The organism is Pseudomonas sp. IT-P2, from assembly GCF_949767575.1.
Lineage (GTDB): Bacteria > Pseudomonadota > Gammaproteobacteria > Pseudomonadales > Pseudomonadaceae > Aquipseudomonas > Aquipseudomonas pharyngis.
This window is the reverse complement of the sequence record NZ_CATKQA010000004.1, coordinates 1-186,406: the sequence shown is the minus strand read 5'-3', so window position 1 is coordinate 186,406 and position 186,406 is coordinate 1. Positions and strand designations below refer to the sequence as shown.

152 protein-coding genes and 2 pseudogenes are annotated in these 186,406 nt (G+C 61.7%); 60 read left to right on the top strand and 94 right to left on the bottom strand.

All coding sequences use genetic code 11. The features are described from left to right. Positions 1 to 86: 86 nt before the first annotated feature. On the bottom strand, positions 87 to 2,501 hold the full coding sequence (locus ACM6JM_RS03640) for a hypothetical protein (RefSeq protein WP_414881353.1): 2,415 nt from the start codon (positions 2,499 to 2,501) through the stop codon (positions 87 to 89). A 402-nt stretch (positions 2,502 to 2,903) separates the two neighbouring features. Between ACM6JM_RS03640 and ACM6JM_RS03635 the strand changes: the two genes are divergently transcribed. From ACM6JM_RS03635 to ACM6JM_RS03615, 5 genes are all read left to right on the top strand, one after another. Next, the gene (locus tag ACM6JM_RS03635) at positions 2,904 to 5,207 is read left to right on the top strand and encodes a YgiQ family radical SAM protein (RefSeq protein WP_039766786.1); all 2,304 of its coding nucleotides are present in this window, start codon (positions 2,904 to 2,906) and stop codon (positions 5,205 to 5,207) included. A gap of 265 nt (positions 5,208 to 5,472) precedes the next feature. After that, positions 5,473 to 8,748: a DUF2126 domain-containing protein gene (locus ACM6JM_RS03630; protein ID WP_414881352.1), complete on the top strand. Its 3,276-nt coding sequence runs from the start codon at positions 5,473 to 5,475 to the stop codon at positions 8,746 to 8,748. 88 nt (positions 8,749 to 8,836) lie between these two features. Beyond that, positions 8,837 to 11,323, top strand: coding sequence for a circularly permuted type 2 ATP-grasp protein (locus ACM6JM_RS03625; RefSeq protein WP_414881351.1), 2,487 nt, complete (start codon positions 8,837 to 8,839; stop codon positions 11,321 to 11,323). Beyond that, entirely contained in the window at positions 11,323 to 12,213 is an 891-nt protein-coding gene (locus tag ACM6JM_RS03620) for a transglutaminase family protein (RefSeq protein ID WP_074689641.1), read from the top strand. The genes ACM6JM_RS03625 and ACM6JM_RS03620 overlap by 1 nt, the downstream gene beginning before the upstream one ends. A 66-nt stretch (positions 12,214 to 12,279) precedes the next feature. Continuing rightward, positions 12,280 to 12,657 (top strand): NUDIX hydrolase, encoded by a 378-nt coding sequence (locus ACM6JM_RS03615; RefSeq protein WP_085667729.1) that lies wholly within the window; start codon positions 12,280 to 12,282, stop codon positions 12,655 to 12,657. A 72-nt stretch (positions 12,658 to 12,729) separates the two neighbouring features. Here the strand turns inward: ACM6JM_RS03615 and ACM6JM_RS03610 are convergent, their stop codons facing one another. Continuing rightward, the gene (locus ACM6JM_RS03610) at positions 12,730 to 12,912 is read right to left on the bottom strand and encodes a hypothetical protein (RefSeq protein WP_064593122.1); all 183 of its coding nucleotides are present in this window, start codon (positions 12,910 to 12,912) and stop codon (positions 12,730 to 12,732) included. Positions 12,913 to 12,980: 68 nt separating this feature from the next. Beyond that, positions 12,981 to 13,568, bottom strand: a complete 588-nt coding sequence (locus tag ACM6JM_RS03605) for a TIGR00730 family Rossman fold protein (protein ID WP_414881350.1) — start codon at positions 13,566 to 13,568, stop codon at positions 12,981 to 12,983. Positions 13,569 to 13,908: 340 nt separating this feature from the next. Between ACM6JM_RS03605 and azu the strand changes: the two genes are divergently transcribed. Further along, positions 13,909 to 14,355, top strand: coding sequence for an azurin (azu, locus tag ACM6JM_RS03600; protein WP_007950684.1), 447 nt, complete (start codon positions 13,909 to 13,911; stop codon positions 14,353 to 14,355). Positions 14,356 to 14,410: 55 nt separating this feature from the next. On the opposite strand, the gene nadE is transcribed toward azu, so the two are convergent. The 5 genes from nadE to ACM6JM_RS03575 form a co-directional block, all read right to left on the bottom strand. After that, positions 14,411 to 15,238 carry an ammonia-dependent NAD(+) synthetase gene (nadE, locus tag ACM6JM_RS03595; RefSeq protein WP_085611050.1) on the bottom strand — a complete coding sequence of 276 codons (828 nt, stop codon included), beginning with the start codon at positions 15,236 to 15,238 and terminating at the stop codon, positions 14,411 to 14,413. A gap of 4 nt (positions 15,239 to 15,242) precedes the next feature. Then, positions 15,243 to 16,466, bottom strand: a complete 1,224-nt coding sequence (gene pncB / locus ACM6JM_RS03590; RefSeq protein WP_085648080.1) for a nicotinate phosphoribosyltransferase — start codon at positions 16,464 to 16,466, stop codon at positions 15,243 to 15,245. 79 nt (positions 16,467 to 16,545) lie between these two features. Next, entirely contained in the window at positions 16,546 to 16,776 is a 231-nt protein-coding gene (locus ACM6JM_RS03585) for a hypothetical protein (RefSeq protein ID WP_414881349.1), read from the bottom strand. Then, a complete protein-coding gene (locus ACM6JM_RS03580) occupies positions 16,769 to 17,038 on the bottom strand; it encodes a hypothetical protein (protein ID WP_074689645.1) in 270 nt (89 codons plus the stop codon). The genes ACM6JM_RS03585 and ACM6JM_RS03580 overlap by 8 nt, the downstream gene beginning before the upstream one ends. A 146-nt stretch (positions 17,039 to 17,184) precedes the next feature. Beyond that, a complete protein-coding gene (locus tag ACM6JM_RS03575) occupies positions 17,185 to 18,636 on the bottom strand; it encodes an alanine/glycine:cation symporter family protein (RefSeq protein WP_414881348.1) in 1,452 nt (483 codons plus the stop codon). Between the two features lie 176 nt (positions 18,637 to 18,812). On the opposite strand from ACM6JM_RS03575, the gene ACM6JM_RS03570 reads away from it, so the two are divergent. Then, entirely contained in the window at positions 18,813 to 19,622 is an 810-nt protein-coding gene (locus ACM6JM_RS03570; RefSeq protein ID WP_163973923.1) for a helix-turn-helix domain-containing protein, read from the top strand. Positions 19,623 to 19,664: 42 nt separating this feature from the next. On the opposite strand, the gene ACM6JM_RS03565 is transcribed toward ACM6JM_RS03570, so the two are convergent. Beyond that, entirely contained in the window at positions 19,665 to 20,570 is a 906-nt protein-coding gene (locus ACM6JM_RS03565) for a LysR family transcriptional regulator (protein WP_074689648.1), read from the bottom strand. A 161-nt stretch (positions 20,571 to 20,731) separates the two neighbouring features. Between ACM6JM_RS03565 and ACM6JM_RS03560 the strand changes: the two genes are divergently transcribed. The 9 genes from ACM6JM_RS03560 (at position 20,732) to ACM6JM_RS03520 (ending at position 31,740) form a co-directional block, all read left to right on the top strand. Then, positions 20,732 to 22,222 carry an aldehyde dehydrogenase family protein gene (locus tag ACM6JM_RS03560; RefSeq protein WP_221615480.1) on the top strand — a complete coding sequence of 497 codons (1,491 nt, stop codon included), beginning with the start codon at positions 20,732 to 20,734 and terminating at the stop codon, positions 22,220 to 22,222. Positions 22,223 to 22,387: 165 nt separating this feature from the next. Beyond that, positions 22,388 to 23,671, top strand: a complete 1,284-nt coding sequence (locus tag ACM6JM_RS03555; protein WP_414881347.1) for an NAD(P)/FAD-dependent oxidoreductase — start codon at positions 22,388 to 22,390, stop codon at positions 23,669 to 23,671. A 364-nt stretch (positions 23,672 to 24,035) separates the two neighbouring features. After that, positions 24,036 to 25,169 (top strand): ABC transporter substrate-binding protein, encoded by a 1,134-nt coding sequence (locus tag ACM6JM_RS03550; RefSeq protein ID WP_039766703.1) that lies wholly within the window; start codon positions 24,036 to 24,038, stop codon positions 25,167 to 25,169. A 229-nt stretch (positions 25,170 to 25,398) separates the two neighbouring features. Then, a complete protein-coding gene (locus ACM6JM_RS03545; RefSeq protein WP_039766704.1) occupies positions 25,399 to 26,313 on the top strand; it encodes an ABC transporter permease subunit in 915 nt (304 codons plus the stop codon). Positions 26,314 to 26,316: 3 nt separating this feature from the next. Continuing rightward, positions 26,317 to 27,618: a high-affinity branched-chain amino acid ABC transporter permease LivM gene (gene livM / locus ACM6JM_RS03540; RefSeq protein ID WP_039766706.1), complete on the top strand. Its 1,302-nt coding sequence runs from the start codon at positions 26,317 to 26,319 to the stop codon at positions 27,616 to 27,618. Beyond that, positions 27,615 to 28,487, top strand: a complete 873-nt coding sequence (locus ACM6JM_RS03535) for an ATP-binding cassette domain-containing protein (RefSeq protein WP_064593137.1) — start codon at positions 27,615 to 27,617, stop codon at positions 28,485 to 28,487. The genes livM and ACM6JM_RS03535 overlap by 4 nt, the downstream gene beginning before the upstream one ends. After that, positions 28,484 to 29,200, top strand: a complete 717-nt coding sequence (locus tag ACM6JM_RS03530) for an ABC transporter ATP-binding protein (RefSeq protein WP_074689649.1) — start codon at positions 28,484 to 28,486, stop codon at positions 29,198 to 29,200. The genes ACM6JM_RS03535 and ACM6JM_RS03530 overlap by 4 nt, the downstream gene beginning before the upstream one ends. Positions 29,201 to 29,939: 739 nt before the next feature. After that, positions 29,940 to 30,704 carry an SDR family oxidoreductase gene (locus ACM6JM_RS03525; RefSeq protein WP_011332209.1) on the top strand — a complete coding sequence of 255 codons (765 nt, stop codon included), beginning with the start codon at positions 29,940 to 29,942 and terminating at the stop codon, positions 30,702 to 30,704. Positions 30,705 to 30,834: 130 nt separating this feature from the next. Continuing rightward, the gene (locus tag ACM6JM_RS03520; protein ID WP_039766710.1) at positions 30,835 to 31,740 is read left to right on the top strand and encodes a cation diffusion facilitator family transporter; all 906 of its coding nucleotides are present in this window, start codon (positions 30,835 to 30,837) and stop codon (positions 31,738 to 31,740) included. Between the two features lie 39 nt (positions 31,741 to 31,779). Here ACM6JM_RS03520 and ACM6JM_RS03515 read toward each other — a convergent pair whose 3' ends face one another. The 7 genes from ACM6JM_RS03515 to ACM6JM_RS03485 all read right to left on the bottom strand — a co-directional run bounded on the left by ACM6JM_RS03515 (position 31,780) and on the right by ACM6JM_RS03485 (position 36,930). Further along, positions 31,780 to 32,907, bottom strand: a complete 1,128-nt coding sequence (locus ACM6JM_RS03515; protein ID WP_414881346.1) for an AGE family epimerase/isomerase — start codon at positions 32,905 to 32,907, stop codon at positions 31,780 to 31,782. 100 nt (positions 32,908 to 33,007) lie between these two features. Next, complete coding sequence (locus ACM6JM_RS03510; protein ID WP_074689651.1) at positions 33,008 to 33,580, bottom strand: HupE/UreJ family protein; 573 nt, start codon at positions 33,578 to 33,580, stop codon at positions 33,008 to 33,010. Between the two features lie 27 nt (positions 33,581 to 33,607). After that, a complete protein-coding gene (gene ureG, locus ACM6JM_RS03505; RefSeq protein WP_007950645.1) occupies positions 33,608 to 34,222 on the bottom strand; it encodes an urease accessory protein UreG in 615 nt (204 codons plus the stop codon). Positions 34,223 to 34,244: 22 nt separating this feature from the next. Next, on the bottom strand, positions 34,245 to 34,919 hold the full coding sequence (locus tag ACM6JM_RS03500) for an urease accessory protein UreF (RefSeq protein ID WP_039766717.1): 675 nt from the start codon (positions 34,917 to 34,919) through the stop codon (positions 34,245 to 34,247). Next, on the bottom strand, positions 34,916 to 35,416 hold the full coding sequence (ureE, locus tag ACM6JM_RS03495) for an urease accessory protein UreE (RefSeq protein ID WP_414881345.1): 501 nt from the start codon (positions 35,414 to 35,416) through the stop codon (positions 34,916 to 34,918). The genes ACM6JM_RS03500 and ureE overlap by 4 nt, the downstream gene beginning before the upstream one ends. A gap of 203 nt (positions 35,417 to 35,619) precedes the next feature. Next, on the bottom strand, positions 35,620 to 36,252 hold the full coding sequence (locus ACM6JM_RS03490) for a TetR family transcriptional regulator (protein WP_039766718.1): 633 nt from the start codon (positions 36,250 to 36,252) through the stop codon (positions 35,620 to 35,622). 171 nt (positions 36,253 to 36,423) lie between these two features. Then, the gene (locus ACM6JM_RS03485; RefSeq protein ID WP_039766719.1) at positions 36,424 to 36,930 is read right to left on the bottom strand and encodes a hypothetical protein; all 507 of its coding nucleotides are present in this window, start codon (positions 36,928 to 36,930) and stop codon (positions 36,424 to 36,426) included. A gap of 381 nt (positions 36,931 to 37,311) precedes the next feature. Between ACM6JM_RS03485 and ACM6JM_RS03480 the strand changes: the two genes are divergently transcribed. Continuing rightward, positions 37,312 to 39,387, top strand: a complete 2,076-nt coding sequence (locus ACM6JM_RS03480; protein ID WP_074689654.1) for an AsmA family protein — start codon at positions 37,312 to 37,314, stop codon at positions 39,385 to 39,387. Positions 39,388 to 39,458: 71 nt separating this feature from the next. On the opposite strand, the gene ACM6JM_RS03475 is transcribed toward ACM6JM_RS03480, so the two are convergent. Further along, complete coding sequence (locus ACM6JM_RS03475; RefSeq protein WP_414881344.1) at positions 39,459 to 39,989, bottom strand: ferritin-like domain-containing protein; 531 nt, start codon at positions 39,987 to 39,989, stop codon at positions 39,459 to 39,461. Positions 39,990 to 40,087: 98 nt separating this feature from the next. Then, positions 40,088 to 40,990 (bottom strand): LysR substrate-binding domain-containing protein, encoded by a 903-nt coding sequence (locus ACM6JM_RS03470; protein ID WP_074689655.1) that lies wholly within the window; start codon positions 40,988 to 40,990, stop codon positions 40,088 to 40,090. Between the two features lie 119 nt (positions 40,991 to 41,109). On the opposite strand from ACM6JM_RS03470, the gene ACM6JM_RS03465 reads away from it, so the two are divergent. The 3 genes from ACM6JM_RS03465 (at position 41,110) to ACM6JM_RS03455 (ending at position 43,036) form a co-directional block, all read left to right on the top strand. Continuing rightward, positions 41,110 to 41,748, top strand: coding sequence for an FMN-dependent NADH-azoreductase (locus ACM6JM_RS03465; RefSeq protein WP_414881343.1), 639 nt, complete (start codon positions 41,110 to 41,112; stop codon positions 41,746 to 41,748). Beyond that, positions 41,749 to 42,054 carry a DMT family transporter gene (locus tag ACM6JM_RS03460; protein WP_007950617.1) on the top strand — a complete coding sequence of 102 codons (306 nt, stop codon included), beginning with the start codon at positions 41,749 to 41,751 and terminating at the stop codon, positions 42,052 to 42,054. It abuts the gene before it with no gap. Positions 42,055 to 42,145: 91 nt separating this feature from the next. Continuing rightward, positions 42,146 to 43,036, top strand: a complete 891-nt coding sequence (locus tag ACM6JM_RS03455; RefSeq protein WP_221534722.1) for an esterase/lipase family protein — start codon at positions 42,146 to 42,148, stop codon at positions 43,034 to 43,036. On the opposite strand, the gene ACM6JM_RS03450 is transcribed toward ACM6JM_RS03455, so the two are convergent. After that, positions 43,033 to 43,926, bottom strand: a complete 894-nt coding sequence (locus ACM6JM_RS03450; RefSeq protein WP_064593155.1) for a DMT family transporter — start codon at positions 43,924 to 43,926, stop codon at positions 43,033 to 43,035. The genes ACM6JM_RS03455 and ACM6JM_RS03450 overlap by 4 nt on opposite strands. Positions 43,927 to 44,024: 98 nt before the next feature. On the opposite strand from ACM6JM_RS03450, the gene ACM6JM_RS03445 reads away from it, so the two are divergent. The 3 genes from ACM6JM_RS03445 to ACM6JM_RS03435 all read left to right on the top strand — a co-directional run bounded on the left by ACM6JM_RS03445 (position 44,025) and on the right by ACM6JM_RS03435 (position 46,543). Further along, positions 44,025 to 44,819, top strand: a complete 795-nt coding sequence (locus ACM6JM_RS03445; RefSeq protein WP_074689660.1) for an AraC family transcriptional regulator — start codon at positions 44,025 to 44,027, stop codon at positions 44,817 to 44,819. Between the two features lie 63 nt (positions 44,820 to 44,882). Next, positions 44,883 to 45,188: a PsiF family protein gene (locus ACM6JM_RS03440; RefSeq protein WP_064379136.1), complete on the top strand. Its 306-nt coding sequence runs from the start codon at positions 44,883 to 44,885 to the stop codon at positions 45,186 to 45,188. A 341-nt stretch (positions 45,189 to 45,529) separates the two neighbouring features. Further along, the gene (locus ACM6JM_RS03435) at positions 45,530 to 46,543 is read left to right on the top strand and encodes an AI-2E family transporter (protein ID WP_011332225.1); all 1,014 of its coding nucleotides are present in this window, start codon (positions 45,530 to 45,532) and stop codon (positions 46,541 to 46,543) included. A 108-nt stretch (positions 46,544 to 46,651) separates the two neighbouring features. Here the strand turns inward: ACM6JM_RS03435 and ACM6JM_RS03430 are convergent, their stop codons facing one another. Then, positions 46,652 to 47,920, bottom strand: a complete 1,269-nt coding sequence (locus ACM6JM_RS03430; RefSeq protein ID WP_414881342.1) for an Hsp70 family protein — start codon at positions 47,918 to 47,920, stop codon at positions 46,652 to 46,654. 293 nt (positions 47,921 to 48,213) lie between these two features. Between ACM6JM_RS03430 and ACM6JM_RS03425 the strand changes: the two genes are divergently transcribed. Next, positions 48,214 to 49,152 (top strand): DnaJ C-terminal domain-containing protein, encoded by a 939-nt coding sequence (locus ACM6JM_RS03425; protein WP_039766790.1) that lies wholly within the window; start codon positions 48,214 to 48,216, stop codon positions 49,150 to 49,152. Between the two features lie 23 nt (positions 49,153 to 49,175). Further along, positions 49,176 to 49,481 carry a chaperone modulator CbpM gene (locus ACM6JM_RS03420; protein WP_085667737.1) on the top strand — a complete coding sequence of 102 codons (306 nt, stop codon included), beginning with the start codon at positions 49,176 to 49,178 and terminating at the stop codon, positions 49,479 to 49,481. 4 nt (positions 49,482 to 49,485) lie between these two features. On the opposite strand, the gene ACM6JM_RS03415 is transcribed toward ACM6JM_RS03420, so the two are convergent. Next, complete coding sequence (locus ACM6JM_RS03415; protein ID WP_414881341.1) at positions 49,486 to 50,613, bottom strand: ATP-binding protein; 1,128 nt, start codon at positions 50,611 to 50,613, stop codon at positions 49,486 to 49,488. A gap of 178 nt (positions 50,614 to 50,791) precedes the next feature. Here ACM6JM_RS03415 and ACM6JM_RS03410 point away from each other — a divergent pair, with 178 nt between their 5' ends. Continuing rightward, positions 50,792 to 57,841 carry an NEL-type E3 ubiquitin ligase domain-containing protein gene (locus ACM6JM_RS03410; RefSeq protein ID WP_414881340.1) on the top strand — a complete coding sequence of 2,350 codons (7,050 nt, stop codon included), beginning with the start codon at positions 50,792 to 50,794 and terminating at the stop codon, positions 57,839 to 57,841. 49 nt (positions 57,842 to 57,890) lie between these two features. Here the strand turns inward: ACM6JM_RS03410 and ureC are convergent, their stop codons facing one another. The 11 genes from ureC to urtA all read right to left on the bottom strand — a co-directional run bounded on the left by ureC (position 57,891) and on the right by urtA (position 68,057). Next, entirely contained in the window at positions 57,891 to 59,591 is a 1,701-nt protein-coding gene (gene ureC / locus ACM6JM_RS03405) for an urease subunit alpha (RefSeq protein ID WP_103386770.1), read from the bottom strand. A 122-nt stretch (positions 59,592 to 59,713) separates the two neighbouring features. Beyond that, positions 59,714 to 60,019 (bottom strand): urease subunit beta, encoded by a 306-nt coding sequence (locus ACM6JM_RS03400; protein WP_085611034.1) that lies wholly within the window; start codon positions 60,017 to 60,019, stop codon positions 59,714 to 59,716. Next, the gene (locus ACM6JM_RS03395) at positions 60,019 to 60,552 is read right to left on the bottom strand and encodes a GNAT family N-acetyltransferase (protein WP_039766745.1); all 534 of its coding nucleotides are present in this window, start codon (positions 60,550 to 60,552) and stop codon (positions 60,019 to 60,021) included. Before ACM6JM_RS03395 ends, ACM6JM_RS03400 begins: the two co-directional genes overlap by 1 nt. 5 nt (positions 60,553 to 60,557) lie before the next feature. Continuing rightward, positions 60,558 to 61,091, bottom strand: a complete 534-nt coding sequence (locus tag ACM6JM_RS03390) for a GNAT family N-acetyltransferase (RefSeq protein WP_039766747.1) — start codon at positions 61,089 to 61,091, stop codon at positions 60,558 to 60,560. Positions 61,092 to 61,100: 9 nt separating this feature from the next. Continuing rightward, complete coding sequence (gene ureA / locus ACM6JM_RS03385; protein WP_039766748.1) at positions 61,101 to 61,403, bottom strand: urease subunit gamma; 303 nt, start codon at positions 61,401 to 61,403, stop codon at positions 61,101 to 61,103. A 33-nt stretch (positions 61,404 to 61,436) separates the two neighbouring features. Continuing rightward, complete coding sequence (locus ACM6JM_RS03380) at positions 61,437 to 62,276, bottom strand: urease accessory protein UreD (RefSeq protein WP_414881339.1); 840 nt, start codon at positions 62,274 to 62,276, stop codon at positions 61,437 to 61,439. A 43-nt stretch (positions 62,277 to 62,319) separates the two neighbouring features. Then, a complete protein-coding gene (gene urtE / locus ACM6JM_RS03375) occupies positions 62,320 to 63,018 on the bottom strand; it encodes an urea ABC transporter ATP-binding subunit UrtE (RefSeq protein ID WP_039766753.1) in 699 nt (232 codons plus the stop codon). A gap of 166 nt (positions 63,019 to 63,184) precedes the next feature. Further along, the gene (gene urtD, locus ACM6JM_RS03370) at positions 63,185 to 64,054 is read right to left on the bottom strand and encodes an urea ABC transporter ATP-binding protein UrtD (protein ID WP_039766756.1); all 870 of its coding nucleotides are present in this window, start codon (positions 64,052 to 64,054) and stop codon (positions 63,185 to 63,187) included. Beyond that, positions 64,051 to 65,130: an urea ABC transporter permease subunit UrtC gene (urtC, locus tag ACM6JM_RS03365; RefSeq protein WP_074689667.1), complete on the bottom strand. Its 1,080-nt coding sequence runs from the start codon at positions 65,128 to 65,130 to the stop codon at positions 64,051 to 64,053. Before urtC ends, urtD begins: the two co-directional genes overlap by 4 nt. Then, positions 65,130 to 66,632: an urea ABC transporter permease subunit UrtB gene (gene urtB / locus ACM6JM_RS03360; RefSeq protein ID WP_163973933.1), complete on the bottom strand. Its 1,503-nt coding sequence runs from the start codon at positions 66,630 to 66,632 to the stop codon at positions 65,130 to 65,132. Before urtB ends, urtC begins: the two co-directional genes overlap by 1 nt. A 159-nt stretch (positions 66,633 to 66,791) precedes the next feature. Next, a complete protein-coding gene (gene urtA / locus ACM6JM_RS03355) occupies positions 66,792 to 68,057 on the bottom strand; it encodes an urea ABC transporter substrate-binding protein (RefSeq protein ID WP_011332239.1) in 1,266 nt (421 codons plus the stop codon). 317 nt (positions 68,058 to 68,374) lie between these two features. On the opposite strand from urtA, the gene ACM6JM_RS03350 reads away from it, so the two are divergent. After that, on the top strand, positions 68,375 to 73,186 hold the full coding sequence (locus tag ACM6JM_RS03350) for a DUF4329 domain-containing protein (protein ID WP_414881338.1): 4,812 nt from the start codon (positions 68,375 to 68,377) through the stop codon (positions 73,184 to 73,186). A 49-nt stretch (positions 73,187 to 73,235) separates the two neighbouring features. On the opposite strand, the gene ACM6JM_RS03345 is transcribed toward ACM6JM_RS03350, so the two are convergent. From ACM6JM_RS03345 to cbiE, 12 genes are all read right to left on the bottom strand, one after another. Then, positions 73,236 to 74,246: a FecCD family ABC transporter permease gene (locus ACM6JM_RS03345; protein ID WP_414881337.1), complete on the bottom strand. Its 1,011-nt coding sequence runs from the start codon at positions 74,244 to 74,246 to the stop codon at positions 73,236 to 73,238. Beyond that, on the bottom strand, positions 74,243 to 75,190 hold the full coding sequence (locus ACM6JM_RS03340; protein WP_414881336.1) for an ABC transporter substrate-binding protein: 948 nt from the start codon (positions 75,188 to 75,190) through the stop codon (positions 74,243 to 74,245). The genes ACM6JM_RS03345 and ACM6JM_RS03340 overlap by 4 nt, the downstream gene beginning before the upstream one ends. Next, on the bottom strand, positions 75,187 to 75,975 hold the full coding sequence (locus tag ACM6JM_RS03335; protein ID WP_039766768.1) for an ABC transporter ATP-binding protein: 789 nt from the start codon (positions 75,973 to 75,975) through the stop codon (positions 75,187 to 75,189). Before ACM6JM_RS03335 ends, ACM6JM_RS03340 begins: the two co-directional genes overlap by 4 nt. Before the next feature lie 12 nt (positions 75,976 to 75,987). Continuing rightward, positions 75,988 to 78,114, bottom strand: coding sequence for a TonB-dependent receptor (locus tag ACM6JM_RS03330; RefSeq protein WP_414881335.1), 2,127 nt, complete (start codon positions 78,112 to 78,114; stop codon positions 75,988 to 75,990). 162 nt (positions 78,115 to 78,276) lie between these two features. Continuing rightward, positions 78,277 to 79,656: a PepSY-associated TM helix domain-containing protein gene (locus ACM6JM_RS03325; protein ID WP_414881334.1), complete on the bottom strand. Its 1,380-nt coding sequence runs from the start codon at positions 79,654 to 79,656 to the stop codon at positions 78,277 to 78,279. A 79-nt stretch (positions 79,657 to 79,735) separates the two neighbouring features. Beyond that, the gene (locus ACM6JM_RS03320) at positions 79,736 to 81,856 is read right to left on the bottom strand and encodes a TonB-dependent copper receptor (protein ID WP_414881333.1); all 2,121 of its coding nucleotides are present in this window, start codon (positions 81,854 to 81,856) and stop codon (positions 79,736 to 79,738) included. A gap of 84 nt (positions 81,857 to 81,940) precedes the next feature. Continuing rightward, entirely contained in the window at positions 81,941 to 82,387 is a 447-nt protein-coding gene (locus ACM6JM_RS03315) for a DUF2946 domain-containing protein (RefSeq protein WP_414881332.1), read from the bottom strand. A 21-nt stretch (positions 82,388 to 82,408) separates the two neighbouring features. Then, positions 82,409 to 82,888: a copper chaperone PCu(A)C gene (locus ACM6JM_RS03310; protein ID WP_163973937.1), complete on the bottom strand. Its 480-nt coding sequence runs from the start codon at positions 82,886 to 82,888 to the stop codon at positions 82,409 to 82,411. Positions 82,889 to 82,936: 48 nt separating this feature from the next. Then, positions 82,937 to 83,338, bottom strand: coding sequence for a DUF2946 domain-containing protein (locus ACM6JM_RS03305; RefSeq protein WP_039772017.1), 402 nt, complete (start codon positions 83,336 to 83,338; stop codon positions 82,937 to 82,939). A gap of 186 nt (positions 83,339 to 83,524) precedes the next feature. After that, positions 83,525 to 84,244 (bottom strand): cobalt-precorrin-6A reductase, encoded by a 720-nt coding sequence (locus ACM6JM_RS03300; protein WP_414881331.1) that lies wholly within the window; start codon positions 84,242 to 84,244, stop codon positions 83,525 to 83,527. Next, entirely contained in the window at positions 84,241 to 85,338 is a 1,098-nt protein-coding gene (locus ACM6JM_RS03295; RefSeq protein ID WP_414881330.1) for a cobalt-precorrin-5B (C(1))-methyltransferase, read from the bottom strand. Before ACM6JM_RS03295 ends, ACM6JM_RS03300 begins: the two co-directional genes overlap by 4 nt. Beyond that, positions 85,331 to 86,542, bottom strand: coding sequence for a precorrin-6y C5,15-methyltransferase (decarboxylating) subunit CbiE (cbiE, locus tag ACM6JM_RS03290; protein ID WP_210709670.1), 1,212 nt, complete (start codon positions 86,540 to 86,542; stop codon positions 85,331 to 85,333). The genes ACM6JM_RS03295 and cbiE overlap by 8 nt, the downstream gene beginning before the upstream one ends. Before the next feature lie 143 nt (positions 86,543 to 86,685). Between cbiE and cobG the strand changes: the two genes are divergently transcribed. From cobG to ACM6JM_RS03265, 5 genes are all read left to right on the top strand, one after another. After that, complete coding sequence (gene cobG / locus ACM6JM_RS03285) at positions 86,686 to 87,984, top strand: precorrin-3B synthase (protein WP_414881329.1); 1,299 nt, start codon at positions 86,686 to 86,688, stop codon at positions 87,982 to 87,984. After that, positions 87,977 to 88,603, top strand: a complete 627-nt coding sequence (locus tag ACM6JM_RS03280) for a precorrin-8X methylmutase (RefSeq protein ID WP_011332253.1) — start codon at positions 87,977 to 87,979, stop codon at positions 88,601 to 88,603. The genes cobG and ACM6JM_RS03280 overlap by 8 nt, the downstream gene beginning before the upstream one ends. Further along, the gene (locus ACM6JM_RS03275; protein WP_414881328.1) at positions 88,600 to 89,334 is read left to right on the top strand and encodes a precorrin-2 C(20)-methyltransferase; all 735 of its coding nucleotides are present in this window, start codon (positions 88,600 to 88,602) and stop codon (positions 89,332 to 89,334) included. Before ACM6JM_RS03280 ends, ACM6JM_RS03275 begins: the two co-directional genes overlap by 4 nt. After that, a complete protein-coding gene (gene cobJ, locus ACM6JM_RS03270) occupies positions 89,334 to 91,037 on the top strand; it encodes a precorrin-3B C(17)-methyltransferase (protein WP_414881327.1) in 1,704 nt (567 codons plus the stop codon). The genes ACM6JM_RS03275 and cobJ overlap by 1 nt, the downstream gene beginning before the upstream one ends. 332 nt (positions 91,038 to 91,369) lie before the next feature. Continuing rightward, on the top strand, positions 91,370 to 98,515 hold the full coding sequence (locus tag ACM6JM_RS03265; RefSeq protein ID WP_414881326.1) for a TcdA/TcdB pore-forming domain-containing protein: 7,146 nt from the start codon (positions 91,370 to 91,372) through the stop codon (positions 98,513 to 98,515). Positions 98,516 to 98,581: 66 nt separating this feature from the next. Here the strand turns inward: ACM6JM_RS03265 and ACM6JM_RS03260 are convergent, their stop codons facing one another. The 14 genes and pseudogenes from ACM6JM_RS03260 to gcbA form a co-directional block, all read right to left on the bottom strand. After that, positions 98,582 to 99,178 (bottom strand): MarC family protein, encoded by a 597-nt coding sequence (locus tag ACM6JM_RS03260; RefSeq protein WP_007951032.1) that lies wholly within the window; start codon positions 99,176 to 99,178, stop codon positions 98,582 to 98,584. Positions 99,179 to 99,240: 62 nt separating this feature from the next. After that, complete coding sequence (locus tag ACM6JM_RS03255) at positions 99,241 to 102,018, bottom strand: hybrid sensor histidine kinase/response regulator (RefSeq protein WP_039772033.1); 2,778 nt, start codon at positions 102,016 to 102,018, stop codon at positions 99,241 to 99,243. A gap of 102 nt (positions 102,019 to 102,120) precedes the next feature. Beyond that, a complete protein-coding gene (purD, locus tag ACM6JM_RS03250) occupies positions 102,121 to 103,413 on the bottom strand; it encodes a phosphoribosylamine--glycine ligase (protein ID WP_007951030.1) in 1,293 nt (430 codons plus the stop codon). 172 nt (positions 103,414 to 103,585) lie between these two features. Beyond that, positions 103,586 to 105,193, bottom strand: coding sequence for a bifunctional phosphoribosylaminoimidazolecarboxamide formyltransferase/IMP cyclohydrolase (gene purH, locus ACM6JM_RS03245; protein ID WP_039772035.1), 1,608 nt, complete (start codon positions 105,191 to 105,193; stop codon positions 103,586 to 103,588). A gap of 82 nt (positions 105,194 to 105,275) precedes the next feature. Continuing rightward, complete coding sequence (gene fis / locus ACM6JM_RS03240; RefSeq protein WP_002555375.1) at positions 105,276 to 105,596, bottom strand: DNA-binding transcriptional regulator Fis; 321 nt, start codon at positions 105,594 to 105,596, stop codon at positions 105,276 to 105,278. Further along, positions 105,593 to 106,603 carry a tRNA dihydrouridine synthase DusB gene (gene dusB / locus ACM6JM_RS03235; protein ID WP_007951027.1) on the bottom strand — a complete coding sequence of 337 codons (1,011 nt, stop codon included), beginning with the start codon at positions 106,601 to 106,603 and terminating at the stop codon, positions 105,593 to 105,595. The genes fis and dusB overlap by 4 nt, the downstream gene beginning before the upstream one ends. A gap of 185 nt (positions 106,604 to 106,788) precedes the next feature. Beyond that, the gene (locus ACM6JM_RS03230; protein ID WP_414881325.1) at positions 106,789 to 108,057 is read right to left on the bottom strand and encodes a DUF3426 domain-containing protein; all 1,269 of its coding nucleotides are present in this window, start codon (positions 108,055 to 108,057) and stop codon (positions 106,789 to 106,791) included. Positions 108,058 to 108,087: 30 nt separating this feature from the next. Further along, positions 108,088 to 108,966, bottom strand: coding sequence for a 50S ribosomal protein L11 methyltransferase (gene prmA / locus ACM6JM_RS03225; RefSeq protein ID WP_007951025.1), 879 nt, complete (start codon positions 108,964 to 108,966; stop codon positions 108,088 to 108,090). A gap of 166 nt (positions 108,967 to 109,132) precedes the next feature. Then, positions 109,133 to 110,491 carry an acetyl-CoA carboxylase biotin carboxylase subunit gene (gene accC / locus ACM6JM_RS03220; RefSeq protein WP_011332264.1) on the bottom strand — a complete coding sequence of 453 codons (1,359 nt, stop codon included), beginning with the start codon at positions 110,489 to 110,491 and terminating at the stop codon, positions 109,133 to 109,135. A gap of 17 nt (positions 110,492 to 110,508) precedes the next feature. Next, positions 110,509 to 110,976, bottom strand: coding sequence for an acetyl-CoA carboxylase biotin carboxyl carrier protein (accB, locus tag ACM6JM_RS03215; RefSeq protein ID WP_007951023.1), 468 nt, complete (start codon positions 110,974 to 110,976; stop codon positions 110,509 to 110,511). Positions 110,977 to 111,000: 24 nt separating this feature from the next. Continuing rightward, a complete protein-coding gene (aroQ, locus tag ACM6JM_RS03210) occupies positions 111,001 to 111,456 on the bottom strand; it encodes a type II 3-dehydroquinate dehydratase (protein ID WP_011332265.1) in 456 nt (151 codons plus the stop codon). Positions 111,457 to 111,588: 132 nt separating this feature from the next. Then, entirely contained in the window at positions 111,589 to 113,346 is a 1,758-nt protein-coding gene (locus tag ACM6JM_RS03205) for a protein-disulfide reductase DsbD (RefSeq protein WP_414881324.1), read from the bottom strand. A gap of 58 nt (positions 113,347 to 113,404) precedes the next feature. Further along, positions 113,405 to 113,911, bottom strand: a pseudogene (locus ACM6JM_RS03200) (methyl-accepting chemotaxis protein); the annotation flags it as partial. Positions 113,912 to 115,401: 1,490 nt separating this feature from the next. Beyond that, on the bottom strand, positions 115,402 to 117,072 hold the full coding sequence (gene gcbA, locus ACM6JM_RS03195; RefSeq protein WP_064593235.1) for a diguanylate cyclase GcbA: 1,671 nt from the start codon (positions 117,070 to 117,072) through the stop codon (positions 115,402 to 115,404). 428 nt (positions 117,073 to 117,500) lie between these two features. Between gcbA and ACM6JM_RS03190 the strand changes: the two genes are divergently transcribed. The 6 genes from ACM6JM_RS03190 (at position 117,501) to ACM6JM_RS03165 (ending at position 124,193) form a co-directional block, all read left to right on the top strand. Continuing rightward, positions 117,501 to 118,568, top strand: a complete 1,068-nt coding sequence (locus ACM6JM_RS03190) for a DUF2333 family protein (protein ID WP_039772049.1) — start codon at positions 117,501 to 117,503, stop codon at positions 118,566 to 118,568. Positions 118,569 to 118,571: 3 nt separating this feature from the next. Then, positions 118,572 to 119,129, top strand: a complete 558-nt coding sequence (locus tag ACM6JM_RS03185; protein ID WP_039772051.1) for an NUDIX hydrolase — start codon at positions 118,572 to 118,574, stop codon at positions 119,127 to 119,129. 187 nt (positions 119,130 to 119,316) lie between these two features. Then, positions 119,317 to 119,688: a translation initiation factor Sui1 gene (locus tag ACM6JM_RS03180; protein ID WP_007951016.1), complete on the top strand. Its 372-nt coding sequence runs from the start codon at positions 119,317 to 119,319 to the stop codon at positions 119,686 to 119,688. 218 nt (positions 119,689 to 119,906) lie between these two features. Then, entirely contained in the window at positions 119,907 to 121,820 is a 1,914-nt protein-coding gene (gene speA, locus ACM6JM_RS03175) for an arginine decarboxylase (protein ID WP_039772053.1), read from the top strand. Positions 121,821 to 122,052: 232 nt separating this feature from the next. After that, positions 122,053 to 123,402, top strand: coding sequence for a type VI secretion system Vgr family protein (locus ACM6JM_RS03170; RefSeq protein WP_414881323.1), 1,350 nt, complete (start codon positions 122,053 to 122,055; stop codon positions 123,400 to 123,402). Then, positions 123,399 to 124,193, top strand: a complete 795-nt coding sequence (locus tag ACM6JM_RS03165; protein ID WP_039772951.1) for a DUF4123 domain-containing protein — start codon at positions 123,399 to 123,401, stop codon at positions 124,191 to 124,193. Before ACM6JM_RS03170 ends, ACM6JM_RS03165 begins: the two co-directional genes overlap by 4 nt. A 9-nt stretch (positions 124,194 to 124,202) precedes the next feature. Here ACM6JM_RS03165 and ACM6JM_RS03160 read toward each other — a convergent pair whose 3' ends face one another. Together ACM6JM_RS03160 and ACM6JM_RS03155 are read right to left on the bottom strand one after the other, a co-directional pair. Further along, a complete protein-coding gene (locus ACM6JM_RS03160; RefSeq protein WP_103387223.1) occupies positions 124,203 to 125,552 on the bottom strand; it encodes an MATE family efflux transporter in 1,350 nt (449 codons plus the stop codon). A 37-nt stretch (positions 125,553 to 125,589) separates the two neighbouring features. Then, entirely contained in the window at positions 125,590 to 125,883 is a 294-nt protein-coding gene (locus ACM6JM_RS03155; protein ID WP_007951010.1) for a hypothetical protein, read from the bottom strand. A 143-nt stretch (positions 125,884 to 126,026) separates the two neighbouring features. On the opposite strand from ACM6JM_RS03155, the gene ACM6JM_RS03150 reads away from it, so the two are divergent. The 5 genes from ACM6JM_RS03150 to ACM6JM_RS03130 all read left to right on the top strand — a co-directional run bounded on the left by ACM6JM_RS03150 (position 126,027) and on the right by ACM6JM_RS03130 (position 130,464). After that, entirely contained in the window at positions 126,027 to 126,329 is a 303-nt protein-coding gene (locus ACM6JM_RS03150; RefSeq protein WP_007951009.1) for a MazG-like family protein, read from the top strand. Further along, positions 126,329 to 127,078 carry a methyltransferase gene (locus ACM6JM_RS03145; RefSeq protein ID WP_039772509.1) on the top strand — a complete coding sequence of 250 codons (750 nt, stop codon included), beginning with the start codon at positions 126,329 to 126,331 and terminating at the stop codon, positions 127,076 to 127,078. Before ACM6JM_RS03150 ends, ACM6JM_RS03145 begins: the two co-directional genes overlap by 1 nt. Before the next feature lie 12 nt (positions 127,079 to 127,090). After that, positions 127,091 to 127,705, top strand: coding sequence for a DUF4136 domain-containing protein (locus ACM6JM_RS03140; RefSeq protein WP_039772508.1), 615 nt, complete (start codon positions 127,091 to 127,093; stop codon positions 127,703 to 127,705). 53 nt (positions 127,706 to 127,758) lie between these two features. Beyond that, entirely contained in the window at positions 127,759 to 128,316 is a 558-nt protein-coding gene (locus tag ACM6JM_RS03135) for a DUF4136 domain-containing protein (RefSeq protein WP_414881322.1), read from the top strand. Positions 128,317 to 128,466: 150 nt separating this feature from the next. Beyond that, complete coding sequence (locus tag ACM6JM_RS03130; RefSeq protein WP_414881321.1) at positions 128,467 to 130,464, top strand: pilus assembly protein TadG-related protein; 1,998 nt, start codon at positions 128,467 to 128,469, stop codon at positions 130,462 to 130,464. Here ACM6JM_RS03130 and ACM6JM_RS03125 read toward each other — a convergent pair. Beyond that, positions 130,461 to 133,208 (bottom strand): ATP-binding protein, encoded by a 2,748-nt coding sequence (locus ACM6JM_RS03125; RefSeq protein ID WP_414881320.1) that lies wholly within the window; start codon positions 133,206 to 133,208, stop codon positions 130,461 to 130,463. The genes ACM6JM_RS03130 and ACM6JM_RS03125 overlap by 4 nt on opposite strands. Beyond that, positions 133,205 to 133,651, bottom strand: a complete 447-nt coding sequence (locus ACM6JM_RS03120) for a TadE/TadG family type IV pilus assembly protein (RefSeq protein WP_039772502.1) — start codon at positions 133,649 to 133,651, stop codon at positions 133,205 to 133,207. The genes ACM6JM_RS03125 and ACM6JM_RS03120 overlap by 4 nt, the downstream gene beginning before the upstream one ends. A gap of 75 nt (positions 133,652 to 133,726) precedes the next feature. On the opposite strand from ACM6JM_RS03120, the gene ACM6JM_RS03115 reads away from it, so the two are divergent. Together ACM6JM_RS03115 and ACM6JM_RS03110 are read left to right on the top strand one after the other, a co-directional pair. Continuing rightward, positions 133,727 to 134,197 (top strand): prepilin peptidase, encoded by a 471-nt coding sequence (locus ACM6JM_RS03115; RefSeq protein WP_103387220.1) that lies wholly within the window; start codon positions 133,727 to 133,729, stop codon positions 134,195 to 134,197. Positions 134,198 to 134,323: 126 nt separating this feature from the next. After that, complete coding sequence (locus tag ACM6JM_RS03110; RefSeq protein WP_039772513.1) at positions 134,324 to 135,100, top strand: response regulator transcription factor; 777 nt, start codon at positions 134,324 to 134,326, stop codon at positions 135,098 to 135,100. Positions 135,101 to 135,158: 58 nt separating this feature from the next. Here ACM6JM_RS03110 and ACM6JM_RS03105 read toward each other — a convergent pair whose 3' ends face one another. Genes ACM6JM_RS03105 through cpaB form a run of 8 tightly spaced genes read right to left on the bottom strand, consistent with a single transcriptional unit; the run spans position 135,159 to position 142,629 of the window. Continuing rightward, the gene (locus ACM6JM_RS03105) at positions 135,159 to 135,431 is read right to left on the bottom strand and encodes a DUF3613 domain-containing protein (RefSeq protein ID WP_039772498.1); all 273 of its coding nucleotides are present in this window, start codon (positions 135,429 to 135,431) and stop codon (positions 135,159 to 135,161) included. A gap of 16 nt (positions 135,432 to 135,447) precedes the next feature. Next, the gene (locus ACM6JM_RS03100; protein WP_103387225.1) at positions 135,448 to 136,167 is read right to left on the bottom strand and encodes a tetratricopeptide repeat protein; all 720 of its coding nucleotides are present in this window, start codon (positions 136,165 to 136,167) and stop codon (positions 135,448 to 135,450) included. Positions 136,168 to 136,202: 35 nt separating this feature from the next. After that, on the bottom strand, positions 136,203 to 137,087 hold the full coding sequence (locus ACM6JM_RS03095) for a type II secretion system F family protein (RefSeq protein ID WP_039772493.1): 885 nt from the start codon (positions 137,085 to 137,087) through the stop codon (positions 136,203 to 136,205). A gap of 1 nt (position 137,088) precedes the next feature. After that, complete coding sequence (locus ACM6JM_RS03090) at positions 137,089 to 137,973, bottom strand: type II secretion system F family protein (RefSeq protein WP_414881319.1); 885 nt, start codon at positions 137,971 to 137,973, stop codon at positions 137,089 to 137,091. 18 nt (positions 137,974 to 137,991) lie between these two features. After that, positions 137,992 to 139,260, bottom strand: coding sequence for a CpaF family protein (locus ACM6JM_RS03085; protein WP_039772489.1), 1,269 nt, complete (start codon positions 139,258 to 139,260; stop codon positions 137,992 to 137,994). Further along, positions 139,257 to 140,447 carry a pilus assembly protein gene (locus ACM6JM_RS03080; RefSeq protein WP_039772487.1) on the bottom strand — a complete coding sequence of 397 codons (1,191 nt, stop codon included), beginning with the start codon at positions 140,445 to 140,447 and terminating at the stop codon, positions 139,257 to 139,259. Before ACM6JM_RS03080 ends, ACM6JM_RS03085 begins: the two co-directional genes overlap by 4 nt. After that, entirely contained in the window at positions 140,444 to 141,667 is a 1,224-nt protein-coding gene (locus ACM6JM_RS03075) for a type II and III secretion system protein family protein (RefSeq protein WP_414881318.1), read from the bottom strand. The genes ACM6JM_RS03080 and ACM6JM_RS03075 overlap by 4 nt, the downstream gene beginning before the upstream one ends. Before the next feature lie 20 nt (positions 141,668 to 141,687). Further along, the gene (gene cpaB / locus ACM6JM_RS03070; protein ID WP_414881317.1) at positions 141,688 to 142,629 is read right to left on the bottom strand and encodes a Flp pilus assembly protein CpaB; all 942 of its coding nucleotides are present in this window, start codon (positions 142,627 to 142,629) and stop codon (positions 141,688 to 141,690) included. Between the two features lie 331 nt (positions 142,630 to 142,960). Here cpaB and ACM6JM_RS03065 point away from each other — a divergent pair, with 331 nt between their 5' ends. The 3 genes from ACM6JM_RS03065 to ACM6JM_RS03055 all read left to right on the top strand — a co-directional run bounded on the left by ACM6JM_RS03065 (position 142,961) and on the right by ACM6JM_RS03055 (position 146,260). Further along, complete coding sequence (locus ACM6JM_RS03065; protein ID WP_092163870.1) at positions 142,961 to 143,176, top strand: Flp family type IVb pilin; 216 nt, start codon at positions 142,961 to 142,963, stop codon at positions 143,174 to 143,176. A 77-nt stretch (positions 143,177 to 143,253) separates the two neighbouring features. Beyond that, a complete protein-coding gene (locus ACM6JM_RS03060; RefSeq protein WP_039772480.1) occupies positions 143,254 to 143,661 on the top strand; it encodes a response regulator in 408 nt (135 codons plus the stop codon). A 199-nt stretch (positions 143,662 to 143,860) separates the two neighbouring features. After that, positions 143,861 to 146,260, top strand: a complete 2,400-nt coding sequence (locus tag ACM6JM_RS03055) for an autotransporter outer membrane beta-barrel domain-containing protein (RefSeq protein WP_039772478.1) — start codon at positions 143,861 to 143,863, stop codon at positions 146,258 to 146,260. A 17-nt stretch (positions 146,261 to 146,277) separates the two neighbouring features. Here ACM6JM_RS03055 and ACM6JM_RS03050 read toward each other — a convergent pair whose 3' ends face one another. The 4 genes from ACM6JM_RS03050 to ACM6JM_RS03035 all read right to left on the bottom strand — a co-directional run bounded on the left by ACM6JM_RS03050 (position 146,278) and on the right by ACM6JM_RS03035 (position 152,147). Next, positions 146,278 to 147,948 (bottom strand): ShlB/FhaC/HecB family hemolysin secretion/activation protein, encoded by a 1,671-nt coding sequence (locus tag ACM6JM_RS03050; protein WP_414881316.1) that lies wholly within the window; start codon positions 147,946 to 147,948, stop codon positions 146,278 to 146,280. Positions 147,949 to 148,083: 135 nt separating this feature from the next. Beyond that, positions 148,084 to 149,631, bottom strand: coding sequence for a collagen-like triple helix repeat-containing protein (locus tag ACM6JM_RS03045; protein ID WP_178082886.1), 1,548 nt, complete (start codon positions 149,629 to 149,631; stop codon positions 148,084 to 148,086). A 306-nt stretch (positions 149,632 to 149,937) separates the two neighbouring features. After that, entirely contained in the window at positions 149,938 to 150,792 is an 855-nt protein-coding gene (locus ACM6JM_RS03040; protein ID WP_414881315.1) for a MaoC family dehydratase, read from the bottom strand. Between the two features lie 2 nt (positions 150,793 to 150,794). Further along, the gene (locus ACM6JM_RS03035) at positions 150,795 to 152,147 is read right to left on the bottom strand and encodes a 3-oxoacyl-ACP reductase (protein WP_414881314.1); all 1,353 of its coding nucleotides are present in this window, start codon (positions 152,145 to 152,147) and stop codon (positions 150,795 to 150,797) included. A gap of 177 nt (positions 152,148 to 152,324) precedes the next feature. On the opposite strand from ACM6JM_RS03035, the gene ACM6JM_RS03030 reads away from it, so the two are divergent. After that, on the top strand, positions 152,325 to 153,602 hold the full coding sequence (locus ACM6JM_RS03030) for an acetyl-CoA C-acetyltransferase (RefSeq protein WP_163973956.1): 1,278 nt from the start codon (positions 152,325 to 152,327) through the stop codon (positions 153,600 to 153,602). Between the two features lie 245 nt (positions 153,603 to 153,847). Here ACM6JM_RS03030 and ACM6JM_RS03025 read toward each other — a convergent pair whose 3' ends face one another. Further along, on the bottom strand, positions 153,848 to 154,576 hold the full coding sequence (locus ACM6JM_RS03025) for a methyl-accepting chemotaxis protein (RefSeq protein WP_371320909.1): 729 nt from the start codon (positions 154,574 to 154,576) through the stop codon (positions 153,848 to 153,850). A 129-nt stretch (positions 154,577 to 154,705) separates the two neighbouring features. Next, a pseudogene (locus ACM6JM_RS03020) lies at positions 154,706 to 155,638 on the bottom strand (cache domain-containing protein); the annotation flags it as partial. 596 nt (positions 155,639 to 156,234) lie between these two features. Here ACM6JM_RS03020 and ACM6JM_RS03015 point away from each other — a divergent pair. Beyond that, on the top strand, positions 156,235 to 157,131 hold the full coding sequence (locus ACM6JM_RS03015) for a PA4780 family RIO1-like protein kinase (RefSeq protein ID WP_039773245.1): 897 nt from the start codon (positions 156,235 to 156,237) through the stop codon (positions 157,129 to 157,131). A gap of 56 nt (positions 157,132 to 157,187) precedes the next feature. Continuing rightward, the gene (locus ACM6JM_RS03010; RefSeq protein WP_039773243.1) at positions 157,188 to 158,405 is read left to right on the top strand and encodes an MFS transporter; all 1,218 of its coding nucleotides are present in this window, start codon (positions 157,188 to 157,190) and stop codon (positions 158,403 to 158,405) included. On the opposite strand, the gene cueR is transcribed toward ACM6JM_RS03010, so the two are convergent. From cueR to ACM6JM_RS02995, 3 genes are all read right to left on the bottom strand, one after another. After that, complete coding sequence (gene cueR, locus ACM6JM_RS03005) at positions 158,359 to 158,772, bottom strand: Cu(I)-responsive transcriptional regulator (protein WP_007958485.1); 414 nt, start codon at positions 158,770 to 158,772, stop codon at positions 158,359 to 158,361. The genes ACM6JM_RS03010 and cueR overlap by 47 nt on opposite strands. Next, a complete protein-coding gene (locus ACM6JM_RS03000; RefSeq protein ID WP_414881313.1) occupies positions 158,769 to 161,162 on the bottom strand; it encodes a heavy metal translocating P-type ATPase in 2,394 nt (797 codons plus the stop codon). The genes cueR and ACM6JM_RS03000 overlap by 4 nt, the downstream gene beginning before the upstream one ends. Positions 161,163 to 161,375: 213 nt before the next feature. Beyond that, entirely contained in the window at positions 161,376 to 161,759 is a 384-nt protein-coding gene (locus ACM6JM_RS02995; RefSeq protein ID WP_039773239.1) for a hypothetical protein, read from the bottom strand. A gap of 148 nt (positions 161,760 to 161,907) precedes the next feature. On the opposite strand from ACM6JM_RS02995, the gene ACM6JM_RS02990 reads away from it, so the two are divergent. Continuing rightward, complete coding sequence (locus ACM6JM_RS02990) at positions 161,908 to 162,105, top strand: cation transporter (protein WP_074689706.1); 198 nt, start codon at positions 161,908 to 161,910, stop codon at positions 162,103 to 162,105. A gap of 103 nt (positions 162,106 to 162,208) precedes the next feature. Continuing rightward, complete coding sequence (locus tag ACM6JM_RS02985) at positions 162,209 to 163,411, top strand: multidrug effflux MFS transporter (protein ID WP_039773235.1); 1,203 nt, start codon at positions 162,209 to 162,211, stop codon at positions 163,409 to 163,411. Positions 163,412 to 163,421: 10 nt separating this feature from the next. On the opposite strand, the gene ACM6JM_RS02980 is transcribed toward ACM6JM_RS02985, so the two are convergent. The 3 genes from ACM6JM_RS02980 to ACM6JM_RS02970 all read right to left on the bottom strand — a co-directional run bounded on the left by ACM6JM_RS02980 (position 163,422) and on the right by ACM6JM_RS02970 (position 165,100). Then, positions 163,422 to 163,595 carry a hypothetical protein gene (locus ACM6JM_RS02980; protein ID WP_166742328.1) on the bottom strand — a complete coding sequence of 58 codons (174 nt, stop codon included), beginning with the start codon at positions 163,593 to 163,595 and terminating at the stop codon, positions 163,422 to 163,424. Positions 163,596 to 163,761: 166 nt separating this feature from the next. Next, entirely contained in the window at positions 163,762 to 164,775 is a 1,014-nt protein-coding gene (locus tag ACM6JM_RS02975; RefSeq protein ID WP_414881312.1) for a zinc-binding alcohol dehydrogenase family protein, read from the bottom strand. 31 nt (positions 164,776 to 164,806) lie between these two features. Next, positions 164,807 to 165,100, bottom strand: a complete 294-nt coding sequence (locus ACM6JM_RS02970) for a putative quinol monooxygenase (RefSeq protein WP_011332308.1) — start codon at positions 165,098 to 165,100, stop codon at positions 164,807 to 164,809. A gap of 117 nt (positions 165,101 to 165,217) precedes the next feature. On the opposite strand from ACM6JM_RS02970, the gene ACM6JM_RS02965 reads away from it, so the two are divergent. From ACM6JM_RS02965 to ACM6JM_RS02955, 3 genes are all read left to right on the top strand, one after another. Then, on the top strand, positions 165,218 to 166,147 hold the full coding sequence (locus ACM6JM_RS02965; protein ID WP_039773231.1) for a LysR family transcriptional regulator: 930 nt from the start codon (positions 165,218 to 165,220) through the stop codon (positions 166,145 to 166,147). Positions 166,148 to 166,452: 305 nt separating this feature from the next. Further along, the gene (locus ACM6JM_RS02960) at positions 166,453 to 167,187 is read left to right on the top strand and encodes an ArsR/SmtB family transcription factor (protein ID WP_039773229.1); all 735 of its coding nucleotides are present in this window, start codon (positions 166,453 to 166,455) and stop codon (positions 167,185 to 167,187) included. A gap of 126 nt (positions 167,188 to 167,313) precedes the next feature. Continuing rightward, a complete protein-coding gene (locus ACM6JM_RS02955) occupies positions 167,314 to 168,696 on the top strand; it encodes an MFS transporter (protein WP_039773228.1) in 1,383 nt (460 codons plus the stop codon). 120 nt (positions 168,697 to 168,816) lie between these two features. On the opposite strand, the gene ACM6JM_RS02950 is transcribed toward ACM6JM_RS02955, so the two are convergent. The 3 genes from ACM6JM_RS02950 to ACM6JM_RS02940 form a co-directional block, all read right to left on the bottom strand. Beyond that, complete coding sequence (locus ACM6JM_RS02950; RefSeq protein ID WP_007958502.1) at positions 168,817 to 169,770, bottom strand: adenosine deaminase; 954 nt, start codon at positions 169,768 to 169,770, stop codon at positions 168,817 to 168,819. Positions 169,771 to 169,851: 81 nt separating this feature from the next. After that, positions 169,852 to 170,817, bottom strand: a complete 966-nt coding sequence (locus ACM6JM_RS02945) for a 2-oxoglutarate and iron-dependent oxygenase domain-containing protein (protein WP_414881311.1) — start codon at positions 170,815 to 170,817, stop codon at positions 169,852 to 169,854. 171 nt (positions 170,818 to 170,988) lie between these two features. Next, positions 170,989 to 172,062 (bottom strand): BMP family ABC transporter substrate-binding protein, encoded by a 1,074-nt coding sequence (locus ACM6JM_RS02940; RefSeq protein ID WP_039773225.1) that lies wholly within the window; start codon positions 172,060 to 172,062, stop codon positions 170,989 to 170,991. 287 nt (positions 172,063 to 172,349) lie between these two features. Between ACM6JM_RS02940 and ACM6JM_RS02935 the strand changes: the two genes are divergently transcribed. Next, entirely contained in the window at positions 172,350 to 173,441 is a 1,092-nt protein-coding gene (locus ACM6JM_RS02935) for a calcium:proton antiporter (protein WP_039773223.1), read from the top strand. Positions 173,442 to 173,583: 142 nt separating this feature from the next. On the opposite strand, the gene ACM6JM_RS02930 is transcribed toward ACM6JM_RS02935, so the two are convergent. From ACM6JM_RS02930 to ACM6JM_RS02920, 3 genes are all read right to left on the bottom strand, one after another. Continuing rightward, on the bottom strand, positions 173,584 to 174,942 hold the full coding sequence (locus ACM6JM_RS02930) for an 8-oxoguanine deaminase (RefSeq protein WP_085667775.1): 1,359 nt from the start codon (positions 174,940 to 174,942) through the stop codon (positions 173,584 to 173,586). A 183-nt stretch (positions 174,943 to 175,125) separates the two neighbouring features. Beyond that, entirely contained in the window at positions 175,126 to 175,821 is a 696-nt protein-coding gene (locus ACM6JM_RS02925) for an SDR family oxidoreductase (RefSeq protein ID WP_103387410.1), read from the bottom strand. Positions 175,822 to 175,848: 27 nt separating this feature from the next. Next, a complete protein-coding gene (locus tag ACM6JM_RS02920; protein WP_074689712.1) occupies positions 175,849 to 176,199 on the bottom strand; it encodes a MerR family transcriptional regulator in 351 nt (116 codons plus the stop codon). A gap of 83 nt (positions 176,200 to 176,282) precedes the next feature. Between ACM6JM_RS02920 and ACM6JM_RS02915 the strand changes: the two genes are divergently transcribed. Further along, positions 176,283 to 176,699, top strand: coding sequence for a hypothetical protein (locus tag ACM6JM_RS02915; RefSeq protein ID WP_085613583.1), 417 nt, complete (start codon positions 176,283 to 176,285; stop codon positions 176,697 to 176,699). Here ACM6JM_RS02915 and ACM6JM_RS02910 read toward each other — a convergent pair. The 6 genes from ACM6JM_RS02910 to ACM6JM_RS02885 all read right to left on the bottom strand — a co-directional run bounded on the left by ACM6JM_RS02910 (position 176,696) and on the right by ACM6JM_RS02885 (position 183,085). Next, positions 176,696 to 177,622: an ABC transporter permease gene (locus tag ACM6JM_RS02910; RefSeq protein ID WP_085613578.1), complete on the bottom strand. Its 927-nt coding sequence runs from the start codon at positions 177,620 to 177,622 to the stop codon at positions 176,696 to 176,698. The two genes, ACM6JM_RS02915 and ACM6JM_RS02910, sit on opposite strands and share 4 nt — an antisense overlap. Next, positions 177,622 to 178,728, bottom strand: a complete 1,107-nt coding sequence (locus ACM6JM_RS02905; protein WP_210709645.1) for an ABC transporter permease — start codon at positions 178,726 to 178,728, stop codon at positions 177,622 to 177,624. Before ACM6JM_RS02905 ends, ACM6JM_RS02910 begins: the two co-directional genes overlap by 1 nt. A gap of 12 nt (positions 178,729 to 178,740) precedes the next feature. Further along, complete coding sequence (locus ACM6JM_RS02900) at positions 178,741 to 180,291, bottom strand: ABC transporter ATP-binding protein (protein ID WP_414881310.1); 1,551 nt, start codon at positions 180,289 to 180,291, stop codon at positions 178,741 to 178,743. A gap of 537 nt (positions 180,292 to 180,828) precedes the next feature. Beyond that, positions 180,829 to 181,410, bottom strand: a complete 582-nt coding sequence (locus ACM6JM_RS02895; RefSeq protein ID WP_163973967.1) for an IMPACT family protein — start codon at positions 181,408 to 181,410, stop codon at positions 180,829 to 180,831. A gap of 8 nt (positions 181,411 to 181,418) precedes the next feature. Further along, positions 181,419 to 182,069 carry a TetR/AcrR family transcriptional regulator gene (locus tag ACM6JM_RS02890; RefSeq protein WP_011332324.1) on the bottom strand — a complete coding sequence of 217 codons (651 nt, stop codon included), beginning with the start codon at positions 182,067 to 182,069 and terminating at the stop codon, positions 181,419 to 181,421. A gap of 95 nt (positions 182,070 to 182,164) precedes the next feature. Further along, positions 182,165 to 183,085 carry a LysR family transcriptional regulator gene (locus tag ACM6JM_RS02885; RefSeq protein ID WP_007958517.1) on the bottom strand — a complete coding sequence of 307 codons (921 nt, stop codon included), beginning with the start codon at positions 183,083 to 183,085 and terminating at the stop codon, positions 182,165 to 182,167. A gap of 139 nt (positions 183,086 to 183,224) precedes the next feature. Here ACM6JM_RS02885 and ACM6JM_RS02880 point away from each other — a divergent pair, with 139 nt between their 5' ends. Together ACM6JM_RS02880 and ACM6JM_RS02875 are read left to right on the top strand one after the other, a co-directional pair. Continuing rightward, entirely contained in the window at positions 183,225 to 184,574 is a 1,350-nt protein-coding gene (locus tag ACM6JM_RS02880; protein WP_011332325.1) for an aspartate aminotransferase family protein, read from the top strand. Between the two features lie 77 nt (positions 184,575 to 184,651). Then, positions 184,652 to 186,145 carry a CoA-acylating methylmalonate-semialdehyde dehydrogenase gene (locus ACM6JM_RS02875; protein WP_414881309.1) on the top strand — a complete coding sequence of 498 codons (1,494 nt, stop codon included), beginning with the start codon at positions 184,652 to 184,654 and terminating at the stop codon, positions 186,143 to 186,145. Positions 186,146 to 186,406: the final 261 nt, after the last annotated feature.

Here is a 186,406-nt window from a genome sequence, read left to right as displayed (position 1 = left end):
CTGGAGGGCGGTTTTACTGGCATGGTTATTCATCCTTGAATCATGGTTGCATCAGCTCCCTTGGTCGGAGTGATGCGCATTGGCGGCTATTGCCGAACCGGTGTACCGGCGGCCGGTTCGCTTGCGCAGTCGAAGAGCTTTTGCGCAACTTTCGGGCTGATGTATTCCCGCCAGATGGGCTGGTGGGCAAGGCCCGCCTGCTCCTGGCGTTGCTGAAATGCGCTGCCCACTCCGGCCTGGGCGAGTGTTTTCATGTGTGCCCCCCTGACCGTGTAATCCAGCGCCGGGCGATTCTGTCGGTCGTAATGGAAGTGGGCTTCCCACAGCGGGGTATTGGCGGAGCGGTCATTGATCGAATAGACGTCGAGAAATGATTTGTCCTTGCCCTTGCCCAGCTGCTTGCGGGCAACGATCTTGATGACATTGAGCTGCGAATGTTCGAGCAGGTAGTTCAGTCGCAACACGTCCAGTACTGCCTTGTCCTTGTACATGCGGACCATGATGTCGCGTCCCGCTGTACTGAGCGAATCACCGGCTGCTTTCAGGCGAGCGATGACGCTGGCGGCCTGCGCATCGCTGGCAATACCCTCGATGCTCTCCAGACGGCTGGCCAATCCGTGAAGCTCGTCGGCGCCCTCGTCCAGCGATTCCCGGATACTGGTCGGATTGGCTTTGCGGCTTTCCATCGCCAGTCCCTCGTCCAGTAATCCATCGACCCTGGCCAGCAGCTGAGTTGCCTGGCCGAGCAGTTGGGGAGGGGAAGCCGCTGGTGACGCAGAGCGCATGGGGCGCCATTCGCCCTGTCTTTTCTCGTAGCGTTGAGGCGGATCTTGCGGTTTGAACGGGTCTGGAACGTCAATGGTGACGCTACCGTCCGGATCGACTTGCCTGACCCCTACCAGAACCCGATAAGTCCCATGCTGGCGGGTCCGGAAGATCTTTCGCGGGGCGCTCGGGGTGGCGGTCGGAACGGACTGCTGCGGCACGAAGTCCAGGTCGATGTCCTGATCGAGTGCGGGCCACTCGGTGTTGCTGTTGACCCTGGCGTAGATATCGTTCAGCTGGCCGTCGATCCTCGACTCGAATGTTCCGAGTACGGACATCGCTTCGTGCAGGTAGGGTGTCTTCGTGGCGGGCAAAGCCGGCAACAGCTCTTCGAAACGGCCTTTTTCCAGTCTGATTTCATCGAGTGCCAATTGCAGGACAACTGGCCGGGACTGTCCGGAAACGTTGTGCAGCTCTTCTACAAACAGGTTGACGGCCATGTAGCTGCGCATTCCGAACGGCGGCGGGATGGTCGGATCATCGGCGAGCAGGCGCAGGCAGAGGTTGTATCGGGCGCAGTTGATCTGATCAACGCCGGGTATTCCCCGGTTGAGCTCTTCGATTTCGGATGTGGCGCTGCGGGACACCTTGCGTACCTGATCCATCACGGCCTGGCGGTCATCGAGGATCCGCAGTTTTTTGTTCATGTGAGCGAGGTTGCCTTTCAGCGAATCAACCGTCATCAGTGCAACCGAGGGATAAACCCGGCGATCCATGATGGCGAGCAGTTTGTTTAAATAGTCGACCCTGGCCAGCTGTTGCTCATGCAGCTCGGTTTTGTAGACGCCGCCGGCTTTCATCATGACCAGCCAGTCCTTGTTGTCGGTGAGTGACTGGACGAACTCGGTCTGAAGGCGGATATGTTTGAGGGTGTGGACTTCAAGTCCGATCAGCTCCGCTCTTTCGAGGTCGCTGCCTTCCGGCAAATGTTTGGCGACGTCCCAGAGTTCATTGAAGCGCGCGTCCGAGGCTTGCAGCGCAGCAAAGGCTTCCCTGATGGGCTCGTACCGCTGCAGCAAATGCGCAATGTTGGCTCGGGCAGTGGCGGTCCGGGGCATTCCACCCAGAAGGCCGGAGCGGCTCGAAACCCAGCCGTGATCGGCGTCTCGAACAATGCCCAGGGTTTCACCGGCACGGCTTGGGCGATAAACGTTCTCGGTGTCGTGGGCGACCGGATCCTTCGAATTGACGATGCGCCAGACCTTCCTGGCGGGAGAGGAAGCGTCGATGTCGCGCATGACCTGATAGGCATGGCCTTCAATGACCGCGTATCGCTTGCCTTCAAAGCCGTGCAGTCCGTCGCTGTCTGGCGATGCACCGGCGAAATCCAGGGGGGTGCGAAAGCCTTCCAGACGTTTTTGTGGCAACGGGTAACCGATCAGGTCGGCGTCGTCGGGCGAAAACCAGCGCAGGCTGAATGGATCCTGCAGCAGGATCGGCCCGGAAGGTTTCAATTCTCCGGGCAGTTTGGCGCGGAACAACCCGTTGTCAGGGTCCTGGCCCACATGCAGGACGTGGCCATCCTCGGTATTGACGAAAAGTCGACCTTTCAGCTGGATGAGACCCTGATCGTCGGGATCCGGCAGCGAGCCGCCAGGACGGATGCGATAGTCCGCCAATGAAAGCGGCGCTGGAATCACCGGTATTGCCGAATTCGGGATTTCGCTGACAGTCAACGGTGGTGCCGGTGTTATTGCATCCAGATCACCGACAGTCGGCAACCTGGCTGGTCTCTGGTCGGGAACGGGAGGTTGGTTGATCGGGGGCAATCGCGAGGCAGTGTCACTCCTGAAGAGAGGGTCTTTGACCGGGCGCGAGGGCGGAGCATGTACTTCAGCGGTAGTAATCCCCCTTGGAGGCGGTTTTACGGGCATGTCTTTTCATCCTTGAATGCTTGATTCAGTCGTCGGCGTCATTGCCTTGTTTTGCTGTGAACCTGAAAGGTGCGAATCATCGGGAGCGGGCCGGGGGCGGGAAACGGCAATTGGAGAAACCGACCACGGTCGTCGGAATTGGTCAAAATTTGTGCTATATTCCGCGCCCGCGAAATTCAATGAAAGCCAACACCGGTTATCGACATGCAAGCAGCCAAGCCGTTATTTGACTATCCAAAATATTGGGCCGAATGTTTCGGGCCAGCGCCATTCCTGCCGATGAGCAGGGAGGAGATGGATCAGCTTGGCTGGGATTCCTGCGACATCATCATTGTTACGGGGGATGCCTACGTCGATCACCCGTCGTTCGGCATGGCGATCATCGGCCGGCTGCTGGAGTCCCAAGGCTTCCGCGTCGGGATCATCGCGCAGCCCAACTGGCAGTCCAAAGACGACTTCATGAAGCTCGGCGAGCCGAACCTGTTCTTTGGCGTCGCGGCCGGCAACATGGATTCGATGATCAACCGCTACACCGCCGACAAGAAAATCCGTTCCGACGACGCCTACACCCCGGGCGGCATGGCCGGCAAGCGTCCCGACCGCGCGAGCCTGGTCTACAGCCAGCGCTGCAAGGAAGCCTACAAGCACGTGCCGATCGTGCTCGGCGGCATCGAAGCCTCCCTGCGCCGCATCGCCCACTACGACTACTGGCAGGATCGCGTGCGCAACTCGATCCTGATCGACGCCAGCGCCGACATCCTGCTGTACGGCAACGCCGAGCGAGCGATTGTCGAAGTCGCCCAGCGTCTGTCCTACGGGCACAAGATCGAAGACATCACCGATGTGCGCGGCACCGCGTTCATCCGTCGCGACACGCCGGCGGGCTGGTACGAAGTCGACTCCACGCGCATCGACCGTCCGGGCAAGATCGACAAGATCATCAACCCGTACGTCAACACTCAGGACACTCAGGCTTGCGCGATCGAGCAGGAGAAGGGGCCGGTTGAAGACCCGCAGGAAGCCAAGGTCGTGCAGATCCTGGCCAGCCCGAAAATGACCCGCGACAAGACCGTGATCCGCCTGCCGTCGATGGAAAAGGTGCGTAACGATCCGGTCCTGTACGCCCACGCCAACCGCGTGCTGCACCTGGAAACCAACCCGGGCAACGCCCGTGCGCTGGTGCAGAAGCATGGCGAGATCGACGTCTGGTTCAACCCGCCGCCGATTCCGATGACCACTGAAGAAATGGACTACGTGTTCGGCATGCCTTACGCACGTGTTCCGCATCCTGCGTACGGCAAGGAAAAAATCCCGGCCTACGACATGATCCGTTTCTCGGTGAACATCATGCGTGGCTGCTTCGGCGGCTGCACCTTCTGCTCGATCACCGAGCACGAAGGCCGGATCATCCAGAACCGTTCCGAAGAGTCGATCATTCGCGAAATCGAAGAGATCCGCGACAAGGTGCCGGGCTTCACCGGCGTCATTTCCGACCTCGGCGGCCCGACCGCGAACATGTACCGCATCGCCTGCAAGAGCCCGGAAATCGAATCCGCGTGCCGCAAGCCGTCCTGCGTGTTCCCGGGCATCTGCCCGAACCTAAACACCGACCACTCGTCGCTGATTCAGCTGTACCGCAGCGCCCGTGCGTTGCCGGGTGTGAAGAAGATCCTGATCGCCTCCGGCCTGCGTTACGACCTCGCGGTCGAGTCGCCGGAGTACGTCAAGGAGCTGGTGACCCACCACGTCGGCGGTTACCTGAAGATCGCCCCGGAACACACCGAGGAAGGTCCGCTCAACCAGATGATGAAACCGGGGATCGGCACCTACGATCGCTTCAAGCGCATGTTCGAGAAGTACACCAAGGAGGCGGGGAAAGAGCAGTACCTGATCCCGTACTTCATCGCCGCGCACCCGGGCACCACCGACGAAGACATGATGAACCTGGCCCTGTGGCTCAAGGGCAACGGCTTCCGCGCCGATCAGGTGCAGGCGTTCTATCCGTCGCCGATGGCCACCGCCACCGCGATGTATCACTCGGGCAAGAACCCGCTGCGCAAGGTCACCTACAAGAGCGACGGCGTGACCATCGTCAAGAGCGAAGAGCAGCGCCGTCTGCACAAGGCATTCCTGCGTTATCACGACCCGAAAGGCTGGCCGATGCTGCGTGAAGCGCTGACCCGCATGGGTCGCGCCGACCTGATCGGTCCAGGCAAAAACCAGTTGATCCCGCTGCACCAGCCGGCCACCGACAGCTACCAGAGTGCCCGTCGCAAGAACTCGACGCCGGCCGGCAGCCACAAGGTCGCGAAAGAGAAGACCACCAAGATCCTCACCCAGCACACCGGCCTGCCACCGCGCGCCAGCGACGGCGGCAATCCGTGGGACAAGCGTGAACAGGCCAAGGCCGCGGCATTCGCCCGCAACCAGCAGGCCGCCAAGGAGCGCAAGGAAGCCGCGAAAGGCAAAGGGCCGAAACCGGCACGCAAGCCGGTCGTACCGCGCTGAAACGCACTTGAGCCAAAACAGAACGCCAACCTTCGGGTTGGCGTTTTGCTGATCGTTCCCACGCAGGAGCGTGGGAACGATCACGGGAGAGGGTCAGGGGAAGGGGCTCTTCGCAACATTTGCGTGCAACTGTGCCAAACCATTTCACCGCATCGCCCGATTTTGGTGCTGTACTGCCCTAAGCATTCCGGGAAAGCGCCCAAGCCTCTGCATGGCATAAGTCTTGCGCGCTTTCGAATACGCTTGGGCTCGCAGGAGGCACGCCGTGTCGATTCATGTCGCATTGCATCACGTCACGCATTACCGCTACGACCGCGCTGTCGAACTCGGCCCGCAGATCGTGCGTCTGCGCCCGGCTGCCCACAGCCGCACGCGGATTCTGTCTTATTCACTGAAAGTCTCGCCCGAGCAGCACTTCATCAACTGGCAGCAGGACCCTCAGGGCAACTACCTCGCACGGCTGGTGTTCCCCGAGAAAACCGCCGAACTGCGGATCGAGGTCGATCTGCTGGCCGAGATGGCGGTGTTCAACCCGTTCGACTTTTTCCTCGAGCCCTACGCCGAGAAAATCCCCTTCGCCTACGCCGCCGATGAGCGAAAAGAACTGGCGCCGTACCTCGAAACCCTGCCGCTGACGCCGAAATTCAAGGCCTATCTGGACGCCATCGACCGCACGCCGCTGCCGGCCGTGGATTTCCTGGTGGCGCTCAACCAGCGTCTGAGCGAAGACATCAATTACCTGATTCGCATGGAGCCGGGTGTGCAGACCCCGGAACACACCCTCGAACACGCCTCCGGCTCCTGTCGGGATTCGGCGTGGCTGCTGGTGCAACTGCTGCGCAACCTCGGGCTGGCGGCGCGTTTTGTCTCCGGTTACCTGATTCAACTGACCGCCGACGTGAAAAGCCTCGACGGCCCGTCCGGCACCGAAGTGGACTTTACTGACCTGCACGCGTGGTGCGAGGTGTATCTGCCCGGCGCCGGCTGGATCGGTCTCGATGCGACGTCGGGGTTGTTCGCCGGTGAAGGGCATATCCCGCTGGCCTGCAGTCCCGATCCGTCCTCGGCGGCGCCGATCAGTGGGCTGGTGGAGCCTTGCGAATGCGAGTTCAGCCACGAAATGTCCGTGGAGCGGATCTGGGAAGCGCCGCGGGTCACCAAGCCCTACACCGATGAGCAATGGCTGGCGATCCAGGCGCTGGGCCGGCAGATCGATGCCGACCTGCTGGAAGGCGATGTGCGCCTGACCATGGGCGGCGAACCCACCTTCGTGTCCATCGACGACCCCGACGGCGCCGAGTGGAACACCGCCGCGCTGGGTCCGGACAAGCGCCGGCTCTCCGCCGAACTGTTCCGGCGCATGCGCAAACATTACGCGCCCAAGGGGCTGGTGCATTTCGGTCAGGGCAAGTGGTATCCCGGCGAGCAACTGCCGCGCTGGTCACTGAATTGTTACTGGCGCCGCGACGGTGTGCCGATCTGGCACAACAGCGCGCTGATTGCCGACGAGCAGCAGGATTACGGCGCCGATGGCGCACTGGCCGGGCGCTTTCTGGCGAGTGTCGCCGAGCGCCTGAAACTGCCGACACGCTTCGTGTTCCCGGCCTACGAAGACAACTTCTATTACCTCTGGCGCGAGGGCGCCTTGCCGAGTAACGTCAGCGCCGAAGACTCGCGTCTGGAGGAGCCGCTGGAACGTGCGCGGCTGCGCAAGGTGTTCAGTCAGGGGCTGGACAAGGTTATCGGCCAGGTGTTGCCGCTGGCGCGCACCGCCAAGGGCGATCAATGGCAGAGCGGGCGTTGGTATCTGCGCGGTGAGCATTGCCGGCTGGTGCCGGGGGATTCACCGCTGGGCTATCGCCTGCCGCTGGGCTCGCAGCCCTGGGTGAAGGCAGCGGAGTATCCGTTCATTCATCCGAACGACCCGAACCAGGATTTCCCCGAGCTGCCCGAAACCTCGCAGCTCAACGACCACCGTGAGCCGGCTCCGGCAGACGAGCGTGTACCGAAGATCGATGAGTCCGCCGACTGGCTGACCCGCACCGCCTTGTGCGCCGAGGCCCGGGAAGGCCGGTTGTACCTGTTCATGCCGCCGCTGGAGCGGGTCGAGGATTATCTGGAACTGGTCGCGGCCATCGAAGCCACCGCCGAAGAGCTGCATTGTCCGGTGTTGCTGGAAGGCTACGAGCCGCCGAGCGATCCGCGCCTGAGCAATTTCCGCATCACCCCGGATCCCGGCGTGATCGAGGTCAACGTGCAGCCGTCCGCGACGTGGGACGAGTTGGTCGAACGCACCGAGTTTCTGTACGAAGAAGCGCGCCAGACCCGACTTTCCACCGAGAAATTCATGGTCGACGGGCGGCACACCGGCACCGGCGGTGGTAACCATTTCGTGCTCGGCGGCGCGACACCGGGCGATTCACCGTTTCTGCGCCGTCCGGACCTGCTGCGTAGCCTGATCAGTTACTGGCACAACCATCCTTCATTGTCGTACCTGTTTTCCGGTCTGTTCATCGGCCCGACCTCTCAGGCGCCGCGGGTCGACGAAGCGCGCAACGACGCGCTGTATGAACTGGAAATCGCTTTCGCACAAATGCCGGCGCCGGGAGAGGAATGCCCGCCGTGGCTGGTCGATCGCCTGTTGCGCAATCTGCTGATCGACGTCACCGGCAACACCCACCGCGCCGAGTTCTGCATCGACAAGCTGTATTCACCGGACGGCGCCACCGGGCGCCTCGGGTTGCTGGAGTTGCGTGGTTTCGAGATGCCACCCCATGCGCGCATGAGCCTGGCGCAGCAGCTGTTGTTGCGAGCGCTGGTGGCGCGGTTCTGGCGCGAGCCCTATGCGCCGCCGAAACTGGCGCGCTGGGGTACGGAGCTGCACGACCGCTTCATGTTGCCGCACTTCATCGAGCAGGACTTCGCCGACGTCATCGTCGAACTCAACAATGCCGGTTACCCCCTGCGCGCTGAATGGTTCGCGGCGCACCTTGAGTTCCGTTTTCCCAAGGTCGGCGATTACGCCGTCAACGGTATCGAGCTGGAATTGCGCCAGGCCCTTGAACCCTGGCACGTGCTGGGCGAGGAGGGCGCGGCGGGCGGCACGGTGCGCTACGTTGACTCATCGCTGGAGCGTTTGCAGGTCAAGCTTGCGGGGCTGCCGGCGCAGCGCTATCTGCTGACCTGCAATGGCATCCCGGTGCCGCTGCAACCGACCGGACGGGTTGGCGAGTTTGTCGCGGGTGTGCGTTTCCGCGCGTGGCAACCGGCCAATTGCCTGCAACCGACGATCCCGGTGCATGCGCCGCTGGTGTTCGACTTGCTCGATACCTGGATGCAGCGCTCGCTGGGCGGTTGCCAGTACCACGTCGCGCATCCGGGCGGGCGCAATTACGAGACGCTGCCGGTCAATGCCAACGAAGCGGAGAGCCGGCGCATGGCGCGGTTCTTCCGCATCGGACACACGCCGGGGAAACTTCCGATACCGAACCTGACAATCTCCGACGAGCTACCGATGACTCTCGATTTACGACGTTTTTGATTCGTACACGACCCCCGGATTTTTCGTATATCCGGGCGTCATGTGCCTGCGTTAGTCTGACCGTTCCTTGCCGGCTGCCGAGCTTTCCATGCCTGACTTGCTTGACCGCTACCCGCTGACGGCGGGCACCTATCACGAACTGCTCGACGACAGCGGAGCGGTGCGCCCGCACTGGCGGCGGCTCGTCGACCAATTGCAGCGCAGCACCCCGGCGCAACTGGTGCAGCGTCAGGCGTTGCTGACCCGGCAGATTCAGGAAAACGGCGTTACCTACAACGTCTATGCCGACCCAAAGGGGGCGGACCGTCCGTGGGAACTGGATCTGCTGCCCCACGTGATCGCCGCCGATGAGTGGCAACAGCTGTCCGCCGGAATCGCCCAGCGCGCGCGGCTGCTCAATGCGGTGCTGGCGGATCTGTATGGCCCGCAGCAGTTGATCCGCGAAGGCTTGCTGCCGGCCGAGCTGGTATTCGGCCACAACAACTTTCTCTGGCCCTGTCAGGGCATTGCGCCGCCGGACGGGGCCTTTCTGCATCTGTATGCCCTGGATCTGGCGCGCACACCGGACGGGCGCTGGTGGGTGACGGCGGATCGTACCCAGGCGCCATCCGGCGCCGGTTATGCGCTGGAAAACCGCACCATCGTGTCCCGTGCCTTCCCCGAGTTGTATCGGGATCTGAAAGTGCAGCATCTGGCCGGCTTCTTCCGCACCTTGCAGGAAACCCTGGCCCGTCAGGCGCCCTGCGACGATGATGCGCCGCTGGTGGTGTTGCTGACCCCGGGGCGCTTCAACGAAAGCTATTTCGAACATCTTTATCTGGCCCGCCAGCTCGGTTATCCGCTGGTGGAGGGCGGTGACCTGACGGTGCGTGATGCCACGGTCTACCTGAAAACCCTCAGCGGCCTGCGCCGGGTGCACGCGATCCTGCGTCGGCTCGACGATGACTTCTGCGATCCGCTGGAGTTGCGCACCGATTCCGCGCTGGGCGTTCCCGGATTGCTGGACGCGGTGCGTCAGGGCCGGGTGCTGGTGGCCAACGCGCTGGGCAGCGGCGTGCTGGAGTCGCCGGGGCTGCTCGGTTTTCTGCCGAAGATCAATCAGTACCTGTTCGGCGAAGAGCTGATTCTGCCGTCCATTGCCACGTGGTGGTGCGGCGAAGCGCCAGTGTTGGCCCAGGCCCTGGAGAAACTGCCGGAGCTGTTGATCAAGCCGGCGTTCCCGTCGCAAAGCTTCGCTCCGGTTTTTGGCCGGGATCTGAGCGAAAAACAGCGTGAAAGTCTCGCTGCGCGCATGCAGGCACGCCCTTATGCGTATGTTGCGCAAGAACTCGCCCAGTTGTCCCAGGCGCCGATCTGGCAGCCCGAGGACGGGCAACTGCAGCCCCGGGCAATCGGCATGCGCATGTACGCGGTGGCCAGTCACGATGGTTATCGGGTGCTGCCCGGTGGCCTGACCCGGGTCGCGGCCGAAGCCGATGCCGAAGTGGTGTCGATGCAGCGCGGTGGTGCGAGCAAGGACACCTGGGTGCTGGGGGATCGGCCGCCAAGCGGTGAACAGTGGAAAGCCCAGCGCAACATCGGCGTGCCTGATCTGGTGCGACGCGATCCGTATCTGCCGTCGCGGGTGGTTGAAAACCTGTTCTGGTTCGGCCGTTACTGCGAGCGCTGCGACGACAGCGCGCGGCTGCTGCGGATCATGCTCGCGCGCTACGTCGACGGCGATGACCCGCAAGCCCTGCAGGCTGCGGTGGATCTGGGCGAGCGGCTGATGCTGCTGCCGGATGAAGGCGAACTGCCGGAACGCTTGCTTGCGGCGCTGCTCGGCGAGGACTGGTCGTTCAGCCTGCGCTCCAACCTGCAGCGCTTGCAGTGGGCGGCTTCGCAAGTGCGCGGCAAGTTGTCCCGGGAAAACTGGCAGGCGCTGGTGGAGCTGCAACGTGAGGCTGCGGAACTGGACACCGACGAACCGGACTTCGGCGAGTTGCTGGATTTTCTCAACCGGCTGGTGATGTCGCTCGCGGCGCTGTCCGGGTTTGCCCTCGACGACATGACCCGTGACGAAGGGTGGCGCCTCCTGATGATCGGCCGGCGGATCGAGCGCCTGCAATTTCTCAGCAGCAGCCTCGCGGGTTTCTTGCGTGGCGCCGGGGCGTTCGATCAGGCCGGGCTTGAGTGGTTGCTGGAGCTGGGCAACAGCAGCATCACCTATCGCTCGCGTTATCTGGCGGTGGCGCAGTTGATTCCAGTGCTCGACCTGTTGCTGCTGGACGAGCAGAACCCCCATGCGGTGCTGTTCCAGTTGAAGCTGGTGACCCGCACCCTCAAGCGGCTGAATGATGACTTCGGTGCGCCGAGGGAGGCAGGATTGCCGCCGCTGGTCGAGCGTCTGGCGCGTTTCGACCTGAGCTGTCTGGAGAATCCGCTGTTCGGCGAATCCAGCGTGCGCGCGGCCCTCGATGGTCTGGCGGATCTGCTGCAGGAGATCGCCGACGCCAGCAGTCAGGTGTCGGACCGTCTGGCCCTGCGCCATTTCGCCCATGTCGATGATGTCAGCCAGCGCACGGTGTCCGTCTGATGAGCGCCCATTACCAGATCTTTCACGACACCTGCTATCGCTACGACAGCCCGGTGTCCCTGGCCCAGCAACTGGCGCATCTGTGGCCGCGCGAGTGCGACTGGCAGCGCTGCACCGAGCAGCAATTGCTGATCAGCCCGGAGCCGACCACTCGCCGTGACGAGCAGGATGTCTTCGGCAATCCGCTGACCCGCCTGGCCTTCGAACGGCCCCACGATGAATTGCAGGTCAACGCACGGCTGACGGTCGAAGTGCTGGCGCGGCCCGTGGTGGATTTCCAGCAGTCACCAGCCTGGGAATTGACCCGCAATGCGCTGACCTACAGCAGCCAGCCGCTGTCCGCCTCGTTGCTGGAAGCCTGTCGCTACCGATTTCAGTCGCCCTACGTGCATCTCAAACGCAGCTTCGTCGAGTTCTCGGAGAGCTGTTTCCCGGCCGGCAGACCGTTGATGCTGGGTGTGCAGGCCTTGATGCAGAAGATCTTCAGCGAATTCACCTTTGATGCCGAAGCGACCCAAGTCGCGACGCCGCTGGTGGAGGTGCTGGAGCGGCGGCGCGGGGTCTGTCAGGACTTCGCGCACCTGATGCTCGCCTGTGTGCGATCACGCGGTCTGGCGGCGCGTTACGTCAGCGGCTACCTGCTGACCCAGCCGCCACCGGGGCAGCCACGGTTGATCGGCGCCGATGCGTCCCATGCCTGGGTCTCGGTGTTTTGCCCGGTGCTGGGCTGGGTGGATTTCGATCCGACGAACAATGTGCAGCCGGCACTGGAGCACATCACCCTGGCCTGGGGCCGGGATTTTTCCGATGTCTCGCCGTTGCGCGGGGTGATTCTGGGGGGAGGAAGCCATGATCCGGAGGTGCGGGTCACGGTGATGCCACTGGAATAACGGAGTTCAGAAATGTGGCCCGCTCCTTAATGGTTCTGTGTTGTAACGGCTGATGAGGGTTTTCCAATGTTTCCGGTTTCAATCAAAGGGGTTCTGCAAAACCCGGAAGGTAAGGTTGTGCTGATGCTCAACGAGCGTGACGAATGGGAGTTACCCGGGGGACGGATTGAGTTGGGTGAAACGGCGCAGGAATGTCTGGCTCGGGAAATTGCAGAAGAGCTGGACGTGAACGTGGCAGTGAGGACGCCGGTGGACTCCTACCTGTTTGAAGTCATCCCGGGCAAGCATGTCTTTATCTCGACCTATCGCTGCCAGCTGCTGGGCGAGTTCAAGCCGACCATCAGTCACGAGCACAAGAAGATTGGCCTGTTCGACCCGGCACAACTGCCGGTTAACCTGCCTGGGGGCTATCGCGAGTCGATTGCCAAAGCGCTGGGTCTGTAAGGGCCGGCGGTGAAGCCGCCAGCCCCGTCACGGATCAATGGAGCCTGATTCGATCATCAAGCCCGATGTGGCTCAGGCGTCGGGCGCCGGGTCTTTCGGTGTCTCAACATCATCATCTTCAGTCGCCACTTCACCGTCAGGGTTCAGTGCCGCCTCTTCAGCCATCTGTTTCTTGCGCTGAAGCTTTTCCTCTTTCTTCTGTTCCTTGGCCAGGTCACGTTGACGTTTGGCGAAGGAGTAATTGGGTTTGGCCATGGGCGATCCTCTGGGGTCGAAGGTGAGGTTGAGCGGCGCGTATTCTGCCCTGTATCGGTGCCCGGCGGTTAACCGGGTTTCTGGTCGACCCATTTGGGGGTGACGGTGGGGGTCCAGTTGTCGAGGGCTTCGAGCAGCGTTTGCGGCGATTCACTCACTTGCAGCATGTCACGGTGCGGCGCGCGAACGAAGCCTTCGCCGACGATGTGATCGAGAAATGCAGTGAGTTTGCTGTAGAAACCGTTCACCTCGAGCAGGCCCAGTGGCTTGCCGTGATAGCCGAGCTGGCCCCAGGTCCAGACTTCGAACAGCTCCTCCAGGGTGCCAAGTCCACCTGGCAGGGCAATGAACGCATCGCTGAGTTCGGCCATCCGCGCCTTGCGCGCGTGCATGCCGTCGACCACTTCCAGGCGCGTCAGGCTCTTGTGACCGATTTCCTTGTCCATCAGGCTCTGCGGGATGATGCCGATCACTTCGCCACCGGCCGCCAGCGCGGCGTCGGCGACAATCCCCATCAGGCCGACAGCGCCACCGCCGTAGACCAGCGTCAGCTTACGCTCGGCAATAGCTGTGCCGAGGGCAATGGCGGCTTCGGTGTACGCCGGGGTGGTGCCGGCGTTGGCACCGCAAAATACACAAACGGATGTGAGAGACATGCCTTCCTCCTGGGTCAATCGGTCACAGGGTAATGGCTGGCACGCCTTGATCCAAGGGCTAGACTTCGCGTTTCGGGGTTTCACAGGTGCCGCTGGCGCCACAGGCGTAAGCAGCGAGCAGACTGCACAACAGGCTGTTGAAGGACATGACGGATGCTCCAGATGAGTGTTGAGCCCTGAAGATACGACCCGGCCATACGTCTGGCTGTTAGATTGTTTCGATGAGTGTCATAGCCTGAAAGTTGTATACAATTTTTGACTCAAGTCATAGGAACTTGCGAAGATTTCAGGCAGTCTTCCAACCATTCGTGTTTTGTTAACCCTGCCTTGGAGATTCACCATGTTTTCCAAAGTTGTTGCGGTATCCCTGCTGGCGCTGGCCAGCAGCCAATTGATGGCTGCCGAGTGCAAAACCACCGTTGATTCCACCGACCAGATGTCCTTCAACACCAAGGCCATCGAAATCGACAAGAGCTGCAAGACCTTCACCGTCGAGCTGACCCACTCCGGCAGCCTGCCGAAGAACGTCATGGGCCATAACCTGGTGATCAGCAAAGAAGCCGACATGCAGCCGATCGCCACCGACGGCCTGGCCGCCGGCATCGACAAGAACTACCTGAAGGACGGTGACGAACGCGTGATCGCTCACACCAAGATCATCGGCGCCAAGGAAACCGATTCGTTGACCATCGACGTGTCCAAGCTCAAGGCTGACGAGAAATACGGCTTCTTCTGCTCGTTCCCGGGCCACATCTCGATGATGAAAGGCACCGTGACCCTGAAGTAAGCAACACAAGGTCAAAAAAAAGCGTCCCGAAGGACGCTTTTTTTATGCCCTGGATTCAAGGCGCAAACGGCATGACCCGCTTGTGATGAGTCTTTTTGTAGGTGTTGACGATGATGTCGAACGCTTCCTGACGCACCGGCTCGCCGTGCAGGAACGCGTCGATCTCGGCGTAGGTCACGCCGTGGGAGGCCTCGTCCGGCTTGCCCGGTGACAGGTCTTCCAGATCCGCCGTCGGCACTTTTTCCACCAGCGATTCCGGTGCGCCGAAGCTGCGGGCGATGGCCCGGACCTGGTTTTTCACCAGACCGCTGAGCGGGGCCAGATCGCAGGCGCCGTCACCGAACTTGGTGAAGAAACCCATCACCGCTTCCGCCGCATGGTCGGTGCCGATCACCAGGCCATGGGCCGCGCCGGCGATGGTGTACTGGGCAACCATGCGCATCCGCGCCTTGGTGTTACCGAGCACGAAATCCACCGACACCGCGTGCTTGCCTTCGAAGGCTGCGACTTCGCTGGCCAGGGATTTGACCGCCGGGCCGATGTTGACGGTGTGGCGCTCGTCCGGGGCGATGAAGTCTACCGAAGCCTGGGCATCGTGTTCATCGAACTGCACGTCGTACGGCAGGCGCACGGCGATGAACTTGTAGGCCTCGTCACCGGTGCGCTCGCGCAGCTCTCGCATGGCGCGCTGGGCCAAAAGGCCGGCAGTCAGCGAATCGACGCCGCCGCTGATGCCCAGCACCAGGGTCTTGAGTCCGGAATTGGTCAGGCAATCCTGGATGAAGGTGATGCGGCGGGCGACTTCCGCTTCGAGGGCCTGGTAATCGGCGAACGGCGGCTGAACGTTGAGCTGTTCAGCAATCTCACGCTGTACGGCTTGCATGAATTCACTCCTTGCTGGAAAGGCTGGAAACGGCAGGAACCTGGAAAACGTGTCGCAAATAGGCGACGAAATTCGGGTCTTTGCAGTGGGTCTTGCCCGGCTCGTCGGAGATCTTCGCCACCGGTTGGCCGTTGCAGGCGGTCATTTTAAGCACGATGCTCATCGGTTCGACACCCGGAATGTCACAGGTCAGGTTGGTGCCGATGCCGAAGCTGACGTTGATCCGGCCGCGCAGGGCCCGGAAGATCTCCAGCGACTTGGGCAGGGTCAGGCTGTCGGAGAACACCAACGTCTTGCTCATCGGGTCGATGCCGAGCTTGTGATAGTGGGCGATGCATTTTTCGCCCCACAGCACCGGGTCCCCGGAGTCGTGGCGCAGACCGTCGAACAGCTTGGCGAAGAACAGATCGAAATCGCCGAGGAAAGCGTCGGTGGTAATGCAGTCGGTCAGGGCGATCCCCAGCAGGCCGCGATATTCGCGAACCCAGCAATCGAGGGCGGCGATCTGGCTGTCGATCAGTCGCGGGCCGAGTTGCTGGTGGGCCATGATCCATTCGTGGGCCATGGTGCCCAGCGGTTTCATGTCCAGCTCGCGGGACAGGTGCACGTTGCTGGTGCCGACGAAACGCCCGGGGAAATCGTGCTTGAGCACGTTCACCACTTCTTCCTGCACACGGTAGGAAAACCGCCGGCGTGTGCCGAAATCGGCGACCTGCAGCTGCGACAACTCTTCGGCCGAGGCATTGGCGGTCAGCCAGTCGAACTTGCGATACAGCTGTTCGCGGGCCTGTTCCAGCAGCGTTTCACGGTAGCGATAGCGGTTGCGCACTTCGCTGACGATCGCCAGCAGCGGCACTTCAAACAGAATCACGTGCAGCCACGGCCCGCGCAGGCGGATGAACAACTCGCCGTTCTCGATGCCGGTGTGCAGGTAGCGCAGGTTGAAACGGAACAGACCGAGGAAGCGCAGGAAATCCGGCTTGAGGAACGAGATGCGCTCCAGGAAACTCAACTGATCGGCGCTCAGGCTCAACTCGGCCAGACGCTCGACCTGGAAGCGGATCTCCGCCAAATAAGGGCGCAGATCCTCACTGTTACGGCAACGAAACTCCCATTCGACTTCGACGTTGGGGTAGTTGTGCAGCACCGCCTGCATCATCGTCAGTTTGTAGAAGTCGGTGTCGAGCAGGTTCTGCACGATGCGATCGGCAAACACACTCTCGCTCATAACGGGGTCTCCAGGCGGGCCGCGCGTTGGCGCGGTATCAATCAATGGCGCTAGTGGCGCATATCCTGGATGAAGATTGCTAGCGATTTTTTGTTCGGTGGCCTGCTTTTGTTTTTGACGGCTTTTGCTTTTTTTTTCCTGCAGCAGCTTTTTGTTCGGGATACACATCGAGGGAGGTTTGAATGACCAGCTCAAGTCGTTCCCAACTTTTTATGTACTCTGCGAGACGCGAATGCCTAGGGATGAGGTTGGTTTCAACCGCTTTGATCATTGCTGCCCTGAGCATTGCATAGGTTGCTTTCTCAGCCATGAGTGAAGTCTCCCTTGAAGGAAACCTGGTCGAGTGTGTCAACGCCATCTTGAAGTAATACATAAACGGGAAGTATCAGTCGGTACAGATCTGAGTCATTGATGTCCTTGATGGTTACGGATGTCAGGGTCTCCAGAAGGCTGACAGCAGCGCGGATTCTGAAGCAGGCATCTTCGAACAGCTGGCCGGGTGCGGAGTGTGTATCTATCAAGTAAGTTGGACTGTTGGTCGCATTGGCTTTAAGTGGGAAATAACGATTCATCGGGGGCGTCCTGATAATTGTTTTTGGCTTAATGAGTAGAAGAGTTTTTTCTTCTTCAAGTCGATTTGATGAGGTTCTTATATATTGGTTTGCTGAGCCATTGCGGGGTCGAATGGCTTAGCACTCGGCTTAATTGTTTAAACTGATCATGTAGTTACTTCGTTGGTTGCCGATGACGAACTGCGATTTATTGTTTGTAGTTTTCTTGGTCGCGGCGGCCAGGCCAATGGGTCGAGATCAAGATCAAGAAACTTGCTGGAGTCGAAAATGGGCGTCTTGATTCCGATACGACGCTGCTCGTCGTAATCTCGCAAGATCCGGAGGCAAACTTTAAACAGCAGTGCCATGGCTACAAGGTTGACCAGCGCCAGCAACGTCATGGTGATGTCGGCGAAAGCAAGCACGGTCGAAAGATCCTCTACCGCCCCCCATAACACCAAAACCAATACCAGCGATCGGTAGAAGAACAGCGTTTTTCGGGGCTCGCCAAACATGAACCGAAGGCTGTTTTCCCCGAGGTAGTAGTTGTAGAGCATCGCCGTGAAGACGAACAGCGCCAGCACCACACTGATGAACATTCGCCCCCATTCACCGACCACGGCTGCCAACGAGTTTTGTGCCAACGCAACACCGTCGCCCTCAAATCCAGGCGAGTAGAAACCCGAAAGCAAAATGAGTAATGCCGTGCACGTACAAATCACGAACGTGTCGATGAATACGCTGAATGCCTGCACCACGCCCTGTGCCACGGGATGGTCGGTTTTCGCCACGGCAGCAACATTGGGAGCGCTGCCCAGCCCCGCTTCATTGGAAAACACACCGCGTCTCACACCCATGACTATTGCGCTGCCGACCAATCCACCAAACGCCTGATCCAGACCGAATGCGCTTCGGATGATGGTCATCAGCATTGGCGGAACCTGATCGAACTGCAGCACGATCACATAGCTCGTAACGCCGATGTAAGCGAGAACCTTCAGCGGCACCAACAGGTCGGCTACGGCAGCTATTCGTTTTATCCCACCCATAAAAACTGCCCCGAGCAGCAGCGCCAATGTGAGCCCTGACCACATTGGCGCCAGACCGAAAGCGTCTTTCAGCGAATGTGAGACTGCATGCGATTCGAGACCATTGATTGCAAATCCAAACGTCACTAGCAGTAGAAGCGCTGCAATTGTTCCGAGCCAGCGTTTGTCCAGACCGTGCTCGATGTACCAAGAGGGGCCGCCTCGAAACAGGCCATTCCCATCGCTACGTTTGTAGAGTTGGCCCAGTGTGCATTCGAAGAAGCTACTCGACATGCCGAGCAAGGCTGTCATCCACATCCAGAACACGGCGCCGGGTCCTCCCATGCTCACTGCAATCCCTACCCCGACGATGTTGCCCGTGCCCACCCGCCCGGCGAGGCTGAGGGTCAATGCCTGAAGCGAACTCAGATGGCGACTGCCGCTGCGCCAACTGCCCTGTAAAACGGTAAACATGTGCAGGAAATATCTGAACTGGACAAACCTTGATCGGATGGTGAAATAGCTACCCAGTCCAAGGACTACAGGGATCAAAACCTTTCCCGAAAGAAAGTCGTTGATGATGTCTAGCATTCAAAGCTCCTTGCTATTGAAAGTGCTGGCGTTTTTTATTAGCTGGTCAAGTCCTGAAACCTTTCAGGGCTCGTAATATCCAGCCATATTTCGCAGGCCGCAATTTCGCAAGTTGCTTAAAAGTGATGCGAGTTGCTGCTATGGTTGCGTCTTCTAAAACTGTTTCAAGGATATTTATGTGGGAGTCTCTTCCAGCTAACTTAAGACTTCTGTGCAGTCACTACAGATCTGTCGCGGAAGTCTGTAGGAAGATTCGAATTAATCGCGGGCAATTCAATAAGTATCTGTGTGGGAATAGTGTACCTACAGCTTTCAACTTGAAAAGAATCTGCGATTTTTTTGGGGTCGAGGCGTTTGAAATAGCCCTTCCGACAGAGCAATTCATCACACTGATCGGCATGAGGTCTAGGAAACCCGGCACAGTCGAAGAACAAACTGCACCGCAGAGAATGCTTGGACACCTGCGTCAACACTCCTCGCCGGAGCTCAAGGCGCACACTGGTTACTACTATGAGTACTATCACGCTATGACGGAGCCTGGCTCGATTCTGTGCTCGCTGGTGCACGTCTGTGAAGATGGATCAGACATCGTCTATGAGCGAAACGAGTGCTTACAGATTGCGGGTGCCGAAGGTGAGTTTGAAAGGTATCGATACATCGGGTTCGCTTACTACCTCAGAGATCGCCTGTTTCTTATCGACTACGAGTCACTGACCTCGAACGAGATCAGCCAGACCATTCTCATACCAAGCTTCAAGAGCTGCATCACACGGCTCAACGGTCTGAAAATGGGTGTGTCCGCCGCTGACCATCGGGCTCCGGCTTGTTCGCGAGTCGTTTGGGAGTATCTGGGGCAGGAAATCAATCGGATCGATGCTTATCGCCGGGTGCGACTTTATGACGTTGATGATCCGGTTATCGATGACGACCTGCGCGCGCGACTCACTCAAACCAAGTTTGTTGATGGCCTGTTTGTAATTGCGTGACGATTCGCCGAGCCGGCGCAATACAACGCGTTTTCACTCAGGTCAGTCGGCATTAGTACTATCGATCTGCTCCAGCATCCACTTCACGAAATCCCGCACCTTGGGCACTTCCGCCGCGTGTTCCGGGTAGGCCAGGTAATAGGCGTCGGTGCTGGGCATCGCATGCTGCCAGGGAATGACCAGTTTGCCGTCGGCCAATTCCTCTTCCACCAGAAACCTCGGCAGCAGGGCGACGCCGCAGCCGACCTGCGCGGCGCGGATGCACATATAAAAGGTTTCGAAGCGCGGGCCGTGGTAGCTGTGTTCGGTCTGATAGCCCTGGCTGTCGAACCAGTCGTGCCACGCTTGCGGGCGCGAAGCATTCTGCAGCAGGACCAGATCGGTGAGTTGCGTTGGATCAGTCAACGGAATGTCCGGCAGGCTACTCGGCGCGCAGACCGGCACCAGTTCTTCGCCGAACAGCTTCAGGCATTCGGTGCCGGGGCGTGAACCCTGGCCGAAATAGAACGCCAGGTCGCTGCGCCCTTGCAGCAAGTCATCGGCCTCCTGCTCGTTGCACAGGTCCAGATGGATCGACGGATGACGCAGACGCCAGCCCTTGAGGCGCGGCACCAGCCAGCGAGCGCCGAAGGTCGAGGGCGTGGAGACCCGCAGGACTTCGGTTTCGCCGCCGTAGGAACGCAGGTAATGGGTCGACATCTCGACCTGGGTCAGGATTTTTCTGACTTCCACCAGATACAGATCGCCGGCCGGGGTCATCTGCAAACGGCGGCGCACCCGGCGAAACAACAAGTGCTGTAACAATTCTTCGAGCTGCGCCACCTGCTTGCTGACGGCGCTCTGGGTCAGGTTCAGTTCCTCGGCGGCCCGGGTGAAACTCAGGTGCCGGGTCACGGCCTCGAAGCACTGCAACGCGGTGATCGACGGCAAGTGGCGTTTGTTCAGCATGGGCGATCCTTTTCTTGTCTTTCTGCGCAGCATGAATAAACGGAATGATATCTCGCGTAAAGGTCGTTTGTTGCACAGCCTTCCTGACGCTACAACTAAAGGTCTGCCCGGTCGTGAAAACGCGCCCGCACACATTCAGTTTTTTGCTTGAGGAGTGACCCATGGTTGCCGCATTGCTTGATCGTCTAGGTGTGAACCCGGCCCTGTACCAGAACGGCAAAGTGCCGGTGCATTCGCCCATCGACGGCAGCCGCATCGGCGCCGTGAACTGGGAAGGCCCGGCCGAAGTCGAGCAGCACATCAGTCGCGCAGATCATGCGTTCGAACATTGGCGCAAGGTGCCGGCCCCGCGTCGCGGCGAGCTGGTGCGTCAGTTCGGCGAAGTGCTGCGTGAATACAAAAATGATCTTGGCGAACTGGTTTCCTGGGAGGCCGGCAAGATTACTCAGGAAGGCTTGGGTGAAGTGCAGGAGATGATCGACATCTGTGACTTCGCCGTCGGCCTGTCCCGCCAGTTGTACGGCTTGACCATCGCCTCCGAGCGTCCGGGCCACCACATGCGTGAAACCTGGCACCCGCTGGGCGTGGTCGGCGTGATCAGTGCGTTCAACTTCCCGGTCGCGGTGTGGGCGTGGAACACCACGCTGGCGCTGGTCTGCGGCAACCCGGTGGTGTGGAAGCCGTCGGAGAAAACCCCGCTGACCGCACTGGCCTGTCAGGCGCTGTTCGAGCGCGTACTGAAGAACTTCAGCGATGCCCCGGCGCACCTGAGCCAGGTGATCATCGGCGGCCGCGATGCCGGCGAAGCGCTGGTGGATGACCCGCGTGTCGCGCTGATCAGCGCCACCGGCAGCACCCGCATGGGCCGCGAAGTGGCGCCGAAAGTCGCCGCCCGCTTCGCCCGCAGCATTCTCGAACTGGGCGGCAACAACGCGATGATCCTCGGCCCGAGCGCCGATCTGGACATGGCCGTGCGCGCCATTCTGTTCAGCGCCGTCGGCACCGCCGGCCAGCGTTGCACCACGTTGCGGCGCCTGATCGCCCATGAGTCGGTGAAAGAAGAAATCGTCACCCGCCTCAAAGCCGCGTACTCCAAGGTTCGTATCGGTCACCCGCTGGAAGGCAATCTGATCGGCCCGCTGATCGACAAGCACAGCTTCGAAAACATGCAGGATGCGCTGGAGCAGGCGCTGAGCGAGGGCGGTCGGGTGTTCGGCGGCAAGCGCCAACTGGAAGACCAATTCCCTAACGCCTACTACGTGTCGCCGGCCATCGTTGAAATGCCGGAGCAGAGCGACGTGGTGTGCAGCGAGACCTTCGCGCCGATCCTGTACGTGGTCGGTTACAGCGATTTCGAAGAGGCGCTGCGCCTGAACAATGCCGTGCCGCAAGGGTTGTCGTCGTGCATCTTCACCACCGATGTGCGCGAGGCCGAGAAATTCATGTCGGCGGTCGGCAGCGACTGCGGCATCGCCAACGTCAACATCGGCCCGAGCGGCGCGGAAATCGGCGGCGCGTTCGGTGGCGAGAAAGAAACGGGCGGCGGTCGTGAGTCGGGCTCGGATGCGTGGCGCGCGTACATGCGTCGGCAGACCAATACCGTGAACTACTCGCTGGAATTGCCGCTGGCGCAGGGCATCACGTTCGACTGACAGTGTTCTCAAAGCTATTGATCGTTCCCACGCTCTGCGTGGGAATGCTGCACCGAACGCTCCGCGTTCGCTTTCGGGACGCAGAGCGTCCCTGACTGCGTTCCCACGCAGAGCGTGGGAACGATCTCTTAGGTGTGTTTGGCAGGTTTCTGTTGGAGTCTGGCAATGCCGTTACGCGAAGAATGTCTGTGGGAAAAACTCACGCCGCAACGCCCGGATAACACGGCGCTCAGGGGCGAGGTCAAGGTTGATGTCTGCGTGATCGGCGCCGGGTTTACCGGGCTGTCGGCGGCGCTGCATCTGCTGGAAAAGGGCAAGAGCGTCTGTGTGCTCGAAGCCCATCGCGCCGGGCATGGCGGCTCCGGGCGCAACGTCGGGCTGGTCAACGCCGGGATGTGGATTCCGCCGGACGAGATCGAGGCGGGATTCGGCGAGGCGGTCGGCAGTCAGCTCAACCGCATGCTCGGTGCGGCGCCGGCGCTGGTGTTCAGCCTTGTGGATAAATACAACATCGATTGCCAATTGCGCCGCGAAGGCACCCTGCACATGGCACATAACGCCAAGGGTGAGGCGGATCTGCGCAGTCGCGAAGAACAATGGAAGCGCCGCGGTGCGCCGGTCGAACTGCTGACTGGCAAGGCCTGTGAGCAGGCGACCGGTACACAGAAGATCGCCGCCGCGCTGCTCGACCGGCGCGCCGGTACGCTCAATCCGATGGCCTACGTCACCGGGCTGGCCAATGCTGTAATGAGCCTTGGCGGGCAGATGTTCGATCACTCCCCGGTCGCGCGTCTTGAACGGCAAGGGCAGAAATGGTTGGTGCAGACCGAGCAGGGTTCGGTGCTGGCCGAACAAGTGGTGATCGCCTCCAACGCCTACACCGAAGGCGACTGGACCGAACTCAAGCGCAATTTCTTCCCCGGTTACTACTATCAGGTCGCTTCGGTGCCGCTCACCGAAGACGCGGCTCAGGAAATCCTCCCGGGAGGGCAGGGCTCGTGGGATACCCGTCAGGTGCTGAGCAGCATCCGCCGCGACAAGGACGGCCGTCTGCTGCTGGGCAGCCTCGGCAACGGCAATCAGAAACCGACCTGGTTCCTCAAGGCCTGGGCCGACCGGGTGCAGCAACATTACTTCCCCAATCTCAAGCCAGTTGAATGGGAATGCACCTGGACCGGGCGCATCGCGTTCACCCCTGATCATTTGATGCGCCTGTTCGAACCGGCGCCGGGACTGGTGGCCGTCACCGGTTACAACGGTCGGGGCGTGACTACCGGCACCGTGGTCGGCAAGGCCTTCGCTGATTACCTGTGTAACGGAAATCCTCAGGCATTGCCGATTCCCTTCGCACCGATGCAGCCGTTGGCGGGAGTTGGCTTGCGCAGTTGTCTGTACGAGGCCGGGTTCTCGCTGTATCACGCGGGCCAGTGCCTGCGGATCGTCATCTGAGTGTTGAAATATGTTGCCGGAAGCGGCGCTTTTCGATGTAGCGACTAGCCTGTAATGGTGCGGGTTGTAGCAGTTCCGCACCAGCAGTGTGCAGTTCGGTGACGCGGGCTGTTACAGGCTGGTTGCACGTCGTTTGGCGCCGCGGTTGCAATGATGGCGCGTGCGGGTTGCGCCTGAAAAAATAATTGGTTTCACCTTCCGCGGTTTAGACGGTTGCACGCCCAATGAAAATGGGAACGAAACAGTCGAAATAACAAGAAAGCAGCGACTTTTTGAAGTATAAAAAACCGATGGCACGGCCCTTGCTCTGAGCATTCAAGTGAAGTCGCAGTGCCAACTAAAAAAAACCTTGGAGCACCACCTCATGTCCCAGACGTTTTACAAGAAAGGCTTTCTGGCCCTCGCAGTGGCTACTGCGCTGGGTGTTTCTGCGTTTGCACAAGCTGATGTGAAAATCGGTGTGGCGGGTCCGATGACGGGCGCCAACGCGGCATTTGGCGAGCAATACATGAAAGGGGCACAAGCGGCGGCCGACGCGGTCAACGCGGCGGGCGGCGTCAACGGGGAGAAGATCGTCCTGGTCAAGGGCGATGACGCCTGCGAGCCGAAACAGGCGGTGACGGTCGCCAAGGACCTCACCAACCAGAAAGTCGCCGGTGTGGTCGGCCACTTCTGCTCGTCCTCCACCATTCCTGCGTCCGAGATCTACGACGAAGCCGGCATCATCGCCATCACGCCGGGCTCCACCAACCCGCAAGTGACCGAGCGCGGCCTGAGCGCCATGTTCCGTATGTGCGGCCGTGACGACCAGCAAGGCATCGTCGCCGGCGACTACATCGTCGACGTGCTCAAGGGCAAGAAAGTCGTCGTGCTGCACGACAAGGACACCTACGGTCAGGGCCTGGCCGACGCGACCAAGGCTCAGCTGGAAAAACGCGGCGTGAAGCCAGTGTTGTACGAAGGCCTGACCCGTGGCGAGAAAGACTTCAGCACCATCGTCACCAAGATCCGTGGCGCCGGCGCCGATGTCGTCTACTTCGGTGGCCTGCACCCGGAAGCCGGCCCGCTGGTTCGCCAACTGCGTGAACAGGGCCTGAAAGACGTCAAGTTCATGTCCGATGACGGCATCGTGACCGACGAACTGGTGACCACCGCCGGCGGCCCGCAATTCGTCGACGGCGTGCTGATGACCTTCGGTGCCGACCCACGCCTGCTGCCAGACAGCAAGACCGTGGTAGATGCATTCCGCAAGGCTGGCACCGAGCCTGAAGGCTACACCCTGTACGCCTATGCATCGGTTCAGACCCTGGCCGCCGCCTTCAACGGCGCCAAGTCGAACAAGGGCGAGGAGGCCGCTGCCTGGCTGAAGAAGAACCCGGTCAAGACCGTCATGGGCGAGAAGACCTGGGACTCCAAAGGCGACCTTAAGGTCTCCGACTACGTGGTCTACCAGTGGGACAAGGACGGCAAATATCACCAGCTGGAAAAGCAGAAGTAACGGCACCTGATCAACCGGACGCCACATTCCCTGTGGGAGCGGGCTTGCCCGCGATGACGGCCTGACAGTCGACAACTTTGTTGAATGTTCTACCGCTATCGCTGGCAAGCCAGCTCCCACAAGGGGGCTGCGGTTTCCTGTCTGACATTGCTCCGACGTAAATCTGTATTTTTCCTAGAAGAACCGCGCGCCTCAGGGGGTGCAGGTTCTCACTGCGTGAGATTGCGTTATGGATGGTATTTTCCTGCAGCAACTGGTCAACGGCCTGACCCTCGGGTCGGTCTATGGCCTGATCGCCATCGGCTACACAATGGTCTACGGCATCATCGGCATGATCAACTTCGCCCACGGCGAGGTTTACATGATTTCTGCTTACCTGGCGGCAATCAGTCTGGCTCTGCTGGCTTACTTCGGTATTGAATCCTTCCCGCTGCTGATGCTCGGCACCCTGGTATTCACCATCGTGATCACGGCGGTGTATGGCTGGGTCATCGAGCGAGTCGCTTACAAACCCCTGCGCAACTCCACCCGACTGGCACCGTTGATCAGCGCCATCGGCATCTCTCTGATTCTGCAGAACTACGCACAGATCGCCCAAGGCGCCAAACAACAGGGCGTTCCCACCCTGCTGACCGGAGCATGGCGTGTCGAAGTCGGTACCGGCTTCGTGCAACTGACCTACACCAAAGTCTTCATCCTGGTGGCCGCATTCGTCGGCATGGGCCTGCTGACCTACGTCATCAAGTACACCAAGCTCGGGCGCATGTGCCGTGCGACCCAGCAGGACCGCAAGATGGCTTCGATCCTCGGCATCAACACCGACCGGGTGATTTCTTACGTGTTCATCATCGGTGCGGCCATGGCGGCGTTGGCCGGCGTGCTGATCACCATGAACTACGGCACCTTCGACTTCTATGCCGGCTTCATCATCGGCATCAAGGCATTTACCGCGGCAGTACTGGGCGGGATCGGTTCGCTGCCTGGCGCCATGCTCGGCGGGATCATCCTCGGGATCTCCGAGTCGCTGTTCTCGGGCCTGGTCAACTCCGACTACAAAGACGTGTTCAGCTTCTCGCTGCTCGTACTTGTTCTGGTCTTCCGGCCTCAGGGCCTGCTGGGCCGTCCTCTTGTGTCGAAGGTGTAAGCGATGTCTTCAACCACTACAAAATCCATTGATGTCAAAAAAAGCCTGGTTGAGGCGATTCTCGCCGGTCTGATCGCCCTGATCGTGTTCGGGCCGATCGTCGGCGTGGTACTCGACGGCTACAGCTTCAACCTCGAACCGACCCGCGTGGCGTGGATCATTGCCATCGTCATGGCCGGCCGGTTTGCCCTCAGTCTGTTCCTGCAAACCCCGAAAGGCCTGCGCATTCTCGACGGATTCGAGAGCACCGGTTCCGGCGTACATGTGCTGGCCCCGGACTACAAATCGCGCCTGCGCTGGATCATCCCGCTGATGATCGCCATCGCCGTGGCGTTGCCGTTCTTCTCCAACTCATACCTGCTGGGCGTGGTCATCCTCGGTTTGATCTACGTGCTGCTGGGGCTGGGACTGAACATCGTGGTGGGCCTGGCCGGCCTGCTCGACCTGGGTTACGTGGCGTTCTACGCCATCGGCGCCTACGGTCTGGCGCTCGGGTATCAGTACCTCGGCCTGGGCTTCTGGACCGTGCTGCCACTGGCGGCGATCACCGCTGGCCTTGCCGGTTGCATCCTCGGTTTCCCGGTATTGCGTCTGCACGGCGACTACCTGGCGATCGTGACCCTGGGCTTCGGTGAAATCATTCGTCTGGTGCTCAACAACTGGCTGTCCCTGACCGGCGGCCCGAACGGCATGCCGGCGCCACTGCCGACCTTCTTCGGTCTGGAATTCGGCAAGCGGGCGAAGGATGGCGGGGTGCCGTTCCACGAGTTCTTCGGCATCGCCTACAACCCGGACGTGAAGTACTACTTCATTTATGCGGTGCTGTTTCTGGTGGTGCTGGCCGTGCTGTACATCAAGCATCGTCTGGTGAAGATGCCGGTCGGCCGCGCCTGGGAAGCCCTGCGTGAAGACGAGATCGCCTGCCGCTCGATGGGCCTCAACCACGTGCTGGTCAAGCTCTCGGCGTTCACTATCGGTGCGTCCACGGCGGGTCTGGCGGGTGTGTTCTTCGCCACCTATCAAGGTTTCGTCAACCCGACCTCGTTCACCTTCTTCGAATCGGCGCTGATCCTCGCCATCGTTGTGCTCGGTGGCATGGGCTCGACCATCGGTGTGGTGATCGCAGCGTTCGTGCTGACCGTCGCCCCGGAACTGCTGCGCGGCTTCGCCGAATACCGCGTGCTGCTGTTCGGGATCCTGATGGTGTTGATGATGATCTGGCGACCTCGCGGGCTGATCCGCATCAGCCGTACCGGGGTCACTCCACGCAAAGGTGCCATTCACTATGAGAGGACTGCGCCATGAGTGAAGTCGTACTCTCTGTTGAAAAACTGATGATGCACTTCGGTGGCATCAAGGCCTTGAGCGACGTCAGCCTGAAGGTCAAGCGCAACTCGATCTTCGCCCTGATCGGCCCCAACGGCGCCGGCAAGACCACGGTGTTCAACTGCCTGACCGGGTTCTACAAGGCCTCCGGCGGCAAGATCGAACTCAACGTGCGCGGCCGGCAGACCAACGTCATCCAGCTGCTGGGCGAGTCGTTCAAACCGACCGACTTCGTCTCGCCGAAAAACTTTGCCAGTCGCCTGTATTACAAAATGTTCGGCGGCACCCACCTGGTGAACCGCGCAGGCCTGGCCCGGACGTTCCAGAACATTCGCCTGTTCAAGGAAATGTCGGTGCTGGAGAACCTGCTGGTGGCCCAGCACATGTGGGTCAACCGCAACATGCTGGCCGGCATCCTCAACACCAAGGGCTATCGCAAGGCTGAAAGCGACGCGCTGGACTGCGCGTTCTACTGGCTGGAAGTGGTGGATCTGGTGGACTGCGCCAACCGTCTGGCCGGTGAGCTTTCCTACGGCCAGCAACGCCGTCTGGAAATCGCCCGGGCCATGTGCACGCGGCCGCAGATCATCTGCCTCGACGAACCGGCCGCCGGCCTCAACCCTCAGGAAACCGAAGCGCTGAGCGCGATGATCCGGCTGCTGCGCGACGAGCACGATCTGACCGTGGTGCTGATCGAACACGACATGGGCATGGTAATGAGCATTTCCGATCACATCGTGGTGCTGGACCACGGCATCGTCATCGCCGAGGGCGGACCGGATGCCATTCGTAACGATCCGAAAGTGATCGCCGCTTACCTGGGCGCCGACGAAGAGGAAGTCGTATGACGCAACCCATCCTCGAACTCAAGGATCTGGACGTGTTCTACGGCCCGATTCAGGCCCTCAAAGGTGTTTCGCTGCAGATCAACGAAGGGGAAACCGTCAGCCTGATCGGCTCCAACGGTGCCGGCAAATCCACGCTGCTGATGTCGATCTTCGGCCAGCCTCGGGCGGCGGGCGGGCAGATCCTGTATCAGGGCGTGGACATTACCCACAAGTCATCGCACTACATCGCCTCCAACGGCATCGCGCAATCGCCGGAAGGGCGGCGGGTGTTCCCCGACATGACCGTCGAGGAAAACCTGCTGATGGGCACCATTCCGATCGGCGACAAGTTCGCCAAGGAAGACATGCAGCGCATGTTCGAGCTGTTCCCGCGGCTCGAGGAGCGCCGTAATCAGCGGGCCATGACCATGTCCGGCGGCGAGCAGCAGATGCTCGCCATCGCCCGGGCGTTGATGAGCCGGCCCAAGCTGTTGCTGCTGGATGAGCCGAGCCTGGGGCTGGCGCCGATCGTGGTCAAACAGATCTTCGCCACCCTGCGGGAACTGGCGAAAACCGGCATGACCATTTTCCTCGTCGAACAGAACGCCAACCATGCGTTGAAGCTGTCCGACCGGGCATACGTGATGGTCAATGGCGAGATCCGCCTGACGGGAACCGGCCAGGAACTGCTGGTGAACGAGGAGGTGCGTAACGCTTACCTCGGCGGTCACTGATCGTTTGAAGTTGTCCACAAGCCCCGATGCGTGAGTGTCGGGGCTTTTTTGCGCCCGACTGTTCACCGAAGACAGACACGTTCGGGAAATTGTGGAAAACAAAATCGCCAACCTGCCAAAGCGCGACATATAGACGCTGCAAATGGCTGTTTTTCCACAGTTTTGACTTGTCCCCGTTTGCTGTGGAGCTGGCTGTGAATAACGTGGGTGTAGCTCGCTGAAAGCCTTGTAAACCGAGGCTTTCAGGGGTGTGGTTGTTTTTTGAGCAGTGTGTTTTTGCTGAAGGGAAGGCCTGTTTGTCAACCTTTTTTATGGGGTACAAAAAGGTGCTGATCGTTGTGGTTAATCCTGTGGATAAGTCTGTGATTAAACTCTGGAAAGACTCGGCTGAGGGCCGTAGTTGCTGGCCTCGCGCAATCATGGGCATGACCGGCCGGTCGTGCAAAATGCCCTGCCCGGCACAACTGGTTGTTCAGGGTCAAGCAAAAAACTTTCTGAATCGCTCGCAAAGCCTTGTGTGGCGCGGCTTTGCGCTTTTCCACTTGCCCCCGGAAACTGTGGAAGGGCTTGTGGATAACGTGCGTGCACATGGCTCCAGGCCACGGCGCATATGGCGTAGCGGCCATTGATCAATTAATGAGCAGGATTCGGTGGTTGCCGGTTAAAGCAGGGCCGGGCATGCTGCCCGCTGATTTTCTATTCCAATGGCTGCCCGGGCGGCCGAAGCAAGGAGAACACGATGTCCAACACCCTGTTTATCACCGGCGCGACCTCCGGTTTTGGTGAAGCCTGTGCCCGTCGTTTTGCCGAGGCCGGCTGGAAACTGGTGCTGACCGGTCGTCGTGAAGAACGCCTCAACGCGCTGTGCGCCGAGCTGTCGAAGCAGACCGAAGTGCATGGCCTGGTGCTCGACGTGCGTGATCGCAAGGCGATGGAGGAGGCGATTGCCAATCTGCCGCCATCGTTCGCCAAGCTGCGCGGCCTGATCAACAACGCCGGCCTGGCGCTGGGCGTGGACCCTGCACCGAAGTGCGACCTCGATGATTGGGACACCATGGTCGACACCAACGTCAAAGGCCTGATGTACAGCACTCGCCTGTTGCTGCCTCGGCTGATCGCCCACGGTCGTGGCGCTGGCATCATCAACCTCGGCTCCATCGCCGGTAACTATCCGTACCCGGGCAGCCACGTTTATGGCGCGACCAAGGCGTTCGTCAAACAGTTCTCGCTGAACCTGCGTTGCGATCTGCAGGGCACTGGCGTGCGCGTCAGCAACATCGAGCCGGGCCTGTGCGAGAGCGAGTTCTCGCTGGTGCGTTTCGCCGGCGATCAGGCGCGTTACGACGCCACCTACGCCGGTGCCGAGCCGATCCAGCCGCAGGACATCGCCGAGACCATCTTCTGGGTGCTGAACGCGCCGGCGCACATCAACATCAACAGCCTGGAACTCATGCCGGTGAGCCAGACCTGGGCTGGTTTTGCCATCGAGCGTAACAAGGCCTGATACGGTGTTGCCCTCTTCGCCAATCTGTTGGCGAAGAGGGCAAATCGGCCAAATTCTGGCAGTAAGGTAGACTCACTCCTCAACAACCCCACCGCACCCTGCGGTTTTCAAGGTTTTTCGAGGAGTCAAAGTGAGTAACCGAGGTGAGCAGTCGCTGCTCAAACAATCCACCCTTCTAATGTTGGCCGTGTCGATCGCCGGAATCGTCACCGGTTTTGTTTCGGGTTCCCAGTCCATCCTGTTCGATGGCTTTTTTTCGCTGATTGCCACCTTCATCAAAGTCCTGATGCTGATCACCGCGAAGCTGATCGCCAAGCAAAGCAACCAGCGCTTCCAGTTCGGCTTCTGGCACCTGGAGCCGATGGTGCTGCTGATCGAGGGCAGTTTCCTGCTGTTGATCGCCATTTACGCGTTTCTCAACGGTGTGTTCGGCATCATCAATGGCGGTCGTGAGATCGAACTGGGGCTGGTGATCATCTACGCGGCGGTGTTCACCGTTGTCGAGTTCGCCTACTTCTTCTACGTGCGCCACCGCAATCGCACGCTCAAGTCGAGCCTGATCCAGTTCGACAACATCAGTTGGCTGGTGGACGCGATGCTGTCGGTGGGCCTGCTGATCAGTTTCCTCGCGGCGCTGTTGCTCCAGTCCCAGGGTTACGGCGAGTGGGCGAAATTTGTCGACCCGCTGATCCTGATCGTGCTGGCCCTGACCATGCTGCCGCCGGCCTTCAAGATCCTCGGCCCGGCGCTGCGGGACGTGCTCGGCATTGCGCCGGACACGCTGGACGATCAGGTGCGTCAGGTGATGGACGCGGCCAAGGCCGAGCATGGTTTCGACGACTACGTGTCCTATGTGCAGAAGCACGGGCGGGCGCGATTTATCGAGATTCACGTCGTGTTGCCGGCGGATTACCGGCTGCAGAGCGTCGGTCAGCTGGACGTGCTGCGCGAGGAGATTTCCGCGAAGCTGGGCAAACCGGATGCGGCGCGCTGGCTGACCATCAGCTTCACCGGCGACAGGAAGTGGATTGCCTGATGTTGCGTGGCGAGGGAGTCGCCTCCCTCGCCACGGCTGTCAGCTCAGATAGTCGGCGATGCCGCGATAGCAGGTCGCCAAGTGATAAGGCGTAGTCGACGGCATGTCCTTGCGGCTGACCTCGCCCTGATCGTCACGGCATTCGTGCCAGCCGCCGGCGTGCAGGAAGCTCTGTTGCAGCGCCTGCAACTGGCGCAGCACCGCGCTTTCACTGCCCGGACGCAAGGTCAGGGCGCGCAGGTACTCGGCCTGGGCCCAGATGCGCTGGGTCGAATCCTTCCCGTGTCCTTGCGGATCAAGCATGGCCAGCACCGCACCGGTGTCGGCCTCGACGCCCTGTTGTTCGGTGAAGGCAAACGCACGATCCACTGCCGCGTGCAGCTTCGACCCGCGCAGCAGCGGTGAGGATTCGAGCAGGAAATACCATTCGAACTGATGCCCCGGCTCAAACCAGTTATCCACAGCCCCCAGCGGTTTTTCCATCAGTACGCCCTGTTGCGGTTCGATGAAGTGCTTGTGCATGGCTGTGCATAACTCGCTCAGCGCCTGCTGGGTCTGGGGATCTTCGCGCACGGCCAGCGTGGCCAGGAAGGCCTCGGCCAGGTGCATCAGCGGGTTTTGCAACGGGCCGGTTTCCAGCGTGATCCAGTCGCGGTCGAGGCAGGCCTCGTAGAGGCCGTCGCCCGTTGCGAATCGCCGGCCGATGACTTCCAGCGCTGCGTTCAAGGTCGACTCGACCAGGGGCTCGCGGGATTTTTCCCAGTAGTGGGCGCAGGCAAACAGGATAAAGGCGTGGGTGTAGAGGTCCTTGCGCTGATCCAGCGGTTTGCCCTGCGGATCGATGCTGTAGAACCAGCCGCCGTGCTCGGCATCGTGGAAGTGCCGTTGCAGGGAACGGAACAGTGCAGCCGCGCGGACTTCGGCGTTATCCACAACCCCGATCAGGCTGGAAAACAGGTACAGCTGCCGTGCGCAGGCCATGGCCCGATAGCGCTGCGGTGGCAGCGGCTGATGTGCGCCGTCCAGCGCCTCGTAAGGCAACGCCATGTCGGCGTTCCAGCCCGGTCCTTGCCAGAGGGGCACGATCACGTTCAGAAAGTGCTGTTGCACTTCGCCGAACAGGGCGGTCAGTTCAGGCAGGGAGGTGGAGCGGGAAGCGTGGGGCATGGGCGGACGTCGTCACGGCAGGGGCGATTGCGCGACATGGTAGCAGAGAGTGGCGATCGATCGTTCCCGCGCCATGCGCGGGAACGATCAGAGGTGCAGTTCAGCCGGCCAGCAACCACGCGCCGGTCACTGCCGAAGCCGCTCCGGCCAGTCGAACCAGCGGCGCAGCCGCCTGAGGCAGAAAACGCACGACCGCATAACCCGCCGCATGCAGCGCAGCCGTTGCGACCACGAAACCGGCGGCATACGCCCATGGGCTCGACATGTCCGGCAACTCGAGGCCGTGAGCCACGCCGTGGAACAGTGCAAACAGCGCCGTTGCCGCCACCGCCATCACCAGTGGCGGACGCACGGCCAGCGCCACCGCCAGACCCAGCGCCAGCACCGAGGCGGCAATCCCGCTTTCCAGCGCCGGCAATTCCAGTCCTTCAAAACCGAGCAGTCCACCGATCAGCATGGTGCCGACAAAGGTGCACGGCAGCGCCCAGCGTGCGGCGCCTTGCTGCTGCGCGGCCCACAGGCCGACGGCCAGCATTGCCAGCAAATGGTCGAGACCGCCGATCGGGTGGCTGATGCCGGCCACCAGGCCAGAGTCGCCGTGGCCAGGGTGGGCGAAGGCCAGGGCCGGAGTCAGCAGCAGCGCGACAGCGCCGAGAATGCGTTTGAGTGTCATGGATAAGCTTCCTTGTTGATCAGTGAATCAGGCTGCGGTCAGCAGGCCCTGGCGTTCGATGAAGGCGATGATGTCTTCCAGGCCCTGACCGGTTTTCTGGTTGCTGAACACGAACGGCTTGCCGTTGCGCATGCGTTGGGTGTCGCTGTTCATCATCTCCAGCGAGGCGCCGACCAGCGGCGCAAGGTCGATCTTGTTGATCACCAGCAGGTCGGATTTGCAAATGCCGGGCCCGCCCTTGCGCGGCAGCTTGTCGCCGGCGGAAACGTCGATCACGTAGATGGTCAGGTCGGACAGTTCCGGGCTGAAGGTTGCGGAAAGGTTGTCGCCGCCGGACTCCACCAGAATCAGGTCCAGCCCGGGAAAGCGGCGGTTCAGTTGATCCACCGCTTCGAGGTTGATCGAAGCGTCTTCGCGGATCGCCGTGTGCGGGCAGCCGCCGGTTTCCACGCCGATGATGCGTTCCGGCGCCAGGGCTTCGTTGCGCACCAGAAAGTCGGCGTCTTCGCGGGTATAGATGTCGTTCGTGACTACAGCCAGGTTGTAGCGCTCGCGCAGGGCCAGGCACAGGGCCAGGGTCAACGCGGTCTTGCCGGAACCGACCGGGCCGCCGATGCCGACGCGCAGGGGTTGTGTGTTCATGTGATTCTCCAGATAAAAGGCCCTAGGAACGGAACAGGCGGCTGTACTGGCGCTCATGGGCCATGCACGCCAGGGACAGACCGAACGCGGCGCTGCCGAGGTGTTCGGGGTTGATTCGGGTGGCGTCCTGCTGCGCCTGTTGCAGCAGCGGCAGCAGTTCGCTGGTCAGGCGCTGGGCGGCTTGCTGGCCCAGCGGCAAGGTTTTCATCAGCACCGCGAGCTGGTTTTCCAGCCAGCTCCACAGCCACGCGGCGAGGGCGTCCTGCGGGCTGATCTGCCAGGCGCGAGCCGCCAAGGCCCAGCACAGGGCCAGGTGCGGCTCGGCGCAATGTTCGAGAAAGTCCCGCGCGGGCTGATCGAGTTCGGGCAAGCCGTTGAGCAATTGCTGCAACGAGTAGCCCATCTGCCGGCTCTCCAGATGCAGTTCGCGGGTTTCGCGGCTGGCGCGATGGCTTTCGCAGAGCTTGCGCAATTCATCCCAGTGTTCGTCCGCGGCGGCCTGGCAATGGGCGAGCAACATGGGCGCCTCGAACCGCGCGAGGTTGAGCAGCAATTGATCGCTGATCCAGCGGCGGGCGCTGTCCGGGCTGTCGACGCGGCCGTTATCCACAGCCATTTCCAGGCCCTGGGAATAGCTGTAGCCGCCAATCGGCAATTGCGGACTGGCCAGGCGCAGCAGCGCCCAGGCCGGGTTCACAGACGGACGCCGAACTGATGGAGTTTCGGCGCGTAGTTGAAGTCTTCGTCACCGTGCCGCGAATGGTGATGGCCGCCGCCGTAGGCGCCGTGTTCCGGCTGGAACGGGGCCTCGATCGATTCCACGGCGGCGCCGAGCTGTTCGAGCATCGCCTTGAGCACGTAATCGTCAAGCAGCCGCAGCCAGCCGTCACCGACTTGCAGCGCAACATGGCGGTTGCCCAGGTGATAGGCGGCGCGGGTCAGTTCGAAAGCATTGGCGCAGGTGACGTGCAGCAATTGTTCAGGGCGGGCACAGACCCGGACGATCCGGCCATCTTCGGCTTGCAGGCAATCACCGTCATACAGCGGCGGCTGACCGCGCTCCAGAAACAGTCCGACGTCTTCGCCTTCGGCACTGAAACAGCGCAGGCGGCTTTTGCTCCTGGCTTCGAAGGTCAGGTGCAACTCGGCGGCCCAGACGGGTTGAGGGTCGATTCTGCGATGAATCACCAGCATCGGAAAGCTTCCAGCAGTGGACAATGCTCAGGCTAGAGCAAGGGGCTTGCCAATCGGACGAAGCGTAGGAAAACCCTGTCGGAGCCTAGTGGATGTTTCAAGATGTTGCAGGATTGTGAGATGTTTTGGTGCATGAAGTTTTTTACATGCACCAATTTGCGGCGCAAAAAAATCGCAGCTCAAGGCTGCGATTTTTTGCTTTCTCACTCGGTACTGCCGAGCCCTTGCCAGTGCTTCAGCCCGATGAAGATAAAGCGCAACTGCTGGGTGATCTTCGCCTGGGGCGTCAGATGCTCCGGCAGGGCTTCGGCCGGCGGGTCGATGATGTCCGGCAGGGTGGCGAACACCGATTTGACGATCAGATCGGCCATCACGCTCAGGCCATCGCGATTCAGATGCTGAAGCTTGGGCATCAGGGCCAGGTCCGCCGCCAGGTCGGAGCTGATGTCTTCACGCAAGCGGCCGATGGCCTGACGCACCGGCAACGATCCGCCGTACTGCTCGCGGGCCAGAAACAGGAATTGCGAACGGTTGGCGCTGACCACGTCGAGGAAGATCCGCACCGACGCATCGATGATGCCGCCCATGACGAATTCGTTGTGGCGTACCAGGCGGATGGTTTCGCGGAAGGTCTGGCCGACTTCACTGACCAGCACCAGGCCGAGTTCGTCCATGTCGGCGAAATGCCGGTAGAAACCGGTGGGCACGATGCCGGCGGTTTTCGTCACTTCACGCAGGCTCAGGCTGCCGAATCCTCGGCCGCTTTCCATCAGGTGGCGGGCAGCGTCCATCAGGGCGTTGCGGGTCTGTTGTTTCTGTTCGGCGCGGGGCAGCATCGCAAGGGAGTGTTCTTAGGCAAGACAAGCGCCGCACTCTAGCAAATCGGCTTTGTCGGCGTCGAACGGCAGGGGGGATGAAAGCGGGAAATCGCGACTTCTTTATACAGGCTGCTGAAAAGTCAAAAGCCCAATCCGGGGATTGGGCTTTTTTTCCAGGCCGCCATGGGCTTAGCTCAAAGCGCTGTTGCGTTCGATCACACGGTCACCACCACCTTCGGCCAGAGTTTGACCTTGTGGAGTGCGGTCACCACCGTCCGATGCCAGGGTCTGGCCTTGGGGAGTGCGGTCACCGCCGTCCGATGCCAGGGTCTGGCCTTGGGGAGTGCGGTCACCGCCGTCAGAAGCCAGAGTCTGACCTTGTGGAGTGCGATCCGAACCGTCTTGAACCAGACCTTTCTCTTCCAGACGATCGCGGCCGCCTTCAGCTACGGTTTGACCTTGTGGGGTTTTGTCATAGCCATCTTGAACCAGGCCTTTTTCTTCCAGACGGTTACGACCGTTTTCAGCCAGGGTCTGGCCTTGTGGAGTGCGGTCGGAGCCATCAGCAGCAACGGTCTGGCTGAACACCGAGTGGCTGGTTTTGACTTGCGGAGTCGCTTGATCGGCAGCTGGCAGAGCGAAAGCGGTGCTGGCCAGCATCGAGAGGGTAAGACTGAACAGAAGTTGGCGTTTCATGATGGGTTGCTCCTTGGGAGGGCGATAAAGTGGGTACGAAGCTAATGCTACTCTCGATAAGTCGATATAAAAGTTCATAAACACAATGGTAATAATCAACAGAATTGATTGTTCCATTGGGAGGCTCTAGCTCGGGCGTTTCAGGCGGGCGGTTTTGCACTGCGGTGGGTATTTTCCACCCACTTGCGCCCCGCAAATGTGCGGGGGCGGTAACGCCAATTCGACCGATCAGTCAGAATGACAACCGTTTTTTCCCCTCGCTGGGGCTTTGGATTAAACCTGCGGGCTGTTTGTCAGTCACAGATTTCATGAGGGCCATCATGGCCTGCCGTTTCAGCTGCGTCGTGCCAATGGATGCAGTCGTCTTCAGGAGCTTTGTGCATGACGCGCACCCGTAAAATCTTCGCCTGGACCTTCGCCACCCTTGTGCTGCTTCTGGCGGTGCTGGTGTTGGTCATCGTGTTTTTCGACTGGAACCGGATCAAGCCGCCGCTCAATGCCAAAGTCTCGGAAGAATTGCACCGACCGTTCGCCATCAACGGCAACCTGTCGGTGGTCTGGCGGCGCGAAATCGACGAGGGCGGCTGGCGCGCCTGGGTGCCGTGGCCGCATGTGGTGGCCGAAGACCTGACGCTGGGCAATCCGGACTGGTCGAAACAGCCGCAGATGGTCACCCTCAAACGGGTCGAGCTGCGCATCTCGCCACTGGCCTTGCTGGCGCAACGGGTGACGATCCCTCGGATCGACCTGACTGAGCCGAACGCACAATTGCAGCGCCTGGCCGACGGTCGCGCCAACTGGACCTTCAAGTTCGATCCCAAGGACCCGAACGCCGAGCCCTCGAACTGGGTGGTCGACATCGGCGCCATCGGTTTCGACAAGGGCCACGTCACCCTGGATGACCAGACCCTCAGGACCAACCTCGACTTGCTGATCGATCCGCTGGGCAAGCCGATTCCGTTCAGCGATATCGTCGGTGACAAAGCCGCGAAAACCGCACAGGACAAGGGCGGGGCACCGCAGGATTACGCCTTCGGCCTGAAAGTCACCGGCCAGTACCACGGCCAGAAACTTGCCGGCCAGGGCAAGATCGGCGGTCTGCTGGCGCTGCAGGACGCGAGCAAACCGTTCCCGTTGCAGGCCCAGGTGAAGATCGGCGATACCAGCGTCGAACTCGCCGGCACCCTGACCGATCCGCTGAATCTCGGCGCCCTCGACCTGCGCCTGAAACTGGCCGGCGCCAGCCTCGGCAATCTGTATCCGCTGACCGGCGTAACCCTGCCGGACACCCCGCCTTATGCCACCGACGGCCATTTGATCGCCAAGCTGCATGAGCCGGGCGGCGCGCAGTTCCGCTACGAACAGTTCAACGGCAAGATCGGTAGCAGCGACATTCATGGCGATCTGGCCTATGTCGCCAGCCAGCCACGGCCCAAGCTGAGTGGCGCGCTGCTGTCCAATCAACTGTTGTTCGCCGACCTCGCACCGCTGATCGGTGCAGACTCCAATGCCAAGCAGAAGGCCCGTGGCGGCGAGAGCAAACAGCCGGCGGACAAGGTGTTGCCGGTGGAAGAATTCAAGACCGAGCGCTGGCGCGACATGGACGCCGACGTCGAATTCACCGGCAAACGCATCGTCCACAGCGAAGAACTGCCGTTCACCGACCTCTATACCCACCTGAAACTCAACGACGGCGAACTGAGTCTGGAGCCACTGCGCTTCGGCGTGGCCGGCGGCAATCTCGACGCGCAGATTCGTCTCAACGGTCGTACCGAGCCACTGGAAGGCCGGGCCAAATTGACCGCGCGCAAGTTCAAGCTCAAACAGCTGTTCCCGACCTTCGAACCGATGAAGACCAGTTTCGGTGAACTCAACGGCGATGCCGACATTGCCGGTCGCGGCAACTCGGTGGCGAAGCTGTTGGGCGGTGCCAACGGCAACCTGAAGATGCTGATCAACGACGGCGCGATCAGTCGCGAGTTGATGGAGCTGGCAGGCCTCAACGTCGGCAACTACGTGGTCGGCAAGATCTTTGGCGACAAGGAAGTGAAGATCAACTGCGCGGCGGCGGACTTCGACATCAAGACCGGCCTGGCGAGCACGCGGCTGTTTGTGTTCGATACCGAGAACGCAATCATCTACATCGATGGCACGGCGAACATGGCCACCGAGCAACTGGATCTGACGGTGACGCCGGAGTCCAAGGGCTGGCGTCTGATTTCCCTGCGCTCGCCGTTGTATGTACGCGGCAAGTTCATCAAGCCGGATGCCGGGGTCAAAGCGGTGCCGCTGATGTTGCGCGGGGCGGGGATGGTGGCGTTGGGCGTGATCGCCGCGCCGGCGGCGGGGCTGCTGGCGCTGGTGGCGCCGAGCGGCGGCGAGCCGAATCAGTGCGCGCCGTTGCTGGAGCAGATGAAGGCGGGCAAGGCACCGGTGACCGTCAAACCCACCAAGTAATCGCAGCAACCCGATCGTTCCCATGTCGAACCGTCTGCGTGGGAACGATCGGTCAGCGGGGGTAGCGGGGATTAGAGGTCTTTCAGTATGTCGGCCATGTCATCGGCATGCTCTTCTTCCTGAGCCAGGATGTCTTCGAAGATCCGGCGGGTGGTCGGGTCCTTTTCACCGATGTACTGGATGATCTCGCGGTAGCTGTCGATGGCGATCCGCTCGGCCACCAGGTCCTCGTAGACCATTTCCTTCAAGGTGTTGCCGGCCACGTATTGCGCGTGGGACATCTTCGACAGCAAGTCCGGGTTGAACTCGGGCTCGCCGCCCAGTTGCACGATGCGTTCGGCGAGACGGTCGGCGTGTCCGGCTTCCTGGGTGGCATGTTCCAGGAACTCGTTGGCGGCGACGTTGGCTTTCAGGCCGTTGGCCATGAAGTAGTGGCGCTTGTAGCGCAAGACGCAGACCAGTTCAGTGGCCAGCGACTCGTTGAGCAGGCGCAGCACTTCTTCACGGTTGGCGCTGTAGCTTTCGGTCACCGCGCCGTTTTCCACGTGCTGACGTGCGCGCTCGCGCAGGGTTTGAACATCAGACAAATGCAGATCACTCATTTCAGTCTCCTGGAGGCTAATCCGATTGGCGTCACGTTCTGCTGACGTGATCGTTACCAGGTTGTGAGTGATGAACGCGGCAAAAAGTTTTGTCGGATTCAGCGCGGGGCATGTCCCGAAAGCAATGCCTCCTCGCGCAGCCAGGCAAAAAACGCCTTCACCGGTGGATGCCGTTCACGGCCCGGTACGCAAAGTGCGCTGTAACCGGCGCCATCCACCTGCACTTCACCCTTGTACGGCACCAGCAGACCACTGGCGACGCTCTGCGACACCAGAATATTGCTCGCCAGCACCAGCCCCTGTCCGGCAATGGCCGCTTGCAGGGCGTAATGCTCTTCGTCGTATTCGCGGACGGCCGGGTGCTGATTCAACCAGTTTTCGCCCGACTGCGCGCACCACGCCTCCCAGCCGTGAGCGTAGAGCTTCGAATTGTGCCAATGCACGCTGATCAGCGCCGGGGTGCGACGGGCGGCCAGCGCCACCTGTTCCGGCGAGCCGTACACGCCGAACGATTCATCGAACAGGCACAACCCGTAGAGGTTCGGGTAATCGTCGAGGCTGTAGCGCAATACCAGGTCGACACTGGCGTCCTGATGCAGATCGATCACTTCGCAATGCGTATCCAGGCGCACATTGATGTTCGGGTGCCTGGCGTAAAACCGCCCCAGTCGCGGCACCAGCCACAGCGCAGCAAACGCGGCGGTGGTCGACAGCGTCAGGCTGCTGCCGCTGCGTTGCGGGCGCAGGGTGTCGACGCTTTGCGCCACTTCCAGAAACGCGCCGTGCAGGCTGCGAAACAGCCGCTCGCCGCCCTCGGTCAGGCGCACCTGACGCGGCAGGCGTTCGAACAGCGCCACGCCGAGCCAGTCCTCCAGCGAGCGGATCTGATGGGAAATCGCCGTCGGCGTCACCGCCAGTTCTTCGGCGGCCGCCTTGAAACTCAACAGGCGTGAGGCGGATTCGAACGCGCGCAGGGCGGTCAGGGGCAAGGCAGCAAACATGGAAACTCCACGGATGAAATCAATTCATCCTGACTGATTTTTGCTCATTTGAGGCGATGAGGTGATGCCTGCAATCTGGCGCCACACCGTCACTCAAGTCTAGTCCCAAGGAGATTCAGATGAGCAAGATTCTTGTGATCCATGCCAGCCCTCGCGGTGAGCGTTCCCATTCGCGGCGTCTGGCGGAAACCTTTCTCAGCGCCTGGCAAGTCCGTCATCCACAGGCTCAGATTACCCGCCGTGAAGTCGGGCGGGCGCTGATTCCGGCGGTTAATGAGGCGTTTGTCGCGGCGGCGTTTTACCCGGAGCCCGAAGCACGACCGCTGACGATGCAGGCCGATCTGGCGTTCAGCGATCAACTGGTGGGCGAGCTGTTCGATCACGACCTGCTGCTGATTTCCACGCCGATGTACAACTTCAACGTGCCCAGCGGCCTCAAGGCCTGGGTCGATCAGATCGTCCGGTTGGGCCTGACGTTCGACCACACCCTGGACAACGGCATCGCCCAGTACACGCCGCTGTTGCACGGTAAGAAGGCGCTGATCGTCACCAGTCGCGGCGGTTTCGGTTTCGGCCCGGGCGGAGAGCTGGAGGCGCTGAACCACGCCGATCCATGGCTGCGCACCGCGCTGGGCTTCATCGGCATCAACGATGTCACGGTGGTCGCCGCCGAGGGCGAGGAATCCGCCGAGCGCACCTTCGCGGTGTCGGTGGCCGAGGCCGAGCAGCGCTTGCTCGACCTGGCCCGGGAGTTCTAGGTGGCCTGGCTGTTTCTGCTGATCGCGGCCGGGTTCGAGGTCACATTCGCCATGGGCATGAAGTACGCCGAGGGTTTCACCCGGCTCTGGCCGTCGCTGATCACCGTGGTCGCGGCGGTGGGCGGGATTTATTTCCTGACCCTGGCGATGCGCGAGTTGCCGGTAAGCATCGCCTATCCGATCTGGACCGCCATCGGCTCGCTCGGCACGGTGTTTCTCGGTTTCGCCCTGCTGGGCGAGAGTCTGACGCTGGTGAAGTTGCTGTCGGTGGGGCTGATTGTGGCGGGGGTGGTGGGGCTGAAGTAGGCTGGTCGTGGAGTTGTCATCATCGAGGAGGATGCTTGGCGGGCGTTTTGCACGCCCTGCATCCACTCACCGACCACAAGGATGTTTGCCCATGTCGCAAGATTCGGCCACACGTTACCCACTGGTGCTGGTGCCGGGAATGCTCGGTTTCATCCGTCTGGTGCTGTACCCCTACTGGTACGGGATCATCAAAGCGTTGCGCCGGGGTGGGGCGACGGTGATTGCGGTGCAGGTGTCGCCGCTCAATTCCACCGAAGTGCGCGGCGAGCAGTTGCTGACGCGCATCGATGAAATCCTGCGCGAGACCGGCGCGGCCAAGGTCAATCTGTTCGGCCATAGCCAGGGCTCGCTGACGGCACGTTACGCGGCGGCCAAGCGTCCGGATCTGGTGGCGTCGGTGACGTCGGTGGCCGGCCCCAATCACGGTTCGGAACTGGCCGACTATCTGGCGAAACATTATCCGGCGGACAGCGCCAAGGGCCGAATCCTCGAGGCGCTGTTGCGTTTTGTCGGCTGGCTGATGGCGCTGCTGGAAACCGGCTACCACGGGCCGAAACTGCCGGTGGATATCCACGCCTCGCACCATTCCCTGACCACTGAAGGCGTGGCGCTGTTCAACCAGCGTTATCCACAGGGCTTGCCTGAGACCTGGGGCGGGCACGGGCCGGAAGAGGTCAACGGTGTGCGTTATTACTCGTGGTCCGGCACGTTGCAGCCGGGCAAGACCGATCGCGGTGGCAACCTGTTCGACGGCACCAACCGCAGTTGCCGGTTGTTCGCCAAAACCTTCGTGCGCGAGCCGGGGCAGTGCGACGGCATGGTCGGCCGCTACAGTTCGCACCTGGGCACGGTCATCGGCGATGACTACCCGATGGATCACTTCGACATCGTCAACCAGTCGCTGGGACTGGTCGGCAAAGGCGCGGATCCGGTGCGGCTGTTTGTCGAGCATGCGGCGCGGTTGAAAGCCGCCGGGGTCTAGGCGGCGCTCGGGGTGCGGGAGCGACCGAGGACGGTGGTCCAACGCTCGGAAAGAATCACCCCGCCCAGCGTCAGCAAGCCACCGACCAGGTGATACATCGCCAGCTGTTCCTTCAATACCACCGCAGCAATCAGCGCGGTGATCAACGGCAGCAGGTTGAAGAACAGCGTGGTCCGGCTCGGCCCCAGGCGCTGCACGGCCTGCATCCAGGCCAGCGGCGCGAGCATCGAGGCCAGCAGGCACGCATACAGCACCAGCGGAATGTTCTGCAGGGTCAGGCCGGTTTTCGGCGACACGGCGTACAGCGGAAACAGCACCACCACCGCCACCAGCACCTGCAAATACAGCAACACCAGCGGCGGCAGGCGCAGCTGCCATTTTTTCAGCAGGGTGCTGTAGATCGCGTAGGCGAGGGTGGCGACCAGCATCATCGCGTCACCCAGGTTCACCCCGTGTTGCAGCAGTGCGCCGAGGCTGCCGGACGACACCACCACCAGCACACCGGCGAACGACAGCAGCGCACCGACCAGCGCACCGGCCGTCAGGCGCTGGCCGAGGCTGATGATCGCCATGGCCAGCGACATCAGCGGCATCAGGGACAGGATGATGCCCATGTTGGTGGCGCTGGTCAGGGTCGCGGCGAAGTAGGCCAGGCTCTGGTAGACCGCCATGCCGAGTACACCGAGGATGAAGATTTTGCCCAGGTTCGGGCGAATCTGCGGCCAGTGCGCGATCACCTTCTTGAGCATGAACGGGGTAAACAGCAGGCCGGCGAGCAGCCAGCGGTAAAAGCCGATCTCGGCGGGAAAGATCGCACCGACCGCGAGCTTGTTGATCACGGTGTTGCCGGCCCAGATGAAAATCGCCAGCAGGGGAAACGCGTATTGCATGGGAGGAGAAACCAGTACGTTGATGAACGGCGATTATCCCCTGTCTGGATGCAGGCCTATACTGCGAACCGGACAACCCGCCCCTGATTCCGGACAGCATGAACAGTAAACACATCGATCTGCTGGATTTCAGCGAACTGCCGTCGGCAGTGTATTTCCGCTATGCCGATTTCAATGCCCACGAATACGCCGCGCCGCATCGCCATCCGTGGGGCACGTTGGAATACGCGGCCCACGGCGTGCTGCATATGGATGTCGATGGCAGCCGCTTCATGTCGCCGCCGCAGTACGCGGTGTGGGTGCCGCCGCAGGTCGAGCACAGTTTCTACAGTCATCAGCCGGTCAATTATCGGGCGGTGTGCCTGGCGCCGGAGGTCTGTTCCGATTTGCCGGCGCAGGCCTGCACTCTCGCGATCAGCGACATTCTCAAGGCGATCCTCAAGGACTTCGCCGCCCGTGATGTGAAGATCCCCGCGTTCGAAGCCGACCAGCGCCTGGCCCAGGTGTTGGTGGATCAACTGCGCCAGGCGCCGGTGCACCAATGCTATTTGCCTTACGCCAGCAGCCCCGGTTTGCTGACCATTCTCGAAACCCTGCAGGCCGAGCCCGGCAACAATCAGCCGCTGGCGCACTGGGCGGCGCAGGTGCATGTCAGTGAGCGCACCCTGGCTCGGCAATTCGTGCGGGAGCTGGGGATGAGTTTCGGCGAATGGCGTCAGCGGCTGCGTTATCTCGCGGCCATCGAGGCGCTGGAGTCTGCGCGCAGCGTGCAGGAAATCGCTTTCGATCTCGGCTACAGCAGCGGCTCGGCCTTCATCGCCATGTTTGCCCGGCAGGCCGGATGTACCCCGGAGCAGTATCGGCGCAGCCATCTTGAGGCCAGGAAGGTGTAACAAGCTTTGACTACACTCCAGCAGAGGCCACCTCCATCGAGGCGGCGCCAAGGAGAAAACTCCATGAAGATGTTGCGTGTCCCTTTGTTGATGATCGGTCTGCTGCTGTGCTCCCAGGGTTTCGCCGCCACGGCGCAACAGAACAAGATGACCACCTGCAACGCCGACGCCACGGCCAAGAGCCTCAAGGGCGACGAGCGCAAAGCCTTCATGAGCACCTGCCTCAAGGCAGCCCCAGCGGCCAACGACGCCAAGGCTCTGACCCCGCAGCAGGAAAAGATGAAAACCTGTAATGCCGATGCCAAGACCAAGGCGCTGACGGGTGATGCGCGCAAGACCTTCATGAGTGATTGCCTGAAGAAAAAATAAAGCGGGTTTGAGTGGTGACTGGCAGATGTGTCCGGCTTGGGATCCAGGCCCTCACCCTAACCCTCTCCCAGAGGGAGAGGGGACCGATTGGCTGGTTTTTGCGCCGACCTGAACGTGCGGCGCTGAATCCAGAATCGACCAGGTCTTTCAGGTTACGGGAGTTCTCTAAATCTACTCGGTCAGTTCCCTCTCCCTACGGGCGGTCCGACGTTTCGGGAGGGCTAGGGTGAGGGGTGGTTCTCAAGCCGAGCCCCAAACCTACAAACACCGCATATCCCTAGTGCTCCCCAAGGATCGCTGGCAGACTGCCAATCCTTTTACGCCGTTCGTTTTGAGGCTGTATGCCAACGTTTTCTGAGCGTCATGTTGTGTTCTGGGTCAGTTGCATCATCATTTTCGGCGGTCTGTTGCTGGTGTTGCCATTGCGTTTGCTGCCCAGCCTGCTGGCCGGGTTGCTGGTGTTTGAACTGGTCAACATGCTCACCCCGCAACTGCAACGGCTGATCGAAGGCCGGCGTGCGCGCTGGCTGGCGGTGGCGCTGCTGGGCACGCTGGTGGTGAGTGTGCTGACGCTGATCTTCGCTGGCGCCATCAGTTTCCTGCTGCATGAGGCGGAAAACCCTGGCGCTTCCCTCGACAAATTCATGGGCGTGGTCGACCGTGCGCGTGGACAGTTGCCGCCGTTCATCGACGCCTACCTGCCGGCCAGTGCCGCCGAGTTCCGGGTGGCCATCGGTGAATGGGCGAGCAAGCATTTGTCCGAACTGCAACTGGTGGGCAAGGACGCGGCGCACATGTTCGTGACGCTGCTGATCGGCATGGTGCTGGGCGCGATCATCGCCTTGCAGCGCGTGCCGGACGTCACCAAGCGCAAGCCGCTGGCGGCCGCCCTGTTCGACCGTCTGCATCTGCTGGTTCAGGCGTTTCGCAATATCGTGTTCGCGCAGATCAAGATTTCCCTGCTCAACACCTTCTTCACCGGGATCTTCCTGGCGGTGGTCCTGCCGCTGTTCGGGATCAAGCTGCCGCTGACCAAGACCCTGATCGTGCTGACCTTCCTGCTCGGTCTGCTGCCGGTGATCGGCAATCTGATGTCGAACACGCTGATCACCATCGTCGGCCTGTCGCTGTCGATCTGGGTGGCGATTGCGGCGCTGGGTTACCTGATCTTTATCCACAAGCTCGAATACTTTCTCAACGCGCGCATCGTCGGCGGGCAGATCAGTGCCAAGTCCTGGGAGTTGCTGCTGGCAATGCTGGTGTTCGAGGCCGCGTTCGGCCTGCCGGGGGTGGTGGCGGGGCCGATTTATTACGCGTATCTGAAGAGTGAGCTGAAGCTGGGCGGGATGGTTTAAAAGCAGCTGCGAGTTTTGAGCTGCAAGCCGCAAGAAAAAGGCAAGAGCGGTGGTCGCTCTTGCCTTTGCTTTTACTTGTAGCTTGAAGCTTGCAACTTGAGGCTGGCGTTAAACGCCGTAGCGCTTCATGGCTTCAATCGCCAGACCGCTACCAATGCTGCCGAAGATGTTGCCTTCAACATGCCGCGCGTTCGGCAGCATCGCCGAGACGCTGTTGCGCAGTGCCGGAATGCCGCTGGAACCACCGGTGAAGAACACCGTATCGACCTGACCCACCGCCACATTGGCGTCGGCCAGCAACTGGGTGACGCTGCCGCGCACGCGCTCGAGCTGCGACTCGATGGCCGACTCGAACAGCGCCCGGGTCAATTCAACGCTCAGGCCCGACTCGATGCGATCCAGCGGCACATGACGGCTGTCGTTATGGGTCAGGTGGATCTTGGTTTCCTCCACTTCCATCGCCAGCCAGTGCCCGGCGCGCTGTTCGATCAGCTTGAACAGACGGTCGATGCCGCCGGTGTCCTCGATGTCGTAACGCATGCTGCTCAGAGCCAGGGTCGATTTCTGCGAGTACACCGAGTTGATGGTGTGCCAGGTCGCCAGGTTCATGTGGTGGCTGGTTGGCATGAATGCGCCGCTCTTCATGCGGCTGCCGTAGCCGAACAGTGGCATCAGGCCCTGCAGGCTCAGCTGTTTGTCGAAGTCGGTCCCGCCGATGTGCACGCCGCCGGTGGCGAGGATGTCGTCGTGACGGTTATCCACACCACGACGCTCGGGCGACAGGCGCACCAGCGAGAAGTCCGAGGTACCACCGCCGATGTCGACGATCAGGACCAGCTCTTCCTTTTCGATGGTCGACTCGTAGTCGAAGGCCGCGGCAATCGGCTCGTACTGGAACGACACGTCCTTGAAGCCGAGCTTACGTGCCACTTCCACCAGGGTGTCTTCGGCTTCCTGGTCGGCCAGCGGATCGTCGTCGACGAAGAACACCGGACGGCCCAGCACCACTTGCTCGAACTCACGACCGGCGGTCGCTTCGGCGCGGCTCTTGAGCTGGCCGATGAACAGCCCGAGCAAGTCCTTGAACGGCATCGCGGTGCCGAGGACGCTGGTGTCGTGTTTGATCAGCTTGGAACCCAGCAGGCTCTTGAGCGAGCGCATCAGCCGGCCTTCGTAGCCTTCCAGGTACTCGTGCAGCGCCAGACGGCCGTAAACCGGACGGCGCTCTTCGATGTTGAAAAAGACCACCGACGGCAGGGTGATCTTGTCGTCTTCCAGCGCGATCATCGTTTCCATGCCGGGGCGCAGCCAGCCGACGGTGGAGTTGGACGTGCCGAAGTCGATGCCGCAGGCACGGGCTGGAGAGGCGTCTTTCATGGTCTTTCGGTTCCGGTCAAAAAAACGGCCGCGCAGTGTATGTCAGTGCGCGACAGATTCGAAGGCCGGTCATCTGCTATTTCACGACTAAGCTTGCTTGAAACTCGGCGCTTTGCCCCAAACTTGCTGGCATGGGCCGGCAGACATACCGGCGGTCGCAAGAACCGCCGTCCACTGCCGATAAACTTCTGCTGCGCCACCCGGTCACAAACTTGAGATCGGTCAACCCGGCACGCGCGAATAGGCGCATGCTGGCATCGGCGCGAAATCGATAACGGATGGTGATTCCTTCGATGGACTTCAAAGACTATTACAAGATACTCGGCGTGGAGCCGACGGCTGACGACAAGGCAATCAAGGCTGCCTATCGCAAGCTCGCGCGCAAATACCACCCCGATGTCAGCAAGGAAAAGGACGCCGAGGCCAAGTTCAAGGACGCCTCGGAAGCCTATGAAGCGCTGAAAAGCGCCGACAAGCGCGCCGAATACGACGAACTGCGTCGTTATGGCCAGCACGGTCAGCCGTTTCAGGGCCCGCCGGGCTGGCAAAGCCGTGGCGGCAGTGGCGACACCGGCGACTTCTCGGACTTCTTCAGTTCGATCTTCGGCAATCGCGGCCCCGGTTTCGGTGGCGGCGCTGGCCGGCAATCCCGCAGCGCCGGACGGCGAGGGCAAGACGTGGAACTGGAACTGCCGATCTTTCTGGAAGAGACGCTTTCGAACGAATCGAAAAAGATCAGCTTCCAGGTCCCGCAATACAACGGTTCGGGCCAGCACGTCAGCAACACCAGCAAGAGCCTGAACGTGAAGATCCCGGCCGGTGTGGCCGACGGCGAGCGCATCCGCCTCAAGGGCCAGGGCGCACCGGGCATCGGTGGCGGCGCCAATGGCGATCTGTACCTGACCATCCGTTTCGCGCCGCACCCGAAATTCGACGTCGAAGGCGAAAACCTGATCATCACCTTGCCGCTCGCTCCCTGGGAGCTGGCGCTGGGCGCCGAAGTGGCCGTGCCGACCCTCACCGGCAAGATCAACCTCAAGGTCCCGGCCGGCAGCCAGAACGGCCAGCGCATGCGTGCCAAGGGCCACGGTCTGCAGAACAAGGCGGGCGAGCGCGGTTATCTGTTCGTCCAGCTAAAGGCCGTGATGCCCAAAGCCAACGGCGATGACGTCAAGGCGCTGTGGCAGGAACTGGCGAAGAAGGCCGCCTTCAACCCGCGCGAGAACTTCTGATACTGACGACGGAGTAGCCCATCATGAGCAGCCCCCTGATCGTTCAACTGGACATGGCAGAATTCTGTGAGGCGGCCGACCTGTCGGACGTCTACGTGATCGAAATCGTCGAACACGGCATCCTCGAACCTCAGGGCACCCAGCCCAGGGAATGGCGCTTCACCGACTACGAACTGACCCTGGCCAAACGCGCCGCCAAGCTGCGGCGCGACCTGGAGCTGGAATGGGAAGGCGTCGCCCTGGCGCTGGACCTGCTGGAAGAAGTGCAGGAGTTGCGATCCGAGAACCGCATGCTCCGTCAGCGTCTGGCGCGGCTGGTGGTCGAGTAGCGTTTCAAACCTGTCTGGGCAGCGTCACGCTGAACAGCGTACCGTCGGCTTCGCTTGAACTGACTTCGATCGCCCCGCCGTGGGCGGTCACCACTTCCTTGATGATGAACAGGCCCAGACCGAGGCTGGTCGACGGCTGGCCGAGTTCTTCGTCGGCACTGCGCACCAATGGATCGAAAATCGTGCCGATGGCTTCTGCGGGAATGGGGTTGCCGCAGTTGTGCACGGTCAGCAGCACGTGCCTGGCTTCTCCCTTCAACGTCACGATCACTTCGCGCGGATCAGACCCATGCTGCAAGGCATTGCCGATCAGATTCTGCAGCAGTTGATCGATCCGTCCGGCGTCCCAGTTGCCACGGGTGTCACCCTCGGTTTTCAGTGTCGGATCACTTTCCGGATTGCCGGCGCAGGCTTCGGCGATGGCCGCGCGGGCCGCGTCGGCCAGGTCCATCGGCGCCGGTTCGATCGGCAGGCTCTTGCCCAGGCGGCTGCGCACCAGTTCCAGCAGGTCGCTGACCATCGCCGCCATGTGCCGCGAACCCTGCTTGATGTTGAGGGCGCACTGAAGGGCATCGTCCTGTAACGCGGTCTTGCGCATCAGCAGTTCGATCGACATGGTCACCGCTTGCAAAGGCGCGCGCAGGTCATGGCCGAGTATCGCGAGAAAAATGTCCCGGGAATGATCGACCTGCTCGGCGTAGGCAGCCGTCGATTCGGCCAGGGCTTCATCAATGGCTTCGTTGAAACGGATCATGTCCTGAAAGTACGCCATGTCCGGCGATTCCAGACTGTCGACCCAGAGGCGAATCACACAGGCGCGCAAATGACGGAACTCGGACGTCATCTGCACCAGGTCGAAGCCCACTGTGTGGCGCAACTCACCGTGGCTGGCGCCGGCCTCGTCCAGGCTCGGGGTTTTCTCCGGGCCTTCGCCCTTGGCCTTGGCGATCTGCTCGCTGGCGGTCTGTGCGGTGTCCATGTCGCGGGCGGCGGCCAGCAGAATCTCTCTGGCATGATCGCGCAGCGCTGCCCTGTCCATGGTCTCGGCCGCCGGGGTGATGGTCCTGGCGAACTGTTCCCACTCCTCGACGATGCGATTTGCATGTTGCCGGATAAATTCGGATAAACGCATGTCCGGGTTCCTGGAAATTCAAGGCGGGGCGTTCGAATATTAGTCTCTTTGCGCGGGAATGAAAGCGCCGCTCGAGCTTGTAATTTCCACTGACAAGACGCTGTGTTGCGAGATTTATGTACCGCAGTCGCAAATTGTCGTCATGGTCTGCTTTTGCTCCATTTCAAGGAGCGAAACCATGTCCGAATTGCCTGTCGCCCCACCTTCGCCGGACACCGCAGCAACGCCGCGGGTGCCGGTCGTGACGCAAAGCCTGCACGCTGATTTTCTTGAGCAGTCCAGCCCTCAGTGGTTGATCAATGCATCGCCAAACCAGCGCGAGGCCCTGAAAAATGCCGATTCCGCCACGCCGGACTGGTACCTGCGCGCATCCCGCGATCAACGCAAGGCTGTAGGAGATGCCGTAACCGCCAGCCTTGCCGCCCAGACATCCCTGGATAAGGCCATGTCGACCTTCCAGGACATCGACAGTTTCGCCGCGCCGCTGCTCACCAAGGCCCTCAAGGACCGGTTCAACGTGACGCTGGATGTCAACAAGACCTGGCTGGTGCTGAACAAACCGGTGGAGGTGGGGATTTTTGCCATCGACATCGGCTTCTTCGAAGTCTTGAAACTGCCTTTGCTGCAAGCGGCGCTGCACAACTTCGAAGACCGTGAATGTAAAAGTGGCGCCTTCCATGAAACGTCGGGATTTCGCAGTGAAACCCCGACACCCGGCACGCTTGCGCCATTGAGCACACCGCTGACGGTCGAGCAGTTCACTAGTCTGTGCCGTTCCCTGGACATCGGTGCGAAGTATCAGGCTTACCTCAAGGATTTCCTGCACCCCCGGGACGCGGTGGCCGAACAGGTGCTGCGCGACAAATTCATCGACGCGCATAAAAGCGCTCTGCACGCGGCGGCCGAACTGGCGTTGGTCAAAGGTGATATCGGACACGAGGACTACGCTTCGATTCGTTCGATCCTGAACGGTGAACTGGCGCCGCGCCAGGGCCATCGGCAGATCTGGTTTCGCGATCTGGGCCTGATGGGCCGCCGCATGACCGGCTGCGTGATGTTCACGATCTGCGAGAAATATCGTTCCAGTGACGACTCGATCCTGTACATCCCGGGCGATCCCTACCATCCGCTCAAACGCTACAAGGGGCGGGAGATCGCAGCGATGTTCAAGCAGCGGTTCACCGCATCCGACGCCACTCAGGCTCATCCTGCAGAACCCAATAGCTACCAACGGTTTTTCAGCCAGTTCGTCGCGTATGCCGACCGACCGCACTACTTCGGCCAATTCACCGACGACACACCGGACCGTACGCTCACACAAAGGGTGGCGCCCTACGGATCGCTGCTCAACGAACTGCTCAAGGCGCTCAACCCGATCAACGCGGCGCTGACCGGAGTTCGCGAATTACCGCCCGCACCGCCGGTCGCACAGGTGCCGAACACCGATCCCTATCTGAACCCGGTTGCCCTTCCCCGCAAGGGAGGCGGGCTCTGGCCGGACAATATCGACCTGTGGCGTTACCAGTTCGAGCAGCATCGCGACCGTTTGCTCGCCGATGCCCGCAGCCACGCGGTGCCTACGGCGGATGTCGACGCCAGGGTGCGTTCGGAAAAACTCGCCGCGTTGTTGAACATCGGCATGCTGGTGCTGATGGGCGTCTCGATGTTCGTGCCGGTGCTGGGTGAAGTGATGATGGTGGTGATGGCCGCGCAACTGCTCGAAGAAACCCTTGAATGCGCCAACGAGTGGAGTGAAGGTGATCGCAAGGCCGCCAAGGCCCATCTGATCGATGTCGCGCAAAACATTGCGTTGATTGCCTTGATGGCGGGTGCCGGGAAAGGCCTCGCTCGGCTGACTGCCGCCAGATCGACACCGGTCATCGAGAACCTGCACCAGGTGGAAATGCCCGACGGTACGACCCGTTTGTGGAAATCTGATCTGAATGGCTACGAAAGTCCGGTCGCACTGCAAACGAATGTTGCACCGAATGCGCTGGGGCAGTACGCGGCGGGAGAAAAAAACTACATCCGCCTCGACGGCAAAACCTATCAGCAGACTTACGATGAGTCGCGCAAAGCCTGGCGCATTCAGCATCCGGACGATTCGCAAGCCTACCAGCCGCTCCTGACGCACAACGGCGCCGGCGCCTGGCGACATACCCTGGAGCGCCCGCAGGACTGGGACCGGTTGACGCTGTTGCGGCGCATCGGCCACAGCACTGACGCGTTTGCTGACGAGCAATTACTGGCGATGGCCGATGTCGCCGGTATCAGCGACAACGCGTTGCGCAAGATGCACCTGGACAACGCCTTGCCGCCGCCGGAACTGGCGCACGCCATGCAATTGTTCAACGCCGAGCGCGATGCCGGATTGATTGTCGAACAGGCCACAGGGAAGCAGGCGGTGGACAGTCGATTCATGCACCTGTTGCCGCTGCTTCCCGACATGCCCCGCTGGCCATTCGGGCGCCAGCTGCAGATCTACGACAGTTCTGATCTCTCGGGGCGTGCCATCCGTTACGGGACGCAGCGCGGCGGCAAGGCGCCGATCCGGGTCAGCCGGGCCGAAGTGCTGAACGGTGCGTTGCCGACCCGAATACTCGCGACACTGGACGAGGCGGAGACGGTTCGTCTGTTGGGTGGCGAGCCCGCGCGCGTTCGGGCAGCAAGGGCGAAGGAGTTGTCCATTCAGATTGCCGATTTTGCCAGCGCGCAACAGCCCGCGCTGTTCGACCGTCTTCTCAAGGGGATCGAGCCTGTCGATTCCCGGGCGGCAAAGCTGCAACGAGTGATTCCGGGGCTGAGCGATCGTGCGGCGATGGCCGCGGTGGGCCACGCCAATGCCGCAGAACTGGTACGTCTGGACAGCGCAGCGCCGGTTCCGTTGCACGTGCAGGAGCTCGGTCGCTGGTATGGCCAGGCAGAGCGCCTGAACCGGGGACTGGCCGGGTTGCGCAGTGAAACCATGGCCTCGCCTGACAGCCGCCATCTGGCCTTGCAGACGCTGGGCCGCTTGCCAGGCTGGTCCGATGACCTGCGTCTGGAAATACGTGAAGGCAGTATCAACGGTCCGATGCTGGATGCCATCGGCAGCGAAACGGCCAGCACACGCAAGTATCTGGTCAAGTACGCAGATGCCTGGCAGGCGGCCAATGAGCGTGGCGAACCGCTCAACAGTATTCCCCATCGGGGCGACAACTTTTACGCCTCGCTGATGCACGCCTTGCCCGATCAGGCGCGTCATGCATTGGGGCTGCCGAATGTCGGGCAGAGCGTCGATCTGCAAGCTGCGATCATCGAACGGGCGTTCACCGAGCGCAGTGAATCGGCCCGGATTCTGCGTGCACGCAGCGCCGAACAACCATGGTTCAAGCCGCCGCAACGCATTGCTTCCAAACTGCTTGGCTATCCCGCCAGCGGTGATGGGCCAGGGCCCAGTCCGGCGTTGACGGCTCATGTCCAGAGCGTCTACCCGCAGTTGACCGACGTGCAGGCTCGCGGCTTCATTCTTGAACAATGGCGTCTGGGCAAGAGCGATCAGCAGATCTTTCATTTGCTCAACAACCGGTTGAGCGAGTGGCGAGAGCTGGAAACAACCCTTGAGCAATGGCTGACGTCGCAGAACCTGCGTCTGCGCACGACCCCTGACGAGTTCGTCAGCGTGGTGCAGAACATCAAGGAGTGCTGGCGAAATGCGCCGTTGGCCGAACATGATCCGCTGGCGGCTCGCCTGACGTTGATCGGTGAAGTGCCGCTGCCGTCATTGACCGCAGACTTTACGCATGTCAGAGAGCTGACGCTGCACGCGCCGGTGGTCAGCGATACGCTTTCGGCGTTTCCCAATGTCGAGAAACTGTCCCTGACCTCGAGCATTGCGGAGTTCGACAAAGTGCTCGCGACGTTGAAGACGCTGCGCCAGATGACCCGACTGAAACTCTCCACACCGATTACCGGACAGGTGGCGTCGCGACTTCGGGAGCTGACCCGGCTTGAAGAGCTGGAGCTGCGCTGTACCTCCGGGGGCATGAACCCGGTGGTGCCCATGACCCTCGACGTCGGCGGCATGCGTCAATTGCGCAGGCTCGAACTCGGCAGTCCGCAAATGCACCAATGGCCGAGAGGTGTTCTGGAGTTGCCTCGACTGGAGCGCCTGAACCTGCGATCGACCGCGATCGAAACCCTGCCAATGGAGATCTATGAAGGCCATCAACGATTGTTGTCCGGGCTGTCACTGGACTGGTCGAAGTTCCCGCGCCGGGTGTTCAAGCCGATCTACGAATTCGTTCGGAGTCAGCCTCGGCACCTCATCGATCTGGACGAAATGGTCGCAGACTATTGTCGCGGTGAGCTCAAGCGTTTTGTCGGCATGGAAAGGAGTCTTCTGGATGTCTTGAATACGGGGTTCAAGGCGCAATGGACGGATGTCGGCAGCCGGTTCGCCGCGATCGAAACCTTGAGCGAGCAGTTCAGTGAACTCGACCGGCTTGAGGAGTGGATCGGTTCCGATCCAACGGCTTCCAATGGTGGTGCTGCACGCGCGGAGGTGGCTGAGGCGCTGAAAGCCAGTTGGCGCAGCGGGTTGTTCCAGCGCTACGGCGCGCGTACCGAAAGCGTGTTCTACAACTTGTATGTCAGCCTGCCCAATGACGCCACGGTGCTGGATATTCCAGGCTCGCCGCTGGACAGCCTGCCGACGCTCTCGGCTGACGGGTTCAACCATGTCAGAAGTCTGCAGCTGCCCGGATTGCAGGCCCCGGTCGAGCAGTTGCGCCGTTTCATTCGGACCTTTCGCGGGGTCGATACCCTCGATCTGAGCCATTGTGGCCTGGCGGAACTGCCGATCGATTCAAGCGATCTGCCGGCACTCGAAACCCTGAACCTGCATGGCAACCCGCTGAGCAGTATTGACGTGCGCGGTATGAATCGCCTGAAGGCCCTGGACCTGAGTGCAACGGCCCTGCGCGAATGGCCGGTGGGGGCGGAGTTGCTGCCGGACCTGACCTGGCTGGATCTCAGCGACAGCCGGTTGACCTCGTTGCCGCAGGTGTTGCTGGGGCGTGATGACTTGTTGCTCGATACCAGCCTCGCCGGGACCCCGCTGAATGCGCAGGCCGAAGTGGCGCTGGCAACCGCGCGTCAGCGTATCGAAGACGCCAGAGGCCTGTTGCCGGGGGCGTTGCAACGCTTTGCACTGGAGGAGCCGCGCCATCGTACGCCGCCCGCCGAAAGTGGCTCGGTGATCGCCCGGCGGTTGCTGCCGCTTGCGCCGAGTCCGGCAGACGTGGGGCCCGGCGGGTGGGGCTCGCGCATCCAGCGCCTGTGCCCGTCGTTCGAAGAGGCGCAGACACAGCAGACGATTGAGCGGATGCGGGGCGCAGGGCTGACCGAGGTGCAGATCGGTGCACGCATCAATGCATGGGAGCAGGCATTCGAGGCGCTGACGCGGCGGCTGAACGATTGGCTGTTCACCCATGAAACCCGAGGCATGGATTGGGTCGTGTCGTCGCGCACCCGCCAGCTCGCCGCCCGGCGCATCATGGAATGCTGGCGTGAAAGTACCGTCGACTGGAATGGCGTGTCTGACCGAGAACTCAACCTTGACGGTCTGCAGGTCGGCGACCTGCCCGCACTGGACCAAACATTCGCGGCGGTGGGCACCCTGAACCTCTCGGGAGTCAAGCTCACCACCAATGGCTCCAATGCTTTCCTTCGGGCCTTCACACAATTGCGCAGGCTCAATCTGAGCGGCAATCACTTGCCGGCTATCCCTGAGCCTGTCGGGCACATGCTGCAACTGGAACGACTGGAACTGTCGCTCACCGGTCTCGTGGATTCCGAAGCGCTGGATCAAACGCTCGAGGGCCTGCCGCAACTGCGGTGGCTGGATCTCAGCCATAACGGCCTGCGTACCCTGCGCGTTGACCGTCTGCAGCGACTGGAACGGCTGGACCTGCGTGACAACCTGCTGACTGTGTGGCCGGAGGGGCTGCTGCGAGCCCCGCGTTTGCAGGCGGTCGACTTGAGCAGCAATGAAATAACCTCGATTCCGTCCGGGTTGTATGACGGCACCCATGCTGCACTGATTGCCGGCAGCAATCTGTCGGATAACTTCGAAATCTCGCAGCAAAGCCTGATCCGTCTGCGTGAATACGCCGATGCCCATGGACGTGACGATGTGCTGGGTCTGACGTATGCCGAGATCGATCGAATGATCGATGACATGGACAGCACCACCGAGAGTGAGGGTGAAGACACGGGAAGCGAAAGTGATCTGGAACCGGATGAAGTGGTGCCGACACTCGCCGAAAGTGTCCTCGAACTGCAAGCGACGCCGTGGATTGAAAACCTTCCGCAAGAGGATGCCGTACGCTGTCGGGCCATGTGGCAGCGGCTGGCAGCGGAGCCTGATAACGGAGCGTTCTTCCATCTGCTTTCACGGATGCCGGACACCGAGGAGTTCCGGGTGTTTCGCGCTGATCTGACACGCCGGGTGTGGGAGGTTGTCGAGGCGGCCAATAACAGTCAGGAACTGCGCGATACGCTGTTTTCCATGGCCACCACACACACGACCTGCGTCGATGGACGCACCCTGGCGTTCAGTGAAATCGAAGTCAAGGTGTTCGAGTACAACGCCTTGCGCTACCTGCCTCCGGGCCTGGCGGTCAAGGGGCGTGCCTTGCTCGACCTGTCGCGTCAGCTGTTCCGCCTGGGCGAGGTGGAAAAGCTGGCCGCGCGCAGCATGGGCCGTGATGCGGATCCTGCGGAAGTGCGCTTGCAGTATCGGATCGGCCTGACCTCCGGCTGGCAGGATGGCCTGCAATTGCCGGGGCAACCTGGCCATATGCGCTTCGCCCGACCGCTCAGAGGGGAGGAGCTGGCGACCGCGCGTGATGCGGTCGTGAAGGCGGAAAGAGGCGAGCGTTTCTATGAAGAACTGATCAGCCGCGATTACTGGGTGCAGTACTTGAACGAGAAGTACCCGGACGAACTCGGCGCGCTCAAGCGCAGCGCAGATGAAAAGCTGCAACGCCTTGAGGATCAATATGACGACGTGACCAGCACGGCTTACCAGGAGGCGGTACAGATGCTTGAAGTTGAACGCAGCATTGAGCGCAATCAGCAACTGATTGCCCTGTCGCGCCTGGAAACCGGCGAGCCGGTGGTGGTCGCGCTCGACGACGAGCAGCCAGGCCCTTCGCGTTATTTGATGGACACCTCAATCCGCTGAGGCACTGCCAGCCCCGGTCGTCGAACGCTTCGACGACCGGGGCTTTGTCTCAGAACAGAAAGTAACGCTGCGCCATCGGCAGGGTTTCCGCCGGTTCACACCAGAGCAACACGCCGTCGGCCTTGACCTGATAGGTCTGCGGGTCGACGTCGATGTTGGGCAGGTAATCGTTGTGGATCAGGTCGGTTTTCTGCACGTCGCGGCAACCTTTGACCACCGCGATTTTCTTCTTCAGGCCCAACGCTTCGGGCAATCCGGATTCCTGCGCCGCCTGGCTGATGAAGGTCAGGCTGGTGGCGTGCAGCGAGCCGCCGTAACTGGCGAACATCGGGCGGTAGTGTACCGGCTGTGGGGTTGGGATCGAGGCGTTGGCGTCACCCATCAGGCTCGCGGCGATGGCGCCGCCCTTGAGGATCAACGTTGGCTTCACGCCGAAAAATGCCGGACGCCAGAGCACCAGATCGGCCCATTTGCCGACTTCCACCGAACCCACTTCATGGCTGATGCCATGGGTGATTGCCGGGTTGATCGTGTACTTGGCGATGTAGCGTTTGGCGCGGAAGTTGTCGTTGCCTTCGCCGTCCTGAGGCAGCGGGCCGCGCTGCTTTTTCATCTTGTCGGCGGTCTGCCAGGTGCGCGTGATGACTTCGCCGACGCGGCCCATGGCCTGGCTGTCGGAGCTGATCATCGAGAACGCGCCGAGGTCATGCAGGATGTCTTCGGCGGCAATGGTTTCGCGGCGGATGCGGCTTTCGGCGAACGCCACGTCTTCGGCAATGCTCGGGTCGAGGTGGTGGCAGACCATCAGCATGTCGAGGTGTTCGTCGATGGTGTTGCGGGTGAACGGCCGGGTCGGGTTGGTCGAGCTCGGCAGCACGTTGGCGAAACCGCAGGCCTTGATGATGTCCGGCGCATGGCCGCCACCGGCACCTTCGGTGTGGTAAGTGTGGATGGTGCGACCCTTGAACGCGCCGAGGGTGGTTTCGACGAAACCGGACTCGTTGAGGGTGTCAGTGTGGATCGCCACCTGCACGTCGTACTGGTCGGCGACGCTCAAGCAGTTGTCGATGCTCGCCGGGGTGGTGCCCCAGTCTTCATGCAGCTTGAGGCCGATGGCGCCGGCCTTGACCTGTTCGATCAGAGGCTCCGGCAGGCTGGCGTTGCCCTTGCCGGTGAGGCCGATGTTCATCGGGAACGCATCCGCTGCCTGAAGCATTCGCGCCAGGTGCCACGGCCCCGAAGTGCAGGTCGTGGCATTGGTGCCGGTGGCCGGCCCCGTGCCGCCGCCGATCATGGTGGTGACGCCGCTCATCAGCGCTTCTTCGATCTGCTGCGGGCAGATGAAGTGGATGTGGGTGTCGATGCCGCCGGCCGTGAGGATCATGCCTTCGCCGGCAATCACTTCGCTGCTGGCGCCGATGGCGATGGTCACGCCGGGCTGCACGTCCGGGTTGCCGGCCTTGCCGATGGCAGCGATGCGTCCGTCCTTGAGGCCGACGTCAGCCTTGACGATGCCCCAGTGGTCGATGATCAGCGCGTTGGTAATGACGGTGTCGACCACTTCGGCCGCCAGCAACTGGCTCTGGCCCTGGCCGTCGCGGATCACTTTGCCGCCGCCGAATTTCACTTCTTCGCCGTAGGTGGTGAAGTCCTGTTCGACCTCGATCCACAGCTCGGTGTCGGCCAGGCGCACCTTGTCGCCGACGGTGGGGCCGAACATGTCGGCGTAGGCTTGACGGCTTAGTTTCATTTCCTCGTTCCTCGGAACTGAGCTGCAAGCTTCAAGCTGCGAGCTTCAAGTAAAAGCAAAAGTGTGAGCGCCACGAAACTGCCTTTTACTTGCAGCTCGCGGCTTGCAGCTCTGAGCTGCTTTCAGAGGTCACCCATGACCCGCCCGGCAAACCCGAACACCCGCCGGTGCCCGGCATAGTCCACCAGTTCCACCTCGCGGCTCTGCCCCGGCTCGAAGCGCACGGCGGTGCCCGCCGGAATGTTCAGGCGCATGCCACGGCTGGCGTCGCGGTCGAAAGTCAGGGCGTCGTTGGTCTCGAAAAAATGGTAGTGCGAGCCGACCTGGATCGGCCGGTCTCCGCTGTTCGCCACTTTCAGGCTGACGGTGCGGCGACCGACATTGAGTTCGATATCGCCGGGCTGGATCCGGTATTCGCCGGGAATCATCAGTTCGCTCCTTGCAGGACTTTGTAATAGAGGGCCGTCGGGCGATAGGTGCCGTTCGGGTCGCAGGCGTAATCGGGAATTTCCCCGGCGCGGGTGTAGCCCAGAGCCTTGTAGAAATCTTCGGCGGGGGAGCCGGCCTCGGTATCGAGGTAAAGCATGCCGCGCTTGTACTGACGCGCGGTCTGTTCCAGCGCTTGCATCAACTGCTGGCCGAGGCCGCGCCGCCGGGCGTGTTCACGCACCAGCAGTTTCTGCACCTCGGCACGGTTCAGGCCGTTGGCTTTCTGGCACAGGCTCAACTGGACGCTGGCCTGCACCTGTTCGTCCTTGACCACCACCCACAGCAACACGTTGCCCTTGTTCAGGTTGTCCTGCACATCGTCGAAATAGGCGCGGGCCTGCGTGGCATCAAGGTCGGCCATGAAGCCGACGCTGGCGCCATACCCCACGGCGTCGAGCAGCAGGTCGATCAGGCCCTGACGATAGTGCGCAAAACTTTCAGCGTTGACGCGTCGCAGTTGGGCGGGGTTCATCGGTGTCACTCCTTGTTGGCGGTCGGCGGCTCCGCGCCAGGATTGAGGGTCAGTTGCATGAAGGTCAGATCGAGCCAGCGGCCGAACTTGGTACCGACTTGCGGCATCTGCCCGGTGGTGATGAAACCGGCGCGCTCGTGCAGGCGGATCGACGCGGCGTTGCCGCTTTCGATGGCGGCGACCATGACGTGCTTGTCGCAGGTTTTCGCGCGTTCGATCAGCGCGGTCATCAGTTGCGGGCCGAGGCCGTTGCCGCGCTGGTCGCTGCGCACGTAGACCGAGTGCTCGACGGTGTGGCGGAAACCATCGAACGGCCGCCAGTCACCGAACGAAGCGTAGCCGAGGGTGGTGTTGTCGGCGTCGACGATCACCAGTATCGGATAACCCTGAGCCTGACGGGCGCTGAACCAGGCCTGACGGTTGCCGAGGTCGACGGCGGACTCATTCCAGATCGCCGTGGTGTTGAGCACGGCGTCGTTGTAGATGTCGCGGATCGCCGGCAGGTCGGCGTGCAGGGCATCGCGGATGGTGTAGGTCATGGCACGGCCTCAGACGATCGGTTGGTGGACGGTGACCAGTTTGGTGCCGTCGGGAAACGTCGCCTCGACCTGGATCTCCGGGATCATTTCCGGGATGCCTTCCATCACCTGATCGCGGGTCAGCAGGGTGGTGCCGTAGTGCATCAGCTCGGCCACGGTCTGGCCGTCACGGGCGCCTTCGAGCAGCGCCGCCGAGATGTAGGCCATGGCTTCCGGGTAGTTGAGCTTCACGCCACGGGCCAGTCGCCGCTCGGCCACGAGGCCGGCGGTGAAGATCAGCAGCTTGTCTTTTTCGCGTGGGGTCAGGTCCATCGTTTGAAATCCATTGTCGGCAGTTGAAGAAAATCAGGTGTTCCAGATTCGGGGGGGCAGGGCTTCGCGGCCGAGCAGCGCAGGTCTGAGCAATCGCCACAGATCGATCAGCCAGGCCCGCGCCAGCAACGCTTCGCTGGCCAGGCAACGGGCGACCAAAAGACCGGGCAACTGCGTCAGATCTCCGCGCACGTCGTGGCCCAGCGAGCGGCAGCGCTCCAGCAGTTCGGCATCGATTTCGCCGGTGACCAGCAACGTCGCAAACACCGGATTGCCATCCAGTCCGATCGGCGAATCAAGCAAACCGTCAGCGCCAACGATGCGCTGGCGCTCATGCCAGAGCAGCCGGCCATCACGGCGAATATCCAGATGCGCCTGGAAATGCCCGAGGTCGAAACGCTCGCCACTGGCCGGCCGCCCGAGCGCCACCACGTCCCAGTAGAACAGCCGCGCGTCGCCTTCAAGCTCAATCGAGGTCGAGAGTTCCGCCTGGGCGGCGCTGTAGACGATGGTCTCCTGAGGTAGCCATTCCAGTGTCGCGCCATCGGCGACATGCAGGTTCAGCGACTGATAAGCGGGCCCCGCCGCGCGATACCACTTGGCCGCGCCGGGGCTGGTGATCTGTGCCCAGGCGCCCTGTTCGACGCGGGCGCTGATGTCCAGTCGGTCACCGCCGGCAATCCCGCCCGGCGGGTGGACGATGATGTGCTGGCAGACCTCGGGCCCTTCGGCGTATAGGTGCTTTTGCACCCGCAACGGGCCGAGGTGCCGGCGGCGGGTCGGCCGCGTGCAATCGCCGAAGCGGGCGTAGGCCAGCTCCAGCTCGGCGTGCCAGCTCGGGGTAAACAGGGCAGTCGCAACAGGTAAGTTCATGTTTTCTGATTATCGTTAGGACGCTACAGATTAGACCGTAACCTCAAATAGTCACCAGCCCGCGTACACCTTCGGCTTCCATATTTTCGCCACGGCCCTGCTGCACGATCTCGCCCCGGGACATCACCAGGTATTGATCGGCCAGTTCGGCGGCGAAATCGTAGAACTGCTCCACCAGCAGAATCGCCATGTCGCCCCGGGCGGCGAGCTTCTTGATCACCGCGCCGATTTCCTTGATCACCGACGGCTGGATGCCTTCGGTGGGTTCGTCGAGGATCAGCAGGCGCGGACGGCTGGCCAGTGCGCGGCCAATCGCGAGCTGCTGTTGCTGTCCGCCGGACAGGTCGCCGCCGCGCCGCTGTTTCATTTGCAGCAGCACCGGGAACAGCTCGTAGATGAACGCCGGCACCTCTTTGGCTTCGCTGCCGGGAAAACGCGACAGCCCCATCAGCAGGTTCTCTTCCACGGTCAGCCGGCCGAAAATCTCCCGGCCCTGCGGCACGTAGGCAATCCCCGCGTGCACCCGTTGATGCGGCTTGAACGTGGTGATCGGTTGGCCTTCCCAGTTCACCGCGCCTTCCTTGGCCGGCAGCAGGCCCATCAGGCATTTGAGCAGCGTGGTCTTGCCCACACCGTTACGCCCGAGCAGGCAGGTCACTTCGCCGACCTTCACGTCAAAACTCAGGCCGCGCAGGATGTGGCTACCGCCGTAGTACTGGTGCAGCTTGTCGACTTGCAGCATGTTCAAATCCTCCCCGGTGATCGTTCCCACGCTGTGCGTGGGAATGCATCCCGTGACGCTCCGCGTCACATAACGGCGGACGCGGAGCGTCCATGGCGGCATTCCCACGCGGACGGTTCGACGCCTCGACGTGGGAACGATCTGGTGTTGGGTGTTTGTTCGCAGGTTAACGGCCGAGGTAAACCTCGATCACGCGCTCGTTGTCCTGCACCTGTTCCAGCGATCCCTCGGCCAGCACGCTGCCTTGATGCAACACGGTGACGTGGTCGGCAATCGAGCCGACGAACCCCATGTCGTGTTCCACCACCATCAGCGAATGCTTGCCTGCCAGCGACTTGAACAGCTCGGCGGTGAACTCGGTTTCGGCGTCGGTCATGCCGGCCACCGGTTCATCGAGCAGCAGCAATTGCGGGTCCTGCATCAGCAACATGCCGATTTCCAGAAACTGTTTCTGTCCGTGGGACAGCAGCCCCGCCGGGCGATTGACCGAGGTGGTCAGGCGAATGGTGTCGAGCACTTCGCTGATCCGGTCTTTCTGCTCGCCGCTCAACTTTGCCCGCAGGCTGGCCCACACCGACTTGTCGGTTTTCTGCGCCAGCTCCAGGTTCTCGAACACGCTCAATGCTTCGAACACCGTCGGTTTCTGGAACTTGCGACCGATGCCGGCCTGGGCGATCTGCACTTCGCTCATCTGGGTCAGGTCGAGGGTTTCACCGAACCACGCCTTGCCGTGGCTCGGCCGGGTCTTGCCGGTGATCACGTCCATCAGCGTGGTCTTGCCCGCGCCGTTGGGGCCGATGACGCAGCGCAGTTCGCCGACGCCGATGTACAGGTTCAGATTGTTCAGCGCGCGGAAGCCGTCGAAGCTGACGCTGATGTCTTCCAGGGTCAGGATCGTGCCGTGGCGGGTGTCGAGGCCCGGACCGACGCGTTGCCCGAGGCCGATCGAGTCGCGGCTGGTGCCTTCGTCCTTGTTCGGTTCCACCGGGAAAAAGGCCGGTTCCAGCATGAATTCAGCGCTCGCCGTGACTCTCATGATTCACCTCGTTTCTTCAGCAGACCGATCACACCCTTGGGCAGGTACAACGTCACGACGATGAACAGCGCGCCGAGGAAGAACAGCCAGTATTCGGGGAAGGCCACGGTGAACCAGCTCTTCATGCCGTTGACCACGCCGGCGCCGAGCAGCGGGCCGATCAGGGTGCCGCGCCCGCCAAGGGCCACCCACACGGCGGCTTCGATCGAGTTGGTCGGCGACATTTCGCTCGGGTTGATGATCCCAACCTGCGGCACGTACAACGCACCGGCCAGACCACACAACACCGCGCTCAAGACCCAGACGAACAGCTTGAAACCGCGCGGATCGTAGCCGCAGAACATCAGGCGATTTTCCGCGTCACGCAACGCGGTCAGCACCCGGCCGAACTTGCTGCGGGCCAGCCGCCAGCCGATGAACAGGCTCGCCACCAGCAACAGAACAGTGGCTAGAAACAGCACCGCGCGAGTGCCGGGTTCGGTGATGCCGAAACCGAGAATCGTGCGGAAATTGGTGAAGCCGTTGTTGCCGCCGAAGCCGGTCTCGTTGCGGAAAAACAGCAGCATCCCGGCGAAGGTCAGGGCCTGGGTCATGATCGAGAAATACACGCCCTTGATCCGCGAGCGGAAGGCGAAGAAACCGAACACCAGCGCCAGCAGACCCGGCGCCAACACCACCAGGCACATCGCCCAAAGGAAGTTGCCGGTGCCGCTCCAGTACCACGGCAACTCGGTCCACGACAGGAAGGTCATGAACGCCGGCAGACCATCACCGGCGGCCTGACGCATCAGGTACATGCCCATCGCATAACCGCCGAGTGCAAAGAACAGACCGTGGCCCAGAGACAGGAGACCGGCGTAACCCCAGACCAGATCCAGTGCCAGGGCGACGATGGCGTAGCAGAGAATCTTGCCGACCAGCGTCAGGGTGTAAGCAGAAACGTGCAGTGCACTGTGCGCCGGCAACAGCGACAGCAGCGGCAGAGCGATCAGCAAGGCGAGCACCACCGCCCCGATGGCGAGGGTGACTTTCGGGCCGGCCTTTTGTGTGGCCGTGACTAGTAGAGGCTGGTTCATCAGTCGATCACCCGTCCTTTCAGTGCGAAGAGGCCTTGCGGACGTTTCTGGATGAACAGAATGATCAGCGCGAGGATCAGGATCTTGCCGAGTACCGCACCGATCTGCGGTTCGAGAATCTTGTTGGCGATGCCCAGGCCGAACGCGGCGAACACGCTGCCGGCCAATTGCCCGACGCCGCCGAGCACCACCACCAGGAACGAGTCGATGATGTAGCTCTGGCCGAGGTCCGGGCCGACGTTGCCGATCTGGCTCAGGGCCACGCCACCGAGCCCGGCGATGCCCGAGCCGAGGCCGAAGGCGAGCATGTCGACTCGCCCGGTGGGCACGCCGCAGCAGGCGGCCATGTTGCGGTTCTGGGTGACGGCACGCACGTTCAGACCGAGGCGGGTCTTGTTCAGCAGCAGCCAGGTCAGCAGCACCACGAACAATGCAAAGGCAATGATCACGATGCGGTTGTACGGCAGCACCAGATTCGGCAACACCTGAATCCCGCCGGACAGCCATGCCGGGTTCGCCACTTCAACGTTCTGCGCACCGAACACCAGACGCACCAGTTGAATCAGCATCAGGCTGATGCCCCAGGTGGCGAGCAGGGTTTCCAGTGGTCGACCGTAGAGGTGACGGATCACCGTGCGCTCCAGGGCCATGCCGATGGCGGCGGTGACGAAGAACGCCACCGGCAGCGCGATCAGCGGATAGAACTCGATGGCATTCGGCGCGTAGCGCTGGAACATCAACTGCACGACGTAGGTCGAGTAGGCGCCGAGCATCAGCATCTCGCCGTGGGCCATGTTGATTACACCGAGCAGACCGAAGGTGATCGCCAGGCCGAGCGCGGCAAGCAGCAGAATCGAACCGAGGGACATGCCACTGAACGCCTGGCCGAGCAGTTCGCCAACCAGCAGTTTGCGCTTGACCTGGGCGAGGCTGGTTTCGGCGGCGGTGCGCACGTTGGCATCGGTTTCGACGCCGGGTTCGAGCAGGCCTTCAAGGCGGGTACGGGCCAGCGGGTCGCCGGTTTCACCGAGCAGACGCACTGCCGCGAGGCGCACCGCCGGGTCGGTGTCGACCAGTTGCAGATTGGCCAGCGCCAGGCTCAGGGCGGCGTGGACGCTTTCATCGGTTTCGCCAGCCAGTTGCCGGTCGAGGAATTTCAGCTGCGCCGGTTTGGCGCTTTTCTGCAATTGCTGCGCGGCAGTCAGACGGGTTTTGGCGTCGGCGGCGAGCAATTGGTGGCTGGCCAGTGCGGTGTCGATCAGACCCCGCAGGCGGTTGTTCAGGCGCAGGGTCTTGGGTTGGCCGTCGACGGTCAACTCGCCTTGTTGCAGGGCGTTGATCAGTTCGACACGCGCCGGATCGGGCTGCGCGGCCCAGGCTTCCAGCAGTTTGGCCTGTTGCGTGGGATTGGCGGCGACGAAGTCTTCGGCGTCGCCTGCATGGGTGGCCATCGGCAGCAAAAGTGCGACGGCCAGGATCAAACGGATAAGGGCAGTGAGCATATGAAATGGCCTTGCGTAGTGATCGTTCCCACGCTCCGCGTGGGAATGCAGTCCGGGACGCTCCGCGTCCCAAAAGCGGACGCAGAGCGTCCATTGAGGCATTCCCACGCAGACGGTTCGACGCCTCGACGTGGGAACGATCAGGTTGAGCGGGTTAACTCAGTTGCTCTTCACCGCATACTCCGGCTTCTTGTCGTTACCCGGAATGAACGGGCTCCACGGCTGCGCACGGATCGGCCCTTCGGTCTGCCACACCACGTTGAACTGACCATCGCTCTGGATTTCGCCGATCATCACCGGTTTGTGCAGGTGGTGATTGGTCTTGTCCATGGTCAGGGTGTAACCGGACGGCGCGGCAAAGGTCTGGCCGCCGAGGGCTTCGCGGACCTTGTCGACGTCGGTCGATTTGGCTTTCTCCGCCGCCTGCGCCCACATGTGGATGCCGACGTAAGTGGCTTCCATCGGGTCGTTGGTCACGGCCTTGTCGGCGCCCGGCAGGTTGTGTTTCTTCGCGTAGGCTTTCCAGTCATCGACGAACTTCTTGTTCACTGGGTTCTCCACCGACTCGAAGTAGTTCCATGCCGCGAGGTTGCCCACCAGCGGCTTGGTGTCGATGCCGCGGAGTTCTTCTTCGCCTACCGAGAACGCCACCACCGGTACGTCGGTGGCCTTCAGGCCCTGGTTGGCCAACTCTTTGTAGAACGGCACGTTGGAGTCGCCGTTGACGGTCGAGATCACAGCGGTCTTGCCGCCGGCCGAGAATTTTTTGATGTTGGCGACGATGGTTTGATAGTCGCTGTGGCCGAACGGGGTGTAGACCTCTTCGATGTCTTTGTCCGCGACGCCTTTGGAATGCAGGAACGAACGCAGGATCTTGTTGGTGGTGCGCGGGTAGACGTAGTCGGTGCCGAGCAGGAAGTAGCGCTTGGCGCTGCCGCCTTCTTCACTCATCAGGTATTCAACCGCCGGGATCGCTTGCTGGTTCGGCGCGGCGCCGGTGTAGAACACGTTCGGCGACATCTCTTCGCCTTCGTATTGCACCGGGTAGAACAGCAGGCCGTTGAGCTCTTCGAACACCGGCAGCACCGATTTGCGCGACACCGAGGTCCAGCAACCGAACACCACCGCAACCTTGTCCTGGGTCAGCAACTGCCGGCCCTTTTCCGCGAACAGCGGCCAGTTCGACGCCGGGTCGACCACCACCGGTTCCAGCATCTTGCCGTTCACCCCGCCCTTGGCGTTGATCTCGTCGATGGTCATCAACGCCATGTCCTTGAGCGATGTTTCGGAGATCGCCATGGTGCCGGACAACGAATGCAGAATCCCGACCTTGATGGTCTCGGCGGCCTGTACGGTCCAGGTCATGCCCATCGCGGCAATGGATGCCGTGAGTGTGAAAGCCTTGATCAAACTGCGACGCTTCATTGTGCGATCTCCATGAACGTTAAAGTTTTTTATGGTTGGCAGATGCGAACGACTGAAGGCTGTTTTGCAAGGGCTGTGCCCAAGCGGGGAATGACGGTGTCCCGAGGGGGATGCCCCAGGCGGGAGGCGCAAGCTGCACCAAAAACAGGCAGGTGAGCATCGTGAGTGCGAAGTGTCTGCGCACAAATGGTGCTGCTCTCTTGTGCGAGTGCGGTACAGATGGATACATAAACGATAAACATGTACTGCGGATCGAAGCGCGGCTGCGCCAACACTCATTCATTCGATATGTCGATTCTTAACCGCAGGATTTGATCATGAATGAAGTACCTGGCCGGACCGGCCGCGCAGCAAGTGCCTTTGGGAAGCCCCGCCTGCCGCGGTTGAGCCCGGCTTTTGTGACGGAAGAAGATGCCGCTTACTGGGCTCACACGCAGATTCCAGTCAAGCCGGACAGGGAATATGGCAGCGTAATCATGCTCAGGCCGGATGGCCTGTTTGTCGCTACAGAACCGGTATCTGGCAGTGTCGACCGTTTTGATTTCGGCACCATTATCGAAGTCGACGCGAGGGGAAGTTACGTACAGCCGCAAGGTTATCGATGTGTTGCAAATCTGCATAACCATGCACCCCTTTATAAGGAGGTACGCAACGCCAATCCCGGGGTGGATGAATTCCACCTGAGGCTGTTCATCAATTTTTTTTCCTATCTGGACTTTGTGGCTGATGTTGCAGCGCGAGGTTTTTTTCCCAGCGCTTACCTGTCCGGGCCCGATGGCGTTCTGCTTAAATATTCGCCCAGCGGTTCGAAAGAAGAGTGGAGTTACTCCCTTTGGCGCCAGGCCGGTTCGCCGCCCGGCAATCCGGTGGGGACATATGACATCGTCAGTACCATCAACAAGTTTGCTGCCGTAGGTGATCTGAGGGTCATTGTTTCGAATGCAGACTGGGGCTACTCCGTCGGTCGCGTGCCGTCTGACTGGAAAGCCGGGAAGGCTTTTTCCGGAGGAGAGGTGACGGAGCTGCCGCTCATGACCCGCGTTTGCGCCAATGCAGAACGCGCTGTTCTTGCCGCGCTCAAGTCCAGGGATGCCAAGACCAGCGGGCTCGTACTTCGAAGCCAGTCAGGCAGACACTATGTAGCGACTCATGCAAGGCCCGCCGGATTGGCGGCATGGGATCCGCACAGGTTGTTTCCTGCCGGGAGCGACGGTCAACCGAGGTTACCCCGCGGCTATGTGCTGGAGGGCTTTTACTATGGCTCTCGCCCGGACCCTGGAATGTTTCCTCCCACTCAACACTGGCTCTACGAGAATTTTTTCACGCCGCAGGAAATGGCCCTTGCCATTGCTTGCAACACCCGGTGGCAACAGTTGTCTGCGCCGGGCCAGTCACTGTCGCTGTACATGCTGGCATTGGATGCCTCGATGCTGAAATACACCTTCAGTGGCAGTCGGATCGAAGCAGGAATGAGTGTCGAGAGCTCTGACGGGACGATTCACGACGCAGGCCTGCAGGCCAGACTTCGTAACGGGGCGCTACTTCCCCGTGAATACGTTTCGGTAGTCATGCTGGCCGGGCGTCTGCAGGTGTTGCGCGGAAGCGCACTATGGGCGCGACTCGGTTTGGTGGATGACGACTGGAAACCATTCGCAAACTTTCCCTGGCCGTTACTGAGCCAGGAGTTTTTAACCGCCGATGATGCCGTTCGATATGCCCACGAGCAGATTGACCCGCGGCGTGACCGGCAATATGCGGGTTATGTCCTGCAACGCGACAATCGTCGTTTTGTGGTGACCGAACCGCTTGAAGGTGACATCGCCACGCTCAGCCGAGGCGACTTGTATCCCAAGGATAACAATGGGCGTCCGGTTCTTCCCGATAGCCATCTGCTGCATGCCCGTTACGTGTCCCATGTGGCACTTTCAGAACTCGACTCCGTCGATGTCGCCTCAGTTCCAGGAACGTCGCAGGACACTCCCGGCAACCCTATCGATAGCGATGCCCGCCCCGTTGTACCGAGCCATTTGCCCTTTGAGGGTGAGCCGATGGACTACCCGACAGATGCCCAGCCAGCAAAGTGGACACGAAACAGTTTCGCCATGAGCCTGCAAATGGTCAGTGTCGACGAAAGCAGGCAGGTTTTCATGGAGGATATCCCTCTCTATGTTTCTGCAGGGCAGGATGGTCTTGTCAGGTTCGAACCCTCTACCACGCAGGATGCCAGGGATTTTCAACAACGTCTGGGCACCACCGGGAATCCGGGTCCCCTGGCGAAAGCGCTGGAAACCAGAGCCATCCTGCCGGAAGCGTTCATTCGATTGCAGGCATCAGCCGGTCGGTTGACTGTCTTGCTCGACAGTGACCTGTGGGGGCCGAGAGGCGACATAACGCCTGCCTGGCGTTCGCCCGATGTACCCCAGGCATGGAAACGCCCCGGGACCGTCGCCTTCGGCGCAGTGTGTGCGTCCGCAGATGACGCCAGCGTGTATCGATATGCCCGTGAAGCACGTTTGTATGACACTGAGCGGGCGTGGTTCGGCTTTATCCTCAAACACGTGGATCGTGAGGAGTACGTCGCCACGGAGTTGTTTCCCGTCGATGAGCACAAAGACAACGTCTTCCAGCTGGCAAGCATGTTCGCCTGGCGAAGTGGAGCGCCGTGGTTCCAGTTCCCGGAGGGCTTCGGTCGCCACGCATTGTTTTATTCGCGTCAGCGGGTGAAACATCCGTCGAGCCGCTCTCTTTCCTGGCTGGCGCAGTACTTCATCCCGCCGCAAGACCTTTCCCTTGCGACTTACGATCCCAATCGCCGTCCAGTGGTGGATCCGATCCAGGGGGCTTTGTATATGTCGACGCAGGACGGCGCCTTGCTGAGGTATGAGCGCAGCGACGCCAGTCGACTGTTCAAAAGTAGTGATCCCGAACTCAGTCTGGCTGCAATCAACCAGAAGCTGGCGCGACGCAGGATGCTCCCCGAAGAGTTTGTCCGGCTCGTTGCCAACAGCGGCGAACTCTATGTCCTGCGCACGAGTGCGTGTTGGGACAGGGCAGGGAGGGTCAATACAACCTGGAAACCCAGGATGAATCTTGAGCGCCGCTGGCTCAGTCCGGTATTTCAAAGCCCTGACGATGCGGTGGTCTATATGCGATCCCTCATAACCGGTTCGGCGATCAAGCCCTTTGGTGGCCTGATTCTGAAAAGGTCCGATGGCCTGTATATGGCTACTGCGCCGCTTGAGGTCTCGCGGGAGGACTTCGATATCGCGGAGATTTACCCGGACCAAAGCGAGAAGACCGGATTGTTTCCCTCTGGCTGCCGGGTCATGGCGCGCTACCGATCACGTGTTGCCAGGGGCATGCCGCTTTTGTTGTCGTCGGTCGAAAAACAGGTTTACTTGAACATGTTGTCGGTCGACACGCTGTATACGGCGTTCACCAGAGCCTCGCCGACCGCACTCGATGAGTACCTGTTGAGCCCTGACGGTTCGGTGATCTGCTACCGGTCCGGGCTCCTCGACCGCATTCGCGCCGGTGTGGCCAATGTGCTGACAGACTACAAGGGATTGCCTGCCGATCTGGATGGAAAAAAAATCAGACAGTTCATCCACACGGGTGAATTGAAGCCCGGTGTCTGGATCGATTCCCTGGCCAAGGCAGGCAATTTGCGGGTCATTGTCGGCGGTGACCTGTGGGGGCTTCCTCGTCTGGTGATGCGTTGGGTTCCGTTTTCCACCGATCTGCTCCCCCCGTCGGACTATCACAAGGCCGCGAGTGACCCGGTGTGCAGTCCTTTGTTTATCCAGGCGGACGACGCTGCCCGATACACCCATGAATCAGAGGCAAGCAGACGTGACCAGACCTTTGGATTCATTCTGCGCTCAGGGGATGGCTCGTTCATTGCCACTCTGCCAATCGAGGTACAACGCTCGTCGCTGGCACTGGATCGGGTATTTGTACAAGGACGGTTGCTCGCAGGATTTTCTCTGGAGGCCGTTTATATTCGTGCAGCCTATCCACCCATAGGCGCGCGGGATGATGACATCAGGCATTTCTTTATTTCACCGAACGATATGTACCACGCACGCGTGCAGGCCTTTACCCACCAGGGTTACAAAAGCATTTACATATCCTGTACCGACGGCGCGCTATTGAAACTGACGCTTGATGCTTTTGAGCCTGGGGTGTTTTACGACAGACACGGACAGATCGAACTACGGCCCAACATGTTTGCATCGGCGGATCAGGCTGCGCAGGATGAGCGTGACATCGCCAAGGGGACTTTCATTTTTTCCGATTACGTTCGACGCATGTCCCGAGCCGGTAAGCTGGAAGTCATTGAAACCAGTGCGCACTGGTCGCGTCATGGTTCGGTGGGCGATGACTGGCGGCCACGGATGGTCGATGTGTCTGTCGATGAGAGATGGCGAGCCAACCCTGCGCCGGCACTGGGGCCTGTTTTTCAGCATGCCGACGATGCTGCCCTCCATGCGTGCGAACGTATGGACGACGAACCTGACACCGAAAACGGATACGAAGGCGCAATCCTTGCGAAGGCCGGGGCCGATCGGCATGTCCCGCTGGAGCCTGTTGCTTATTCCGCCTATGAACAAAGTCCGCTGGTGCGAATATTTCGTACCGCCAGGGACGCCGACACCAGTTGGACTCATCCGGTACCGAGTTTTCCTGATGGCTACAAGCTTGTGGCGGCTCATCAGTTTCATTTGTCGGCCAACACGACGCTTGTGCCTGACCCTGATGCGGTACACGCGAATTTCGCCTCGCCGGATCAGGTTCATGCGCATACCCATGAACTGAAAAACAAGGGTTTTGCGATACGGGATTACTACTATTCGACCCCCGACGGAGCACTGCTCAAATACACGCCGGTCTATTCGGATGCCGAGCGGCATCTGCTGTTGACGAAGCCGGTGGTGTTTGAAAAGGGTCGATGGGTCAGCAAGCTGAGTCCCGGCCAGTTCATTTCAAAGCTGGTGGAACTGGGCGAGTTCAGGGTGCTGGTGCCCGGACATTACTGGAAGCAGACGGGAGGTATGGGAACCGGTTGGAAAACCTTACGCCAACAGCCAATGAACCCGGGAGTTGTCCGGCCCAGAGACGAACTCTGATGCTCTGCACCCGTTGACGCGGTGAATGCGTCGCCGCGCGCTTGCAGAGTCAGCGGCGGCGCATCAGAGCGATGAAGAACAGTCCGCCGAGGGCCGCAGTGGCAACACCGATGGGCAGGTCTTCGGGGGCGATCAGTGTGCGTGCGGCGACATCCACCCAGACGAGGAAAACGCTGCCGAGCAACAGGCACACCGGCAGCAGACGCCGATGCTCGGCACCGATCATGCGCCGGGCAATGTGCGGCACCATCAGCCCGACAAAACCGATGGAGCCACTGATCGACACCAGCACTCCGGTCATCAGCGAAGCGATCACGAACACCCGCAGACGCACAGCCCGGGCATTCAGGCCGAGGGTGACGGCGGTCTGCTCGCCGGCCATCAAGGCGTTCAGCGGGCGGGCCATGCCGATCAGCAGAAGCAAGCCGAGCAACACGCTGAGCGCCGGCACCGCCAACAACTCCCAGCGCGCCAGACCGAGGCCGCCGAGCATCCAGAACATCACCGCTGAACTGGCGCGGTGATCGCCCATGAACAACAGCAGGTTGGCGATCGCCATCATCACGAACGAAACGGCCACGCCGCACAGCAGCAGGCGATCACTGTCCAGCCGACCCTGCCGGTTGGCGATGCCCAGCACCAGAAACATGCTCGACAACGCGCCGATGAACGCCGCAATCGGCAAGGTCAGCAGGCCGACGATTTCGCCGACGTGCAGCACCACGATCACCGCGCCGAGGGTGGCGCCGGAGGTGACGCCGAGCAGGTGCGGATCGGCCAGCGGATTGCGCGTCACTGCCTGCAGCACCGCGCCGATCAACGCCAGACCGGCACCGACCAATGCACCGAGCAACATACGCGGCACGCGGATCAGCCAGACGATGTGTTCCTGGCCGGCGCTCCAGTCCGGCACGCCGAGGCCGAACAGTTTATGCAGCAGAATCCGCCACACCACGTCCACCGGCACCCGCGCCGGGCCGAAACCCAGCGACACCACGCACGACACCAGCAGCACGGCACCGAGGGCGATCAGCAGCAGCGCATAGCGACGATCGATCATTCGCCGTGGAAACCTTTGGCCAGGGTTTCCACCGCCAGCACGTTGTCGATCCCCGGCGTGGCCTGCACGTAGGGGATGACGATGAAGCGCTGGTTCCTGATCGCGTCCACCGATTGCAGCGCCTTGTTCTTCAGCAGGAATTCAATCTTCTGCTCGGCGGTGATTTCGCTGTAGTCGACGATCACGATCACCTGTGGATTACGCTCGACCACGGTTTCCCAGTTGACCCGGGTCCAGCTCGCTTCGACGTCATCGAGAACGTTGCGCCCGCCGGCGGCGTCGATCAGCGCTTGCGGCATGCCGAGGCGGCCGGAGGTCATGGCGCGGTCTTCGCCGCTGTCGTACAGGAACACCCGTGGTTTCTCGGCGGGCAGGTCTTTGCGAACGGCGGCGACCTGACTTTGCATGTCGGCGATCAGCGCGTTGGCGCGATCCTGCACGTCGAAAATCTTTCCGAGGTTGCGCAGGTCGTTGTAAGTGTCGTCCAGCGTGGCGGCCGGGCGCTTCATCACGAAGGCGCAGGACTCGGTCAGTTCATACACATTGATGCCCAGCGGTTGCAGGGTCTGCGGCGTGAGATCGCCGCCGACGCGCATGCCGTAATCCCAGCCGGCGAAGAAGAAATCGACGTTGGCGTTGAGCAACGTTTCCACCGACGGGTACTTGGCCGCCAGCTCCGGCAAACCGTCGAGCAGGCTCTGCATTTCAGGCGTCACCGACTTCCAGCCACTGACGCCGCTGTAGCCGGCCATCTTCGACTTGAGGCCGAGGGCTAGCATCATCTGGGTCATGTTGATGTCGTGGCTGACCGCGTGTTTCGGTGCTTGCTTGAAGGTCACTTCACGGTTGCAGCTCTGGATCGTCAGCGGGTACTTCGTGGCCTCGGCGAAGGCGTGGGTGGTGCCCAGCAACAGGGCGAGGCAAAGCAGGGAGCGCACAGTCATGGTCGGGTTATCCAGGTGATTCGCGGGTAGCCGTGGAGGGGGTGTGGATCGATCAATGCTTCGACGCCGAACACGTCGCGCAGCAATTCAACAGTGAGGACTTCTTGCGGCGTGCCGCTGGCTACGATGCGACCGTGGTTGATCACGTACAAGCGGTCGCAGAACGCGGCGGCGAGGTTCAGGTCATGGATGCTCGCCAGCGTGCCGATCTGCAAACGTTTGACCAGTTGCAGCAGCTCCAGCTGATAGCGCGGATCGAGGTGGTTGGTCGGCTCGTCGAGGATCAGCAGTTGCGGTTGCTGGGTCAGGGCCCGGGCGAGAATCACCCGCTGTTTTTCACCGCCGGACAGCGTGGCGAACGCGTGATCTTCGAAGCCGTCGAGGCCGACGGATTTGAGGGCCTGGGTGGCGAGCTGGCGGTCTTCCAGCGTGTCGCCGTCGAACAGGCCCTTGTGCGGCGTGCGGCCCATGGCGACCACTTCTTCGACGGTCAGGCCGAAGGCATCGGGGAATTCCTGCAGCACCACGGCGATGCGTTGCGCACACCAGCGTGAGGATTGCTTCCAGACGTTATGGTGGTCGAGTTTGACCTCACCGGTTTCCGGCTGACTGAAGCGGTAGGCGCAGCGCAACAGGCTGGTCTTGCCGCTGCCGTTGGGCCCGATCAGCCCGACGAACTCACCGGCGGCCACTTGCAGCGAGGCGTCACGCAGCTGGAACTGGTGATGACAGTGGCCGTGGCCCAAAGGTGTCCAGGCGAGATCGGTGAGGGACAGTGAGGTCATTTCGTTCCTGTTCTAGAAGGTGTAGTCAGCCGTGACAAAGAACGAACGAGGCTCACCCAGAATCCACTGCTGGCCCTCATTGTATTGGCTTTGCGCGTACGTCCGGTCAAACAGATTGTTCACCTGCAATCCCAGCGTGGTGTTGCGCAGGGCTTTCCACGACAGCGTTGCATCGACCACGGTGTAGCTCGGCAGCTCGTTGCGGTTGGCCATGTCGGCGTAGCGTGCATCGACGTAGCGCACACCGGCACCGGCTTTCAGGTCATCGGTCAGCGCCTTGCTCAGCCACAGATTGGCAGTGCGGCGTGGCACGTCCACCGGGCGATTGCCGTTGCGCGACACCGGCACGCCGTCGACCACTTCTTCAAAATCGTCGTACTTGGGTTTGACGATGGCGGCGTTGGCTTGCAGTTGCCAGGCGTGCGGCAGTTGCAGATCGAGGCTGGCTTCCAGGCCGTTCGACGATTGCTGGCCGACCTGCTGCTTGAGCGTCGGGTTGCCCGGATCGTCGGTCAGCAGTTTCTTCTTCACGATGCGATACGCCGCCAACGTGAACTCGCCACGCTGATCCCAGAACAGTTGCTTCATGCCGATCTCGGTCTGCCGCGCGGTCGACAGGTCATATTGCTGCTGGCTCGGGCTCAGGGAAATCAGACCGCCGATGCCATCGGTGCTGGTGGCGACCTGGCCGTAGAACGAGGTGTCCTGGGTCAGCGCGAACACCAGCCCGGCCTTCCAGTTGTTGCCGGTCAGGGTCTTGTCGCTCTGGCTGCCATCGACCAGGTTGTTGCGATCCACATGTACGTAGTCGCGGCGTACACCGGTCACCAGCGACCAGCGCTCGCTCAATTGCGTGCGGTTTTCGGCGAACAGCGACATCTGTCTGGTGGTGCTGTCGAACTGATCGCGATACGGATCGGCGCTCTCGAAATAACCGGTTTGCGGGTGATACCGATCCAGCGGCTGGCCATTCGGCAATACGTCGTTGAACGGCGAGTTGCTGTCGAGCTGGAAGCGAATACGGTTGTAGTCGACGCCGGTCACGGTCTGGCTGTCGAGGCCGAACAGCGAGTGCTTGAAGGTGAAGGTCTGGCGGTCGCCGAGCTGTTCCTGTTTATGGCCGATACCGAAGTAACCGCTGCGGCTGAGTTGCTGACGGTCAGCGTCGAAGTTGTAGTTCTCTGCGTTCTGCCAGCGGCGTTGGGCCTTGAGGTAGTACAGCTCGTTGCTGGCGCTGACCGCCTCGTTGATCTGCCAATCCGAGGTCAGGCGCGTCCATTGATCGTTGTAGTGCTGCTTGTCGTCGCGCACGTTGTAGTTCTTGTTGCGCAGGCTGTCTTTCAACTGGCCGTTGATCAACGGCGTACCGAAGTAGTTCTGCGGGCGCTGATCGCCGTAATCGTGGGCGAGGGTGAAGGTCAGGTCGTCGGTGGCCTGCCAGCGCAGGGCGGCGCTGATGAAGTCGCTGGATGAGTCGCCGCGATCGACCCAGCCGTTGCCGCGCAGGCGGTTGAGGTTGAGGCGATAGCTCAGGGTGTCGGTCAGCGAGCCGCCGCTGTCGAACGCCTGTTGCTGGCGGTCGAACGAGCCGTAGCCGACGCGCACATGGTTTTCGATTTCGCCTTCGAACGGCTTCTTCGGGATCACGTTGACCACCGCGCCGGTCGCGCCTTCGCCGTACAGCACCGAGGCCGGGCCGCGCAGGACATCGACGCGTTCCACCGACCAGGTGTCGACCGGAAACGTCACCGTGCCCATGCCGGTGTACATGCGGTTGCCGTCATACAACTGCATCACCGAACTCTGCCCGGTAAATCCCCGGGCCTGCAACGAAGTGCCGCCATCGCCCGGCGTGCCGGTGCGGCTGATGCCGGTGCTGCGCGACACCGCGTCCTGCACGCTGCGGTCGCCACGGGCGCGGACCTGTTCGCCGCTCAGGCTTTCGACACTGGCCGGGGTTTCCATCGCACTGAGGTTCAGGCGCGAGCCGGCGCTGGTCGGCGTGGTCAGGCTGACGGTCGGGTCGTCATTGGCCGGGGCGGTGATGGTGCCGGTGGGCAGCGTCAGCGGGGCGTTGTCGGCGTGGGCGCTGTTGTTCAGGGCGAACAGACAGAGGCTGGACAAGAGGTACTTGTTCATCGGGGCGGTGAATCACTTCTTCAAAAGAAAAGCCCGCCGGCTCATGACAATGCATGGCCGCGGGCAGAGCAGCAAATTTGCGTTATACAGTAACACTAAAAAATGCCGGAGTTTAAGCCCCGGCAGTTTAAAGATCTGTCTAAACCGCGCATCTCGCCTGTTTCATGATGAGGTTGAGGCAGATTCAGTTTGCCGGCCCAGACGCGACAACAGCAGCCGATCCAGCAACCACACCACTACCAGCGAAGCCCCTACCAGCGGAAACACCACCGCCAGCACCAGCATGATCGCCACCCCGGTTTTCCATTTCGGCAGATCGTGGCGCAGCGGCGGCACGCCGAATTTGCCCTGGGGCCGACGCTTCCACCAGATCACCACACCGCTGACGGCGCTGAGCAGAATCATCAGGCAGATCAGCAACACGATGATCTGGTTGAAGGTGCCGAACATCTTGCCTTCGTGGAGCATCACGCCGATCTCGGTAGCCCGGGCAACAGCGCCGTATTGCTCGAAGCGCACGTCGGCCAACACCTTGCCGGTGTACTGATCGATGTGCAGGGTCGCGTCGTTGCGTGGGTCGTCGGCGAACACGGCGATGGTGAACACGCCGGTGGCGGTGGTCGGCATTGTGATGCTGTAGCCCGGCTCGACCTTGCGCTCGATGGCGATGTTCTGCACGTCCTGCAGGCGGATGGTCGGTGCAGCGGGGCCGTGTTGCATGCCGCCGTGGGCCATGTGTTCGGCGTGGTCGCCGGACATCGGCATCGGGGTGTTTTCCATCGCCCACGGTACGGTCTGGCGCGCGGCGTTGTTGAGGCTGCCGGCCTCGACATCGGAAGTCGGCACGTTGTCCCACATCGCCGCCGGGAACACGTTCCATACCTGGGCGTACTGCTTGCCCCAGAAACCGGTCCAGGTCATGCCGCTGAGCAGCATCACCAGCAGCAAGGCCGCGCCCCAGAATCCGGTAACGGCATGCAGGTCACGCCACAGCACGCGGCCGCGACTGCTCAAACGTGGCCACAGAATCCCCGCGGCCTGACCTCGCGGCCACCACAGGAAAACCCCGGACACCACCAGCACCACGCCCCAGCCGGCGGCCATTTCGATCAGTCGGTCACCGACGGTGCCGATCATCAGTTCGCCATGGATCGCCCGGGCGATGGCTTGCAGGTTCTGCCTGGCATCCTGCTCGCCGAGGATGTCGCCGTGGTACGGATCGACGAACACGTTCAGCTCATGGCCGGCATTGACCACGACAAACTGCGCGCTGCGCTCGGCATTCGCCGGTGGCAGGTACTGAGTGACCTGGCCCTGTGGATAAGCGCTTTTGACCTTTTGCAGCAAGTCGTCGGCCGGCACCGTGTGATGCCCGGCCGGGACGTTCAGCAGGCTGCTGTACATCAGCGAATCGAGTTGCGGCTTGAACAGGTAAATGATGCCGGTCAGGGCCAGCATCACCATGAATGGGGCGACGAACAATCCGGCATAAAAATGCCAACGCCAGGCCAGGTTGTAGAAATTCGGTTTGGGCTGTTTCATCACGTGTGCTCCGCTTGGCTTGGATCTTCTCGTTGTCTGTTGCCGCCCGCTCCCTGAAGGGAGCGAGCGCCCTTGAGGGTTAGAAACTCATGTCCACCTTGGTCCAGAGCGTGCGCCCCGGTTCATTGATCGCTTGCGGGTCGTTGGCCGGGTAGCCGAACCCGGCGTTGCCCGCCAGGTTCAGGTGTTCGGCGTAAGCCTTGCCGAACAGGTTGTCGACGCCGGTACTGACCTTCCAGTGTTTGTTGATCCGGTAGGCACCGTTGAGCGAGAACACGCCGAAGCCTGAACTCTTGTCGTAATCCTTGCCGACCACGTTGCCCTTGTTCTGGTCGATACGGTTTTGCGCGGCGACCACCCTCCACAGTGCGCCGGCGCTCCAGTTGTCTTCGCTGTAGGTCAGGCCGAAGCGCGCATCCAGCGGCGGCATCTGCGGCAGGGCCTTGCCGTCGCTGCTGTTCTTGCCCCAGGCGTAGGCCAGGGTCGCATCGGCTTTCCAGTTGTCGGTGAGTTTGTAAGCGGCACCGAGTTCACCGCCCATGATCCGCGCGTCGATGTTCTCGGCGCGGGAAGTGCTCATGCCCATCATCGTCGGGGTGTAGTCGAACAGGATGTAGTCGCGCACCACGCCGAAGTAGCCCGAGGCCCACGCTTCGAGGTCGGCGTCCTTGTAGTTCACGCCGAAGTCGAGCTGAGTGGTCTTTTCCGGCTTGATCGAATCGAACGCATTGAGCGAACCGGCCGGGCCGGACTTGGGCGAAAACAGCTCCCAGTAATCCGGGAACCGCTGCGCGTGGCCGAGGCCAGCGTAGAGCGTGGTCGGGCTGTCGGCCAGGTCGTGCTCGAAACGGATGAAACCGCTCGGCAGGGTGTCGGCGCGGGTATCGCCAGCGGTCGGGTTCGGCCGGGACATCATTCCCGAGCCGGTGGTCTGGCGATAATCCTTGGCCGAGGCACGGTCGACCCGGGCGCCGGTAATCAGTCGGTCGCGATCGGCGGCGTACCAGGTCATTTCGCTGAACACGCCGTAGTTATGGAAGTCGGCGTCCTTGGTGAACGGCTGATCCTTGTAGGTATCGATACCCATGCCGCTGCGCTGCCGGTGTTCGTTGGTCTGCGCATCGAGGCCGGTGATCAGCTGGATATCGGCCCAGCGCCAGGTGGCCTTGATCCGTGCGCCGAGGGTGCGGCGGTCGACGTTGGACGCCATGGGACCGGCCATCATCCCGGTGCCGGACGGCGTGCGCAGGGTGTAGTTGTCCATCACGTGGTCGGCGTAGTTGTAGTAGACCTGCGCTTCGAGCTTCTCCAGCACGTCGCTGATGTTGGATTTCTCAAAACGCAGACCGAGGCTTTCGCGCAGGAATTGCGAGCCGTCCATGCCGCGCCCGGCGTAGCGTGCTTCGCCGTCGCCCTTGCCGGCGGTGAGTTCGATCAGGGTGTCGGCGTCCGGGGTCCAGCCCACCGCCACGTCGCCGTTCCACTTGTCATAGCGCGAGGCAACGCTGTCGTTGTTGCCGTCGCGGTAGTCGTCGGAATGCGCGGTGTTGCCGATCACCCGCACATAGCCGAGCGAGCCGCCGGCCGCTGCATCGACGACTTTGTCGAAGCGTCCGTGGGAGCCGGCCAGCACGCTGGCGTTCACGCGGGTGCCGAGCTCGCCGAAGCTTTCCGGTTCACGGTCGAACAGGATCGTGCCGGCCGACGCGCCCGGTCCGTAGAGCACGGTTTGCGGGCCTTTGATCACGGTGAGTTTGTCGTAGGTCTCGGGCGAGATGTACGAGGTCGGCGCGTCCATCCGGCCGGGGCAGGCGCCGAGCATCATGCTGCCGTTGGTGAGGATGTTCAGGCGCGAACCGAACATGCCGCGCAGCACCGGATCACCGTTGGTGCCGCCGTTGCGCACCAGGGCGAAGCCGGGAATGGTCTTCAGGTAGTCGCCGCCGTCGCTGGCCGGCACCGGTTGGCGCGGGTCTTTCGGGTTGGTGACGATGGTCAGCGGCGAGCTCGGGGCGATGGCGGTGATCACCGTCGGACTCAGTTCGTCAGCATGGCCGGCGTGTTCGTCGGCGTGGACCAGCGGGGACAGCAGGACGCCGCAAAGGACGGCGGTAGCGTGCCTGAAACGAACGCGGGATTCGTTCAGGGCAAAGGACGCCGGGGCAGAACCCGGGCGTGGCACAGCAGAAAACCTGGACATGACAATTTCCATCAAACAGTCGTAAACGACACGGCCGGCAGCCTGAAGCTGTCTTCTCGACCGTGTGCAATCAGCGGTGGGGGTTTACGCTGCGACGGGCGGGGCGCGGGGGCGGGCGCCGGGGAAAAAGGTCTGGCGGGCATGGCCCAGACGCGGGGAGGGTGGGGTGAAGGTGTTGACCAGTGGAATACTGAAGGTGGCGAAGCTGCCGCCGCCGGTCAGCGCCGGGCAGTTGAACAGCAGGCTGCAATAACCGCATTTTTCCCATAGCACATGGTGCGAGGATTGCGGCGGACAGTGTTCGGCGGTGGGTTGCGCGGTGTGCCCGGAGTGATCCATCCCCGCCATGTCCATCGACATGTCCATGTTCATCGGCATGGAGGTCGAGGCGTGCTGATCCATCGGCATCGACTGGGAAATCAGCGGGCCGATGAAAATCATCAACATGGCGAACAGAGCGATCCAGCTGCCGCGGGTCAGGTGTTCAGTCTGACGGCGTTGCAGGGAGGGCCTGGCGCTCAGGGGGCGCATGGGCGGACTCTGCCGGAACGGTTACTGGGCGTGCGCGTGGGCTTGCGTGGCTTCCGGTGGCTTCTTCTGCACGGCGACTTCGACGGTCACGTCACCGGCCTTTTCAAAGTGCATTGTCAGGGGAAAGCGTTTGCCGTCGGTCAGCAGACTGCGGTCGGTCGGATTCATCAGCATCACGTGATAGGCCATCGGCGCGAAGGTCACGTTTCCACCGGCCGGGATGGCCACGTTCGGCACCTGTTGCATCTTCATCAGATCACCCTGCATCACGTGCTCGTGCAGTTCGGCCGTCGGGGCGATTGGGGAGTCGACGCTGAGCAGGCGGTCAGCCGTCTTGCCGGCGTTGTGAATGATGAAATACGCGGCAACGGTCGGCGCGTTCGGCGGCAGTTCCTGCGACCACGGGTGGGCGATTTCCAGCTCGCCGGCCTTGTATTCGTGGGCATGGGCGAAGCACGCCGGCAGCAACAGCGCAGCGATGACGATGAGTTTGTTCAACATGGCAGTTCTCCAGAACGATTTGAAACGCAGGTCAAATGCGGGAACAAATCAGACCAGAGGAGAGGCGCGGGGATTGAGGCTCGGCCATTGTTGGCGCGGTGTCGGAGTTTGCAGCAAGGCGGGGGCCACGCTGCGATTGCTTTCGTATTGAGCGAAATACAGCTGCGGCGAATGCCCCGGCAACGCCACCACCGGCGCCGATCCGGAACAGCACCAGCAATGCTGCATGGTCGAATGATTGTCACCACTCTGCGGCGCTTTCTGATCGAGGCTGCCGATGTCGATCGCCACCATCTTCGTCCCGCTGCCGGTGCAGAAACTGCTCCACAGCAACTGCTCGGCCGGCGTTTGCGCCGCCTGCGCCATCGCTCCCGTCAACGGCATGGCGAGCATGTTGAACAGCACTGCAAAGCAGGCGATCCAGGCAAATGCGAGCCGGTGTCGGTTCATGGGACAGATCCGTAGGGTGGGCGATCAGGCGCAGCTATTTAGCCTGATCAGGGCCGATAAGTAAAAAAGCGTCGTGCGGTTTGGTGTCGCAGCGATCTTTCAAGAGAGTGTAGCGGCTCGAATTTGCATTGCATGGGACTTGCATCAACAACTGAAGCTATCGCGAGAGGAAAAGCTCCGTCCCGATCAAGGTTTTTCAAGAGCCGAGATGACGTCATCAACCGTCGCAAACTCCCGATTAACCTCCACCAACACCGGCCGCTTCAACACCATTACCGGCACCCCAAGCTCCCGCGCCACGTCCAGTTTCGGCTCGGTGGCGGTGCTGCCGCTGTTCTTGCTGATCAGCACGTCGATCTGCCGCCGCTCGAACAACGCCCGTTCATCCTCCAGCAGAAACGGTCCACGGGCGCCGATGACTTCGCAGCGTTCGTTGCCGGGGTAGACGTCGAGGGCGCGCAGGGTCCAGAACTGGTGCGCGGGGATTTCGTCGAGGTGTTGCAGCGGTTCGCGGCCAAGGGTGAACAGGGGGCGGCGGAAGGGTTCGAGGGCGGTGAACAGTTCGGCCCAATCGGCGACTTCGCGCCAGTCATCGCCCGGCTTTGGTTGCCACGCGGGGCGGCGCAGGGCCCAGCAGGGGATGCCGGTGAGTTGCGCGGCGGTGGCGGCGTTCCGGCTGATTTGCGCGGCGTAGGGATGGGTCGCGTCGAGTAAAAGTGTGATGCCTTCGTCGCGAATGAACTGCGCCAGACCTTCGGCGCCACCGTAGCCGCCGACGCGCACCTGACACGTCAGATCGGTCGGCACCCGGCCGACGCCGGCCAGGCTGTAGATGTGCTCCGGTCCCAACGTGCGCGCGATGGCCAGCGCTTCAGTCACGCCGCCGAGCAACAAGATTCGCTTCATACAAAGGCTCCCGCATGGCCAACGATGCCGCCCTGACGATCAATCGCAAACACCTCGACCTGCACCTGCGCCGGCACCACGCTACGGGCGAATTCCAAAGCATGGCGGCAGACTTCATCGCCCAGGGCAACACCCGCCGCACGGGCCATCGCCAACGCCTGCTGACTGGTATTCGCCCCGCGTATGGCTAGCTGCAAGGTGTCGTCGGCGCCAATTGCCGCCGCCCACTCGGCCAGTTGCGGCAGGTCGATGCTCGAATGACGCGAGTGCAGGTCCATGTGCCCGGCCGCCAGTTTGCTGATCTTGCCGAAGCCGCCGCACAGGCTGAGTTTCTCCACAGGTACTTTGCGCAGGTGCTTGAGCACGGCGCCGACGAAGTCGCCCATTTCGATCAGGGCGATTTCCGGCAGGTTGTAGACCTGGCGCATGGTGTCCTCACTGGCGTTGCCGGTGCAGGCGGCGATGTGCAGGTAACCGTTGGTTTTCGCCACGTCGATGCCTTGATGGATCGAGGCAATGTACGCCGCACAGGAAAACGGCCGGACGATGCCGCTGGTGCCGAGGATCGACAGGCCGCCGAGAATGCCCAGACGCGGGTTCATGGTTTTCAGCGCCAGGGCTTCGCCGCCCTCGACATTGACCGTCACCTCGAAGCCGCCGCGATAGCCGGTTTCTTCGGCCAGCAAAGTCAGGTGATCGCTGATCATCTTGCGCGGCACCGGGTTGATCGCCGGTTCGCCGACGCCCAGCACCAGCCCCGGCCGAGTGACGGTGCCGACGCCTTTGCCGGCAATGAAGCGGATTCCCGGCTCGGCCATCAGCCGCACTCGCGAATAAAGCAGGGCGCCGTGAGTCACGTCCGGATCATCGCCCGCATCCTTGATGGTTCCGGCTTCGGCGCCGTCTTCGGTCAGCCGGCAGAACTCCAGACGCATCTGCACCTGCTTGCCCTTGGGCAACACGATCTGCACGGCATCCGCCACCACGCCGCCGAGCAGCAGACGGGCAGCGGCGAGGCTGGTGGCCGTGGCACAGCTGCCGGTAGTCAGGCCGCTGCGCAGGGGCGCGGGTTGTTCAGCGGTTTCGTCACGCATCGAGGGGTTTGACCAGATCGAGCAGGGTGATCGGCAAGGCCTGGCGCCAGGTGTCGAACTCGCCCAGCGGTTGCGCCTGGGCGATGTGGATGCGGGTCAGTTCGCCGCCGTGGCGTTCGCGCCAGCTCATCAAGGTCATTTCACTTTGCAGGGTCACGGCGTTGGCCACCAGTCGGCCGCCGGGTTTGAGGTGTTCCCAGCAGGTGTCGAGCACCCCTTCGCGGGTCACGCCGCCGCCGATGAAAATCGCATCCGGTCGTTCCAGCCCGGCGAGCGCCTGCGGGGCGCTGCCGCGAATCAGTTGCAGGCCAGGAACGCCCAACGCATCGCGGTTGTGTTCGATCAATTGCTGGCGACCGTCGTCAGCCTCGATGGCCAGTGCGCGGCAGCTCGGGTGAGCGCGCATCCACTCGATGCCGATCGAACCGCTGCCGGCGCCGACGTCCCACAGCAGTTCGCCCGGGGTCGGGGCGAGACGGGCGAGGGTGATGGCGCGCACGTCGCGCTTGGTCAGTTGGCCGTCGTGCTCGAAGGCCGAGTCCGGCAGGCCGGCGAGACGCGACAGGCGTGGTGTCTGCGGATCGGCCAGGCACTCGATGGCGATCACGTTGAGGTCGGCAATGAGCGGATCGTTCCAGTCGTTGGCGGTGCTGTCGATCCGGCGTTCGGCGCTGCCGCCCAGATGCTCCAGGACGCTCAGGCGACTGGCGCCGAATCCGCGTTCACGCAGCAACGTGGCAACCGCCGCCGGGCTCTGGCCGTCATTGCTCAGCAGCAACAGGCGCACGCCGCTGAACAGTTGCGCATTGAGGGCGGCAAGAGGGCGGGCCACCAGCGATAACACGCTGACGTCCTGCAACGGCCAGCCCAGTCGGGCGGCCGCCAGCGAGCATGAGGATGGCGATGGCAAAATCAGCATTTCGGCCCCCGGCACCTGCCGCGCCAGACTTGCGCCAACGCCGTAGAACATCGGATCACCGCTGGCCAGCACGCACACGGCTTCACCGCGACGCTCGAGAATCGGGGCCAGGGAGAACGGGCTCGGCCACAACTGGCGCTTGCCACGGATGCACACCGGCAACAGCTCCAGTTGACGCTGACCGCCGATGATCCGCGAAGCGCCCATCAAGGCGCGCCGGGCATTCTTGCCCAGGCCCTTGAAGCCGTCTTCACCGATTCCTACTACTGTCAGCCAGGGTGACATCTGTAGCCCTCAAAAAAGTGTCCGCAAACGCGCCGTTCCGACGGGCAGACTTTTCATGCCGTCGGACAAAGCAGGCATAATACCGCGCCTTCGCCCGCGAAGCGCCTTTCCCACAGAGCTGCCAGCCCTTGAACGAACGTCCGATGTCCAACGCCATACGCCCCTCGGCCTGCCCGGGGTTGCTGCGTATCGTCCAGGCGCTGGATGGCGGTATCTGCCGGATCAAGCTCGATGGCGGTTCGATCACCGCCGATCAGGCCGATGCGGTGGCCAATGCCGCCGAGGGGTTTGCCGGCGGGGCGATCGAGGCGACCAATCGGGGCAATCTGCAGATACGCGGGATTGGCGAGCAGTCCGCCGCGCTGATCGACAGCCTGCTGGCCGCCGGTCTCGGGCCGCGAACCGCAGCGGGCGACGATGTGCGCAACCTGATGCTCAGCCCCGCCGCCGGCATTGACCGACAGATGCGCTTCGATACCCGTCCATTGGCCGGGCAGATCCTCGAGACCCTGCAAAGCCATCCGCGCTTCCATGAGTTGAGCCCCAAGTTCGCCGTGCAACTGGATGGCGGTGAAGCGCTGGCGATGCTCGAACATCCCCATGACCTGTGGTTGTCGGCATTCGAAGATCGCGGCGACACGCTGCTGGCGTTCGGCCTGGCGGGTTGTCCGACGGATCGACCGCTGGCGGCTGTGGCGCTTGCGCACGGACATGCGCTGGTGGTCGCGGTGCTGGAATTGTTCCTCGAACTGGCCCGTCCGGAGCAGACGCGAATGCGCCATCTGCTGGATGAATGCCCGGCGCCGGTGTTCCTGGAAAAGCTCGGTCAGCGGATCAATCTGAAGTCAGCCGCTGATTGGCAGCGCGAAGCCGGACCGGAAGGTTTGCACCTCGGCATCCATCCTCAGCCATCGGCTGGTCAGGTCTATGTCGGTGCCGCACCGGCGCTCGGCCGCCTTGATCCGGACATGCTGCGTGGTGCCGCGCAACTGGCCAGAACCTTCGGTGATGGCATCCTGCGTTTCACCCCTTGGCAGAGTCTGTTGTTGCCCGATGTGCGGGAAGCCGATGCGGTTCAAGTGCTCGACGAATTGAGCAAGCTGAACCTGCTGACCCATGTCGAAGATCCCTTGGCGCAACTGATCGCCTGCACCGGCTCCAAAGGCTGCGGCAAAGGCCTGGCCGACACCAAACACGATGCCCGCCGGCTGGCGACGCTGTTGCCACATGCCGTGGATGTACACCTGTCCGGCTGCCCGCGTTCTTGCGCCGCGGCGCATCGGGCTGCGGTGACTTTGCTGGCAGTCGGCCCCGGTCACTACGATCTCTATTTTCGCGATGCAGCGCTGCCCGGTTTCGGCGCGCTGCACGCTCACAACCTTACTATCGAAGCGGCGGCGAAATTGCTCGCCGCCCGCTCACGGAGCCCCCTTGATGCTTGATTACATCCGCGACGGTCAGGAGATCTATCGCAACTCCTTCGCGATCATTCGCAGCGAGGCCAATCTGGCTCGCATCCCGGCCGACCTGGAAAAACTCGCGGTGCGGGTGATCCACGCCTGCGGCATGGTCGAGGCCATCGACGGGCTGCAATTCTCCGAAGGCGCCGGCAAGGCCGGGCGCGATGCGCTGGCCGCCGGTGCGCCGATCCTGTGCGATGCGCGGATGGTTTCCGAGGGCGTGACCCGTGCGCGCCTGCCGGCCAACAACCAAGTGATCTGCACCCTGCGCGATGACAGCGTGCCAGAGCTGGCGCGCGAGCTGGGCAACACTCGCTCGGCAGCGGCACTGGAACTGTGGCGTCCGCATCTGGAAGGCAGCGTGGTGGTGATCGGCAACGCGCCGACCGCGCTGTTCTATCTGCTGGAAATGCTCGACGCCGGCGCCCCGAAACCGGCGCTGATCCTCGGCTTCCCGGTGGGCTTCGTTGGCGCCGCCGAATCCAAGGCCGAGCTGGCTGCCAACAGCCGTGGCGTGCCGTTCGTGATCATGCAGGGCCGCCTCGGCGGCAGCGCCATGGCCGCCGCTGCGGTCAATGCCCTCGCCACGGAGATCGAATGATGCAGGCTAAAGGACGTTTGATTGGCCTGGGCGTCGGCCCCGGTGATCCGGAACTGATTACCGTCAAGGCCCTGCGCCTGCTGCGCGAGTCGCCAGTGGTGGCGTACTTCGTGGCCAAGGGCAAGAAGGGCAACGCCTTCGGCATCATCGAAGCGCACCTGCAGGACGCGCAGAACCTGCTGCCGCTGGTGTACCCGGTGACCACCGAAGTGCTGCCGGCGCCGCTGTCCTACGAGCAGGTGATCAGCGACTTCTACGATGACGCCGCCGAGGAAGTGGCCGCGCATCTGGATGCCGGCCGCGACGTGGCGGTGATCTGCGAGGGTGATCCGTTCTTCTACGGCTCCTACATGTACCTGCACGATCGTCTCGCCGGCCGCTATGAAGCCGAAGTGGTGCCGGGCGTCTGCTCGATGCTCGGCGGCGCTTCGGTGCTGGGCGCACCGCTGGTGTATCGCAATCAGAGCCTGTCGGTGCTGTCCGGCGTGCTGCCTCACGATGAACTCAAGCGCCGTCTGGCCGATGCCGACGCTGCGGTGATCATGAAGCTGGGGCGCAACTTTCCAAAAGTGCGCGACGTGTTGGCAGAGCTGGGCCTGGCCGAGCGTGCGCTGTATGTCGAGCGGGCGACCATGGCCAACCAGAAAATCGTGCCACTGGATGAGGTCGAGCCGATGTCGTCGCCGTACTTCTCGCTGATCATTGTGCCCGGCGAACGGTGGCAAGGCTGATGACTCATTCCACACCGGCCATCGTCATTCTCGGCCAGGGCGCGCTGGACACGGCCCGTCGCCTTCAGCAGGTCTATCCGGGCGCAAAGATTCACGGGCTCAATGGGCGCGTCGAAGGCGCCGACCTGACTTACAGCGAGTTCGGCGCAACCCTGCGCGAGCTGTATAAACAGGACACGCCGATCATTGCCCTGTGCGCGGCGGGCATTGTCATCCGCACCCTGGCGCCGCTGTTGCTGGAGAAAGGCGCCGAACCACCGGTGCTCGCCGTGGCGGAAGACGGCAGCGCCGTGGTGCCGCTGCTCGGTGGCCTCGGTGGGGTGAACGTCATGGCTCGCGAGATTGCGGCTGCACTTGAAGTGGCAGCGGCGATCACCACCAGCGGCGAGTTGCGTTTCGGCACTTGCCTGCTCAACCCGCCCGGCGGTTATGCCCTCGGCGATCTGGAACAGGGCAAGCGCTTTGTTTCTGATCTGCTCGCCGGCCACAGCGTGCGCATCGACGGTGCCGCGCCGTGGCTTGAGCAGGCGCAACTGCCGGAAGATCCACAGGCGCAGCGCTCGATTCATGTGGGCAGCGATGCCCGCGCGGCGAGCGCCAGTGAGTTGCTGATTTATCCACGCAGTGTGGCGGTGGCGGTCGCTGCCGATGTGGCCGGTCTGCCGGATGCGATTCGTGATGCGTTGCAGCAGGCCGGTGTAGCGATTCAATCGCTGGCCTGTCTGGTGGCGGCTGATACTCAGATGGCCAGTCCGGCGTTGCGTGAAGCCGCGCTTGAACTGGCTGTGCCGTTGCGCTTTGTGGCGCCGGTGAGTGACATCGGTGAGCTGGTTCGCGATGCAGTCCCCGACGCTCGAATCATCACAACATCCCGCGACATTGCCATCGCCGTGGCCGAACAGCCGCTGGATGTTTCGCAGGTCGGCCGTCCACGCGGACGTCTGGCCGTCATCGGCCTCGGCCCGGGCGCGGCAGAGCTGATGGTGCCGGCGGTGAAAGCCGAACTGGCCCGCGCCACCGATGTTCTGGGTTATGAAACCTACGTGCGCATGGCCGGCCCGTTCCGCGACGATCAGGTGCAGCATTGCACCGACAACCGCGAAGAAATGCAGCGTGCCCGTCACGCCTTCAGGCTGGCCGCTCAGGGGCGTTCGGTGATTGTGGTTTCGTCCGGCGATCCGGGCGTGTTCGCCATGGCGGCGGCGGTGCTCGAAGCGTTGCACGAGTCGACGGATCCGGCGTGGCACAGCGTCGATCTGGAAATCCTGCCGGGTGTATCCGCTTCACTTGCTACCGCTGCTCAGGCCGGTGCACCCCTGGGCCACGACTTCTGCGTGATGTCGCTGTCGGACAACCTCAAGCCGTGGTCGATCATCGAAAAACGTCTGGATCTGGCCGCCGAAGCGGATCTGGCATTGGCGTTCTACAACCCGATCTCCCGTGCCCGTCCCTGGCAGTTGGGGCGCGCGCTGGAAATTGTCGCGCAACACCGTGTGCCGCAAACACCGGTGGTGCTGGGCCGTGATATTGGTCGTCCGGGGCAGACGCTGCGGGTGACGACCCTTGGCGCATTGACACCGGAGCAGGTGGACATGCGTACGATGGTGCTGATTGGTTCGTCCACCACCTGCACCTTCCCTCGCGCCGAGGGCGGAGAGTGGGTGTATACGCCGCGTTGGTATGGTGAGAAGCCGGTCAGTTGATCACGGTGTGGTTGCCAGTTGTTGCAGCCGCTTATAGATATAAATAACAGGGCCTCGAATAAAAGTTCGCGGCCCTGTCTGTTTTTGTCTGGGTTGCAGGTGTTCGTACTTGATGATTGTTAAATTTTCTCTATGGGTGTTGTTGGATATTTCTGTAGAAATTCTTTGAATGGCTTCCTGTTTGTTTGTGAGATTTTTTTGTACTAGTTTTCCGTTCTGAAGTTGTGAGGATTGATTTTTATTTGCCATGAGCTGGATGTTTCTGGCGAGGTTTTTCTGTGTTCGATGGTTTTTTTTGTGCAGGTCATTGAATATTTCAAGGAAGGTTGTTTATGCAGGATTCGAAAGTTAAAGCTGCAAGTGTTGGATATTTGGATTTTGTCAATTTGTTCAAGTTGAGTGATCTTGAACAAGCACTGCTGCCGTACAAAAACACCCGGCAATATGATGTTGCCATTCGTTATTATTTTGCCTGCAGCGCTTTGCTTGAATCATCGCGGCTGCGAAATCCGCTGGCGCTGTTCAAACAGGCTCTGGAGGATCTGGAGGATCTGGAAAAGCACCGCGTGCGCCGCGAAACGGAGCAAGAGGAGGCAAACCATTCCGATTCGGATTCGCCCCCGACACTTTCACAAATAAAAGAAAAGCTTGCAAACTTTCAGTCTAATATTCTTTCCAGTGTCGAGAAAGTTAATGCACCGGCGACGCAAGTGCCGAAGATTTTGCACTTTGTGTGGTTGGGTGGAGGCATTGGCGAGATTCAACGCGATTACATTAATCTCTGGAAGCAAGTACTGGTCGGGCAGGGGTATAAAATCAATCTCTGGTATGACAGTGATGCAATGCTTGTCCATCAGACTACTCGCCTTATTGTCGAAGCCGCCAAAGTGCATGCAATGCAGCATGGTGGAGTTGACAGCACCACGGAAGAGAGGCTCGGAGAGGCATATGTAACTCGAGCCATTGTTCTGAAACAGCAAATGTTTGCTCATGTCAATGAGGCCGTTGAAAGCGGTATGTCTGCCGACACTGCCAGGGTGCAATTGTTGAGCAAAGCGTATGGTCAGCAGGAAAAGGATCTGCAATCTCTTAAAGAGCGCAATTTGCAGAGCCTGCAGGCGGTGGCAGGTGGCGATTTGCAGTTGCGCGATTTGGCCGGCGCCTCGCAACCTATGCAATTGCAAGACATTTACGATCGGGAAATGCGCTTGCGCGGCAATCTGGCCGCCGGTTCCGATGTTGTGCGGCTAGAGGTACTGGAGCCAGAAGGCGGAATATATTCGGACGTCGACAATCTTCCGCCGTTGTTGAAGGTGTTGGGGGGGGTGGATATCAGCAAGCTCGGCACGAATGCCGAGCTTGGCATCACTCAACTGCTGTTGGATCACAACCCACACTGGATGCCCGGACGTCAGGCATTGCGCAGTCGTTACAAGAATTATGGCCACTACATCCCCGAGGAACATCGTGCAGCGCTGGAGTCTTTTGCCAAAAGCGCGCCGGATTTGAGTCAAGTCTTCCAGGCACCGAGCGACCTGTTGGCACGCCCCTACATGCTGCGTGCCGTGGCTGAAATGGGTTCAGTGACCAACGCTTATCTGATGGCTCATCCGGGTGCGCCGATGCTGCAGTCAGTGAAGGAGTGCCTGGGCTTTAACTATGCAGTGATCGACTCGGTAGACATGGCCGCAGCGGCCAAAGGTTCAGCACCAGGAGACACCGATGCCAACTACGAGCTGGCGATTGTCGAGATCGAGCGCCGACTCGGGCCTTTAAGCGCATTGCCTAACATGCAAGAGTCGGCAATGTATCGGTTGGCGGTCTCTATCGCCGAGTATCACAGCGACGGTATCCGTCCGAAAAAAGAGGTAACGATTTTCCTGACCGGTCCAGGGGCTATGCGCCGGGGTATGCAGGACTATGAGCGGGCTCATTTCACGCCCAGTGAGGCCGCCGCTTTACATAATGAGGTGGGCATCGAACCGGGAGGTGTGGTCACTCGTTCGAGCGAGGAGGAACAGGATCACTCCTGGAAAGACAACGAAAGCGATCTCGATCAGTGGGTAAAAAATGAAAAACAACGTTGGCATGACGGCCAATACAAAACCCGCTATGCAGGCGACATCGACGAGTTGCTGAAACACACGACCCTCGAATTCGAGCTGGGCTGGCCAGTTATCGAGGGGCGTCATGTGCTCAATACCGACTTGTTGCAACGCATGGCCGAGCGCCTTGGACAGTCTTTTTCCAAGGCGATGATGAGCTGCCAGGACGGCAAGGTTGTGTTCGCCGACAGGCTGCCGCTCAACTTCGAGCATCGTCAGGCCATCCGCAATCAGGACATTCGCCTCCGGCCCCCCGCATCCTTGAGCACTCAGTCTACTCAGGGGCTCGCGCTGGATGAACTGTTGATCGGTCTTGGCAAGGGGACCTGGCAGCTTGCGCACCTCAGTCCGTTGCAGCGTTTGACGATAGGCGCTTTGCTGGGAGCCGAATCGCTGGATGATCAAAGTTTTTCTGCACTGAGCGGTGCAATGGACAATTTGACCAACAGCCTGAGTGAGCGTGGGACGTCCGGGCGCTATGCGGCGATCGAACAGCAACTCTATCGGCGCCTGGCGCCAGCCTTTGTAACGGCCATGGCGAGTGTCGACGATGGCTTTTCGTTGCTTTCGGTCAATGCGCTGAGTCTGAAGAAGGACGCGTTGGCCAAGGCTGTGACGCTGGCCGACTGGGGGCGTCAGGTGGCACAGATCCAACGGCTGGCCATTCAGGAACATCGCGAACAGGTCCAGTTGAAGGTGGAGCAGGTGCTCGATCAGTTCGACGCTGGCACCGTAAAACTGGTGCCTCAGGATTTGTTGATGCACGGGCCGGGTGACAGGGCTGCGGGGCGCTGTTTTCCACTGGCATTGGCGATGAGTGCTGCCCTCACCCAGGGCGAGGGCTCGACCCGACAATTGCGCGAGCGGTTTTACCTGGCGGTGCTGCAGCCGGAGCACTCAGATTCGAGGGCCTTTCTGGGGGCGCTGGAGGAATTGCGTGGGGTGAAAGTCGCAGAGGTGGGCACGGCGCTCGGGCGGGTCGATATGGACAGGGTGGTCGCTACCCTCGAGGAGTCCGCCGGTACCCGAACCCTGATGCTCAACTCGGACAACCACTCGATGCTGGTGGCGCGGAGTTTCAACGGTGTGGCACACATTTACCACTTCTACGATCCGAACTTCGGCCTGTTCGAATTTGACAACCAGGTGACCTTCAAAACGGCCCTGAATCGGTTTTTCAGGCTTGCAGGCATAGCCCGTCATTACGCGCTGTACGGGAAACCAGACCGACCGTTGTTCGATCTGTTCGATGTGCAGGGTGAGAAAGTTGCCGATGTGGACCTGTCGAATGGCACCAAGGTGAATCAGTTGTTCAAGGAGGAGCCGTTACCGGACACGCCATTCAGATCCATCCGCCAGCGGCTGAACAGTGCTCACGGCCAATCTCTGGTGGAAAATCCGCGCCTGGGCAAAGCTTTGCTGTCTGCGGACAATGACTGGTGGGCCGAGCAGATTGCCGACGTCACTTCACGCTTGCAGGAGGGCCATGACTCGGTGTCGCCTCTGGTGCCGTTGTTCGACTCGCTGGAAGTGACGTCAGAGGGCAGCTATCGGGTGAGTATGATTGATCCGAAAAGTGGCGAGGTGGTCGCCACGGTCCTCAGCCAGGATGATCGCCTGCTGCGGATCAGGAACTATCTGACGGAACTGTTCTCGGCGCTCGGTGGCAAACGTAGGGTGGACATCGGGGCAGACGCCACCGAGGCTGCGGCAGTACATACGCTGAATGCCGGTTTTGCGGTGCAGTCGTTGATGAGTGCATTGCGCGGGCGCGAAGGCGCAGACCGCACAATGACCACTGCTGTGCAGTGGCACGCCTACGTCAATTACGCGCAACTGGTGCATGGCAACGCAGTTGATGTGGCAGGTCTGATCAGCCTGGTGCAAGCCGCGTTGCGCGATGAAAAACTGATCGCCCGCACCAGTGCAAAGGTGGTCGGCGAAGCTCTCGAGCCATTGAGCGGCAGCACCTTCGGTACCGTGGCCGGACATGTGGCCAACGAGGGTATCGGTGCCGTGCTGGGCCTGGCCAATGTCGGATTCGATATTTATCAGGTGGCGACGGCCCGCAACGATGTCGAAACGGTTACCTATTCTACTCAGTTGGCCTTTGACGCCAGCAGCCTGGCCCTGACCGGTGCGGGACTGGGTGCCGCACTTGCCGGAGCAGGAACGGCGGCAGCGGTGCTGGGGGGCGCGGGGGTGATCCTGGGTGGCCTGGCGGTGGGCGTGGCGGCGCTGGCGCAGAACTTCGCAACGATCGCCGAAGAAGCGAAAGCGGTCGGACTGTTTTTTGCGGAGCTTGAGGACGCTCATCACGGGGCTGGATATCGCTACAGCGGCGAGCAAGGTGCCTGGTTGCCACGACCGTCTCTGATTTTCAATGCAGTGGATCTGGGCACCGGAAAGCTCTCGCTCGACAGCACCCGCCTGTATCCATTGCGCGATCATTTCGGCGTGCCGGAATTCGAGGTCGACTACTCACGAGCCATTCATCTGAGCAATGAACTGGGCTACCCGACCGAAATGAAGTTCGCACCACCGGCCGAGCAAGCCATTGTCCTGCCGTGTACGCCAATGACCTGCTACCGATACGAGTATCAGATCCTGCCATTTGCATCGCAGCGCCACGACAAGGGCTTTGATATTGCCCGGCGTCTGGAAAAGAAAAAAGCGGACGGTCAGTGGCTCTTTCTTTTTTCGTTCTATTCGTTTCCCAGCCACTACATCGTCCATCGGATGTATCCCGATTACCGGCCGACCCAGATCAGCGTCACACTCGACGCCCAGCCGCGAAAGTTGATCGTGCCGGTGATTCCGAAAAACTGGCATGAGCAGATCAGCTACCGGATTCAGGGTGGAGGAAACACATGCACACTGGTGCTCAACCCTGGTGTCAACGTCGAGCTGACGTCATTGGGTAATCAGAAGGACCGCTGGATCATTGCCGCACCGTGGGCCGTCGAGAAGGATATTGTGTTCGGCAGCGACGGGCAGTTCAGTATCAAGGGTTGCCAGTTCAAGGTCACGGCGGTCAACACGCCGGAAATATCCCTGATGATCGAAAATGGCCGAATCTTCAGAATCGCAGGCACCAAACAGCTTGAGTTGCAATTGCTCGAGGAGCAGGCGCCCAAAGGGCTGGACGACCAGATCCTGCAGGATCATCTGCATGCGCTGGCGCGGGCTCATCGACTGGCGTTGCGCTATACACCGATCCACGACTACCTGATTCCATTCGAGAACATCGAAGCACCCCGTTATACCAATGCCTGGTACGACGCCGCGGAGGATCGGATTCTGTATATCCGCAACGATGAGTTCTTCAGCGAAGACAAACAGTTGTCGCTGGTGACTGGCGACACGGTGTTCTTCCATGATCCGAATGAATACGACATTTGCCAGGTCGATGCCGACACAGGGCTGCTCAGCCACCGCTATCGCTTGATGTTCCGGTTCGAGGGTCTCAGCACGATTCGCAGTGTGGAGGCCGATGAACAGGGGGTTGTCCATGTGGTGCAGGAGTATGCCCGTCAGGACGGCACAATCGAGCGCCTGAACTATCTGATCCACAAGGGTGAACTGTGGCTGAGCTCGATCACCCGTGGACTCGAGCCGACTTTCGAGGCCTTGCTCGATGACCGAAAGGCTTTGACTGACTGGGCGCCGTTGCTCGGTGATTGGGTGGAACACAAACCGGTTCTGACTGACAGAGGGTTTGCCACGGTCGACTGGCAGCTCGCGTCTTACGTTTCGATTTGCTGGAAGATTGAAGAGAACGCCCGGGACATGGCTTGGGTTCGCACCCGCGACAATCTGATCATACGCCCGGTACCGCGCCGTCACCGTGACCGCGGATGGCCGGACTCGATCCAGAATCTGAAGGAATTGATGTTGCTGCCGCTGGCCGATGACAGCGATGTATTTGTCATCTACGACCGCCGATTCCAGAAGTTGTGTCGGGTTCAGTTGACCATGACGCAGGGACAGGGCCAATGGTCGCACGATTGGGTGCAGCCCGAGCGCCTGAAGCAGGTGACGGCTGAGCACAACGGTTATCAGGCACGGACCGAGGACGGATTGTCGTTCGAAATCGGCACTGACGGTAACGTGCGTTTTGCGGGTCTGGCCGAGCCATGGCTCAAGGGGCGCAGGCATTGGTGGCTGGCGCTCGAAGCCGTAGCCCGGCAGCACGCTGTCGAGCAATTCTCGATTGTCGGGGTTGCCAACGCTACCGGCGATGCGCGGTTGCATGCCTGGTACGTGGATAACCGGGTGTTGTTGTGTGACGCGCCACAGACGCAGATTCGGTTGCTCGGTATGACGCCGGACAATCAGTCGGCATGGTTGTTCGAACCCGAGGGGGGCGAGATCTGGCGCCAGACCTTTATCGATACGCAGCAACTTGAGCAGGCGTTCGCAGAGGGGACGCAATTGTTGCACGCCCGGATGCTGCCCAGGCCGGAGCGCCAATGGACGGCGTGGCGATTTACCGACGTGCGGATTGTCGGTGCTGGCCTTTTGGGCACAACGCAGGAAGGGGTGGTGCTGCAACTGCAGTACCTGGAGCCACCATTGATCAGCGGAGTACAGCACGATTGGCTGGCAGCCCATGGCGAGCATTTGATCAGCGACCTGCAGGCCTTGCTGGAAACCGAAGACCACCGCCCGTTCATTTCGCTCGCGACCCAGGATGCCAGTTTGCAGTGGTATATCGCTGACAGTGCGCGGGTGATCCGGATCCCTGCCGTGGATCTCCCGGTGGATTTCGAGCTGCTGGGCGCCCGACGGCATACCGATCTGGTGTTGCATGAGCCGCTGGAGCGAGTCGTTCAGGGCTATCCGAGCATGCGCCAGATCAAACCACTGGATTATGTCGAGCGCACGGGCGACGTGCTGGTACTCGAAGGGCAGGTGGATGCGTACGATCCTCTGCCGCTGATTCCGGACGACGTGCGTACGCTCGTCCTGCGGGTGGGGCGTGGCTCGATGAAATGGGTACTGGCCGAGGCGCTCATGCGCAAACTCGACTCATTGGTGGTTGACTGTCGTTATCCGCTGGGTGTCCGCCCGCAGGTCATGAGCCGCTTGATCCTGACGCTGGACGATCCACAGAGGCTGGAGGTGGCGATAGTCGAGGATCATCTGATTGTGATCGACCCGGACAGTGGACATTGTGTGTTGGTACGCCATGCGGATGCGCAGGATCTGGCTTTGCGTGGTGATGCCGTGCTGGAGGTCACAGGCCTGCGTCCGTGCCAGGTGTCGACACTGGTGCGCTGGCTCAAGGCGCGCAAGGATGGAGGCGATAGTGTGACGCTGAAAGGCTTGATCGATCAGGCAAGCAAGAAAACCGTCGAGCCTGTCGGTTGATGGATTGGGAGCACTGACGAAAAAAGACCGCCGACGTTACCGTCGGCGGTCTTTTCGTTTCAGGGTTCAAGGCACCAGATAGCCTTTGACCCCGGTAAAGATGATCTGCGCTGCCAGTGCGCACACGAACAGCCCCATCAGTCGGCTGACGATCTGCAAGCCTTGATCACCGAGAATCCGCTCGATGCGGTTCGACAGATAAAGCACGACACCCACGGTAAAGCTGGCGAGGGCGATGCTCATGATCGCGAACAGCTTGTCGTCCCAGTGTGGCTGGCTGACGCCCATCACCAATAGCGCACCGATGGTGCCGGGGCCGACGGTCAGCGGAATGGTCAGCGGAACGATCGTCACGTCCTGCTGCACGTTGTCGGTCTGCACGGCCGACTTGCCCTGCGCCATGCCCAGCGCCGAAATGAACAGTACGCTGCCGGCGCCGATGCGGAAGGCGTCCACCGTGATGCCGAACACATCGAAAATCACCCGCCCGAACAGATACAGCAACACGCTTGAGACCAGCGTGGCAACCGCCACTTTCCAGGCCAGGCGGCGTTGTTCCTTGCGCGAATAACCGCGGGTCAGGCTGATGAAGCAGGACAACACGAAGAACGGGCTGTAGAGCACCAGCATCTTCAGGTAAACACTGAATAACACGTGGAGCATGGCGCGGGCTCGCTGGCGGGGAAAGTCGGGGGAGTCTAACAGGCGCTATCGTGTCTGTCGGCTCACGACGGTTGCGTCGTCGCTCGGTTCTGCTGATCACGCTGGGCCACCCAGTGCTCGATCAGCTCACGCAGTTGCGACAGCTCCACCGGTTTGGCCATGTGCCCGTCCATCCCGGCCTGGCGCGCGCGCTCCTTGTGTTCGGCGAGGATGTGCGCGGTCAGCGCCACGATCGGCGTGCGGATGCGCTGATTGCCGACTTCCCAGGCCCGCAGTTGCTGGGTGGCGGAGAAGCCGTCGAGGATCGGCATTTCGCAGTCCATCAACACGAGGTCGTAGCGCTGGGCTTTCATCGCCTGCAAGGCTTCTTCGCCATTGCTGGCGGTATCCGGTTGCAGATTGAGTTTGCCGAGCATGCCGCGGATGACCTTGGTGGAAATCGTGTTGTCTTCGGCCACCAGAATGCGGAAGTCGCTCGGCACCTTGACCGGCGCTGCGGGGCTGGCCGGCTGCGGCTGGAACACCACCTGGCCACGGTTGCGCTGGTTGAGCTCGTCGGCGAGCGTGGTCTTGAGCGTGTAGCCGGCCACCGGTTTGGCGAGGATGCGCTTGATCCCCGAATTGCGCGCAATGATCTTGCTTGGCGCATTGCTGATGCCGGTGAGCATGATCAGCAGGATGTCGTGGTTCAGGCTCGGGTCTTCCTTGATCTTGGCGGCCAGTTGCATGCCGGTCATGCCGGGCATGTTCTGGTCCAGCAGAACCACGTCGAAATAGTCGCGCAGGTGCGCCTTGGTGCGCAGCAGGGCCAGCGCTTCCTTGCCCGACGGCACGGCGCTGACGTTCAGGCCCCAGGCGCTGCATTGCTGCACCAGCACCTTGCGGCAGGTGTCGTTGTCGTCGACCACCAGCACGCGTGCGCCTTGCAGCGGGCTGTCGAGGTCCGAGGTCGGGTGCTCCAGGCGATCCGGGTCCAGCGGCAGGGTCAGCCACAACGTACTGCCCTGGCTGGCGCCGCTCTTGATGCCGAACTCGCCCTGCATCAGACGGATCAATTGGCGGGCGATCACCAGCCCGAGGTTGCCGCCCAGACGGTTGGCCGACAGGAAATGCTTGCTGTGCAACTCGGCGTGCATCAGCGCGTCGCGCTCTTCCTGATCCATCGGCTGGCCGCTGTCCTGCACGGCAATGCGCAGGCGTGGGCCGGCGCTGCGTTCGTCGAGGGCGACCACCACCAGCACTTCGCCTTCCTCGGTTTTCTTCAGGGCGTTTTCCAGCAGGCTCAGCAGTGTCTGGCGCAGGCGCGTCGGATCACCACTGATGACCCGTGGCACTTGCGGCTGGATGAAACTGATCAGCTCGACGTTCTGCTGTTCGGCCTTGGCGCGGTAGATGCTCAGGCAATCGTCGATCAGCGCGTTGAGGTCGAACTGCACATCGTCCAGTTCGATCTGCCCGGACTCGAGCCGCGAGATGTCGAGGATCTCGTTGATCAGGGTCAGCAATTCGTTGCCGGCGCTGTGGATGGTCTGCACGTAGTCGCGTTGCTTGACCGACAGCGGCGTGCCGAGCAGCAGTTCGGTCATGCCCAGTACGCCGTTCATCGGCGTGCGGATTTCGTGGCTGATCTTGGCCAGGAATTCGGCCTTGGCATTGATCTCGGCGTTGCTCGCGGCGAGGTCACGGCTGATGCTGAAACGGCTTTCGGTAATGCTGCGCTGACGTTCGCCGAGGGCGATGCTCATCAGCAGGCCACTGATGCAGATGAAACCCATCAGGGTCATGATCAGGCCTTGCGGCGCCACCAGGGTCAGCCCCAGCAAGGCCGGGAGGATGATCAGCGTGCCGATGTTGAACACCACCATCGCCGCGACGAACAGCCGGGCAGGGCGGTAGCCTTTCTGCCAGTGATAGGAACCCACCAGCAACATGCTCAGGCCGGCCAGGGCGACGAGTGCATAGGTAATGATGTTCAGCGGCAGGGTGTTGACGAACAACAGCAACAGGCTGCAGATCACGATGAACAGAATGTCGCCGATCAGCAGCTTGTTCAGCGGATGCGGGCCGAGCGGGGCGAAAAAGCGGTAGGCGAACATCAGGCCGGCCGGTGCGGTCAGCAGCAGGGCCAGGTAGGCGCCGGGGGTCTGGATCGCGTGCCAGTTCGGCAGCCACGGACCGGCGAGGTTGAGCAGCAGCAACAGGCTCAGGCCCAGCAGCACTTCACAGATGGCCAGCCACAGGCTGCTGCGCGAGCGGGTGTAGGCGTAGCGGATCAGGTTGTGCAGGATCAGCATTGCAAGGCAGCCGAACAGCAGGCCGTAGATCAGCGTCTGGTTGTGATTGGCCGCGGCCATCACTGCCGATTGCAGGGTGATGTACGGGCGCAACTGGTGATCGGAGACCAGTCGCAGGTAGACGTCGAGGGGTTTGTCGCTTTGCGGCAGCGGCAGCATGAAATCGCTGCTGGGCAGCGGTCGTTCCACCTGGGGCTGGGTGGTGCCGGTGTCGCGCTGCTCGATCAGGCGATCGCCGTCGAGGACATACAGATTGAGGTGCGACAGGTCGGGGGCGAAGATCCGCAGCACTTGTTCGTGCTTGCCGGGCGCCAGCCTGAAGCGCAGCCACAAGGCGCCATCGGGTTCGGCCGCGGTGAGGCGGTCAAGCTCGATAGGGCTGAATTGATTGGTGTAGCGGGCGGAGCGGATGTCGCTCAGCTGGAGGTTGCCCTGATCGTCAAGCAATACCGACCAGCCACTGCCTTGCGCGGCCTGGGCCGGGAGCATGCAGAGCAAGGTCAACAGCGTGACGGTGAAACCTATGGCAATCCTGAGCCAGCGCACGGCGAAATCCCTTCGTAGGTTGATGCCAGAATATAACGATGCGCAGCGTCGGAACAGTCCGGCAAGGGCGATGAGCCCTTGCCGGAAACACAGCGTAGCTTATTACTGAGACTCACCGCGTTCACGGGCAATGGCGCGGTAGCCAATGTCGGTGCGGTAGAAGCAGCCTTCCCAGTCGATGGCCTTGGCCAGTTTGTAGGCCTGCTCCTGGGCGGCGCCGACGCTGGCGCCCATGGCGGTGGCGCACAGCACCCGACCGCCGGCCGTCACGACGTTGCCGTCCTTGAGCGCAGTACCGGCGTGGAAGACCTTGCCTTCGAGTGCGGCGGCGGCGTCCAGACCGTTGATCGGCGCGCCCTTGGCGTAGTCGCCCGGGTAACCGCCGGCGGCCAGCACGATGCCGACGCTCGGACGTGGATCCCACTGCGCTTCAACCTTGTCCAGCGCCTGAGCCAGGGCGGCTTCGACCAACAATACCAGGCTCGATTGCAGACGCAGCATCACCGGTTGGGTTTCCGGGTCGCCGAAGCGGCAGTTGAACTCGATGACCTTCGGATTGCCGGCCTTGTCGATCATCAGACCGGCGTACAGGAAACCGGTGTAGACGTTGCCTTCGTCGGCCATGCCGCGCACGGTCGGCCAGATCACCTGGTCCATCACACGCTGGTGCACGTCGGCGGTGACCACCGGTGCAGGGGAGTAAGCACCCATGCCGCCGGTGTTCGGACCGCTGTCGCCGTCGCCGACGCGTTTGTGGTCCTGGCTGGTGGCCATCGGTAGAACGTTCTTGCCGTCGACCATGACGATGAAGCTGGCTTCTTCGCCGTCGAGGAATTCTTCGATGACAACGCGTGAACCGGCGTCGCCAAAGGAATTGCCGGCGAGCATGTCGCGCACGGCGTCTTCGGCTTCGGCCAGGGTCATGGCAACAATCACGCCTTTACCGGCGGCCAGGCCGTCGGCCTTGATCACGATCGGTGCGCCTTTTTCACGCAGATAAGCCAGGGCCGGCTCGATCTCGGTGAAGTTCTGGTAGTCGGCGGTCGGGATCTTGTGGCGTGCCAGGAAATCCTTGGTGAAGGCTTTCGAGCCTTCCAGCTGCGCGGCGCCGGCGGTCGGACCGAAGCAGTCCAGGCCACGGGAGCGGAACAGGTCGACGACGCCGGCCACCAATGGCACTTCCGGACCGACGATAGTCAGGGAAACGTTTTTCTCGGCGAAGTCAGCGAGCTGCTCGAGGGCCAGCACATCGATGGCGACGTTCTCGCACTTGGCTTCAATCGCGGTGCCGGCGTTGCCCGGTGCGACGAAAACCTTCTGCACTCGCGGATCCTGAGCCACTTTCCAGGCCAGGGCGTGTTCGCGGCCACCGCTGCCAATGATCAAAACGTTCAAAGAGAGACTCCTTCGGAGAAAGCTGCAAGCTACAAGCTGCAAGCAAGAGCGAGTGTGTGACTCTCGATTACAGCTTATGGCTCTGAATTAATGAGGCTGCAACTGCAAGAAGGAGCGATACCTGACTGCTCTTTCTTGCAGCTTGCAGCTTGAGGCTTGTAGCTGCCGTGTATCAGTGACGGAAATGACGCATTCCCGTGAACACCATCGCGATGCCGGCTTCATCAGCAGCAGCAATCACTTCAGCATCACGCATCGAGCCACCCGGCTGGATCACTGCCGTGATACCGACCTTGGCCGCGTTGTCCAGACCGTCGCGGAACGGGAAGAATGCATCGGATGCCATTACCGAACCGGCCACTTGCAGACCAGCGTGCTCAGCCTTGATTGCGGCGATACGCGCCGAGTTCACGCGGCTCATCTGGCCGGCGCCGACACCGATGGTCTGACGGTTCTTGGCGTAGACGATGGCATTGGATTTGACGAATTTGGCCACTTTCCAGGCGAAGATCAGGTCGTGGACTTCCTGTTCGGTCGGGGCGCGTTTGGTCACCACTTTCAGGTCGTCGGCGCCGATCATGCCGATGTCGCGGCTCTGTACCAGCAGGCCGCCGTTGACGCGCTTGTAGTCCCAGGCCGGAACGCGATCGGCCGACCACTCGCCGCAGGCCAGCAGGCGTACGTTGGCTTTGGCAGCAACGATGGCGCGGGCTTCTTCGCTGACGCTTGGTGCGATGATCACTTCAACGAACTGACGCTCGACGATCGCCTTGGCGGTCTCGGCATCCAGTTCACGGTTGAAGGCGATGATGCCGCCGAACGCCGATTCGGTGTCAGTGGCGTAGGCCAGTTCGTAGGCCTGACGGATGCCGCCTTCGGCGTCCGGGCTCACGGCCACGCCGCACGGGTTGGCGTGCTTGACGATCACGCAGGCCGGTTTGACGAAGCTCTTCACGCATTCCAGCGCGGCGTCGGTGTCGGCCACGTTGTTGTACGACAGTTCCTTGCCTTGCAACTGGGTGGCGGTGGCGATGCCGACTTCGGCAGGCTTGGCTTCAACGTAGAACGCCGCGCTCTGGTGCGGGTTCTCGCCGTAACGCATTTCCTGAGCCTTGATGAACTGGCTGTTGAAGGTGCGCGGGAATTCGCTGCGACCTTCAGTGCTCAGGGTTTCGGCAGCCTGGTTCACGGTGCCCATGTAGTTGGCGATCATGCCGTCGTAGGCGGCGGTGTGTTCGAACGCCTTGAGCATCAGGTCGAAACGCTGAGCGTAGGTCAGGCCACCGGCCTTGAGGTTTTCCAGGACGTTGGCGTAGTCGCTGGCATTCACCACGATGGCCACGTCTTTGTGGTTTTTCGCCGCCGAACGGACCATGGTCGGGCCGCCGATGTCGATGTTCTCGATGGCGGTCGGCAGGTCGCAGCCCGGCTTGCTGATGGTGGCTTCGAACGGGTACAGGTTGACCGCCACCAGATCGATCGGCTTGATGCCGTGCTCGTTCATGATCGCGTCGTCGATACCGCGACGACCGAGGATCCCACCGTGGATTTTCGGGTGCAGGGTTTTCACCCGACCGTCCATCATCTCTGCGAAACCGGTGTAATCCGCGACTTCCACTGCGGCCACGCCGTTGTCCTGCAGCAGTTTGAAGGTCCCGCCGGTGGAAAGGATTTCCACGCCCAGGGCTTCCAGCTCCCTGGCGAATTCGAGGATCCCGGTCTTGTCGGAAACACTGATCAAGGCGCGGCGGATCGGCAGGCGGGTAGTCTGGTCGGTCATCTCAATTTCCATCAAAAGCAAGGGAAGTCAGCAAAAAAGGCGACCGGTTTTACGCGGGCGCCTTTCTGGTTTGATTGAATGCTTACAGCAGATCGTACTGCTTGAGTTTCTTGCGCAGCGTGCCGCGGTTCAGTCCGAGCAGCTCGCTGGCCTTGGTCTGGTTGCCCTTGACGTAGTTCATCACGCTTTCGAGCAGGGGAGCCTCGACTTCGGAGAGCACCAGGTTGTACACGTCCGTGACGGACGCGCCCTCAAGGTGGGCGAAATAATTGTGCAGCGCCTTCTCGACACTCCCGCGAAGGGTCTGGCCTTCTTCGCTCGGGGTATTGAGGTGCTGTTTCAAATTCACGTTGTCGCTCACGGGTGTTGTTCCACTCACTAAAGTCTCGGTCATCATCGTCATGCGGCCACCCCTTCTCCGTCCCCTGTCAGGCTCTTGTAACGTTCGGCGAAGAACTCCCGAACGTTGGCGCATTGTGTTTCCGTACCATCCAAACGATTGAAGTGGGCGCGAAATTCCCTGGCGCCCGGCAAGGTTGCGAGATACCAGCCCACATGCTTGCGGGCAATTCGCACACCCATCACGTCCCCATAGAAGGCGTGAAGGGCGGCCAGATGCTCAAGCAGAATGCGTTCCACCTCGATCAGCTCCGGCGCCGGCAGTTTTTCGCCGGTACGCAGGAAGTGTTCGATCTCGCGAAAAATCCATGGCCGCCCCTGGGCAGCCCGGCCGATCAACAGGCCATCGGCACCGGTCGCGTCGAGCACGTAGCGGGCCTTTTCCGGCGATACGATGTCGCCGTTGGCAAAGACCGGAATCGACACCGCCTGCTTGATGGCGGCAATGGTGTCGTACTCGGCTTCGCCGGTGTACAGGTCGGCGCGGGTGCGGCCATGCACCGCCAGCGCCGTGATCCCGGCCTGTTCGGCGATCTTCGCCACGGTCAGGCCGTTCTTGTTGTCGCGATCCCATCCAGTGCGGATCTTCAGGGTCACCGGCACATCAACCGCCGCCACGACGGCATGCAGGATCTCGGTAACCAGTGCCTCATCCTTCAACAGCGCGGAGCCGGCGGCCTTGTTGCAGACCTTCTTCGCCGGGCAACCCATGTTGATATCAATAATCTGTGCGCCCAGCTCGACGTTGGCCCGGGCCGCATCCGCCAGCATCTGCGCATCGCCACCGGCGATCTGCACCGAGCGTGGCTCGGGATCACCTTCGTGGATCATGCGCATGCGCGACTTGCGGGTGTTCCACAGGCTCATGTCACTGGTGACCATTTCCGAGACTACAAGCCCTGCGCCCAGACGCTTGCACAGCTGACGAAAGGGCTGGTCGGTGACACCCGCCATCGGGGCGAGGATCAAGCCGTTCTGCAATGTATATGGGCCGATGCGTACCGCCGACATAGGACTTCCCTGAAGTGGGGCCGGATCATGAGAGTTCGAAAAAGGGTTGGCATGATACCCGCTCTCGATGACTGGATAAAGGCTGAATTGAACAAAATCTGAACAGTTATTCTGTTATTACCGCCGGTTTGGTTGTGCGGTGTGCAGTCAGAAAATTGCCGTCAATCCGGGAGCGGTGAAGCGCTTCACTCGGGTGAGTGGAAACTCAGGCTGTAGTTCACCGCTTTCGGGCCTGGGTCAAGGATGTCCAGAGCGATATGGATCGGGGTCTGCGGCGGCATTTCCGCCATGCCTTCGAGGTCGCCGTTGAGGTATTCGCCGGGTTTGAAGCGACGACTGGCGATCAGGTGACCGTTGAGGTCAGCGAAGCGCAGCTCCAGCAGCGGAAACGGCTGCGAGAACGGCGCGCGGTTATAAATGATCGCGTCCACCACCAGCGCACCGCTGAATTCCGGGTGGCTGCGCACCACCAGGTTGCTGCTCTTGATCTTGGCGATATCGACCTTGGACGGCACCGTGCAGCCGACTTGCGGGCAGAGTTGCTGGAACCACGGCCGGTATTGATCCTGGCGCGCCAGTTCGTCGAAGTGATAGGCGATGTATTGTCCGCCCAGGCCGGCGGCGGCCAGCACGATGAGCAACAGCCAGAGCAGGCGACGGCCCCAGGGCGAGCGGCGTTTTTGCCAGTCCAGTTGCAGCGGATCATCGGTCAGATCCTGCAAGGCTTCGGCGCGAGCACTGGACTCGACACGTTCGCGTTTTTTGCGCGCAGGTTCGATCAGTGGCAGTTCGTCGTCGACGTCATCGCTGGCTGACAGACGTTCGCGGCGGGCATTCGGGTCGATCGGATCGTGCAGGCGCAGTTGCGGGATCGGCGGTTCGTCGTCGAGATCCACCGGCTCCAGCGACAGCGAGGGTTCGGTGCGTTCCGGTCGGACGGGTTCAGGCTCGACGGCGTCGGGTTCATCTTCGACTTCGGGGGAGCGCTCATCTGCCGGTTCGCTGAACAGGCTGTCCGGCCACGACGTATCTTCCGGTTCGTGGCTGTCGCGGCGGGCGCTCAGGGCGTCCTCGCGTGGGCGGCCAAGCTCGGTGGTCGGCTGGATTTCCCGTTGCTCGAGGCGGGCCAGTTCTTCGTCCAGATCCAGGCTGTCCAGATCCAGCTCGGCGGCGCTCCATTGCTTCTGGCTGATGGCGCGTGGCTCGGGCGTTTCGACGATGGCCGGTGCGTCGGCGGGCGCCGGCTCGCTGATCGGCGGCGGCTCGCTGATCAACGGTGCCACCGGCGTGACTGCTTCCTTGCCTGCGTGTTGCTCCAGCAATTGCTTGGCGGCATTGAACACTTGCAGGCAGGAGCCGCAACGAACCACCCCGCGGGCCACGCTCAACTGAGCGTGGCTGACGCGGAAACTGGTTTGGCAATGCGGGCACTGGGTGACGAAGCTGTCGGTCATGCGGCGGTCCGGATTGAGCAGGCGGTCATTCTAGCGCCGACGGCCGGTGATGCGCACCCAGCCATCGCGATTGGCGATCGGGTCGAGATCGAAGTCCTGCGCGTAGGCGGCAGCGACTTCGTCACCTTGTTCGGCGAGGATCCCGGACAGTGCCAGGCGCCCGCCGGATTTGACCAGACCGGACAGTTGCGGCGCCAGGGAAACCAGCGGACCGGCCAGAATGTTGGCCACCAGTACGTCGGCTTTGACCTGCGGCAGGTCTTCCGGCAGGTACAGCGGGAACAGTTCGTCCGCGATGTTGTTGCGCCCGGCGTTGTCGCGGGAGGCTTCGAGTGCCTGCACGTCAATGTCGGTGCCGACCGCTTCTTTCGCGCCGAGCAGCAGGGCGGCAATCGCCAGAATCCCCGAGCCGCAGCCGAAATCCAGCACGTTGCAGTCTTTCAGGTCCTGGCCGTCCAGCCATTCCAGGCACAGGGCGGTGGTCGGGTGGGTACCGGTACCGAACGCCAGGCCCGGGTCCAGCAGCAGGTTGACCGCGTCCGGCTCCGGTGCGGCGTGCCAGCTCGGCACGATCCACAGGCGCTGGCCGAAGCGCATCGGCTGGAAACCATCCATCCAGCTGCGTTCCCAGTCCTGGTCTTCGATCACTTCGCTGTGGTGCTCGGGCAGCGGGCTGCCGGTCAGCAGTTCCAGGTGGGCCAGTACCGGGGCGGCTTCGGTGCCGCCCTCGAACAGGGCCAGCAGGTGGGTGTGCGCCCACAGCGGGGTGGTATTGAGTTCCGGTTCGAAGATCGGCTGATCTTCGGCGTCCATGAAGGTCACCGAAACGGCGCCCACTTCAAGGAAAGCGTCTTCGTAGGTTTCGGCTTGTTCCGGGCTGATGGCGAGTCTTACTTGCAGCCAAGGCATGGCGGGCACCTGTGAAAAAGATTGATTGCAGCCTAGCGGCCTGCGAGAAGCGCGCAAGTTTACGCGAGCGCGACGGTTTTGTGGGAGCGGGGAATGTGTGAGCAGATGAAACCTTCGGAAACAACAAAGCCGCCCGAAGGCGGCCTTGTCTGGTGCGGGCTGAAGCTTAGTGCTTCTCGCCAGCCAGCTTGTGCTCGAGGTAGTGAATGTTCACGCCCCCTTTGCAGAAGCCTTCGTCGCGGGTCAGATCACGGTGCAGCGGGATGTTGGTCTTGATCCCGTCGACCACGATTTCGTCCAGGGCATTGCGCATGCGGGCCATGGCTTCGTCGCGGGTCGCGCCGTAAGTGATCAGCTTGCCGATCAGCGAGTCGTAGTTCGGCGGAACGGCATAACCGCTGTACAGGTGCGAATCGACGCGAACGCCGTTGCCGCCTGGTGCGTGGAAATGCTTGACCGTACCCGGGCTCGGCATGAAGGTTTTCGGGTCTTCGGCGTTGATCCGACATTCCAGCGAGTGACCGCGGATCACCACATCATCCTGGGTATACGACAGCTTGTTGCCAGCGGCGATGCTGAGCATCTCCTTGACGATGTCGATACCGGTGACCATTTCCGAAACCGGGTGCTCCACCTGAACACGGGTGTTCATTTCGATGAAGTAGAAACGACCGTTCTCGTACAGGAACTCGAAGGTGCCGGCGCCACGGTAGCCGATGTCGATGCACGCCTTGACGCAGCGAGCCAGGACTTCCTTGCGCGCGTTCTCGTCGATGCCCGGTGCCGGCGCTTCCTCGAGAACCTTCTGGTGACGGCGTTGCAGCGAGCAATCGCGGTCGCCCAGATGGATGGCATTGCCCTGGCCGTCGGACAGAACCTGCACTTCGACGTGACGCGGGTTGGTCAGGAATTTTTCCAGATAGACCATCGGGTTGCCGAACGCCGCGCCAGCTTCGGAGCGGGTCAGTTTGGCCGAGGCGATCAGGTCTTCTTCCTTGTGCACCACGCGCATGCCGCGACCACCACCGCCGCCGGCGGCCTTGATGATCACCGGATAGCCGACTTCACGACCGATGCGCAGCGCCGTTTCCTCGTCTTCCGGCAGCGGGCCGTCGGAACCTGGAACGGTTGGCACGCCCGCTTCGATCATCGCGTGCTTGGCCGATACCTTGTCGCCCATCAGGCGAATGGTTTCGGCTTTCGGACCGATGAAGGCGAAGCCGGAGTTCTCGACCTGCTCGGCAAAGTCGGCGTTTTCCGCGAGGAAACCGTAGCCTGGGTGAATGGCGGTAGCGCCAGTCACTTCAGCGGCCGCAATGATTGCCGGGATGTGCAGGTAGGAGTGCGCGGCAGAAGCCGGGCCGATGCAGACGGATTCGTCTGCCAGACCCAGGTGCATCAGCTCTTTGTCGGCCTTGGAGTAAACGGCGACGGTCTTGATGCCCATCTCTTTGCAGGCACGCAGAATCCGCAGGGCGATCTCACCGCGGTTAGCGATCAGAACTTTTTCCAACTTCGCAGTCATCAAAGGCTCTCCGCAGTTCAAACGATGGTGAACAGCGGTTGGTCGTACTCAACCGGCTGGCCGTCTTCGACGAGGATGGACTCGATCACACCGCTGGTTTCAGCTTCGATGTGGTTCATCATCTTCATGGCTTCGACGATGCACAGGGTGTCGCCTTTCTTCACGGTCTGGCCGACTTCAACGAAGGACGGCGAGGTTGGCGAAGATTTGCGATAGAAGGTGCCGACCATCGGCGAACGGGCAACGGTGCCGTTCAGCGCTGGAGCAGCAGCGGCAGCTGGAGCTGCGGCAGCAGCAACCGGAGCGGCAGCGGCGGCAGGTGCAGCGGCCGGAGCCTGCATCGGAGCCGGAGCGTAGTACTGCTGCGCCGGGGTCTTGCTGTGACGGCTGATGCGTACGGACTCTTCGCCTTCCTTGATCTCGAGTTCGTCGATGCCGGACTCTTCCAGCAATTCGATCAGTTTCTTAACTTTACGGATATCCATGAATCATCAACTCCCAAGGGTCGGTCAGGGGCGTTTAGCTTGGTGTTCAAGCTGCTCTAGTGCAGCCTCCAGGGCCAGTCGATAACCGCTGGCGCCAAGGCCGCAGATCACTCCTACCGCTACGTCGGAGAAGTAGGAGTGATGGCGGAAAGGTTCGCGTTTGTGCACGTTGGACAAATGCACTTCGATGAATGGGATGCTCACTCCCAGCAGCGCGTCACGTAATGCGACACTTGTGTGTGTAAATGCTGCCGGGTTGATCAGAATGAAGTCCACGCCCTCGCCGCGTGCGGCGTGGATGCGATCGATCAATTCGTACTCGGCGTTGCTTTGCAGATACAGCAGATGATGGCCGGCTTCACGGGCGCGGCGTTCCAGATCCTGATTGATCTGCGCCAGGGTGGTCGACCCGTAGGTCCCGGGTTCCCGGGTGCCGAGCAGGTTCAGGTTGGGGCCGTGCAGCACCAGTAGCGTTGCCATCTGCGTGTTCCTTGTTATGGGTGAGCCTTCGTCAGAACCCGGCGACTATGCCGCAAAGACTTTGTGACTGTCCAGTTCTCTGCAATAGCCAGCACGATGTCCGATGTTTGCGCAAAATATGTGACTGACTGATTAAATCCGGTCATTCGCTTTGGCGACACGTTCGGCGAAGTCGCTGGCGTTGATCTCACCGATCACCCGCACATCGCGACGTTCCACCCCGTCCTTGCCGAAGAACATCAGCGCCGGTGGGCCGAACAGGCTGTAGCGGTCGAGCAGGGTGCGCTGTTCGGCGTTGCTGGCGGTGATGTCGAAGCGGATCAGCCGATAGCCCTTGAGCCGATCCACGACTGTGGCGTCATTGAGTACTTCGTGTTCGATGACTTTGCAGCTGATGCACCAGTCGGCGTACCAGTCGAGCAGCAGCGGGGTGCCGGCGGTTTTCGCTTCGAGCAGTACCCGATCCAGTTCCGCCGGGGTGCTGACGGTCTGCCACGAACCGCTGTTTTGCGCGGTCGAGCCGCTGTCGGCAAGGCGTGCCGGGGCTATTGGATTCAACGGGTCGGTCTGCCCGCTGAACGCGCCGTACCAGCAGGCCAGTGCATAAAACAGCAGGAACATGCCGAGCAACTGGCCGAGACGTTTGCGTGGTGGTTTGTAGACGAATTCCAGAGCGCCGAGGAACAGGCCGACACCGCCGGCCAGCAAGCCGATCAGCAGCAACGTGATCTGCCCCGGCAATACCCGGCTGAGCAAACCGATCGCCAGCCCGAGCAGCAACACGCCGATGCCGTTCTTCACGTACATCATCCACGGCCCGCTTTTCGGCAGCCACGCTGCGCCGCCGGTGGCCACCAACAGCAGCGGCGCGCCCATGCCCAGGCCGAGCATGAACAGCTTCAGGCCGCCGCCCAGCGCGTCGCCGCTGGCGCTTATATAAAGCAGCGCGCCGGCCAGCGGTGCGGAAACGCACGGCGATACCAGCAAACTCGACACCACACCCAACACCGCCGCGCCCCAAAGTGAGCCGCCTTCAGTGCGCCCGGCAATCCGGTCGAGGCGGCTGCTGATGAAGTGCGGCAGTTTCAGCTCGAATACGCCGAACATCGCCAGCGCGAACACCGCAAAGAACATCGCGAACGGCACCAGCACCCACGCCGATTGCAGCCGTGCCTGCAGATTCAGTTGCGCGCCGAACAGCCCCATCAAGGCCCCCAGCAGCGCGAAGCACGCGGCCATCGGCAGCACATAAGCCAGGGACAGATTGAAGCCACGCAAACCGCCGACCTGCCCGCGCAACACCACACCGGACAGGATCGGCAGCATCGGCAATACACAAGGCGTGAAGGTCAGGCCCAGGCCCGCCAGGAAAAACAGCGCCAGATCACGCCAGTCCCAGCCTGCTACCGGCGCGGACGCACCACTTGGCGCTGCGTTGCCCTCGATGCTCAGGCGTTCGGTTTCCGGTGGATAGCACAAGCCCTTGTCGGCACAGCCCTGATAGGTGACGGCCAGCGTGAACGCTCGGGAATCATTGCGCGGCAGTTCTACATCGAGAATGCCGTGGTAGACCTCGACGTCGCCGAAATACTCGTCGTGTTTCTGTTCGCCTTGCGGCAGTTGTGCGGCGCCGAGTTTCACCTCTGCAGGCTCGGCACGAAACTGGAAGCGATGCCGGTAGAGGTAATAGCCTTCGGAGGCGACGAAGCGCAGTTTGACCGATTGCGGTGTGCTCTCGACCAGGCTCAGTTGAAAGGCTTCGCGCACCGGCAGGAAATCGGCGCTGTTGTTGACCGAGCCCAGCGTGGCGCTGGGTTTGCTGTCGAACAGACCGGCGGCGCCGGCCGGCAGGGCGAAGACGAAAAACAGCAGGCAGAGCAGGCGGCGCATGACAATCTCGCGAATCAAAGGTGCGGGAATGATAGCGGACTTGGCCCTGCGCTGTGTGTCACACGCGGAACGCCTGCACGGCGGTGTGCAGCTGACCGCCCAGCAACAGCAGGTTCTCGCCTTGCTCGCGACCCTGGCCAATACGCAGCAGATTGTCCCCGCCCAATTGGTGAATCCGCTCGCTGTGATCGCGGATCTCGCTGACCGCGCCGCTCTGTTGCGCGGTGATCTCGGCAATGCGGATCGCAGTGTCGGAGATGGTCTGGATCGCGCCGACAATCCTGTCCAGCGCACCATCCGCCGATTGCGCCTGATTGGCCGTGGCCTCGGCGTGTTCGACCTGGGCGCGCATGCCCTCGACCGATTGCCGGGCGGCGGTTTGCAGGCCGGCGATCAGGGTCTGGATTTCGGCGGTGGCGCCGGCGGTGCGTTGCGCCAGCGAGCGCACTTCCTCGGCCACCACGGCGAATCCGCGACCCATTTCCCCGGCGCGGGCGGCTTCGATCGCCGCGTTGAGCGCCAGCAGGTTGGTCTGGTCGGCAATCGAGCGGATCACCGTCAGCACGCCGCCGATGGTCGCCGACTCTTCGGCCAGGTGTTCGATCATTTGCGCATTGCCCTGCACTTCGCCAACCAGCGCGTGCAGGCCGGTGAGACTCTGGCCGATCACCTGTTGACCGTGTTCGACGGCCAGTCCGGCATGGCGGCTGGCATCGGCAGCCTGGCGCGCATCGCCGGCCACCTGCTGGATGGTCGCTTCCAGTTCGCCGAGGGAATCACGGATCAGCGCGGTATCGCCGGCCTGATGTTCGGCACCGCTGTGCAAGTCATTGCTCAGCTCGGCGAGGGTGCGGCTGCTGCCGGCCACTTGCTCGGCATTGCCGCGAATGGTCCCGACCAGATCCACCAGATAGGCGCGCAGGCGATTGAGCGAGGCTTCGATGTCGTGCAATTCGCGGTTGGTCTTGCTCAGATGAATGTCGCGACTAAAGTCGCCTTCGGCCCAGGTCGACAGCGCCGGGGCAAGGTTGGTCAAAGTGCGGGCCAGGCGCCGCTGCAGAGTATCGATCAGCAGTGCGATCAGCAGAATCAGACCGATCATCACGCCTTGCATCAGCCGCACTTCGCCCTGGATCTGCCCATGCTGGGCGCGTACCACCGGTTCGAGGCCGGCGATGGCTTGCTGTACGGCGGCGATTTTCTGGTGGGTCGCGGTGCTCAGGTCGGTGCGTTTCTGGATCTGCTCGCGGGTGCGCGCCAGCTCCGCCGGGTAACGGCCGAGCAAACTGTTGAGCTCGCGTTTGAGGCCGACGCCGGCGTCTTCGGCAGCGGCTTTTTCCGTGCTTTCGATGCCCATCAGCGCGGCGAAGTCGTCGCTGCCGGACTCACTGCTGGCGACCACACCGAGCAAGGGCAGGGCATCGATCGTTTGGGCCTGGGCGCGGATGTTGCTGACTTCGCGCTCGACATCGGCGGCCAGTTCACTGCGTCCGCTGCTGACCAGCTTGTCCCGGGCCAGCGACAGTTTGCCCAGATGTTGAGAGGCAATCAGCAGGGGTGTCAGGTAGGTCGCGTTGCCGCCGGCGTAGGTGCTGAGTTGGTCGAGACTGGCGCTCAATTCGCGTTCGGCCTGCAACAGCAGGGCCTGCGGATCGCCGGCCAGTTTGCCGGCGGCCAGCAGGTCGGTCTTGCTGAATTCATCGAGGCCGGTGAGGCTCGGGCGCAAGGTGTCGGCCAGCGCGGGCGGCAGCTCGTCGAGTTCTTTCTGCAACTGATCGATGGCCTGGCTGGCGCTGCTCAGGCGCAGGGCGTCGCCGCTGGCGAGGTAATCCCCGACGTTGCGTGCCACGTCATTCTGAAATTGCTGCGACAGCCCCAGGTAACGCTCCATCAACAGATACGGGCGTTCCAGGGCTTTTTGCGACCACCACAGCGTGGCGCCGAGGGCCACGCAGACGGCGACCAGCAACAGAGTATTGAGATTGGTGAGCAACTTCAGGCGCATGACGGCTACCAACGGCAGAATGGTAAGCGCCTGAATTTATTGCGGTTCTGTTACAGGGTTATGACCGATTGGGGCGATTCCGATGAAAAAGTGGCACTTTGCTTTGAGTCGCGAGCAGTCTGCACCCGATTGCGTCCTTCGCCCTTGGCGCGGTACAGCGCCTCGTCGGCCTGGCTGGCCATCATCAAGCTGTCGGAGTCGTCGTGCATCTCCACCACCCCGGCGCTGAAGGTGCACCACAGATCCTGTGGCTGGGCCGGGTAGTGGATCTCGGCAAAGCGCTGGCGGATTTCGTCGAGCACTTTGTGCGCCGCTTCTATATCGGTGTCGGGCATGACGATGGCGAATTCCTCGCCGCCGTAACGGCCGATGAAGTCGGTCTTGCGCAGACGCTGCTTGAGGAACAGCGCCAGGCTCTTGATTACCCGGTCGCCCATGGGGTGACCGTGGCTGTCGTTGACCCGCTTGAAGTGGTCGATGTCGAGCATGGCAAAGCTCAACGGCTTGTTCTCGCGGCGGGCGCGGAACGAGCAGTCTTCGAGCAATTGCAGAATGTGCGTGTGGTTGTACAGGCCGGTGAGGCTGTCGCGGACCATCCGTGCCTTGAGATTGCGCGCACGGGCGGCGCGGTTGCGCACGGTGGTGATCAGGTGGCGCGGCTTGATTGGCTTGGTCAGGAAGTCGTCGCCGCCCTCGCTCATGGCGTCGAGCTGCTTGTCCAGATCGTCTTCGGCCGACAGGTAAATGATCGGCACGCTGACGTAACGATCGTTGTGGCGGATAACCTTGGCCAGCTCGGTGCCGGTGCAGGCCGGCATGTACATGTCGAGGATGATCAGGTCCGGCTGGAAGTCCGCCAGCTCGGCCATGGCCTGGATCGGTTCGATCAGGGTGCGGGTGACGATCCCTGCGCTGTTGAGCAGGCGCTCGGTGTGCAGGGCCTGGGCGCGGGAGTCGTCGATGATCAGCACTTTATAGGGCTCGTACTGGGCGACGCAGGTCAGGACTTCGATCTTCTCCAGCAGGCTCGACGCTTCGAGGGTGCCGGTGAGGAATTCCTGGCCACCGGCGCGCACCGCCGCGAGGCGGGTCGGGGTGTCGGTTTCGTGCAAGCTGAAGAACAGCAGCGGCAGCGGTTCTTCCAGACCTTGCTGGGCTTCGGCGGCAAGCTTCAGACCGACGCCGGCACCGCTGAAATCCACGTCCATGACAATCGCGGCCGGCAGGCGCTCGACCATCGAGGAGCGAAACGCCGACACACTGTCCAGCGCCTGAGCGCTCAGACCGAAAAACTCCAGCTGCTTGGCCAGCCGCTCGGCGCGGTCGTGATCCTGCAGCATCACGTAGATCGGTTTGCGCAGGGGCGGCAGGAAGGTCTGATCGAGCTGATCGCCATGGCGCAGCCCGGTGCGCGACAAGCGCTGCATCAGACGGTTGAGATCGGTGATCAGGCCGCTGCTCAGGCGTCCGCGATTGGCGTCCACCGCTTCCAGCGACTGGCTGATGTGGCGGGCCAGCTGCGTGTGTTCGGGCTGTTCGAAACGCTCGGCAAAACGCAGCAGGCGCAGATTGGCCTCGCTCAGTTCGGCGAGATCGGCAGTGGACCACTCACTGCGTTGCAGGCGCTGCCATATCTCAAGAATCTGACGTGCCTGATGAATTACCCGCTGGGCAAAGTGGTGCTTGAGGCGCTCACGGCTGGGGTCTTCTGGCTCGGTCATATCCTGACTACTAGTTAGGGTGCATGCTGAGATCGACTGGTGGCTCTATGCTAGCACCTCTTTTCCCTTACATGAGTGTCGTACGTCAATAATCTGCGGTACAACATCATTCAGTTTCTGACTGCCGGGTTTCAATTTGAACCTGATCGTCCGGGAAGTCCCCATCTACCGGGCATTTGCCAATCTGCGCAACCATGAATTTACTGGAGCGCGGGGAAGGGATGGCAGGGTCTTTGTGCTGTCCCGTTGCGGGTATCGGCAGCGCAATGGCGATGAATTCGCTATCGGGGAATCCCTTAGGGCGGTCTGTCCCGGCCTTGTGTCGGGTGGCGAGGCAGCGCCTGTCAATATTGACGGGTGCCCGGTCGAGGCACGTTGTTGTATGGTTGTGGTCGAACCGTTGAACCCAAGATTGAAAGGATATCGCCATGCTGGACTGGAAGAACCGCGCGGGCAGCGCGCCTGAACGTGCCGCCGAGCCCAAGTCGGCCGCCCGCAGCTATGTCGGCGGGCTGTTGTTCAGCCGGGCGCTGGCCACGCTGGTTGCCATTTACCTGTTGGTGACCATCGGCCTGGGCTGGTACTGGAGCCAGGAGCCGGCATTGTTTCCCGTGGCGCAGAACGCTCAGGTTGCCGCCGAGAAAGAGGGCAAGCAGATGGTGGTCGGCTACACCACCGTCGAAACCCTGAAAACCGTTGCCGGCACTTTGCTCGACAAGCCGGGCGGCTACATTTCCAACGACCGTTTCCCGCCTGGCCTGTGGATGGACAATATGCCGAGCTGGGAATACGGCGTGCTGGTGCAGGTTCGCGATTTGACCCGTGCCCTGCGCAAGGACTTCGCCCGCTCGCAGTCGCAATCGGCTGAAGACGCCGACCTGGCCAAGGCCGAGCCGCGCTTCAACTTCGACAACAAGAGCTGGATCCTGCCGTCGAGCGAGTCGGAATATCAGGAAGGCATCAACTCCCTGAGCCGTTATCAGGCGCGCCTGTCCGACCCGACCCAGAAAAACGCGCTGTTCTACGCCCGCGCCGACAACCTGAACAACTGGCTGGGTGATGTCGGCACCCGTCTCGGGTCGCTGTCGCAACGTTTGTCGGCCAGCGTTGGCCGGGTCAAGCTCAACACCGCGCTGAAAACCGAAGTGCCGGCGGTGGGTGAAGTGCCGCAGGTCGATGAGGAAGTCGTCGAGACCCCATGGATGCAGATCGACAACGTGTTCTACGAAGCCCGTGGCCAGGCCTGGGCGCTGTCGCACTTGCTGCGCGCGATCGAAGTCGATTTCGCCGACGTGCTGGCGAAGAAGAACGCGACCGTCAGCGTGCGTCAGATCATCCGCGAACTGGAAGCCTCCCAGGAGCCGATCTGGAGCCCGATGATCCTCAATGGCAGCGGTTTCGGTGTGCTGGCCAACCACTCGCTGGTCATGGCCAACTACATTTCCCGGGCCAACGCCGCCGTGATCGATTTGCGTCAACTGCTCAATCAGGGCTGAGTCATGGACGAGAGCGCCAGAGAGGCGGCCCACCGCGCCGCCTCGGATGCCGAACAGATCGCCTGGGTAGACGAGCAGGACAACCTGCTCGGCGCCCTGGTGCGTTCTGACCTGCGAGAACGCGGACTGATCGGCCGTGGTACCTACATCATGCTGTTCAACTCCGCCGGTGAACTCTGCGTGCATCGGCGCACGTTGAGCAAAGCCATTTATCCCGGTTACTGGGACGTGGCGGCGGGCGGCATGGTGCAGGCAGACGAGACCTACGCCGAGTCGGCGGCCCGTGAGCTGGAAGAAGAGCTGGGCGTGAGTGGCGTAGAGCTGACGGCCCACGACCATTTCTACTTCGAAGACACCGGCAATCGCCTGTGGTGTTCGGCGTTTTCGGCAGTGTGGGATGGCCCGTTGATCCTGCAGCCGGAAGAGGTGCTCGAAGCGCGTTTCATTCCGGTCGAACAGGTCATGCAGGAAATCCGGCAAAAGCCTTATTGCCCGGACTCTCTGGCAGCCTTGAAACGTTATCTGAAGGCTCAGCAAAGCAACGTCGCAAAGAACACATAAATTGGCGCCGATTGGCACTTAGCAATCGGCGTTTTTGCCGTTACACTGCGCGACCTTTTCAAGCTGCACCGGCCTGCTTTTATTGAAGAACCGGTGCAGTAGCGCTGCCCCTGCCTGAGTGGGGCTTCGCGGTCGATAGCCTTGCCCAAGGCTGCGATCAGTCTTTGTCCTCCCGAGAGGATTGCCGGTGGCCAAAAAAGCCGCATCCTTCGCCGCCCTGGGCGGCCTGGTATTTTCCACCGACGCAGGTCGTCATTGCCCGGAATGCAGCAAGCCGGTGGACGCCTGTATCTGCAAGCAAACCGTGATCCCCGCCGGCGACGGCATTGCCCGTGTGCGCCGCGAGAGCAAGGGGCGTGGCGGCAAAACGGTGACCACTATCACCGGCGTGCCTCTGGCCGAAGACGCACTCAAGGAGCTGGCGACAACGTTGAAGAAGCGTTGCGGCACCGGCGGTGCGTTGAAAGACGGGATCATCGAGATCCAGGGCGACCATGTCGAGCTGCTCCTGGCCGAGTTGGTCAAGCACGGCTTCAAAGCGAAGAAGTCCGGCGGCTAGCAGCCTCTGTGAAACCCACCGGCGGCTTGATTCAGCTCCAGAGTCCCTGGGCCTGACGTCGTTTCCATGGTTTTCACAGAGCCTGTTCATGACCGGTTTCTAAACTCAACGCTGTCAGCGCGGTCTACCGCCCCGCTGACGAACCGTCATTTTCATTCTTTAGACTGCGCCGGCCTGCGATCAGGCGACGCACTATGACTTCTTTATAGGGGACTTCGATGTCCGTACGACGCACACGCAAAGACGATGGCAGCCAATGGACAGTTGCGGACAGCCGCAGTGTTTACGGGATTCGCCATTGGGGGGCCGGGTATTTCGCGATCAATGACGCCGGTCGCGTCGAAGTTCGTCCGAACGGCCCGAGCAGCTCGCCTATCGATCTGTTCGAACAAGTCGACCAACTGCGCAAGAGTGGCTTGTCCCTGCCGCTGCTGGTGCGTTTTCCCGACATCCTGCAAGACCGCGTCCGTCAGCTGACCGGCGCTTTCGATGCGAACATCGAGCGTCTGGAATACCAGAGCAAATACACCGCGCTGTACCCGATCAAGGTCAACCAGCAGGAAGCGGTGATCGAGAACATCATCGCCACCCAGAACGTTTCGATCGGTCTGGAAGCCGGCTCCAAGCCCGAGCTGCTGGCCGTGCTGGCGCTGGCGCCGAAGGGCGGCACCATCGTCTGCAACGGTTACAAGGACCGCGAGTTCATCCGTCTGGCGCTGATGGGCCAGAAGCTCGGCCACAATGTATTCATCGTGATCGAGAAGGAGTCCGAAGTCGGTCTGGTGATCGAAGAAGCGGCTTCGCTGAAGGTCAAGCCACAGGTCGGCCTGCGCGTGCGTCTGTCGTCGCTGGCGTCGTCGAAGTGGGCGGACACCGGTGGCGAGAAGTCCAAGTTCGGTCTGTCGGCGGCGCAACTGCTATCGGTGGTCGAGCGTTTCCGCGCGGCCGGCCTGGATCAGGGCATCCGCCTGCTGCACTTCCACATGGGTTCGCAGATCGCCAACCTCGCTGACTACCAGCACGGCTTCAAGGAGGCGATCCGTTACTACGGCGAGCTGCGCAACCTCGGTCTGCCGGTCGATCACATCGACGTCGGCGGCGGTCTGGGTGTGGACTACGACGGTACCCACTCGCGCAACGCCAGTTCGATCAACTACGACATGGACGACTACGCCGGTGTCGTGGTCGGCATGCTCAAGGAGTTCTGCGATGCGCAGGCGCTGCCGCATCCGCACATCTTCTCCGAAAGCGGTCGTTCGCTGACCGCGCACCACGCGATGCTGGTGGTGCAGGTGACCGACGTCGAGAAACACAACGACGAAATCCCGCTGATCGAGAACAAGGAAGCACTGCCGGAAACCGTGCAGTGGCTGGTTGACCTGCTGGGCCCGACCGACATCGAAATGGTCACCGAAACCTACTGGCGCGCCACCCACTATATGAGCGACGTGGCCGCCCAGTACGCCGACGGCAAACTGACCCTGGCCGAGAAAGCCCTGGCTGAACAGTGCTACTTCGCGGTGTGCCGTCGCCTGCACAACTCGCTGAAGGCACGTCAGCGTTCGCACCGTCAGGTGCTGGACGAACTCAACGACAAGCTGGCCGACAAGTACATCTGCAACTTCTCGGTGTTCCAGAGCCTTCCGGACACCTGGGCGATCGATCAGGTGCTGCCGATCATCCCGCTGCACCGTCTCGATGAGGAGCCGCTGCGTCGTGCCGTTCTGCAAGACCTGACCTGCGACTCCGACGGCAAGATCAACCAGTATGTCGACGAGCAGAGCATCGAGACCAGCCTGCCGGTGCATGCGCTGAACGAAGGTGAAGATTACCTGCTGGGGGTGTTCCTGGTCGGCGCCTATCAGGAAATTCTCGGCGACATGCACAACCTGTTCGGTGACACCGACTCGGTGAACATCTATCAGAACGCCGATGGCAGCGTGTATCACGCCGGCATTGAAACCCACGACACCATCGAAGACATGCTGCGTTACGTGCACCTGTCGCCGGAAGAGCTGATGACCCACTACCGCGACAAGTGCGCCAGTGCCCGCATCAGCGCCAGCGAGCGCACTCAGTTCCTCGATGCGTTGCGCCTGGGTCTGACCCGCTCTTCCTACCTGTCTTCCTGAGGCCAGGTTCCGCTTTCATCTGGTTGTCTGAAATTGTTCCGCCCACCGTGGACGTTTCAGATAACCGGGTGAGACGCTTCTTTTTCTCTTCGCGAAACGGCCTGCTTCCAGGCCAGCAAAGTGACGTCGTCTGCTTTTCGCGTAGGTCATTTCCGAATTTGTAGTTCGGCTCTCTACTCGGCCATGGGTCTCGGCGAGAATCCCCGCCCGCCCCCCTGTAGAGAATCCCCCCATGTTCGATCCAGCCGACGAGCCGTCGTTTCGTCTCGATGTAGCGGGCCTGTCCGACTCGCTTGAAGTCTTGGCATTTACGGGTTGCGAAGCCATCAGCGAGCCTTTTGCGTTCGAAGTCGATGTGCTGGTCGATGATCCGCACCTGGACCTGGCCGGACTGATGTATCGATCGGCGCACCTGTGTTTCGGGCCTTGTGGCAATGGTGTTCACGGACAGTTGCACAGCCTTGTCCAGCATGAGCAAGGACGCGGCGCCCGGTTGTGCCGGGCGCGGCTGGGGCCGCGGTTGAGCTGTCTGGGCCTGCGCTACAGCCAACGCATCTTCAGTGACCGCTCGGTACCGCAGATTCTTGATCAGGTACTCAGAGAGCACGGCATCAGTGGCAACTGGCGCCGGTTCGATCTGCAAGGTGTGTATCCGCCCCGGACATTCTGCACCCAGTACGGCGAGTCGGATCTGCAACTGGTGCAACGGTTGTGTGGGCAGGCACGCATTCACTATCACTTCGAACATGGGAGCCGGGGGCATTGCCTGGTGTTCGGGGATGACCCGGCCCTACTGCCACGCGCCGGAAACCTGCGATGCGAGAGCGAGGATGGAGAGCCGTCGCCGACAGTGAGCCGCTGGCAACTGGGCGAACATGTGCGGCTGAACGCAGAATGCTCGCGGCGCACACGTACGGCGCAGGGGCATTCCGATTCGCCAACCCTGCGCAGTGGTCACTGGTTGACGATTTCCGGCCAGCCCCTGGCAGACGTCAATGCGCACTGGCTGGTGAGCCGAATCGAGCATCGGGCCGATCAGTCACTCGAGCCGCCCTACAGCAACAGGATTTTTGCCGCTGACCAGTTGTCGGTGCCCAAGTCATCCATTGACCACCAGGGGGCGCGCATGTGCAGCCCGCAGCGTGCGTGGGTAGTGTCGGTCGAGGAAGAGCAACCTGATGCCGTGCGGCCGGTGGCCGTTCAGTTCGACTGGCTTTATCAGGGCGAAGGTGCCCGCCCCAGCCACTGCTGGTTGCCGCTGGCTCCGGCGTTGGCCGATACGCCGATGGCATCATTCAAGGACGGGGTAGAGGTGGTGGTGAGCTTTCTGGAAGGTGACCCAGAGCAACCCGTGATCAGTGGCGTCCTGCAGGTTCCGGCACTCACCGAAGCCATCGAGGATGATCCACCGTCAGCACTGCCCGAGCGTCTGGAAAGCGCGGGCCTGCCTCAATGGTTGAAAGCGGCCGAGCCTTTGTTGTTGCTGTGCCTGATACCGGGGGGCGGCAGTTATCGCCATTGCGCGGCGTCACTGTGCAGCTGTCGATTGGTCGCCGGGCTCAAAACGAGCGACGGAAGATGAGCGTCGCGGCCCCCGGGCAACATGCGCAGTGGTTGTTGCTGGACATCGCACAGGCACCCCAGGCAGTGAAGGTCTTACGCCAGGGATTCTCCAGTGTGCACAGCCTGCAGCTGTTTGACGGTACCGAGTTTCAGCCGGTCAGTGAGCAAGGACCATGGCTGATCGACCTGCGTGATTGCCCGGCGCTATCGGCGCTCTGCCACACCGATCCCATGACCTGGCAAGGGCTGCTGCTGGGCAGCGAGGTCTCGGCGCAGACACTGCGCGAACACTTGCAGCGGATGCTGACCGTGTCCATCGGCCTCAATCACCGGGCACTGCTCAATTTCTACAATCGGCAGACCGCCAGCTACTTTTTCGATGCCTGCGATGCCCGGCAACTGAGCTGCTGGCTCGGGCCGATCGGATGGCTGCGCTGGTTCGGCGGCACGTGGGCCGATCTGGCTGCTGGCAGTCAGGGCTGGCAGCAACTGCGCAATCCGGGGCTGGCCGTGGAGCCCCTGCGCATCGAGCAAAGCCTGACCCGTCAACAGCGAGAACGATTGCATCGTTGCCTGCTGGATCAGCATGTCTGGCGCTGGAGTCAGGCGACGGGAAACAACTTTCGGCTGATATCAGCCTTTCAGGAACAAGGTCTGGCGCTGGGCTTCAGCGAGCAGACGCTGCTGGACGACTGGTTGTGGCTGCGTTTGCTGCATCCGCGTGCCGAGCTGATGCCGCTGCCGCAAGGTTTGACTCCGCGAGAACGACTCGAACTGTTGCGTCGGCGCTGGCTGAACGATCCGTCATGAAGCATCGCTTCAGTGAGCGGCACCGTTGAACCAGCCATCGGTGCGTCGCAGCCACCACGCCAGTCCCCCGAGAGTCAGGCTGCGCAGCACCATGAACAACAGGAACGAAATCCACAGGCCGTGATTGCCCAGACCTTGCAGCGCCCAAGCGACAGGCAGCAGCAGGATCACGGTCGCCAGCATGCCGTTGCGCATTTCCCGGGCGCGGGTGGCGCCGATGAACAGGCCGTCGAGCAAGTAGCTCCAGACCGCGATCAACGGCAGCACGGCCAGGTAGGGCAGGTAAATGAACGCGGTTTCGCGCACGCTCTGGATGTCGGTCTGCATTTCGATGAACAGGTGGCCGGCCAACAGAAACAGCGCGGCAAAGCCCAGGCTCGCCAGCAACGACCAGCCGCCGGCAACCACCAGCGAACGGCGCAGGGCCAGACGATCACGGGCGCCGATGGCGTGGCCGCACAGGGCTTCGACGGCGTGGGCCAGTCCGTCCAGTGCGTGGGCGGTCAGCAGCAGGCCGTTGAGCAGCAGCGCATTGGCCGCGACCGTGGCATCGCCGAGTCGCGCGCCCTGCACGGTGATCAGGAAAAACACCGATTGCAGAGCCAGGCTGCGGATGAAAATGTCGCGGTTGACCGCCAACAGCGGACGCCAGCTCTGCCAGACTTTCAGAGCAGCCCAGGCGATGTGACCGGGATAAGCGCGCAAGGCTCTGCGAGTCATCCACAGGCCGAGCAGGGCGCCGCTCCATTCGGCGATTACCGATGCGCGGGCCGAACCGACCACGCCCCAGTCCAGGCCGATGACGAACCACAGGTTGAGCACGATGTTGATCAGGTTGGTGCTCAGCAGAATCGCCAGCGGCGCCCGGGCGTTCTGGGTGCCGAGGAACCAGCCGACCAGCGCATAACTGGCCAGCGCCGCCGGCAGCCCGAACAGGCGGGTGTGGAAGAAGTCACGGGTCAGCTGATCCAGCTCCGCCGACGGTTGCATGAAGTGCAGCGCGACCCCGCTCAGTGGTACGCCCAGCGCTCCGAGCAGCAGCGCCAGCCCCATCGCCAGCAGCAGGCCTTGAAGCAATATCTGCCGCAAGGCCGCGCCGTCGCTGCGCCCGGCGGCCTGGGCGGCGAAACCGGTGGTGCCCATGCGCAGAAAACCCATGGCCCAGGCCAGAAAGGTGTACAGGCTGGCGCCAACCGCCACAGCGCCCAGTTGATGAGCGTGGGGCAGGTGACCGATGACGGTGCTGTCGACCAGCGCCACCAGCGGCACGGAAATGTTGGAGAGGATCATGGGGGCGGCGAGGGCCCAGACCCGGTGATGGGTCGGGCGGTCGCGCCAGTCGGCGATCAGGTTGGACATGCGGGCTCCTTGGGGAGCGGCATTGTAACGGGAGGCGTCAGTGAATGATCCAGCTCAGCAGCCACAATCCCAGCAGCAACCAGATGATCCCGGCGATGATCGAGGCATTCATGAATGCGCGGATCGCCGACCACAACAGCATCAGGCCGACGATCAGCGCGATGATGCTGATGATCGACGTGTCCATGCCCAGCGCCTTCGACAGCCCGTCGACAAAGTTGCCCCCGGCGTTGCCCAGCAGATTGAACAGGCCGCTGAGGCCATCGACGATGAAGCGGATGATCGAGCCGAGCGCCTGGCCCAGCCATTCGAAAAAGCTTTCTACCTGCATGTCTGTTTCCTGATGAAAGAGCTGAGCCTTGGGCCGCAGCCGGTGCGGTCGAGTTCCCTGCAAGCATAGAGGGTTTTAACGGGCGACTGGCGCTTGCCTTCGCTCCGCATCCCCCCGAAGCTATACGCCTTCAGGAGAGCCCGATGAACCTTGTTGAACTGACCGAACGCCTGCACGCCATTCGCGACCGCAATGACTGGCGGCAATTTCACAGCCCGAAAAACCTGGCCATGGCCGCCAGCGTGGAAATGTCCGAGCTGGTGGAAATCTTCCAGTGGCTGACCGAAGACCAGTCCCGCCAATTGCCGGCGGACAAACTCGCCCACGCCGGGCAGGAAGTCGGTGACATCGTCCTTTATCTGTTGCTGCTGTGCAGCGAACTGGGGCTGGACATGAATGAAGTGGTGCGCAGCAAACTCGCCGACAGCGAACGGCGGTTCAGCTGATGAGCGACCGTCATTTCGATCAGCTGGCGACCCGTTTCGCCGAAAAAATCTACGGTGGCGCCAAAGGCGCGATCCGCCTCGCCGTGTTGCAGGCCGACCTCGCCGAAGCCTTACCGGATCGTCCGTTGCGGGTGCTGGATATCGGTGGCGGCCTGGGCCACATGTCGCTGTGGCTGGCCGAGCGCGGGCACCAGGTGACCTTCACCGAGCCGGCCGAACCGATGCTCGAAGGCGCCCGCCAGCGCTTTGCCGAAGCCGGGCAAAGCGCGACGTTCATTCAGGCGCCCTGGCAGGAACTGCTCGGCCAGCTCACTGAACCCTACGATCTGGTGCTGTGCCATGCGGTGCTGGAATGGCTGGCCGAGCCCCACGCGATTCTGCCGGTGCTGCATCAGTTGACCAAGCCTGGCGGCTGGCTGTCGCTGGCGTTCTACAACCGCGATGCGCTGATTTACCGGAACCTGCTCAAAGGCCATTTCAAGAAAATGCGCAGGAACGACCTGGCCGGCGAAAAGCAGAGCCTGACCCCGCAGCAGCCACTCGATCCACGGGAACTGGCGACGCAACTCGCCGGGTTGTGGCAGGTCGAAACCCAGAGCGGGGTGCGGGTTTTCCACGATTACATGCCGATGGAATTCCAGGCCCGCGCCGAGTTGATTGATTTGCTCGAGATGGAGCTCGCCCACCGTCGTCACCCAAGCTTCGCCGGGCTTGGGCGCTACTTGCACTGGATCTGCCGGCCGATCTGATCGGAGCGAGATATGAAAGGTCATTCAGGGTTACTGCTGATCTGTCTGGGGTTGGCCGCCTGCCAGGGCAGCAACCCTTATGTGGCGCAGTCGCGACCGTTGCCGCCGGCCCCACCGCAAGCGGCGACCACCTTCGACCGCAGCGCTTATCCTGCGCCGCCACGGGATTACGGGCGCTATCGCAGCTGGGCATGGCTCAACGGTCAACTCCCACCGGGCACGGCCTGGGCGGATTCGGCGCAAGTGGCCGAAGCCGTCAGCAGTGCGCTGGACCAGCGCGGTCTGCGCCCGCTGCATGACAACCGCCCGGCCGATCTGCTGGTCAGTGCCAACCTGAGCCTGGAAACCCGCCTGCGTCAGGTGCAGGACGATTACGGTTACTACGGCGGCGGATACGGCGGTTATGACCGTTACGGCCGCGGTTACGGGATGTACAACACGGTGCCGATCGTTCGGACCTATCAGGAACAGGTCGTGGTGGTGCGGGTCGATCTGTTCGACGCCGGCAGTGGTCAGCCGGTCTGGAGCGCCAGCGCCGAAACCGGCACCCAGGGCACGCAAAGTGATCGCACCGATGCGATTCGGGAGGCTGTCGAAAAGGCCATGTCGGCGTATCCTCCCGGTTAGCCTTCTGCAAATGAAGGCGCCCTCAGGTTCATGTCTTCCACCGGAGAAAAACCATGTTCCGCCGTCTTGCTTTACTGGTCGTGGCCGCGCTGCTCAGTGCCTGCGCCTCGAACCAGGTCAATCATGATTTCGACGCCAGCCGCGACTTTGCCGCTTACCGCAGCTGGAGCTGGAAAGACCCCGCCCTGCAATACCGCCCCGATGATCCACGGATCAAGAGCGACCTGACCGAACAACGCATCCGCCAGGCCGTCGCCGACCAACTGGATCAGCGGGGCCTGCGCCCTGCCGCCTCGGGCACCCGAGGTGATTTGAATGTGCAGACCTACCTGATCGTCGAGGACCGCCAGCAACAGGTGACCACCAACTACGGCGGCGGTTGGGGTGGCCCGTGGAACGGTTACTGGGGCGCGCCGATGTACAACGAAACCCGCAACATCACCTACAAGGTGGCGACCATTCAGGTCGATCTGCTCGACGGCAAGGACGGCAAACTGGTGTGGCGCGGCAGCGACGAGCAAATACTCAGCCGCACGCCGAACCCGGCGGATCGCAGCAATGCCATCCGTGAAACCGTGGCGCGGATTCTGTCCAACTATCCACCGCGTTGAGTCTGTTGAAAAAGTACGGGAGCCAAATGGCTCCCGTTTTTTATGGGCGGGTGAAAATGGCGCGTTGCCAGCAGTGTTGCCTGCGCCTGTCTACACTCATACCCATCCATGGAGGTTGCGCCCGGCCGTGCGCCGGCAAAGGAGTGCGCCATGTCGCGTCATTCGCAGTGCAGGGGGCCAGCCCGGCAGCGGGGAGCCATCGGCCTGATGGCGGCCGCCACCCTCAGCCTGGCGCTGGTCCTGATGCTGCTGGTCGTGGACAGCGGCCGCTTGTACATGGAACAACGCAAACTGCAGCGCCTGGTGGACACCGCCGCCCTCGAAGCCGTCAGCCGTGGCGGCAATTGCCTGCCGGGGCTCACCGCCGCCAGTTACGCCGGGCAAAGCGCGACACGCAACGGGTTTGTCGCCAATGCCAACAACGTGCTCGTAATCGATTGCGGAAAGTTGGCGACAGCCGCCACCGGTCTGCGCACTTTTACGGTGGACGCCACGCAATCAGAGGCGGTCAAGGTCGCGGCCAACCGTACCGTCACCACCAGTTTCGCCGGCGGTGTGCAGGCGTTGTTCAGTGGCACACCCGTCAGTCTCAACACCGTGCTTTACGCTTCGGCGGTGGCGGCCAAACCCAAGCCGACCGTCGCTCAGTTGAACATCCGCAGTAACCTGACCAGCATCAGCACCGCGCAATCGAACATCCTCAATCCACTGTTTTCCGGGCTGCTTGGCGGTAACGTCAACCTGACAGCCTTGGGCTGGGAAAGCCTGCTCAACACTGACATCAACCTGCTTGGCTACCTGAATCAACTGGCGATCAACCTCAACGTGGCTGCGGGCAATTACAGCCAGTTGCTCAATACCCAGGCCACGGTGACGCAACTGATCCAGGCCGCGATTACGGCGGTCCAGCTCAACGGCGCCACTGCTGAAGTGATTACCGCGCTGGGCCAACTGCAAGTGGCGGCGATCAATGCCGCGCCGGTCAAGCTCGGCGACATCCTGCAATTGCAGACCGGCACCACGGCCGCCGGGCTGGATGCCAATCTGCAGTTGCTGCAACTGGTCCAGGGCGTGATTCAACTGGCCAACAGCAAAAGTGCGGTGGCCGCGACCCTGCCGATCAGCGTGCTGGGGCTGGCGAATGTCACGGTGCGGGTCAAAGTCATCGAGCCGCCGCAGTTTTCCGCCATTGGCGATCCGGCACTGGCCAGGGCCAATCCCACCGGGCCGAACCGGATCTATGTGCGCACCGCGCAGATTCGCACGCTGCTTTCGGTGAATCTGCCGGTGTTATCCGGGGTGACCGGGTTGGCCAACGCGGTACTCGGACTGGTTGGCACACTGACACCGACCCTCAATGCACTGTTGAGCCTTAATCTGGTCGCCACACTGAATTCGGCCGGCTGCCTGCTCGGTGCCGGTTGTGAGCAACTGGACCCGAAGCTGTTGCCCTCGCCGCAGATCGACATCACCCTGGACGCCGGTGGTGCCGTCAGTTATGTCACCGATTACAGTTGTCCGACCGGCAACGCCGGCACCAAAAGCCTGACGGCCCGCACCATGACCTCGATTGCCGATCTCAAACTGGGCAGGATCGACCCGACCAACGCCTTCTCTTCTGCCGCCCAACCCACCGTTACACCCTTGCCGCTGGTGGATCTGGGTACGGTGACCTGCCACAAGATTCTGGGGATCGGCAGCTGTGACCCGAGTACTCATGTGCCATATGGCGCCGGCGGCATTGCGATCATGGTCAACACCAGCGTGGCGCAGAACACCCAGAACCTGGTGTTTTCCAGCGGTAATCCGTTCGCCACACCGCCCAACCTGAAACTGCCGCCAAGCGTGATTGCTGCCGCGCCCTCAACCAACATAGTCAACAGCCTGGCAACCACCCTCGCCGGGATCAATCTGATCGTCTACAAACCCCAAGGCAGCAACCCGCTGGGGGCGATTGTCACCGGCGTCGCCAGCCTGATCAGTGATGTCACGACGATCCTGCAACCGGTGATCACCAATCTGGTGAGTCCGCTGCTGGATCCGCTGCTGAACAATTTGCTTAAGGGGCTGGGGATCAACCTGATGGATGTGGATGTCGGCGCCAACATGACCTGTGGCCAGACCGGCAAGGCCTATCTGGTGATCTAGTCGTCAGGGGCGATCGGCAGTTCGATGCAGAACCGTGCACCGTCCGCCGAGTTGCGCACGCTCAAGTGCCCGCCCATGTTCTCGATGATCCCGTAACTCACTGATAGTCCCAGGCCGGTGCCGACGCCCACCGGTTTGGTGGTGAAGAACGGTTCGAAAATCCGCTCCAGCAGACGCGGGTCGATACCGCCGCCGTTGTCTTCGACCCACAGTCGCACGTTCTGCTCGTCGCGTTCGGCGTAGATCGAAATCCACGGCTTGAATGCTGAATCGGACTCGCGTTTGCCCAGCAGCGCATCCCGGGCGTTGACCATCAGGTTGATCAACACCTGTTCAAGCTGATCGACGTACCCGCGCACCTGAACCTCGAATGCGGTTTCACTGATGCGCAGATCCACGCCTTTGCCGCGCATGCCTTCGGCCAGCAGCGACAGCGTGCCTTCGATGGCGCTGGCCGGGTTGAACAGCTGCTGCTCGATCTCGGAGCGGCGACCGAACACCCGCATGTGGTCCACCACTTTCGCGGCGCGCTGCACCTGGGCGTCGATGCGATTGAGTTTGTCGGTCAGGTAATCGATCTGCGCATCGCCGTTGCTCAGGCGCTTCCGTACGTTGACGATGGCCATGCGCATGACGTTCAGCGGCTGATTGATTTCGTGGGCCAGGCCGGTGGCCATTTCGCCAAGGGTGGCCATTTTTGCGCTTTGCGTGAGCTGCTGTTGAGAGCGGCGCACTTCGGTGTTGTCACGGCCAACGGCTTGTACTTCGATCAATTTTCCGTGCTCATCGAACACGCCGCGATCCGACCACACCCACCACGCATGTTCGCGCCCCGGTAATTGCAGGTTGATTTCGGCGGTGCTGACGGGGGATTGCGGAGTCAGCTGCGCCAGGCGCTCAACGAAGGCCGCGCGCTGAACGTCGGACATCCAGCTGCCCAGATCGACCCCGGCCAGGGCTTCGGGGGCGCATTCCAGATAGGTCGCCAGCGGCCGGTTGCCGAACGTCAGGATCAGATCCGGGCGATAGCGGCAGATCATCGCCGGCGAGTCCTCGACCAGAATCCGGTAGCGTTCCTCGCTCTGTCTGACCTGCTCGGCGGCCAGCGTCGCTTCGGTGACGTCCAGCCACAAACCGACGGCCTCCACCGGCAGACCGAGGTCATTGCGCAACAGCCGGGCTTCGTCGAGCAGCCAGTGATAATCGCCGCGACTGTCGCGCATCCGATAGCGGGCGCGCACCGAACCTTCGCGCAGCAGTTGCCGGGTTCGCTCGAAATACAGGGTACGGTCATCCGGGTGAATCCGCTCTGCCAGCGCACTGGCATCGCAGTCTTCCAGGCTCCAGCCCAGCAGCGGTTGCAGGCTGGCGCTGAAAAACGCCGGCAGCAAGGCGCCTTCGGCGTAGTGCTGGACATAAATCACCGCCGGCGAACTGGCGATCAGGTTGTCCAGCCGCGCATGGGCCGCAGCGGCCAGTTGCTGCTGGTTCTTGATGTCGCTGATGTCGAGCATGAAACCCACCAGCCGCCGGTGCTCGCCGGTGCCGGTGACCTGACCCTGAAGGCGATACCACGCTGGCGTCTGGCTGGCATCGCGAGGCTGCAGGCGCACGCACAGGTCGAGGATTTCCCCTTGCATCTGCAGGGCTTGCAGCCGGCTGCGGACTTCTTCGCGATCGGCGGGATGGATCAGGCTCAGCCAAGCCTCGAGCGTCAGCGTCGAGCTGACCTGTTGCAGGATGGCGGCCAGCGTCGGGGCCAGTTGAATCTGCTCGCTATGGCTGATTTCCCACCAGCCTGTGCCAAGCATTGTCTGCAACGACTCCAGCCGTTCCAGTTGCAGTTGATGCTGCTGCTCGCGCAAGCGACCGAGCAGGGGCCCGGCCAGGGCGCCCGCCAGCATCAGCCAGTCGCGATCGGCCAGATACGGCGCGGTCTTGTCCACCGCGTAAAAACCGCAGAGCAGCCACGCCATCACGCCCCGATCATCGCTGTAGGGCACGGCAAAACCTTCGGCATTGCCGAACAGGCCCTGGACCCTTGAGTGTTCGTACTGGCCGTAGTGCGCACCCAGGCGCTGCGGGCCGGTGCCATTGAGGCTGTCGAGTGGCGTGCCCAGACGCTGGCCGTCATGCCACAGCGCCGGGGCGTCATGGGCGTGGAACTGCTGATGGATCTGCCAGCCCTGTTCCTGCTCATCGAGCAGGGCGAGTGCCAGGCACGGGATCTGCCAGCGCTGGGCGATCACCTGCAATTGTTCGCTGACGAGCATCGGCAACCGTCCCAGGCTGCAGCTGCGCAACTGTTTGCTGATCTGCTCGGCGAGCATGTGGCACGCCTCGCGCTGATGCGCTTGCTGGCGTTCGGACAACAGGTCGGCAATGTCGATCAGTTGCAGCAGCCAGCCATCGCCCAGCGGCTGGACCCAGCCGCGCAGGTGCAAGGTCTGGTCGCCAAGGCCGGGGAAATCCAGATCCAGCAGTTGGCCTTGCCAGTCTTGCGGGCGGCCCTCGATCGCCAGCGTGCAGTGCGCCAGCAGGTAGTCGTGCAACGGCAACGGTTTGTCGCGGGGCGTCTGTTGCGCCAGCAGCAGGCGCAGCGGGCCGGCCATTTGCAACACGCCGCCGTCGCTGTCGAGGTGGATGTGCAGGCCCGTCAACGGGGTCCCGAGCACGTCCGGCAAATCGCTGGCGACCATACTTCGCTTGAGCAGGCGGCCGAGCAGGTTGTCACCCGGAGTCAAAATTTCAGGCTCGAAATGGCGGTCAGGTTGGCGGGCAGGCTGGGGACAGCGCCGACGCCCGGCAACACCAGAAAGGGGATGACCTGATTGAGCTTGCTCACCGGGTAATTGACGCTGACGGTGAGCGTGCCCTGGGCCGGGTCGTAGACCGTTGACGTGTCCGTGCCGACCACCACGTTCAGCGACGACGGCAGCGCCGACAATTGCTGGGTCAACGCGGCATTCGCAGTGCTGACCAGCACGCTTGCATAGTTGGGAACCGCGGGATCGACCGCCACGGCGCGGCGGATGGCTTCGGCGGTGACCTGGTTGAACGTCTGCATCAGCACGAACGGCAAGCTGTAGCTGACGAGGCCATAAAACACCGCGAAAAAGATCACGAACACCAAGGCGAATTCAATCGCCACCGCGCCTTTTTGCGCCTTCCGAGAGCCGGTTTTCATCCGTGCGTCTACCCTGACAGTCACTGCGTAGTATCAGCATAGAATCATTCAGCAAAAACGGACGGTTTTTACCGGATGCAAAGCCTTGTCCTTCTGATCTGGTTGACCGCGTGCGCGGCTCAGGATGCCCGGCAACGACGAATTGCCAACGTTTTGACGCTGGGCGTCGGGACTCTCGCGCTGGTCTATCTGCTGTCTTTCGGTACCACCTGGATGGGCGCCGAAGCCGGGCAGGGAGGCTGGGCCTGTGTCGTGGCCCTGGCATTCACGTTGCCCGGGTATTTCATGGGCCGAATGGGCGCCGGTGATGTGAAACTAATGACAGCTCTTGGTCTTGCGACGGACGGCGTCTCGCTGCTCGGGATTTTTATCGGCGCCGGTGCGGCGAGCCTGATCTGGATTCTGCTTGCGCCAAGAGTCTGGCTGCATATGAGTCAAGGGCTTAGGCACCGACTTCGGTATATGGCGCCATCCGTGTCAAAAAAGCTGCCATTTGCGCCGTTTGTGCTGATCGGATTTGTGCTTGCACTACCTTGGATCCATTAGTCGCCAAGCGCCACTAGTCTTATGTACATAGTCGGAAAGTGGGTCTACCTTCAAAATAACGAGTTATACAGCCAGCGGCTGACAGTACAGGAATGGTCAGTTTTTGGCCCGGGCATGGAGTGGCACGTGAACAAGCTTACATCTGCGGTAAAAGTCATCGTTGTCGATGATCAGCCTCTGATCGTCGAAGAACTCTGTGAATTTCTCGAGAGCAGCGGCTACCGTTGTGTTCCGTGCGAGTCCAGCAAAGAGGCGATCGAGCGTTTTACGGGCGACACTGCTATCGGTCTGGTGCTGTGCGATCTGCATATGCCGGACATGGACGGCATTCAACTGGTGCAGGAACTGCAACGGCTGGCCGGCAAACACCGGGCGTTCGAAGCCATCATGCTCACCGGCCGCGCCGACAAGCAGGACGTGATCAAGGCCTTGCGCGCCGGGATTGCCGACTACTACCAGAAACCGGTCAATCTGGATGAATTGCTCGAAGGCCTGCAACGCCAGGAAGCGGTGCTGCAGGAGCGGCAGAAAACCCTGCAACTGGGCCATCTGAATCAAAAACTTCAGGACCTGTCGTCGTCCATCGATGATCTTTATCAGGATCTGGACAAGGTGCGTCGCGCGCCGGCGCCCGTCAGTGATGAGGCGCACCGTGAGGCCGGTGAGCTGGAAATCCCGTCGATCTTCAATCAGCTGTCGCCACGGCAACTGGACGTGGCGCGCCTGGTGGGCAAGGGACAGACCAACTATCAGATTGCCTGTGAGCTGGGCATCACCGAAAACACCGTAAAACTTTACGTTTCGCAGGTGTTGCGCCTGACCCACATGCACAACCGCACGCAGTTGGCGCTGGCCTTGTCTCCGAGTTCGGCGGCCTTGCGGCAGCGGGTTACGGCGCACTGATTGTTGTCCCCGGCGGCCCTTGGGCCGACCGGGACAGACGCCATGGTGTCTCCCCGAATCAGTTATTTGTCTCGATCTTGCCCCCGGCATCCGGGTCGTAGAAATCGGGGATTTCATATTTGTACTTCTTCAACCAGCGCTGCATCGCCAGCTCACGCTCGGTGGCCGTGGCCGCCTGCGGATCGGGGGACGCGGCCTTGTTGCGGCTTTGCAGCAACAGCCAGCCTTCGGTTTCCTGCTGCTGGGCCGAGGCCGGGCCGGCGTCGATGGCCAGCGCGCCGAGCGGCAGACTCAACAGGCTCAGGCAACACAGGGTCTTGAACGTGTTCATGGCATCTCCTTGAGGCTCACTTGATCGCCGGTTGCGGATCAATCGCCACCGCGACCTGATTGCCAGCGACGGGTCTGGCTCTGACCGGCGACTTGAGTTTCTCCGCACGCTCCTGGGCATCGCTGAACTGCTCCGGGGTCAGGTGCGCGCGGCTGACCACTTCGGCGGCTTGCTGCCAGTTGTTCTGGTAGAGCAGCAGGGTCACCAGATTCAGCGTCGCCAACTGATTGTTCTGCTTCAGCTCGATGGCGGTCAGGAACTCGAAACGAGCGTCCTCGAGCCGCAGCTGATTGAGGTACACCACGCCCAGATCATTGCGGATGTTTTCATTGGTCGGCGCCAGCCGCGCCGCACGTTGCAGGTGGGCCTGCGCCTGGCCGTTGTCACCACGGGCGGCGTACAACTGGCCCAGGCCATGTTCGGCGTCGGCGTTAAGGCATGTGCCCAGCAGACTGCGATACAACGGCTCGGCTTCACTGCGTCCCAGCAGACGATAGACCTTGGCCTTGCGCAGCCGCACCTCGACGAGGTTGTCGGGCAGACTCTGCAGATTGGCCAGGCTGGCGTGCAGCTTGCCGTCGTTGACCAGATCATCGGCGAGGTTCAGCGACAGCTCCTGTTCGGAGCTCAACTTGCTGCAGCTGGCCGGCGCCAGCATCGTCGTCCACGGTGCCTGACCGTCGGTTGCGCAACCGCCGAGCAGCAACAGGCTAGCCATGACCATCAGTGCTTTCATCAAATCGCTCTCCATCGCCATTGTCATTTTCATTGTCAGGACGCAAACGCCCGGGTGATTGCGGTAAAACCGGGTCCCGCCAAAACGATCAGCAAGGCCGGGAACAGCAACAGCATCATGACCACCGACATCTTCGCCGACATCTTCGAGATGTATTCCTGCAAGCGTGTCAGGCGTCGGTCATCCAGCAGTTGCTTGAGCGTCAGCAACGATTTCATCGCGCCGCCGCCCTGTTGAATCAGTTGTTGCAGGATCACGCAGGTGTCGGTGAACTCATCCACCGCCAGCATCGCGGCCGCCTTGTTCAACTCTTGTCCGAGTTCCAGGCCCGAGTCGACACGGGCCAGGATCAAACGCAGTTCGCCGGTCAGTTCCGGCAGCAGTTTTTGCCCCTCGCTGCTGAGTACACGCAGTGCCTGCTCGACGGCCATGCCGGACTCGAACAGGATTCGCAGCAGGGGAATAAACGTCGACACTTCCACCGCAATGATTTTCTGCCGCCGGGCAGCGGCATATGCCAGCAGGCGTTTGGGCAGCAGATAGCCAACGCCGGTGGCGATCATCGGCACCAGCCAGCCGTTGGGTGCGAGGGGGAAAAACACCTCTTTCAGAAACACGCCCAGCCCCAGCGTCAGCAGCGGCGTGCCGATCTGGCAGGCGGCAAACAGCGAGCGCTCGCTGGCCCGGCGCCAGCCGAGCCGGCTGAGCAGGGTCTGGGTTTCACTGTCGATGCTTACAGAGCGCTGGCCGAACCGGCTGCTGCCCAGTGCCCGCAGCCAGTTGCCGAAACGGTTCTCGCGCACCAGATGCCCCTGCAGGCGCTGGTTGACCTGACGCACCCGACGCCGCTCGGTCAGCAGGTGATTGCCGACCAGCAACAGCGCCCCGAGCAACAGCATGAGACTGGCCAGCATCAGCATGTCAGACACTCCTCAGCATGCGCCACAGCGCCAGGCAACCGGAGACCTGCAACACCACCGCGACAATCAGCATGGTTCGACCGCCGGAGTCGTTCCACATGCCGAGCATGTAGCCGGGATTGGTCAGCATGAAATAACTGACCAGAATCACAGGCAGCGATCCAAGCACCCATGCGGTCATCCGGGTCTCGCCGGTCAGCGCGCGCAGTTGCCGGGCACCCTGGTCACGTTCGCGAATCAGTTTGATCAGGTTCTCCAGCAATTCGCTGGCGTTGCCGCCGTAGCGATGGTTGACCTTCAGGCCCAGGGCGAACATGCGCAGTTCGTCCTGCTCGTAGAGCTCGGCGAAATCGCTGACCGCGTCCGGCAGATTCACCCCCAACTGCACGTTGCGCTGCACCCGGCCCATCGCGGCTTTCAGCGGGTCCTCACTGGCCTCGATACCGCCCATCACTGCATCGCTCAGGGTCCGGCCGGACTTGAGGCTGCGCACGGTGTGGTCGAGCAACTGCGGTAACTGTTCGATCATCCGATTGAGCCGGCGTCGATACAGCCAGGCGATGTACAAGCGCAAAATCAGCGGCGGCGCCAGTATCAGCAGCAACAGACCGATCCAGTCGGCCAGCAGATAACCCAGCATCATGGCCACGACCCACAACGACAGCCAAAGCCCGAAGTGCTCGCTCGGCCGGCCAAGGCCTGCCCGCAGGAACATCCGCTCCAGACCGGTCCACGAGTTTTTTTCGGCCGTTGCTTGCGGTTGTCCGACGGCGAGGCGAGAGAGCACCCGTTCGTTGGCAGTCTTGCGCACGCCCTGCAGGAACAGGCGAATCGACAACCCCAGCAGCAACAGGCAAAGGACAATCAGGATCACCGGTCCGATCATGACGAAGGCTCCATGCGTTCAGCCCAGACTCGACTCGTGCCGCAACTTGTCGCCGGCCGGGTTGACCGCTTCGCGCAGGAAGCCGAAACCGGTGCGTCGATCCAGACGGAACAGGGTGTTGGTGACGTACACGTCTTCACGCACGCCGACCACTTCCACCACTTCACTGACACAGCGGCGACCGTCGGGCATGCGGGTCAACTGAATGATCACGTCGAGTGCTGCGCAGATCATCTGCCGCAGGGTGCGTTCGGCCACCGTGCGGCCGGTCAGGCCGACCAGGGTTTCCAGGCGCAGCAACGCATCCTGGGCGTTGTTGGCGTGGACCGTGCTCATCGAGCCGTCGTGACCGGTGTTCATCGCCGTCAACACGTCGAGCACTTCGACGCCGCGGATTTCGCCGAGAATGATCCGGTCCGGGCGCATCCGCAGGGCGTTGCGGATCAGGTCGCTGGCCTTGACCTCGCCATGGCCCTCGGCATTCGGCGGCCGGGTTTCCAGGCGTACCACGTGAGGGTGGCCGAGTTGCAGTTCGGCGACGTCTTCGATGGTCACCAGTCGTTCGTGGGGGTTGATCAATTGGCTGAGAATGTTCAGCAGCGTGGTCTTGCCGGTGCCCGTGCCGCCGCTGATCAGGATATTGCAGCGCTTGCCCACGGCCTCCTGGAAACACTCGAAAATCGGCAGGTCGATGGTCTGCATCGCGATCAGGTCGCTGCTCTTGAGCATGTCCTTGCGGAATTTTCGAATCGACAGGCACGGGCCGTCGAGGGCGATCGGCGGGATGATCGCGTTGACCCGACTACCGTCCGGCAGGCGTGCATCGACCATCGGCGAAGACTCGTCCAGCCGCCGACCGAGCGGCGCAAGAATGCGCTGCATGACCCGTTCGACGTGGTGCGCATCGATGAAGCGCAGGTCACTCTGATGCAGTACGCCGTCGCGCTCGACGAATACCCGGTGCGGGCCGTTGACCAGAATTTCGGTGACGGCGGTGTCGCGCAGCAAGACTTCCAGCGGACCGAAGCCGGTCAGCTCATCGACGATTTCTTCCCCCAGCCGCTCCATCTCGTAACGGGAAATCGCCAGGTGCAGACGGGCGATGTATTCGGCGACCTTGTCGGTCACAAATTGCGCCAGCAACTGCCGCGAGCCTTCCAGCAGGTTTTTCCCGGACTCCTCGATGGCATCGATGATGTAGCGATGCAGCACCAGTTTCAGGCCTTCGTGGTCAACATTGCCCGACTGGCCTCGCGCCGGCGCACCGAAGAGTTTTTCCGGGCTCATGAGGTGCCTCGCAACCGGTCGAACCAGGTGACCTTGGGTTTGGCAAGACCTTCGGAGCGCTTGGCCAGCCGTTCGCCGAGTACCCGCAGGCTCTGGGTGAGTTTTTCCCTGGGCGCCAGTTCAAACAGGCTGACGCCCTGGTTCTTGGCGTTCATGCGCAGCTCCGGACTCAAGGCCAATACCGCGATCACTTCCAGGTTGAAGGTCTTGCCGAGAGTGTCCGCATCTGGCGCAACGTTGCTCAGATAGCGGTCGACCAACAGCCGTCCGTGATCGAGCTTCATGCCTTTTTCCCGCCACAGATTGAATACCGCCAGATTGCGCCGGCAATCGAGCACGCTCTGGTCGGTGTACCAGATCAGCTTGTCGCAATGGCTGACAAAGGTCCGCAGGGCCTCGCTGTCAGGCTGGCCGGTGAGGTTCACGACGATGTGCTGGAAGTGCTGGCGCAAGGCGCTGAGCAGCATGAACAGCTCGGCGGCGCTGGTGCTTTCCAGGGGGGCGTCATTGTCGGCGTAGGCCAGAATCCGCAGCCCCGCTTCGGCACTGGTGAACGCACTGTCGATCAGCGTGGCGTCGAGCCTGCGCAGGTGACGCAAGGCATCGCCGAAGTGGAACGAACTCTCCAGCCCCAGCAACGCCAGGCTGTCGCCACGGGGCAGCCCGAGGTCCAGCAGCAGCGTCTGCTGCCCGCTCTTTTGCACCACCAGTGCCATATGGTTGGCCAGCAGCGCGCCGTCGGAACTGCTCTGTACGCCGTACAACACCGTCAGGCCGCCCAGTTGCGCGTTGTGGGTCACCGGCGGCAGGCGTTTGCTCAAGCGGCGCACCAGCCCGGCCACTTCACTGGAGCGCGAGCCATAGGCGACGAAATCCCGGGCCCCGGCGCGCATCGCATTGAGTACAAGCTGATTGTCCATGCCGTCGCCGAGGGCAACGATCGCCAGCATCGGCTTGGCCTCCAGCGCGCCTTCGATCAGCGCGCTCTGGGCCACCACGTGTTCCCGGTCGAGGCCGACGAACACCAGGCTGGCGAAGGTGACGTCCACCAGCGCGAGCAATTCGTCGAGGCTGCCGCCACCGGCACTGACCACCTGGCCCAACGGCGCAAGCGCGCTTTGCAGCCACTCCAGGTCGGTGTTGTTGCGGGTGATGGCGAGGAAGGTCTGACTCAGGCTCTGGCTCATTGGGACAACCCGCTGCGCTTGTCGAAGTTACCGTTTTCCAGGAAAAACATGCGGTAGAAATTCGGGTCGTAGTTGCGCAGTTTTTCACCCGGCAACGACGGCAGTTGCGCCTCCGCCGAGAGCGGACGCACCAGGTGCGGGGTGACGATCATCAGCAGCTCTCGCTCTTCGCGCTTGATCTGCGAGCTCTTGAAAAAAGCCCCGAGCACCGGGATATCGCCCAGCCCCGGAAACTTGTCGACCTGGGAACTGTTGCTGGTACTGATCAAACCGCTGATGACAAAACTCTCACCATCGGCGAGGGAAATGCTGGTGTCGGTGCGGCGGATGGTCAGGGCGGGCACGGTGGTGCCGGCGATGTTCACCGCGTTGCTGAGGTCCAGTTCGCTGACTTCCGGCGCCACTTTCAGGGCGATGCGATCGTGGCTGATGATGGTGGGCGTCAGGGTCAGGCGGATGCCGAACTCCTTGTATTCGATCGACACGTTGTCGCTGCCGGAGCTGGGCACCGGAATCGGAATCTGCCCGCCTGCGAGGAAACTCGCACTCTGCCCGTTGAGGGCCACCAGGCTTGGCCGCGCCAGGGTATAGGCGAAGCCGCTGCCCTCAAGGGCATTGATGATCGCCATGGTCTTGCCGCCGATCCACGAGAAGTTGAACAGCGAGTTGTCCACCGGCAGTCGCGGTTGCGGGACGCCGTCGATGGGCGGCAAGGTGCCGGGAGAACCGAACAGGAAATTACCGCGGGTGCCGATCAGCGAAGCCGAGGCCTGCTTGAGCTTGGTGCGGCTGACTTCGACAAAACGAATGTCGGTCTGCACCTGGGACGGCAACAGCGCATCATCCGACGGCAGCGCACCGGTGTTGGTGAGGGCCGAGGTGGCGGCGCCCTTGACGAACACCATGCTCTGGCGCGGCTCGCTGGAGCAGCCGGTCCAGACCATCAGACTGGTAGCGCCCGGCGCCACGGCGGTAAGCAGAAACGATGAGTTGCCATTGGCATGCACGTCGGCGATTTTCGGATCGCCGATGGCCAGGCGCGTGATCGCCACCGGTGATTGCATGTCCTGCTGCCAGCCTTCGTTGATTTCGATCACTGGCGGCAAGCGCCCGAGGGCCGCGCAGTTGCCGGTGGCCGCCTGCGCGGCATTGATTGACAGTCCCATCAGCAGCAAGGCCCGGAGCACGGGATTGAAGGTCGGCCAGGAACGACTCTGCATGCACTTGGATCCTTGCTCAGTCATGGGTTTTGTGGGTTGGTCTGATTGCCGCGAATCACTTCCACCGCGGGCCGTATCGCACCGTTGTGGTCGCTGCCGGGCGCGGTTTTCGGCGCGGTCCCCAGCGCCAACTGAGTGAACTGGAAGAGTTGGCTGTTGGCGGCCACCAGTTTGTCCGGCGCCTGACGTTCGCCGGCCCAGTACCTGGCCAGGCGCTGTTCTTCGCTGCTGCGCACGGCCAGGCGCAACGTCCCGACCTGGGTGGCGAGCATCATTCGACTCAACAACTGTTCAGGCACCGCCAGCACCACGGTGCGCGCGGTGAGCCGGCGCTGGTCCTGTTTGATCTTGTCGTCGGCACTCATGGCGGGAGCGGACGGTTGACCGTCGTTGGTCAGGCCGTATTGTTCGCCGACACCGAGCACGCGCATGGCCGGCACCACAATTTGCGCCGACTGCTGCGGGTTGCTGGCGTCCTGGCGCAGGAACAACAGCACGTCGACGTAATCCCCGGGGATCAACTGCCCGGCCGCGCCGATCACTTCATCAACTGACACGGCCAGCGCGCGCTCATCTTTGTGGATCATGCGCGCCAGTGTGCCGCCGGCCTCGAAGCTTTCTTCGTTGAGCCAGGTGCCGGCGCTCAGGTGACGCCACGGAGTGCGACCCACTGCCTGCTCGATGGTGCCGAGGCTGCCGGCGGGGGCGCTGCGCAGTTTTTCAACGGCCAGATCGGCGGCAGTGAGGGGGGTGAAGGGCGGGACGTCACGCACCAGGACCACGACCGGCTGGCGGGTCTGGTCTTCGGCGGCAGCGACGGTTTTTTCGACGGTGACCACCGTCGGCGCGGGGGCCTCGGCAACCGGAGCAGGTTGCCGGCTGAGCACCAGCCCCCAATATCCGACAACGATGGCCCCCAGTAAAAGCGCCGCTGCAAGGCCAATGGTCACACGACTGTTCATGACGGCTCTCCCTTTCCTGCTGCACTACCAGCCCGCACTTCCTACCAAGGGAACATCGCAATCAGGCAGCTATGAACATCCAACTATTTCGCTATTTCCACGCTAGCTGAAACAAGCCAAAACGCCATTAGTGACAGACAAATAACCCACGAAAGTATGGGTGTTGGCCAATCAGCAGTCGAAATGCCGAGTTTGACGAAACGACTAATCCTTTATGACTAATCCGTTCTTACAGTTGTTGGGTGGGGGTTTGTTGACAATGCTCAAATGGCACGGCGAACGCTTTGTCGCTGCTGTGACATCGGCGCCAGGAGCGCAAAGGAGTGGGCATATGTTTCGAATGATCGTTGATTATTTAATGGCCAGAGCTTTGCTGCTCTACAAACATGAAGACGGTGCGTCGGCAATTGAATACGCCATCGTCGTGGCCATGGTCGCCGTGGTGGTGGTCGTTTTCGTCACTCCGCTGGGTGATCGGATGCTGGCGATCTTCAACAACGTTCTGGTGTCACTGGGCGGCACGACGCAAACCCGGCCAACGCCATAATCCACAGCATGGTTGCGCCAGCACCTTGCTGATGTCGGGCTACACTCGATCTACCATTCAGCTTTCAGGTACTGCCCATGAACGTGTCTTCTTCCTCACGCCAACAGTTGCTTCTGGTTGACGACGAAGAGGACGCGTTGCTGGAGCTGGCGGAGTTGCTGGAAGGCGAAGGCTTCGTCTGTCATACCGCCACCTCGGTCAAACTCGCCCTGCATCACCTGACCCGCCATCCCGATATCGCTCTGGTAATCACCGATCTGCGCATGCCGGAGGAAAGCGGCATGTCGCTGATCAAGCGCCTGCGCGAGCACACCTCGCGCCAGCATCTGCCGGTGATCGTGACGTCGGGGCACGCGGACATGGAGGATGTGAGCGACATGCTGCGGTTGCAGGTGCTCGACCTGTTCCGCAAGCCGATCTATCACGTGCGGCTGCTGGAGACCCTGGACAATCTGTTTCCCAAGCCAAAGGTCAATGTCTCCTGAGTGCTCATGCAGCTTCTACTTCGAATACGCCGATCTTGAAATTGACGCCATTCGTTTGACATTTTGATGGTGTCGAAATGATGGCTCATGTACATTCCCCGCGCCCAAACCGGACGACCTGGTGGGTTCGGTAGGGATGCCTGAGTGAATTCGATACCCCTGCTGAAACTGTTTTTCATGTTTTGGAAGGGAATCTCGTTTGAATACTGATCGTTTGCGCCACTCGCTTCTGGCGTTGTCCATCGCTGCGGCTTCGCTGCACGCCTGCGTTGTTTCCGCTGCCGGTGCCAGTCTGAGTTATGACCTGAGCGGTGGGCCATTGAACAGCAATCTGCAGAACTACGGTCTTGTCGATCTGAACGGCAACGGGATCATCACTCCCGGCTCGCCGTCGACCTTGACCTACGGCGCCCAGTTCATGGGGCTGGTGGCTGACCAGTTGCGCAATAACGGCACTATCCGGATTGACGGGGCCAATCATGGCATCGGTATCAATCTGGGAGCCGCCGGTGCGACGCCAACCACTGTCGCCTACAGTGTGATCAACAAGGGTTCCATTATTGTTCACGGCCTGGCGGGGTCCGGCAGCTCAACCGGTCTTTCCGACATCGGCAGCACATTCAACGGCTCGCTTTCCAACGACGGGCTGATAGATGTCAGTGGGGCGACTGCCGGCGGCGTGATGTTGGTACATACCCAGCTGGCTGGAGTCACCAACAACGGCACAATCAATGTTGCCGGCCCTGATGCATTGGGTCTGTTCCTCGACGGTGCCACTCTCAAAAGCATCGTGAACAACACGGGCACCATTCGCGCCACCGGAGCAAACGCCGAAGCCGTCACTTTCGAAGGCGTTAACTTCAATACTTCGGCGGGGACGGGTGGTTTCAATCTGTTCAACTCCGGGACGATCTACGGCGAGTCGATTGGTGTGCATGTCAGCGGTCAGGCTCTCAATGCGTTGCCGTTTACCATTTATCAACTGACCGGTTCGATCGAGGGTGGGACGTCGGCAATCCAGGTCGATGACGGCGAAAGCTATTTCGACTTTTTTGGCGGTACGGTCAAAGGGGATCTGATCGGTCTGTCCGGCGTGATCATCGACGGCGATGCTGTTTTCGACGGTTCGACCATCAAATCCGGTTACGTGACCATCGAGGACGGGACGCTGACGCTGGTGAAACCACACACCACGATCATCGGTGACTTCGATATGGAAGAGTCCGACTCGGTGCTGGAAATGTACCTGGGCAATGACACCAATCCGGCGTTGCCGGTGTTGAAGGTCACGGGCACTACCGATATCGCGCCGGGTGCGACGTTGCGTCTTTTGGCGCGCTCCAGTGATTTCCGTGTGACACAGGGTGGTACGAAGTACACCCTGATCAGCTCGGGCAGTCTGGTCGGCGGCAATAACCTCACCGTGACCTCTTCCTCTGCTTTGCTGGATGTGAAGAGTTTTGGGGTTGTGGGCAGCGACATCACGTCAGTGGTGACCAACAAGTCCGAAGAGGTGTTGGCGCAAAACACCCTTGTGGCGGGTGGCAGTCGCAATGCCGCAACGGTTGTGGGCCGCGTGTCGAGTCTGTTGTCGCGGCTCGATGAGCAGGATCCGGTGTTCCAGGCGTTCGCCAACGCCAGCACCGATGCGCAATTGGCGCGGTTGTCCGAAACCCTCAGCCCGGATGTCAGCCGTGGGGTGCTTCACGCGGCCACAAACAGTCAGACGCTGGTGTCGGGCGTCATCAATGATCGCTCCAGCCGTGCCCGTACCAGTGGCGCTGCCACGGACAAAGGTGTCTGGCTGCAAGCCTTGAGCAGCGACGCCAACCAGGATGAGCGTCGTGGTGTCAGTGGTTACGATGCCGACAGCCACGGCATCGCCGTGGGTGCCGATGGCCAGTTGAATGCTGATCTGGCGGTCGGTCTGGCGTACAGCTACCTCGACACCGATGTGAAATCCGATCGTGGCAACAAGACCCAGGTCACCGGCCATGCGCTGACCCTGTACGGCAACTGGACGCACGACAACTGGTTCGTTGATTCGTCGCTGATGTATGGCTGGAACGACAACGAGTCGCGCCGCTACATCGCCGGTACCCGCGCCAAGGGTGATTACGACAGCAACGTATTCGGCGTCAGCGCGCTGGCCGGGTACACCGTGCGCCTGATGCCGGATGTGGTGCTGGAGCCGCAGGTCGGGGCGCGTTACGCCAATGTGGGCATGGACAGCTATCGCGAGAAGGGCAGTTCGGCTTCGCTGAATGTCGGCAGTCAGCGCTATGAGGTGGGCGAGATGGGTGTCGGCGCGCGTCTGGCGGCGGCATTCGATGTGGGCACCGGCAGCCTCGAACCCGAAGCGAAGCTGATGGCCTGGCACGACGTCATTGGCGACAAGACCGGCACCACGTCGTCGTTCGTGCTGGGCGGCGATTCGTTCACCAGCCGTGGCACCACCCCGGTTCGTGACAGTTATGAACTGGGTCTGGGCGCCAACTATCGGATGGGCGCGTGGAGCGTCGGCGGGTCTTACAACTACGTGACCGCCAGCGGTTTTGACGCTGACGGTTTCACGGCGAAAGTGCGCTACGCCTTCTGATTCAGCGGTCGGTCGTGCTACAGCTGATAACTGAAGCTGATGCTGTAACGTGGCCGGCGATTGAACGTATCCAGCGCTTCATCCGACATCGCCTTGGCGGCTTCCAGGGCGATGTTGTAGTACTTCGCATCGCCGAATCTCAGGCCGAGCGCCGCCGATGACAGGTTATTGGCCTGTACCGGCAATTCATTGAACCAGCTGCGCGAGCGATCGAGCACGAAGTACGGTTGCAGGATGCGCACCCAATTGCCGTCGCGGTTGAAGCTGTAGTTGATTTCGTAAGCCACGCCCCAGCCCTTGTCGCCGGACGCCTGATCATCGGGATAACCACGGCCGAAATTCTGCCCGCCGAACACCGCACGCTCACTGTCGGGCAGGGTGTCGTCGCTCCAGTACAACGCGGCTGACAGTACGCCTTGCCAGTTATCAAAGAATTTGTCGCTCTGCACCCCCGACAGACGCACCCTGAAAAAATCGAGGTCGATGGCGCTGTTGTTGGTGTGCGCGCCCAGGCTGTCGAAGCCCTGGTACACGCCGCCGCTGAGAATGCGCAGTTGCCGGGCATCGGCCTTGCGCCAGTCGCTTTCGAAGGCGAGGGCGCGGATGTCGGTGCGTTCTTCGACGCTCAGCGGGTAGCCGATCACGTTGTAGCGGGTCTTGTCATTGACGGCGTACAGGCGTGATCCGGCAGTCAGCAGTTCATCCGAGGCGGCAATCAGCGGCAAGGTGAAACCGAGCGAATAACGGTCGTTTTCGCGGTGTGGCTTGAGTTCCAGTCCGTTGTTCAACAGCACATTGGTGCCAGGATCGGCCCGGTAGCGCGAGGCCGACAGGCTCAGTTGCGCGCCTTCGTCGTTGATGAACTGGTTGTAGTCCAGCCGGTAGTAATGCTCGTGATCATCTCCCGGTGGAAACAGGCCGCTGAGGCTCAACTGTTCGCCCATTGAGGTTTGTGAATTGCTGCTGACGCCGAGCAATGCCTGGGTGCCGTTGCGGTTGTCTTCGGTGGTGCTCAGGGTGCTGGTGAACGGCTTGCGACTGGCCTGGGCCACCAGCGTGGTTGCACCGTCGGTGGTGCCGGGCGGCGGCACCTGGGCCTGGATCGTCACGCCGGGAATGCGGGTCATCAGTGTGGTGTAGCGCTCGAACGTCTTGCGCGTCAGCGGGCGTTCGGCCTGGAGCTTGGCGGCCAATCGGTCGAGCAGGGCTTTGACCCGCCCGACGTCGCCCGCGATCTGCACGTCCCGCACGTAGCCTTCCACCAGCACCACGCGCGCCACGCCGTCGTCGAAGGTCTGTTGTGGCAGGAAGGCGTATGACAGCAGATAACCGTCCTGCTGGTAGCGACGGGTGATGTTGCGGGTGGCTTCGATCAGGTCGGCGAGGCTGCTCTCGCGGCCGATCAGCGGTTTGTAGATTTCGGCCAGTTCGTTCAGCGGGTAGAGCGTGCCGCCTTCGATCTGCACAGTCCCGAGGTTAATCTTCGTGCCCATCAGCAACGGCTGGGCGGCCGTGGCACCGGGCTCCGGCACTTGCAGCGGCGCCGCGTTCGGCCGGTAGGCGTCGGCGGGCAGGTTCGGCACCGGCAGGTTGCGAATGGTTTCGTTGCTGTTGAGAAAGCTGGGCAGGGTGTCGGCGAGGGTTGTGCAACTGAGACTGAGAAACAGCAGGGATGCCATAACGCGCATAGGACACTCCATGTTCAAACCCGCAGCACGGGGCAGGGTTTCTCCTAAGAAAAAAGCGGAAGACTCGTGGGAATCTTCCGCCCTCAACCAAGCGTAGGCGCTGTAGGTTCGGCCGTCGAATCGGCCAGGTGCAAATCAGCGATTGTTCCCTCCCAACGCGCCGGTCAGGCCGCCGAGAACGCCGCCCAGTCCGCCGCCAGTCCCGGTGGCAGTGCCACCGTTGACCAGTCCGCCGACCGCAGTGACGGTGTTGCCCACCGTGGTGACAGTGTTGCCGACCGCCGCCACGACCGGGTTGCTGTTGGTGCCGGCGATCGCGTTGCCCAGATTGCCGACGGCGCCGCCAACCTGGCTGGTGAGACCCGCGACCGGAGTGCCGAGCCCGGTGGTGGCGCCGACGTTCTGGGTCAGGCTGGTGACCGCGGTGGTGACTGGCGCAAGTCCGGCACCCACGTTGTTGCCCAGGGTTGCCAGGGGAGTGGTCGGGCTGGTGATCGGCGAGCCCGAACCGCCGAGCACGGTGTTGAGCGAGGCCACGGTGTTGCCGGCCGCTGCCAGAACACCACCCGGTGCGGCGAGGCTGCCATTGCCGCTGCTCAAGCCGGCGCCGACGTTCACGACTGCGCCGCCGACGGTTTGCAGCAAGCCATTGCTGCCCAGACCGCCACCGACGCCCGTTCCCGAACCGGTGCCGTTGTCTACCAGCCCGCCGGCCTTGCCGACCGCAGTGCCGACATTGCTCAGGGCACCGCCGACGGTGTTGGTCAGGGCGTTGCCGTTGCCGGCGACAGTGACCTTGTCACCCACGCCGTCAACCGTGCTGCCGACCTTCTGGACCAAACCGTTCAACGGCGCGCCCAGCCCTGTAGCCGTACCGAGTTTGTCCGTGGTGCTTTCGACCATGGCAATCACCGGCACCAGTTTGCTGCCGACTTCTTTGGTAACCGAGCCGAGTGGGCCGGTGGTGGTGGCGGTGCTGAGGGTGTCGCCGAGCATGGTGACCTTTTCGCCGACCCCGTTGAGCACTGGGGCGACCTTGGTTACCACACCGCCAACCACGGGGACGCTGCCCGTGGCAGTGGCCAGTTTGCCGCTCAGGTCGGACACGCCGTTACCCACATCCTGCACCACGCCGCCGACCGCCGAAGCGGTAACGCCCAGACCATTGTCGGTGGTCGCCAGTTTGCCGATGCCGTTGGCTACGCCGTCACCCAGCGTGGTCACTACGTTGCCGGCAGTCCGGGCCGCGCTTTGCACCACGCCGCCAACGACAGGCACGCCGCTCAGGGAGTCACCGACCTGGCCGACACCATCGCCGACGCCGCTGACGGTATTGCCGACGTCCTGCACCAGGGTGGTGGTAACCAGAGGTGTCGGTGTACTCGGGTTGGTTGGGTTGGTCGGATCCGTCGGGTCGGTGGGATTGGTCGGATTGGTCGGATCCGTTGTCCCTCCCGTTCCACCAGTACCACCGGTGCCGCCAGTGCCGCCAGTGCCCGCGGTGTCTCCGGCTCCACCCGTGCCACCAGTACCTGCAGTCGAGCTGTCGGGGGAAGAACTGCCGGAACTGCTGTGATGACCGCCGCCGCCACTGCTGCAACCGGCCAGACCGAGGGAGAGAATGAGGGCCAGTGCCGTTGCCGATTTGCACCACGCCGCCTGAGCTTTCATCTGAGTTTTCATGAGCGTTATTCCTTGCACCTGTCACAACGTTTGTTGTTTTCGATGGCCCGCCGATTCTGTTGCCGGCAGTGCCTTCGTCCGTTGTGCTCATATCAGTCGCAAGGCCGGATCCACGCCATTCTCAAGTTGGTATTAACGCCTTTATGCAGGGGGCTGCGAATGCCGCCTAACGACTAATACCGAGGATATAGGCGCGCAAAAAAAAGCCTTGAAAATCAAGGCTGGGTTTCGGCGAGGGATGTTTGTGCGGCGCGGGAAAACTTAAGTGATATATACACAATTGAGCAGGTTTTCCCGGCCTCGATGTCAGGCTACCGGCTGCCAGTTGCCCACCATGTGCTCCAGATCCCCGGCGCCGATCAGGCGTAACTCACCGCTGGAACCGGCAGCGCTGGCGAACAGGCTCACCTCGCTCGGCAGGCGCACCGGTTTGCGAAAGTGCACGGTGACCTCAAGGTTGGCCTTGGGCAGATGATCTGCCAGAGCTGCCAGTGTGCGGGCCTTGTTCCATAACCCGTGGGCGATGGCCGTGGGGAAACCGAACAGCTTGGCACTGGCGGCACTCAGGTGGATCGGGTTGTAGTCGCCGGAGACTTTCGCGTACTGCCGGCCGATGTCCGCCGGGGCCTTCCATTGCGCCACTTGCATCAGCGGCAGCGCCGGCTCCCAGGCCTGTTCGACCGGTTCGCCTTCAAGCTTCACGCCACGACAGAGCATCCGGCTTTCGGCTTCCCACAACGGGCCAAGTTGATCGTCGAGGGTGGTCAGCAGATCGAAGGTCGCGCCTTTGGGATGGGGTTGCAGGTTATGCACCCGGACGCTGACTTGCGCACGACTGATCCCGCCCATCGGCCGCAATACGCGGATGCGATTGCTCAGATGAATCAGCCCCAGCAGCGGGAACGGAAAGTCTTTGGCCGTCAGCAATTGCATCTGCAGCGCGAACGCGAGGATATGCGGATAGGTCGGTGGCAGCAGGCCGTCATCGGCGAAACCGCAGACCTTGCGATACGCCGCCAGACGTTTGCCATCCACCTCGACGGCGCAGCGCAAACCGCTGTCGGGCAGGGTGGTGCCGGTGATTTTGCGTCGAGTCGCCGCCCGGGCATACAGCCCCGGCAGGCTCGGTTCCTGGTGCAGCGTTTGCCATTCGATGCTCATGTTCAGGCCCCCAGAACGCTTTGGCCGCACACCCGCAGCGCTTGCCCGGTGAACGCGCCGGTGCCCGGCTGGGCCAACCAGGCCACGGCTTCGGCGACGTCCTGCGGCAGGCCGCCCTGGCCCAGCGAACTCATGCGCCGCCCGGCCTCACGCAGGCCGAACGGGATGTGCGCGGTCATCTGGGTCTCGATGAACCCCGGCGCCACGGCGTTGATGCTGATGCCGCGTTCCAGCAACGTCGGCGCCCAGGCCTGGGCCAGTCCGATCAGCCCGGCCTTGCTTGCCGCGTAGTTGGTCTGCCCGCGATTGCCGGCGATGCCGCTGATCGAGGCCAGCAGAATGACCCGGGCGTTATCGCGCAGAGTGCCGCTGTCGAGCAGGGCCTTGGTCAGTACTTGCGGCGCGTTGAGGTTGACCGCCAGCACCGCGTCCCAGAACTCGGGCGTCATGTTGGCCAAGGTCTTGTCACGGGTGATGCCGGCGTTGTGCACCAGAATGTCGAGGCCGTCCGGCAGCTGTTCGATCAGTTGCGCGGCAGCATCTTCGGCGCAGATGTCGAGGGTGATGGCGCGTCCGCCGAGACGTGCGGCGAGGGCTTCGAGATCGGTCTTGGCCGGCGGCACGTCGAGCAGGATCACTTCGGCGCCGTCACGGGCCAGGGTTTCGGCGATGGAGGCGCCGATGCCGCGCGCCGCGCCGGTGACCAGTGCTATACGTCCGGCCAACGGGCGCGTCCAGTCGGTGACCTGGGTGGCGCAGGCCGTCAGACGGATCACTTGCCCGGAGACGAACGCGCTTTTCGGCGAGAGGAAAAACCGCAGCGGCCCTTCGAGCTGATCCTCGGCACCTTCGCCGACGTAGATCAGTTGCAGCGTGCCACCGCTGCGCAGTTCCTTGGCCAGCGAGCGAGAGAAGCCTTCAAGCGCTCGCTGTGCGCTGGCGGCAAACGGTTCACGCAAGGTTTCCGGGGCGCGGCCGAGAATCACCAGGTGCGCGCTGGTGTTGAGGTTTTTCATCAACGGCTGGAAGAACTCGCGCAGCTGCTTGAGCTGGTCGGTGTGCTGCAAATCGCTGGCGTCGAACACCACGGCCTTGAGTTTCGGGCCATGGCCGGGAATCCATTGGGTGGCGGTCGCCGGCTGGTCGCCGTAGCGGTAGATCGCGTCGGTCAGGCGATTGGCGAAGGTGCTGACCCGCTCGGCCAGCGGACCACCGCCGATCAGCAGCGCACCGTCCACCGGCCGCAGGCGCCCGGCCTGCCAGCGTTCCAGCCGCACCGGCGACGGCAGGCCCAGGGCTCCGACCAGACGGTGGCCGATGGACGAGTTGGCGAAGTCGATATAGCGGTCAGACATGGAACGCTCTCCAGAAGATGGGGTTCAAAGTGTGGACTGCGAAGGGCAATCAATCGTTCGATCCACGCAATAAGGCCTACGCTAGAACAGCAGAGTAGTTTGCCCTCGGCGCTTTTGTGGCCCGACCGGGTTTTCAGCGCTCGATTTTCAGACCGGATATTTCACAAGGAGCATTTCATGAGTCAGCTGCGCCGCGTCGCGATCATTGGTGGCAACCGCATTCCGTTCGCCCGCTCCAACGGGCCCTACGCCACCGCCAGCAATCAGGTGATGCTCACCGCCGCTCTCGAAGGCCTGATCGAACGCTACAACCTGCACGGCCAGCGCATCGGCGAAGTGGTCGCGGGGGCGGTGCTGAAATTGTCACGGGATATGAACCTGACCCGCGAATGCGTGCTCGGTTCGCGGTTGTCGCCGGCGACCCCGGCCTACGACATTCAGCAGGCCTGCGGCACTGGCCTGGAAGCGGCGCTGCTGGTGGCGAACAAGATCGCCCTCGGCCAGATCGATTGCGGTATTGCCGGCGGTGTCGACACCACATCGGACGCGCCGATCAGCGTCAGCGAAGGCCTGCGCAAGATCCTTCTGCAAGCCAACCGCGCCAAGACCACCGGCGACAAGCTCAAGACCTTTCTGCAATTGCGCCCTAAACACCTGATCCCCGAATTCCCGCGCAACGGCGAACCGCGCACCGGTCTGTCGATGGGCGAGCACTGCGAGCTGATGGCGCAGACCTGGAACATCCCCCGCGAAGAACAGGATCAACTGGCCTTCGAAAGCCACCACAAACTGGCGGCGTCCTACAGCGAAGGCTGGCACAACGACCTGATGACCCCATTCCTCGGCTTGACCCGCGACAACAACCTGCGCCCGGACCTGACCCTGGAAAAACTCGCGACCCTGAAACCGGCCTTCGAGAAAAGTGCCAAGGGCACGCTGACCGCCGGCAATTCCACGCCGTTGACCGATGGCGCGTCGGTGGTGCTGTTGGGCAGCGAGGAGTGGGCGAAGGAACGTGGTCTGCCGATCCTCGCTTACTTGCGTGACGGCGAAGCGGCGGCGGTGGATTTCGTCAACGGTGCCGAAGGGCTGCTGATGGCGCCGGCGTATGCAGTGCCACGCTTGCTGGCGCGCAATGGCCTGACCTTGCAGGACTTCGACTACTACGAAATTCACGAGGCCTTCGCCGCGCAAGTGTTGTGCACGTTGAAGGCCTGGGAAGATCCGGAGTACTGCAAGACCCGGCTCGGGCTGGACGCGCCGCTGGGATCGATTGATCGCAGCCGCCTGAACGTCAAGGGCAGCTCGCTGGCGGCGGGGCATCCGTTTGCCGCGACGGGCGGGCGGATCGTGGCGAACCTGGCGAAGTTGCTGGATGCGGCGGGGCAGGGGCGGGGGTTGATTTCGATTTGTGCGGCGGGGGGGCAGGGTGTGACGGCGATCATCGAGCGCTAGAGGAGCAAAAGCTTGCCCTCACCCTAACCCTCCCGAAACGTCGGACCGCCCGGAGGGAGAGGGGACTGACCGAGGTGTCTGGCGTTATACATCGACCTGAAAGATCGGTGTCGATTATGGATTCAACAACGTTCTTTCATGTCGGCGGATTTCTAAAGCATCCCCGATTCGGCTCCCTCTCCCCCCGGGCGGTCCGACGTTTCGGGAGGGCTGGGGTGAGGGGGCTTTTAAGGTTGCCCCCAATCTCAAGTCCGGAACCTGCGCACCAACCCATCCAGCTCATTCGACAACCCCGCCAGACTCTGCGAATCCAGCCGCGCCGAATTCGCCAGCTCCGCCACCAACTGCGCATCACCATGAATCTGGCTGATATGCCGATTGATGTCCTCCGCCACCTGATGCTGCTCTTCCGCTGCGGTCGCGATCTGCGTGTTCATGTCGCGAATCACATCCACCGACTCACGGATCTGCCCAAAGCTCTCCCGCGCCTCACCGATGCGTGCCACCGATTGCTGCGACACGTCGAGACTGGCGCGCATCTGCTGGGTCACCGCGCTGGTGCGTTTGGCCAGGTTGCCCAACAGGCCGTCGATTTCCGCCGTCGAATCCGCCGTGCGTTTGGCCAGTGCGCGAACCTCATCGGCCACCACCGCAAAACCACGTCCTTGCTCACCGGCCCGCGCTGCTTCGATAGCCGCGTTGAGTGCCAGCAGATTGGTCTGTTCGGCGATGGAGCGGATGGTGCCGAGGATCGACTGGATGTCGTTGCTGTCGCGTTCCAGTTGCTGCATCGACTGCGCGGACTGCTCCAGTTCCTGGCTCAGTTGATCGACACTGTGCACCGCCGCATCGATCTGCTGCTGACCTTCGCGGGCCTGGCGCTGGCCGCTGTCGGCAGACTCCGCCGCCTGGCTGCAAGAGCGGGCGACTTCGTTAGCGGTGGCGACCATTTCGTGGAACGCGGTCGAGACCATGTCCACCGCTTCGCGCTGGCGTCCGGCGGCTTCGGCCATGTCGCCGGAGACCCGGGTCGAGCTCTGCGAAGTGGCGAGGATTTTCCCGGCCGCGCCGCCGATATGCTGGATCAGGCTGCGGATCGCGGTGAGGAACTGGTTGAACCAGTTGGCCAGTTGCGCAGTTTCGTCGCTGCCACGGATGTCGAGGCTCTTGGTCAGGTCGCCTTCGCCTTGGGCGATGCCTTCCAGGCCACTGGCCACACTGCGGATCGGCCGCACGATGAGGCTGGCGAAACTGGCACCGACCACCGCGAAAAACACCGCCAGCACGGCCGCAATGATTGCGATCAGCCAGGTCAGTTGAGTGGCCGAACTCATCACTTCGTTCTGTTTGATCAGGCCGATGAAGGTCCAGCCCAGTTGTTCCGACGGCCAGACGTTGGCCATGTAGCGCTCGCCGTTGAGCTCGATGTCAACCAGGCCTTTGCCGGCCTTGGCCAGTTGCGCGTAGCCGTCGCCGAGGCTGTCGAGTCGTTTGAAGTTGTGCTCCGGTTGCTTCGGATCGACCAGCACCGTGCCGGTGTTTTCCATCAGCATCAGGTAACCGCTTTCACCGAGCTTGATCTGTTTGACGATCTCGGTCAGTTGCTTGAGCGACACGTCAATGTTGACCACGCCACCCTGGGCACCCAACTGGTTGGTGACCGCGCGCACGGTGCTGACCAGAACCGCGTCGTCGCCAGCCCAGTAATAGGCCTCGGTGCGCAGGGTCTTGCCCGGGTTGGCCATGGCCGTCTTGTACCAGGGGCGGGTGCGCGGGTCGTAGTTGGCCATCTTCGGATCGCCCGGCCAGAAGGCATAGCCGCCGCTGTTCAATCCATAGGAGACGTAGGAGTAGGCCGGGTGGGATTTGGCCAGACCCTCGAACAGTGCAAACAGTTGCTTGTCGATCTCGCCATCGGAGGTATCGGCGGCGTTGGCGCTCATGCGGCTGCGAACGCTGCCGTCCGCGTTCTTCACCAACGGCTGCGCCGCCAGGTAATCGACGTTCTGGCTGATGCCGTCGAAAAACAGCTGCATGGCATTGCTGACCTGACGGATCTCGCGCCCGCTGCTGTCGACAAAATCGTCCCGGGCATCGCTGCGCAGGTTCAGTACCACCAGCGTGGCGACCAGCACCACGGGCAAGCAGGCGATGATTGCAAACGCCCAGGTCAACTTCTGTTTGATGTTCATCCGCGCTCCAGATTTTCTTGTAGGCCCACGCAGTGCAGATGACTCGCGGTTATTGGCAGCCGAAAAACCTATTTCTCACCCGTTTCCCTGGGTGCGACATCGAAGATTTTTTGGAACGATTGTCGGACAAATTCCTCTGTCACAGAGGAATTCGGCCGCACGAGAGGGAAATTGAGGCCGGCAGAGAAAATTCTTACGAGCTGTATGCGGCGGGATGTCAGATTCTGTCGCAAATGCCCTCAAGTCCTGGCGCCTATAAATTCGCCAGCCTCGGCTATGATTCGAAGCGGTCGATAAAGAGGCGAATTGAGCCGATTTATCCGGCACAGTGTGTGCATCCACAGGTTCACAGGTCGGCAACCCCTCCCCGCGATGCGAGGATTGCCGTATAACGAGTGACATTCGCGTGTTTGGTAATAAAGGACCCACAATAAAAGCTGATGAAGACTCCAAAACGCATTGAACCCCTGATCGAGGACGGTCTGGTCGACGAAGTGCTGCGTCCACTCATGAGTGGCAAAGAAGCAGCTGTTTATGTGGTGCGCTGCGGCAATCAGTTACGTTGCGCAAAGGTCTACAAGGAGGCGAACAAACGCAGTTTCCGCCAGGCGGCCGAGTATCAGGAAGGCCGCAAGGTTCGCAACAGCCGACAGGCCCGGGCGATGGCCAAGGGGTCGAAATTCGGTCGCAAAGAGACCGAAGACGCCTGGCAGAACGCCGAAGTCGCGGCGCTGTTCCGCCTGGCCAACGCCGGGGTGCGCGTGCCCAAGCCGTACGACTTCCTCGAAGGCGTGCTGCTGATGGAACTGGTGGCCGACGAATACGGCGATGCCGCGCCGCGTCTGAACGACGTGGTGCTGGAGCCGGATCAGGCCCGCGAATATCACGCGTTCCTGATTTCGCAGATCGTGCTGATGTTGTGTACCGGTCTGGTGCACGGTGACCTCTCGGAGTTCAACGTGCTGCTGACGCCGACGGGGCCGGTCATCATCGACCTGCCGCAAGCGGTGGACGCCGCCGGCAACAACCACGCGTTCAGCATGCTCGAGCGTGACGTCGGCAACATGGCGTCGTACTTCGGCCGGTTCGCCCCGGAGTTGAAGAAGACCAAATACGCCAAGGAAATGTGGGCGTTGTACGAAGCGGGTACGTTGCACCCGGCCAGCGTGCTGACCGGCGAGTTCGACGATCCCGAGGACCTGGCCGATGTCGGCGGGGTGTTGCGCGAGATCGAAGCGGCGCGTCTGGATGAGGAGCGCAAACAAGCCATCCGCGCGGCGGACGACGAGCCCAAGGGCAAGTCCGACGAACCGCCTCCGCCACCGTGGATGCAGTGAGCATCTGAAAAGGAAAACCCGGCTTCGGCCGGGTTTTACACATTCAAGGATTGATTGTGACCACCACTTCCCGCAATGCCCGGCTGATCATCACGGCGCGGCTGATCTCCGATTTCGGCGCGTTCCTCAACATGGTTGCGCTGGCCACTTATGTCTACCTGCTGAGCAACAGCGCGATGAGCGTGGGGATTTTTCTCGCCAGTCGGGTGGGCGGCGGAATTTTCGCCAGCCTGATCGGCACGGCGTTTTATCGTCGATGCAGTGGCCGTCTGCCGTTGATTGCCTTCGATCTGCTGCGCGCCGCTGTGCTCGGGCTGTTGCTCATCTTGCCGGTCAGTCAGCAGGCGCTGTTGCTGCCGCTGATTGCGTTCGGATTGGGCTTTGGCAATTCGATGTTCGCCATCGGTCTCAACAGTCAGTTGCCGCGATTGATCGAGCCGGCGCAGTTGCTCAAGACCAATGCGTGGATTACGTCCGCCTCGTCCATGGCGATGGTCGGCGGCAGTCTGGTGTCCGGGTTGCTGGTCGCGGGGTTTGGTTTTGAAACGGTGTTTGTGCTGAATGCGCTGACCTATCTGCTGGCGGCGCTGTTGATCGCGCCGTTGCGCTTCAGCGCACCGGAGCCCGTCAACGAATCCAGCGCTGAGCGCAGCGAATGGTCAGCCTTGGTCCAGGGCTTGCGCAGCGCTCCGGTAGTTGCGGCGATGCTGGCGGTGACCATGGCCGACACCCTTGGCAGCGCTGCGCACAACGTCGGTTTTCCGATCATTTCCAAACTGCTGACACCGGACTCGGCGAGCACCACGCTGGGCCTGATGCTCGCAGTGTGGGCCGCCGGCAAACTGCTCGGTGCGCGGATCGCCAGTCGCCTCAACGGCTCGGAAAACATTCATCTGGAGCGCCGCTACTTCGGCGGCGTGCTGCTGATGTCCTGCGGCTTCATCCTGATGTTCCAGCAGCACAGCGTCGTCGGTCTGTTGCTGTTTTCGCTGCCGGCCGGACTGGGCGACGGGTTCTCGGAAGTCGGCCTGATGTCACGGCTGCAACGGGAACCGGAGCCCCTGCGCCTGCCGATTTTCAGTTTCCTGACGCTGTTGCAGATGACCGGGTTCGGCGTCGGCATGCTGATCGCCGCACCGTTTTATGAGTGGTGGGCGCCGGGTGCCGTGGTGCTGCTGTTCCACGGCATTCCCCTCGCCACAGTGCTGTCGATGAAAATCCTGCTGCTCAGGCGCGCGCGGGTTGCGCGCAGCAGCCCGACGCCAGTTCCTTGAGGATCGGGCAGTCCGGGCGATGGTCGCCGTGGCAGTGCTCGACCAGATCCTGCAGGGTGTCGCGCAGTTCGCCGAGTTCGCGGATCTTCTGATTCAGCTCGTCGATGTGCTGGCGGGCCAGGGCCTTCACATCGGCGCTGGCGCGCTGGCGATCCTGCCAGAGCGTCAGCAGTTTGCCGACTTCCTCCAGCGAAAAGCCCAGGTCCCGCGAACGCTTGATGAATGCCAGCGTGTGCAGGTCATCGTCACCGTAGACGCGATAGCCGCTGTCGGTGCGATGAGCAGCCTTGAGCAGACCGATCGACTCGTAATAACGGATCATCTTCGCGCTCAGGCCACTGTGGCGGGCCGCTTGGCCGATGTTCATCGGTTGTCCTCCAGGTCCTCGGGTTTCCAAGTTTTCAACAGTAGCGCATTGCTCACCACGCTGACGCTCGATAAGGCCATTGCCGCGCCGGCCAGCACCGGATTGAGAAAGCCGAACGCCGCCAGCGGAATGCCGATCAGGTTGTAGACGAAGGCCCAGAACAGGTTCTGGCGGATCTTCGCGTAAGTCTTGCGGCTGATCTCCAGCGCGGCCGGCACCAGCCTTGGGTCGCCGCGCATCAGGGTGATGCCGGCGGCGTGCATGGCCACGTCGGTGCCGCCGCCCATGGCGATGCCGATGTCGGCCGCCGCCAGCGCCGGTGCGTCGTTGATGCCGTCACCGACCATGGCCACGACCCCGGTTTTTTTCAGCTCGGCGACAGTGGCGGCTTTTTCCGCCGGCAGCACTTCGGCGTGGACGTTTTCGATGCCCAGCGCTTCGGCAACCACCCGGGCACTGCCGCGGTTGTCGCCGGTCAGCAGGTGGCTTTGGATATGCTGGGCGGCCAGTTGTTGCACCGCGTGCAGCGCGCCGCGCTTGAGGGTGTCGCCGAAGGCGAACAGACCGAGTACGCGGGGCGCCGGATTTTGCTCGATCAGCCAGGACAGCGTTCGACCTTCGGTTTCCCAGGCCTTGGCGGATTCGCTCAAGTTTCCGGCGTTCAGACCGCTTTCTTCCAGCAAGCGCCGGTTGCCCAGCGCCAGGCGCCGGCCGTCGAGGCTGCCGGCGATGCCGCGCCCGGTCAGGGACTGGCTGTCGCTGACATCCGGTACGCTCAGATCGCGTTCGGTACAGGCGTCCAGCACCGCTTTGGCCAGCGGATGTTCGCTGCCGCGTTGCAGTGCGCCGGCCGCTGTCAGCAGGGCGTTTTCATCACCGTCGATCGCGCTGAAATGCGAGATGCGCGGTGTGCCGGAGGTCAGGGTGCCGGTCTTGTCGAATACCACGGCGCTGACTTCATGGGCACGTTCCAGTGCTTCGGCGTCCTTGATCAGAATCCCGTGCCGAGCGGCCACGCCGGTGCCGGCCATGATCGCGGTCGGTGTCGCCAGACCGAGGGCACACGGGCAGGCGATCACCAGCACCGCGACGGCGTTGATCAACGCGGTTTCCAGCGGCGCGCCGTACAGCCACCATCCGATCAGCGTGGCCAGGGCCAGCAGCAACACGGTCGGTACGAACACCTGACTGACCTTATCCACCAGTTTCTGGATCGGTGCTTTCGCAGCCTGGGCGTCCTCCACCAGACGGATGATCCGCGCCAGCACGCTTTCCGCACCGAGCGCCGTGGTGCTCACCAGCAAGCGGCCTTCGCCATTGATCGCACCGCCGGTGACCTTGTCGCCCGGCTGTTTGGGCACCGGCAGGCTTTCGCCGCTGATCAGCGCTTCGTCGGCATGGCTCTGGCCCTCCAGCACCTCGCCGTCCACCGGGAAGCGTTCACCGGGTTTGACCAATACCCGATCGCCAAGGCGAAGGGTGTTGATCGCGACGTCCTGTTCGCGACCATCGATGACTTGAATCGCCCGCTCCGGCCGCAGGGCTTCCAGTGCGCGAATGGCGCTGGCGGTCTGGCGTTTGGCGCGGCTTTCGAGGTATTTGCCGAGCAGCACCAGAGCGATGACTACCGCCGACGCTTCGAAATACAGATGCGGCATGCGCCCGTCGGCGGTGGCCCATTCGTAGAGACTCAGGCCATATCCGGCGCTCGTGCCCAGCGCTACCAGCAAGTCCATGTTGCCGGCGCCGGCGCGCACGGCTTTCCACGCGGCCACATAAAACCGCGCGCCGAAAATGAATTGCACCGGGGTGGCGAGGGCGAACTGCGCCCAGGCTGGGAGCATCCAGTGAATGCCGAACGGTTGCAGCAGCATCGGCAACACCAGCGGCAAGGCGAGGGCGATTGCACAGATCAACGCCCAGCGTTCATGGTTCAGGCGTTGCTGGCGATTGTCGGATTGTGGATGTTCGAGTTCGAAGAGGCTGGCCGAATAACCGGCCTTGCTCACGGCGGCGATCAGGGTTTGCGGGTCGACCGCGCCGAGCAATTCGAGGTGGGCGCGTTCATTGGCGAGGTTGACGCTGACGCTCTTCACCCCCGGTACTTTGTTCAGTGCGCGTTCGACGCGACCGACGCACGAAGCGCAGGTCATGCCGTCGATGTTCAATTCCACGGTTTGCTGCGGCACGCTGTAACCGGCGCGCTCAACCGCTTCCATCAGCGCCGGCAGGCTGTCGCCGGGTGCCTGCACCCGGGCCTGTTCGGTGGCGAGGTTGACGCTGACGGCACTGGCACCGCTGACTTTGCTCAACGCCCGCTCGACACGGCCGGCGCAACTGGCGCAGGTCATGCCGCTGATGGGCAGATCGAACGTTATGGAATCGGACATCGGTCGTACTCCCTGTAGTGGATGTCTACAGGATCAACCTTGCCATGCTGGCAAGGTCAAGCGCCAGTTTCCGCCACCGGCTGCTCGCTTGTTCGCCTGATCGTTCCCACGCTCCGCGTGGGAATGCAGCCGGGGACGCTCTGCGTCCCAAAGCGTGACGCAGAGCGTCACAAGAGGCATTCCCACGCAGAGCGTGGGAACGAGCGGCAGGCCTTAGTAACCGAGGCCGGTCGGCTTGAGGTACATGCCTTCCTGGTTCATCGCGATGCGGAATTTCAGGATGTCGCCGGCGTGCAGTTTGATCTCCTGCGAGCCCGGCGCGAGCATGCCCGGGTTGCAGCCCGGCATTTGTCCCGGCAGCAGTTTCAGGCGCAGCGAGACATTGCCCGGCGGCAGGTTGAACGATGTGCTTTGCTCCTGAAACAGGCGCGCCGACAGCTGATCCTGGATATACACGCCAATTTCGCAGGAGGTCGCCACTTCCAGGCGCTCGCGGGAAATGATCAGCACCCCGTAATCTTCCCCGGCGGCATGCACCGAAGGGATCGCGGCAAAGAGGCTGAGTAAGCCAAACAGGCTGAAAGCTGACCAGCGCATGGCTGAATCTCCTGAATTCATGTCATTGATGCGTGCAGCTTGGCCGAGCGCGGCGCCGATTGCCAGCCCGGCAGTTTTTTGCAGAACTTGACCTTGCCATCGTGGCAAGCCTGAAACTGCCGGCAACCTCACTCAAAGGAGTCATTCCATGCAAGTGTTCACTGTTGAAGGCATGTCCTGCGGTCACTGTGTCAAAGCCGTCACCCTGGCGGTGCAGAGCAAGGATCCGGCCGCCAGCGTGCGGGTCGATCTGGCGGCGAAGGAAGTCGGCGTCGAAAGTGCGCTGAGCGCCGAGCAGGTTATCGAGGCGATCAGCGAAGAGGGCTACGCCATCAAGCTCGCCTGATCTTTTTAATAGTTAGCGAGCTACCGGAATGTTCAAGGCGTCCTCGCGCGGCTAGACTGTCGGGCTGCACTCAACTCAACTGCCCGCCCGACCTGGACGCCTGATGAACTTCCGTACCCTTCTGATTCTCGGTGCCCTGACCGCCTTCGGTCCGTTGGCGATCGACTTCTATCTACCCGCGTTTCCCACTATGGCGCTGGCGTTCGGCACCGACGAGAAACACGTCCAGCTGACGCTGTCGGCCTATTTCTTCGGCCTGTCCATTGGCCAACTGGCTTACGGGCCGTTGGCGGATCGCTTCGGCCGGCGGATTCCGTTGCTGATCGGTCTGACGCTGTTCACGTTGGCGTCAGTGGCCTGCGCCTATGCGCCGAATCTGGATTGGCTGATCGGCGCACGGCTGGTGCAGGCGCTGGGCGGTTGTGCGGGGATGGTGATTGCCCGGGCGGTGGTCAGCGACAAGTGCGATGCGGTGGGTTCGGCGAAAGTCTTTTCGCAGCTGATGCTGGTGATGGGGCTGGCACCGATTCTGGCGCCGATGCTCGGCGGTCTGCTGGTCAATACCACGGGCTGGCAATCGATCTTCCTGGTGCTGACCGGTTTCAGTGCCTTGGCCGGGCTGGCGGTGGCTCTCGGCCTGCCGGAAAGTCTGCCGGCGCATGTTCCGCGCCAGCCGCTGTCCGGCGCTTTGCGTCAGTACGGCCGGCTGCTGGCGGATCCTGTCTACATGGGCCATGCCCTGACCGGCGGCATCGCCATCGCCGGGATGTTTGCCTACATCGCCGGCTCCCCGTTCATATTCATCAAACTGTACGGCGTACCGGCCGAACATTTCGGCTGGCTGTTCGGCACCAATGCGGCCGGGTTCATTCTGGTTGCACAGGTCAATGCGCGACTGCTGGCCAAGCGCGGTCCGGCCTTTCTGCTGTCACGGGCGGTCTGGGTTTACCTGTGCGCCGGGCTGACGCTGCTCGCGGTCAGCGCCTTGCACACCGAGGCGCTTTGGCCATTGCTGATTCCATTGTTCATCTGCGTGGCCAGCCTGGGCTGCATCAGCCCCAATGCGGCGGCGTGTGCGATGAACGGGCAGGGCGGTCGCGCCGGCAGTGCTTCAGCGTTGCTCGGTAGCCTGCAGTTCAGCGTTGCCGCCGGGGCCTCGGCGTTGGTGGGGATCCTGCACGATGGCACCGCCGTGCCGATGGCCATCGTCATCAGCCTGTGTGGATTGCTGGTGGTGTGCGCAGCGATGCTCACCCGGCGCATACAGAATGCCCGGGCGCTGGCAAAGGCGCAGGCTGAAATCTGAAACGAAAGCCTCAGCCGACAGCGCGTTGCTGGCCGGGGTCGGGAATCTGATGGGGCGCGTGCAGACGCGCTTCGAGGGTGCGGGTGAAGGCCAGCGCTTCGGCCTCACTGCGGAAGGTCACGGCGTGCTGGTCAAGACGAACTTGCCATTGGGACTTTGCCACTTCTTTTATCAGGATCTTCATTGCTGACCTCCCGTACGTAAAAGATTGCATCGCAGAGGACTCGATTGTAGTCCTGAATACGATCGCAATTGTGACAAGGGTCAAGCATCTGACTGACGGCAAAAAAACACCGCAGCCCCCGAGCCAGCCACTTGCGGCGCTGACGAAGGCTGCGGTCTTGCGTGTTTTAGAAACCTTCTAAAACAATTTTCCCCTTGGCTTTGCCGCTTTCCAGTAATTCATGGGCGCGGCGCAAGTTGCTCGCGTTGATCGTGCCGAAGTGCTCGCCGACCGTGGTTTTCAAGGTGCCGCTGTCGATCAGCCCGGCCACTCGATTGAGCAGTTTGTGCTGCTCGATCATGTCCGGCGTTTCGAACAGCGAGCGGGTGTACATGAACTCCCAGTGCAGCGACAGGCTCTTGCGCTTGAGTTTGGTCACGTCCAGCGCCTTCGGATCGTCGATCAGCGCCAGTTTGCCTTGTGGCGCCAGAGCCTCGACCAATTGGTCCAGGTGCTGTTCGGTCTGGGTCAGGCTGGCGACGTGGGTCACGTGGGCCACACCGGCGCGTTTCAGTTCTTCGCTCAACGGCTGGCTGTGATCGATCACCACGTCGGCGCCCAAATCGGTCACCCAGTCGCGGGTCTCAGGGCGGGAGGCGGTGCCGATCACCTTGAGTCCGGTCAACTGGCTGGCCAGTTGGGTGAGGATCGAACCGACGCCGCCGGCCGCGCCGACGATCAGCAGGCTCTGGCCTTCGTCAGTGTTGCCTTCGCGAATCTGCAGGCGTTCGAACAACAATTCCCACGCCGTAATGGCGGTCAGCGGCAAGGCGGCAGCTTCGGCGAAGCCGAGGGTTTTCGGCATGTGGCCGACAATCCGCTCATCCACCACGTGCAATTCGCTGTTGCCACCGGCCCGGGCAATGGAGCCGGCGTAGAACACCTTGTCGCCGGCCTTGAACAGGGTCACTTCACTACCGACGGCCTTGACCACACCGGCCACGTCCCAGCCCAGTACCTTGGCGGCGCCGCCTTCCGGTGCGACGTTCTGGCGAACCTTGGTGTCGACCGGGTTGACCGAAATCGCTTTGACTTCCACCAGCAGGTCGCGGGGGCCGGCTACCGGTTCTGGCAGTTCGATGTCTTGCAGGGATTTTTCGTCGCTGATCGGGAGCGAGGCGTAATAGGCGATGGCTTTCATGGAGAACTCCGAAAGTGAATAAAGGAAGGTTTCAGGCGATGACGCGCAGGCGCTTGAGTTCGAAGTGTTCGAGGAACGCCTCGGCCTGGCTGCGGAAATGCTGGATATGCGCGCTGGCATCGTGGGCTTGCAGGGCTTCGTCGCTGGCCCACTGTTCGATCATGTAGAAGGCCAGTGGATTGGCCAGGTCCTGATGCAGTTCGTACTGACCGCAACCCGCTTCGGCGCGGGTCGGTTCGATCAGGGCGCGCAGGTGCTGTTCGAGAGCGTCCTGCTGGCCAGGTCGGGCGATCAGGGTGGCAATGGCGGTGAAAGGCTGGGACATGTTCGACTCCGGGACGGGATGAATTCGATGGAAGGCATGATTGGCTATTTCTGCCCGAGATAAAACCGGCTAAAAGAGCAGTCTCTTTCAATTTTTTTTTGATAATCGAGGCTGAGGATGCTGCGTTTCGATGACTTGCAGTTGTTTGTCCGGGCGGCGGATCTGGGCAGTCTGTCGGCTGCGGCGCGGGTGATGGACATGTCCGCCGCGGTGGCCAGCGCCGCGCTCAAGCGGATCGAGCAGCAACTGGGCGCGCGTTTGTTGGCACGCTCCACCCGCAGTCTGCGGCTGACGGCCGAAGGTGAAGGGTTTCTTGAGTACGCCCGCGCTGCGTTGAGCAACCTGGATGAGGGGCGCCGCCTGCTGGCCAGCGGGCAGGACCAGGTCAGCGGCATTCTGCAACTGTCGGCGCCTTCGGATTTTGGCCGTAACCTGCTGTTGCCGTGGCTCGATGACTTTCAGCGCGAGCATCCGAAGCTGACCGTGCGCCTGTTGTTGGGCGATCGCATCGCCGACCTGTTTCGCCAGCCGGTGGACATCGCCTTGCGCTACGGCGAGCCGGAAGACTCCAGTCTGGTGGCGTTGCCGATTGCCCCGCACAACCGACGTGTGCTGTGCGCATCGCCCGCCTACCTGGCTAGGCACGGCGAGCCGCTGCATCTGGAGCAGCTCGCGCAGCACAACTGTCTGCTGTACATGCTCGGTGGCCGGGTGCATGACCACTGGAGTTTCCACGATGGCAAGCGTGAGGTCAGCCTGACCGTCAGTGGCGACCGCTTCAGTGACGACGCCGATGTGGTGCGCCTGTGGGCGGTGGCGGGAGCCGGGATCGCCTACAAGTCGTGGCTGGATGTGGCCGGTGATGTGCTGGCGGGGCGGCTGAAAGTGTTGTTGCCGGAGCTGCTCTGCGAACGCGCTCCGCTGAATCTGCTGTGCGCCCATCGCGCACAATTGAGTAAGCCGGTGAACCTTCTGAGGGAAATGCTCGCCAGCCGTTGCGCCGAATTGAGTAGCCGATTTCCCGTTTTTCAGGAGTCTGACCATTAGTCGCAGGTAAATAGCGAAATTTCTCTCAGGAACAATCACCAACCACGTCCACTCAGGCGCAGGACGCAGCGAGCAACCCGCTTATACTAGCGACCGCCTGAAGCCCGCACCGACAGGCCGGCAAGAGAACGATCAGACCGGAACCGGCGAGGCAGGAACGAGGGTCGCGACAGTACTGCGGTTTCCTTGCTGCGGCGCGCTGCCTTGCCTCGGCTCAAGGCGTTTTGCGCGCCTTGGCTGACGACTGATTACTGGTCAAGATGTCTATGAGCAGTAGACGATACGATTCAACAGGGAGTGAATACATGGAACATGCACCTTGCATCAGCCAGATCGCCACGTTGCTGGCCGATCCCAAACGCAGCGCGATGATGTGGGCGTTGATGGACGGCTCGGCGCGGCAGACCGAGGAGCTGGCGTTGCTGGCCGGGCTTTCGCCTTCGTCAGCCAGCGCGCATCTGGGGCGCTTGTCCGCTGGGGGGCTGTTGAAGGTCGAGGCGCGCGGACGCAAACGCTTCTTTCGTCTGGCGGCTCCCGAAATCGGCGCGGCCATCGAAGCGCTGGCCAGTGCCACCCTGGCCAGCGCCCCGCGAGAAATCCCCGACGTGTTCAAGCGTGCCTCGCCGGTCGTCAGGCCCCAGGCCGCTCCTTCGTCACTGCTGCGTGCGCGGTTTTGCGACGACCATCTCGGGGGCACGCTGGCCGCCGATCTGTACCAGCGGATGCTCGACGCCGGCTGGATCGAGCAGCTTGAAAACCGGGTGGTCGTGACGCACAAAGGCTCGACACAACTGGCCGGGCGCGGGGTCTACATCCAGGCGCTGGCCCATCGCAATGCCCAGGTGGCTTGTGCCTGTCCGGACTGGAGCGAGCGTCGTCCGCACATGGGAGGCTCGCTGGGAGCGGCGTTGTTGCAGCTGTTCATGCAGTCGGGCTGGCTGGTGCTGCCCAAGGACTCCCGTGCTTTGCAACTGACGGCGGCGGGCCAGCGGGAAATTCATCGATTTGCCTGTGAAACTGAGCTGGAAATGGCGTTATAGAGCGCTTTCTTCCACGGATGTACTCCTGAACGTCGTCAACGGCTGCGAACAAGTCGCATCTGGCACAGGCGCGCAACCGCTATCGCGCACACTCGATCCGGGGACTTTTCGGATTGAGGAGGTGGCATGGACACGGGAAACTACAGCGCGGCAGATCGACTGGAGCGCCTGCCAGTCAGCGGTTATCACCGGATCATCTTTATCATCATCGCCCTGGCGTTTTTCTTCGACTCCATGGATCTGGCGATGATGACCTTCCTGCTCGGCTCGATCAAAGCCGAGTTCGGCCTGAGCAGCGCCGAGGCTGGTCTGCTGGCCAGTTCGAGCTTTTTCGGCATGGTGCTGGGGGCGTCGCTGTCCGGGATGCTGGCTGATCGATTCGGCCGAAAACCGGTGTTCCAGTGGAGCATCGTCCTGTGGGGGCTGGCCAGTTACCTGTGCTCCACGGCGCAGACGGTCGAAAGCCTGACGCTGTTTCGCATCCTGCTGGGAATCGGCATGGGCATGGAGTTTCCGATTGCTCAGTCGATGTTGTCGGAGTTGATCCCTGCCCAGCGTCGGGGTCGCTATATCGCCTTGATGGACGGTTTCTGGCCGCTGGGTTTTGTCGCGGCGGGCGTGCTGTCGTATTTCCTGCTGCCGTTGATTGGCTGGCGCGACATCTTTCTGGTACTGGCGGTGCCGGCGGTGTTCGTGCTGGCGATCCGCTTTTTCATTCCCGAGTCGCCGCGCTGGCTGGAACAGGCCGGCAAACATGACGCAGCGGACAAGGTTTTGTGCGGCATCGAGGCGCGGGTACAGGCATCGCTGGGCGGTGCTGCATTGCCGGCGCCGGTTCGTCTGCCACGTAGTGTGACCCCGCCGGGCCATTTCCTTTCGGCGCTCAAACAGATCTGGTCTCCGCAGTATCGCCAGCGCACGACGATGATCTGGAGCCTTTGGTTCTTCGCGCTGCTCGGCTTCTACGGCCTGACCTCCTGGCTCAGCGCGCTGCTGCAACAGTCGGGGTTTGCGGTCACCCAGTCGGTGTATTACACGGTGCTGATTTCCCTCGGCGGGATTCCCGGTTTCCTGATGGCGGCCTGGCTGGTGGAGCGCTGGGGACGCAAGCCGGTGTGCATCGTCACGCTACTCGGCGGCGGGGTGATGGCGTTTCTGTACGGGCAGAGCGCAGTGTTCGGCGGCAACGTGGCGCTGCTGATCGGCACGGGGCTGTTGATGCAGTTTTTCCTGTTCGGCATGTGGGCGGTGCTCTACACCTACACGCCGGAACTGTATCCGACCTCGGCGCGGGCGACGGGGTCGGGGTTCGCCTCGGCTATCGGGCGCGTGGGTTCGCTGCTCGGGCCGTTGGTCACCGGGCTGGTGTTCCCGATCACCGGGCAGGGCGGGGTATTTGCGCTGGGAGCGCTGTGCTTTGCGATTGCGGCGGGGGTGGTGTGGCTGTTCGGGATGGAGACGCGGGGTAAAACCTTGGAGGAATTGACCGAAGCAGAAGTGATTGGCTGAACCCTGACCCAAACTGTTGGAGCGAGCTTGCTCGCGAAAGTGGTGTATCAATCAACATCTTCGTTGAATGACAGGCCCTATTCGCGAGCAAGCTCGCCCACATTGGTTATGCGCTGTTGCTTATGGTTTTACCAGGCGCGCATCCAGGCTGTTCTGGGCCAGGCGTTTGGCCTGATCCTGAGTCATGCCCAGGTGGGTGTGCAGCGCATGGAAGTTCTCGGTCACGTAACCACCGAAGTACGCCGGGTCATCGGAGTTCACCGTGACTTTCACGCCACGCTCGAGCATGTCGAGGATGTTGTGCTGGGACATGTGATCGAACACGCAGAGCTTGGTATTCGACAGCGGGCACACGGTCAGCGGGATCTGCTCGTCGATGATCCGCTGCATCAGACGCTCGTCTTCGATGGCGCGTACGCCATGGTCGATGCGCTGGATCTTCAGCAGGTCGATGGCTTCCCAGATGTATTCCGGTGGGCCTTCTTCACCGGCATGGGCGACGGTCAGGAAGCCTTCGTGACGGGCACGGTCGAACACGCGCTGGAACTTGCTTGGCGGGTGACCCATCTCGGAACTATCCAGACCCACCGCGACGAACGCATCACGGAACGGCAACGCCTGGTCGAGGGTTTTCTGCGCTTCGTCTTCGCTCAGGTGACGCAGGAAACTCAGGATCAAACCGCTGGTGATACCCAGTTGTTGCTCACCATCTTTCAGCGCGGCGGCGATACCGTTGAGCACCACTTCGAACGGGATACCCCGGTCGGTGTGGGTCTGCGGATCGAAGAACGGTTCGGTGTGAATCACGTTCTGCTCTTTGCAGCGCAGCAGGTAGGCCCAGGTCAGGTCGTAGAAGTCCTGGGAGGTGCGCAGCACGTCGGCGCCCTGGTAATACAGGTCGAGGAATTCCTGCAAATTGTTGAAGGCGTAAGCCTTGCGCAGGGTTTCGACGTCGCTCCAAGGCAGGGCGATCTTGTTGCGTTCGGCCAGGGCGAACAGCAGCTCGGGCTCCAGCGAGCCTTCGAGGTGCAGGTGCAGTTCAGCCTTGGGCAGGGCGTTGAGCCAGTCGTACATATTCTTTTCTCATCAGGTGCAATGGCGGGCATTCTACAGATGCCCGCCGAAACAATTGGCAAAACCTGACCAACCGATCCATCACACCGCTTCCTGCTCCCGTCGATAGGCGTAGGTATCGGCGAAGCGCGACAGAAGGAATTCGGCGCAGGTGGTGGTGGGATATTTCGCTGGATGCTGTGCGTCCTGGCAACCGGGCAGGCACTCGATACGGGTGTCCGGGTGCGGTTCGGCGAAGAACGGCATCGAGTAGCGATCCACGCCGAGCGGGCTGATCACCCGGTGCGGGGTCGAGCGATAACGGTTGTTGCTCCAGCGGGCCATCATGTCGCCGAGGTTGACCACGAAGGTGCCGTCGATGGGCGGTGCGTCGATCCACTGGCCGTTGACGTTCTTCACCTGCAGGCCGCCGGCGCTGTCCTGATACAGCAGCGTGATGCAGCCGTAATCGGTGTGCGCGCCGGCACCTTGCTGTTCGGCGGAACTGGCGGTGTGGCGCGGTGGGTAATGGATCATCCGCAGCACGCTGACCGGTTCGTTGAAGCGTGTATCGAAGAAGTCGCGCTCGATGCCCAGCGCTAACGTCATGGCCCGCAACAAGGTTTGCGCCAGGGCCTGCATGTCGAGGTAGTGCTGCTCCATCAGCGCTTCCCAACCAGGGATGGCCGGATGACGGTTGGGGCCACGCAAGGGTTTTCCTGCCAGCACCTCGGGATGATCGGCCGGCAGGTGCAGGCCCATGTCGAAGGTTTCCTTGAGATCGCTGGGTTTGTCCGGGTCGAGCTGTTCGGTGGCGATGGCGCCGTAGCCGCGATGATGGACGGTTTGGGTGATGTCGATCTTGAGTTTTTCTTCTGCCGGTTGCGCAAAGAAGCGCTGTGCGTGATCGAGCAGGGATTCGATGCGCTGCGCAGAAATCGGGTGACCCTTGATGTAGAAAAAGCCCCATTCGCGGCAAGCGTGGTCGATCTGTTCGGCGACGGCCGGCCAGGCGTTCTGGTCGTTGGAGTAGAGCGGCGAGATGTCGATGATCGGAAGCTGATCCATACACAATCCTTGAAAGGTATAAGGGGGATCGTTCCCACGTCGAGGCGTCGAACCGTCTGCGTGGGAATGCCTCAATGGACGCTCCGCGTCCGCGTTCGGCAGGGACGCGGAGCGTCCCGGGCTGCATACCCACGCGGAGCGTGGGAACGATCACCGGGTAGATGTTGGAATTTACTTCGGCATCTCGGCCTTCATGCCTTCGACGTAGTAGTTCATCGACGCCAGTTCGGCGTTGGTGGCGCTGACCCCCGCCGGGATTTTCTCGACGCCGGCCTGATCCTTGATCGGCCCGGTGAACGGTTGCAAAGCGCCGCTCTTGATGTCGGCGATGATCTGCTCGGCTTCGGCCTTCACCGGTGCCGGCACCAGGTCGCTGATCGGCAGTTCGACCGTGCCTTCCTTCAATCCGCCCCAGTAGTCCTGGGATTTCCAGTTGTGGTCGATCACGCTCTGGGTCGCTTGAATGTAGTGCGGCGCCCAGTCGTTGACGATCGAGGTCAGCACCGCTTTCGGGCCGAAGTGCGCCATGTCCGAAGCGTAGCCCACGGCATACACACCACGCCGCTCGGCGGCCTGAATCGGCGCCGGGCTGTCGGTGTGCTGGAACACCACGTCCACGCCCTGGTCGATCAGCGCGTTGGCGGCATCGGCCTCTTTGCCAGGATCGAACCACGAGTTGACCCACACCACTTTGATTTCGGTGCCGGGGTTGTACTTGTTCAAGGCCAGTTGAATGGCGTTGATGTCGCGGATTACTTCGGGGATCGGGAACGAGGCGACGTAGCCGATTTTTTTGCTCTTGGTCATCTTCGCCGCGAGGAAACCACCGACGTAACGACCCTCGTAGGTACGCGCCAGGTAGGTGCCGAGGTTCTTGTCCTGCTTGTAGCCGGTGGCGTGTTCGAAGGTCACCTTGGGAAACTGTTTGGCGACTTTCACCGTCGGGTTCATGTAGCCGAAGGAGGTGGTGAAGATCAGGTCGTAATTGTCCTTGGCCATGTTGCGGATCACCCGCTCGGCATCGGCGCCTTCGGCGACGTTTTCCACGTAGTTGGTGGTGATCTGCGTGCCGAGTTTTTCCGCCAGCGCCTTGCGCCCCTGTTCATGCTGATACGTCCAGCCGTGGTCGCCGATGGGGCCGATGTAGACGAAGCCGACTTTCAGTGGATCGGCGGCACTGGCGCTCAGGCTGAGGCCAAGGCCCATGGCGATGCACAGCAGTGTTTGCAGTGGACGGTTTTGCATGAACGCGAACTCCCTTTTGTTGTGTGTGGGGAGGGCAATGCAAAAGGCTGACCAAGCGGACAACAATCTGGCTTGAAACCGAGGCGCGCCCATCGCGGGCAAGCCCGCTCCCACAAAAGCACCGCGATCCCTGTGGGAGCCGGCTTGCTCGCGAAGAGGCCGTAAAGTCCAATAAAAGTGCAGGCGTAGATAAAGCTGCCATCCACTGGTGCGCTAAGGTGTAACGAAACGTTAGCGCCGCCCCGCAGTCAGTAGCTCATTCGCACTCTTCGGCAAAAAGGCCCGTCATGTTCACCATCCTCAAGCAAGAAAGCTTTCTGCTGTTGGCCGTCATCGCCACCTGTGTTGCGTATCCGCTGGAGCACTGGCTGCTGCACAGCGGCCAGTTTGTCGCGCTGACGGCCGGGCTGGTGCTGATCGCCTTCATCGTCGCCGCCTCGATGCGCGTTGCCCATCAGGCTGAACTGCTCGCTGAAAAAGTCGGCGACCCGTACGGCACGATGATCCTGACCCTCGCCGCCGTGCTGGTGGAAGTGGTGATCCTGGCGATCATGATGAGCAACGAAGCTTCGGCCACACTGGTGCGCGACACGATCTATTCGGCGGTGATGCTCGACATCAACGGCATCCTCGGCCTCGCCGCGCTGATGGGCGGGATCAAGCATGGCGAGCAGTCCTACAACGACGATTCGGCCCGCAGTTACAGCGTGATGATTCTCACCGCCATGGGCGTGTCGATGGTGGTGCCGGAGTTCATTCCCGAGGCCAACTGGAAAATCTATTCGGCCTTCACCATCGGCGCGATGGTGGTGCTTTATGCGTTGTTCCTGCGCATGCAGGTCGGGCCGCACAGCTACTTTTTCAGCTACAGCTACCCGGACAAACGCCGCAAGAAAGAGCCGGTGGAACAAGAGCCGAAACCGGTCAGCCTGGCGCTGTCGATCGGCATTCTGGTGTTCGGTGTGGTGGTGATCGGCGCACTGGCCGAGGTGATGTCCAAGACCCTCGATCTGGGCCTGGAAGGGACGGGCGCACCACCGGTGATCACGGCGATTCTGGTGGCAGCGATTTCCGCGGCGCCGGAGATTCTCACCGCGTTGCGCGCGGCGTTGGCCAACCGTATGCAGTCGGTGGTCAACATTGCAATGGGCGCTTCGTTGTCGACGGTGATTCTTACGGTGCCGGTGATGGAAGCGATGGCGCTCTACACGGGGCAGCCGTTTCAGATGGCGATGACGCCAGTGCAGACGGTGATGATCTTCATCACGCTGATCGTCAGTGCGATCAACCTCAATGACGGCGAGACCAATGCCATTGAGGGCATGACCCACTTTGTGCTGTTTGCGACGTTCATCATGTTGTCGCTGCTCGGCCTTTGAAGGCGACCATCGCTGACCGATCGTTCCCACGCTCTGCGTGGGAATGCCGTAAAGGACGCTCCGCGTCCTACGCTGGGACGCAGAGCGTCCCGGTATGCATTCCCACGCGGAGCGTGGGAACGATCAGAGACTTACGCTTGGATCAGGTACCGGAAATCAACTGCCGAGCCGCCTGGCTGTGATCGGCAATCAGGCCTTTGAGATCCAGTCCTTCAACCTGCCCGTCAACCACTCGCCATTTGCCGCCGACCATCACGCGATCCGCCCGGTCCGCGCCGCACAACAGCAGCGCCGAGATCGGGTCATGGCTACCGGAGAAGCGCAGTTCATCGAGTTTGAACAACGCCAGATCCGCCTGCTTGCCGACTGCCAGTTCACCGATGTCGGTGCGACCCAGCAGGCTCGCCGAACCCTTGGTCGCCCAGCCCAGCACACGTTCCGGAGTGATCTTCTCGGCGCCGTAACGCAAGCGCTGGATGTACAGGGCCTGACGCGCTTCGAGGATCATGTTCGACGCATCGTTGGACGCCGAGCCATCCACGCCGAGACCGAACAACGCGCCGGCATCGGTCAGTTCGATGCTCGGGCAGATGCCGGACGCCAGACGCATGTTCGAGCTCGGGCAATGGCAGATACCGGTGCCCGCCGCGCCGAGACGGGCGATTTCGTCGGGGTTGAAATGGATGCCGTGGGCCAGCCAGGTGCGTGGGCCGAGCCAGCCGACGCTGTCCAGATAATCCACGGTGCGCAGGCCGAAGCGTTGCAGGCAGAAGTCTTCTTCGTCGAGGGTTTCGGCGAGGTGAGTGTGCAGGCGCACATCGAGTTTGTTCGCCAGTTCGGCGCTGGCGGACATGATTTCCGGGGTCACCGAGAACGGCGAGCACGGCGCCAGAGCGATCTGGATTTGCGCGCCGTCGCCACGTTCGTGGTACTCGTGGATCAGGCGCTGACTGTCGTCGAGAATTACCTGGCCTTCCTGCACGGTCTGCTGCGGAGGCAGGCCGCCGTCCTTCTCGCCGAGGCTCATCGAACCGCGAGTGAGCATGGCGCGCATGCCCAGTTCGCGCACGGTTTCGACTTGCACGTCGATGGCGTTTTCCAGGCCATCCGGGAACAGGTAATGGTGATCGGCAGCGGTGGTGCAGCCCGACAGCAGCAACTCGGCCAGCGCGACTTTGCTGGCGAGGGCGAGTTTTTCCGGTGTCAGGCGCGCCCAGACCGGGTACAGGGTTTTCAGCCACGGGAACAACGGCTGATTGACCACCGGCGCCCAGGCGCGGGTCAGGGTCTGATAGAAGTGGTGATGGGTGTTGATCAGGCCCGGCAGGATCACATGTTCACGGGCGTCGAACACTTCGTTGCATGGGGTCGATGGCTGCTGGCCGGCGCCGAGCACTTCGGTGATCACACCGTCTTGCAGGACCAGACCGCCACGGGCATCGAGACCGTTGGCCGTGAAAATGGCGAGGGGATTTTTTAACCAGATACGGGTCGCAGGCATTGTGGCCGGCTCCTCTGAAAGTTGGGTTCAGGGTTGCCAGCTCAGTGTTGCCCTGTCTGCTGATCCAGGGTCGCCGCGAGGGGCGAGGTGCGGAGTTTCGAACAAAATGTTGCGACGGGCAAGCCCGACCCGACCAGACACCGGGATAACCCTGTGGGGGTGAGCCCCCACAGGGTCCAGTGATTACCAGGGAATGGTTTCACCCTTGTAGTTCACGAAGTGATGGCCGCCCTTGCCGGCGAATGCATCCACCTGATCCACCAGGCCACGGGTGCTGGTCTCCACGTCGATGTCGGCACCTTCGCCGCCCATGTCGGTTTTCACCCAGCCCGGATGCAGCGACAGCACCGTAAGTTTCTGCTCGCCCAACTGCGTGACGAAGCTGTTGGTCATCGAGTTCAGCGCAGCCTTGCTGGCCTTGTACAGCGCCAGTTCCGGCGCGTCGGGCATGGTCACGCTGCCGAGCACCGAACTCATGAACGCCAGCACGCCGCTGCCGTCGCGAATCTGCCCGACAAAGCGCTGGGCCAGATTGATCGGTGCCACCGCGTTGGTGAAGAACAACTGACCGACCTCCGCCAGCGTCGCGCCGCCCGGGGTCTGCACGTCGGGGCCTTTGACCCCGGCGTTGACGAACAGCAGGTCGAAGGTCTGGCCCTTGAGCTTCTGGCTCAGGGCGATCACCGCTTGCTGGTCGTCCATGTCGAGTTTTTCGATCTGCACGTTGCCCAGTGCTTCGAGAGCCTCGGCATTGGAAGGATTGCGAACCGTGGCGGTGACTTGCCAGCCGTCGGCCAGCAGGGTTTTCACCAGTCCCAGGCCCAGGCCCCGGGAGGCGCCGATGATCAGTGCGTGCTTGGCAGGATTAAGTGCGGACATGACGGGCTTTCCTTGAAAGTTGAAAGATCACGGGTTCAATGGACAACGTTGACCGAGCCGATGCTGCAATTCGAGGCGCAGCTCGCCGAGTTCGGCCATGCGGGTTTCGACCAGCTTGAGTTTGTCTTGCAGCAGTTGCGTGACGGTGGTGTCAGGATTTGGCGATTGCCACAGCGCGCCAACGCTGCTGCCGATCTCGCCGAGGGTAAAGCCCAGACGCTGCGCCGTTTTGATGTAGAGCACCAATTGCACCATCTCCGGCGGATAGTCGCGATAACCGTTGGCGCTGCGTTGCGCCGCGATCAATCCGCGCTCCTCGTAAAAACGCAGCGTGTCACGGCTGACATCGCAGGCCTGGGCCAACTCACCGATGCGCATCTTGCAGGTCTCGAAAGTGTTTGACCCTGGAGCATACTCCAGGCTTTACCGTGGTTGCTCCCTGAATTTTCGGAGCAAGGATGATGTGGACTTCAACGCAATATCGGCAGTTGGTGCGCGGCAGCGCCTGGTATGACTTGATCGTGACGGCGGCGTTTGTCACGCCGTGGAGTTTTGCTGTGTTGCACGGGTTGCTGACGGCGCTGAGTCAGGCGCTGGAGCTGCCCGGCGAGCTGCCGCCGTTCGAACCTGCGCATCTGTTGATAGCCAATTTGTTCGGGTCGGTGGTGTGCATGTGGGCAGTGCTGCGGATTCGTGATCCGCAGCCGGTTTATGGGCGCTATGACGCGGTGACGCGGTTTCTGTTCGCCGCGTGGATGACGTATGCCCTGGCCCACGGCGCCAGTTCGTTGGTGGTGGGGTTCCTGGTTCTCGAAGTGGCGTGGGGCATCGCTCAGGCGTTGCCGGTCCGGCCGCTGTCGCGAGCCGTAACGGCTTAGTGCCCGGCCTGCCACGGCTGCCCCAGTGATACCGGCGCGTACAACCGTGTACGCAGCGCATCCCGCGACAACAACACCAGCACCAGAATCGTCGCGACATACGGCAGCATCGCCAGCAGACTCGAAGGAATCGCCAGCCCCAACCCCTGCGCCACCAGGTGCAGGATGCTGGCGAGTCCGAACAGATACGCACCGAGCAGCAAGCGCCACACCCGCCAACTGGCGAACACCACCAGCGCCAGCGCAATCCAGCCGCGTCCGGCGGTCATGTTCTCGGCCCACATCGGCGTGTAAGCCAGCGACAGATAAGCCCCGGCCAGTCCGGCCATCGCCCCGCCGAACAACACCGCCAGTGTGCGCACGGTCAGCACCGGCAAGCCCATGGCACTGGCCGCATCCGGGTTCTCACCGACCGCTTGAATGATCAGCCCGACACGGCTTTTCACGATCACCCACGCCACCAGCGCAAACAGTACGAACGACAGGTACACCAGCAGATCCTGGGCAAACAGCATGCGGCCGATCAGCGGGATTTCGCTCAGGTAGGGAATCGCCAGCGGCTCGAAACCGGCCAGCGGTTTGCCGACCCACGCCGCGCCGACAAAGGTCGACAGGCCGACGCCAAAAATCGTCAGCGCCAGCCCGGTCGCCACCTGATTGGCGTTGAATACCAGCGCCACCAGAGCAAACAGCGACGACAGCAACATCCCGGCGAGCATCGCGAGCACCACGCCGAGCCACAGGTTGCCGCTGTTGAACGCGACGATGAAACCGATCACCGCGCCAAACAGCATCATGCCTTCCTGACCGAGGTTGAGTACGCCGCTCTTCTCGCAGATCAATTCACCCAACGCCACCAGCAGCAGTGGCGTACCGCAGCGCACCATGGCGTAGAAAATATTGCTCAGCAGATCGATATCCATCACAGCGCTCCGGCGGTTACGGCGGTGGTAGAAGTGCGCCGCACCCAGCGCAGGTTCAGGCGTGGCCGATAGAGGATCAGCACGTCACAGGCCAGCAGGAAAAACAGCATCATTCCCTGAAATAACTGAGTGATCGCCTGCGGCAGATTCAGCGTCATCTGCGCGCTCTCGCCACCGATGTACAGCAGTGCCATCAACAGGCTGGAAAACAGAATGCCGATAGGATTGAGCCTGCCGAGAAACGCGACGGTGATCGCCGCGTAGCCGTAGCCCGGCGAAACCTGCGGCACCAGTTGGCCGATCGGCCCGGTGACTTCGCAGACACCGGCAAGTCCCGCCAATCCACCACTGATCAGCAGTGCGAGCCAGATCAGCCGCTTCTCGCGAAACCCGACAAACCCTGCCGCACGCTTGTCCAGGCCCAGCACCTTGATCTGGAAACCGACGAAGCTTTTCTGCAGCAACACCCACACCGCGACCAGCGCGAGCAAGGCGAAATACACGCCGATGTGCGCCCGCCCGTCCTCCATCAACAGCGGCAGGCGGCTGGCGTCGCTGAACATTGCCGATTCGGGAAAATTGAATCCGGCCGGATCCTTCAGCGGCCCGTGTACGCAGAACAGCAACAGGTTCAGCGCGATGTAATTGAGCATGATGCTGGTGAGGATTTCGTTGGCGTTGAAGCGGGTGCGCAACCAAGCGGTGAGCCCGGCCCACGCGGCGCCGGCGAACGTGCCGGTGAGCAGGATCAGCACCAGCGCCCAACGGCTTTGCAGATCGATGATGTTCACCGCCAGCGCACTGCCGGCCAGGGCGCCGAGCAGCAACTGGCCTTCGGCGCCGATGTTCCAGATCCGCGCCTGATAGGCCACTGCGAGGCCCAGCGCACAAAGCAGAATCGGCAAGGTTTTGACCAGCAGCTCGGAGACGCCATACAGGTCGCTGACCGGGGCAATCAATAACGTGTGCAGGGTTTTCAGCGGGTCGTGACCGAGGGCGATGAACAGCAACGATCCGCAGACCAGCGTCAGCACCGCCGCCAGCACCGGCGAGCACCACAGCATCAGGCGTGATTGCCGGCCACGGGGTTCGAGGGAAAGCAACATGGGAAAACTCCGTTAAACCGTGGCCGGTTGTGATTGAGGGGTGTCGAACTGGCCGGCCATCCAGCCGCCGACGTCGCTGAGGCGGGTTTGCGCCGTGTCCTGCAACGCCGACAGGCGCCCGCCGCACAGCGCGCCGAGGCGGTCGCTGATCTGGAACAGTTCGTCGATGTCTTCGGAGATCACCAGAATCGCCGCCCCGGCATCGCGCAGGGCAATCAGCGCCCGGTGAATGGTGGCCGCCGCGCCGACGTCCACGCCCCAGGTCGGGTGCGCGGCGATCAGCAGTTTCGGTTGCTGGAGGATTTCCCGGCCGAGGATGAATTTCTGCAGGTTGCCGCCGGACAGGCTGCGGGCGGCGGTCTGGGTGTCCGGGGTTTTCACGCCGAAGCGCTGGATGATCGTTTGGGCGAGGGCTTCGACCTTGCCGCGCTCGATCAAGCCATGGCTGACCAGGCCTTGTTGAAAGGCAGTGAGCAGGGCGTTGTTCGCCAGGCTCATGTCCGGCACGGCGCCATGCCCGAGGCGTTCGGCTGGGACGAACGCCAGGCCGAGTTTGCGTCGGGCATCCGGGCGCTGATCGGCGACGGGGTGTTCCTGGAAGCAGATGGTTTGCGCTGCATCGCGGGGCAGTGTTTGCTCGCCGCTGAGCAATGCCAGAAGCTCGTCCTGCCCGTTGCCTGCCACGCCGGCGATGCCGACGATTTCACCGCTGCGCACCTGCAGATCGATGTCGCTCAGGGAGCAACCGAACGGATCCGGGTTGTGCCAGTTCAAACCGCTGACCTGCAAAAACGCCGCGCCACCGGTGACCTTCGTGAACTCGCCGATCAAGGTCGCGGCGTCGCCCACCATCAATTGCGCCAGTTGCCGGTCGGTGCAGTCGGCCGGTACGCAATGCCCGGCCACCCGGCCGCCGCGCAACACCGTAGCGCTGTGACACAAGGCGCGCACCTCGCCGAGTTTGTGGCTGATGAACAGAATGCTGCAGCCCTCGGCCGCGAGCCGGCGCAGGGTGATGAACAACTCTTCGGCTTCCTGCGGCGTGAGCACCGAGGTCGGTTCGTCGAGAATCAGCAAGCGAATGTCCTGCATCAGGCAACGCACGATCTCGACCCGTTGCCGCTCGCCGATCGACAGGCTGTGGACAAGTCGCTGGGGCTCAAGCGCCATGCCATATCGGCGCGACACTTCACGGATTTTCGCCTCCAGCTGTTTCGGCGAGCCGGCTCCTGCGCCCATTGCCAGCGCGATGTTTTGCGCCACGCTCAGGGTCTCGAACAGCGAGAAGTGCTGGAACACCATGCCGATGCCCAACTGCCGCGCCTGGGCCGGGTTGCGCATGATCACCGGTTGACCCTGCCACAGCATCTCACCCGAATCGGCCTGGGTGACGCCGTAGATGATCTTCATCAACGTGCTTTTGCCTGCACCGTTTTCACCGAGCAGCGCGTGGATTTCACCGGGGGCGATGCTCAGGTCGATGGCGTCATTGGCAAGGCATCCGGGATAACGTTTGCTGATATGGCGCAGTTGCAGCCGCGGTGTGGACGTGGGGTTTGGCATGACAGGCTCGGGTTGCTTGGAGTTGTGCCTGTGGATAAAGCAATTTCCTGGCCATTGAGTCAGGAACGCAGGTGGCTGCTGTTTGCCAGCCTGTGGCGTAGAGCCTGTGAATCGAATTCGGTTGCCTGCACGGCACCACTTGAGGGCAAAGCCTTTGATCAGGCTCCAGTTTTGCCCGCAACTGGCTGATCAAAAAACGAGCAACCGCGCCGAAGCCATGCAGAACCTGCGACTGCGCCAGCCATGAACGGCTTATCCACAGGTTGCTCCACAGTATTTGTGCGCAAGACAAAATCCCGGGCATAAGCAATGGCGGGCTTTCTTCTAAAGGCGATAAACAACGCTAAGCGATTGTTTTTACGTGAAATTGTTCATTGTGATGGGCGATTGGACGAAAAGTGAGCAAATCCCGCAAAGCCACGTGACAGAAGGGTTACAGCCTCCTGTGCTCAGGTTATCCACAGCCGGGTGCACAGCGGATGTGGGCAAGTCTCGGGCATAAGCAAACGGGCTGGTGCCCTAAAACATGGCGAGGCTTCAACGTTGCAGCAGGATTCGCCCACGGCTCAGGTCGGCCAACTGAGTTTGCAACAACTCGATGTGCGCTTCGCCCACGGCCAATTGCAACTCGACACCATTGGCGGTGAAGTTTTCCTCGACCACCAATCCGCCCAGATCCGCGACCCGCAGCTTCACCAGCGCCAGTTCGCCAAAGGCGCAGGCGCAACGCACGGGCGCGCGACTGATCAATTCCATCTTCGGCGCGGCTTGCAGGCACTTGTTGGCGCCGCCGCCATAGGCCCGGGCCAGGCCGCCGGTGCCCAGCTGAATGCCGCCGTACCAGCGGATCACCAGCACCGCGACCTGATCGCAGTCCTGCGCTTCGATGGCCGCGAGAATCGGCCGCCCGGCAGTGCCGCCGGGTTCGCCGTCGTCGTTGCTGCGGTACTGATCGCCGAGTTTCCACGCCCAGCAATTATGCGAAGCGTTCAAGTCGCTGTGCTGCTCGATGAAGGCTTGCGCCTCCGCGGGGCTGCCGATCGGCGCGGCGAAGGTGATGAAACGGCTTTTGCGAATCTCTTCGCGGAATTCGCATAAGCCGCTGAGGGTGAATGGCATAAAACGACTTATATAGAAGAAGTGAGGCCGCAGCCTTTGAGGATGATGCGGATCAGGTTGTTGCCGGCGTCTTCCATGTCCTGTTTGGTCAACTTGCTGCGACCGGTCACCCGGCAGATCTGGGTGGCGAAGTCGGCGTAATGCTGAGTGCTACCCCACAACAGGAAGATCAGGTGCACCGGGTCGACCGGGTCCATCTTGCCCGCGTCGATCCAGGCCTGGAACACGCCGGCGCGGCCCTGGAACCAGGCGCGGTAATCCTGATTGAAATATTCGGTCAGGCATTCGCCGCCGCTGATCACTTCCATCGCGAAGATCCGCGACGCTTGCGGCTGGCGACGGGAGAATTCCATTTTCGCGCGGATGTAGCGGGTCAGCGCTTCGGCCGGATCGTCTTCGGCCGTCAGGGTGTTGAAGGTGCTGTCCCACAATTGAAGGATGTTGCTCAGCACCGCCACGTACAACCCTAGCTTGTTGGTGAAGTAGTAATGCAGGTTCGCCTTGGGCAGCCCGGCCTTGGTGGCGATGGTGTTCATGCTCGTGCCTTTGTACCCGTGACGGGCGAACTCGTCTTCGGCGGCTTTGATGATGGTCTCTTCGTTCTTCTGACGAATGCGGCTGGCGGGTTTGCCGCCGTGGGCTGGGACTTCAAAGGTCATAGGCACTTCCGGGTTTGTCTGTGGGGTGCAACCAGTTGCGTTGATAGCGCAACCACCGGCGCGGGACAAGCCCCGGGCGAATAAAACCCCGGTCGTCAGCGGGTGGCGGCGAGGCTTTCGAGAAAACTTTCCAGTACCAGATGAGGGCGGCGCCCCTTGCGGGTGACCGAGGCCAGGCTCAAATCATAGAAGCGGGTACTGGCCTTGAGCGCGCGCAAGCGACCTTGTTGAACCCAGAGACTGGCATAGTGATCCGGCAAATAGCCGATGTAGCGCCCGGTCAGAATCAGGAACGCCATGCCTTCACGGTCGGATGCGCTGGCGGTGCAATTGAGCGCCTGATAGTGCGCCTGGATCTCCGCCGGCAAACGGAAGGTCGGGGCGATGGCGTCCTGACTGTTCAAGCGTTCGTCATCCAGTTGTTTGTCATCGACGTAAAACAGCGGATGACCAACTGCGCAGTAGAGCAACGAGCGCTCGCTGTACAACGGCTGGTATTCCAGTCCCGACAACGCGCTGGCCTGCGGCACCACGCCGACATGCAGGCGGCCGTCGAGCACACCTTGTTCGACTTCGTTGGGGGCGATCATGCGGATCTGGATTTGCACGTCCGGCCCGCGTTCCTTCAATTGCGCGAGCGCGTGGGTGATGCGCATGTGGGGCAGGGTGACGAGGTTGTCAGTCAGGCCGATGATCAATTCGCCGCGCAAGTGCTGGTGCAGGCCGTTGACCTCGGTGCGAAAACTCTCCAGTGCACTCAACAGCTGCAGCGCCGACTGGTAAACCTCACGACCCTCTTCGGTCAGGGAGAAACCGGCGCGCCCGCGTTGGCACAGACGCAGGCCGAGACGTTGTTCCAGATCGCTCATCTGCTGGCTGATCGCCGAGCGACCGATGCCGAGCACGGTTTCCGCCGCCGAGAAGCCACCGCACTCCACCACGCTGCGAAAAATCCGCAGCAGGCGAATGTCAAAGTCACTGACCTGGGCCAGTGGATCGGGGCGGCGGCTGCTCATGCTGGTGTTCTCATTGTTTAGCAGAGTTCTAACTGAAGGTTAGAAGAGTTGAATTTCACCGACTTTATCCCCGTGGCAATTTAGCTGCAACAACGCTTTCTATCGCTCTGAAGCTTATTGCCCTGCGAGGTTTTGCCCGATGAACATGCCTGAAAACGCGCCGTCGCCACTGGCCAGCCAACTGAAGCTGGACGCGCACTGGATGCCGTACACCGCCAACCGCAACTTCCAGCGCGACCCGCGTCTGATCGTCGGTGCCGAAGGCAGCTGGCTGATCGACGACAAGGGCCGCAAGGTGTACGACTCGCTGTCCGGTCTGTGGACCTGCGGTGCCGGGCATACCCGCAAGGAAATCCAGGAAGCGGTGGCCAAGCAGTTGGGCACCCTCGATTACTCGCCGGGCTTCCAGTACGGCCACCCGCTGTCGTTCCAGCTGGCGGAGAAAATCACCGATCTGACCCCGGGTAACCTGAACCACGTGTTCTTCACTGACTCCGGTTCCGAATGCGCCGATACCGCGGTGAAAATGGTCCGTGCTTACTGGCGCCTGAAAGGCCAGTCGACCAAGACCAAGATGATCGGCCGCGCCCGTGGCTATCACGGTGTGAACATCGCCGGCACCAGCCTTGGCGGCGTCAACGGCAACCGCAAGCTGTTCGGTCAGGCGATGATGGATGTCGATCACCTGCCGCACACTTTGCTGGCGAGCAATGCTTTCTCCCGTGGCATGCCGGAGCAGGGTGGTATCGCCCTGGCCGATGAGCTGCTGAAACTGATCGAGCTGCACGATGCTTCGAACATCGCAGCGGTGTTCGTTGAGCCGATGGCCGGCTCCGCTGGCGTGCTGGTTCCGCCACAGGGCTACCTCAAGCGTCTGCGTGAAATCTGCGATCAGCACAACATCCTGCTGGTGTTCGACGAAGTGATCACCGGTTTCGGCCGTACCGGCACCATGTTCGGCGCCACCACCTTCGGCGTGACCCCGGACCTGATGTGCATCGCCAAGCAAGTCACCAACGGCGCGATCCCGATGGGCGCGGTGATTGCCAGCTCCGAGATCTACCAGACCTTCATGAACCAGCCGACCCCGGAATACGCTGTGGAATTTCCGCACGGCTACACCTACTCGGCGCACCCGGTGGCTTGTGCCGCAGGTCTTGCGGCACTCGACCTGCTGCAAAAGGAAAACCTGGTACAGAGCGTGGCCGAAGTCGCGCCGCATTTCGAAAATGCCCTGCATGGTCTGAAAGGCGCGAAGAACGTCATCGACATTCGAAACTTCGGTCTGGCCGGTGCGATCCAGATCGCGGGCCGTGACGGCGACGCCATCGTGCGTCCGTTCGAAGCCGGCATGGCATTGTGGAAGGCCGGCTTCTACGTGCGCTTCGGCGGCGACACCCTGCAGTTCGGCCCAACCTTCAACAGCAAGCCGCAAGACCTTGATCGTCTGTTCGACGCGGTCGGCGAAGTGCTGAACAAGCTCGACTGATTTTTCCTTCTATATAGATACGCCAATGGCAGGCGCCCCTTGCGGGCGTCTGCGCACAAGAATTCAGGAGTTCCCCGATGAGCGTTATCCCGCATTTGATCAATGGCGAACTGGTGACCGAGAACGGTCGCGCGGTCGATGTGTTCAACCCGTCTACCGGTCAGGCTATCCACAAGCTGCCGCTGGCCAGCCGCGAAACCATCCAGCACGCCATCGATGCCGCCAAGGCTGCGTTCCCGGCCTGGCGCAACACGCCACCGGCCAAACGTGCTCAGGTGATGTTCCGTTTCAAGCAACTGCTGGAGCAGAACGAAGCGCGCATCGCGCAGTTGATCAGCGAAGAACACGGCAAGACCCTGGAAGACGCTGCCGGTGAACTGAAGCGCGGCATCGAGAACGTCGAATTCGCCTGCGCAGCGCCGGAAATCCTCAAGGGCGAGTACAGCCGCAACGTCGGCCCGAACATCGATGCCTGGTCGGACTTCCAGCCGCTGGGCGTGGTGGCCGGCATCACCCCGTTCAACTTCCCGGCGATGGTGCCGCTGTGGATGTATCCGCTGGCGATCGTTTGCGGTAACTGCTTCATCCTCAAGCCGTCCGAGCGTGATCCGAGCTCGACCATGCTGATCGCGCAACTGCTGCTCGAAGCCGGCCTGCCAAAAGGCGTGCTGAGTGTGGTGCACGGTGACAAGACTGCGGTGGACGCGCTGATTGAAGCGCCGGAAGTCAAAGCGCTGAGTTTTGTGGGTTCGACCCCGATTGCCGAGTACATCTATGCCGAAGGCACCAAGCGCGGCAAGCGCGTGCAGGCCTTGGGCGGCGCGAAGAACCACGCGGTGCTGATGCCGGATGCGGATCTGGACAACGCGGTCAGCGCACTGATGGGTGCGGCTTACGGTTCCTGCGGCGAACGCTGCATGGCGATCTCGGTGGCCGTGTGTGTGGGTGACCAGGTTGCCGACGCACTGGTGGCCAAACTGGTTCCTCAGATCAAGGCGCTGAAAATCGGTGCCGGCACTTCTTGTGGTCTGGACATGGGGCCGCTGGTCACCGGTCAGGCGCGCGACAAGGTCAGCGGTTATGTCGAAGACGGCGTTGCGGCGGGTGCGACCCTGGTGGTCGACGGTCGTGGTCTGAGCGTTGCCGGTCATGAAGAAGGTTTCTTCCTGGGTGGCTGCCTGTTCGACAACGTCACGCCTGAGATGCGCATCTATAAAGAAGAGATCTTCGGGCCGGTGCTGTGCGTCGTCCGGGTGAACAGCCTGGAAGAGGCGATGCAACTGATCAACGATCACGAATACGGCAACGGCACCTGCATCTTCACTCGTGACGGTGAAGCGGCACGTCTGTTCTGCGACGAGATCGAAGTCGGCATGGTCGGCGTCAATGTTCCACTGCCGGTGCCGGTGGCTTACCACAGCTTCGGCGGCTGGAAGCGCTCGCTGTTCGGCGACCTGCATGCTTATGGTCCGGATGGTGTGCGCTTCTATACCCGTCGCAAGGCGATCACTCAGCGTTGGCCACAGCGTGCGAGCCATGAGGCGTCGCAGTTCGCATTCCCTAGCTTGTAAGTAGAAGGGCAGTGCAAAGAAGGCCGACCTTTTAAGGTCGGCCTTCGCGTTTCAGGGCTTTTTTGACCGATATGACAGTTTTATGAAAATAGGGGTTGACGGGAGATTCTGAGTCTCTATAATTCGCCCCACTTCCGGCGCAGTCGAAACGGAAAACTCCTTGAGATTCAATGAGTTAAGTAGGTTTCGAAGGCGGGTCGCTTCAGTTCATCGAAGCCTGGAAGGAGTTGGAAATGCCGGTTCTTTTGGTGCTTTCAACGA

Bases quoted from the DNA above. Each gene is read 5' to 3' on its own strand.
- urtE (WP_039766753.1), bottom strand. From the start codon at position 63,018: ATGCTGCAAGTCGACAAGCTGCACCAGTACTACGGCGGTAGCCACATC.
- ACM6JM_RS03340 (WP_414881336.1), bottom strand. From the start codon at position 75,190: ATGACTGTGCGCTCCCTGCTTTGCCTCGCCCTGTTGCTGGGCACCACC.
- ACM6JM_RS03325 (WP_414881334.1), bottom strand. From the start codon at position 79,656: ATGAAACAGCCCAAACCGAATTTCTACAACCTGGCCTGGCGTTGGCAT.
- ACM6JM_RS03205 (WP_414881324.1), bottom strand. From the start codon at position 113,346: ATGCGCCGCCTGCTCTGCCTGCTGTTTTTCGTCTTCGCCCTGCCGGCC.
- ACM6JM_RS03525 (WP_011332209.1), top strand. From the start codon at position 29,940: ATGTCCAACACCCTGTTTATCACCGGCGCGACCTCCGGTTTTGGTGAA.
- ACM6JM_RS03515 (WP_414881346.1), bottom strand. From the start codon at position 32,907: ATGCCCCACGCTTCCCGCTCCACCTCCCTGCCTGAACTGACCGCCCTG.
- ACM6JM_RS03425 (WP_039766790.1), top strand. From the start codon at position 48,214: ATGGACTTCAAAGACTATTACAAGATACTCGGCGTGGAGCCGACGGCT.
- ACM6JM_RS03275 (WP_414881328.1), top strand. From the start codon at position 88,600: ATGATGCAGGCTAAAGGACGTTTGATTGGCCTGGGCGTCGGCCCCGGT.
- ACM6JM_RS03555 (WP_414881347.1), top strand. From the start codon at position 22,388: ATGCCGTTACGCGAAGAATGTCTGTGGGAAAAACTCACGCCGCAACGC.
- ACM6JM_RS03065 (WP_092163870.1), top strand. From the start codon at position 142,961: ATGTTTCGAATGATCGTTGATTATTTAATGGCCAGAGCTTTGCTGCTC.
- ACM6JM_RS03345 (WP_414881337.1), bottom strand. From the start codon at position 74,246: ATGATCGATCGTCGCTATGCGCTGCTGCTGATCGCCCTCGGTGCCGTG.
- ACM6JM_RS03140 (WP_039772508.1), top strand. From the start codon at position 127,091: ATGAAAGGTCATTCAGGGTTACTGCTGATCTGTCTGGGGTTGGCCGCC.
- prmA (WP_007951025.1), bottom strand. From the start codon at position 108,966: ATGCCTTGGCTGCAAGTAAGACTCGCCATCAGCCCGGAACAAGCCGAA.
- ACM6JM_RS03075 (WP_414881318.1), bottom strand. From the start codon at position 141,667: ATGCAGAGTCGTTCCTGGCCGACCTTCAATCCCGTGCTCCGGGCCTTG.
- ACM6JM_RS03565 (WP_074689648.1), bottom strand. From the start codon at position 20,570: ATGCTGAACAAACGCCACTTGCCGTCGATCACCGCGTTGCAGTGCTTC.
- ACM6JM_RS03305 (WP_039772017.1), bottom strand. From the start codon at position 83,338: ATGAACCGACACCGGCTCGCATTTGCCTGGATCGCCTGCTTTGCAGTG.
- aroQ (WP_011332265.1), bottom strand. From the start codon at position 111,456: ATGGCAACGCTACTGGTGCTGCACGGCCCCAACCTGAACCTGCTCGGC.
- urtB (WP_163973933.1), bottom strand. From the start codon at position 66,632: ATGCTCACTGCCCTTATCCGTTTGATCCTGGCCGTCGCACTTTTGCTG.
- ACM6JM_RS02955 (WP_039773228.1), top strand. From the start codon at position 167,314: ATGGACACGGGAAACTACAGCGCGGCAGATCGACTGGAGCGCCTGCCA.
- ACM6JM_RS02890 (WP_011332324.1), bottom strand. From the start codon at position 182,069: ATGACCTTTGAAGTCCCAGCCCACGGCGGCAAACCCGCCAGCCGCATT.
- urtA (WP_011332239.1), bottom strand. From the start codon at position 68,057: ATGAAGCGTCGCAGTTTGATCAAGGCTTTCACACTCACGGCATCCATT.
- ACM6JM_RS02925 (WP_103387410.1), bottom strand. From the start codon at position 175,821: ATGTCCGCACTTAATCCTGCCAAGCACGCACTGATCATCGGCGCCTCC.
- accC (WP_011332264.1), bottom strand. From the start codon at position 110,491: ATGACTGCGAAGTTGGAAAAAGTTCTGATCGCTAACCGCGGTGAGATC.
- cpaB (WP_414881317.1), bottom strand. From the start codon at position 142,629: ATGAACAGTCGTGTGACCATTGGCCTTGCAGCGGCGCTTTTACTGGGG.
- ACM6JM_RS03105 (WP_039772498.1), bottom strand. From the start codon at position 135,431: ATGAACACGTTCAAGACCCTGTGTTGCCTGAGCCTGTTGAGTCTGCCG.
- ureE (WP_414881345.1), bottom strand. From the start codon at position 35,416: ATGCTGGTGATTCATCGCAGAATCGACCCTCAACCCGTCTGGGCCGCC.
- ACM6JM_RS03475 (WP_414881344.1), bottom strand. From the start codon at position 39,989: ATGAGTGATCTGCATTTGTCTGATGTTCAAACCCTGCGCGAGCGCGCA.
- ACM6JM_RS03095 (WP_039772493.1), bottom strand. From the start codon at position 137,087: ATGCTGATGCTGGCCAGTCTCATGCTGTTGCTCGGGGCGCTGTTGCTG.
- ACM6JM_RS03315 (WP_414881332.1), bottom strand. From the start codon at position 82,387: ATGCGCCCCCTGAGCGCCAGGCCCTCCCTGCAACGCCGTCAGACTGAA.
- ACM6JM_RS03230 (WP_414881325.1), bottom strand. From the start codon at position 108,057: ATGACCGACAGCTTCGTCACCCAGTGCCCGCATTGCCAAACCAGTTTC.
- ACM6JM_RS02875 (WP_414881309.1), top strand. From the start codon at position 184,652: ATGAGCGTTATCCCGCATTTGATCAATGGCGAACTGGTGACCGAGAAC.
- ACM6JM_RS03550 (WP_039766703.1), top strand. From the start codon at position 24,036: ATGTCCCAGACGTTTTACAAGAAAGGCTTTCTGGCCCTCGCAGTGGCT.
- ACM6JM_RS02940 (WP_039773225.1), bottom strand. From the start codon at position 172,062: ATGCAAAACCGTCCACTGCAAACACTGCTGTGCATCGCCATGGGCCTT.
- urtC (WP_074689667.1), bottom strand. From the start codon at position 65,130: ATGAACCAGCCTCTACTAGTCACGGCCACACAAAAGGCCGGCCCGAAA.
- ACM6JM_RS03170 (WP_414881323.1), top strand. From the start codon at position 122,053: ATGTTCGATCCAGCCGACGAGCCGTCGTTTCGTCTCGATGTAGCGGGC.
- ACM6JM_RS03570 (WP_163973923.1), top strand. From the start codon at position 18,813: ATGTGGGAGTCTCTTCCAGCTAACTTAAGACTTCTGTGCAGTCACTAC.
- ACM6JM_RS03380 (WP_414881339.1), bottom strand. From the start codon at position 62,276: ATGAACTTACCTGTTGCGACTGCCCTGTTTACCCCGAGCTGGCACGCC.
- ACM6JM_RS03045 (WP_178082886.1), bottom strand. From the start codon at position 149,631: ATGAAAACTCAGATGAAAGCTCAGGCGGCGTGGTGCAAATCGGCAACG.
- dusB (WP_007951027.1), bottom strand. From the start codon at position 106,603: ATGTCGGCGGTACGCATCGGCCCATATACATTGCAGAACGGCTTGATC.
- ACM6JM_RS03260 (WP_007951032.1), bottom strand. From the start codon at position 99,178: ATGCTCCACGTGTTATTCAGTGTTTACCTGAAGATGCTGGTGCTCTAC.
- pncB (WP_085648080.1), bottom strand. From the start codon at position 16,466: ATGAGCGAGAGTGTGTTTGCCGATCGCATCGTGCAGAACCTGCTCGAC.
- ACM6JM_RS02995 (WP_039773239.1), bottom strand. From the start codon at position 161,759: ATGCGCTGGTCAGCTTTCAGCCTGTTTGGCTTACTCAGCCTCTTTGCC.
- ACM6JM_RS03390 (WP_039766747.1), bottom strand. From the start codon at position 61,091: ATGACCTACACCATCCGCGATGCCCTGCACGCCGACCTGCCGGCGATC.
- ACM6JM_RS02965 (WP_039773231.1), top strand. From the start codon at position 165,218: ATGCTGCGTTTCGATGACTTGCAGTTGTTTGTCCGGGCGGCGGATCTG.
- ACM6JM_RS03295 (WP_414881330.1), bottom strand. From the start codon at position 85,338: ATGCGTGACGAAACCGCTGAACAACCCGCGCCCCTGCGCAGCGGCCTG.
- ACM6JM_RS03395 (WP_039766745.1), bottom strand. From the start codon at position 60,552: ATGAACCCCGCCCAACTGCGACGCGTCAACGCTGAAAGTTTTGCGCAC.
- ACM6JM_RS03030 (WP_163973956.1), top strand. From the start codon at position 152,325: ATGAGTCAGCTGCGCCGCGTCGCGATCATTGGTGGCAACCGCATTCCG.
- ureG (WP_007950645.1), bottom strand. From the start codon at position 34,222: ATGAACACACAACCCCTGCGCGTCGGCATCGGCGGCCCGGTCGGTTCC.
- livM (WP_039766706.1), top strand. From the start codon at position 26,317: ATGTCTTCAACCACTACAAAATCCATTGATGTCAAAAAAAGCCTGGTT.
- ACM6JM_RS03485 (WP_039766719.1), bottom strand. From the start codon at position 36,930: ATGAAACGCCAACTTCTGTTCAGTCTTACCCTCTCGATGCTGGCCAGC.
- ACM6JM_RS02990 (WP_074689706.1), top strand. From the start codon at position 161,908: ATGCAAGTGTTCACTGTTGAAGGCATGTCCTGCGGTCACTGTGTCAAA.
- ACM6JM_RS02945 (WP_414881311.1), bottom strand. From the start codon at position 170,817: ATGGATCAGCTTCCGATCATCGACATCTCGCCGCTCTACTCCAACGAC.
- ACM6JM_RS03185 (WP_039772051.1), top strand. From the start codon at position 118,572: ATGGACGAGAGCGCCAGAGAGGCGGCCCACCGCGCCGCCTCGGATGCC.
- ACM6JM_RS03155 (WP_007951010.1), bottom strand. From the start codon at position 125,883: ATGCAGGTAGAAAGCTTTTTCGAATGGCTGGGCCAGGCGCTCGGCTCG.
- ACM6JM_RS03310 (WP_163973937.1), bottom strand. From the start codon at position 82,888: ATGTTGAACAAACTCATCGTCATCGCTGCGCTGTTGCTGCCGGCGTGC.
- ACM6JM_RS03580 (WP_074689645.1), bottom strand. From the start codon at position 17,038: ATGAATCGTTATTTCCCACTTAAAGCCAATGCGACCAACAGTCCAACT.
- ACM6JM_RS03410 (WP_414881340.1), top strand. From the start codon at position 50,792: ATGTCCGAATTGCCTGTCGCCCCACCTTCGCCGGACACCGCAGCAACG.
- ACM6JM_RS02900 (WP_414881310.1), bottom strand. From the start codon at position 180,291: ATGCCAAACCCCACGTCCACACCGCGGCTGCAACTGCGCCATATCAGC.
- ACM6JM_RS02880 (WP_011332325.1), top strand. From the start codon at position 183,225: ATGAACATGCCTGAAAACGCGCCGTCGCCACTGGCCAGCCAACTGAAG.
- ACM6JM_RS03530 (WP_074689649.1), top strand. From the start codon at position 28,484: ATGACGCAACCCATCCTCGAACTCAAGGATCTGGACGTGTTCTACGGC.
- ACM6JM_RS03435 (WP_011332225.1), top strand. From the start codon at position 45,530: ATGCCAACGTTTTCTGAGCGTCATGTTGTGTTCTGGGTCAGTTGCATC.
- ACM6JM_RS02985 (WP_039773235.1), top strand. From the start codon at position 162,209: ATGAACTTCCGTACCCTTCTGATTCTCGGTGCCCTGACCGCCTTCGGT.
- ACM6JM_RS03440 (WP_064379136.1), top strand. From the start codon at position 44,883: ATGAAGATGTTGCGTGTCCCTTTGTTGATGATCGGTCTGCTGCTGTGC.
- azu (WP_007950684.1), top strand. From the start codon at position 13,909: ATGTTTTCCAAAGTTGTTGCGGTATCCCTGCTGGCGCTGGCCAGCAGC.
- ACM6JM_RS03335 (WP_039766768.1), bottom strand. From the start codon at position 75,975: ATGACCTCACTGTCCCTCACCGATCTCGCCTGGACACCTTTGGGCCAC.
- cbiE (WP_210709670.1), bottom strand. From the start codon at position 86,542: ATGTCACCCTGGCTGACAGTAGTAGGAATCGGTGAAGACGGCTTCAAG.
- ACM6JM_RS02970 (WP_011332308.1), bottom strand. From the start codon at position 165,100: ATGTCCCAGCCTTTCACCGCCATTGCCACCCTGATCGCCCGACCTGGC.
- ACM6JM_RS03490 (WP_039766718.1), bottom strand. From the start codon at position 36,252: ATGCTGCCCCGCGCCGAACAGAAACAACAGACCCGCAACGCCCTGATG.
- ACM6JM_RS02905 (WP_210709645.1), bottom strand. From the start codon at position 178,728: ATGTTGCTTTCCCTCGAACCCCGTGGCCGGCAATCACGCCTGATGCTG.
- ACM6JM_RS03605 (WP_414881350.1), bottom strand. From the start codon at position 13,568: ATGTCTCTCACATCCGTTTGTGTATTTTGCGGTGCCAACGCCGGCACC.
- ACM6JM_RS03480 (WP_074689654.1), top strand. From the start codon at position 37,312: ATGACGCGCACCCGTAAAATCTTCGCCTGGACCTTCGCCACCCTTGTG.
- ACM6JM_RS03050 (WP_414881316.1), bottom strand. From the start codon at position 147,948: ATGCGCGTTATGGCATCCCTGCTGTTTCTCAGTCTCAGTTGCACAACC.
- ACM6JM_RS03610 (WP_064593122.1), bottom strand. From the start codon at position 12,912: ATGGCCAAACCCAATTACTCCTTCGCCAAACGTCAACGTGACCTGGCC.
- fis (WP_002555375.1), bottom strand. From the start codon at position 105,596: ATGACGATGATGACCGAGACTTTAGTGAGTGGAACAACACCCGTGAGC.
- accB (WP_007951023.1), bottom strand. From the start codon at position 110,976: ATGGATATCCGTAAAGTTAAGAAACTGATCGAATTGCTGGAAGAGTCC.
- ACM6JM_RS02980 (WP_166742328.1), bottom strand. From the start codon at position 163,595: ATGAAGATCCTGATAAAAGAAGTGGCAAAGTCCCAATGGCAAGTTCGT.
- ACM6JM_RS02935 (WP_039773223.1), top strand. From the start codon at position 172,350: ATGTTCACCATCCTCAAGCAAGAAAGCTTTCTGCTGTTGGCCGTCATC.
- ACM6JM_RS02910 (WP_085613578.1), bottom strand. From the start codon at position 177,622: ATGGATATCGATCTGCTGAGCAATATTTTCTACGCCATGGTGCGCTGC.
- ACM6JM_RS03015 (WP_039773245.1), top strand. From the start codon at position 156,235: ATGAAGACTCCAAAACGCATTGAACCCCTGATCGAGGACGGTCTGGTC.
- cobJ (WP_414881327.1), top strand. From the start codon at position 89,334: ATGACTCATTCCACACCGGCCATCGTCATTCTCGGCCAGGGCGCGCTG.
- ACM6JM_RS03420 (WP_085667737.1), top strand. From the start codon at position 49,176: ATGAGCAGCCCCCTGATCGTTCAACTGGACATGGCAGAATTCTGTGAG.
- purH (WP_039772035.1), bottom strand. From the start codon at position 105,193: ATGACCGACCAGACTACCCGCCTGCCGATCCGCCGCGCCTTGATCAGT.
- ACM6JM_RS03130 (WP_414881321.1), top strand. From the start codon at position 128,467: ATGTCGCGTCATTCGCAGTGCAGGGGGCCAGCCCGGCAGCGGGGAGCC.
- ACM6JM_RS03585 (WP_414881349.1), bottom strand. From the start codon at position 16,776: ATGGCTGAGAAAGCAACCTATGCAATGCTCAGGGCAGCAATGATCAAA.
- ACM6JM_RS03560 (WP_221615480.1), top strand. From the start codon at position 20,732: ATGGTTGCCGCATTGCTTGATCGTCTAGGTGTGAACCCGGCCCTGTAC.
- ACM6JM_RS03620 (WP_074689641.1), top strand. From the start codon at position 11,323: ATGAGCGCCCATTACCAGATCTTTCACGACACCTGCTATCGCTACGAC.
- ACM6JM_RS03510 (WP_074689651.1), bottom strand. From the start codon at position 33,580: ATGACACTCAAACGCATTCTCGGCGCTGTCGCGCTGCTGCTGACTCCG.
- ACM6JM_RS03415 (WP_414881341.1), bottom strand. From the start codon at position 50,613: ATGCGTTTATCCGAATTTATCCGGCAACATGCAAATCGCATCGTCGAG.
- ureC (WP_103386770.1), bottom strand. From the start codon at position 59,591: ATGAAACTAAGCCGTCAAGCCTACGCCGACATGTTCGGCCCCACCGTC.
- ACM6JM_RS03115 (WP_103387220.1), top strand. From the start codon at position 133,727: ATGCAAAGCCTTGTCCTTCTGATCTGGTTGACCGCGTGCGCGGCTCAG.
- ACM6JM_RS03575 (WP_414881348.1), bottom strand. From the start codon at position 18,636: ATGCTAGACATCATCAACGACTTTCTTTCGGGAAAGGTTTTGATCCCT.
- ACM6JM_RS03445 (WP_074689660.1), top strand. From the start codon at position 44,025: ATGAACAGTAAACACATCGATCTGCTGGATTTCAGCGAACTGCCGTCG.
- ACM6JM_RS03330 (WP_414881335.1), bottom strand. From the start codon at position 78,114: ATGAACAAGTACCTCTTGTCCAGCCTCTGTCTGTTCGCCCTGAACAAC.
- ACM6JM_RS03165 (WP_039772951.1), top strand. From the start codon at position 123,399: ATGAGCGTCGCGGCCCCCGGGCAACATGCGCAGTGGTTGTTGCTGGAC.
- ACM6JM_RS02895 (WP_163973967.1), bottom strand. From the start codon at position 181,410: ATGCCATTCACCCTCAGCGGCTTATGCGAATTCCGCGAAGAGATTCGC.
- ACM6JM_RS03190 (WP_039772049.1), top strand. From the start codon at position 117,501: ATGCTGGACTGGAAGAACCGCGCGGGCAGCGCGCCTGAACGTGCCGCC.
- ACM6JM_RS03535 (WP_064593137.1), top strand. From the start codon at position 27,615: ATGAGTGAAGTCGTACTCTCTGTTGAAAAACTGATGATGCACTTCGGT.
- ACM6JM_RS03085 (WP_039772489.1), bottom strand. From the start codon at position 139,260: ATGAGCCCGGAAAAACTCTTCGGTGCGCCGGCGCGAGGCCAGTCGGGC.
- ACM6JM_RS03160 (WP_103387223.1), bottom strand. From the start codon at position 125,552: ATGTCCAACCTGATCGCCGACTGGCGCGACCGCCCGACCCATCACCGG.
- ACM6JM_RS03150 (WP_007951009.1), top strand. From the start codon at position 126,027: ATGAACCTTGTTGAACTGACCGAACGCCTGCACGCCATTCGCGACCGC.
- ACM6JM_RS02930 (WP_085667775.1), bottom strand. From the start codon at position 174,942: ATGCCTGCGACCCGTATCTGGTTAAAAAATCCCCTCGCCATTTTCACG.
- ACM6JM_RS03350 (WP_414881338.1), top strand. From the start codon at position 68,375: ATGAATGAAGTACCTGGCCGGACCGGCCGCGCAGCAAGTGCCTTTGGG.
- ACM6JM_RS03025 (WP_371320909.1), bottom strand. From the start codon at position 154,576: ATGGTCTCGACCGCGTTCCACGAAATGGTCGCCACCGCTAACGAAGTC.
- ACM6JM_RS03545 (WP_039766704.1), top strand. From the start codon at position 25,399: ATGGATGGTATTTTCCTGCAGCAACTGGTCAACGGCCTGACCCTCGGG.
- ACM6JM_RS03450 (WP_064593155.1), bottom strand. From the start codon at position 43,926: ATGCAATACGCGTTTCCCCTGCTGGCGATTTTCATCTGGGCCGGCAAC.
- ACM6JM_RS03465 (WP_414881343.1), top strand. From the start codon at position 41,110: ATGAGCAAGATTCTTGTGATCCATGCCAGCCCTCGCGGTGAGCGTTCC.
- ACM6JM_RS03615 (WP_085667729.1), top strand. From the start codon at position 12,280: ATGTTTCCGGTTTCAATCAAAGGGGTTCTGCAAAACCCGGAAGGTAAG.
- ACM6JM_RS03120 (WP_039772502.1), bottom strand. From the start codon at position 133,651: ATGAAAACCGGCTCTCGGAAGGCGCAAAAAGGCGCGGTGGCGATTGAA.
- ACM6JM_RS03400 (WP_085611034.1), bottom strand. From the start codon at position 60,019: ATGATTCCCGGCGAATACCGGATCCAGCCCGGCGATATCGAACTCAAT.
- ACM6JM_RS03430 (WP_414881342.1), bottom strand. From the start codon at position 47,920: ATGAAAGACGCCTCTCCAGCCCGTGCCTGCGGCATCGACTTCGGCACG.
- gcbA (WP_064593235.1), bottom strand. From the start codon at position 117,072: ATGACCGAGCCAGAAGACCCCAGCCGTGAGCGCCTCAAGCACCACTTT.
- urtD (WP_039766756.1), bottom strand. From the start codon at position 64,054: ATGAGAGTCACGGCGAGCGCTGAATTCATGCTGGAACCGGCCTTTTTC.
- ACM6JM_RS03060 (WP_039772480.1), top strand. From the start codon at position 143,254: ATGAACGTGTCTTCTTCCTCACGCCAACAGTTGCTTCTGGTTGACGAC.
- ACM6JM_RS03040 (WP_414881315.1), bottom strand. From the start codon at position 150,792: ATGAGCATCGAATGGCAAACGCTGCACCAGGAACCGAGCCTGCCGGGG.
- ACM6JM_RS03145 (WP_039772509.1), top strand. From the start codon at position 126,329: ATGAGCGACCGTCATTTCGATCAGCTGGCGACCCGTTTCGCCGAAAAA.
- ACM6JM_RS02920 (WP_074689712.1), bottom strand. From the start codon at position 176,199: ATGCGCATCGGTGAGTTGGCCCAGGCCTGCGATGTCAGCCGTGACACG.
- ACM6JM_RS03135 (WP_414881322.1), top strand. From the start codon at position 127,759: ATGTTCCGCCGTCTTGCTTTACTGGTCGTGGCCGCGCTGCTCAGTGCC.
- nadE (WP_085611050.1), bottom strand. From the start codon at position 15,238: ATGCAAGCCGTACAGCGTGAGATTGCTGAACAGCTCAACGTTCAGCCG.
- ACM6JM_RS02950 (WP_007958502.1), bottom strand. From the start codon at position 169,770: ATGTACGACTGGCTCAACGCCCTGCCCAAGGCTGAACTGCACCTGCAC.
- ACM6JM_RS03265 (WP_414881326.1), top strand. From the start codon at position 91,370: ATGCAGGATTCGAAAGTTAAAGCTGCAAGTGTTGGATATTTGGATTTT.
- ACM6JM_RS03470 (WP_074689655.1), bottom strand. From the start codon at position 40,990: ATGTTTGCTGCCTTGCCCCTGACCGCCCTGCGCGCGTTCGAATCCGCC.
- ACM6JM_RS03000 (WP_414881313.1), bottom strand. From the start codon at position 161,162: ATGTCCGATTCCATAACGTTCGATCTGCCCATCAGCGGCATGACCTGC.
- ACM6JM_RS02960 (WP_039773229.1), top strand. From the start codon at position 166,453: ATGGAACATGCACCTTGCATCAGCCAGATCGCCACGTTGCTGGCCGAT.
- ureA (WP_039766748.1), bottom strand. From the start codon at position 61,403: ATGGACCTGACCCCACGCGAAAAAGACAAGCTGCTGATCTTCACCGCC.
- ACM6JM_RS03625 (WP_414881351.1), top strand. From the start codon at position 8,837: ATGCCTGACTTGCTTGACCGCTACCCGCTGACGGCGGGCACCTATCAC.
- ACM6JM_RS03635 (WP_039766786.1), top strand. From the start codon at position 2,904: ATGCAAGCAGCCAAGCCGTTATTTGACTATCCAAAATATTGGGCCGAA.
- ACM6JM_RS02885 (WP_007958517.1), bottom strand. From the start codon at position 183,085: ATGAGCAGCCGCCGCCCCGATCCACTGGCCCAGGTCAGTGACTTTGAC.
- ACM6JM_RS03300 (WP_414881331.1), bottom strand. From the start codon at position 84,244: ATGAAGCGAATCTTGTTGCTCGGCGGCGTGACTGAAGCGCTGGCCATC.
- speA (WP_039772053.1), top strand. From the start codon at position 119,907: ATGTCCGTACGACGCACACGCAAAGACGATGGCAGCCAATGGACAGTT.
- ACM6JM_RS03080 (WP_039772487.1), bottom strand. From the start codon at position 140,447: ATGAGCCAGAGCCTGAGTCAGACCTTCCTCGCCATCACCCGCAACAAC.
- ACM6JM_RS03280 (WP_011332253.1), top strand. From the start codon at position 87,977: ATGCTTGATTACATCCGCGACGGTCAGGAGATCTATCGCAACTCCTTC.
- ACM6JM_RS02975 (WP_414881312.1), bottom strand. From the start codon at position 164,775: ATGAAAGCCATCGCCTATTACGCCTCGCTCCCGATCAGCGACGAAAAA.
- ACM6JM_RS02915 (WP_085613583.1), top strand. From the start codon at position 176,283: ATGTGGACTTCAACGCAATATCGGCAGTTGGTGCGCGGCAGCGCCTGG.
- ACM6JM_RS03320 (WP_414881333.1), bottom strand. From the start codon at position 81,856: ATGTCCAGGTTTTCTGCTGTGCCACGCCCGGGTTCTGCCCCGGCGTCC.
- ACM6JM_RS03100 (WP_103387225.1), bottom strand. From the start codon at position 136,167: ATGAAAGCACTGATGGTCATGGCTAGCCTGTTGCTGCTCGGCGGTTGC.
- ACM6JM_RS03035 (WP_414881314.1), bottom strand. From the start codon at position 152,147: ATGTCTGACCGCTATATCGACTTCGCCAACTCGTCCATCGGCCACCGT.
- ACM6JM_RS03090 (WP_414881319.1), bottom strand. From the start codon at position 137,973: ATGATCGGACCGGTGATCCTGATTGTCCTTTGCCTGTTGCTGCTGGGG.
- cueR (WP_007958485.1), bottom strand. From the start codon at position 158,772: ATGAACATCGGCCAAGCGGCCCGCCACAGTGGCCTGAGCGCGAAGATG.
- ACM6JM_RS03455 (WP_221534722.1), top strand. From the start codon at position 42,146: ATGTCGCAAGATTCGGCCACACGTTACCCACTGGTGCTGGTGCCGGGA.
- cobG (WP_414881329.1), top strand. From the start codon at position 86,686: ATGTCCAACGCCATACGCCCCTCGGCCTGCCCGGGGTTGCTGCGTATC.